The sequence below is a fragment of the Leptotrichia sp. oral taxon 498 genome (genome assembly GCF_002240055.1).
Lineage (GTDB): Bacteria > Fusobacteriota > Fusobacteriia > Fusobacteriales > Leptotrichiaceae > Leptotrichia > Leptotrichia rugosa.
Window position 1 is genome coordinate 346,029 of the sequence record NZ_CP016753.1, and the last position, 230,686, is coordinate 576,714.

Below are 230,686 nucleotides of genomic sequence, written 5' to 3' on the forward strand. Positions count from 1 at the left end.
ATAATTGATGAATATGGATGGGTTATAGGTTTAATAACAGCTGCAATTACAGGTGCTGTTGTTGGATTGCTTGGAAAAATTATATTAAAGTTTCTTAAAATTAATAGATAAATTAAATAAATACGTATTTATTATAAAATTATAACCCTTAACCTAATCCTAATAAAACTTTTATTTAAATAGAGAGTTTCTAGTTTTTAGGAACTCTTTATTTTTAAAGAAAGAGAGGTGGAAAAAGATTTTTTCGATATTTAAAAGATATTGTTGTGTTTTACAAAAGGATGAGAAGGATTGCGGACCTGCCTGTATATTAACAATAGCTAAGCAATATAATTCAAATTTTTCAATTGCCAAGTTATGGCAAATATCAGGAACAGATAGAAACGGAACTAATCTTGCAGGAATGATAAAAGGGCTGGATTATTTGGGATTTGATTCAAAGGCAGTGAAAGTTGAGGATAAAAAAATTGATAATAGTGTGTCTTTTCCTATAATAGCACATATTCAAACCACAAATAATTTTTTACACTATGTGGTTGTTCATGATTTATATTTATTTTGAAGGAAGAATTTAAAAACAGGATGATAAAACTACCATCCTGTACCATATATTATATTTTGAGTTTACACAAAATTCTGGACACTCTCAATTAATAAAATTTGTAAAACTCTCTATCTCTAACACCTAATAATGATAAGCTCTGTCATCAATCTTTTCAAATTTCAAAACTTTCCCATCATTAGTAGTCAAAATCAAAAGATTATTATTAAATTCTATAGTTTTAGAATTTTGCAACAATTTTAAATACTCGGATTCAATTTTCATTAAATTTTCTGGTCCAGCCATTTTTGTAGAACCAACTGGTCCAATTTTAATGCTGTCATTCTTGATTTCACAATTTCCAAAATAGTTGTTTATTCCAGAATTTCCATTAATCTTGTTTTCAGCAAAAGAAATTGTTATTTCTCCTTCTTTTTCTGGAAAGGAAGTTTGTCCCATTTCGACAAGTTTCCATTTTGTATTTTTCAATTTTTTACTCAAGTCTAATTTTTTAAACGTCCAAACTTCTCCATTTTTATTTCTCAAGCTCAAAGTTGTGTTATTATAATTTATTCTTGGAGAATTTTTCAAAATATCAAAAAAGTTTAGCTCAATTTTCATTAATTCTTCTGGCCCAGCCATCAAAGTTGCCGCCGTTTCAGCAGTTAAAATTGAATTATTTTTTATTTTATATCCTCCAAAATAACTATTCACACCTGAAAATCCACTAATTTTACCATCTGAAAAATTAATTGTAATATTTGCCCCTTCTGGAATTGGCAATTTTTGACCTTTTTTACTAATTTGTGATAATTCCCAAGAAGTTTCGTTTAAATTAATAATTTTCTTTTTTGTTTTTGCACTCAAAGAAATGCAACTTAGTAAGAAAACTGTTAAAATTCCGAATAAAACAAATGTCTTTTTCATTTTTATTCCTCTTTTCTAAAATTTTTTATTCAAAATCTTAAAATTTATATTTCTAATATTTTAGAGTTTTTTTAGAATTTAATTTAAGATTTTACGATTTATTTCCTTTATTTTTTCAATCGTAATAATATCACATTTTTATTAAACAAATAATTAGAAAGTTTTAAAAAATTAAATTCTCAAAATTTATTTATAATCTTTTTTCTAAAATGAATATTGAAATGAAAACCAATGCAAATCCAATTAATTCAACAACAGAAAATGTTAATCCAAAAATTATTACTGATAATATTGCTGCAAGTACTGGCTCGAAAGCTGTCAATATTCCTGCAAGTGATGAGGAAATATAGTTTAAACTTGCGATATAGATTAAATAGGCAATGGAAGTTCCTAAAATTACGACTATTGCTACTTGAATCATAGATTTTGTGTTTACATTTCCTTCTATTTTCCAAATTGGATGAACGATGTTTGAAATTATGCTTCCCACAATCATTCCCCAGCCGACTACTGTTATGCTGCCATATCTGTTTTTTTGGATAAATTGAATAAAAGGCAATCATAATTGCTGAAAAAATCCAATAAACAGTGCTTCTGGAAGGACAGATAAACTTGAAATTTTTCCTTTTGTCGCTATAAATACAACTCCTAAAACTGTCATAAAAAGTAAAAGTAAGGTTGAAATTGCTGGAATTTTTTTGTTTTTTACAGATTCATAAATAAATATGAAAAATGGTGCTGTAAACTGTAAAATTGTTGCAAATGAAACATTGCTTAACTCGATTGTTCGGAAGTATGTGTACTGAACAAAGTACATTCCCGCTGAACCAAACAAAATTATTCCAATAATGTCTCGCTTGTTTTTTAGAGGCTTTAAAACCGATTTTTTTTCAATGAAAATTACAATTAAAAATAGTAATATTCCTGAAATAAGGGTTCTTGTGGAAACCAGCCAATCTGACGAAAAATTGTATTTTTTGAAAAGGATTTCTCCTGAAATTCCTGAAATTGACCACAAACTTGCAGCTAAACTTGCCAGTATCATTCCATGTATTTTTTTCTTGATTTTGTATCCATTTTTCGCCACCTTCTTTTTCTGAAATTTTAACTTGCAACAACTTTTTCTCCACGCTCAGAGAGTTTGAAAACTCCATTATCAACATAAATATATTTGCTTTTCTCAGCTTTGTCGATAACTTTTTTCAGAAAACTTTTACTCCAACGCAAATGATTTTCGATAGTTTCAACCCCGCATTCATCTTTTTCCTTTTTAGTATTGGCGTGATTCGATAAATGAATTAACAAAATTCTTAGCGAAAATGCCATTTTTTGAGATTTTTTCCGATTTATTGTAAAAATCAAACCTTTTTTTGGAGAAAAAATTAATGTTAAAAGAAAAATTACTCCTATTATTACTGCGATACTTCCAGCAATTGAAACGTCAAAGAATCTTGCCAAATGAAATCCAATAATACTTGCCACAGCTCCCAGAACGAGGCTTAATCCTATCATTACTTTTAGCTTATCTGTTAATAAATACGCTGTAATTGGAGGACCAATCATAAATGCAACTACCAATATTGAACCTACTGCCTCAAATGAGGATACTGCTGTCATTGACACAAGCGACATTAGAATGTAATGAATTAATATTGGCTTCATTCCAAGAGTTATTGCAAGAGCTTTATCAAATACCGAAATTTTCAATTCCTTGAAAAAAATAACGACAAAAGATAAGTTTATTAAAAATATTACAAAAGTTGTAACTAGCCCTTTTGCAACACTAAAACCAAATATCTGTACCCGATTAAATGGTGCGAATGCCAGTTCTCCCAATAATACTGAATCAACATCCAAATGTACATTTCCAGCATATTTTGAAATTAAAATTACAGCTATACTGAATAACAATGGAAAAACCACTCCAATTGCAGAATCTTCCTTGACAAGTCTTGTCGAATTAAGAAGTTCCACAAGGTAAACAGTTAAAACTCCAACTATTCCCGCACCAACGATTAACAAGGGAGAATTTAAGTCATGAACTGCAAAAAATGCAACTACAATCCCAAGTAAGATAGTGTGCGTAATCGCATCTGAAACCATCGCCATACTTTTTAAAACCAGAAATGTCCCCAAAATAGAGCAGGCACTTGCAACCATTATTGCAATAAGCTGTATTTCCAATGAAAAACCCATAATTTATTTCCCCCTTTCCAAATTATTTATTTTTAAACTATTTAATTCTATTTTTTTATTTTTAAGTTTTTTTCTAAATTCTTTTTTTCTTTTCTGATTTCTTATAATTTTAAATACAATCCCTCTTTTGTTTGAGAAAAGAATGCTAACAACCACGATTATACTTATAACTATAACGATAACAGGTCCAGTTGGCAAATTACTTTCACTTATACTGATTAAAGTTCCAAGCAATCCTGATATTCCTCCAAAAAACGCCGCCAAAATTACCATAATCGAAAGTTTGTCTGTCCATTGCCGTGCTGCAACTGCTGGAGAAATAAGCATCGCACTTATTAAAATTACTCCTGCCGCTTGAATACCAATTATTACGGTTGTTACAATCAATATGGAAATTAATATTTCGATTTTCTTGCTTGGAAATCCCAATGTTTTGGCAAAATCAGAGTCAAATGAAACAATTTTAAATTCCTTCCAGAAAAGAATAATTATAATTAGAAGAATAATCCCTGTAATGAAGATAATATTTACATCTCTTTCAATAAATGTCGATGCTTGCCCAAAAATAAATTTATTTAATCCCGATTTATTTGCACCTGGCAATTTATTCAAATAAGAAAGTAAAACTAGCCCTAACCCAAAAAATACCGATAAAATCAATGCCAAAGCACTATCAAATTTTATTTTTGTATAATTTTGAATTAATTGAATCAAACCAATACATACAATTCCTGTTATTAAAGCACCTAGCAGCAAAACTTCTGTATTTTTCACGTTTGTAAATAAAAAAGCTAAGCAAACTCCAGGAAGTGAAGCATGAGAAACTGCATCTCCCAATAAACTTTGCTTTCGTAAAACGGCAAAACATCCAAGTATTCCAGAAACCATTCCAAGCAATAGACAGCCAAGTGCAACTGTTCTAAAAGTATGATCAGAAATAAGAAGATTTAATATATTCATTTTAATCCTCCTTTTCGATTTCAAGATGATTTTTATTATCTTGAGTTAATTTTTTACTTTTATATGTTTTTTCAATATTTTCAGGAGTAAAAATTTCCTCTACAGGGCCAGAAGCTATAACAGAAACATTTATAAACGTCACATAGTCAAAATAATCCTTTACCGTTTGTAAATCATGATGAACAACAATTACGGTCTTTTTCTCATCACGTAATTTTTTTAGAATATTTACAATAGATTTTTCAGTTTTGCTATCAACACCTTGAAAAGGCTCATCCATAAAGTATATTTCTGCATCTTGCACTAAGGCTCTTGCCAAAAATACCCTTTGTTGCTGTCCACCAGACAATTGGCTTATCTGCCTATCTGAAAACTCATCCATTTCGACTTTATGAATAGCTTCCTTTGTTTTTTCCTTATCAATTTTTCTAACTTTCTTTAACCATCCAACTTTTCCATAACGTCCCATTTCCACAACATCAAACACAGTAGTCGGAAAATCCCAGTCAACACTTCCTCTCTGAGGTACATAAGCAATCTTATCCCTTACTTTACCGTATTTTTCATTATAAAATTTCACCTCGCCAGTGACAGGATTTATCAAATCAAGCATCGCCTTAATCAAAGTAGATTTCCCAGCTCCATTCGGCCCCACTATCGCCATAAGAATACCTTTTTTGATACCCAGCTCAACATCCCATAAAACAGGTTTATCTTCATATGCTATTGTTAAATCTTCAACTTTTATAATAATATCATCAGAAACATTTTGATTCATTTTACTTCTCTCCTAAATTTAAAAATTATAACATAGCAAAACAACTTTAAGGAATTTTTTTATGTTTTACATAATAAAAGGGGAGTGATAATTAAAGTTATTCTGCTATGTTTTTTTGAATTATTTTATATATAATTAATAAAAATAATTACCGATTTTATTTTAATGCATTTACAATTGTATCAGCATTTGCCTTAACTGTTTTAATATAAGTTTCAGAATTATGTGCTTTATCTCCTAGCGAATCTGAATACAATTCTCCACCTATTTTAACTTCTTTTCCTCTAGCTTTTACAGCTTCCTGCAATGCTTCTATACTTTTTTTCGGAACAGAAGATTCAACAAATATTGCTTTTATATTTCTTTGTACAATGAAATTAGCTAAGTCACTTATGTTTTTTGTACCAGTTTCAGAATCTGTAGAAACACCTTGTATAGCTTTTACTTCCAATCCAAATTGTTCTCCAAAGTAGTTAAAAGCATCGTGTGCTGTTACAAGAACTCTACTTTTTTCAGGAATTTCATTTATTCTTGTTTTTACATAAGTTGTAAGTTCATTTAGTTCAGCTTTGTATTTTTTCAAATTTTCTTTGTAGTAATTACTATTTTTAGGATCATATTTGCTTAATTCAGCTTCTATTGCCTCAGCTTCCTTTTCCCATAATTCTGTATTGAACCATACATGCGGATCAGGAGTATTTTGGTCAACTAGATGAATTTTACTTTTATCCAGTTTATCTCCAACATTTAGTATATTTTTGTTTTGAGAAGTTAACTTTTCAAAAATTTCTGTCATTTTACCTTCCAAATGCAGTCCACCATAGACTATGATGTCAGCATTTCCAAGTTTTTCAATATCTCCTGCACTAGCACTATACAAATGTGGATCTACTCCTTCTCCCATAAGTCCTGTAACTTCGACTTTATCTCCACCAATTGTTTTTACAAGGTCAGTAAGCATTGTCGTTGTTGTCGTAACTTTTATTTTTTTACCTGATGAAGCTCCACCTTTTCCACAAGATATTAGTAGCATCATTGCTACACATACTGCGATTACTAAGTTTAATTTTGTTAATACGTTGTTTTTACTCATTATCTGTCTCCTCCAAATCTTTATTTTTTTTATAAACCTCAATCATATCTGCTGCATTAAAAGCCACTATTTTTCCATTATTTTGCTCACTTTTCAAATATATCGGTCCATTAAACGGATCTTTTCTTTCTACAATATATTTTTCCTTTAAATTTATATCTAAATCTCGTAGATAATCATATAATTCAATATTATCCTCTACACTTAATATAACAATTTCATCATTTTCCTCAGCTTCAGATAATTTTATAATATTTTCCTCATCCAAGTTTTCTAAATCATAGAAAATCGGGCTTCCGTGCGGACATTCCTTAGGATAAAACAGGAATTTTTCCAGCTTTTGAAGAAGTTTATTGCTAGTTACATGTTCCAAAATTTCTGCTTCTTTATGCACTTCTTTCTTTTCATATCCCAGCTTTTCAAACAAAAAAACTTCCCAAACCCTATGTTTACGTATAATGTCAAGTGCAAAGCTGTTCCCTTTTTCAGTAAGTTTTACTGTTTTTTTGTCGATAGTTAAATAATCATCGTTTGCCAACTTTTTTATCATTTCACTAACTGAAGCTGGAGAGATATTTAAATATTCTGCAAGTTTTTTATTGGAATATTCCTTCTTTTTTTTCAAAGTATATATTCCCTTTAAATAGTCTTCTATACTTCTGCTCATCTCAACTCCTTTCAGTTTTAGCTAAACCTAATTTTAAAGTTAGGAAGACCTAATAACAATAACATATTAACATTATATACTTTGATTGTCAAGATATTTTTTTTACATGAATATTTTTAACATCAAAATAATAAAATTAAGATAAAATAAAAAATGCATCTAATAACATCAGATCTTTTATCTGACTATTATAAAATGCATTTTAAATCAAAAGTTATAATGATATTTTCCAAAAAAGCAAATAATAAATCAATTTTATACTAAAATCCTGAAATAAGAATAGGAAATAGTATAAAACTGTTGATTTCTCTCCACTTATATTCTATAACATTTTTTCAAATAATACTGTAACTTATGTTACAAAAAAACTCCCGTTTAAAAAATTTTTTTTAAAACGGGAATTTATACGATAATTAATATATCAATTTTTATGGTTTCAAAATATTTGCTGAAAATTTATATGAATAATCTTCATTTTTCAAAAATTTTACTGTTCCTATAATATGTGAAATAATCCAGTAAATCCAAAGTCCAGTAATAATTGCCATTAAATATTTCAGCGTTTCAAAAATATTTTCCAAAATTATGAAATTTAACACTATCATTCCATTTTTTTATTGTCATATGAATTTTTATAATTTTACCAGCTTCCGCCTCCACCGCCGCCAAAGCCGCCACCTGAACTTCCGCCAAAACTTCTGCCAGAGCCAAATCTTTTATTTTTACTAGCAATTTTTCCCCATTTTACCCTTACGGCATCAAAAGTTTTTTGAACTTCATTAATGATTAAATTATTTGAGAAAAAATTTACATTTTGATTTTTATATTCCTCTTCTCCAAATTCTTTTATAAAACACTGTGAAACTCTTCGGTTTTGATGCAAAGCCACTGAATAAGGTAAAATAATATCATAAATTCTTCTTCTCTCAAATCTATCCATTTCCCAACTATTTTTAAAAATTTTATCTTCTATATATTTTTTTAACTCATCTATCCATTTTTTTATCGAAGAATTATTTTTAAAAATATAATTAAAAACTTCAAATAATCCCCAAAAATAAATAATTTCCAAAATATATAAAATATTTTTTGAAATATCGTTAAATAATAAAATTCCTATAAAAAAAATCGGTATTATTCTAAAATATGAAAGTTCGTCTAAAGAAATAAAATAACTTACAGCAAAAAATATAAAAAAGCCAATATATATGCTTAAATTTTCAAATGTTGTTGTAAAAAACAAAATACTTAAAATTATCACTCCTAAAAAAAATGGAAAATAATATTTTTTAGAATCTTTTTTTAAATTTCGATATTTTTTCTCCAACATTTTTTTCATTTCCAAACTTTTTTCATAAAATTTATCTTCTTTTTGATAATTATTTCTTATAGCTTCCAAAATAATTTTCTCTTCTTCTGGCAATTCATCTTTTTCACTGATAAAAATCATTTTCATTGTTTTTTCTTTAATTGAAATACATTTCTTTTTTAACAACGACAAGATGGCGACTTCTGTCAATTTTTCCAAATTATCATTTCCAGAAAGATAAGCGACTTCAACTGGAGATAATTCTTCGTCAAAATATTTTGTATTTTTTGCTTTCAAATAATAAACCCACACATAAACACTCAAAGCCATCAAAATTATAAATCCTATCACTAAAGAAATTCCTCTTAAAGCTAAATTTTTAAAATCATTTCTTTCTTTTTCAAAACTTCTTTGAGCTTCATTATTTATTTGATTTAAAATATTTTTATCAAATTTATTTTTATCCAAATGAATAATAAAACTAATTCCTTCATTTTCATTCAATCTTGTCAAATTTGAAATAAAAATTTCCCCATTTTCCATTCTTGCCTCAAAATTTTGATTCCGTTCCCCTTTTTTTCCAGTATAAACTTCAAAATTAGAATTTTCACCATTTTCATACAATTTTCCATTTTCCATTTTAATAACAATATTTGCTTTTTCAATTGGAACGCCCCACTCTTGACCAATTCCATTAAAGTATATTTCATATTGATTTCCATATTCTGTTATCGCTTTTTTCATTTTATAACCAATTTGATAATTGTAAATTCCATTTTCAAGCAACACATCTTGTTTTCCTATTTTTATTATTTTATATTCCGCTTCATCAAAAATATCAAAATTTTCTTTTTTACTATTTTTTAAAACATTAAAAACCTCAACTTCCGAACCAAACTTCAAAGGTATTTTTCTATAAATTCCGTGCTTTTGCCTTCCATCAAAGTTGTAATTTATATTTTCTGAAATATTCAAAATCCCATCTTTTTGAATTGTTATGAAAACATCATAATTTTTTATGCTCTCGCCAAAAAGAAAGACAGGAAAAATCAAAAAAAGAAAAAAAATTCTTGAAATTTTAATTTTTTTCATCTTCATCACTATCACTCACTTTTTATATAAAATTATTTATTAATAACATTATACCATATTTTCTTTTAGCAAAAATTCAAGAATTTATTTATTTGCGAAATATTTATTTAAATTTCTTTTCCAAAAACTCATAATATTCCAAAATATCAATATTTTTCTGTTTCAAAAATTCTTTTACTTTCAATATTTTTGGAACATCCAAATTCAATTTTTTCAAAAAGTTAAAATCATCAAAAATTTCATAACGAGTCCCTTGCTTCACAATTTTTCCTTCATTTAAAATATAAATATAATCCGCAACTTCATATGCAAAATCTATGTCGTGCGTAGAAATCACAAGCGTCTTTCCTCTTTTGCACAAATTTTTTATCATTTCCAATGTTTTTTTTATATTTTTGAAATCAAGCCATGCCGTCGGTTCATCCAACACTAAAATTTCTGGCTCCATCGCTAAAATTGAAGCTATCGTGACTCTTTTTTTCTGTCCGTAACTCAAATGATGACATGGTTTTTCTAAAAGTTTTTTCATATTTAGCTCAGCGCTTATCTCACTTATTTTTTGCTCAATTTTTTCATTTGAATAATCCAGATTTTGCAACCCATAAGCTATCTCCTGATAAACTGTCGGCGCAAAAATCTGAACTTCGGGATCTTGAAATACAATTCCAACTTTTTTTCTCAAATTTTCCAAATCTTTTTTTTTATACTTTAATTTTTCCCCATTAAAATATATTTCTCCACTGTCTGGCTTTAACAATCCATTTAGCAAAAAAAATAGCGTTGATTTTCCTGAACCATTTTCTCCCAGAAATACCGTTTTTTCCCCTTTTTTTATATCAAGAGAGATATTTTTTAAAATCTTATTTTGTTTTTCATATGAAAAGCAAATATTTTCTAATTTTAACATTATACTACCACCATAACTAAATTTATTAAACATACAAAAATTACGAAAAAAATTTCTTTTCCAACTTTTTTATATTTCTTATGAACAAAGATAAAATTTTTCCCCAACCTTGAATTTACAGCTTTTACTGAATTTTCATTGTAATAAGCTGTTTTTCTGAATATTGCTGCAACTAACATTGAAAAAGATTTTAGGCTACTTTTGTAATTTACATACCCCAATCTCGAATTTTGTGCATTTAATAACTTATCTTTCACATCAAAAAGTACAAAAATAAATTTATAAATTAATAAAAACAATTCTCGAAAAATTTTTGGAAATTTTAATTTCTCAAAAACATAGTCAAAATCTGAAATCGGCGTCGAACAAATTAGAGCATAAACTACACAAATTGAAGAAAAAGAGCGAAATAAAAATGTTATTACATCTTTTTTTATCCATAAAAGCGAAAGTGCTGTCGTAAAAATAAAAAACGCTGGAACGATATATAAATAAAATAATTCTTTTATTTTTACTTTTACAAAAACTATCATAATTGCATTAAATAAAATAAAATTAAATAGAAAAACTTCTTTTTTATTAGTAACAATTAAAATTATTAAAGTTACTACCATAAAAAATATTTTTATCGCAGGATTTATCTCTTTTAGTAAACCTCTGTATGAAATTTTATCTATTAGCATTTTCTTCTCTTCCCTTTTTACGACCTTTTAAATATCCCAATACATAACAGACCACTCCTGCCCCAAATGCCGCCTGTAGTGCAAACAAAAGACTTTCAACTTCTCCTCCCGGCAACTCAAAAAGATTTTTTGCCCAAGGTTTGTAATTTGGATTAATTTTTTGAATCAATTCTTCCCCTTTGTCATCAGACCCGCCAAATTCCGCTCCTTTTATAAATAGCAAAGGAAATATTCCTATCGCTACAATCAATAATAGTAGTAGTATATTTTTTTTGAGAATATTATCTTTTTTTTCTTTTTTCAATGTAATTACACCTCTTCTCTTCCTTTTTATCATTATATTTATCCAATATATTTACTATAATATTTGTTAGCAACCCTTCAATAATCGCCAAAGGAACCTGAGTTACCGCAAAGATTGCCGCAAACTTTAAAAATGATTCCAACACTCCTCCAGTTGCCGAAGGATTTGCTAGTGCCAGTTGAAGTGAAGTTACTACATATGTTGCCAAATCCCCCAGAGCCGCTGCCAAAAACACCGCCACAGCTTTATTTTTTTTATAAAGCAATTTATAAATCCCAAAAGATACTAAAGGCCCTGTTATTGCCATTGAAAAACTATTTGCTCCAAGTGTTGTAAATCCTCCGTGTGCCAAAAGTCCTGCTTGAAATATAAGAACTATTGTCCCCAGTATTGAAGTTACAAAGGGTCCATATAATATAGAAGCTAATCCCACTCCTGTCGGATGTGACGAACTTCCTGTGACAGACGGTATTTTTAGCGCTGAAAGCACAAATATAAATGCTCCCGCAAGTGCTAAAATCATTTTTTCCTCCATATCTTCACCAGATAATTTTTTTAATTTTTTTATTCCAAAAAACCAAAACGGTAAACATAAAACAAACCAAAATGCTGCCCATTTCACAGGCAAAAATCCTTCCATGATGTGCATAGAAAAACTATTTACACCAATTACTAAAAAAGCCATCAAAATTAATAATTTCAACTTTTTCATCTTTTCCACTTCCTCTCAAATTTCTTAAAAATTTTTTTAATAAAAAATCAGCTGAAAAAGCTGAACTTAACATACGTAAAAATTCTGTGATAAAACCACAGTTCATTTTTTTATGCAGATTATTTTCTCCCTTCCCAGAAAATTTTATATTGCAAAGATTACAGGCAAGTCTCCTGACTAACTTCTTCCTACTCGTATCCTTCCCAAAAATTTTTTTATTTTCAGTGGCTATACACTTTCGTCCATTTCACAGTAGTGGTGGCTGTATCGGATTTTAACCGATTTCCTTATTAAGTTAAAAAACACCTGTATCTTTTTTATTATAACACATATTATAGTTTTGTCAATCGAAAAGCTAATATATAAAAACAAACTAAAAAAATAGTTTTTTTATTCTTTTTCAATTATCTCATAAATTTTTTCAATATCAATATTTTCCCGCAAAACTTTTGCCAATTTATCATATTCTCTATCTTTATATTCAGAATAACTAAATTTTTTATCTACATATTCCAAACCTTTATTTTCTCTAATTTTATTCAAAAAACTATTTGTAAATTCAAAATTATCAAATATTCCGTGAACATAAGTTCCAATCACATTTTCTCGCACCATTCCCTTTAACTTTTTCTCTCCAAAAATACAATTTTTTTGAATTTCTTTCAAATTTTTACTCTTATCACCATTTTCCAAATAACTATAACCTTGATGAATTTCATAACCATTTATTTTAACATTTTCCATTCCGCTCAAAATTCCACTTACGTTTTTTAATGTATTTTCATATTGCGTAGTTATTTTTTCCGTTTCTATAACTGTTTCTATCGGAAGTATACCTAGTCCTGAAATCTCCTTTAAATTACTTTCCAAGTTATTCAAATCAGTAATTTTTTGTCCCAAGATTTGAAATCCTCCGCAAATTCCAAAAATGACAGTTCCTGATTTTGCAAGTTTTATTATTTTTCGAGCCATATCTTTTTCAACCAAATCTTTCATATCTTCAATTGTATTTTTTGAGCCAGGAATAATAATAACATCTTCATTTCCAAGTTCATTTGCACTTTTGACATATTTTAGTGAGACATCACTATAATGGCTAAGTGCGTCAATATCAGTAAAATTTGAAATATGCTTTAATTTTATCACAGAAATTTTTATTTTCGCATCTTTTTTCTCATTATATTTGTCAATCCCAAGACTGTCCTCTTCTTCAATCCCCAATTTCACATACGGAACCACTCCCAAAACAGGTACATTTGTTAATTTTTCTATCATCTCAATCCCATTTGCAAGAAGCGATTTATCCCCACGAAATTTATTGATGATAACCCCTTTTATTCTGACTCTCTCACTTTCTTCCAAAAGCATTATCGTCCCATAAATTGCGGCAAAAACTCCACCTCTATCAATGTCTGCTACCAAAATCACAGGCGTATCTGCCATCTCAGCCATTCCAGTATTTACAATATCATCTTCTTTCAAATTAATTTCCGCAGGACTTCCCGCACCTTCCAATACACAAATGTCATAGTTTTCTCGAATATAATTATATGCTCTTTTAATCTCCTTTTTCAAATTATGTTTAAAAGCAAAATATTCTCTCGCATCCATATTTTTATAAACTTTCCCATTTACAATGACCTGCGATTTTTTATCCGTTGTCGGTTTTAGTAAAATCGGATTCATAAAAACTTCTGGTTCAATTTTAGCGGCTTCAGCCTGTACAACTTGTGCTCTTCCCATCTCTTTTCCGGATTTCGTTATAAATGAATTTAGCGCCATATTTTGTGATTTAAATGGTGCAACTCTATATCCATCTTGATAAAAAATTCTGCAAAGTCCTGTTGCAATTATACTTTTTCCAACATTTGAACCCGTTCCAAAAATCATTATATTTTTATGTTTTTTCATTTTCATCTCTTTCTAAATTTTATTTTTTTATTTCTAATTTTTTCAAAATCTTCTAAGCAAATATTTCAACATTTAAAAAAATTTTTTTTAATAATTTTCTATCTTTTTATAATCACAACATTCATTCCAAATTTTTTCTCATAATCTTTCAATTTGCTAACTCTAAATTCGTAGATTTTCTCATTTTCATAAGAAAGATTTTCTCCAACAAAAATTTTTGCATTTTCAAAACCGTTTTCAAACAATTTCTTTGCAATATTCTGTGGCGTATTTTTACTAAAATCTGTGAGTAATCCAATTTTTTCATATTCCCTCAATTTTGAAACATAATCAAAATTTTTTCCATGAACACTCGAAATATAAGCATCATTCCAAAACTCTGAAATTTTTGCAAACATATATTGTAGTGACGAAATTCCAGCAACCACTTCCAATTCATTATCACAAAAATGTTTTTTTATAAAAGCTAAAAAGCTGTAAAAACCAGTATCTCCAGAAACTACTAAAGATATTTTCTTATCTCTATTTTCATTGATAAATTCTATAACTTTACTCAAATCAGCTGAAATCTGAACCTCCCACGACTAAAGTCGCAGAGTTCTAAAATCTTTAAAAATATTTAAAAATTTTCTAAGAAGTTTGATAGCTTTACACTACCCTTATTCTTTTAGGCGTGTTCAGCTCACCTCTATTGTATAGGACGCTTAAGTCCACAACTTTACTTTTTCTTAATATATTTAATGCTCCATTACAATCCGCATTTATGAGTTTACCTGCGCTTGTTTGATATAGTCCTCTTTTTATCCTTTTTCCACTGAATTTATATTCTTGCGGATTTTCTTTATCATATATTGGGATTTCATCTCCATCAAAGAAACTTGCTTTTGATGTATAACTCTCTTCTTGTAGCTTAAATTCTATTCCATATAGTTTACATAGATATATTAATTTATCTCTTAATTTCCCATATGGTATATTTACAAAGTTTTGATTATTTATACTTCCTATATTTGAATTTCTTTGAAAATCTTCATTATATCCTAAAACTATCTTTCCTATATCATTATTAAGACAATAATTTATAATTATTCTTGCTGCTTTTGAAAGATAATCTTCTATACGGTTATTTCTCTTTCTAGCTATTTTCTTTTGCCTTAATGTTATATGCTCTATCTTTTGCTTATCTTTAATACTTTGTAATTTTGCATTTATCTTGTTATAGTATTGATTTATTGATTTTAATTTTCTACCATCTATTAGGAATGATGCCCCATTATTAGTTACACAAGTACAAAGATTATCTATACCTAAATCAATTCCTAGTGCATTTTCTTTATTTAATTCCCTTTGAACTTCTTCTACCTCATAAATGTATTGAATTTCAAAGTACCTGGAATGTTGTTTTGGTATTATTCTAATCTCTTTTATCTTCTTGTCTTTTAATACTGGCGGCAGTTTTATTGCGATTTCCTTATGTGTCTTTCTAAATGAATTTGAATAAGGAACTATCAGCATATCATCTTTTAATCTTACAAAACCTATAACAAGAGTTGTAAATCCATCTTTAGCAAGATATTTAGGTAATTTTATTTTTTTATTATCATATTGACCATTCTTAGCAAGTTTTAAAAGTCCAAAAAATGATTTGAAACTTCCGTCTGCTTCTTTTAGAATTTGTTGAGCCATATTAGAATTTAATTTTTTATAGTTCTCACTATTTTTAAGCATTTTATAGTTTTCGTTATAACTTAAATACTTTTTCTTATTAAAATAATACTGTCTAATATTATATATAGCTTCATTAGTTAAGTTCTTGGCTATATGAGATAAATATTTTAAATTTCTAAACTCTTTTTTACTAAGATGTTTTACTTGTTGTTTTAAAGTTAAATACATAGATATCACCTCCTTTTCATCAGAGATATTATACTATATATCCTACATTTTATCTATTTTTTTTAAATATTTTTAAAGTTTTTAAAACCCCACAACAGTGGGAAGTGTCGTTCACATAAGTGCGCTACTACTTATGCAGTTCTCATGGCATATATACTCCTTAATAAATTAAGGAGATTAGCCTTGAACTTCTTGTTATCTCTAACAAGCACAGACTATATCTTATCCATATCCTATTTCAAGGACTTAGGCGAAACCACTTCCAATACCAACCGCTTGTATTGTACTCCCCTCACGAGGGATAGTCGTTGAACTTTCCTTTTCAGGCTTAGCTGCTGATTGTCTATTATCATAATGTTTAGGATTTAACCTTGCACCATCTAGTATATTTTTTCTGCTTTCGCTACCTTCACACTTATACCATATTTTAACGAAGGTATTATGTTGTGGTTATACTAGCTTTAAGAGTTCCCAGCAGTTCAGTTTCTTTGTTGCACAGTTTTTCTTCTGTGTCTACATACAAGTTTCCCTATATGCTTACTAAAATTTTTGTGCAATTCATCTCACGACTAAAAGTCGCGAGTGTTCTTGCACTATTTAATAAAAATATTCTTTATTTTTAGTATACTTTCCCAAACTTTCCAAATGTCTTTTCCCGCCGATTATCACATCACTTTCTTCTATTTTTTTCAAAACTATTGGCAATGTATAATCAAGATTTCCAGGTCCCAAACCCAATATTTTTATTTTTTCCATACTTTTCTCCAAATTTTAAATTTTTTGCAAAAAATAATTTATAAAAAATAAAAGGACTAAAATTGAAAATTTTATTTTCTAAAAAGTCCTCTTACTTTAAAATTTATTTTCTAAATAATTTTTAGTCCTCGCTCTTTTAATTCACTCGCATATTTACTAGCTGTCTTATAATCTGTAATCATAACAATCTGATTTCCACTTTGAATTTTTGTGTTACCTTTTGCAATGTGGTCTTCTCCTTCTGATCTAACACTTATAATTAAAATATTTTCTGGCAATTTCAATTCTTTGACTAATTTCCCGTCAAATTCCGAATTTACTCCAACTGGAATTAGTAAAGTGACAATTTTATCCTCATTATTTTTTTTATTTTTACTATGTCTGTCTTTCCACCAATTTTCCAACATTTCAAGTCTTTTTTCTTTTTTCTTTTCTCTTTTTTAATTTTTTCTTCTTCTTTTTCTGACTGAGAAATTTCTTTTTCAAACATGTTTAAATAAAGTCTTTCATAAATTGGCTCCATTTTAAATAATTCAGTAAAAATATAGACTATTGTACAAACAATTATAAGCATATACAGATAAGAAAAATTTCCTGTCATTTCCAAAATTAATGTAATTCCCGTAATTGGCGCTCTCACAACTGCTGTAAAATAAGCCGCCATTCCAAGTATCATAAAATGTACAATTATTTCATTTGGAATTTCAAAATAGTGATTTAATACTTCGCCATAAACTTTTCCAGACAAAGCTCCTATTACTAGCATTGGCAAAAAAATTCCGCCAGGAAATCCTGATGAATAACAAAACATTGTGTAAAAAAATTTCATTATTAAAATTGCAAATAAAATTTTAAGACCTACTTTTGCCGAGAACATTTTTTCAATTAAATCGTGCCCTCCACCTGTTATTTCTTTAAAAAAGATTGCCACTAAATAGACAACAATCATAAATAGCGAAATTTTTAAATATTTATTCATTTTTATGTCTTTAAATTTTTTTTGAAACAACAAAAGAAAATATGAAAATCCTCTTCCCAAAATTGTAATTATTAAACAAAATACAAGCGTTACAATTCCAATAATATAAATTGGAGTATGTTTTGGAAGCATAAAATTATATTGAAACGAAGACTCAGGTCCTAGAATCATTCTTGAAACGTAATTTGAAGTCCCGCTGGCAACTAATACACAAATCAATAAAAGCGGCGAAAAAAACTTATGAAGTTCTTCTAATGAAAAAATTACTCCCGCAAGAGGCGCATTAAATGTCGAAGCGATTCCCGCACTGGCACCACAAGTTACAAGATATTTTTCTTCAGTTTCAGTTCTTTTAGTAATCTTTTTAATTCCAGAACCAATAAGCGCCCCCAAATGTACAGATGGTCCTTCCCGACCAAGTGCCATTCCAGCTCCAACCGCCAAAACTCCACCAAAAAACTTAGTAAACAGCTCCGGCAGCCAGTTAAACTTTATTTTTTTATTCAAAAACGCATTTACCTGTGGAATACCGCTTCCACCTATTAGTGGATATTTTGAAAACATAAACTGAATTACTATCCCTACTAGAATAAAAATTATTAATCCTGCAATGATTTTTGTTACTGTCAAATTTGTTAAATATTCATTTCTAAAAAAAGAAATGTTATTTAATAATAACGTATATGACGAAACGATTAACCCTGAAAAAATTCCAGTTAAAAAACAAATTATTATTAAGATAATCTTACTCTTCCTTGATTTTAGTGAATACACATTCTGTAATTCATGTAAAATATCTTTTGCCATTTTTTTCATCTCTTTTCTTTAATTTTTGTCTTTTAAAAATTTATCTTTTTCTGCCTTTCATCATTCCAAGTCCTGGAATTGCTCCGCTGTTAAACATTTTCATCATTTGCTTCATCTGCTCAAACTGTTTTATTAATTTATTTACATCATTTACTTGAACTCCGCTACCTTTGGCAATTCTCCCTTTTCTTGTTCCAGCTTTTAAAAGTTTTGGATTTCTTCTTTCTTCCACTGTCATTGAGTAAATAATAGCTTCCACTTTTTTCATCTCTTTTTCAGCCATTCCCATATCAATCATGCTTGTATCAACTCCAGGTATCATTTTCATAATTCCCGCAATCGACCCCATTTTTCTAATCATTTTAAATTGTTTCAAAAAATCTTCAAAATCAAACTGATTTTTTCTAAATTTTTCTTCCATTTTTTTAGCTTCTTTTTCATCAATCGCTTCCTGCGCCTTTTCAACCAGCGACACGACATCTCCCATCCCCAAAATACGAGAGGCGAGTCTATCAGGGTGAAATGCCGAAACATCGTCAAGTTTTTCCCCTTCACTTATAAATTTTATTGGTTTTCCAGCAACTTCTTTAACCGACAAAGCCGCACCACCACGAGTATCTCCGTCTAGTTTAGTTAGTACAACTCCAGTTATATCAAGCTCTTCATTAAAAGATTTTGCCACATTTACCGCATCTTGTCCAGTCATTCCATCAACCACAAGAAGTATTTCATCAGGTTTTACATTATCTTTTATATCGTGCAGCTCTTTCATCAACTCTTCGTCAATGTGAAGTCTACCAGCCGTATCAATTATCACATAAGTAGCATTTTCATCTTTGGCTGCTTTTATTCCCTCTTGTACGATTTTTAATGCATCTGTGCTCTCATCTATCGTAAAAGACCCAACTTTTACCTGCTGTGCCAACACTTTTAATTGTTTTTTAGCCGCTGGTCTATACACATCAGCTCCAATTAAAAAAGGTTTTTCTCCCTTTGATTTTAAAAATTTTGCAAGTTTTCCTGAAAATGTCGTTTTCCCAGCACCCTGAAGCCCACACAGCATCACGACTGTCATTCCTTTCTCAGCCTTTTTAAGTGCAACATTTGTTCCACCAAGCACTTTCACAAGTTCATCATTCACTATCTTTACAAATTGCTGTGTTGGATTTACTCCTGAAATTACTTCTTCTCCCAGCGCTTTTTCACGGATTCTTGAAACAAAATTTTTGGCAACACTGTAATTAACATCCGCTTCCAGCAAAGCTAATCTAACTTCCCGAAGAGCATCCTTCATATTACTTTCCGTCAATTTCCCCTGCCCTCTGACTTTTTTAAATATATCTTTAAATCTATCTCCTAAATTATTAAACATCTTTAAACTCTCCTAATTTTTATTCTAAATTTTCATCATAATCAAATTCTTCAATTATTTTTTCCAAATTTTCCAAAGTAAAATTACTTTTCAAAAATAAAAGTTTATTTTTTAGTTCCTTTTCTTTTTCAAATATTTTTAATTTTTCTTCATATTCATCAAGCTGCTTTATCCCACGCTTTATATTATCATAAACAGCTTGCCGTGTAATCTTATATTTTTTTGCAATTTCTGAAAAAGAACTATTTTCCTCGAAATACAGTTCCAAATACTCTCTTTGCTTTTTAGAAAAAAGTTCTCCATAATACAAAAAAAGTATCGAGTGTCTCAAAAAATCTTCCAATTTTTCTAGTTTATTCATAGTACTTTTATTATACACAATTATTATAACTGTTGTCAATTTTTAAAATATGATTAATTTTTATTTCAATTTTTAAAACTATTGACTTATTAGCTTAAATAATGTAAAATTAATTATATAATAATTATAATAAAATTTATAGATAGGAGCCGAATATGAAAAAAATACTATTGGGAATGTTATTTCTTGTTTTTTTGACAAGCTGTGGCGGTAATAGTTCAGAAAAAACAGTTGCAAAATTTATTGACAACTTAAAAGCTGGAAAAACAACCGAAGCTGGAAAATACACCACTGATGCAAATTTTTTGAAAAACTTTGAACAAAATTATATTAGTCAAAGTCAGGAACAACTGTACAAAACTTTGCTAAAAAATATTAATTACAAAATTACTAGCTCGGAAAAACAAAGTGAAGATACAAGTATTGTAACTGTTGAAGTTGAAAATATCGACACAAGAAAATTATTTTTACAATTTTTTAAAAATATCTCAAGCAACACTTTTTCAAAAGATGCGACTAAAAAGTCTACTGAAGAAATATTAAAAGAAACATTAGAATCCAAAGACTTGCCAAAAGCAAAAAATACTACAAAATTTATGGTAAAAAAATCTTCAGATGAAGAAAAAGTGGCTGTAACAGGAGAAAATTTAGAAGTACTATTAGGAAAATTAAATACAACTTTTTCAAATTTGAATACAATTCTTCCAAAAGATGAAAATAACAATGAAAATTCAGAAAATAATTAATTATAAAAATTAGAGCTGCCACATTTTGCAACTCTATTTTTTTATATTCCAAAATCTTCTCTTTTTATAATTCTCTGATTGCTACTTCCTCTAAATTTTATATTTGGATCATACAATTCTTTAATAAATCGTCCGTCAACCAAAACATCAACATATTTCAAGCATTTTTTTCTCAAATCATCTTTTTTTATTTCTTCCAATGTATAACCTGTATACATCCAAATATTTTTTTTCGTCTTTTCTTTCAAAAATTTCAAAACTTTTAACATATCCTTTGGATTAAAAAGCGGATCCCCACCACTAATCGTAATTCCATCAAGTAATTCATTTTGATTAATTTCATTAGCAATTTCATTCAAAATTTCATAAGTCAATTCAGTCCCATTATTAGGATTCCAAGAATACTCGTTATGGCAACCAGGACAAGCATGAGAACAACCTGAAAAATATATTGAATAGCGAAGTCCAACCCCATCGACAATAGTTTCCTTAAAAGTTCTTAAAAGTCTTAGCGAAAAATCTTTTTTTAAATCCTCATTTTTCATATTAAATTCCGTGTTTTACTCTGTCCATTTCTTCAGCTTTTTTTGCACTGTTCCAACTTTCAAGATCCCCTGTCAGATAACCAGTTATTCTTCTGATTCTTGATATATTGTGACTTCCGCAAACAGGACAACTGTCATAAATTATTGCCTCAGTTCCACAATCTTTACATCTGTCGACTGGATGATTTATTGAACCATAACCTATTCCGCTATCTTTCATAACTTTTACTATTTTTAAAATTACACTTATATTTTTTCTAGCTTCTCCGTCTAATTCCACATAAGTTATATGTCCACCTTTTGTAAGTTTATGAAAAGGTGCTTCTTTTCTTATTTTATCAAAAATGCTTATTTCTTTTTTGACATCAATGTGAAACGAATTTACATAATAATCTCTATCTGTAACATTTTTTATCACTCCAAATTTTTCTCTGTCCATTCTTAAAAATCTTCCCGCAAGACTTTCTGCAGGAGATGCCAATACTGAATAATTCAAGTGATATTTATTTTTAAACTCATCCGCCACTTTTTCCATCTTTTCAATCGTATCATAAAGTGTCTTATATGCTAATTCATTTGTTCCATGTTCTACATCAAACAAAGCATACATCGCATTGGCTCCACCTACAAAACCTATCGCAAGTGTTCCGCTATTTATCGCCTCTCCCACTTCATCATTTTCTTTTTTATCTCCCAAACCTTTCCACAAATTATTTCCTTTCATAAATGGGAATTGTTTTGCAAGAGCGGTTTTTTGAAATTTAAATCTTTCTAATAATTGTTCTCCAGCGAGTCTTGACGTGTCCAAAACTTTTTCTTGAAATTCTTTTACTAACATTTCATTTTTTTTATCTATTTTTTCTTTTTCACTAGAAAATTTATTTTCTTTTTCCATTGCTAAAATTTTTTCTTCCACATCTTTTCGAGTTTCAACTGCAAGTCTAGGAAAATTAATACTTGTAAATGACAAATTTCCTCGTCCAAGACTTGTTTTTTCACCATTTACATTTTCAAAAACTCTCGTTCTGCATCCCATTGTTGCAATTTCGTATCTATATTTTTTAGGATCATTCATATCCCATTTTTCATGTCTATTAAACTCTGCATCAAGAAATACAAAATTAGGGAACAATCTACGACTGGTAGTTTCACAGGCGAGTAGTAACAGATCAAAATTTGGTGTTTCAAATTTTACATTTTTTTTACCTTCATCATAAATATTTTCGTCGCTTTTTACACTTTCTAAAAGATTTTCAAAATTACTTCGCGCTAAATTATAATCATTTTCAGAAAAATTTAAACCTTCTTTTACTTTAAAAATCTGAATTGGAAAAATTGGAGTTTCTCCTTTTCCAAGACCTTTTGAAGTCGCTCTTAAAAGTTCTTTTATGACCATTCTACCTTCATATGACGTATCTGTTCCATAATTTATTGAAGAAAAGACAACTTGATTTCCACCACGTGAATGCATTGTATTTAAGTTATGCAAAAATCCTTCCATCGCCTGATAAGTTTCTTTTTTTGTATCTTTATAGCTACTTTTTAACAACTTTTTCAAATCATTTTTAGAAATACTAAAATATTTTGATATTTTTTCATTTTCTTCTTCTGTCGTTTTTATCGAATCAACTGTTTTTTTCAAAAATGCTTTTGCATCTTTTTCATATTTTTCAGTAATTTCAACATCATTTTTAATTTCCACAAAATTTAAAATTCTATTTTTCAAATACTGTCTAAATGACTTTAGCACTCCTTTTGCCATATAAAAATCAAACGCTGGAATTGCTTGACCACCATGCTGTTCATTCTGATTTGTCTGAAAAATAATAGTCGCAAGAGTGGCATAAGTTAAAATACTTTGCGCTTCACGAATATAACCATGCTTTGTGACAAATCCTTTTTCAAACATATCTTCCAGATCATACTGAAGACAAGTTGTCGTTTTGCTTGGATAAAAGTCCAAATCGTGAATGTGGATAATCCCATCTTCATGAGCTTTTCTAAATTTTTCAGATATAAGATTTTCAAGTGCATAAACTTTTGAAACTTCACTTGCAAATTTCATCATTTGTCCCGCAGGTGTCATTGAAGACATGTTCGCATTTTCATTATTTGTATCATTTTTTTCCACATTTATTATTTTTTCAATTGTTTTATTTAAATTCGGTGTCAATTCTAATCCCATCTTGATTTTCTCTCCTTTATTTCATAAATTCCCCCATTTTCCCAAATCCTCAAAAAACACTATATGTTGTTATCATGATTAAATATTATCACAAAATATTGTGTTTTTCAAGATGAATTCTAAAAATTAAAATAATTTTAATCAAATAAAAATTATCAAATTTTTTGATTATACTGATTATGAATATTAGAGAAAAAAATAAAAAAATCAATTTCAAAAAAATTTTTTATCAAAAAAATCTTTGAAAATGCATAGATTTATAATTTTAAATATTGATTTTTTTACATAAAAAAGAACTGTCTCACTTGTGAAACAGTTCTATTTACACTATTTAATTTATTAATTCTGGACCAAAACCGAATCCTAAATATTTGTAAAGTGCATTATTTATTTTATAATCTTGTATTACTCCCCATTTATTCGGATATTTTTTTACATATACTTTAATATCACTTTCCATAAATTTCAAATCATTTCTTTTTACCACATTTAAATAAAATTCAGATATTTTTTCCAATAAAAAACTTTGATATTTATTTTCATTCATTTTTTGAACTTCTTTCTTGTTTTCATAAACTTTTTTCTCTATGTAATTTTGAAGTTCTGAATTATATGCTGTCAAATCAGGTGCTTTCATATGTACATTTAAAACTGCCTCTCCATTTTTTACTTCAGTATTTTTTATTTTATAAGTAATTTTTGAATTTGCAATTACCAAATAATCAGAAGAATTTGATAAAGATACACCAGTTTGACTTTTTGCAACTTCTTTCAGATTATTTTTTCTTTTTTTATCAACATTTGTCCCCAAAATTTTATTTGTATCTTCCACCGAATTTTCTAAAACATTTTTTTTCACATTATTAGGATTAATCTGAAAATCCATAAATTCATAAAAAGCATTATTTACGCTTTGTTTTAAATTATTTCCATTCGTAGTTTCAGAAAATAAAAATACACTAAAAAATAGAGACATCGTTAATATAATTTTTTTCATTTTTTCTTTCCTTTCAAAAACTTTTATTAAAAATTATAACATCTTATTCTTAGATTTTTATTTAAAAAGATTTTTTAGTCATTTTCATTTTTTATAATTTTTTTCTTAACATTTCATTCTACATTTTTCAAATAAAATATAGTGTCAATCTATCTATTTCAATTATGTGTCAAAAAATGTTTTTAATATAATTCTAAAAATTTATTACTAGCTTTCATTTACTGCTTAACCACTAGTCAAAGTCATCGCAATAAAATCTATATTTTCAATAGTTTTTTCTGCTAACATAAGTGCTATCACAAGTGAAGAAATTCCAAGTATACTATTTCCAACTGATATTAAATTTAATAATTGATACGATACTCCCATCATTGCAGCAGCCATAAAAATTGTGATTATTTGTATAATTATTATATTTAATCCTTTTTGAGCAATTTGTGATGTACTTTCCAAAAGAAAAAATATTAAATAAAAAGTTGAAAAAATCATTAACATCAATGTTTCAAAAATAATTACAATATATTTTGAAATAATTTTTGCACAAATCCAAACGCAGAAAATTAATAAAATTATTTTGGCGATATTTATAAATATTGCGAAAAATGTTTTAAACTTTAGTACATTTTGTAACAAATTAAGCGGTGTTGAAATAAAATTATCGGCTAACTTTCCTGGAGTTATATTTCTAAATTTCTCGGAGCTAAAAACTATTAAACCTAATTTATAAAACATAGAAAAAAATATTTCTGTGAATTCAGTTAATAAAGTCCCTTTTACTGTTTTGTTTCCAAAAGTATTTTCAAAACCAAGATTTATTTTGTAACTCACTGGCGTAATAAAAATAAAAGCAAGAATTAAATTTTTTATAAAACTTGGAAGAAGCATTTTCAATATTGAATACAAATCTACTTTTTCCACATTTTGCAAAATTATTTTTAAAATATTTATAATCATAAACGCCAAAATAATAAAACCTAAAATTTGACTTAACTTTGATGAAATTCCCCGATACAAAACAATTAATCCATAAAAAAGTGAATTTACCATTCTTTCAATTACACTCCCACCACCAATTTTGGCTCCTTCTTTAAATAGTCTTTCAAATCCTTTGTAATTTGTATCAGCAAAACAAAAATTACATATTCCAAAAAATATTGAGAGTATCCGATATTCTATTTTAAAAATTTTTTTATTATTTTTTTTCATAATTTCTCTTTTCTCAATTTTTTAATTAACTTCTTTTATATTCTTCCAAAACAATTTCATTTCCTGTAAAAACATTTAATTTAGTCCCAACTGGTATTTTAATCCGATTTTTTACTGAATTCCAAGCCTTATCTATTGTTTCCATCGAATCTTTTACTGTATTTACAGGATCTGTTATTATTTCATCCCATCTTGACGGATATCTTCGTGCAACTCTAGTCTTTCTATAATCCAGCACTAAATCTGCCACGCTAAATGAAAGTGCGAGCAATGATTTTCCAATCCTTTGAGTTAGTTTTGTATTCAACTTTCCTTTTGCACCAATTTCTCCTTTTAAGTCAATCACATTTGACTTTTCAAAAACAACCGTCTTGTTATTTGGAAGAATAATTTTGTCAACCATCATAAGCATCCTTGTATCGTTATTATTTTTCAGTGTGGAATAATTTCCAATTATTTTGCTTCCCATCGGAATCAGAATTTTGTGATGTCCATCTTTGGAATAGACGTTTTCAGAAACTATAGCCATAAAATAACTGGGAGTATCGCTATTCATTTTTGTTGAAGTTACAATTGGAATATAACTTCCCTGTTGCAGTGAAAAAGTATTTATCCCATTTGCTTTAGCTTTCGTTCTTATCTTTTTCTCAGCACTTTTATCAATTTTATCACTCTTATCAACACTCAAACTAGAATTATCATTTTTACTCAATGAATTTAACGCTCCAGATGATGGTTTTTCTATATTTCTTGGATGATACTCAGGTTTTTCAGGTTTAGAAATATTTCTAAAGGAGTAAATTTTATTTTGTTCATCGGATGAAATATTTTTATTAATTTTTTTTTGTATTTCATTTTTCGAAAAATCTTGAGCTTCAAAATTTTTACTTGAATGATTTTGAGTTTTGGAAATTTTATTTTGACTTTCGTTTTGATTTTTACTTTGAGATTCATTTTGATTCTCATTCTGAGCTTGAGCTATATTTTGATTATTTGAAATATTTGCACAATTTGGGTTGTTAATGTTATTCGGATTATTTAAATTAACTGTATCGCAAGGCTCATTTACATTTATTGCACTACTCTCATTTTGATTTCCTAAATTAAGATTTTTATTTTGAGCTTCTTCTGGATCAACTTCACCATCATAAACTGGTTGCTCCATATTTTGACTTAATTCATTTTGATTTTTATTTTTTTTAATTGAATTTTTTATCACACCAGGAATTGCAAGAAGTCCCACGATTATTGAAAATCCACCAATTGCAACATAGATTGGCAATTTCTTCTTAAACTTTCCACCTTTTTCTAAATCTTTTTTTGATTCATCTTCAAAATCTGAAATATCTCCAATGTCGTCTTCCAATTCAGTTTCATCAGCTTCCTCAATTATCAAATCTTCATCTTCATATTTTTTCAAATTATCTTCATCCATTTTCAATTTCCCCCTTTTATTTATGTTTAATTCTAACTTGTTTTTTCCCAAGTTTGAGCACCGCTTCCTTAATTTTCCTATGAACAATTATTTTATTAAATTCATATTCAAAATTAACCACCTCAAAACCATTTCCACTAGTTCCTTTTACCATTATAACAGGCGCTTCCTGTATTTCTTCAGGCAAAATTATGACAGTTTTTATCCCGTCAGTAAAAACTTGCGTCGGAGCAAAAGGTAAATTTTTATTTGTCACCATATAATTTGAATCCATTTTATTGACATCCATCAAAATAGAGTTTTTATTAAAGTCTTTTTTAACTGGAATTTTTGTCTTCATATCATTTTCAGAAGTCAAATAATTAAATTTCACAAATGGATTAAATATTTCAAGAGTCGAATACAAATTAAACATATAAATCCTTTTATTTGTTATGACATTAACATTTGAAGTTATATCAAGATCTGTGGGTCTGACAAACAAATAAACAGAATTATCTTCTCCTCCAAATTCCTGCTCCATCTCAAAATTAGAATTATTTCCACCAATAACAGCGATAATCTCTTCTTCTGGATCAAACTTTATCATCGTGACAAAATCTGGCGTGACATAAATGTCATAAATGCTGTCAGAATAGTAATCAAAAGTAGTCGCAACCCGTTTTATCGCATCTTGCTTTCCGGAAAGCAATTTTTTTATTTGCATTTTAGAAATACTTTCTTGACTCAAAAAATTTTCTTTATTTTCTTCAGCTTGTATAAAAATTCCAAATATAAGAAAAATTAATGCCTTTATCAAAATTTTATTTATTTTATTTATTTTTTTCATACTATTTTTTCATTTTCCTCCTTTTCATCTCAAAAATTTTTAAGCATCCAGCTCATCTTCATCAGTAAAATATTTAAACAATAAATTTATTCTATAATTGTCACCAAAGCAAATAATTCTACAAACTGCCATAAGAATTGCCGCTATTACAAATGCCATAAAATTTTTTGTAAAAACATACAAGATTCCCGTAAATCCCATTATTATTTTAAAAATTTGCAGAGGAACTCCCATAATTTCCATTTCATCCATAAGTGATGAAAAAATCTGTCTTTTCTTCATAATTTTCTTGTACGAAAAATATTAAAACTTCGTACTTTCCTTTCTTTAAATTTTTTCAATTTTTTTATATTTTAAAAATTCAATAATTCTTTGATTATCTCATCTTCCAAAATTCCATCAAATTTTTCTCTTACTTTTTCAAAAGTTTCATCTTTAATCCAATTTTCAACAATTTCATCATTATTTCTTTTAAAGAAACCACTTTTTTCAAAATTTTCAATAGTTTTTTCCCTTTTTAAACCAAAACAATTTGAATTTACAATATTTGAAATTTGCAATATTTTATAACCTTTCTGAAGTTCAACATATGTTCCAAGTAATTTAAAAACTTTACTAAAATCTGAATTATAATATCCCAATTCAATTTTAGATTTTTTATATAAAATTTCAATCTTTTCGTTATATTTTAAAATAATTTTATTAGCTAAAACAGCATAAATCAAAAAAGTATTTTTTTTCTCATCAAAATCTGGTTCAATTTCGATTATTTTTGAAATTACCAAAGAAAAATTTGAATTAACAAATTCAATTTCTATAATAAGTTCAAAAAATTTGAAAAATTTCTTTTTGTATTCTGTACTTTCTATCACTTTTTTTATATGAGTTTCAAAAATTTTATTTTCGTAATATAATTTAATTAAAAAAAATATTTTTTTATCTTTAATTTTATTTATTAAATATCTTAAATCATAAATTTTATTTTTATACTGAAGATAAATATTTTTTTTGCCAAAATCTAAAACAACAAATAAAAAAGCTATCTTTTCATTTTCTAAATAAAAATTTCCAGTAAGTTTCATTTTTTCCCCTTAATTTTTTTAAAAGTTAATTTTTTAATTTCTTTTTCCAATTTATTCACTTTTGTTTTTAGCCTAACTTTTTCTCCTTTATTCTGAAAATACATACAAATAAAAATTTCTGAAAATTTCATAACTAACGCTTTGTTCTCCAAAAAATTATCGTCATAAATGCCATCTAATTCATTTTTTTCAAGAAAATTTGCAATTTCATTGTCACTCATAATTTTTTTTAATTCTTCACTTTTATTTTCAATAAATATTTCCAATTTGTTTTTCATCCATGTTAACCCTTTCTAAAAACTTTTAAATATTTATTTTTTCAAAATCAATATTTTCTTTTAGTTTTTTTATTTCTTCTATTTTTTTTGCCATATTTTTCTTATTAAAATAAAACTTAAAATTTTTACCGCAATAAAAACATCCATCGTTTAGTGCCCTTTTAAATAAATTTATATAACTTTGCGCTTCTTTCAAAACTTCAAAATTAATTTTAGAAAAATCATAAAAATCGTTTGAATTTACAAACCAGAAATAATTTTCTGTTTTTTCCAAAAAAATATCAAGATATTCTTTCTCTTCGATAAAATCAAGATTTTCACTAATAAAACTTCCAGAAAAAATAATCAAATAGATTACATCGACAACAATTTTTAAATACAAATTTTTGAATTTTTTATTTAATGAAATAAAATATTCAGTTTTTTTTATTTTTTCAAAAGTAACTAAAATAACAAATATTTTGGAATAAATAAAAAAATAGCTTTTTTCTTTCTCGATATTTTCAGAAAATTCAATATTTATAATAATTCTTTCATCAAAATTAATATTTTCAATTTCATAATCTAAAAAAATTTTTTCCTCTAAATATTTATTTTTTCTAAAATTAACCTCACAATTTAAAATTTTTTCCAAATAGTTCACAATAAATTTATATTTTTTTATATTTTTAATTTTTTTATTTTTTAAAATTTTATAATTTTTAAATTCAAAAAAATTATTTTTTTTCAAAATATTAATTTTATTTTTTTGATATTCAGACAAAATTAAAGTATAAAAATAAATAAATCTAATATTTTTTTTCATAAATTACCTACCTTGAAATAAAAAATGTTAAAATAATTATCATCATTTGTAAAAAAAGAATAAATAACAAATAAAAATTATATTTTTTTATATTCGGATTATAATTTACAAATATCTCAGAAAATTTTTCGTATGAGATTTGTAATTTCAAAAGAAAAAACATAATAAAACTAATAAAAATTATCATTATCATCTTTGCATCTAAAAACAATGAAAATAAAAAAATTACAAAAAATATGATATAATTTTTTTTATCAAATTGTTTTCTTTTAAACTCAATCTTAAGTTTACTTTTTTTCACAAAATTTTCTTCCATCGTTTTAAAAATTTTTTTTAAATACAAATTGTTTTCTTTTGAAATTACAAAAAACAAAAATAATATTTCTAAAATTATTAAAACCAAAGTTAGTCCTTCCATTTTTTATCACCATTTTTTAATTTTATATTAATCTTATAAATTAATTTTACTATATTTTTTAATTTATTTCAATAGAAAAAATCAAAATTTTTAATTTTTTTTAAATATTTTATATTTTTTTTATATAGAAAAGTGAAATAAATGTGTAATTATCAATACTTGATATGATTTTTCAAAAATTTGACTTTTTTTAATATTTTGTTGTAAAATAAAAATGTAAAATATATATTTTATTTAATTTATTTTAAGTAATATAAAATAGGGGGGATTTTTATGGTAAATAAAAATAATATGGATATCTTAATAGATGTTTTAGATTCAGTTGATAAAAAAAATTTACAAAATTTCAAAAAAAATGAAACTAAAACTGAAAATTCTATCATAAAAAAAGAATCTGAAATTTCTTCAAAAACAGAAAATAAAGAAAAATCAATCGAAGAATTGAGAAAAGATGTATTAGAGAATGCTCAAAAAATATACAACAGAAATCCAAGACCAAAATATGCATGGGAAAGTCAAGGACCAAATTATTATGATTGCTCTGGGTTTTCCCAAAGTATTTACAAAAATGCTGGACTAAAGATTCCAAGAGTTTCTTCTGAGCAATCCAAATTTACATCTAAAACTTTAAAAAAATCCGAATTAAAACCTGGAGATTTAGTCTTTTACGGCAAAGACGAAGTCAATCATGTAGCAGTTTACATGGGAGATGGAAAAATTATGGAATCTGGAGGCGGTAACTCAAGAAATAACACTCCAGCTAAAGCGGGAGTCGGAATTAGAATAAGAAACATCGACGCTAGAAAAGATTTTAAGGGAGGAATTTCTTTGGAAGATGTCGCAATAAAAAACAAAGTTGTAAGTAAAACCGAAGAACATAAAACTATCCAGAATAACGACCGTCGTTTTGAAGAAATTTTCAAATATCTTTTAAAAGTGGAAGGTGGTTATTCCAACGACAAGAACGACAGCGGCGGAAAAACAAAATACGGGATTACTGAAAGAGAAGCTAGAAGTCATGGATATAAAGGCGATATGCGCAATTTATCCTTAGATTTTGCAAAAAAAATCTATGAAGAAGACTATTATAAAAAAAATCAGTTAGACAAAGTTGAAAATGATAAAATTGCCCTTTCCATTTGTGATTTTTCAGTAAATTCTGGTAGTTACGGAGTGAGAAAAGCTCAAGAAACATTAAATAAAATTAATGGTACCAACTTAAAAGTAGATGGTGTACTCGGTGAAAAAACATTAGAAGCATTAAATGAGATAAATCCTGAAACTTTCTTAAAAGAATATCATAATTCTCAAAGAAAGTATTACAATAGTATTGCTTATGGAAAAAATAAAGTTTTCTTAAAAGGATGGCAAAATAGAGTTTCTACTAAAGAAAATACTATTAGAAATATGAATACTGTTAAAAATAATTCACAGTCATTCACTAGATAACTTTAAAAAAATTATTTTAGTTTTTAATCTAGTTTCTAGAATTTATAAAATGTGCCTAAAAATTTTTTAAAATATTAGGTACATTTTGCATTATAAAAAATTTTTTTATACTTAAAAAATAAAAACAAAAAAGGAAAATTTGAGGAAAAATTTATGATTATAAATTATGGGAATAGCATAATTGCTAAAAATATTGAAAATGTAATTTTATTTGGAAAAAGCTCAATGAAAATTGTAATTTTAAATATTATTTTTATCGTTTTTATTCTTATGGTTTTAAATATTCTCTACGAAATTTTTTTAATTTCAATTGAAGATAATCCGTCCAAAGTAATATCAAAACTCACAAATGAATTAATTTTTTTTGGATTTATATTTTTTATTTTAATAAACTGGATAAGCGGACTTAATATTTTGGAAAATATTATTGAACCTGTAATCTTTAAAAAAATTCCAAAATATATTTTTAATTTTCAAATTGAAGGAAAAAATTTATTTATTGAAAATGGAACTTTATTAAATTTAGATATTCTCTGGAAAACTCTGGAAGAAATTCCAAGACGAATTTATATCTTAAAAGATACTTGGACTATATTTTTAGAATGGATTTTAAAAAGTAATTTAGGCACTACAATAATATTAATATTATTAAAGATTTTTATGTATTTTGTTATTATTATATTTTTTAGTGATATTCTGCAACTTATTTTAACTGTCCATTTAATTTATATCTTTTCAGGAATCTCATTTATATTTTTAGTATTTAAACCGCTAAGAGAAAATTATGGACTTATGATCCCAAAAATTCTTATTTCGACTTCAATTCAATATTATTTAACATTTATTTTGGTTGGAATATGTGTTGGATATTTAAAATTTATTTATTCAATTGGTGGAAAATTTGTATATATCATTGCAATTTTTCTTTTGATGGGAATAATAAAAAATATGATAAAAACTATTAATCAAATTGGAACAAAAATTTAAAAAGACTCTCTTAAAGATGAACTTAACCAAAAATCTTGAATACAAAAAATCAAGATAAAAAGTTTAACTCAAATAAAGAAAGTCTTTATTTTTTTATTTAATATATATCTGAGATATATTTATAGATTGAGCTTGGGAAGAATCACTTGCGCCTGACATATCAGAAATAAGTTTGGGACCAAACCAGGTTCCACCTATAATAATTCCATAAATTACTAAATTTTTGAATAATTCTGCCAAATCTAATTGCTGTCCTCTATATAAATTAAAAACTGAAATTGCAAACATAAGTAATCCTCCTGCCGTAACAATCCACTGAATCCAAGGAAGAAAACCCATTATTCCACCTAAAACTCTGTTAAATACCGTATTTGTCGCCATATTGGTATTTGTATTCACCGACATTCCCAAAAGTTGCTGATTTGCTGCATAAATTAAATTTGTTGATAAAAATATTAATAAAACTATTACTGTTGTAAAATTTTTTCTCATTTTTTCCCCCTTTAAACTTTTATTTTTCTAATATTTTATTTGCAATTTGTAAATCTTCAAAACTTATTTTATTTTCTTCATATTTATATTTTAAATAATCTTTATTTAAATTTTTTAAATATTTATCTTTCTCGTCTATTTTTGAATATTTTTCCAAATAAATATTTGACAAATTTTCTATCACTGACTTTGATGTATCATCTCCAGCTCCGACATATGCCAATTCAAGTTTTGACAAATTCAGCTCAAAAAGTCTTGTTCCATATTTGGAATTATAAAGATACTGCCTTTGTCCAAATGCTTTATCTAACGTGGAAATTGCAATCTGTGAAAGATTGTAACCTTCATAAAGTTTTTTGTGCGTACTTAGCGCATTTTCATTTGGCAAAAATATTTTTGTCATGCATGCATCTTTTATTGTAGCAGCTATACTTGATTTTTCTATATCATTTAATGACTGTGTCGCAAAAACAACTTCAGCATTTGCTTTTCTTAAAACTTTTAGCCACTCTTCAATTTTTGCCTTCATTCTTTCATGACGCAAAAATACCCAGCATTCATCAAGAATAATCAAAGTTGGAATATCTTTTCCCAATTTTTCACTTTCGATTTTAAAAAACAAATATTCCAAAATTGGCAAAAGCACTTTAGGTTTTTCCATAATTGCTCCCATTTCAAAAGTTAAAAAATTTGTATCTTCCATCACATCACTGTTATTATCAAAATAACTCCCATAAATTCCCTCTTGTGAATAAACTCTTAATGCTTCCTTTAATTTTTGAATTTGCACAAGTTTTACAAGTGTACTAATTGTACGCATTTTGACTTCCATTTTAGATAGTGAAATCAATGCATCATATATTTTTTTCCGATTCACCACATCTTTTGCTAAATTTTCATCTTCCTGTGCAATAAGTCCCATCACCCAATCCATCGCAAATTCCATATTTTTTAACTTATGAATATTTCTGAGTGGCTGAAACGCCATGTGGTTTTCACTTCCTAAATCATAAAATCTGCCACCTGAAGCCATTGTCAAAACTTTTGATGACGCTCCTTTATCAAAGACAAAAACTTGTGCAGGACTTTTCTCATAATTTTTACCATTTTTATCGCTAAAAACTTTACTTTCATATTTCAAAAAATTTAGAACCATCGTTCCTAGCAAAACAGATTTTCCTTTTCCCGTAGGTCCCAACACAAGCGTATGTCCAACATCTTTATCAACTTTGTTATTAAAATGAAAAATTCTGTCATTCGTTATCGTGTCAAACAAATTTGGCGCATTTATACGTTCATCCCAGTCATTCCCTTCAAAAACTGAAGAAATTGGAAGCATATATCCTAGCGACTTAGAATTCATTGGACTCTTTCTCATATTTTGCTTTATATTGGACGGCATTGCCCCAAAATAAGCATCTTTTACATTTAATTTATCATCTAAGCAAGTAAAACCATGGCGATTTATAATTCTAATGACTAAATTAACTTTTTCGTTTAATTTTTTCAAATTCTTGTCTGAAATTATCACAGTAAAAGTGTAATATCCATAAGAAACCTTGTCCGCTTCGAGCTCCTCTCTTGCATATTTTGCTTCATAAGTTTTTTTAATTCTATTCTCATTCCCGTTGTCAATATTCCCACGAGTGTTATTAAACGCATTCAAAACAATTTGAATCATATTGTATCTTTTTCCAAACTGATATTTTTCAATATTTTTTATTGAAGAAATCGCTTCTTCTTTAGAAAGTCCAATTAATCTAGTCACACTTCTAAACGAAAATTTTAATTTTTCAAGTTCTGAAAATATTTGTGGGACGACTTCGCTTGAAAATAATTTTATACTCACAACTTTTGTATACGAATCGTTTGCTTTAATTGCACCATTTTCAATTTTCATCTGTGAACAGCTTAACCATTCATCAATTGGAAAACTTAACGGTGGAACTTTCAAATTAACTAATGGCAAATTTGGATTTATCGTTCTGTATAAAAAATTTAACAATTCACTATTTTCCAAAACTTTAATGTCTAAAACTGCATACTCAAGCCTAAATAAAATATCTTCCAATTTTCTGTTAAATTCTTTAATCAAATTATCAAATTGTTTCAAATAATCTTTTTTCTTAAAAATTCCTTCGTTAAACAAAAATTCATCAATATTTTTTTCTTTTGTGTAATCATACAAATATGAAATTGTCAAATAATGACGAATTTTATAAAATTTTTTCTTTTTAAAAAGCTCACTTCGCATTTTATGACCAATAATCGTAGGAATTGGAGAAAAATCACTTATTTTTTCTTCTTCTCTTTTTATTGGGATTTTTTGCGTTTCATAGTGAAAAATAACTCCGCTATCGACTTCCTTCAATGTTTCATTCAAATTTTCTAAAATTTTATCAATATCATCAACATAGTCCAAATCTTTATTAATAATTTCAAAAATTCTGGCAAATCCTCCATTTTTCAGTAAAAGTGTATTTTTATCAATCATTCTTCTATACGGAATATAAAAATTCACGCTGTCATTAGTTGCAGTCAATTTAAATTTGTCATTAAAATTTTCAGAAACAAAAAAATTTCTTTTTTTATTTTTATCTTTCATTTTTCCCCTTTCAAAAATTTTTTAAAAAAAATACTTTATATTTTAAAATACAAATTATTCATCTTCTAAATTTTGATTTATTTTTTCAATATTCACCGCTTCTCCTTCTGGAACTTCGCTAAATTCACTACTTTTCAATTTTTCATTATATTTTCTCAAATCATTTTCGTATTGAGCAATCGCATTTTCATATTCTTTTTTTCTATAATTTTCTTCCTCAACTTCTTTTAAATATTTGTGCCATCTCGAAAAATAATAAAATTCCCTCACATTTTTATGTTTTCGTAACTGAATTTTTAAAAAATCACTATTTTCATAAATTTTATTTTCATCATTTGAATTATCAATCGAATTATCAATAATTTCTATTTTTGATTTTTCATTTTGATTGCAAAAAACAAAACTTGAAAAAATTAAAAATAAAAATATTTTCTTCATAAAATTTTCCCCCTTCGTAAAAATATTTTAATTTATTTTAGTTTTTAGAATTATTTTTAAATATATTTTTAAAATTAATATTATTTATCAAATCATCAACTTCATATATTTCTTCTTTATCATTAATTTTAATATTACTTTTTTTACTTTTTGAAAAAGATAGTTTTCTTTCTTTTTTATCTTTTTTATTTTCTTTTTTTAAAAAATCTTCTTTTTGAATTTTGTTATAAATTTCAATATATTTTTTTATTCCTTTACTATTTTTTATATAATTTTCTCTACTTCTCTTATATTCTTCCAGCTCTTTCTTATCAAGTTTTTCAATATTTTGTTCCAATATTTTTATTTCGTTATAAATTTTTTTTACATTTTTTTTCATATTTTTTAGCGCAACTTTGTAAGGAATGTAGTTATACGAATAATCTTTATATTTTTTTTGCTGTTCTTCAGAAAGTTTTATATATTGTTTTTCTTTATCATAACAACTTTCTGTGTAAATATATGGAATCTTTGTCAAATCACTGTACTCTTTTTCCTCAAAATAGACAATTTTATCGCTTTTTATTGGATTTCTTCCAGCAAGTTTAACTATTATCTTATCACTCGGAAATCTTCCAACTTCATCTGGCGTAAGTAAATCTTTTCCCAGAAATTGCTGACTTTCAGATTTTATAATCGTTCCAATTGTCTTATTTGACTGAGTAAACTGCTCCACCGTTTCTTTACCCAAAAGTTTTGAAACATAATTTGAAGTAGTTTCATCATTTGAAGTATAAAAAACTTGTGTCTGGCAATTTGACAAAAAACCATTTTCCTTTCCATAAATTTTAAATAACTGATCCAGCGACTGGAGAATTAACATCATTTTCATCCCATAACCAGCTACATACCCAATTCCCTTTTCCAAAATTTCCAACTTTCCAATTGCTGGAAATTCATCTAAAAGCAAAAGCATTCTCCATTTATGTCCTTTTTTATTGATATAATCTATTTCTGGAGTAAGAATATTTACCATTTGCAGCAAAAGTATTTTTATTAATGGCGAAAGCGAAGTTATATCAGCAGGTGGTACAACTAAATAAAGTGATACTGGCTTTTTGTAATTCATTAAGTCAAAAATTCTAAAATCGCTGTGATCTGTATTCTCTTTTACAACTGGAATTTCAAAAATCGAAAGTTTAACTTTTGCTGAGCCAATTACAGAACCTAAAGTCTGCTCTGGCAAATTTCCTTTTTCCATAAGGTATCTTGCTGCTTTTGGATGTCTTCCTCCTCTAATTATTTCAGCATCATTCGGATACATTTGAAATAATTTATTTCTGACATATTCTTTAATTTCTTCATCTTTTCCAAATTTTTCTATCATATCTTCTTCCTGCGCCTTTTGTAAAATTATTTCTTTTATTGGTGCCGTGTAATTTGGATCTGTTATAAAATCGACCACATCTGCCATACTTGCACTAGATACTGGCTTTTTTTCGCCATTTTCAAAAAGAAATTTTGGATTTTGCAAAAATTTTTTATACATCACATAAAAAATCATTCCAATTAACAAATCTGCCGCCGAATTATTCCAATAAGGATCTTTTCCTCCGCCGCTGTCATCTTGCATAATTATATCGACAATAAGTCTCACATCTTCCATTTCGTATTCAGTCAAAAATCTGACTTCTCCAAGCGGATTATATCCACACGAATTTTTTGATTTTGGAGCAAATCTTAAAATTAAATTATCAAATTTTTCTTTTCTAGCACCTGAAGTAAGCTGATAATTCTCCCCTTTAATATCAAGTACGACAACACTTTCATTCCAAGAATCAATAAGTGTCGGAATTATAATAGAAACTCCTTTTCCTGTTCGAGTTGGCGCTGTAACACAAATATGAGTTTTATTATTATCTCGCAAAGTTATTCCATTAAATCTTCCCAAAACCACACCTTTATCAGATTTTAAGCTCACACCAAAATATTTATCTTTTCCTGGTTTAAAGTCAATTTCTTCAATACCACCCCATTTTGCTGAACCATGTGAATCATTTTTTCTTTTTTTATTTTTTAAAATAAAGTAAAAAATTAAAATTACTAAATTAAACATTATGAGATAAAAAATTGCAAAGGCTTTTGCTTTTAAAAAAAATGGACTCTGGGAAATATAAATTGTTTTCCCATGATAATTTATTTTTTTTCCAGCAAGTGCAAAAGTTCCGAAAAATTTGAGATTCGTTTTTTGAGACAAAATTTTATAAATATAAAAAAATTTTTTTTAAATATCAAATTAAAAAATAAAATATATGCTAAAATATTTAAGAAAAAATATGTTACAAAACTAATTATAACTTTTAAATTAATTTTATTTTTTTTCATCTTTTTTTATCCCCCTTTCGCACATTCTAAAGATATTTTTTCAACTATTTCAAAAAAAGAATCTATGTTATGAAAATCATAAATATTTATTCCTGTATTCATAATCAAAAATTTAATAAATAAATTTTTTTCATATTTAAAATTATTTCTTTTCAAAAATTCATAAAAAATTTTTTTTACATCTTTTTTCAAAAAAATATTTTCGCTTCCAACAAAAAATTTTCCACTAAATTTTTTAACTAATTTAAAAATAATTTCTTTTTTCAAATTTTCACTTCCAATTCCAATTTCAATTCCATTTTGAACGGTTGATTTTGAAATAATATTTTTTTTATTTTTCAAAAGTTTATCCAAAATCATGCTGTATAGAATATCGCTATCCAAATAAAAAATCAAAAGTAAATTATTTTTCAAAAGTTTTTCATTTTTTTCTTCAATTGGAAAAGATAAAAAATCAGGAATTTCAATATCATAATAATTCAAAATATTTTTTTCTTCGTAAAAACTTTCAATTTGAAATTTTATATTCAAAAAATAAAAATTTTTTTCAAAATTTATTTTAAAATTTAAAATTCTAAAATTCGTTATGTTTTCCCAAAGAAATTCACAGTTTTGAGAAAATTCATAATTTTTATACAACGAATCATCAAAAACAAGATTTAAAGTTTTATTTCCATTCATTTCTTCAAAAATTTTATCAATTTCAAATTCATAAATTTCAATTTTTTCAAAAGTTTTTTTTGCAATTTTTTTTAACTTGAAATTTTTTCTCATTTCAAAAATCAACTCTTTAAAAATAATATTAAAATCTTCATTTTCATAATAATCAAAATCCCAATTTTTTATTTTTTCTTTTTCAAAATTCAAAATCTCAAATAATTCAATTTCAAATTTTTCCCACAAAATATATTTTAGAAGTTCCCAATTTTCTTCAAAAGTAATTTTATGAACATAATTTTTATTGCAAAATTTTTCAAAACTTACAAATTTTTGTAATTTCCCATTTTCAATTCCATCTTTTATTCCAACCAAAAGAATATGTTTTTCATCAATAATTTCATATTTATATAAAAAGCCAAAAGAATATTTTTCAGATTTTTTCGTTTCACAACTATTTATTAAATTTAGCAAATTTTTTATTATATTTTCCAAAATTTTCTCCTACTGCGAATTTTGATTTTCCATCGGTTCTATTTCTATATTTTGAGTTCTAGGATTTTGGTTAAATTTTAAAGAGTTCCCATTATTTTGTTGAATCGGAATTGGATTTTGCAAAATATTTTGACTCACATTTCCAAATTCCACATCTTTTATTATAAGTCCCAATGGATTTAATCTGACCATCGCATTTGAATTAACTGCAACTTTATCCAAAAAAGCTACCATTGTATACTTAGTTTCTTTTTCAGGTGTCCCATTTTGCGAATAAGTCGTTTCCTTAAAATTGACTTGATATTTGTCCTTGTCTATTTTAACAAAACTCTCAATTTCAACAGAAATTGATTTTTGCATTCTCAAAACTTCATTTGTGTTAGTTTTATTAGCAATAAAATCTTCAATTTTTGCTTTTGCCAAATTATTTACAAATGCCATTTTTTCTTTTGTCTGTCCTTTATAAAATTCGCTATCCCTGTAAACAGTTCTTATTTTTTTTACAAAATCAACCAAAAAATATTCAACTAATTTTTCATCAACATTTTGATTATCAGAATTTTTAGTATTCAAGATTTGCCCATTGACGGAATTTTCTTTATCAACTCTTATAACATAAGGAATATAAGGATTTTTTACACTTCTATAAATTAATCCTAGAAGTGTTGCAAAATTTGTCAAAGTTAAACAAATTATTATAAAATGTAATATTTTCAAATATTTTTGAATTTTTACAGTTGAATGATACATCATTTCAACAGATGTCTTCATACCTTTGGAATTATTTAAATTTCCAAATTCATATTTCTCACTAATTTTTTTTATTTCTTTTATATTCACAATTTTCCCCTTTACTTAAAAAATTCAATTAATTAAATCTTCCAAAATATACTTTTTATTTTTATAGTCATAGCCTTTTACTCTCATTATTTCACTTATATAATTACTGCTATCCATTTTTTTCTTTACAGTAATCACAATATTTACAGCTTGTATTATTTCTTCAATTTGTGGAACAGAAGTTATCGAGAGCATATACTGCTCCATCTTTTTTAATGCAGATTGACTGTCGTCAGCATGAATTGTGTTAAATCCTCCTTTCGCACCAGAATTCCAAATTTTTAGCAAAATATCAACTTCTTCTCCAGTTCTTGATTCCCCAACAATAACAGTATCTCCATTAAGCCGCATTGAAGTTTTCAATAAATCAGCAAGTTTCACATATTTTGAAGTTGTAAGTTCCACTTTATTGTCACAGTCGCATATAATTTCAGGCGTATCTTCAATTATAATTATTCGCTTTTTTGTCCCTCTTAATTCATTGATACAAGCATTTGCAAGAGTAGTTTTTCCAGTTCCAACTCCTCCAGCAATTAAAATATTTGCTCCATTATGTATTTCTTCCACAAGTTTTTTTCTATATTCTTCCAAAAGTTTTCCAGTATTTACATAATCAGTCAGCGGAAAAATTTTAGACGGTCTTTTTCGCAGTGAAAAAACAGGCTGACCTTTTACAATATCACCCATTAGACACTCAATTCTTTCACCAGTTGGAAGATTTGTCGATAAAATTGGCTCTTCTTCAGAAATTATGGCATGATTATAATCAGCAATTAACTTTATCATATTTTCCGCCCGATCTGTCTCCAAAATTATATCTGTCTTAAATTTCCCCTTTCCAAACATATCCACTCTTATAAATCCATCTTGATTTAAATTAATTTCATTGATGTTTTTATCTTTTAAAAGCGTCATAATCTCTTTTCCAAATTGTGAAAATATAACTTCGCTGTCTTCTCTAACTTTAATAATTTGTTTATATCTATATGGCAATTTTGAAAAAATTGAATCATAAGTTGTAATATAACTCAAATCTTCAAGTCCAATATTGTCAGGATTTTTTTCCAAAACTTCCATTTTAGTCTTTTTATTTTCTTTTTCAATTTCTTTGAAAAAAACTTTTATCTCTTCCATTTATTTTTTTCTCCCTTTTTTCTCCTCTTTTTTTATTATAGATTTTCTTTAATTATAAAACCAAATTAAAATTAATATTTGCTCCAAAAATCAAAAAAATAAAATCTCCAATCGCCCAAGTCAATCCAATAATAAATGCTGCTTGAATAAATTTCATAAAAATGGCTGCTAAATCTGGTGGCTTTCCAGAAGAAAAAATTTCTGGAATAATTCCTAAAATTGCGACAATTAACATAACTCCAGTTATTGTCCATTGCAAAAATTCAATAAATCCAAACAATATTCCATTTACATCTTGCGTCACTTCCGAAGCAGTTTTATCTATTTCGCCTGCAAAAACTGGAAATATTAATATTATAAATATTATAATTATAAATATTTTTTTACTTTTCATATTTTTCTCCTGATTATTAATCTTTTTTTAATTATAACTTTATAATCTTTTTTTGTCAAGAACAAATTAATTAAAAATTAAATATTTTGAAAACATATAAATTTTATCTTGACTTTTTTTAAAAATAATATTAAAATAAATAAAAAAAGGGGGAGAACAATGAAAAAAATAATTTTTGTTTTTTTTATAACAACCGTTTTATCTTTTACAAACGGCTTGCGATTTATGATGGAAAAAGATAAGATTGATAATTTAAATTTAAAAAATTCTCAATCTGAAAAAGAAATTTCTGAAATTGGAGATGTTGGTATAAAATCTCTTGAAACGAATTTAAATACAGATATAAAATTGATTAACAATCAAAAAAATAAAAAAACTTTATTAAACAATTTGCTCAACAAAATAGTAAAAGAATCGAATACTTACTTGGGAACGCCGTATTTATGGGGTGGGACCACAAGAAATGGAATTGACTGTTCGGCTTTTGTAAAAAATGTTTATTTATCGATAGGAATTAAACTTCCAAGAGTTTCACAAAATCAAGCAAAAGTTGGAAAAACTATTACGCTAGACAAGATAAGAAAAGGCGATTTGATTTTTTTTGAAACAGATAAAAATCGTCCAAATACAGTTTCACATGTGGGAATCTATTTAGGAAGCGGAAATTTAATTCACGCTTCCAGTAAAAATAAAAAAGTTGTCATCGTTCCACTTAATCAAGGATATTTTTTATCAAAAATCGTTATAATAAAAAGGATTGTAGATGTTTTATAAAGATAAAAATAAAACAATAGATAAAATGTTTGAATATTTAAAAGATAGTTTTTTTGATAACGAATTATTATTATTTTATGATTTTAACGACTTAAACTTAAATTACAATTTTGAAACAAAAAAATATTTGAATGAAAATTTTATTTTTCAAAATATAAATAAAATATTTTTACAGAATAAAATTTCTGAAATAAAAAATTTTGAGAAAAAATTTAATTTTTTAGAATTTGAAAACTTTAAACAAATTTTTGAACATAATTTTGAAAAAGATTTAAAAAAAGAGGTTAAAAATAATTTAAAAAATAACTTAATTAATGAATTTAGCGATTTTGACAATTTATTTAAAAAGAAAAATATTTTAAAATTATCTTTAAAATATTCCATTGATTCAATAAATAAAATAAAATTTTATAATTTTTTTGAATTAAATATTTTAGAGAATGAAAATTTTGAAAATTTAAAAATATATAAAAAAGAAAAAAAGATTTTTGAATATGAATACTCTTTTTATATTTTTAATTTGAAAAACAATTTTTTGAATTTAAAAATTTGGCTTAAAGAAAGACAAAAAAATATAAATTCTATAAATTTAAAAAATCAAAAAATTTTAGATGAAAACTTTAAAAATATTTCGGATAATTTTATTAAATTGAATTTTCTTTGTGAAACAAAAAAAAATAAAGTTGACATTGAAAATATGGAAATAATTAGTCAATTTCCAAGATATTTAAATGAATAACTATATAAAAAAATAACTCTAATAATTTCATTTTGAGTTATTTTTTATTTTTAAAAATTTTTTAAATTATAAATTTTTTTATTTTATTAAATAGCATTTTAGATTCTCCAAAAATTTCTGTCCCCTTCAATCCAAATACTTTTCCAGAATAAATTGATTTTCCAATTTCTCTTATTTTTGTTAAAAGCAAAACTGCGATATAAAGAGTCAAAATCAACTCAAATAATTTTGATATGCTGCTAATTCCACTTTTTTCAATTTTATCAGTTAGTGAAAAACTAATTCCAGCTAATAAAAACATTACAATGACATTCGTCATCGCATAAATTACCGCTCCGATTACCCCAGTTCCAATATTTTTTGTGATCTGCAAAACTGAAAATATAATGATACACATCGAAAAACAGCCAATTACTAAATAATCAATTAAAATTGACATTATTTCAACGGCTGCCTTAAAAATAAAATATAAAAATAAAATTCCAGAAAATAACAAAATTAACGGCATTATATTATTGACAACCCCTTGAATATTAAACATCATTTTTATTCCTTGCACCATAATTGAAAATGGAACATCAAATAATTTTGTTAAATAATTTGGCAAATTTTTCATGTTAAAATTTTGTCCTGATAATATTCCACCAATTTTCATTGAAAAATTAAATAATGCTCCTGTATAAAAATTCCAAAAAAAACTGTTTGCCAAAAATAAAAAAATAATACCAATAACTGCAATTTTAGGAACCATATTTTTTAAAATTTGAATTATTATAATTGAATTTATATCTTCAATTTCTAAAACACCTTTAAGAATTCCAATTAAAATTTCAGTAGTTCCCATAAGCAAAAGAAAAGTTGCCAAAATATTTGAAAGTGTCCGTCCAACATTGTCAGTAATATTTCCAACTACTTTAAATAAATTTATAATTATTTTACTTCGCATATCTTTCGTATCTTCCATTTTTCCAATTGGAGATTTTTCATAATTTAAATTTTTTATATAACCATTATTTCCATTGCTTATATTTTTAATTTCTCTCGTTTCATTTGCCATAAATGCTGCTACAGCAATAATTTCCCAATATTTTAACTCTATTTTATCCCACATAATCGGCTTTGTGCCAATATCATTCTCATAATTTAAATTTGAAGAGTTTATTGCATTAACCGCCATTCCGATGTTATATGCTGAAATTCCAGTTGCAGCAGTCGACAAAATTGCACCAAAATTAAAAATAGCTTCTTCATCAAAATTTTGATTTTGAAAATTATTTCTTTCAAGACTTTGAATTTCTCCAAAAGTATTTATAACTGCAAAAAAAATTCCAATAGTTAAAATTAACAATGTCATCTTTTTTATTTTCATTTTTTATTTTTTCCCTTCTTCTCACTTTTTCTCTGATCTTTTTTCAAATAAATTATTTTTATTCTTTACTTTTATTTTTAAATCTTTATTTTTTCTCTTCTTATCACTTTTTCTCTAATTTTTTTAGATAAACTATTTTTATTCTTTACTTTTATTTTTAAATCTTTATTTTGTTCCCTTCTTATCATTTTTTCTCTAATTTTTTTTAGATAAATTATTTTTATTTTTTACTTTTATTTCTAAATCTTTATTTTTTTCGTTTTTTTTATCTTTTTCATTAAATTTCAAATTTTCTTCTTTTTCTTTTTTGCTTTCTTTCTCTTTTCCGATTCCTGCTCCGTCCAAAATTGAATTTACAACATTACTTATATTCCACATAATTTTTTGTAAAACTAAAATAATGACTGAAAAAGCTGCAATTCCGTCAATACTGCTCGAAATTGATATTATATTTAAAATTTGATAAATAATTCCAATTATTGCAACTGAAATAAATAATGTAATTGCTTGTTTTATAATTAATTTTATTCCTTCAAATCCAATTTTTTTTGTCAAATCCAAAGTTAAAAAAATTAAATATATTGTTGATACTGAAGAGAGTATTAAAGCTGTAAAAATATTTCCCACAAATTTTGATAAAATTCTGCTTATTATCCACATACAAAAAATTAATATCATTATTTTTATAATCATTTCAAAAATTCCAGATAAAGTCATTTTTTGTAAAATATCTTTTAAAATTTCAAATGGCTTTGTCAAAAATATTTTTGAAATTTTTCCAGGCGTTGTATTCAAAAAACTTGTATCTCCAAAAAATAAAATTCCAAATTTATAAAACATCAAAAAAATACTTTCGACAAAATATGTCAAAAAAGTTCCAGAAAATATTTTATTTTTATAAAATTGATTTTTTCCAAAACCAAATTTTAATGAATAATGAACTGGTGTAACAAGCATAAAAGAAATAAAAAGATTTATTACAAAAGTTGGAACTATCATTTTAAATATTCCATAAATATCAATTTGTCCAACATTTTTTAAAATTATTTGCAAAATATTTATAATCATGAAAAAAAGTAAAATATATCCAAAAATTTGACTTATTTTAAATGAAATTCCACGATACAAAATAATTCCACCAAAATAAATCGAATCTATAAAATTTGAAATTATATCATTTCCTCTTAATGTATATTCTTTAAATATTTTACTAAAAGTATCAGATTCAAAATTTGCGAATAATGTTGAATTTACTAAAAATATTAATGCTAAAATAAATCTTTTTCCAAAAAATTTTTTTATTTTCATAATTTCCCCTTTTAAAAACTTTCCGCTAAACTTTGTGCCACACCATAAATAATATTTTGTAAAAAACTTATACATAAAAATATTTTTACCATATTTACTAAATTAAAAGGCGTAATAATAACTCCATTTTTTATCACAGCTTCTCCCAAATTTTGAATTGCCATCGAAAGTAAAATTATGATTGCAAAATTTACAAGATATTGCAAAAATCCACTTATTATTATTTCCAAAGTATTAAGTGCTTTATCTCTTGTAATTTCATGCATTGCAAAAATCATATAAAATAGTCCAACTGAAGTTGAAATTATAAATGAAAGTGTACTAAAAAACATATTTAAAACTATTTTAAAAAGTGTCAAAATCGTCATAAGTCCCATGCCAACTGTAAGCGGACGGAAAAATACAGTTTGCACAATCATTCTTGAAATAGAAAATAACATTCCAAGTGTATTTAGCGAATTTTGGGCAACTTCTTCAGGACTTGTAAACCACTGTAAAATCGTTTTCCAAATTGTCCCAAAAAATCCAAATAGTCCTCCAATTGCATCAGGTTGAGCTAAAATCCCATTTCCAAAACTTGCCACAATTAAAGGAATTCCTTTTCTAAAAATGTGAGCGGCTAAATCAGCATAAGTCAAATATTTTCCATTTTTCATAATAATATTACTTGCTTTTATAAAGTCACTGTAAATATAAGTCGGCAATTTAAATAAAAAAACTGGCACAATAATTTCTTTCATAATTGCTGGATACATTGCAACAAATATAAAATATGGAGATTTTAAACTAACTTCAACCAAAATATTTTTTACAATTTCTTCAATTGAACCACTAAATCCATTTTTTAAAATTTTCCACAAAATATTTATAACAAGCAAAAAAATCATAATGGACATAATTATTCTAGAAAGTTCAACTTCGCCATTATTTAAAATCGAAAAAAAATCTGTCGTACCAAATGAAATTTTATTCTTAATTAAACCCAAACCAATTTTTCCTAAACTATATTCATTTAAAATTTCAACTTTAATTTTTTTATGCAAAAAAATTTTCAAAATTATTTTTATAAATCTAAAAAAATTTATAGTACAAAACAATTATTTCTCCTTTCTTTTATTTTTTTATTTTAAAATTTTATTTTTTTTATTTCTTAATTTCTTAATTCATCTATTAATCTATATCTATTTATCTATTTATTTCTTTCGCTTTTTCATGAATAATTTTTGATGTATTCATTTCTAAATTTTTCAATTTTTCAATCTTTTTTTCAATTTGAACTTGATTTTTTGAAATATTTTTCAAAAATTCTTTTCTAAAATTATCAATTTCCGCATCAGAAATATTTAAATTTTGTTCTCTAAATATTTTTTTTATTTCTTCATTTGAAGTATTTGCAAATTTTTGAATATTTTCTTCATAAGAATTCTCTTTTTCTTCAGGTTCTTCCACAAACGATTTCATTTTTTCAAAATCTTTTTCCTGATTTTTCAAAATAATATTTTTATATTCAGGATTTCTTTTTTCTCCAAAAATTAGAGTTTTTGAAAAATTTAAATTAATTAATAAAATTGTAAAATAAATAATTAACGCTAAAATTCCTATAAAAATATATTTTTTAGGAAGTTTTACTCCTTTTATAATAATTTCATCTTCCAGCGACAAGACAAAATCAACAATTTTTTTATTCATTGCTTTTTTCCTTTTTTTATTTTTTATTTTTTTATATTTTATTTATTTTCGTTATTTTCTTTACTTTCTCCTAATTTTTTAAACTTTAAATATAATAATTTTTCAAAAAATGTTTTAAAATCTTTTCGCTCAATTTCAACTATTTCAAATTCTGCCATTTCATAAATCAAACTTTTTAATTCCGTTTCTGGTAAAAAATTAAGTGGAATTTTATTTAAAACTGAAATCGGATTTCTCAAAAGAACGATTGCCTTTTTTTGAAAGTCAAAAAATTTATTTGAATTTATTTCTTTTATTATAAAATCTTGATTTTTTAATGTCACATCAAAATATTCTTTTATTTCTTCAAAATTATTTTTTCCACGAATATATTTTATCTCATAATTTTTTTCTCTTTCAAAAAAATAAAAATTTTTCTTTTTTATTTTTATAAATATTCTATTTTCTCCATCTAACACAACTCCCAAATAATTTTCCACAACAAATTTTTTCCCATAATTTCCAAATCCTAATTTTTTTATTAAAAATAAAATAACAACTAAAAAAATTAATGTAATAAAGTTTAAAAACATAATCCCCACCCTTTTCTAAAAAATATTTTTAATTTTTTTCGTAAGCGAACCATTTTCTTCATTTTCCAAATAAAAATTTTCAGTTTTAAAATATTGTCCATCTAAATAAATATCAAATTTAGAATTTTTTACTCTAAAATTTTTTATTTCAACTTTTTTTCCAAAAGATTTTTTTTCGCCATAAAAAATAATTTTTTCAAATCCATTCATCAATTTTAAAAACTCAAAATAATTTTTAAAAAATAAACTTTGCACAAAAATTTCATTTTTTGTGTTTATATTCAAAAAAATATATTTTATATTTTCTTCTAAAATTCTATGATATTTAAAAAAATTAGAAAATTCATCTAAATTTTTTTCGCTCAACTCAAACGGATTCTTTTTATTAATTTTAAAATTTTTTTTATATTTATATTCCAAATATTCTTTATATAAAACTTCTTTTTCTTCTTTTTTTTCAAAATTTTTTTCACTATTCAAAAAAATTATTTTTCTTTTAAAATTTTTCCCCATAAAAAATTTATATTCATCTTGCAGAATATCAAAATCTGAAACTCTAAAAATTACCCCATCCAAAAATAAATTCACACAACTAATTTCATCAAAAAAAACGACCGTCACAAATCTCTCAAAATTTTTATTTCCAAATTTTTGTGAAAATGGAACAACAAAATTGAATTTTTTCAAAAGTAAAAAATAAACTTTGATAAAAATAAATTCTCTGTCAAAATAAAATTTTTTATTTTTTAAATTTTTATTTTTATATTCCTCAACAACGCTATAAATATCATTCAAAAAAATTCCCACAACTTTTTGATTCTTAAAATTTTTATTTTTTTTCAAATTTTTTATTTTAAAATTAAAAGAAAAACTTTTATTTCTTTTCTCAAGTTCAAATTTTTTTCTTCACATAATCTTTTTATCTTTTTTTTATTTTTATTTTTTCTTTTTCTTTAAATTTTTCTTTATTTAAAAATTTTTTTCTTTTTTTTTCTAAAATTTTTTCAAACTCAATTTCAATTTGTGCTTTTTGAAAATCCGTTATTTTTTTTATCAGCTCAAAATCATTAAATTTTACACTCTTTTTTTTAACCGTTCCATCTTCACAAGAAACTCCCACAACAAATTCTTTAAGTTCATCAATCAAATTTTTAAAGACAACACTTTTTGCAATTTCAAAAAAATTAATTTTTTTTGTATTTATATTATAAAATTCAAAATTTACAAAATAAAATTTAATTCCATTTTCTATAATCAAATTTTTTTTTATAATTTTTTCAAAATTTTGAAATAACAATTCTTTAAATATTTTCTCTTGCGAAAAATTTTTTTCATAAAAAATATCTTTTTGATTTTTAAATAAATTTTCAGGAATCAAAATTAATTTTTTTCTCACATCAAAAAATATTCTAGCTTTATAAAATCTTTTTGCCAATTCATAAAAATTTTTTTCTTTTTTATTTTTTTCAAAATCAAAATTTAATTTCAAATTTTTTAAAATCGAGATTTCTGCCAAAAATTTTTCTCTTTTTAAAACTTTTTTCCCATTTTCAAAATAAATTTTTTCATATTCAAAATTTTCTTTTATAAAATTAAAAATTTTCATAAAAATATAAATTTCGATAATTTTATTTTTTTTTATTTTATTTTTAAAATTTTCTTTTTTCTCAAAATTTTCTCTTATTTCTTTATCAGTTTCTTCATCAATTTCTTCCAAATATTCAAATTCTTCATATCTTTTTTTATAAATCAAAAATAATTTTTCAAAAATTTTTTCTGAAATTTCCAAATAATATTCATCCAACTTTTCATCGACAACTTCCAAATTCAAATTTTCATACCCAAAATAATTAAAAAAATCTAAAACACCCAATTTATAGTCCACATTTCTATTATCTTTTTTATTTTTTAAAAAACAATCTCTATCTTTTATTGTCATCTCAAAAATAATTTTTTTTCTCTTTTGAATTTTTGAAATTTTCTCCAAAAAAAATTCATTAATTTCATTTTGTTTTTCAAAATCATTCGTCCCATAAATAATTTTAGGATTAAAAACTAAATTTTCTTTTCCAAATGAATCTTCTTTTATTTTATAATTCAAAATATTTTTTACATCATTAAAATAAATACTCACATTCCAAAGTTTTTCAATATTTTTAAAACAAATTTTATAATTTTCTTTCATTTTTCTAGTTTTCCTCTTTTTCCTTTCAAAACTTTAAAATTTTTTATTAAATTTTTTTATTTTAATTTTAAAAATATTTTATTATTTTTTCCAATTTTTTTTCATCAATCAAAAGTTTCATCTCAAATTTAAAATTCTTTTTTTTAAGAATTCCAAAATATCTTGAATCAAACGAAGTCGGTGTATCTCCCATAACAAAAAATTCATCTTTTCTTAAAACATAACTTTCTTCTTTTTTTATATTTTTATTTTCGTTTTTATTTTCATTCAATCCTTTTATCTTAAAAATTTCCCCCTTTTTTTCCCCATTGATAAAAATCCCGCCATTTCTATTTTCTATTTTATCCCCACAAACTCCTACAATTCTTTTAATCAAATAAATTTTTTTCATTTTATTTTTATTCGGAAAATTTTCCAAATATTTCAAATACTTTTTGTCAAGTTCAAACAAAACCAAATTATTTTTTTTATATTTTGGAAAAAATTTTTTAAAATAAATTCCCTTTGTAAGGCTATTTGTCACATTGTAAGTAAATCTTGAGAAAATAAAAATTATACTAAAAAAAATAAATATAATAACTAAAAAAATATTCTTTTTGAAAAAATTCAGCATATTCATTTTAACTCCTTTTTAATTTTAATTTATTATACCATTAATTTAAAATTAAAACAAGATTTATTTTTAAATTTTTAAAAAATATTGAAAAAATAATAATTTAAAATAATATTTAAATTTTTAAAAAATATTGAAAAAATAATAATTTAAAATAATATTTAAATTTTTAAAAAAAATATTTGACAAATTTATAAATTAAATGTATAATGTAACCAAGAAATATTTGTAATTATTTCAATTTAAAAATAATAATCATTTATAGTTAAATAATAAAATCAATTGTCAGAAAATTTCTCTACTTTTCATTAACCGATTTTTATCTTTCGGCTTAATGTAAATTAATTTCTCTAAAATAAAATTTTTAATTTGATTTATTTAACTATAAATTTAAAAATTAAAACTTAGGAGGAATAAATATGTCATTAATTGGAAAAAAAGTTGATAATTTTACAGTTCAAGGTTATCAAAACGAAACTTTCAGAGAAGTAAACTTTGAAAAAGATATTTTGGGAAAATGGAGCATTTTTATGTTCTATCCAGCAGATTTCACATTTGTTTGCCCAACAGAATTAGAAGATTTGGAAGATCACCACAAAGAATTAAATGATTTGGGATTTGAAGTTTATTCAGTAAGTACTGATACTCACTTCACTCACAAAGCTTGGCACGATCATTCAGAAGCAATTAGCAAAGTAACTTTCACAATGCTAGGAGATCCAAAAAAAGAATTAGTTAAAATCTTTGATGTTTTGGAAGAAGAATCAGGAATGGCTTTCAGAGGAACTTTCATTGTAAACCCTGAAGGAAAAATCGTTGCTTACGAAGTAAACGACGGTGGAATCGGAAGAGATGCTTCAGAATTAGTAAGAAGAGCAAAAGCGGCAAAATTTGTACATGACAATCCTGGATTAGTTTGCCCAGCTAAATGGAAAGAAGGAGAAAAAACATTAAAACCTGGATTAGATTTAGTAGGTAAAATTTAATTCATAAAAAAATTATCCACAATTTAAAAATATAAAATGATTTAAGGGAGTTTTTCTCCCTTATTTTGAATAAATAAAAAAAATAAAATAATAATAAAAATTAAATTAATTTAAAAGGAGTAAAAATGGCTTTATTAGATAAAAATATTGTAGAACAATTAAAGGGGTATTTTAATAATATAAATGGAAATATCGAAATGGTGTCTTTTTTGGACGACAGCGAAAAATCAAAAGAATTAGATAGTTTTCTAACAGAAGTTGACGCTATTTCAGACAAAGTTAATTACACAAAAAAAATTTTTGGAAGTGACGCTGATTTTGAAAAAATGCACAATATCACAAGACCAATTTCATTTACTTTATTAAAAGATGGAAAAAAATCTGGAATTAACTTTAACGGAATTCCTGGAGGACATGAATTTAACAGCTTCATTTTGGCGATACTTGGACTTGCTGGGATGGGTAAAAAATTGGGAGGAGAACAATTAATTAAAGTAGAATCTGTTACAAAACCTTTAAATATCGAAACTTATGTTTCTCTTTCTTGTACAAAATGTCCTGAAGTTATTCAAGCATTAAATATAATTTCTATGGCAAATGAAAATATTACAACTTCATTGATTGACGGAGGAGTTTTCACTGAAGAAGTTACTCAAAAAAATATTCAAGGTGTGCCAGTTGTTTATATCAATGGAGAAAAAGCTTCTGTTGGAGAAAAAACAATTGAAGAATTGATTGATATTGTTATAAATGCCTAATACCCTAAAATATTTTATATAATTTAAAAAGAAACTATTTCATAAAATTATCTTATGAGATAGTTTCTTTTTTTATAATTTATTACTTTTTCTAAACAAATCTTTTACCCTCAAATTATTTTTTCTCGCTTTTAAAACCCACGAAATCGATCCTTGTACAAAATACAAAATTCTTAGCCAATTTTGATTTATATAAATATTCTCATCGCTTTTTAAAGTTAAAATATTATCAGAAAATTTTTCTAATGCTCCACCTAAATTTTTCAGAGGTCCTTTCCCCAATTTACATTTTTTCAAATATGGCAACAATTCTCCTGCACCCACGCCAACTCCTTGTCCCCATTTTGCCTGAACTTTCTTGCACCAGTTCTTCATCTGCAAAATTGCCAAATGATTTTGTTTTCCTTCATAAAATCCATTATTAACCGCACAATAAATTTTACTTCCAGACTTTATAACTTTTTCCTTCTCAAATTCTACAAGTAATTTTAGTAAATTGGATGGAATTCCATCAACATATAAAGGAAAAAGAAATATTAAAACATCGCTATTGTAGATTTCATTTTTCATTTTATCATTTAACTTAAAAGAAATTGAATAATATTTTTTTATTTCATTTTCTTTAAGTAAAGACGAAAGATAGTTTCCTAATATTTCAGAATTACTTTTAACTGCTTTTGGACTTCCATTTATTAGAGTAATTTTCATATTCCATCATTCTCCCTGATCTTCTAAAAAAGAAACCTTAAAATTTTTTGTATTTAAATTCACACTATTAGCCTTTACTATTTCTTTAGCCGCTGTCTTTTCACTTTGTGTCAAATTTTCCCCATAAAAATATACATTTAAATCAAATCTCATTTTATTTCGTGCGACATGATGCATTTCCTTATTCTTAAATTTAAAAAATGGCAACAAATATGGAATTGTTCTATCCAGTACATTTTTTACAAATGGACTATAAGAACCATAGACACATTGACTTATAATCACAACTTTGTCTGCCTTTGAATATAATGTTGCTAAATTTTCATATCCATCCCTAATTTTACATCTCCCAGGAGTTTTAATCCAGCATTCAAAACACCCCATGCAACTTTTAATTTTATTATTATCACAAATTATAAATATATCTTCATCAGCTATTATTTTCTTTTGATTTATACTTTCTTTTATTTTATCTATAATTTTTTCTTTTTTTTCAATTTTCCACTTTAAATTTTTCAATTTTTCATTATCTAAATCATGTATAATCAATTCCATATTTCTCACCTTATTTAAGATTTAAACTCATATAGCATAACAACTTTAAAATTTCATTTTAATATTACTTTACTATACAAACTGATTTTATTATCTCTTCTATTTTTTCTTCCCAAATTTCAGAATATGTTATATCATTCATAATCATTATTGTTACTAATCCCTGTACTAATGCCCACATTGCTATAATTTTATCTTGTATAGCTTGATTTGGTACATCTGCTTTTTGAAGTACTTTAGTTGCCTCGCTTTTTAATATATTAAAAGCACTTTGATTACTATTTTCTATTTCTGAAAACTCTGATAATAAATCTATTTTTGTATTACTTCTTGAAATTATAAAATAATAATACTCATGATTTTCGCAAAAAAACATAACATATGTTTTTCCCAATTTTACCAATAAATTTTCGCTATTTTCATATTTTTTTCTCGTCTTAGCCAATTCCATTGCTAATATTTTCCAAATATAATCACTCATTGCTTCAAGCAAATCACTTTTTTTCTTAAAATATGTATAGGGAGCCGCATTACTTACTCCACACATTTTAGCTATTCTTCTTAAAGATAATTTTTCTTCCCCCACCTCATTTATCATTTCTATCCCCTTTTCAATCAATTCTTCTCTCAGATTTCCATGATGATAGCTCTTTTTAGATTTCTCCATTTTATTGACCTTTCATTTATCTTATCACTGTAAAGATTATACAATTTAATCTTAACATTGTCAAGTTTATTTTGAAAATTTTTTTTATTTTAACTTAAATTTTTTAAATATCTTTTGGCACATCATAAGCCTGATGGCAAATCGGACATTCCAAATATTCTTTCCTTGCACTTATCGGAAAAATTGGTATCCAAAACAAAGTAAACCAATCACGATATTCCACAAAATTCCAATCAGATGTATTGTTGCATCTTGAACAATGACAGTTTTCTAGTGTTCCTAAATTTTTAAACTTTCTTTTCGTTCCAAATATTAAAATCATTTTAGATACCTCACTTTCCAATTTTTGAGTAAAACTTCTCCCACTCCTATAAAAAAGTGGGAGACTTTATTAATCTTCTTTTTCAACTTCCAGCAATTTCAATCTCAAATCATCTTCAAGCACTTGTTCTTCAATTCCCGCAGGTGCTCCAGTCATCAAGTCTTGTCCCTTATTAGTTTTAGGGAACGGAATTACTTCTTTTATTGAGTCTTCCTTCAACATTGCCATAAGCCATCTATCAATTCCGTAAGCAAGTCCTCCATGTGGTGGAACTCCATATTTTAAGACTTCCAAGAAAAATCCAAATTTATCTTCCAATTCTTCTTGACCAAATCCTAATTTTTCAAAAACTTTTGCCTGTAAATCTTCATCGTGAATTCTGATACTTCCTCCACCGATTTCATAACCATTTAAGACAATATCGTATGAATCTGTCTTGATTTTTGCAAGTTCATTCGTATCAAGATACTTTCTATCTTCTTCTTTAATCGAAGTAAACGGATGGTGTTGTGCTTTATATCTATTTTCTTCTTCACTCCATTCAAACATAGGAAAATCAACTACCCATAAGAATTTAAACGCATTTTTGTCGATTAATTCTAACTCTTCTCCCAATTTCAATCTCAACGCTCCCAATCCATCATGCACAACTTTATATTTATCAGCCAAAATTAACGCAACTTCATTATTTTTAATTCCTAATTTTTCAATAATTTGTGTCAATTTTTCTTCTGAGAAGAATTTCGCAATTGGAGAATTTATTTCTCCATTTTCATTCATTTTAATATACGCCAAACCTTTTGCTTTAAAGTATGTTTTCACATAATCTTCCAAATCTTTTATATATTTTCTCGAGAATTTTTCCGCATTTGGTGCAACAATTGCTTTTACATTCCCACCATCTTTCAATGCATTTTCAAAAACGCCAAATCCACAATCAGCAGTTTCTTCTGACAAATCAATCAATTTCATATCAAATCTCAAATCTGGCTTATCTGAACCATAAAAATTCATCGCATCATCGTAGCTCATTCTTGGAAATTTTTCAGTAATTTCAATTTCTGTAACATCTTTAAATACTGTCTTTGTCAATTCTTCAGCCATTGAAATCACATCTTCTTGCTCAACAAACGACATTTCCACATCTAATTGAGTAAATTCAGGCTGTCTGTCCGCTCTCAAATCCTCATCTCTAAAACATTTTGCCAATTGATAATATTTGTCAATCCCAGAAACCATAAGTATTTGCTTAAACAATTGTGGTGATTGTGGCAATGCATAAAAATCACCTTTGTTAGTTCTACTTGGCACGATAAAATCCCTCGCTCCTTCAGGTGTTGCTTTTGCCAAAATCGGAGTATCGACATCTAAAAATCCATTTTCATTCATAAATTTTCTAATTGAAAACAACATATCGTTTCTTTTAATAATATTATTCAACATTTTCGGTCTTCTAATATCCAAATATCTATAAGTTAATCTCATATTTTCACTAAGATTCCCAGTTTCACTAATCTCAAACGGTAACTGTTTCGCACGGCTTAAAACCTCAATTTTTTTCGCTTCAATCTCAATATCCCCAGTAGGAATATTTTTATTTTTACTACTTCTCTCAGCCACAACTCCAGTAACCTTCAAAACCCATTCATTCTTATACTTTCTAGCTTCCTCAAAAAGTTCACTCCCAGAAACTTCCTCATTCAACAAAATTTGAGTAACCCCATATCTATCCCTCAAATCAATAAACACAAAGTGCCCCAAATCCCTAACTTTAGAAATCCATCCCGACAAAGTTACTTCTTCACCAATATTTTCCATTCTTAACTCATTTAATTTATAGTTTCTATACATTTTTTGTCCTTTCTTTATTTAATGATTTTATATTTTTTCTATAAAATTTAATACAATCTATTTTTTTTACAATTTATCTTATTTCATTTCATTCCAACTTTTTTCCACAACTTTTTGCATTTCTATCACATCTTTTGGCAATCCTTCAACAGTTATTTCATAAAGCTTGTCTTTCACAATAACACTATTTTTAATCATTGATTTTCCTTGAAAATCTGTCAATACAAACCGCATTCCTTTATGACCATTCAAAATTACTGGTTCTAGCGACATTTTATTTTCAGAGACTCCTGCTTTTTTATATTTATCATACACATTTTTTAACATTTTTTCTACTGCCTTTTCTGAATTCATATTTTTGTACTCTTTAGCTAAATCATATGACATAAGCGTGTAAATATCACCATTTCCTTTGCTTATTTGCATTGCATATACTGGTAATCTAACATCAGCAAATAATGTCCAACCTTCTGTTTTAGGATATTCGATAAAACCTACTTTTTCATTTCCAAATCTACCTTTTTCAAAATATTTCATCGAATCCATATATATTTTTCTCTTTTCAGTTTCAACTTTTTTAACTATCTCTTGTCCCTTTTCAGAATTCAAATCTAATAAACATCCAATATGTCCCGCAGGTTTATAACAATTTTCAGAATATAAACTTAATGCACTAATCAAAAGTAACGCTGTAAAAAAAATCTTTTTCATCTTAATACTCCTTTAAATTTCTTGTTTCAAAATCTCCAAAACTTCCTCAAAGCTATATTTTTCTTGCTCTCCAGTGCTAAACTTCTTAACCGTGAGCACATTTTCATCTCGTTCTTCTTCCCCTAAAATCAACACATATTCAGCATTTTCACGGTTTGCCTTTTTCATTTGTGCTCCAAAGCTTTTTGCATTGTAGTCAAAGTTTACTTTAATACCATTTTTTCTAAGTTCGTTTACTGTTTTCACAAAATATTCTTTTGTGTCATCAAAATAAATCACATAAATTTTTTTTTCTTCTTCAGAAATTATAGAATCATCCATTAACATTGCGATTCTTTCCATTCCAGCGGCAAATCCTATTCCAGGAACTTTCGCATTTCCTAATATTTCAAGCAATCTGTCGTATCGTCCACCCGCAAGAACTGTCGCCTGTGATCCCAATTTATTCGATTTGATTTCAAAAACCGTGTCTGAATAATAATCAAGCCCTCTAACCAATTTATCATTCACGACATAATTCACGCCCAACAATTCCAAATATTTTTTAGTGTCTTCAAAATATTTTTTACTTTCTTCATCTAAATAATCGTAAAGTTTTGGTGCATTTTTAAACTCTTCCTGATCGCCTTTATCCTTAGAATCCAAAGCTCTCAAAGGATTTTTCTTATATCTTTTTTGTGAATCCTCACTCAATTTATCAAGTCTTTCAAACATAAATTTTTTCAAATCTTCAATATATTTTTTTCTCGACTCAACATTTCCTAAGCTATTAATCTCCACAACTAAGCCAGTAATTCCAAGTTCTTCAAGAAAATCGCAACCCATTTTAATAATTTCTGCATCCAGATATGCACTTCTCACACCAAACATTTCCACTCCAGTTTGATGAAATTCTCTCATTCTCCCTTTTTGAGGTGCTTCGTATCTATACATTGGACCATTGTAAAACCATTTCACAATCGGAGAAGACTTATGAAATCCAGCTTCAAGATACGCTCTTACAACTCCCGCAGTCCCTTCTGGACGCATTGTAACATCTCTTTCTCCCTTATCTTTAAAATCGTACATTTCTTTAGAAACAACATCAGTCTCATCTCCAACTCCTCGTTTGAAAAGCTCCGTTTCTTCCAAAATCGGCGTAATTATCCGCTCAAATCCGTATTTTTCAAAAACTTTTTTTGAAATATTCACAATCGCATCATATTTTTTCACATCGTCAGAATATCTATCTTTCATTCCTTTTAAGGCGGTTATCATATTTTTTTCCTTTCTTAATTAATATCATCAATTTTATTTTATAGATTATTATACCACAATTGACTAAAGATTTTAAGATGTGGGATTTCATAATTAATCTTTTCATTCAACATCTTTATTTGTAAAATCACATCTAGTTAACTGCTCCATCACATGTTTTCTTATCATTTCTTCATCACTTTGTAATAATAATTCCGGTTTTTCTTTCGCCTTAGGAGTATTTATATCCCCTAAAGCAAAACAACATTTTCTCACTAATGCGAAATTATCATCCCAACGGTATTTTTCAAAATTTGAAATTGCTAGTTCATAAATGCAATCTATTGTAGAAGGTAATTCTAGTTGCTGGAGATAAAACACTATGTCTTCATGTTTTCCATGCCATTCTTCTTTTGTTAATTTGCATAAAATATCAACAAATTTTTCACTGTATAATTTGAACATGTAAATTGCTGAAATTAAAATATCTACGCTGTCTCCATTTTTTTCATTATATGCTTTTTCCAACTCTGTTTTTATATACTCTATTCTTTCATCATCGTTTTTTAAAAATTCCTTTTGTAATTGTTGAAAACTTATTTGTTTTTTATATTTTTTCCACATCAAATTTTCCAATTCTTCAAGACTATTTTTCTCCATTTTTTATTATTTCCTTTCTAAAACTAATTTCTTTAATATTTTGATTAAATATTTCCAGTCCTTTTCTTTATTAATATTAGTCAAATTAAAAATACTCCATCATTTTAAATTTTGATACAATGCAAAAATTGTCGTGATCTTTTTATAACTTACTCACTAATTTATTTTATTTTTCTCATCTTCAATCAAATCTCTTAAATCATTACTTCCTTCCTCATAAATTATTTTTGCAATAACTCTCAAAATTTTATAAAGTTTTCTCAAGCCATAAAATATTAAAATTGTCAAAAGAAAAGTTTGTGAAAATAATAATGAAAATAATAAATTTATGTTTTTGTTGATTTTATACAAACTTTTTTCTAAAAAAAGACTAAATACGATATTTCTTAGCAAATAAACTTGCACAGGAATATAAATTGCAGTTGCCATGCGGATTATTTTTAATATTGAAAGTACAAGTTTTCTTATTTCAAACGAATATTTTTTCTCTCTTTGCAAAATTTTATACATAATTTTTTCTTTTGTAATAAATTCCAGCTCAAAATATCTATCTTTTAAAGTCAAAAGCAACATAAAAATTACAGAAATTAAAAACATCACATAATTAATCTGCTTTTTAATTTTCAATTTTTTATCCACAATGAAAATTTCTTTCCCTTTGTTTTTTTGAAAATATCGATAACTACTGTTTAACGGCAAATAAATTCCATTTGAAAGTTTTATAACTTTTCCTGAAATAATATTTCCGCTATAAATTTTATGTTTTGAAAAAATTTTCACAACATTATTTTTTAAATCAATATATTCGCCCTTTTGAGATTTCAAATTTCCATTTTCTTCTTCAAAATTATTTCTATTTTTTTCATAATAAAGCATAAGGCTGCTGTTTTCCTTGACTAACAAATTTTCAACTCTATAATTTCCTTCTATTTTATTTCTTGAATCAATAATTTTCCCGTTTTTATCAACCGACCATTTAAAATGATAATTTTCATTCAAAATTTCAATAGTTGAATTTTTTAATAAATCCATATCATCTATATCATCGCTTTCTAAAATTAAAAAACTCTGATTTTTTTCTAAAAGTTTTTTTGTATAATTTTGAAAAGTAAGATTCGCTAAACTCAACAAAATTATTCCAACTATTATTTTATTCCATTTTATATGCAAATAAAAAGCACCAATATAAAACTTTTTCGTCATCTGCACCCAAAATAGACTTGCCCATCTTATAAAAACCAAACTTATCCAAACTATGACAAATGTTATCCAGCTCACAAAAATCAATAAATAAATGTGATAATCCAAAACTTTAATTTGCCAGGCGATATTTAAAGAAGTCAATATCAACATTGCATAAACTGTGATTTCAAAAAAGAATTGGGAAAAATCCATTATTTTAATTTGATTATTTTTTATTTCCAAATATTTTTTTCGCTTGTAATAAAGTTTTTTTAAATTTTTTTTAGTCTTATTTTCTTCACAAACTTTTCTTAATTCCCATATTTCATTTTCTATTTTTTTTAACATCATAAATTTAAACTTCTTTAAACGAACATCATTTTTCAAATATTTATTTTCATTTCGCATAAGTTTTACTTTTGTAGAAATAATATAAGAAACTATAACCTTATATAAAATTTTTAAAACCTTTATGATTTCTTGCATTTTTTTCCTCCTTTTTTATTTTTTGTTTTTTATTTTTAATTTTTTACTTTCTATAATTTTTTATATTATATAAAAAAGACTGGCACAAGTCCAGTCTTAAATATCAGAATATTTTTATTTATCTAATTTTTACAGCCAACTGCTTTTATACATTCTATAATCCATTTCAGGGAAAATATTATCTCTACTTTCTATTTCAGAAATCCAGCTTTCGTCAAGCGAACCACCTTTGAAATCTTCGTAAATTTTGAATAATCTATTTACATGGTCACTTATTTTTTTATGAGCATAACCCACCATTGTTCCTGTATACATTATAAATTCCCAACAAGAAGTTTGAGCTATGAGTAATTCTCTTGCAGCTTGATTTAATGCTCTATATTCCAATTCATTGTAAGGTTCTCTTCCATTTGCAAGTTCTATCATTTTTTCTGCCGCTTTGTGTAAATGTCTATACACATAATCATTTGAACCATCTATCCAAACGTCATAATATCCATTTGCTCCCCAGCTTGACATACTTACATCTACAATTTGGTTAGTTGGATATTTTTGTAAATATTTGTATGGTGTAATTGTTGAAAAATCTGATTCTGCCGCTGCTCTAAATACCCATTCCAAGAAAATAGGACCTTCATACCACCAGTGTCCGTATAATTCTGCATCGTATGGTGAAATTACAATAGGTTTTCTATATTTCATTTTTGAAGCCAAAAATTCAATTTGTTTTGAACGGTTAAACACAAAATTGTAAGCGTGTTCTTTAGCTCTGTTATAAGCTAAATCAGGGTCATAAACAGCTTTGTAAGTACCTTTTTTATCTGTAATTGCGTGATATTTTATTCCGATATTTCTTCTTACACCGTCGCTATGTAAATAAGGTTTTACATAATCGTAGTCCAACTCATATCCAGCATCTTTATGGAACTCTCTGTATACTCCATCTCCAGGATACCCGATTTCCGAACTCCATACTTGCTCTGATGATTCCAAATCACGTGCAAATGCCGCAACATAATTTCTTGTATAAACAGGTGAATAAATACCATAAACTGGTCTTGGATCACTATGCATTATTCCGTGAGCATCAACTAAGAAGTAACGGAATCCGTGTTTTTCCAAAAACTTATCTTGTCCAGGATAATAAGCACATTCTGCAAGCCATATTCCTTTAGGTTCTCTTCCAAAGTTTTTTATGTAATCTTTTTTTGCCATATAAACCTGAGCGTTTACTGCTTCTGGATAATCTTTCATAACAGGTAAAAATCCATGTGTTGCTGTTACAGGTATAATTTCCAAATTCCCTTGATCCTGAAATTTTCTAAATGCTCCTACTAAATCTCTTCCGTATTTTTTCTCAAAGACATCTTTTGCTCTTTGGTTAAACCACAAATTATGTTCAGCAACTTTTTTCATATCAGGATAAGGTGCTAATCTTTCTAATTCTTTTTTACAAAATTCAACAAGCTTGTTGATATGTTTTAAATATCTGTTTCTCAACAAATCGTCATTCATCATATTTACAAGTGTCCCTGACATTGTTATTGTCATATTCCAAGGAATATTATCCCTTGTCAAATTGTCAAACATTTCCAAAAGCGGAATATATGTTTCAGTAATCGCTTCATATAGCCAATCTTCTTCCAAAAATTCTTCATATTCAGGGTGTCTTACATAAGGTAAATGTGCGTGCAAAACAAAACTTAAATATCCATTATTCATACTTTTTTTCCTCCATACTCAAATTTTTTATTATATATTATTTATACCACATTTTTTAACTTTTTTAAAGCCTTATTTTAAATATCTTTTTTTTTATTTACAATTTTAAGAAAATTAATAAAATATTTTTAATTTACCGCTAATAACTTTTATGTTTACATCTTGATTTCTTCCTCTTTCGCCATCAATGCTAACTCCTATTTTTTCTTCAATTTTTTTAATTTTACAGCTTTTTATTTTCAAAATTCTCACATAATCGTTGTTCATCAAATTATTATTTAACAAATCTAAAAATGTTTTTGAAATATCAAGCGGATTGTCAATATTTTTTACAATTAAAATATGTAAAAATTCATCATTTACATCTGCATTGTAAATTATTTCATCAAATCCAGCAACACTTTTTCCATTCAAAATCATAAATAAAATTGCTTTTTCTTCAATATCTTCATAATCTTTTCCATCAAAAATCTGCATTTTTAAATCAAATTTTTTTATATTTGTCAATTCTGTGAGTCCATTCAAATAATACGCAACTTTTCCAATTGTCTTTTTTAAATTTTTGTCTGTATTGTAAGAAATTTTTGAAAAAAGTCCACTGGCATAAGATGACAAAAAAATCTTTTTCCCGTTAATTAAACCAAAATCAACATACTTCGGCTCTTTTATTAAAATATTGTAAATCCAGTCATTGATGTTATTTCCTAAATTTAGTGATTTTCCAAAATCATTTGAAGTTCCAGTTGGAAAAATGGCAACTTTTGGAAACTTTATATTTTTTATATAAATCTCGCTTAAAGTTCGGCTAAGCGTACCATCTCCACCAGATAAAATTAAAATATCGTATTTTTCATTTGCTAAAATATCACAGAGTTTATTATATTTATTTATACTGTAAAAAGTTACTATAATTCCCTTTTTTAAAAGTCTAGTCACTATCAAATCGAAATTATTAAAAATTATATTCGAATTTCCAGATTTCGGATTATATACTAAAAGTGCCTTTTTTAGCTTTTTCATAAATTTTTCCTACTTTCTTCTTGAAATTTTTTGAGCATTTCTTTTATTTTTTTCAAATTTATGTTCTTCTTTTAAACCTTTTAAATTTTTTTCTTCTTTTTCTTTATTAAAAAATATACTTTTTGTTCTAAATCCTATATCGTAACCTTTTGGCTCAAACCACTGTGTTTTGCTTTTCTCAGTTTGAATTTTTTTCTCATCCTTGGTCAAATTATTTCCATTTTTTATTTTAAAATACATTTCAGGATCAACTCTATTTATAAGTCCTTTTCCTCTCATTTCAAAAGCTATCTCAAAATGTAAATGCGGTGCATGAGTTCCACTGGCATTTCCTGTTGTTCCCGTTTTTGCTATCACTTGTCCAGCTTTTACTTCATCTCCTATTTTTACTTTAACTTCACTCAGATGCGCATATCTTATGTATTTTATTGGAAGCGCAGGATTGTAATTAGGACCGTAAAGCTGTTCCCTTGCACTTTCTTTTGGCTTATAATGTTTTCTTTTTATTTTTTCTAAATCAGCCGGATTTACTTCTAGATAAAAATTTAACCCATAACCTGTTTTGTCAACATACAAATCAACAACTTTTCCATCAGCAACTGCATACACATCAGTACCAGGTTCTGCAAAAATATCAACTCCTTGGTGAACTCTTAAACCATTACTCCGAACCCTTCCAAATTTTGACCAGTCAGGATATTCTTCTCCACGAAAATTATAATATGCAAGTTGTGGATTTTTCACTGGATTAATTCTAAAAATATTGTCGTCTTCTTCAAAAACGTTATTATTTTTTTTATTTTTATTTGTACTATTAAATGTCAACACCAAAATGATAATCAATAGAACTATAAAAGCTACTACTCCTACAATTATTATATTTTTTTTATTTATAAAATTTTTACTCTCGTCCATATATAATTTTATTATTCTTCTCCTTTATTTTTAAAATGCAGCATTAAATCCTAATTTTACAGCACTATTTTTATTATCTTGCAATTCATAGGACAATTTTACTCCAAAGTTGTCTGCAACATTATATTTTAAACCAGCTTCCGCATTTACTCCACCTCTTGAATAAGATAACGGCGCAAGTTCATATCTTGTCAAATGTTCTCTTTCTCTGTGATAAGATTTTTTAGCAAATCTGCTTTCGTATTCTACATTCCCAAATAAATCAACTTTTCCAAGTGATGTTTCTCCGTAAATACCGACAGTTCCATTTGGCAAAGTTGTTGATGTTCCTGAAAAGTTAAGTTTGTCAATATCTCCTTCTTTAACTCTTGTAACTCCAAGACCAACATACGGTTTTATGTAACCGTTGTCAAATAAAAATTTGTAACCTAATTTTGTTGAAAAATCCAAAATTTTTGACTTAAATTCCGCATCACTTATAGCTCCAAGAGTCTTACTTGTTTCAAATCTATGCTTATTTGTCGAATAAAGTAAATTTCCAATTAAATCAATGTTGTCATTAAAATCATATTTTCCACTTAATCCAAGCTGATAAGATTTAATTTTTTCTTTTATATCTTCAAATTTTTCTTTGTAATAAACATTGGATGTGTCATATCCAAAAGTTGTTCCCAAAGTAAATTTACCAAAATCTTTTGATCCGTTAATTAAAACACCGTCGCTAACTGAATTATATTTTACATTGCTCTGTTTATCTTTGTATCTATCACCATTGTTATCCAAATATTGAATATCCAACTTATACTGACCATCTTTTGTTTTTTCAAGATTTTTTAATGTTGTATTTCTAGCCGATCTTGCTAAATCCAAATCGACTTTTGAACGTGGCATCTCAACTGTAACTTTTTCCGCCGCTTGATTTTCAGGTGAAAATAAACTTCCAGTTTTTGGAGTAAAGTTATTAACTGTCATCATCAGATCTTCAAAATATGTTGGCAAGTCATCGTAAGCATTCGGTGTCGCAGCAGTTGTAATATAAACCAGTCCTGCGTTTCTCTCACGAGATAATTTTATAATTTCTTCATATTGTTCAGGTGTCGCTGAATGAATAATATGATAAATTTTATTAGCATTTTCTGGATTATTTTCAAATTCAGAAGTTCTGTTGGCAAAATTATTTATATAATCACTCGCTGAAGTTTCATTTGTAAGCCAAATATCCGCATATGGTGCAATTGCATCATTAATTCCGGCACCAGGATTTCCTATTACAGTCATATTAGGATATTTAGTTTTGACATATTTATACAGATTTAACATATAATTTACTTCATTCTGATTACTTCCGTTCAAAGTTTCATCAAAAAATATACCAGAAATATTATTATTTCCATAAAACTCAACATATTTATCAATATCAGCATATACATCGTCAAGATTTCTTGTAAATCCTGTAGTTTCAACATAACCAACGCTCTTTATTCCAGCTTCGTTATTTTTTTGAATCTGTTTAGTAAAATTGTCATTTACTTGAGTATCAGGTCCATTATTAGGATTTATAATTGCATAAGGAATTTTTCCAGCACCATTTTTCGCAACACTTTCCCAATATGGATCTCCGTCTGATGGAGCATGATAAGTAGGCATAAGGAATGTTTGATTTTTAAGTGGTGTTTCTTCGGCTCTATGTTTTTTTGCAAAGCCGCCTTTATATTCGACATTAATTTGAATTAGATCAGGGTCTTCACTGTAATTATTTCGAAATTTTCTGCTGTTATTATTTCTTTTATAATTATAACTAGATATTTCCGAATCTTTAGAAGCAATATTTTCTAAATTTTTTGGAGAATCTATAGCAGCTTTTTCATTATAATAATTCTCTTTTTCTTGCTTTACATCAACTGTTTGATTTTTATTTTTTTTACTTTCAGCTCTTTTATTTTCAAATTCTTTTACACTAATTTTTTCAATTTCAAAATTTTTATTTTCATCGTTATTTTCAAGTTCATCTTTATTTGAGACAACATTTTCCTCTTCAGTAGCAGTAGAGATGTCATTCATTTCACTATTGCTGTTATCTATTGGTTTTCCATAACTTATTCCTGCGACTCCAGCCATAATACATGGAATTATTTTTTTTAATTGACTTTTCATCGTTGAATTCTCCTTTTCGCATAATTTTTTTATTCTAATTTTTTCTCAGTTATAAAATAACATAAATTTCGCAAAAAGTAAATAAATATTTTTAATTAACATTTTAGTTTCAAAAAATTAACTAATTTTTACTATTTTTCCTTTTTTATCTGCTACTTTAATTTTTTTTATAATTATTATTTTAATTCTTAATATAATTACATCATATTTTTCTTATTAATCCACAACTATGACAACTTTCCCATTCGCCATATTCCCTTCCAAAAATTTATGTGCATCTGCAATTTCAGCTAATGAGAAAACTTTTGAAATTTTAGGTCTGATCGAATGTTTTTCAAGAAAATCAAACATTTCATTAACTGTATCTTTATTGACATTTGTGCTGTCAAATGAAGTTAAATACGACTCTGAAATGATGTCTACCAATGGCTCAAAATCTTCAATTATCCAGCCTCCAAGACATCCTGTCATACAGACGATTCCACCTTGCTTTACTGATTTTAGTGACGATTTCAAAGTTGGTCTTCCAATTAATTCTAAAACTTTATCCACGCCATCTGGGAATAATTTTTTCAAATTTTCATCAAAATTTTCATCTCCAACAATCACTTCGTCTGCACCTTTTTCCTTCAAAAACTGCTTTTTAGATGCACTTCTGCTCGTAGCGACAACTTTTACATTGATAGCTTTTGCCAGCTGAATAGCTGCTAATGCCACCGAACCTGTTCCACCTCGAACTAAAAGTGTTTCTCCTTCCTTTAATTTCAAACTTTTAAAAAGTGAGCCATACGCTGTATAATAAAGTTCTGGATACGCTGCAATTTCTGACCAGAAAATATTTTCTTCTGTGATTTCCAAATTTTTTGAAAATCTTTCTTTTAACAATTCTTTACTTTTTAATTTGATATTTTTGAAAAAATCTTTTTCATCAGGCAATCTATAAACCTGATTTTTGGGAATCAAAATATATTCTGCATAACTTCCGTCAAATTCTCTTCCCATGCCATTCATCATCGAAAAAACTTTGTCGCCTTTTTTAAAATTGCTGTTAGACGGCTCTTCCACAATGCCGACACACTCAATCCCAATTACTCTTGGAAGTTTTACCGATGGCGAATTTCCTTGACGAGTAAAAATTTCCGCTCTATTTATTCCAAATGCCCTTATTTTCACAAGAATCCAGTCCTCTTTCACTTCTGGAATTGGTACATTTTTTATTTTCATTTCTTCAGCAGTACACGGTTTTTCAAGCACCATTGCCTTCATAAATTTTCTTTCCATAAATTTTAACTTCCTTCCTTTTGTTTTTTTATTTTTAAAACTTTTTATCATTTTTATAAAAAATATTTGACTTTTTTATTACTATATGGTAATATAAACTTACGATATAGTAATATTTTTATATAAATATATTATCATATAGTAATAATTTTGTAAAGGAGGAAATCTATGAAATCAAACTCTGGATTTTATATAGGCAGAATAAAACAAGTAAATACTAGACTTTTGAATAAATTTTTGGCGCAAAAAAATATAACGGCGTTTAATGGGGAACAAGGTCGAATCTTACATGTACTTTGGGAAAATGATGGGATCAGTAACAGAGAATTGTCGAAAAAATCTGGTCTTGCTATGAGTTCGCTTACAACGATGCTTGAGCGGATGGAAGAAAAAAATTTATTAATACGAAAATTTTGTCCGACTGATAAACGGAAAATTTTAATTTTTTTGACGGATTATGCAAAATCCTTGAAAAGTGAATATGATGAAATTTCTGATAAAATGAACGAAATCTCTTTTGAAGGAATTTCAGATGAGGAACGATTGGCTTTTGAGGCAACTTTAGAAAAAGTTTTGTATAATTTTGAGAAGGCTGAACAAAAATTTAATAAAAAATAATTTAAAATACTGAACAAAATTTGAAATTTATAAAATTTATAAAAATTTATTTGGTATTTAACTGGAGGTAAATGAATGATAGAATTTATCAATGTTGGAATGACTTATCCAAATGGGAATATTGGATTAAAAAATATAAACTTGACTATAAAGGAGTCTGAAATTACGGTTTTTATTGGACCATCTGGGAGCGGGAAAACTACGCTTTTGAAAATGATTAATCGATTGGAGGATAATACGACTGGGGAAGTGAAAATTAATGGAAAAAATGTAAAGGATTATAATATTCACAAAATGCGTTGGGATATTGGATATGCTTTGCAGCAAGTGGCACTTTTTCCGCATATGACAGTTGAAGAAAATATTGCGATTGTGCCTGAATTGAAAAAATGGAAGAAAGAAAAAATTGATGCGAGAATTAATGAATTGTTAATTATGGTTGGACTTGAACCTGAAAAATATCGAAAAAGAAATCCTTCAGAATTGTCTGGTGGAGAAGCACAAAGAGTTGGAATTGCCAGAGCTCTAGCCGCTAATCCAAAAATTATTTTGATGGATGAGCCGTTTAGTGCGTTAGATCCCATCACTCGTGCAAATTTACAGGAAGATGTGAAAAAACTTCAGAAACAAATTCACAAAACAATTGTTTTTGTAACTCACGACATTGAAGAAGCATTTTTATTGGGGGATAAAATTTGTATTATTCAAGACGGCGAGTTAGTTCAAGCTGGAACAAAACACGAAATAATCTCAAATCCTAAAAATGATTTTGTGAAAAAATTTATAGCTATTAAAAAGAAAGAAGGTGAAATTTATGAATAAATTAATTTTGACTTTTTTAGAAAAAAAAGACGAACTTTTTAGTGGAATCGTAGAACATATTCAAATTTCTTTTATCGCACTAATAATTGCTCTAATTATTGCCATTCCACTAGGAATTTATTTAAGCTATCACAAAAAATTAGCGAACATTGTTATTGCGATTAACGGCGTTATTCAAACTATACCGTCTTTAGCGATTTTAGCACTTTTAATACCAATCGTTGGAATTGGAAGAAAACCAGCGATAATCGCCTTAATACTTTATGCTCTGCTTCCAATTTTACACAATACTTACACTGGTATTACTGGCGTAGATCCAATGTATATGGTAACTTCAAGAGCTTTAGGAATGAATAAATTTCAGCAACTTACAAAAGTTCAGCTTCCCCTGGCTATGCCTGTAATAATGACAGGAGTTAGAACGGCTGCTGTTTTGATTATTGGGACTGCCACATTGGCTTCACTTGTTGGAGCTGGAGGGCTTGGAAAACTGATTTTGCTCGGTCTTGATAGAAATAATAACTACTTGATTTTGTTAGGAGCAATTCCTGCTGCTTTACTTGCGATTTTATTCGATTTCATCTTTAAGCAATTGGAAAAATTGAGTATCAAAAAAATATTAATTTTCCTAATTTTAATCACATTTGCATGTCTTTTTGGGTCAATTAGCAGTTTTAATAATACAAAAAAAGATAAATTGATAATTTCTGGAAAACTTGGTTCAGAGCCAGAAATATTGATAAATATGTATAAAATTTTGATTGAAGAAAATAGTAAACTTGACGTTGAGTTAAAACCTGGACTTGGAAAAACTTCATTCGTATTCAATGCTTTGAAAAATGGCGATATTGATATTTATCCTGAATTTTCAGGAACCGCAGTTTTCACTTTTTTGAATGAAACTCCTGTGAATAATAATGCCGAAGATGTTTTCAATCAAGCAAAAAAAGGTATGGAAACTAAATTTAAAATGGTTATGTTAAAACCTATGAAATATAACAATACTTATGCAATCGCTGTTAGCAAGAAATTTGCCAATGAAAATAATTTGAAGACGATTTCTGATTTGGTGAGAGTAAAAGATAAAATAAAAGCTGGATTTACAAGAGAATTTAATGACCGTGAAGATGGTTATCTTGGACTTAAAAAATTGTATCAGTTTGAAATTCCGAATATTAAAGAATTCGAGCCAAAACTTCGTTATGTTGCTGTTCAAAGTGGCAATATTAACTTGGTTGACGCTTATTCTACTGACCCCGAACTTGCTCAGTATAATATGGTTATTTTAAAGGATGATAAATATTTATTCCCGCCATATCAAGGTTCTCCAATGATGCGTGAGGAAACTTTGAAAAAATACCCTAAATTGAAAGAGATTTTGGAAAAATTGAGTGGCAAAATTTCAGATGAAGAAATGTCAACAATGAATTACCGTGTTTCTGTGAAAGGTGAGAGAGCGGAAGATGTTGCTAGAGAATATTTAAGAAATGCTGGAATTATTAAAAAATAGAAAATTAGTAGGTTAGTTATAAAATAAAAAAATTAGTCGGATGAAAATTCGGCTTTTTTTTATTTATTAGAAAATAAATTTGGTTTTTATTACTTTCTTTTATAAAAAAAATATAAAATATAAAAGTTGACATTTAATTTATAATTAAGTAAAATAATATTAATTCATTAAATTTTTTAGCAGCTATTGATTTCATAGCTAAATTTGTAATTAAGATGCAACATATTTATAAAATGTAAAAATCTAAAAAAGGAGATAATTAGTGAAAATTTTAATAAGAATAATACAATTTATGTTAAATGAAATTGTTGAAATTTTTAGTTCTGTTTGGATATTTTTAATGGGGATTGGATTTTATGTAATATTGCCAATTTTAACTTTTTTTGCTTTTCTTGCTCTGATTATCGGGAAAAATTGGAATGGATTTATCGGCATTTTACTTTTTACTTTTATTGCTTGTGCAGTTTTTGGGATTATCAAATTTATTCAGGTATTTTTGAATTTTATTTTAGGATTTTTTTTGAATGAAAGTGAAGAAAATAAGAGAATTTACAAAGAATATAAGCAATGGTATGAAAGCGTAAGAAATCAAGAATATGAAAGAAGAAAAAGAACTCAGGAAGAATACCAAAGACAACAACATAACAAACAAAATAACAGCAATTCACGTTTCAATTACAAAAGTACGAATGATAATGGAATTATTCAAAAATTTGAAAAATATCTTGATTTTCTGGGAATTGATAAAAATGGGGAAATTACTGATAGGATTATACACAAAGCATTTTTAAAGAAAATGAAAGTAGTTCATCCAGATAAGAATATCGGTAAGGATACTACAGCTCAGGCTCAAGAAATAAAAGCGATGGAGGACTTCTTAAAGGAACAACTTGAATATTATTTAATGCAAAAGGAGAAAAAATAATGATTTTGAAAAATTATAAATATATAAATTTAGCTTATCCAGTTAGACTACTTATTTTTCTGATTTGTATTTCCGTGCCAATTATTTTAAAATTTGAAGTATTTATTATTGGTATTTGTTTTGTAGTTTCTGTTTTTATTATTTTTGGTACTAATGCTTGTGAAAAGGCAATCCAGAAAGAACTTAATCGAAGAATGTCAAAACTTCCCGTTCCTAAAAACCAGATTTTTAAATGGATGAAAGATAGTAGTATCGGTTATGCATTTACAGATTTATCAAAAGGAACAATTTGGATTTGTAGTACACAGACAAAGTTTGAACTGCACATATATTTGATTTCAGAATTTGATATAATAGAATCTTTTGAAAAAATTCAATTTCGGAAACATTCAAATACAGTACAAGAAAATGAGCTTCGAGAGTTTACGATTTATAAATTTTAAATAATCTTAACTTTTGATCTAAATTATCTGTTAGAATTTTTATAAATGAGATTGTTGAACGAGGGGGACAATTTCCCCCTTACCATATAAAAATTGCTTTTTTATAAATCAAACAATTCTCTTAATTTTTTTGCCATCCCATCTTCAGCATTACTTTCAATAACTTCAGTATCTGAAAGTTTTTCAAGCAGCAAATAAATTGAATTTCCCATCGCAAATCCAAGCCCAGTTTCTGTTATCAATTCATAGTCATTCAATCCATCTCCAAATGAAACCGCATCTTTTAATGTAAGTCCATCTCTTTCTAGTAGCACTTCAGCCGCTTTTGCCTTATTGCAGTTTGCTGAAAAAACTTCCAAACTTCCTTCGTTCGCAAATAAAAGGCTTACATTTCCATCTCCAACCGCTTTTCTTATTTCATCTTCAAGTTTTAAAAGTTCCTCGTGATTTTCTCCAAGAAAAAATATTTTTGTAAAATCATGCCTTTTAAATTCTTCAGGAGTAATTTGCTTTGGATATCTAGTTCTATCAGGCTTTTTATTGTAAAAATATTCTTGCAAATCTTCAGTAACAAACCAATTTGGTCCAGAATATCCAGTTATAATTATATCTTTCCCAAACGACTTGTAATCAATATTCAAGACTTTATCCAAGTATTCTCGCTTCAAATTATTTGAAAAAATTTCATTCCCATTTTCATCAAAAATAACAGATCCGTGTGAAGTAATAAGCGGAACTTTCACGCCAAGTTCATCCATCGCTTCTTTCGCTCCTAAATAATTTCTTCCAGTCGCAATATAAAACTTTATTCCTTTTTTCAATAATAATTCTATTGTTTCCCTAGTAAATTCACTCACTTTATGTTCTGCATTCAAAAGTGTACCGTCCAAATCACTTACAACAGCTTTAAACATTCTATTCTCTCCTTCTTTCGTCACTAGTTATTATTTTTTTATTCTTACATTATTATAACATATTTTTTCATCAGAAAAAAGGAGGAAAAAATTTCCTCCACTCAAAACCTTATTTTTTATATTTAAAATAAAATTTAAAAATTGTAAATTATAATTATTTTATTCAGACTTCAATATTATTTATCTTTACTAATTTTTCCCCCATACTTCATCAGCAACTTCCTTAATAAATCTAAGTTTTGCCCATTGCTGTTCTTCTGTAAGGTGATTTCCCTCCTCTGTTGAAGCAAATCCACATTGTGGACTTAAATAAAGTCTATCTAGCGGAACATATTTTGAAGCCTCTTTTATACGAGCGATTACAGTTTCCTTTTCCTCCAAAGTAGGATTTTTAGAAGTTATAAGTCCCAATACAACTTTTTTATCCCCAGAAACTTTTGCAAGTGATTCAAAAGTTCCTGCTCTTTCTGTATCAAATTCCAAATAATAAGCATTTACATCTTCTTTTCCAAAAAGTTCATCCGCAATTTTGTCATATCCACCTTGCCCAAACCAAGTTGAAGCATAATTTCCACGGCAAACGTGCGTATTAATTATCAAATCTTCTGGATTATTTTGAAATACTCTATTATTTATATTTAAAAATCTCTCTGCAAATTCACGCCTGATAACTTCCTTATCCCTGTCACTTTTTTCGATAAATGAAGCAATGAAATTGTCATCCACAAGACATCCCCAAGTGCAGTCATCAATCTGCAAAGTTCTAAGCCCTTCATTATACAATTCATTTATTACCGTTTTGTAAGCATTCACAATATCATCTTCCAATCCTTTGAAATCAGGATAAACTTTAAGAAGTGCCTTGACATGCTTATCTTCCCTTACCAATTCCGCATAAAACTGTGCTGGAGCCGGTATTGTAAATCTGGCTTCCACACCTTTTTTATCCTTTACCAAATCTCGTAAAAATGTGAAATGCTTTACAAATGGATGATTTTCCCCACTAATTTTTCCAGTAACAATCGCAGTGTCATCACGAGTTACAACTCCATTAAATTCATATCCCTTATCAGCATGAATATGCCCAATTCCATTAAATCCCCAGAAAAAGTCCAAATGCCAGTAACTACGTCTAAACTCTCCATCAGTAACACTTGTATATCCTAGCTCAATTTGCTTATCCACAATTTTTTTAATTTCTTCATTCTCAATTTTCGTCAATTCTTCCCTGTCAATTTTCCCTTTTTCAAAATCATTTCTAGCTTTCTTCAATCTTTCAGGTCTTAAAAAACTTCCTACTACGTCATGTCTATGAGGCGCATTTATTGTACACATATTTATCAGCTCCTTTATTTATTATTTATTTATAAATTTATTATATTTTTTGCATTTTTTTATTTTTTTTAATAATATTTCTATAATCTACTTTTCACAATTTTTGTAGCTTCAACAAGATTTTCCAAACTCTTTACAGTTTCTGTAATTCTTCTTGTCTTTAATCCGCAATCAGGATTTACCCATAATTTTTCTTTTCCAATTTTTTTAACCATTATTTCTAAAGCTGCTACAATTTCTTCAACTGAAGGTACTCTAGGAGAATGAATATCATAAACTCCAGGACCTACCTCTGTTTCAAAGTTATTTTCTTTTAGGAAATCAAGAATTGTCAATTTTGATCTTGAAGCTTCAAATGTTATAACATCGGCATCCATATTGTCAATGTCTTTTATTATATCTTCAAATTGGCTGTAGCACATATGTGTATGAATCTGCGTATCCACTTTTACTCCGCTATGGCAAAGTCTAAATGCCTTCAATCCCCAATCAAGGTATTCTTTATGCCAATCTTCTTTTCTTAACGGTAATTTTTCCCTAAGTGCAGCTTCATCTATCTGAATTATTTTTATTCCTGCTTTTTCTAAATCCAATACTTCTTCTCGTATGGCAAGTCCAATTTGAAATGCCATTTCGCTTAATGAAATATCTTCTCTTGGGAATGACCAGTTTAATATTGTTACAGGCCCTGTAAGCATTCCTTTAACAGGCTTTTTAGTTAATTTCTGAGCATATTCAGAATATAGAACTGAAATTGGTTTTGTTCTTTTCACATCTCCAAAAATTATCGGCGGTTTTACACATCTTGTTCCATAAGACTGAACCCACGCTTTTTCTGTAAATATATATCCTGCCAGATTTTCTCCAAAAAATTCAACCATGTCATTTCTTTCATACTCTCCATGCACAAGTACATCAAGTCCAATTTTTTCCTGCAATTCAATACATTCTTTTATGAAGTTAAATACATTTTTATCATATTCTTCTTTGCTAATTTCACCTTTTCTAAATTTGCTTCTATTTAGCTTCACTTCCTTTGTTTGCGGAAAAGAACCTATTGTAGTTGTTGCAAGTAAAGGAATATTCAACTCTTCCCTTTGAATTTTCTGTCTTTTCTTTCTTGCTCCCTCTCTTACAAAATCACTATCTTTCAATTTTTTAACCGTATCTCTAACTTCCTTATCTTCCATTCCTTTTTCAGAAGTTATAATTTTTTGGTTTTTTACATAAAATTCATTTTCCTGCACTTTTTCCAGCGAATTTTTCCAAAGAACTTGACTCAATTCTCCCAACTCTTTTAATTCTGATAATTTTTCCTCAGCAAACGAGAAATGTCTTAATATATTTTCTGATAATTTTTTTTCATTTCTCAAAGTATAAGGCACATGAAGCAGTGAACAAGATGTCGTTATTACTATATTTTCAACTTTTCCTTTTAAATTATTCAATATATTTAAAACTTTTTTATAGTCACATTTCCAAATATTTTTTCCATTTACAATTCCTGCAAATAATATTTTATCTTTTGGAAATCCCTTTTCAGCTATTAATTTCTCAGTTTGTCTTCCTTCAGCAAAATCAAGACCTATCCCATCAAAATCAAGCTCTGTTATCGTCTTGTAGCAATCTCTCACATCTCCAAAATATGTTTGAAGCAATACTTTTACATCTTTCTTATTCTTCAAAATTTCTTTATAAATTTCTTCAAACAATTTTATATCTTCTTCTGTTTGATCTGTTACTAATTGCGGTTCTTCAATTTGAATCCAATCGATATTTTTTTCATTACATTTTTTCAGCAATTCCACATAAACATTTACAATATCAGTTAAATATTCTTTTTTCTCTTTATTTCCAGTTGTTTTAGCCAATTTATAAAATGTAAATGGTCCAATTACTGACGGATGAGTACTCACTCCCAATTTTTTAGCTTCCTCAAGTTCATTAAATATCTTATCTGCATTTAATTTAATCTCTGCATAATCATCTAGTTCAGGAACCATATAATGATAATTGGTATTGTACCATTTTCTCATTGAAAGAGCTTTTACATCTCCTTTTTCCCCTTGATAACCTCTCGCAATTGCAAAATATGTATTCAGTTCATTCAATCCTAAATCTTTATAATGTTTTGGAATCGCATTCAATAAAATTATTGTATCCAGTATTCCATCATAAAATGAAAATGTATTTCCAGGAATAAATGAAATTTTTTCTTCCTTCTGTTTTAACCACTGGTCTTTTCTAAGCTTTTCCGCTATTTCCAAAAGTTCATTCTCTGTAATTTCATTTCTCCAATATTTTTCTATCGCAAATTTTAATTCTCTATTTTCCCCAATTCTAGGGTATCCAATAATCGCCGTTTTCATAATTTATCTCCTTTATCTATTTGTTACACTAGTAATATTTCTAATTATTTTTGATAAAATTATTATATACAAATATATTATTTCTGTAAAATACATTTATTTTTTGGTTTGTTATAACTTTTATTTATATCAATTTTTTTTATAAAAAAAACCGTACTAAAATTTACAATTCTAATCCAGTCTTTTTCATTTCTTTTTATTTCAGTTTTTTCAATAATATCTCAAAATAATTTTTATAAATTTTACAAAATTTCCGTATATTTCAAATGCTCCTTCAAAGCCTCAACATAAACTTTCCCATAAACACTAAGTTTGGTATTTTTCTGCATTATAATTCCAACTTTCATATACTCGTCAACTTCCAGCGGTCTTGCAATAATATTTTCCCCATTTAATTCCTTACTGATTATCCCAGTACTCACAGTATATCCGTTAAGCCCGACTGCTAAATTAAACAAAGTCGCTCTATCTCTAACTTTTATATTTTTATCCCTGTCAATCGTACTAAGTATTTCTTCCGAAAAATAAAACGAATTGTAATCCCCTTGCTCAAACGATAAATATGGATATTCCTTCAAGTCTTCAAGGCTAATACTTTCCTTTTTTGCCAAAGGATGATTAAAACTGATAAAAACATGCGGCTTTGCAGTAAATAATTCAATAAATTTCAGATTATTTCTTTTTATCATTTTCTCAATCACAGTTTTATTCGCTCCCGAAGTGTACAAAATTCCAATTTCACTTTTTCTCTTGCTCACATCTTCAATAATTTCATTAGTCTGAGTTTCCCTAAGCGTAAAATCGTACTTATTTTCCCCAAACTTCTTAATCACATCCACAAAAGCATTTACTGCAAACGAATAATGCTGTGTAGACACCGAAAAATGCCTAGTTATCTTATTTCCCTTCTTATACTCTTCCTCCAATAAATCTGTCTGTTCCAAAACCTGCCTTGCATACCCCAAAAATCTATCTCCCTCAAGAGAAACAATCACTCCCTTATTTGTTCTGTTAAAAATTGATATATTCATTTCATCTTCCAATTCTTTTATAGCCTTGGTCAGTGCTGGTTGAGACACAAAAAGCTCTTTTGCAGCATCACTCAATGTCCCTTTTTCAGCGACTGTAACTACATACTTTAATTGCTGTAATGTCATTTTACCCCTTTCTTTTTTTATTAAAATAATTGATAATTACTTTAAGCCCTGTTCTGTCGCCTTAGTCCGCATAACAAAAAAAGCTGATATTTCTACCAGCTTCCTCCACCTCCCCCGCCGGAACCTCCGCCAGAGAAACCGCCTCCACTTGAGAAGCCTCCGCCGCCAAAACCACTTGAACTTCCAGAATCATTCCTCAAGGTGCTAAATCTTTCTTCTCTTATTTTACTATACGCATTATTGTATACTCTTGAAACCGTATTTGCCAAAATGAAACTATCGTATGTATTGAAATGCACTCCTTTATTTATATAAGAATATGTGCTTTCATCAAAATTATAGAGCTTTATTGTATTCTTCATAAGTTTTATCGCTTCATTTTTTACTCCAAGAGCTACTGCATACGGTAGTATCCCTTTAAAATAGGCTACTAGCTCGTCTACATCATTAAATTTCATAATTTGATTAGCTTCGGCAGTCTTTATGTACATTTTCATTCCATCCAGATATTCTTTTTTTCTCATCCCGTCAGCCGTATATCTTCCAATTACTTTGGAATAAACAGTATACATTGCCATAATTATACCAATTACAATGAAATTTAAAACTCCATATATTACTGACATAAATAATACTACTAACCACTTAACAACTTTTAAAAATGTGCTATTATTTCCATAAATATTATTGATAATTGAAAAAAATGTATTTAAAACTATTCCAAAGAAAATAGCAACCATAACTAAAGAAACTACTCCAAAAATGCTATCAGAAATACCTGCTGTTCCACTATTTGCATTTGTCGAAATTATAAAAACTATGACTATGCCAATAATAAATGCAACATTAAAAATACTGTTATCCCTGTAAACTTTCTTTTTATATTCGTTTTCAAACAATTTTAATATTTTATTTGAAGCGTTATAAAGGCTTCTTTCATTTTTAAATATGTTCCCTGTATTAGAAAGCGCATTAAAGACTATCTTTTCTTCCTCCGCTAATTCAGGCTTGCTTCTTTTACTGTCAGACAATGTATATTTTACATTTTTCCCATCACCTTTTTTGTCGTCAGCTTCAACATAACCTTTAGAAAGTAAAGAGAGCAGTCCGATTGTCAATATTTCCTTAGGTTCCCTTACACCATTGATGTACGCCGCATACATGGCTGAAATATCCTTAGGTATGTTAAATTCAGGAACAATTGCCTTTTTACCCACATCTCTTCCAAATATATACCACGTCATAAATCCATAAATTACTAGAAATATTATTATAACAGGCCCTACGGCAAGTAAAGGGTGAGCATAATAAAGTGTCTGAAGTTTATCTAAAAATGTTGGACTTATATTATCCGTCTTTAAATTTAGACGGAAACTTAATCCGTTATATGATTGTAAAACCTTGTTTGTTTTAATTTCAATAGTTCTATTATTTAAATTTTCAATATAATCTTTTCCGCTTTGGCCGTACTCACCTGTAAAAATATCTAGTTTACTAATTTCATTTTCTGTTACAGGCTTCCCATTTCCAAATTTTATATTTACTGCAGCTTTTTCAATAGGAACTTTCCAAAACTGCCCAATTGCATTAAAATATACCTGATAAATTCCATCTTTTTCAAATACTGCATTATAAATCACATAATTAAATTCGTATCTATTTACGCCATTTTCCACAAATCTGTCTGCAGAACCAACCCTATATCTAATACCTTCATCAAAAAGTTTCGTAGAATATTCTTCAGAAATACCATTTCTCTTTACTGAATTCATTTTTATATAAGATTTGTAAATATCCACGCCGTTTTTCTTTGAACGTAATGGAATATCCCTATAAATACCGTGCTTTGCAACACCGTCAAATTCATAGTCAATTACTTCATTTACTGTCAAAGTCCCATTTTTATTTATCTGAACTGTAACATCATAATTTGTTATTTTTTCAGCAATTAACGATTTTGTATTTAAAAAAAATAACATGAAAAATACAAAAATTATTGAAAAAATATTATTTAATTTTTGTTTGTTAAAACTTTTCATAACAATCCCCTTCTAAAAATCCATTTAAACAAATTAAAATTTAACTTCTGGAACTTTTTCCGCCTCTTCCACAGCATTAAAGAACTCAGCTTTTTTAAATCCAAAAATTCCACCAAAAATATTATTTGGAAAAGTTTCCACAAAAGTATTTCTGTCTCTTGCTGTTCCGTTGTAATATTTTCTTGAACTTTGAATTTCTGTTTCTATTTGAGTTAATTGGGATTGTAAGTTCAAAAAGTTTTCATTTGCCTTCAAGTCTGGATAATTTTCCTGTAACATCATTATTGATCTTAATGTTTTTGTCATTTCATTTTCAAGTTTTTGAATTTTTTCAATATTATCAATATCCTTTGTATCAATCGACATCATTTGACTTCTCAATTTTACCACATTTTCCAGCGTTTCCTTTTCATGTGTCGCATATCCTTTGACAGTATTAACAAGATTTGGTATCAAATCCAGTCTTTTTTGCAAATATACGCCTATTCCGCTCCAACCTTCCTCATTCAAATTCTTCAATTTGATATATTTATTGTAAATCCCCATTGCCATCAGAACCAAAATTACCAAAATCCCTATCAAAACAAATACAATATTCATAATTCATTCTCCTCTTCTATTTTTTATTTTTATTTATTTTATTTAACATAAATCCAATTAATATTACCACAACAGCTCCTATAAAAACATTATAATAAACCGTGTAATCCCTTGGCTTTGAAACTTTCTTTCCATCCGCCTTTTCCAATTTTCCTACAAAAACTTCATCCCGTTCCTTTATTGAATCGACAAATTCTGCAATATCGTATTCTGGCTTATCTAAACTTTCATCTCCAAAGGTTATTTTATAATCTTCCCCTTCTGTAGCCCTAAACACAATTCTGTCTGGAACATAATTTCCTGTTACCCCTTTTATTTTGAGCGGTGAATTATCTCCATTCCTTATTTCAACGATTATTTCAGACAATTTTGGCACATTTTCTAAATTAATCATCAAATTTGACTTTTCTCCAACTTTAGAAATTATCCCTTCCGCATAAAAATCATCTCCGCTTCTCACAGCAAAATTTCTCTGAAACTCATCTTCCGCATCCAGAACAATATTTTTTAACGGCAAAAACTTGCTCTTGATTTTCAAAATTGTATTTTTTCCTTCCTGCTCAACTTTATAATCCAATTTTGTCCCTACAGTTTTAAGTTTTCCAGCCTCATTATTTGACAATTTCAAAATTGCTTCACTAAAGATATTCCCTTTATCCAACGGCGTTACAATTTTATAAAATTCATATCTTTTTTCTGAAAATTCGATTGTCAAGTTTGACTTATCAGGTGTCTTATAAATTTCTCCCGAAGTTATCTGTTCCCAATTTGTACCGTTATTACTTCCAAGCAAAGTATATTCGCTGTAAAAATTTTTGGAAGAAATCAGCACAAGCCTGTTTCCAATTATATCCTTTAATGAACTATCAGAATTAAATTTCACAATAAATTCCATTTTATCCTTTTTCGTCAATACTTCATCTATTTTTGCCCTTGCTACAATTTTTTCGCTGTGCTTTTCCTGCTCTTTTCCAGTTTCGATAACATAAGGAACTTCTTTCCCATTTTTATCAATTATCCGTATATCTCCAAGATTATTTTTACTGTTCTCATAAATATCCTCTGTTAAAAAAAATTGCTTGTATGCCGACTTTCCTGTTATTTTTATAGTTTTAAAATACTGGCTGGAAAAAAGTTGAACAATTGTTATTAAAAATAAAAACAATATTATTTTATTTATTTTCTTCATCTTTCTCACCTTTTCCAAAATCCTTGTCACTCAAGCTCTCTTTCACTTCCTGCTCCAATTTCTTCAAAGCTGTCTGATAAATATAGGAAGTTCCAATCAGAATAGCCCCCATACTAAAGTAAGCAATCAACTTATAGGAATTATCAAATCGTAAGAAATCCCATAAAAAACTTTTTGCCACAAAAGATATTCCTATTCCAAGCCCAATTCTTCTAACATTTCTATTTGGCACTTTAAACCCTTTCCAAACTAAGTATCCGCATAATAGCAGTCCAACTATATCCAAAGCCAATCCAGCTCCTAAAATTAATACACCTGAATGTTCATATATCCGTAAAATAATATTTGCTACAAAAAGGAAATATATTGATTCTCCGAGTATCCACAATGGTTTTTTCTCATTTTTTTTGAAAAAGCATAAATGAATATCATTTTTAGCAACCATAAATAAATATATATTTATTAAAATTGGCAAAAAGAACGGAAATATATAACTTATTGGTACTCTTTCTTTTAATATATCCGAACTCCAACCAAAAAAATACAGGGTAAGATTAATCATATTTATGAATAACAAATAAATTATTTCAATTATTATCAAGAATTTCAAACTAAAACTATCTTGTAATTTTTTCACTTTATACGTTACTGTTCTTAAAACAAAAAGCGAAACTGATAAACTCAAAAATATATCTTCACCATAATTTATCGTTTCAAATGAAGTAACAACATCAAAAACAACTTTATTTACAAAAAATATTGAATATGCAAAAATCAGATATTTAAATATTCCATTTAAAATCCTAACTTCTGTCTTGTAACTTTTTTGTTTTATCAAAAAGTAAAGCACAAATGAAAAAGATATTATCATCAAATCTTGAATATACACAAGCAAATATGTTTCTTCCCGCACAATTAAATTACTTACCAGCGAAACTAGATAAATCGCAATCGTTCCATATCGCATTTCTCTATTTTTATATTTTCTATAAAAGAAATATAATAGTGCAGTTTCAGCACCCCATGCAACCACAACAAATTCTTCTGGCACAATTAACGGAATAATCAGGATAAAACTTCCTAATGCCACAACATAAAAGATTTTTGCAACTTTGTTGTCCTTGAGCCTGTCGCCAAAAAATCCGTAAATTATTCCGACTGTTCCAACTAATACGGCTTTTAGCCAACTTGGGGTTGTCTTGTCAAACAAGCTGTAAATCAATGAAAATTTTATAATTAGATTTAAACTTAGAAATATGTAGTCGATTATATTGCTTTGACGGTTTTCTTTCTTGTGTGAATTTAGGAAAATGAAACTGTATGCTGTTGTAAAAATTACGATGTAGAAAAATGCCGTGATCTTATCATGAACACTGTAATTTAAGTAATAAATCAGCCCCATCATATTTACTATACCCGTAACAAATCCAAAAATCTTGCTGTATATCCAGTCCTTTTTCCAAGAAACTCCAAGCACAATTCCCTGCAAAATCAAAGAATATGCCAAAACATAATAAATCTGAACATTGCTCTTATTCACCCAAATATACGCTCCGTAAGGCAAATATCCACCAATCAGCGACAATACTCCAATTATCTGGCTATCATATCGCAATGAAAGAATCACAACCAGCCCTGTCAGTATTACCGATATAAAAAGTCCCGCTATCATTGGATAAAGTTTGAGATATAACGTAGAAAGAAGCGTAGTCAAATAAAGAATACCAATTCCACCGCCAATCAGCCCAACTGCAAAATGCTTCTTATTTTTCTGATAAAATTTTTCTCCAGCAAAAAGAAAAAACATCCCAAGCAAATACGATGCCGAACTTTTTACATAATTATTTGCCAAAATTTTTGCAAACTGTGTCCGAAATACCAAAAAAACTCCCAAAAAGATTGATATTATCCCTAAAAAGTTAAATCCTTTAAGTCCAATAAGTTTTTCAAATACAAATCTTTTTTTCTCTTTTTCAAAAAGAAATTCCCCTTCTTTTAAAGCCGTTTCTTCTTTTATCTTATTATGAAACACCGAAGATTCCTCTTGAAGAAATATCTTATTTTCAAAAGTTTTCCTATTACTTTTCTCTAAAAAATCACCAATTTTCCCATCAATTTTTTTTAATTCATCTCTCAATGAATCAGCTTCATCTGAAAATTCACAAGAAAGATTTCTTTCCAGCATTTTGACTTTTCTCTTCATTTCCTCCGCATAATTAGAAAGCCTTCTAGTCACTCCACTTTCCAATTCCACATTCATCTTCTCAGCCAAAATATTCTGAAACTTATCAATCTCACCATTTCTCCTAACCTTTTTCGCTTCCTTCAATTCCTCAATGAGCACTGCATTACTATTTTTAAGCCTTCCAATTTCCTCTTCCCTAATTTTCACCTTTTCATGAAATGCCTTTAAATCTTTCGCCAGCCTTTCATTCTCTTTCAAAAGTTCCTTTTCCCTGCTTATTCCAGCCTCGTTTTTTATATTTTCAATTATTGATTCTATCTCCGAATTTAATTTCCCAATCTCCTTATACTTATTCTCAAGATTTTCCAATTCCTTTAGTTTGTCAATCATTGTAAAACCACCTCAAAAGTTTTAAAATAGAGAGTGTCCAAAATTTTGTATGAATCTCTAGACAAATCCAGTAACATAAGGATTTTTTATTTTATTTATACAAAAAATTTACACTCTCTCCAAATTTAGTTAATGAAACTAACTTTATTAGAATTTTCAATATTTTTTTACAAGTTCTTCAAATACTCAGAAAGCGAAGTTGCTCTACGTCCCAATACTTTTTCAATATCACAAGAAATTCCCGATTGTTCACCTTGAGCAATTGCAGTATAAGTTGAAACCCAAGAATCATATTCCCATTGTTCAGCTTTCCAGATTTTACGGCTTTCATAAGCTTCTTCCACAGTTTCATTAGTATACTTAATTTCTTTGCCAAAATGTTCACTCACAATTTTCACAATTTCATTCATTGTCAATTCCTCAGGTCCCGTCATATTCAAAGTTTGATTTTCCCATTTTTCTGGATTTTCCAAAATTTTTGCAACAACTTCTGAAACATCTGAACGCACTACAACAGAAACCTTCCCATTCCCAGCAGGTCCTTTTATTTCTCCGTATTCTCTACATAGATTTACAAAGAAATCCGCATAAAAATTATCCCTCAAAAATGTATATTTGAATCCATTTTCTTTAATATACTCTTCAGTCGCATAATGATCTCTTCCTAGTGTAAATACAGAATTTTTTGAAGCATTGTAAAACGAAAGATAAATAATGTGCGAAACTTTTGCCATTTTAGCCGCATCAATAAAATCCTTATGCTGTTGAACACGATTAGGATTTTCCGAACCTGACACCATAAAAAGCACATCAATTCCTTCCAATGATTTTATAGTGTCCTCCGATTTATCATAATTTGATTTAAAAACATCAGAAAATCCCATTTTTTCAGCTTTTTCTTTATTTCTGGCTAAGTTTCTAACTTCTATTCCATTTTTCTTACATAATTTTGAAACAATTCCACCTAAGTGTCCTGTTACTCCAGTTACTGCTATTTTAGCCATTTTGCTTCCCTCCTATTTTTTTAAATTTCAGACATACTTTTTCTATTCCTGATTTATCTTTATACCCTTTTAATCCACCTGATAATTTTAAAACCTTATTATGTATTTTCAAAATATCAGAAACTTCAAAATATTTAATCATTATTTATCACGCATTCTAATAAATACATCTTTATTTTCTTCCATTTTTTCAAATAAAATATCCATTGAACTTTTTGTTATTTTATTTTTTTCAACAAAATTAGACATTAATTGAACTAAAACTTCACTTTCACTTTTTCCAGTTTTTTCTACTGCTTTTTTAAATTCATTAATTAATTCATTATTTTTTATTTCTGCCGTATATATCATTTTAACTACCTCTAATTTCTATTTTTTCCAAAAAAGCCCCCCACCCTTTTTATTCAAAAACCATTATTTACCCTTTCACAACAACATTAACCAATTTATTAGGTACAACTATCACTTTCACGACTTCTTTCCCATCAATAAATTTCTTAGCCTTTTCTGATTCCAATGCAAGTTTTTCAGCGTCATCTTTTGAAATTCCGATTTGAGCCGAAACCATATCTCTCACTTTTCCGTTTACTTGGATTACCAAATTGAAAGTATGGTCTTTTGTCAATTCTTCGTCATATTTTGGCCATTCTTCTTCAAAAGTAAATGTTTTATTTCCTAAATAAGCCCACAATTCATCAGCTACATGCGGTGCAAATGGTGCGATTAACAAGATTGTTTTTTCCAATACTTCACGCCATATTTTTTTACTTTCTGAAGAAATATTGTCTTTGTCAATCACTTCTTGCTTGTAAGTTGTCATGTCGTTTAACAATTCCATAACAGCTGCAATCGCAGTATTGAAATGGAAATCATCTTCGATACTTTCTGTAACTTTTTTAACTGTTTGATGTAATTTCTTTTGAATTTCTTCATCTTTTTGATTTCTCTTTTTTAGTTCAACTCCGTAATGATTTTCTGATTTCGCATTGTGGTCAGAAAATTCTGCAGTTCCAGAAACCAATAAATACAATCTATTTATAAATCTATATGCCCCTGCAAGTCCATTCATGTTCCATTCCAATTCTTTTTCAGGCGGTGCAGCAAATAATGTGAACACTCTTGAAGAGTCAGCTCCATATTCTTTCACGATTTCTTCGGGATCTACTCCATTATTTTTCGATTTACTCATTTTTTCTACTTTTGTAACTAATTCTTCCCCTGTTTTAATCGAAAACGCTTTTCCATCTTTAAATTCAGCTTCTCTTGGGAATAAGTATCTTCTCTCATTTTGTGAATAGAATGAAGGCCCTAAAACCATTCCTTGCGTCAATAATTTTTTAAACGGCTCATTTGTATCAACATATCCCAAATCTCTAAGTGATTTATGGAAAAATCTCGCATAAAGCAAGTGCATTACCGCATGCTCAATTCCACCAATATATTGGTTTACAGGTGTCCAAGCATCTGCATCCGCTTTTTCAAAAGGTTTATCCGCACTGTGAGAATCTAAATATCTCAAATAGTACCAAGATGAATCAACGAAAGTATCCATCGTATCAGTTTCTCTTCTACCTTTTTTCCCATTCGGCAAAATCACATTCTTAAACTCTTCCGAAGTTTCAAGCGGATTCCCTTTCCCATTAAATTCAATATCAGTAGGAAGTTTCACAGGCAAGTTTTCTTCTTCCTCCAAGTAAATATTCCCATCTTCATCATAAATCACAGGAATTGGAGTTCCCCAATATCTTTGTCTACTAATCAACCAGTCATGAAGTCTATAATTTACCGTTTTCTTACCAAGCCCAATTTTTTCCAATTTTTCAGTAATTTTCTCTTTTGCTTCATTACTATTTAATCCATTAAATTCTTCTGAGTTTACCAGTATTCCTGGAACTGTTAAAGCATTTTCCAATTTTTCAACAGAAACTTCTTCTAAATTTCCATTTTTATCAACAGGATTTACAACAATTTTCAAATCCAAGTTATATTTCTTAGCAAATTGAAAATCTCTTTCATCATGTGCAGGTACCGCCATAACAGCTCCTGTCCCATAATCCATCAACACATAATTTGCAACCCACAACTGCACTTTTTCACCATTTACAGGATTAATCACATAAAGTCCAGAAAATACTCCTTCTTTTTCCTTATCTTCTGCCGTACGAGCGATTTTATCCTCATTTCTCATTGCTTCAACTTTTTCTCTAATACTAGGATTTTCCTTTAAAATAACTTCCTCAACTAACGGATGTTCTGGTGCAACAGTTGCATAAGTAACTCCATAAAGCGTATCAGGTCTTGTTGTAAACACAGAAATTACAACTTCTCCCTTGTCATTTAATTTCAAATGTGTATGTCCATTATTTTCAAAATTGTAATCTAAAATAAAGTCAACTTCAGATCCAGTTGATTTTCCAATCCAGTTTTTTTGCATAGTCAATACTTGTTCAGGCCAATGTCCTCTAAGTTCTTCATGCCCTTGCAGCAATTCTTCAGCATAATCAGTTATTTTAAAATACCATTGCGACAATTCCTTTTGAATAACATCAGTTTTACTATGTCTCCAGCATTTCCCATCTTCGACTTGTTCATTTGCCAAAACCGTATTACACTCAGGACACCAGTTTACAAAAGATTTTTTCTTGTAAACCAATCCTTTTTATACATTTCAATAAAAAATTTTTGATTCCATTTGTAATACTCTGGAGTGTAAGTACTAAGTTCTCTATCCCAATCATAAGAAAGACCCATAAGTTTCAACTGTCTTCTCATATTGTCAATGTTCGCTTTAGTCCATTTCCCAGGATGAGCCCCATGGTCAATCGCCGCATTTTCAGCAGGTAGCCCAAAACTATCCCATCCAAACGGATGCAACACATTAAACCCTTTCATTTTCTTATATCTAGCAATCGCATCTCCAATCGCATAATTTCTCAAATGCCCAACATGCAATTTCCCTGACGGATACGCAAACATCTCAAGCACATAATAATTCTCTTTCCCATCGGCTTTATTTTCAGATTTAAAAACATCTTTTTGGGCCCATTTGTCTTGCCATTTTTTCTCAATTTCATTAGGATTATATTCCTTAATCATTATTTTTTCTCCTCCATTTTTCAGTATTTATAAATTTTTTATTTAATATCCTTAAAAAATAATTTGTCTATTGACATTTCTGCAAAAATATTTTATAATTAATTACCAAATAAAAACATGTGTGAAAAATAAGAGCGTTACTGCTCTTATTTTTTTATCCACTTTAAAAATCGATAACTAAATTCTATTGTTTTTACAATACATAATATAATCGTTGCTACCCTAATCCATTCCATATTCAGCACTCTCCTTTGATTAAATAGAAGGGAGGGAGTCAGGGAATTATTCCCCTTTAAACCTCCTAATCATTTTGATAATCCATTTTATTATCTTTATCAGATAATCTATAGTTGTAATGAATAAAATAATTATCTCCCAAATTTTTAACATGTGCATTTTCTCCCTCCGCCTCATAATTGTACTATATTTTGGAATTTTTGACAATTATTTATCTTAATAATATTTTTTCAATTTTAAAAACTTCTGTTAATACCCAAAATCAGGATTCTCAATCACCCATTTCCCATTCTTTTTATTAGCTTCTAAAATTTCTTTTCTTCCTACATATTTTCCATTTTTTGTAATTCGTTCTAATTCTTGATCCATCATTTCTAATTGAATTTCGCCTATTGTTTTAAAATATTTTTTAATAGCTTTTTCATCATTTTGTGAAATTGATTTTTGATATTCTTCCATTGTTTTTCCCGTTTTTTTCTTAAAGGCTTCGTCCATTTTTTCAGCCATTTCTCCAGATCTTTCAATCATCTTATCCATGCTCATTTCATCTGTATTTACAGGAAATCCCAATTTAACTTTTACATATGCTTTCTCTCCATTGATATAGTCAATTTTTTCTATATCAATCTTGTAATATTTATACATCGTATCCACCATTTTAGAAAAATAATCCTCTCCAAAAAAAGAACCCATCATTTCTTTCATCTGATTTGACCCATCTTTTTGACTTCCAGCAAAAACTCCATTCATCATTTTATTCATCATTCCAAACATTTCCTCTTTTGAATAAATTCTACTCACTTCTTTTTCAATTTGAGAATTGTAATCTGAAAGAACACTTTGATTGAGCTTTACTGCTGGTTCTACTTCCACTTGATATTTTTCTTTTGCAAAAATTCCTAAACTTAGTAATACAGATAATCCTAAAATTATTTTTTTCATAATTCTCACTTCTTCCTTTACTTTTATTTTTATTTTACTTTTTTACTTACTCCAAAATTTCAAATTTATATCCAACTCCCCAAATGGTTTTAATATTCCAGTTTGGATGATTGTAGTTATCTATTTTGGAGCGAAGTCTTTTAATATGAGTGTCAACTGTTCTGCTATCACCGAAATAATCAAATCCCCACAGTAAATCTAGCAAATTTTCTCTTGTGAAAACTTTATTTTGATTTGTCGCAAGTGTCCAAAAGATTTCTATTTCTTTTTTTGTAAGTAAAATTTTTTCATTTTCAATTTTTACAGCAAAATTATCCAAGTCAATTTCTAAATTGTCATATTTGAATAATTTTTTATCCTGATTTTCTTTTGGAGACAATCTTCTTAAAATTGCATGTATTCTAGCGATTATTTCTCCTGGTGAAAATGGCTTTACAATATAATCATCCGCTCCAATTTCCAGTCCCATTATTTTTTCATAATCTTCCCCACGAGCGGTAATCATAATAATTGGCACATTTGAAAAACTTCTTATTTCACGACAGACTTCAAAACCATCTTTTTTAGGCATCATGACATCCAGCAAAACTATATCAAATTTATTATTTCTAACTTCACTTAATGCACTTTCTCCATCAAAGACAGTTGATACAATAAAATTATTTTTTTTACAATACTGTGAAATTATCGAAACAATCTGTCTGTTGTCATCTGCAATTAACACATTATACATTTTTTTACCTCTTTTAATTTCTCTTTTTCATATTTTATCATAAATTAAAAAAATTTCATACTTTAAAAATATACAAAAGTTTGATAAAATATTTTTATACAAGAAATTTTTTGAAAGGAGAAGAAAAAAGAAAAAATGAGAAGAGAACTAAAAAAAATTTTTTTTATAAGAAAAAAAGATTCTACACAAACATTTAGACTCGCTATGCTACTTTGCATTGTTGGGGGATTTTTAGATGCTTACACTTTTACCACAAGAGGAAAAGTTTTGGCAAATGCGCAAACTGGAAATTTAGTTTACCTTGCCTTAAATCTTGCTGAAAGAGATTATCAAAAAGTTTTTTCTTATTTTGTCCCAATTTTTGTTTTTGCACTTGGAATTTTATTTTCAGAATATTTAAAACATGTATTTACAAAATATGAAAATTTCCGCTGGCAACACACTGCCATTATTATTCAATTAATTGTAATGTTTTTTATTTCATTCATTCCGCCAAATCACTTAAATATGTTAGTTAACGTAATAATTTCATTCATTGCGGCACTGCAATATCAAGGTTTTAAAAAAATTCACGGAGTAAACGGTGCAACTACTATGTGTACAGGAAATCTTCGGTCAAGTATGGAATTTTTAAGTCAGTTTATAATGACTAGAGATAAAAAATCTTTTTATAATTTTTTAGTTTACATAGGATTAATTTCCTTTTTTGCAATTGGTGCAACTTTGTGTGCCGTTCTAGTTCATTTTTTTAAAAATTATGCATTGCTTTTCTGCTGTGTTTTGCAATTTATCGTATTTTTAGTGATGTTCAAACAAAAAATTTAGTTTTATAATCAAACAAATATCTTTTAATACTGATAAATAAAGATTTTAAGAATTTTTACAATATATTCAAAAAATTTTTTTGCTTGTAAAAAAAACGAAAAAGTTATATAATTATCACAAATAACATCTGTTATATTATTAAAAAAAAATTAAAGATAAGGAGGTTTTTTTATGTTTGAAAAATTTCGTTTTGAAAATCTTTCAAAAATAATTCAATTATACGTTTTGAATTTATTTGGACAAATTATCAAAAAAGATAATTTGGAAATTTTTTCAAAAATAAATTTTTTTAATGTAGGAAATATTTCCTTGCTGTATGAAAAAAATAAAAAAATCTTAATTAATAAAAGTAGTAATTTTTTAAAATTACTAGACGAACATATTTTAAATTCAGAAATAGATTTATCTTTTATCGAAAATGTCGATGTAAAAAAATTGATACAAAATTTTGAAAAGCTTTGTGCCAATGGATATAAAAATTTTATTGAAAAAGACATAAGAAAAAAAATAATTGAAAAATTTACAAATTGCTTAAAAAATTTAGTTGTAATTTATTTATTCTCAAATATAAAATTTAACTATATTTCCGAAAACGCAAGAGTAAAAATAAGCCGTGCTCCACCTTTTGTAAAATAATTTTATAAAAAATTTTTACAAAAAAATATTGTGGAGGATAAAAAAATGGAAAAAATCGAGAAAATTGAAGAAGTAGAAAAAAAAGAAGTAAGAGAAAAAAGAGAATTAAAAGGAATTAAAATAGGAAAATATGAAATCGAAAAGCCAATTGTTCAAGGTGGAATGGGAGTCGGAATAAGCTGGGACAGACTTGCTGGAAATGTAGCTAAAAACGGCTGTCTTGGAACAATAAGCGCAATTTGTACAGGATATTATCAAAATATGAGATTTGTAAAAAAACAGGTAGATGGAAGACCAGTTGGAACAAAAAATACTTACAACAGGGAAGCTCTTATTGAAATATTTAAAAATGCAAGAAAAATTTGTGGAGATAAACCTCTAGCTTGTAACATCTTACATGCAATCAATGACTATGCAAGAGTTGTAGGCGACGCACTGGAAGCCGGAGCAAATATTATTGTAACGGGAGCAGGACTTCCGCTAGAGCTTCCAAAACTTGTAAAAGATTATCCAGATGTAGAAATAGTGCCGATAGTCTCATCAGCAAGAGCGCTAAAAATAATCTGTAAAAAATGGAAAGCTGCTGGAAAAATGCCAGGAGCAGTAATCGTAGAAGGTCCTAAAAGTGGAGGACACCAAGGAGCTAAATATTCCGAATTATTTGCGCCAGAACATCAATTAGAAGCAATTTTACCACCAATAAAAGAAGAAAGAGACAAATGGGGTGATTTTCCAATAATTGCAGCAGGTGGAATTTGGAACAACGAAGATATTCACAAGATGATGGAATTAGGAGCGGATGCCGTTCAAATGGGTACAAGATTTATAGGTACTTACGAGTGCGATGCAAGTGAAAATTTTAAACAAAATTTAATCAATGCAAATAAAGAAGACATAGTAATTGTAAGCTCTCCTGTTGGTTATCCTGGAAGAGCAGTAAAAACAAATTTGATAAAAACTTTGGAACCTAATACTAACAAGATAAAATGTATAAGTAATTGCGTCTTTCCTTGTGAACATGGAAAAGGTGCAAATAAAGTGGGATATTGTATTGCAAACAGCTTAGGAGATGCCTACTTAGGTAAGCTTCAAAGCGGACTGTTTTTCACAGGAGCAAATGGATATAGATTAAAAGAGATAGTTCACGTCAAAGATTTAATTGAAGAATTGATGACAGGTATTCAAACTTCTAAAAATATTTAAAAATGAAAAATAAAAAGTAGCCGGAGTATGAAAAATACTTCGGTTCATATTTTTTATAAAAAAAATCCAGTCTACCGTTCTAATCTGATTTTTGGTTGCCTGTAACTGTTACAGGTGGTAGTCATATTTACAAAAGTACAGGATCCGTGCTAAGTTTTTTTACCGCCGTGATTTTTCTGAAACAATTTTATAAAGAGATGACCCCATTAAAAAATGAGTAAAGCCCAAAAACAATTTAATTAGTATCGAATAGACCAGAAATTTATTTTTAAATAATTTAGAAATTTCCTTTACTTGAATAGTATAACTTTTATCACTAAAAATGTCAAATATTTTTTTTAGGAAATTTTTCAAAATTCACATAATAAGTATTTTTATCTATTTTTTTTAATATATTTTTTTTACATAAATTAGAAATTTCTCTTGAAAGAGCAGGCCGTGTCACATCAAATTTTTTCGCAAGTAGAGATATGCTCGGAAAAAATGTTATTTTATTATCTTTAGAATTTTTTTTAATATAGCTTAAAACTTTTTCACCAATCGTTTTATTTACAAAATTAAACCAAATTCTTTTTGAGAGATATTGACTTTTATTTGAAATCTCATCAATAAAATTTAAAAGTAACCTTTTATTTTTTTGAATCAGATTAAAAAATTTATTCCGGTCAATCACTAGCAAATTTGTTTCTTCCAATGTTATCAAATCGACTGGAAAAGTGTTATCTTCCCCAAAAATAAATGCTGGTGCCAAAATTTCATTTATTTTTATATGACCAATTACAATGGAATCACCATTAAATTTTTGCATTTCAGCAACAAGAGTTCCTTTTATTAAAATATTCACATTTGTAATTACATCACCTCGAAAGAATATAATTTCATTTTTTTTATAAGTTCTTATTTGATATTCGGTTTCTTTTAAAAATGAAGTGACAGATGAAATACTGTAACCATTAAATAGTGGAACTTTTACAAGCAATTGTGAAATGTCTTTAATATTCATATCATCACCAATTCTTTTTTGTTTTCTATCAAAATAATTTTACTATAATATTATTAATTTGTCAAACTATTTATCTGAAAATAAAAAAATAGGAGGAAATTAGCCTCCTAAATATGCTCTTTTTATTTCTGAATTTGTCAAAAGTTCTTTTCCAGTCCCTTCCAAAATTATACTTCCAGTTTCTAAAACATAACCTCTATCGGCAATTGACAAAGCCATGTTTGCATTTTGCTCAACTAATAAAATAGTAACATTATCCTCTTTGTTTATTTTTTTTATTATTTCAAAAATTTCCTGAACTAACAGCGGTGCAAGTCCCATTGATGGTTCATCTAGCAAAAGTAACGATGGATTTGACATAAGTGCTCTTGCCATTGCAAGCATCTGTTGCTCACCTCCACTCATTGTTCCTGCAAGTTGTCTTTTTCGCTCTGCTAGACGAGGAAACAAAGAAAACATATGTTCCATATCTTTTTTTATTTCAGCTTGATCATTTCTAATAAAAGCCCCCATTTCCAAATTTTCTAAAACTGTTAGCTCCGTAAAAATTCTTCTTCCTTCTGGAACGTGAGCCATACCTTTGCTTACAAGTTTATGAGCGACAGTATTTGTCGTGTTTTCACCATTTAGTGAAATTTCTCCAGATTTTATTGGAATTAATCCTGAAATTGCATGTAATGTCGATGTTTTTCCAGCTCCATTTGCTCCAATCAAAGAAACAATTTCTCCTCTTTTTATATGAAATGAAATATTTTTTATGGCATGAATTACACCATAATAGACATTCAAATCATTGACTTCTAAAATATTCACAATTCTTCCTCCTCTCTTATTCTCCCAAATATGCTGCAATAACTTCTTTGTTTGACTGTATTTCATTTGGAAGCCCAGACGCTATTATTTTTCCAAAATTTAGCACATAAAGTCTTTCACAAATTCCCATAACTAAATCCATATCGTGCTCAATAAGTAAAATTGCAATTTTAAATTTATCCCTGATAAAACTTATTGTTTTCATCAATTCCTTTGTTTCATTTGGATTCATTCCCGCAGCAGGTTCATCAAGTAAAAGCAATTTGGGATTTGTAGCTAGCGCTCTAGCTATTTCCAATTTTCTTTGCTGTCCATACGATAAATTTCCTGAAATTATATTAGCCATTTCTGCCATATCAAAAATATCCAATAAATCCAGCGCTTTATCTGTAACTTCTTTTTCTTCCCTCCAAAATCTTGGGAGTCTTAGTATAGCTTCAAAAGTATTATATTTCATACTGCTATTAAGTGCCATTTTTACATTGTCTAGCACTGTCAAATTTTTAAATAATCTAATATTTTGGAATGTTCTTGCTATTCCCAATGCAACTATTTGCGGAGTTGTTTTTTTATTAATACTTGTTCCATTTATGGAAATATCACCGTCAGTCGGTTTATAAACACCTGTAAGTAAGTTAAATATTGTTGTTTTTCCAGCTCCATTAGGTCCAATCAGCCCTATTAACTCGCCTTCTTTTATCTCGATATTAACATTGTCTACAGCTCTTAAACCACCAAAAGATATTCCTAAATCAGTCGTTTTAAGTAATGACATATCCTAATCTCCTTTTTTATTTTTTTGAGTTTCTAATTTCTTTAATCCGTTGTTTCGTTTCATGGAAAGTGAATTCTTTTGTTCCAAAAATTCCTTTTGGTCTGAAAATCATTAAAATAATAAGAATTATTGAATAAATTAAATATCTAAACTGTGAAAAATCTCTTAAAAATTCACTTAACATAGTTAAAATAACCGCTGCGATAACTGCTCCAGTTATACTTCCAAGTCCACCTAAAACAACCATAACCAAAATTTCTATTGAAAATAAAAATCCAAATTTATCTGGTGCTAAAATCCCAACATTGTGAGCAAATAATGAGCCTCCTACTCCCGCAAAAAATGCTGAAAAAGTAAATCCATAAAGTTTTACACGATTTAATTTAATACCAATATTCTCTGCCGCAATTTCATCTTCTCGAATTGACATAACTTCCTTACCTTTTCTTGAAGTCATAGCCATAACAACTATAATAATTGAAATTACAACAATAAAATACACATTTGAAAATGTTATAACTCCTTGAGGAATTCCACTAAACCCTGTCGCTCCTCCAAGAAAATCCAAATTTTGAATGATATATTTTACAATTTCTCCAAACGCAAGTGTAATGATTGCAAGGTAATCCCCTCTTAAACGAAGCGTACTAGCTCCAACTAAAAATCCAAATATTGCTGCAATAATTCCGCCAAATAGTGAAACTATAAGAAGATGCAATGTTGCAGGCAAATGATAATTTACTAATATTTTTGAAATATACGCCGCTGAATATCCACCAATTGCAATAAATCCAGCTTGTCCTAAATTAAGCTGTCCCATAATTCCAACAGATATATTAAGACTTACAGAAAATAGCACAAAAATTAAAATAGTTATATAAATTCCACGAGTGTAGCTAAAAATATCATTTGGGTCAATTGTTAAATTTAAAACTACATAAAGTAAGATAATTGAAATAACTGTAACTACATAATTTTTCAATTTAAATTTATTAAAATAATTCAAATTACCCCATTTTGGCTGTTCTTTGTCTTTTTTATTTTCTTTATTTTTTATATTTTCTTTGTTTTCAATTTCATTTTTTGTCAAAGTAATTTTTTTATTTTGAACTTCTTTTTTTTCTTTATTTTCCATTTTTCTCTTTTCTCCTCCTTTCTCTTCTCTATAATTAAACTTTTTCTTTCATATTTTTTCCAAACAATCCATTTGGTTTAAAAATAAGTATCAAAATTAAAATTCCAAAAACTATTGGATTTGCCCAAGTTGTAAGAAAAGAACCTTTTACATATGCTTCTAAAAGTCCCAATACATATCCTCCAACCATAGCTCCAGGAATACTTCCAATTCCACCAAATACAGCCGCAATAAACGCTTTTAATCCAGGAAGCATCCCCATATATGGCTCAATTTGTGGATAAACAATCGCATAAAGTGCTCCACCAAGTGCACCTAATCCAGAACCAATTGCAAATGTAATAGCGATTGTTTTATTTACATTTATTCCCATAAGTTGTGCCGCTCCTGTATCTTGAGATACCGCTCTGGTTGCTTTTCCAAGTTTTGTCTTTTTAATAAATAAATTTAGCGCAACCATGCAAATTATAGTGACAACTATTACAAAAATAGTAAGCATACTTATTTGAACGACTCCCAAATTTAATTTTTTATTATCTGACAAAAATCCAGGAATATATTTTTGGTCAATTACTTTTGGTGTAGCTCCAAAGATGATAAGTGCGACACTTTCAAGCAAAAAGCTCATTCCGATTGCTGTTATAAGCGCTGAAATTTTAGGTGCATTTCTAAGCGGTCTATACGCAAAAAAATCAATTACAACACCTAAAATAGCACAAAAAACAATTGATAAAAGTATTGCAATTATAAGCGGCATACCATTTGATACAGCAATAAAAGTTAAATATGCTCCTATCATAAGTATGTCTCCATGCGCAAAGTTTATAAGTTTTACAATTCCATAAACCATTGTGTATCCCAGAGCAATCAGTGCGTAAATACTTCCAGTCTGAAGACCGTTGATTGTCTGTTCAATTAAATTTTTTAACATTTTAACCTCCTTCAATTATGACTAATTCTATTACAATTTTTTTATTTATAAATTAAAAAAGTTCAAAATGGTATTAAGAAAATCCTAGTACCATTGAACTTAAAAAAAATTATATTTATAAATTTCCTAAATTAAAATTTTTCTTTTAAAGTAAGTTTTCCATCTTTTACTTCAATAAATGTAACTTTTTTTTCTGGATTTCTATTTTCATCAAATTTCAACGAACCTGTCAATAAATTATCTCCACTAAAGTTTTTGATTGCGTCTCTGATTGCTTCTTTTGAAGATAAATCTTTTACAGATTTTAGTGAAGTTTCCAAAATAGTACCTGTGTCATATCCAAGTGCTGCAAACATAATTGGATCAAGTTTATACTCAGTTTTATATGAATTTATAAATTTTTTAGCTATTTCAGAACTGTCATCTGAAGCAAATTGACTGGCAAAAATAGCTCCATTTGCGACTTTTCCAAAGTTAGTCTGGATTCCATCCCAACCGTCTCCTCCCATAAATTGAGAATTTATTCCAAGTTCTTTCGCTTGAGTTAAAATTAATCCTATTGTGTTGTAGTAATCTGGCACAAAAATCATATTTGAATTGTAACCTTTAACTTTTGTTAAAACTGCTCTAAAATCTTTGTCATCGGCAGTATATTTTTCTTCTTTAATTTGAATTCCTTCTTTTTGAGCTTGTGCTTTAAATGCGTCAGCTAATCCAACTGAATAGTCACTTGTAGAATTAGTCAAAATAGTTACATTATTAAATCCTTTTGATTTTGCATATTTTGCAACAGCCTGCCCTTGATAAGGATCGGTATAAGTTGTTCTGAATACAAAATTTTTATCTTTTGTGATGTCAAAAGCTGTTCCAGTAGCAGTTATCATAGGGATTTTAGCTTGTTCAGCAAGTGGTGCAATAGCTAGAGAAGGTTTTGAGATAACTTCTCCTACCAAAACATCAATTTTATCTTGAGAAACCATTTTTTTGAAGATATTTACAGCTTCTTGCGTATCTCCTTTACTGTCAGCTTCAACAATTTCTATTTTTTTCCCATTAATTCCACCAGCAGCATTAATTTCTTTAACTTTTAGTTTAAATCCGTTCACTGTCGCTACTCCATATTGAGCGACATTTCCTGTAAGCGGTGCAATAACTCCAACTTTAATAACATTTGAATCTACTTTTTTAGATCCGCAGCTCATTACAAACAATGCCATCATTGACATTAAAAATAATATTTTTTTCATAATCTCACCTCGTAATTTTTATTAAAAATTTTTTACTTTAAATAAATGCAATTAATTTTTTTATTTAAATTTTAACTACATTTACAAGAAATTTTCTATATTTAAAATACTTTCCTCCTTTCTTTACAAATCATCTCCAGTTTCAACAATTATATCATATATTAACTAAAAAATAAATTATTATTTTAATAGTCAAAATAAAATCCGATTAATTTAAATTTTTCAAAAAAAAACTACCACAAATATTTGTGATAGTTTTTATTTTTTGTATATTTTTTAGAGTAAAAAAATTATTTGTTATTAGCTATTTTTAGTTATTTTAGTTTCCCAAGTTAAAGTTATAACCTACACCTACAGATACTCTTTTATAATTTGCATCTGTTTTATCCCCAGTATTGTCATTTTTATATTGACCTTGGTTTTCTTTATACATAACTTCTGCGTTGAAGTTGTTGTAGTTCACTCCTGCTCCAACTCCGTAATAAAGTCCATTTTTAGCTTTATAATCGTCAATATTCCCATTATTTGCTGAATATCCCAAATCTCCTTTTACATATGGTTTTACAGTAGTCGGAGTGGCAAAGGTATATTTTGCGGTTCCATAAACTGGCACCGAATTATAATTTTCGTAATTTTCATTGGCTGAATTTCTAGCTTTCACTTTTTTATGCCATTGATAAGCAGTTCCAGCTCCCACTTCCAATCCTGGAGTTACTTCATATCTGTATTCTGCCCCTGCTTCTCCAGCTGTAGATTTTGCTTTTTCTGAGCTATTATCATAATGGTATTTTCCACCTAAATCATATGCACCTTTTACTTCAACTTTTCCAGCGTTTGCTGCAAATGAAACTATTCCTAAAACTAAAAACAATCCCATAAATTTTCTTTTCATAGTAAACACCTTTTCTTTCTTTTTGGCAAACTCTAAATTACAATATGTACTAGAGTTTTTCCCTATTTTAATTAAATTAGTTTAGGAAATTTCACTTTCCTGAACTTAAAGTCATTATACACCAATTGACTTATAAGTCAATTTTTTTTTTAATATTTTTTCATTAGAAAGAAAGTTCAATTGACTAAAACTGTCTAAATTTCTAATAAAATAAAACAAATAAAAAATATTTAGAATTAATTAAATTAAAAAGAATTTGACTTGATTTTTAGTTTAAATTATGCTATACTTATTTCTGAAAGTTAGTAAGATTATAATTAATTGGAGGAGAACGACAATGAAAAAAATTTTAGTATTATTGACATTAGTTGGATCAATCGCAATGGCTCAAGGAAATGTTTATGAATTTAGAGCAGGTTGGGATTTATATAACAGAGCAAAAGATTCTAACAAAGAATATGAAATCAGAAAGGATGTATTACAAACTGGTCCAGAAGTTTCATTTGAATACAGAAGAGAATTGACAAATAACTTTGATTTAGGAGCTGGAATTGCTTACAAATATAACAATTTAACTGATAAAAAAGTTGAGGTTGATGAAAACAAAGTTGATGTTTCTATGAAAGGTTTACATTCAGTACCTATTTATGCAACTGCAAGATATAACTTCAGAAATGATTCAGATGTTACACCTTATGTAAAAGCTAATTTAGGATTTGCAGTTAACTCTGGAAAAATTGATTTTCAAAGAATTAACACACCTGGAATAGATGAAACTGCTCAAATGAAATTTAAACATGGATTCTATTACGGAGCAGGAGCAGGACTTGAATATAATAACTTCGTTGCTGACTTATCATACAATGTAAATACATTAAGAGCTAAATACAACTATAGCTACAACGATTTATTAGGAACTAAAAAAGAATCATCAAGCAAAGAAACTTTAAATCATGGAATGTTGACATTAAGTGTTGGTTATGCTTTGAAAAACTAGTAACTTTTAACAAATTTTTTATGAGCCTTTCTTAAAATTTAAGAAAGGCTTTTTTTGTTCTTTTAAAATCAATTTTTATTGCTTTTCAAAATCTTTTTTGGTATAATTTTATTAGTTAAGTTTTCTTTTTTAACAAAATTTATTTTTTTAAGGAGGTATTTATGAACTTGAACTATAAATTAATTGCAACTGATATGGACGACACTTTATTAAATAAAGATCAAGAAATATCAATTGAAAACGAAGAATCTATTATAGATGTCCAAAAAAAAGGGGCAATATTTGTACTTGCAAGTGGAAGACCTAGCTTTGCCATGTTTGAATATGCAAAAAAGCTTCAGATGGACAGATTTGGAGGATATATCTTGGCTTTTAATGGCGGAGAATTGATTAATTTTAAAAATAATGAATTAGTTTTTCAGCAAGGACTTGACAAAAAGGACATAGAAATTATTTACAATATTTCAAAGAAATTAGATTTAACGATGTTACTTTATCAAGATGACACTGTTTTTGCAACAAGTGAAGCAACTGAAGCATTAGTTGAAGCCAAACTTTGCAAAATGAAATTCCAAAAATTTGAAGCTTTAAAAGAACTGGAAAAATTTGGTGTTACAAAAACTGCAAAATGTATGATTGTTGGGGATCCTGAACTTGTAAAAAATGCCGAAAAATATATGAAGGAACTTTACGGAAATGACTATTTTATAGCAATTTCAAAGCCTATTTTCTTGGAAATTGCAAACAAAAATGTGAACAAAGGAAAAACTTTGGCTAGACTTGGAAAAATTTTGCAAATTAAAACTGAAGAAATGATAGCAGTTGGAGATAGTGGAAATGATAGACCACTTTTAGAAACTGTAGGAATGCCTGTTGCTGTGGCAAATGCACCCGAAGAAATAAAAAATTTATCAAAATTTGTATCCACTTCAAACGATGAAAATGCTCTAAAAACTGTAATTGATAAATTTTTTGGATCTTAATCAAAAAAACCTCTCAATTTATTAAAATTGCGAGGATTTTTTTTAAATGTTATACAATATATTAAAAAAATTAAATAAAATACTTCTGATATTTACATTGTTTCTTACACTATTTTTTATTTCTATTAATTTTTTTAAATTTTCGCTATTTAATATAACTTTTGCATTAATGATTATTTTTGCCAAAAAATTTATCAAAAATTCTCTATTTTTTTTAACTTCAATCTCAAGTTCATTCAACATAAAATATATATTTTCCATATTCCAAAATTTTACTTCTTTTACTAAAAACTCAATGCTTTTGTTATATTTTATCACCAAATCCAAATAATTTCCATTTTCTGAATTATAAAATAAATAATTTTGCATTTCAGAAATATTTTTTAAAATATCTTCAACTGTTTTTATTTTAAAAGAAAAACTTTCAAGCGTTATATTTTTTTCCAAATAATTTTTTTTAAATAACTTTATATCATTTTCATTTCCGTCAAAAAAATCATAAGTTTTTTTATCGATTTCAAGTTCAAAGCTACTTAAACTTTCTAAGTGAAATTTTATCACACGCGATTTTATTGTTGGAATTATATTTAAGGTTCTTGATAACAGTATAAAATAAACATCCTTAGGTGGTTCTTCAATCGTTTTTAACAAAGCGTTTGCCGACTCTTTTCTTAAATTTTCCACACCAAAAATGATAAATATCTTTTTGGGCGAATTAAAAGACGATTCAATTGTTTCATAAATAATTTCTCGAACTTCGTCAATTTTTATATTTCCATTATTTTTATTAATAATTTCAACATCGGGATGGACTAAATTATCAATTTGTTTTTCAATTTGAAGTTTTGTAACTTCATTTTTTACATCTCGTGTCATCACCATTTTTGAAAAAATTAAGGCGTAGTGAAGCAAATCAACTCTTCTATCGCCATAAAAAAGATAACTTGCACTCACTTTACCAGTTTTTATCTCATTTTTAAAATTTTTTATAATCTCACTACTTTTCATCTTACGTTTCTCTACTCTCAATGGTTAACTTTTATAAGACATATTTAAAAATACAAAAATAAGCCAATAAAAATTTATTTTAATAAAAAATTCTTTTTAACTTTTTATTTACTGACTTTCTAAAAACTTATTTTTGTATATATTTTTAATTTTCCTTCATTTGAAGTGTTCTTAATAATTTTTTGTTGTCAAATGCGGCTCCTCCACCTAAAACTACTGAATCTAGTGGATTAGGCGACAAGAATACTTTGATTCCAACTTCTTTTTCCATCATATCGATAAAGTTTTTAATTAATGAACCTCCACCTGTCATAATAATTCCGTTGTCTAAAATATCAGCTGCTAATTCTGGTGGACATTTTTCCAAAACTTCTTTTGTTGCTGCAACTATTTGGAAAAGCGATTCTTCGATAGCTTCGTAAATTTCATTTGCATTGATTTCAACTGTATTTGGAATTCCTGACTCCAAATCTCTACCTTTTATTTCTAAAATTTCAGGATTTTGAACTTCAAGTGCAGAAGCTAACTCTTTTTTGATTTTTTCAGCTGTTCTATCTCCGATTAACAAGTTATATTTTCTTTTTACATATTTAACTATATCGTCATCAAATTTATTTCCAGCAATCCTTATTGATTTACTTGCAATAATTTCATCTAACGATAAAATAGCAATATCGGTAGAACCCCCACCTATATCGATTACCATGCTTCCTTCAGGTTGTGAAATATCCACTCCTGATCCAATTATCGCCGCTCTTCCTTCTTCTATAATATAAGTTTTTTTAGCTCCTCTCACAGCGTCAAAAAGTGCTTTTCTTTCCACACTCGTAACTTCAATTGGAACACAAATCATAACTTCTGGTTTAAAAAGTGAATTCCCATAAATTTTGTGAATAAAATATGTTATCATCTCTTTTGTAGAATCAATATCTGCGATAACTCCATCTTGAAGTGGTTTTATAGCTTGGATGCTGTCAGGTGTTTTCCCCAACATTTCTCTGGCTTCTTTTCCCACTGCAATCAGTTTTCCTGTCTTTCTGTCTCTAGCTACCACCGATGGTTCATTTAATACAATTTTTTTTCTTTGTTTATCGTAAATTAAAATATTCGCTGTACCCAAATCTATTGAAATACTTTTGTTTACTCTGAATATTTTTACAAAATCAAATGCTCCCATTATTCCTCCTATACTTATTTTCTTACTAAAATTATTCTTTAATAAAATTACTTTTATTTATCGCAATATAAAATTTATTTTAATAAATATTGCTACAATAATAATTTATATTTTAACTCCTTAATTATATCATATTTTTTTAGAAAAATTTATTATTTTTTAAAAATTTTCAAAAAAATTTTCGCTTTTTCCCAAAATTTTCTTTTCAGCCGACAAAATCAAAGTTTCGACTTCAATTTTTTTCCCATTTTTTCTGCAATGCTCTTCACACTTAATTTTTGCCTTTTGTGCCAGTAAATCAAAAACTTGTGTTTTTTCAATATATTTTATCGCTTCTTCAGTCGTGTTTGAGTCCATAATTTTTTTTAAATTTTCTATTTTTTCACCAACCAATAAAGTATTTGCAGTCAAAATTTCCATTCTGGCATCAGCAACTCTACTGTGAGTGTGAAAAATTCCACCTGCAACTTTTACAAACTTTCCAAGCTCTCCCACAAAATAAATTTTTTCCACATCATATTCACAAGCTCTGTCAAACATATATCCGACAAAATTGCTAATCACAACACCTTGTTTTTCTCTTTCTGGATAATTTTTAGCTAAATATAACTTTCCACGATTTCCAAAAATAAAAACGGCTGTTCTCTCTTTTTCTCTATCATTTATTTCAAGCGACTGCTTTAATTCAATCGCAAGGGAACTTTTCCAAGATTCTTCCGACATCGGTCTTACAATCCCCGTCGTTCCCAAAATTGAAATTCCGCCAATTATTCCCAATTTTTCGTTTAAAGTTTTTTTAGCGAGTTCTTTCCCTTTTGGGACACTTATTTCAATATCAACGCCAATTTTATCAGCTAAAAGCGTTTCTGCCACATTTTTTAGCATTTTCATCGGAGTTGGATTTATTGCTGATTTTCCAATTTTTACAGGCAAGCCTTCTTTTGTCACTTTTCCAACGCCTATTCCACCAAAGATATTTATTTTTTTATCATTTCTAAAACTTACTTTCGACACAATCTCCGCTCCGTGAGTTACATCTGGATCATCCCCTCCATCTTTTAAAATTGTAACTTTCGTAAAATTTTTATAAATTTCAATTTTTTCAATCGGTATTGTCAAAGTTTCTCCAGCTGGAACTTTAAGTTTCACAAATTTCTCATCTTTTTTTATTTTTTTTAAAAGCACTAGAATTGCAACTTTTGTAGCAGCCGTCGCACAAGTTCCAGTCGTGTAGCCACATCTTAGTTTTTTCCCTTGAAAATAAACATAATTTTCCATTTTTAATTATTAAAGTATTTGTCCCTTTCGTACATCTGATATAAAATTCCGTGCATAACTCCAACCGCAACCGTGCTTCCACCTTTAGTCCCATTTGTCCGAATAAACGGCACTTCGTATTTTGAGAGCTCCTTTTTCGACTCTGGACATCCGACAAATCCAACTGGCACTCCAACAATCAATTTTGGCAAATTTCTCTTTTTCATTTTTTCAAGCAAGGTAAAAAGTGCAGTCGGCGCATTTCCAATGAGAAAAATTTTAGTTTTAGGATCTTTTAGCGCTCTTTCAATCCCAATCATTGATCGAGTTACCCCTTTTTCCTTTGCTTCTCTTGTGATGTCTTTATCAGCGACAAGGCAATAAGCTTCTAAACCGAATTTTGCAAGAGCATTTTTATTAAGTCCATTCACAATCATATTCGTATCACAGTAAATTTTACAGTTTCCTTCTTTTAGCACTTCTTCTGCTGATTCTATTGGATTATTCCCAAATTCGACAATATTTACATAATCAAAATCTCCTGTCGTATGAACGAGTCTTTTTACAATTAACTTTTCACTTTCACTAAATTTATCAAGTTTATCTCCTAAAGTTTCAGTTATTATCTCAAAACTTCTTGCTTCAATGGATTTTGGATCTTTTATATATGCCATCTTTTTCTCCCAATTTTTTATTATTTCAAAGTTACAACCGTACAGCCAACTCCACCTTCATTTTGATTGGCATCTTTAAACTCACTCACATATTTTGAAGTTCTCAAATATTCTTGAATTTTCTTTCTCAAAACCATCGTTCCTTTTCCATGAATTATGTAAACTTCGTTGTAACCTGTGAGCATTGCACGGTCAAAATATGTCTCAATTTCAGAAATTGCTTCATCCGCATTCATTCCACGCACATCAAGTTCCCCACGAACTTGGGAAGTTCTTTTTAATGCAGCAAAATTTTTAAGTTTATTATTTTTTTTCTTTTGAATTTTTACAACATCATCCATCGACACAACCAATTTTAAAATTCCCGATTGCACTTGAACTCGACCATCTTTTGGCATCACTCTTAAAATTTTTCCATTTTGATTTAAAGTTTTTACCAAAACTTCTTCCCCTTCAGAAAAATCAACATTTTTAACTACAACTTTTTTTTCTTTAACTTTTTTTTCTTGTCAATTATAAATGATTCACGGAGCATATTTAAACTTCGCTGAGTATTTTTTGCATCCTCTTTTTTACTTTCTTCATGGCTAATTTTTTCAATTAGACTTTTTGCTTTTGCCTGAATATTTTTCAAATAGTCATCCGCTTTGTCATAAGCTTTCTTTATAATTTCATTTTTTTCATTTTCTAAATTTACAATTTTTTCTTCATAAAGATTTTTTTGTGTCAGAAGTTCACTTTTGGAATTTTCAAGTTCCTGAGTCAGCAAGTGAAGTTCGTCATTTTTTTCTTTTATTGATTTAATCATCTCTTCGACTTTTTTATTATCTTCACTTATATATTTTTTCGCATTTTCAATGATTTCATCACTAATTCCATATTTTTTTGCAATTATAAGCGCATTACTCTTACCTGGAATCCCTTCTAAAAGCCTGTAAGTTGGCGATAAACTTTCCACATCAAATTCCATAGATGCACTTTTTATATTCTCAGAATTAAAAGCATATGCCTTCACTTCACTGTAATGTGTCGTAATTATTGATGTTATATTTTTTTTATTTAAATAATCAATAATTGACATCGCAAAAGCCGCACCTTCCATAGGATCCGTTCCACTTCCAAGCTCATCCATCAAAACGAGTGATTTACTGCTCGAATTTTCAATAATTTCTTTAATTTTGCTGACATGCCCTGAAAATGACGATAAATTTTGCTCCAAACTTTGCTCATCCCCAATATCAGCCAGTACATTGTTAAAATATCCAATTTCCGTTTTTTCTCCCGCTGGAATTGGAATTCCCGACAGAGCCATCAAAGTTAAAAGTCCTGCCACTTTTAGCGTAACTGTTTTTCCACCAGTATTCGGCCCTGTTATAAGCATAATATTTTCACCATTTCCAACTGAAAAATTGATCGGCACAACTTTTTCTTCATCAATTAGCGGATGTCTTGCGTCCACCAATTTCAAATATTCTTTATTTATAACTTTTGGCACAACGCATTTTTTATTCACCGAATAAATTGTCTTGGCATTCAAAAAATCAAGTCTTTCCAATATTTCTTTTATTTCTAAAATTTCTTCTTTTTTAGTTTTTACAATCTCTGTCAATCGCAGCAAAATTTTTCTAATTTCTTCTCGTTCTTTCGCTTCATATTCCCTAAGTTTATTATTCAGCGAAACAATATTTATCGGTTCAATGTAAACCGTACTTCCAGTAGCTGACCTATCATGCTCAATACCTTTTATAAGCCCTTTGAAATCTGTTTTTACAGCGATTACATATCTATCATTTCTTTTCGTTATGATCCGTTCTTGCACAGCTCTTTGAGTCTCTTTATTTGACACCAAATCGTCAAATTTTTCTTTTATATTCGCATTAATATTTTGTTTTTGCCGTCTTACATCTTTTAACCCAAAAGATGCGTCATCTTTTAATTCTCCATTATCATCAATCGCTTCAGAAATAAAGTTCTCAATATCTTTCACTTCCTGTGCATCTGCAAACAAATTCCAAATGGTCTTATATTTATCTCGCACATTTTTAGCTCTCCCTTTAGAAATCCTAAAAATTGCCAAATTTCTCTTAAGTACAGAAAAATCTTCACTGCTCAAGTAACTTCCAATAACATCAATTGACTTAAACATTCTCGACAAATCAGCTAAACCAGTAAGTTCCAATCCATCATCAAATTTATAAAAATCTATCATTTCAGACATTAAAACAAGTTCTTTATCCAAAACAGATTTTTCTTTTATAATATCAATATCCAAAAATTTTTCTTTTGTACTTTCCAGCAAAGCCAGTTCCATAAGCTCATTAATTATTTTATGAAATTCCAGCACATCATAATCTTTTTTCATTTCTATTCTATCCCCCAATCTTTTTCAAATAATTTAAATAATAGACAAATTATACCATATTTTTAAAATATTCTCCAGTTCCATTATTTCAAAGATTTTTTTATTTTACACAATCACTCTTTTTTCACTGACAACCGCATCAACTCTCACATCATGCTCTTCTGTTGGAATTTTTTCCACAATTTGAAAATCATAACAAACTGCAACACATAAAATTCCCTTTTTCATTTTCCTAACTTTCGTCAAAAAATTATCATAAAACCCGCCACCAAAGCCAATTCGATTTTTTTTGCAATCAAAACCAATTCCAGGAACAACAATCAAATCTAATATTTTTTCATCACAATATTCTTCGGATGCCGACTCATAATATCCAAATTTATGCAAAACAAGCTCACTTCTATTATATTTATTAATTTTCATCTCTCTTTTAGGAAAAATTTTTGGAATAAAAAAAGTTTTTGTTGGATAAAGTTCAAGCAATTTTGTGATATTCACTTCATTTCCCATGTCCATAAAAATCATAATATTTTTAGCATTTTCAACATATTTTTTTAAATTTTTAATAATTAAATCCGTATTTTTTTCAACAGTTTTTTTATCCATTAGATTTCTTTTTTTTAATAAAATTTTTCTAATTTCTTTTTTTTCATCAATTTTTTTCATAAAAAATCTCCTTTATTCATAAAATTTATTTTAAACTCTTGACAAAATAAAAAAAATCTTATATAATAACTATGTTATGCCGCTTTAGCTCATCTGGTAGAGCAACTGACTTGTAATCAGTAGGTGGTTGGTTCGAGTCCGACAAGCGGCACCATAAACTTTTTTAATAACCTATTTTGGAATTTTTCTAAAATAGTTTTTTTTATAAAATTTTTTTAGAAAAGGGAGAAAAAATCTCCCTTTTTTAATTTATTTTAGTGAAAATTTTTTATGATTTATTGGACCTGCAAAATTATTTAACGAAAATGAATCTTTAAGTGCATTTGAAATTAATTCTTTTGTTATTTTCACAGCTTCTGAAACTGTTGCACCTTTTGAAATTTCTGCGGTAATTGAAGAGGAGAAAGTACATCCAGCGCCGTGATTCCATTTTGTGTCAATTTTTTTACTTTCAAAAAATTTAAAATCTTTTCCATCGTATAACAAATTCACTGAATTTTCTCCAGTAAAAAAAGTTCGTCCTATTATAACAACATATTTTGCTCCCAATTCGTATATCTTTTTAGCAGCTTCTTTTGCTTCATCAATCATTTTTATCGCTTCCATTCCAGCAAGTTGTGCTGCTTCAAATAAATTTGGTGTCATAACTGTCGCATAAGGCAAAAGATATTTTTTCATAGCTTCAACATTTTCAGGGAAAAGATTTTCTGGATTTCCTTCTCCTTCGCTATTCATTTTACAAACTATTACTGGATCAATAGCAATCGGTTTTTTGACATCTTTTAAAACAGGACCAACATATTCAATAATTTCCATTGTTGAAAGTATTCCTAATAAATACAAAAGTCAAGCGGCTTTAGTTCATATTCTTATCTCAGAAAAGCAATATTTTTTATAATTTCTTTCGCATTTTCAGCCTTATTCATTGTATAAATGTGAACACCTTTTATTCCGTAAGCAAAAAGTTCGATAATCTGCTCACTTGCGTACATAATTCCAGCTTTTCTCATTGAATCTGGATTATCTCCATATTTTTCAATTAATTTTTCCAGTTTTTTCGGAACTGAACATTTTGAAAGTTCTATTATTCTTTTTATCTGTTTTGCATTTGTAACTGGCATTATTCCAGCGACTAAAGGGACATTTATATCAAGTTTTTCCGCATTTTCCCTAAATTTTACAAAAAGGTCGTTGTCAAAAAACATCTGCGAAACTAAAAAATCTACTCCAGAATCGACTTTATTTTTTAAATGAAATAAATCTACCAAATCATTGTTTTGATAGTGAGTTTCCGGATAAAACGCCGCTCCAATTGAAAAACTGCTAAATTTTTCATTTTGTCTTAAATCAGAAATTAATTCTGATGCATATTTGTAGTCGCCTCTGTCATAAATTTCTTCAGTTTCTCCAACGGGTACATCTCCACGAAGTGCTAAAATATTATCTATATTATTTTCTTTTACTTCCTTCAAAAAATTATTTATTTCACTTTTTTTACTTCCAACACAAGTCAAATGCGTCATAACTTCTGTTTTTAAATTATTTTTTATGTGCGACGCCATCTCTATTGTCCCAGATTTTGTCTTTCCACCTGCACCATAAGTCACGCTTATAAAGTCGGGTTTATATTGAACCAGCTCCGCTGTCACATTTTTTAGTTTTTCTTCCGAAAAATTTTTGTTTGGTGGAAAAATTTCAAATGAAACTGTATGTTCTTTTTTTTCTAAAATATCTTTTATTTTCATAAATTTGCTACCTCCATTTTCACTTTTTTTATTATTTTACTATAAAAATTAATTTTTGTATATAAAAAAATCCATTTAATAACAATTTATCAAATGAATTTTTTTATTTTTTATCTTCCAAATTGTTGTTCATATTGTTGCTGCTGCTGTTGTCTTTGTTGCAAAATTTGCTGCTGCTGCAATGTATTTGGTGTCTTTGCCAATGTAACTGCTACATTTATTTCTTTTCCATTTCTTGTCACAGTTAAATTAGTTTTTTGACCAACTTTTTTAGCTGCAATTTCTCCTACGAAAGCTCCTGCTGAATTTATTTCTTTTCCATCAACTGCTGTAACTACATCATTTTTAGCAAGTCCCGCTTGTGCTGCTGGACCATTTGCAACAGTTCCTGCAATATATATTCCATTTGACGATTTCAAATTCAACGCTTTTACTTTTTGCGCATCTAAATTATCCAAATAAATACCGATATATGGTTTTTCAAATTTTCCTGTGGCAATGATCGAATCTTTTACTCTCACAACTAAATTTGAAGGAATTGCAAATCCAAGTCCCACACTTCCACCGCTTTGTGAATAAATAGCTGTGTTAACTCCTATTACTCTTCCACTTATGTCAATTAACGGACCTCCACTATTTCCTTGATTAATTGCTGCATCCGTTTGAATGAAGTTTTCAATTTGCTCGATTCCAAGTGAACTTCTTCCAGCTGCACTTACAATTCCAGCAGTCATTGAGTCATTAAGCCCCATTGGGTTTCCAAAAGCAATTGACCATTGTCCAATTTGAACCTCATCTGAATTAGCAAATTCCAAAGGTTTAAATGTTTCATTGGAATTTATTTTTAAAACGGCTATGTCAACTTCTGGTGAAGTTCCCACAAGTTTGGTCTTATATTCTTTTCCGTCAGAAAATTTTACAAAAATTTCGTCCGCGCCATCAATTACATGATTATTTGTCACAATGTAACCATCTTTAGAAACGACAAATCCTGAACCTAATGCTCCAGATTCCCTTGTTTCCTGTCCACCTGAATTTCCAAATAATAATGCTTCTAATGGATTATAAGTATTTACTTTCACAGTCTTTTTAGTTCTAATATTTACAATCGAATCTTTTGCGCTGTTGTGAATACTAACAAATGCATCTTGTGTCTGAACTGCATTTTTAGTATATTTTGGTAATTCTTGCAAAGAAATTGATTTTTCTTGCGTATTTTTTTGGTCGCTTTCTGATGCACCACTTGTTTTACTTGATTTATCAGAACAGCTTAAAACAAATAGCAGCATTGAAACTAATATTAAATATTTTTTTTTGTTTTTCATTTTTATTCCTTCTTTCTTATTTTCTTAACTTTTTTACTTTCTTAATTTTTTTACTTACTTTCTTTCTTAATTTTTTTCTTTTTTATTTTTCTTTTTTTTCTGAATCTTATGTAAACTACTCCCACTTGTAGGAAGTCTACGGCTTCTTGCTATCTTTTGTTAAAAAATTTTTATTTTTTTTATTTGAAAAGGATTTTAGCAAATTTTAATTAGATTGAACTTTGATAATTCTTGTTCTTAACTTTTTCATATTTTAAAATAATTATTTCGTTTTTTTCAAAAAAATAAAAAAAGCGGAAAAAATTTGTCCGCTATATTTTATCAATTTTTAGATTATAATTCTCCTGCATAGTTGTGGTGAACTTTTTGCACATCGTCATCATTTTCCAAAACTTCAATTAATTTTCTTAATTTTTGTAAATCATCATCGCTAAGGGTTTCCACTTCGATTGACGGCAAATACTGAATATCAGCTTCTAACAATGTGTATCCAGCTTCTCTAAGCGCATCTGCCACTTCATCAAAAGAACTTGGGTCAGTTGTGATGTAAAAACTGTCATCCAAAGTTTCCATATCTTCCATTCCAGCGTTTAATGCAACTTCCATCAACGCTTCTTCGTCAATATCGTCAGTTTTTTCAATTATAATTTCACCTTTTCTTCCAAACATATACGAAACAGAGCCAGAAACTCCAAGTTTTCCCCCATTTCTGTCAAAAGCATGTTTTACAGACGAAGCAGTTCTATTTTTGTTGTCAGTTAATGTTTCCACAATAATTGCAACCCCTGCAGGTCCATATCCTTCATAATTTAATGTTTCAAATGATGTCGAACCATCTGTTCCCGCACCTTTTTTAATCGCTCTGTTGATGTTATCATTAGGCATATTAATTGCTTTTGCTTTTTCAATTGCGTGTTTTAGTGCGACATTAAATTCTGGATTTTCCCCACCTCTTGCTGCAACTGTTATAAGTCTTACAAGTTTTGTAAATGATGCAGCTCTTTTTTTATCTTGCGCTTCTTTACGACCAGCTATTGTACCGTGTCTTCCCATTATTTCCTCCTATTTTTCATCTAATCTAAAATTTTTAAATAATATTTTCTTTAACAAAACTAATACATATATACTAACATAAGCACTTTTAAAAGTCAATAATTTATGTTTTTATAAAAATATTTTATCTATTTATATAATTAAAATAAACAAAATTATCTTTTGTCACCGTCATTTTTGTAATACTTCCATTGTCAACTTGAAAATTCCAGTAAAAATCCAAGTTTTTTGTAAGATAATAGCTGATTAGCGACTGAATTACGCCGCCGTGGACAACTACTAAAATTTTTTTATTTTGATAATTTTTTATGATTTCTTCGGTTTTTTTTACAATTCTATTTTGCAATTCAAAAACACTTTCGCTACCTTCAACTTTAAAATATTTCCAATTATTTTCTATTTGTTCGATATAATAAGGATTTTCAGCTTCAATTTCTTCATAGGTCTTCCCTTCCAAAATTCCAAAATTAATTTCTCTCAATTCTTTTGTAAAATTTCTTTTAACTTTATTTGAAATTTCAAGTATTTCAAGACTTTGTCGACATCGTCTCAAGTCGCTGCAAAAAACAACATCTATTTTTTCTTCAAATTTTTGCAACTTCAATTTTGTCTTATTTAACTGCTCAATCCCAGTTTGATTAATATCTGGGTCAAGATGCCCATAAAATAATCTGTTTTTATTATGGTCTGTTTCCCCATGCCTAATAAATAATAACTCTGTCATAGTTTTTCCCCTTTTCTCACTTCAAAAAAATTGCTAAAAATAATGCAAAAATTGCCGTTAATTCAAGCGCTGCACCCATCGTGTCACCTGTCACACCGCCAATTTTCTTTTTTACAAACTGCATAAAAAAAATTATAAATAAAAAAGCTCCTAAAAATAGCTCAAATCCTTTAAAACTAAATATTAGAAAGGATAAAGCCACCGCTAAAATTATCGAAAAGATTCCTTCAAAAGCAGAATTTTGTGAAATTATAAAATTGCTCATCCCATTTTTTCTGGCATAATCTGAAAAAGCGGCATTTATTGGAGTGGCAAGTCTTGCTAAGACTGGATAAATTATCAAATATTTTAAATTTATAGAAAAAATTTCTGAAATAAATAAAATTTTTGCAATAAAATATAAGACTAAAATTATCGCTCCATTTGTCCCAATTCTCGAATCTTTCATTATTTCAAGCATCTTTTCTTTTTCCCTGTAACTAAAAAGCCCGTCGAATGTGTCACAAAGCCCGTCAATATGAATTATTCCAACTGTCATCAGCTCTATAACTATAACAATCAAAGCATTTATCAAATTATTTTTTGAAAATTTTACCAAAATTATGCTCGAATAATATAAAATAAGTCCAATTGCCAGTCCCACAAATGGGAAAAATTTTATCGACTTCCCAAGTTTTTTGGGATCATAATCGACTTTTATGGGAATTGGGATTCTTGTCATAAATTTTGTTAAAATGATAAGCTGCTCAAAAATATTTTTCATTTTATATTCTCATTTCTATTTTTTATTATTTTCTTTTTTTACTTTGAATTTTTTGCAGCACAATTTTTATTACTTCACTTATATCACCAATTTTACAAAGTTCTTCGTCTGTTATCCACTTTGAAACATCTTCATTCTGATAGCCAAGCGAATCAAGCGCTAATTTCAAATCTTCTTTTAAAATTAAAATTTCACTATTAAAATTAATTTGAGAATTTTTACTTTTTTCTTCAAAACTTTCTGAAATATTCAATTTTTTCACTTTATCCTTTAAGTCCAAAATAATTTTCTGCGCTTTTTTTAGTCCAAGTCCTGGCACTTTTGTAAATATTTTTATTTCATCAACTGACACAATTTCTATCACTTCTTTCACTTCAAAAGTCGACAATATCGCAATTGCAAGTTTTGGACCGACACCACTTATCGTGATTAATTCTTTAAATAATTCTCTCTCATTTTGTGTCTTAAATCCATAAAACGAAATATTATCTTCCTTCACATTTGTAAAAATATAAAGTTTTTCATCTTTCCCAATTTCGTTTAATTTTTCAAAAGTTTTAAGAGAAATATAAATTTTATAAGCCAGTCCGTTTATGTCAATTGCCACATAATCTACTTTTTTTATAGCTAGTTTTCCAAAAATGTATTCAAACATATTTTTCCCTTCGTTTTAAAGTTTTACCAACTCAACTTTTTCAATATTTTCGTCCAAAAACATAATTCCAATTTCCTTAAATTTATCTTTTCCGTCGGTTACATAATATTTAACTTCTCTATTTTTTGTCGCATCATTTTTTAATAAATTTTTCTCTTCCAAAATTTCTTTTAAATCAAGTGCAGTTTCTCTCGCAGGATCAACGATATTTAAATCAGTATAAATTTTCCCAATTGCATTTTTTAATAGTGGATAATGAGTACACCCCAAAATAAGCGTGTCAATTTCTTTTTCAAAATCATCCAAATATGTCTTTATAATCTGATCGACAAGTTTTCCGTCCAAAATTCCTTCTTCCACCGCAGGAACAAATAGTGGACAAGCTTTTGCAATAACTTTTACATTTTCACTTAATTTTTTTATTTCTTCTTCATATCTTTTAGAATTCACGGTTGCCTTCGTTCCAATAACTCCGATATTTCCAGATTTTGTCGTATTTATCGCTGTTTTCGCTCCAGCTTTTATAACCCCTATTATTGGTATCTTAAATGTTTTCTTTAATTCTTCCAGCGCCAATGCCGTAGCTGTGTTACAAGCAACTACGATAGCACTAACTTCTTTGTCCAGCAAAAATTCCACAATTTCTTTTGAATACCTAGTTATCAGCTCTTTTGTCTTTTCTCCATACGGAACTCTCGCCGTATCTCCAAAATAAAATATTTTCTCATTTGGCAAAACTTTTCTAATTTCTTTTAAAACGGTAAGTCCGCCGATTCCAGAATCAAATACTCCAATTGACATCTATTTTTCTCCTCATTTTATTTTTTGTAAAATAGAAAATTGAGCTGTAAATACAGCTCATAATCTTATTTCATTATTAATTCCCCGGTAAAAGTTTGAATACCGTCTGTTGCAGTGTATGTTCCGACCACTTGTCCTCTACTTTGTCTTGAAATTCCTGGATTTAAAGTAACACTGTATTTTAAACGCGGCTTTTCTTTTGCTTCAATTTCCACATCCTTTGCCGGATACAAATTAAATTTGTCATTTCCAATTTTTACTATCGCAACTATATCATTTTTATTAACTACTTTTATTTTTCTAGTTCCATCACTATTTCTTCCAACTAACGAATTAAAAAATTGAGAAATTTTGTTTCCTTTATTTGGTGACGAATTATTATTATTATTATTATTATTATTTGTATTTTGTGCATAATTATTGTTTCGACCGTATCCATTTGCATAATATTCGTTTATTTCTCGAGCTCCAATTGCATTTCTATCTTTGGCATGAGCAGAACCTAAAATTACGGTAATCATTCTATTTCCGTCACGAATTGCTGTAAGTACAATATTTGACCCAGCTGCGTCGTGATAACCTGTCTTTAATCCATCAACTCCAATGACATTTCCCAAAAGAGTATTAGTTGAAGAAACTTTTGTATTTCCATTGTCAATATAATCCACTTTATTTCTTGAAAAATCTAAGTAATCGCTGTAATCTTTTACTACGATTTGTGCCAATTTATATAAATCTTTTGCGTTTCCCTGATCCATGCAAGAACCTGTATAACTTGGCGGCAATCCGTTTGGAGAACAATATCTTAGTGAATACAGACCAAATTGCTGCGCTTTTTGATTCATCATATTTACAAAATTTGGAATACTTCCTCCAACAAATTCTCCTAGTGCATAAGCCGCATTATTTGATGATTTTATAATTGTTGCTTTCAATAAATCTCTTACTGTATATTGTTTTCCTGCAACTAAAGTCACTCCATAAGGAACTTTTGCCGCTTTTGCCGAAACTGTAACTTTGGTGTCATAAGAAATTTGTCCACTTTTTATTTTATCCATTGTCAAAATTACAGTCATAATTTTTGTTACAGATGCCAGTGGTCTAACTGTACTGCTATTGTCCTCTTTAATTATATTCCCGTTTACATCTCCCACTAAAAGTGCTTTATAATCAAAATAGTCTTCTGAAAAAGCCATTGAAGATACTCCAAAAAATAACATTGAAAACAATATTTTCTTATTCATTTTCATTCTTTTGTTTTCCCCTTTTCAATTTTTACTTTAGTAAACCTATTTTATATTTTCTTATAAATTTTTTCAATTTTTTATAACTTTTAAAATTTATTTTAGAAAAAATTTTTTATAAAAAAAAATAAAATTACTAAATAAGTTCATTACTAACACCCAATACTAACATATTAATATTAGTTTTTTATTTGATTAATCAAAATATATTTTTTATATTCAGTTTTTTTATTATATTTATTTTATCCCATAAATTTTCTTCGCATTCTCCGTAGTCACTTTTATAACTTCTTCCACAGAAATTTCTTTAATTCTAGCAATTTCCTCTGCCACATATTTTGTGTAAATCGGCTCATTTCTTTTTCCTCTAAAAGGAACTGGCGTCAAATATGGACAATCTGTTTCTAGGACAATTTTTTCCAAAGGAAGTTCTCTCACAAGCTCTTTCGTCTTTTTATTATTCTTGAATGTCAAAGTCCCGCCAATTCCGATGTAATATCTATCCAAAAGAGGTTTTGCCGCCTCAAGCGATCCCGGATAACAATGCAAAATCCCGCCAACATTCGGATATTCCTTCAAAACATTAATCGTATCCTGCAACGCTTCCCTCGTATGAATCACAACAGGCTTTTTCACTCTTTCAGCAAGTTCCATCTGCTTTTTAAACACAGCAATTTGCTCATCTTTCGGATCTTCCATCCAATGATAATCCAGTCCAATTTCCCCAATCGCAACAACCTTTTCCTCATTCAAAGCCAGTCGCTCCAATTCTTTTTCCACTTCATCATTATACTTCTTAATATCCACAGGATGAACTCCAATCACCGCATAAATAAACGGATATTTATTCGCAAGAGCCACACTCGTAAGCGAAGTTTCCAAATCACACCCAATAACAACAGCACCTTCCAGCTGCTCATCAATCCGTTCCAAAACTTCATCAAAATCTTCTGCAAATTGCTCGTCGTAAATGTGTGTATGTGTGTCTATTATTTTTGCCATTTCAATCCTTCCTTTGTTACAAAAAATTTTCAATTTCTATATAAAAAAGTATCAGTCTTTTTAATTTTCTAAAATTTTCTATTTTAAATTATTCATTATAATATTCCATTTTCCATTAATTTTTGTCGCTTCAACAGCCCCTTCTTTTTCCTCAAATTCTTTTATATTCTTAATTTTATCTGAAACTGTTTTTGATATTATATCTATCAAGGTTGGCATCCATTTCTTTTGAAAATCTTCCCCTGAAATATTTGACAAATATTTTATTGATTTTCCAGTTTTTTGCTCAAATGTTTTATTTATTTTTTCTTGGTCTTCAGCTCCCAAAAGAGAGTTAAAATTTAATTTTGGTGCTTTTAAAACAAATTTTAAATCTGCACTTGAACTAGAATTATAATTTATCTCCTTAATACGATATTCCATATTTCTCATATATTCTTTCAAAATTTCGCCAAAAAATCTTGCTCCTAATTCATCTTTTTGTTTTGCAATCTGATTGTCAACCTCTTTTATACCTTCAAGAGTATCTCGTTTTGTATTTTCCAAAAAAACTTTTTCAATTTCCAAATTGTTCTTTTCAATTTCTGACTGCTGAATTTTCACATTAGGCTTAACTTCAACCTTGTAAGTTGCTGAAAATTCAAGACTTGTTGTTAATAAAAATAAAATCAATATTTTTTTCATTTACTCATACCTCATCCTCATTTATTCAAATTATTTTCCAAAATTTTCAAACATAGAATCAAAAATATCAAAACCATCACTTTCTAATGTTTCTTCATCTTTATATTCCCATCCTTTTTTCTTTCTTTCCAAAATCATCTTATTTTTATTAGTCATATACTCAAACTGATTATTATCCAATATCTTTATCATTTCATTTTGATATTCAGACAAAATTATTGCATTTGCTTTCATTCTTTCTTCATTGGATAATTTTTGAATTTTTTCATTATCCAATTTATATCCCAATTCTTTTGAAACTTTATCTTCCAGTTTTTTATTAAATTCTTCAGAGAACATAATTTCAAAAATATTTGGAGATTTTTCAGTATAAGTTATCTCAACTTTGTTTTTTGAAATAAAATTAATTTTTTCAATTTTATAAATTGTTTTTTCATAAACTTTATTATTCATCAAAACATCAGGTACATTCGCTTTAAAAATTTTCCACCCAGTTTCAAAATTAGTATTTTCCGAATATTCAATTCCTTTATTTTGACTTTCTATCCTATCTAAAATTTCTTTATCAAAAATTTCAACAATTTTTTCAGTTTGATTTTTCATTTCTTCTTCCGATATTTTTAAACTCTTATCTTTTACAATTTTTAAATTTTCTTTTTTTAATTCAAATGAAAAATTTAATGAAAAAACAACAAAAAACAAAATAATTACTTTTTTCATACACAATCTCTCCTTTTCACTTTTGAAATCAAACTTAAAAATTATAATTTTTCAATTTCTTAACAAGGCGATCTTTTTCTACTTCATTTAATTTAGAAAATTAAATTTTAGTTTTATAACTTTCAATCAGTTTTTGATATTCATTAACAACCCACTCACCAAATCCCAAATGAATTGCATCGCTTATCCCATAATCTTTTATCTCTGATTTTTGAAAATACAACTTTCCATTTGGACAATATTTTTCATGATATACTTGTACAGAGGTAGTCGTGTATGTTATAACTTCTCCATCTATAACTTTTCGTTCTAATGTATCAAAATCCAGTAGTGGTAATATATACCAATTATTTTCATAATCATAAATCCATAAAATATCTTTTTCCGTTTTTAGTTTATATGGTGAATGGGTATTAAAAAATCTATCCTTATTACTTATAATTTCAACATCATAACCCAATCCTATCATTTTCTTTAATAATTCTTCTGATATACTAAATCCAAGGTCATCATCATCCCAGTCTCTAGGAATATAAACTATATCAAAAATGTTATTTTCTATTTTTTTAAAAACAGGTGGAAATATATTTTTATGCTCTATTTTAGGCATTATCTTAAATTCTGGCAATTTTTTCCATTTTTCTTCATTAAGTTCTATATTTAGAATAAATATTTTTTGCTTTCGGCTTTTCATAATCTCACATTTTTTCCAAGAATTTACTGTATCTCTAAAATATATTTCAGGATAACTTTCCAAAGGATGAATATTTGAATCATTTTTAGTAATATAAATATCCATTTCATCATCTAAAAATTGCATTTTATTATTTGTAATTGGATATTTATCAACTAATATTTCAATTTCATAATTTTCAGCTATATCTAATAATTCCTTTTTCAATAAAGGAGATATATTTTTCAAAAATTCATTGTATTTGATTTTATCATACAAAGGGTCTATTTTTAATTTTTCCAAAAAAATATCACAATACAGTGCTTCTTCTGTATCCAAATTATAATCTTTAATGTATGAAGTTTTTATATTTTCATATATAATTAATTTCCATTTATTTTCAACTTTCAATTTTTCCATTTTTAAATTTATATTTTCAAAATCCAATAATGAAACATAAAAATCTAATTTCCCAATTTCTATCCATCTACTCAACAAATATTCTGCTCTTTCTTTTATACTATCAAAAGAAGAATAATTTCCTATTATTTTATCAATTACTCCATTTGGAAATAACTTTTCATGAAAAATTTTTATAATATAATCATAACAATTTCCTGCTTTTTTTGAGCTAACTAAAAAATAATATCCTGTTAAATTTTCATAAACATATTCAAGTTCATTAATTCTTTTTATTTCTGCACTTTTTCCATTTTTCTGCATTAATTCTAAAAAAATAACTGCTAAACTAATTTTTTCCAAACTATTTTTTTCTAAACTCACAAATTGCTTCAATTTAATTAGAAAATCCAATTTATCTGGTAAAGTTTTTTCAAATGTATTTAGTTCTTCCATCCTTTTACCACCCTATTTTTAAATACTTCTTAAAGATGCTCATAGTATTTTCTATTCAGGATAAACCAAATTCGCTTCCGTCAAATTCTCCAAAGTTTCTTCCAAAAATTTTTTCGATTCAAAATTAGCCATCGCCAAGTTTTGATCCAAATAGTTTCCACATTCAATTGCAGTCGCTCCTGGGATTTCGCCTTTAAATTCTGCCATGAATTTGTAAAGTTCTTTCATTAAGTCAATGATGTCTTTTGATTCTAATTTTCCTTTTAAAATTACATAAAATCCTGTTCTGCAACCCATTGGTCCAAAATATACAACTTCATTTTTCCAAGTTGGATGATTTCTTAAAAATGTTGCTCCTAAATGTTCCATTGTATGAAGTTCTGCGATGTTTATTACTGGTTCTCTGTTTGGCAGCTTCATTCTTACATCAAAAGTTGTGATGTAATTTCCGTTGATTTCGTCAATTCTTGACACATAAATTCCTCTGTTTAATTTTTTATGATCTACTGTAAAACTTGCTATTCTTTCCATTTTTTTCTCCTTTTAATCTTTTTTCTTATCAAAATCATATCACAAAAATTTAGAAATTTGAAGTTATTTGTAAAATTAATTAAATTAAGTTTCATAATTTTTCACTTTATAAAATCCTGAAAATATGATAAAATTACTAAAAAAGGAGGAATTTCATGAAAACTGTTATTTTACTTGGAGCACTAATAGCTTCTTTGACATCTTTTGGATTTTTTAAAAAATCGCCAAAAGCAAAAAATGAAAATGTAAAAAAAGTTGTTAAAAAGGCAGATAACTTAAATCAAAATAAAAACGTAACTAAAAATATTAATATCAACGAAGATAAAAATATAAATTCTCAAAACTTGAGTGAAAGACCGAAATTATCAATTTCAAAAGAAGAACTTAATCGTGTGGCAAAAAGAATTTTTCAAAATGAAGCTGCTGGGAAAAAGAATGACTTGGTCGTTTGGAATAGCGGAGAAAATTTCCCATCGCTTGGGATAGGGCATTTTATTTGGTATAAAAAGAATGAAAAAGGTAAATTTGAAGAAAGTTTTCCGCCACTTGTGGAATTTTACAAATCTAAAAATATTGAATTGCCAAAAATTATTAAAGATAATAAATTTGCACCTTGGAAAAGCCGAGAAGAGTTTTTGAAATTAAAACAAAATAATAATCCAGAAATTACCGAACTGATTAATTTTCTTTACAACACCCAGGATACACAAATTGAGTTTATTTTTAACCGTTTGGAAGATTCACTGGAAAAAATGTTAAAAGTTGCAAAAAATAAAGAAAATGTCAAAAAACAATTTTACCGTGTTGCAAACTCGCCAAATGGCTTATATCCATTAATTGACTATGTAAATTTCAAAGGTGAAGGAATTTTGCCATCAGAAACTTACAATGGACAAGGATGGGGACTTCTGCAAGTTTTGGAAAATATGAAAGGTTCTCAAACTGGAAGAGCTGCACTTGAAGAATTTAGTCAGTCGGCAAAATCTGTGCTTGAAAGAAGAGTAAAAAATTCTGGTGCAAAGAATGAGCAAAAATGGCTTAGAGGCTGGTTAAATCGTTGCGAAACCTACAACAATTAATTTTATTTTTTATTTTTAAGATTTATAATTTTAGAATTAGAAAATTTGATTTTTTTGAGAAAAACCTAAAAATAGAAGGAGTCAAAAAATGAAAAAAGTATTATTTGTCTGTCTTGGAAATATATGCCGTTCTCCAATGGCTGAGGCTGTCTTTAAAAAAATGGTTGCAGATGAGAATTTGCAAGATAAAATTATAATCGACTCTGCGGCTACAAGTTCTTGGGAACACGGAAATCCTGTTCATCACGGTACTCGTGAAAGACTGAAAAAAGAGGGAATTTCAACTGCTGGAATGTACTCTCGAACTCTTGAAGATTCAGATTTGGATTCTGATTATATCATTGGAATGGATGAAAATAATATAAAAGATATTAATTCATTTATAAACGGAAGAAAAGCAGGAGAAGTTAAAAGACTTTTAGAATATGCCGGAGAGGCCCGTGATATTGCTGACCCTTGGTTTACAGGGGATTTTGAGAAGACATTTGCTGATGTTTCAAAAGGCTGTCAGTCTCTGTTAAAAAAATTGAAAGAAGAAATTTAAAAAATTAGAAAATAAGGAATGTTTGAACTTCATCTCAAATCTTGTCTTTGTTCAAGATTTTTGATTAAATTCATTTAAATTCCTTATTTTAATTTATTATTTTTTTATTTTATTTTTGTGTCATGTATTTATAAAATTCATAAGTATCGGTAAAATCCCATTTACCAGTCAGCTTATAAGAATAATCGTGTGCATAAACTTGATTTTTTGTACCAAAAAATTCATTTTCTGGCATTTTTTCCAAATTCCAAACTCCTGTTATATGATTGTAATGTTGATTTAAAAATTTATTATATTTATCATAATTTTTAAAATTCTTAGTTTCTATTTTATCACTCTGAGTAAAGTAGAAAAGTTTTGGAATATCAATCACTTTTGTTTTATTTACTTCAATATCTTCCCTGTCTTCATTCACAAGCGTATATTTAGCACTCGGACATGCTTCAATTTTCCCACCAGCAAGTACAACCTTATTCGCATTTCCACAAAGTTCAAGAGTCGCCCCTTCATAAACAACTATTGTACTGTCAGGTATGTTTCCAGTAAGTTTCAGCGTTCCTTCCAAAACTTGAGTTTCTCCGCCATAAAGCAAATCCCCAGTTATAGTCAATTTATGTTTCCCGGCTTTTCTAAGTCCTGGTACATATTTACTAGTTTCCTTATAAAAATTTTCTTCACTTGGCAAATAATTTTGTATCGTCAATCTTTTTGTTTTACTGTTATCATTTTTATCGAAAGACACTATATAACTTGATGTCCCACTTGGTTTGTCACTTAATCCGCTGTCTATATCGTTACTCCATACCCAGTCAGTTTCCGGCTCAGCCCAAAAATAAATATCGTTACTTTTTTTATTGAAAATTTTATCATACATCCCAGTATAAAATTTATTTTCTTCAATCAATCCCGCATTCAAATTTGTCGGACCATTAAGTGCTTTTCTTATATCCACAATTCCCCAGCCCATCTGATTGTCAAGTCTATCTCTTTCACGATAAGCTGTTGTCAAAAGAATTTCTTTTACCTGATGATAAGTCAGTCCTTTAAATTTATTCAAAATCAGTGCTGCATATCCAGCAGTTCTAGGCGTTGCAAAACTTGTTCCAAATTTATTTGAGCCATCTACTCTACTATATATATTTCCAAGTGCTACTATCGTATTTCCACGTGCATACAACGCATCTGCTCCAACTTCATTATTCATTTGCGACATCGTACATTTACTTGAAAAATCTGATATTCTTTTACCTCTATAACTTTCATTTAGCAAAATAGGATTTGTTACATCTTTTTTCCCTGGAACAAAGCAATTTGTAGCATCAACCATTATACGCTGACTTCTAAATAATTTTTCAACTTCATCACTATACAAAGGAAATTTTGCGGTTGCATCATTAAGTATTACATCGGCATTAGAACCATTTTTCCTTTTTTCAGCATTCGGAAGAGCTATTATTAATAAATTTCTATCATCTGTATTTGTTGTCGCAAGTCTTGGCATATAATTATTTAAAAGCGTTTCATTTATTACATTTCCAAAATACCATGCATTATCTGTCAACATATACGGAGAATAATATGACGTACTTGTACTGTATGAAAATATTCCTTCCATCATATTCCATTCATTTTCAGCACCATAATTTATCACTTGACTCGCATCAAGTCCTGCTGTTTCAAGAAAAGTTTTTGTGACAAGTGTCGTATGGTCTTCACCTGCTTGATCTTTTAACGGATGTTTCCCTATTTTTTTCCAATTTTTAGGAAGATATGTTCGTGGTAACTCACCCCCAACTTCTTTTTCCCAATTGTCATAACCTGTTGTATTATCCGTTATAGCATAGTAAATTTGACCTTTTTTATACTCACTTTTTTGATATTTTACAATATTTTCTTTCACATCGTAATCAGATACTTTTGTTTTTTTATTAGTATAATTCAACTTTGCACAAAAAATATTCGCATTTAAAACTATGCTAAAAAGCATTATTAAAAATTTTATTTTTTTCACACTCATCTCCTTATTTTTAATTTATTTTCAAAAATATTTTATCAAAATAAAAAATAAAAAGAGAAAATTATTTAAAAAATTTTCTCTTTTAATATTGTTTTTCTTTAAATATTTAAATAATTTTTATATACAAACAAATATATTATTTTTTTTATCCCCAAATTAATTTTTCAAAGCTTGAATTGGAGGCGCAACTTTTCCACCACGATTTATTAAAACTGAACAGTCCAAATTATTTATGTCAATTATGTCAGCTTCTCCCAGAAGTCCTCCAAATACGACTCTGTCTCCAGCCTTTTTATTTGGAACTGGAATTAATCTCACTGCCGTAGTTTTACTGTTTACCATTCCAATTGCCATTTCATCAGCTATTATACCAGAAATAACAGCTTCTGTCGTATCTCCAGGAATTGCTATCATATCAAGTCCAACTGAACAAACACAAGTCATAGCTTCTAATTTTTCAAGATTTAAGTGTCCTTTACTTGTGGCTTCTATCATTCCCTGATCTTCACTTACCGGAATGAATGCTCCTGTCAATCCTCCAACACGAGTCGCAGCCATAGCTCCACCTTTTTTAACGGCATCATTTAAAATTGCAAGTGCTAAAGTTGTCCCATAAGCTCCAACAGCTTCTAAGCCAAATTCTTCTAACACATTTCCCACGCTATCTCCAACTGCTGGAGTTGGTGCAAGTGATAAATCTATTATTCCAAATTCAACGCCAAGTCTATTTGCAACTTCTTTCCCAACCAATTCTCCCATTCTTGTGATTTTAAAACTAACTTTTTTTATAGCCTCTGTAATTTCGTCGATTTTAGCAGTTTTTGAAATGTTTGCAAGTGCGTGTCTTACAACTCCAGGTCCACTTATTCCCACATTTAGCACGATATCAGGATTTTCTACACCGTGAAATGCTCCAGCCATAAAAGGGTTGTCAGGCACAGCATTTGTAAATACAACAAATTTTGCCGCTGCCAGTCCATCAGCTTCCTTTGACAAATTAGCCAGTTCTTTTACAGTTTTTCCCATCATCTTTACAGCATCCAAATTGATTCCTGACTTTGTCGAACCGACATTTACTGAAGAGCAAACACGGTCAGTTTGAGAAAGTGCAGCTGGAATACTTTCAATCAATCTCAAATCCCCTTTTGTAAACCCTTTATCAACAAGTGCCGAAAATCCACCGATAAAATCAATTCCGATTTCTTTTGCAGCTTTATCTAACGCTTTTGCAAAAATAGTGTAATCAGTCGCATCTGTAGCATTTCCAATTATTGCAATCGGTGTAACAGAAACTCTTTTGTTTACGATTGGGACATTGTATTTACTAGCCACTTCGTCTGCGATTTTTACCAAATCTTTTCCATTTTTTACAATTTTGTTGTAAATATTTTCAGCTGTTTTTTCAGCCGATGTTTCGATACAGTCTAACAGGCTGATTCCCATTGTAACTGTTCTCACATCAAGATTTTGCATCTCTATCATATCTATTGTTTCCAGTATTTCGTCTGGTAATAAATTCATATTTTCCTCCTAATTTTCTTTCTAAAATTATATTCTGTGCATTGTTTTAAAAATTTCTTCATGCTGCAAAAATACTTTTACTCCGATTTTTCCTTCAAAAACTTTAAATTCTTCCTGCAATTTTTTAATATCTACATTCTTTTCAACTTCCACTAACATTATCATGGCAAAAATATTATCTTCAAAAACTTTTTGAGTTATATCAATAATATTTAATTTTAATTCGCTCAATTTTGTTGACACATTTGCAACAATTCCTGTTTTATCAGCTCCAATAACAGTTATAACGATTCTCTCTTTCATTTTTTCCCTCCAAAATATATTTTTTTGTTTTTTATGGGTTAATTATATAATAATTTTCAATGTTTAGCAAGAAAATTAAAAATTTAAAACGAAATAAAATATTTAAAGTAAATTTTAATTTCAATATTTTTTATTTATTTTGATTAGTATAGTTTTTTATTTTTTTACATAAGGGGAAAGGACCACCATTTCCCCTTATAATCCCCACGCTCGTCTAAGCATTTTTTTGAAGCAAAGCCGAAACTCGCACTAAAAGTGCTCAAACAGTCGTCTTTACTCCAAAAAAATCACGACATCTTTTGTATAATAGTAAAATTTAAACCGTCGGAGCATTTTTATGTGCTGACAAAACTGTCTGAGCGTAAGCGAGTTTTTTGGCAGTGCATAAAAATATCGAAGACTAGCCGGGGTGCAGGGATGCGGCGATGAGCACTTCTGCTTAAAAAAGGAATAGAAAAAAATTGTTATTTTAGTAACTTTGCGGATTAAATAAGAAACTTAAAAATAGAAGTTTTTACTTTCCTTTAAATATTTTATTTCATTTTAAATTTCTAATTTTCTTACTAAAGATTTTATGTAAAAAAATAAAAAACTATACTAAATAAAATAACATCTTGTAAACAAAAATAAATTAAAAAATATTGAAATCAAAATTTAGTCTTAAAATTTTTATATTATTAGAGATTTTATCAAAAAAAAAGACCTATGAAAAACTTCATAAGTCTAAAAAATTTTATTAATATTTTGTGATTAAATAATCAAATGCGCTAAGTGCTGCTTTTGCACCCTCTCCCATTGCAACAATTATTTGTTTTTGTTTTATGCTTGTAACATCTCCTGCAGCAAAGATTCCTTCCACCGAAGTTTCATTATTTAATGGATTTATTACAATTTCCCCCACTTTATTCAATTCAACTAAATCTTTTACAATTTCACTGCTTGGAGAAAGTCCTACTTCAATAAATATTCCGTCCAATTTTAAAGTTTTTTCTTCGTTTGTAGCTCGATTTTTATATTTTAAATTTTCCACAAATTCTGTTCCTAAAACTTCCGTAGTTGCTGAATTTAAAATTACATTCACATTTTCACGCTGGGCCAATTTTTCCTGTAAAACTTTGTCGGCTTTCAATTCTGGCATAAATTCAATTAATGTAACATTTTTTGCAATCCCCGACATATCAAGTGCAGCTTCCACGCCTGAGTTTCCACCACCAATTACAGCGACATCAAGTCCTTTGTAAAAAGGTCCGTCACAAGTTGAGCAGTAATGCACTCCTTTTCCAACATATTCAGCTTCTCCAGGAATATTAAGACTTCTAGGTTTTGCACCAGTTGCTAAAATTATAGCTTTTGTCTTATATTTTTTTCCATCGTCAGTGACAAAAATTTTATCTTTTCCATCAAGCGAAATTTCTTTTACAACATGCCCTTCTTTAAACGCAATTGCATACTCCTTTAAATGATTGTGCAAAGTTTCGGCAAATTTGCTTCCAGTTGTAGAAATTGTTCCTATTATATTTTCAATTTCGTTTGTATCCAAAACTTGTCCACCCACTTTTACTCCGACCATCGCAACAGCTAAACCTTTACGAGCCGCATAAATCGCACTAGAGACCGCTGCTGGTCCCGCTCCAATAACAGCCACGTCATAAAGTTTATTTTCATCAATTTTTTGTAGTTTTCCTTCATCCAAAACACCTAAATTTAAACTAAAATCCATTTTTACCTCCAAATTTTATATATAAAATTATTATAATTTTGTAATTATTATAATTAATTTTATAATATTTTTTCAAAAAAGTCAAATTTTTTTAATTATAATTTTTAAATTTCTGACAAAACTATTGAAAACAAAACTATTCCAGCTCCAATAATTACCTTCAAGCTTAGGACTTCGCCCAATAAAAAAAATGCAAACATTGGTGCAAACAGTGATTCTGTCGACATCAAAAGTGAAGCTCGTGTCGACGTTGTAAATTTTTGACAGACTGTTTGTAAAAGTGTCGGAACTATCGTGGAAAATATTGTCAAATAACCGACTGAAATCAGTGCCATTCCTTTTAAATCTGAAATTTCTCCAGGATTTGAAAAAATAAAAAAATTTACTACAAATAAAATTCCAGCAAATATCATTTGTAAAAAAATTAATTTTAACGGCTCAACTTTTCTTGAAAAAAATCCAGTTGTTGCTATTTGAAACGCAAAAAATATCGCACTTATTATTGTCAAGATATCTCCAAAATTAATGTCAGACAAATTTAAATTTTTATCAAAACTTATGACTCCAATTCCAATTATACAAATAATCGAACAAATAAAAGTCATTATTTTAGGCTTTTTTTTATGTAAAATCCAAAAGATATATGGCACGACGATCACATTTATCGAAGTAAAAAATGCGTTTTTACTAGCCGTCGTAATCATTGCGCCATAAGTTTGAAAAGCGTAGCCCAAAAATTGAAAAGTGCCGACAACAAGTCCAGCAACAATGTCTTTTTTCCTAAATTTTTTCATCTTTTTAAAAAAAACGAAATAAAACAAAATTCCACCGACTAAAAATCTCAGCGCTGACAGATAAAATGGATTAATTCCCGTATTTAACCCAATTTTTACAAATACAAAACCCAGTCCCCACAATATTCCGACTATTAACAGCCCGAAATCCGCTACATACTGTTTCACAAAATTCTCCTTATTTTTTATTTTTTTTACAAGGGATAAAGACCCTTTTCTATTATAAAAAACACTATTTTTTATAATTTTACTCTTATTCTGCACGGAAAAACTTTTTATAAATATCCATTTTCAAAAACTCATTCTCAATTTGCCCATTATTTTTTTCCAAATACCAAATGACAAAATCATGAACTTTTTTAATTTCTTTAACATTTCTTACAATGTCGGTAAAAACCATATCTGATACACCACTTTGCTTTATTCCCAAAATTTCTCCCGAATTTCTCAGTTTTAAATCCTCTTCAGCTATTTTAAACCCATCTGTCGTCTTTTCCATAACTTCCAGTCTTTTTACCGAAACTTCATTATTCGTTTTGGATTCCAAAAAGCAATAGGATTTGTGGCTTCCCCGACCGACACGACCTCTCAACTGATGAAGCGATGAAAGTCCAAATCTTTGTGCATCCCTGATTACTATAACTGTCGCATTTGGCACATTCACTCCAACTTCGATAACGGTTGTCGACACCAAAATGTCAATTTCATGATTTTTAAACTCTTCCATAACTTCCTGTTTTTCCTTATATTTTTGCCGCCCGTGAATAATATCTATTCTTCTATTAGGAAAAATATCTTTATATTCTTCAAAAGTTTCCTGAGCCGATTTTACATTCAAAGTTTCACTTTCTTCAATTAATGGCGAAACAATATAAACTTGTCTTCCTTTTTCTATCATTCTGTCGATAAAATCATACATTTTCTGTTTTTCAATTTCATCTTTTATCCATTTAGTCTTAATTGGAGAACGACCGCTCGGCAATTCATCAATTATTGAAACATCCAAATCTCCATAAATTGTAAGCGCTAAAGAACGGGGAATTGGAGTTGCGCTCATAACTATAAGATTTGCCAGATTTCCTTTGTCTCTTAGTAATTTTCTCTGTCTTACCCCAAATTTGTGCTGTTCGTCGATAACAATTAGTCCAAGATTTTTAAAAACCACATCTTCTTCAATTAAAGAATGTGTTCCAATGACAATATCCACAAGCCCTTCTTTTATCTCATTAAGTAATTTTTCTCTTTTTTTCCCTTTAACACTTGCCGTCAAAAGCTCAACTCTTATGTCAAGTTTTGAAAATTCATCTATAATTCCCAAATAATGCTGAATTGAAAGAATTTCCGTCGGTGCCATTATCGCACCTTGATAGCCATTTTCAATCATGTAGAGAAGAATTACAAAAGAAACTATCGTTTTCCCTGAACCGACATCACCTTGAATAAGTCTATTTACAATTTTCCCAGCTTTTAGTTCTTTATAAATTTCCGTTATCACTGTTTTTTGTGCTTTTGTAAGTTCATACGGCAAACTTTTTATAAATTTTGAGACAAGGTTCTTTTTATCCTCCAGTTTATAAACATTTTTATTATTTTTCTCACTTTGAAATCTGCTTTGCAAAATTCCCATTTCCAGAAGTAAAATTTCCTCAAACATAAATCTTTTTTGCGCTTCTTCCTTTTTTGCTTCACTTTCTGGAAAATGAATATTTAGCATCGCTTCTTTTCTACCAATAATTTTCTCTTTTTTTAAAAACTCATTCGGCATATTTTCATAAAGCAAATATCCATAGCTATTTAGTGCAGCTTCAATAATTTTTCTTATGGAAATTTGTCTTAAAGATTCTGTTGATGGATAAATTGGCAAAATTTGATTTTCTTTTTTAGTTTCAAAATATTTTTCATCAATTTTTTTATACTCAGGATTTATAATTTGTAATTTCATCCCTTTTTTAACTTTTCCGTAAACCATAATTTCATTTCCAACTTTTACATTATTTTTCACATAGCGGTTATTAAACCAGAGAAGTTCCATCATTCCAGTCTCGTCACTTAAAACTGCCGACACCATAACCATTCCTCTTTTTGAAAATCTACTTACAACATTTACAACCGTCCCTTTTAAAATGACAAATTCCTCATCCAAAACTTCGTTTATCTTTTTATAATTATCTCTATTTTCATAAGCTCTCGGAAAATGATAAAATAAATCATAAAGTGAAAAAATTCCTAATTTTTTTAATTTTGGAAGATTTATTTTTGTAACTCCTTTAATTTTTATTTCATTGATATTTTTGTAAAGCAAAGAATATGCACTCACATTCTCACCCCCAGTAAAACTAATAACTTTCCACAAATTCTTCAATTGACAGGATATTTTTATTTAGATTAATTTCTCGTGCCAAGTCGCTTATATTTGGCTGTTTTAACATAGCTTTTTTTAGAATTTCCAAATCCCAAAAAATATCTCTTTTATCGCCATCTGCAATTATTTTTCCATTTGTCATAACAACTATTCTGTCAAAATTATTCACAACAAATTCCATATCGTGAGTTATCGTAATTACAGTTTTCCCTTCTTTATTCAATCCTTCAATTAAATTGTGCAAAACTTGCATACCAAAATAATCCTGTCCAGCAGTTGGCTCATCCATAATTACGACATCACAATCCATAGCAATGATGGACGCAATAGTTACAAATTTTCTCATCGAATAGGGAAGATTGTAAGGATTTTCCTTTTTAAACTCACTAAGTTTAGTAAGTTTCATCGCTTTTTCCACAAGGCTATCAAGTTTTTCCTTAGAATATTTTAACTTTTTTGCTCCAAAGGCAATTTCGTCAAAAACATTGTTGTGAAAAATTTGATCCATCGGATTTTGAAACACATATCCGACCTTTTTGCTCATCTTAGCCACAGAAAAATCTTTAGTATTCCAACCGTCAACAATCACTTCTCCTTTTTCCGCCTTTAAAAGTCCATTTAACATCTTCACAAAAGTCGTCTTTCCAGCTCCATTTTGTCCAATAATTGCAAGTTTTTCTCCTTTTTCAACTTTAAGGGAAATATCATTAAGCACATTTTCAGTTCCGCTCGGATATTTAAAACTCAAATTTTTAACAGTAATAAAACTCATAATTGCCTCTCCTTCAAAAATTTTATTAAACAATTATCTTTAATAATTATTCTATTGTTCCAGCTCTTCTTTTTTCTTCTTCATATATTCTGTAACTGCTCTAAAACTAAAAAAAGTCCCAAATATTATAAAAGTTACTGATATTATTAATAAATTTCTGTAAAAAAATTGTTGATTAAAAATTTCATTTAACGAATAAAAAAACTCTGCTGTAAATTTTGTTTTCTTAGCTGAACTTATAAAATATGCCAGTTCAGTCGCATTTCCAAGATAAATTGTTATAATTGCTGGAATATATGCGAGAAAAAGGGCTGACAGTAATTCTTTATTTGAAGGCTCTTTCTTTTCTTTTGGTGCAAATCTGCTTCTACTATTATCTTTTTCTTTTTCAAAATTTTTTTTATCATATCTGTTTAATCCATATGTCCAGCCACTACATATCCCCAAAAAAATCAGCGCTTCAAAAAAAGGTATGTATTTATTAACAAATATTTTAAAAAGACAGTATAGGCAATAAACAATTGTCATTACAAAAAATAACAAAATAATTCCTAATAAGCCTGACAAGCATCTTTTCATCAAAATTTCCCTTTCTCACTTTCTAAATTTTCTTATTTTCTAATAGAATTTAGGATATTTTTTATCAAAATTTTCTATTAATTTTTTTAATAAAATTTCCTGACAAATTACTGTATTTTTAGCTTTAATTTCAAGAATCGTATTCTTTTTCAAATTACTTACTGTAATTGTGCCAATTTCAAATTCAATATTATAATTTTCCCAATCATAAATCTCATTATCAAATGTTACAGACTTATTCGATACTTGTATTTTAGGAGAACTTTCAAAAATCTGAGTCAATTCCTGCAATCCTTCTTCACTTGAAAATAAAAATTTATTTTTCACAAAACCTTGATTTTGAAATGGAAAAATCTCAACTCCACCATTTTCAATATTTTCTACTGCTTTTGAAAAATTTTTTTCTAAAAAACATTTTTGAAATACTGAAAATAAGTCATAATCATACCCGCTTCCGTCTATCTTTTTCCAATTACCACCATCAGGTTTATACAAAATTTTAGAAAACTTCTTCATTTGAAATAATCTATTATCCTTAAAGAAAAAATATTTTAAATTTTCATAATACACTTTCTCTTTTTTGAAAATAAAATAATCATCATAAAATTCTATATTAGGAAATTTATTTTTGTAATAAAAAATAAACAATCCATTTAATAAGACAAATAGTATAAATAAAACTATTAAAGTTGAAACAGAAGACACGCTAAAGCCTTTTTCTATTTCTTTTGTCACTGAGAAAAGCAACATTATATCCAAAAATATCAAAATTCCTAAAATTTGTATTCTTGGTTTGGAATAAAATATAGTCCAGTCTATTTTTATAATTTTTTTCAGTTTCCCTTCTTTCATAAAATCCCTTTCTCTTCCAGTAATTTTTGATAAATCTTAAAATTTTCATTTTCAAAACATACAAAATTTACTTTTTCTATAAAATCGCTTTTCTCCAAATATTCTATCACAGCATTAATAGCTGTTTTTGCAGCTAAATCTTTTGGAAATCTGTACACTCCTGTCGAGATATTTGGAAAGGAAATATTTTTTAATTTATTTTTTTCAGCCAATTCTAAACTTGAAATATAGGCTTTTTTTAACAACTTTTCTGCAAATAATTTTGCTTCATTATTTTTTCCTGACTGCCAGACAGGTCCAACTGTGTGAATTACATTTTTGAAAGGCATATTTCCTGCTCTTGTAATAACAGCTTTACCAACATCGCATTTTCCTTGAGTATTTCGTATTTTTTGACAATCTTTGGCTATTTCCTTCCCGCCTTTTCTATGAATCGCACCATCGACACCGCTTCCTCCAAGTAAAGAAGAATTTGCAGCATTTACAATTACATCAGCTGGATATTCGGTAATATCGCCTTTTACAAGCACAATTCTATTTTTCAAATCTTTTGATTTCATAATTTTTCCTTTTTAACAAATATTTTTAAGATTTGCTTAACAATTTTTATTTTTTGTTACTTTATTTTTTCAATAATTCCACTGTCTTTCCCTTGGTTATCGGAATTTCTTCAAACTTAGCTTTTCCCACTTTTATAAGTTCGTAAGCAAGTTTTGAATATTGTGGCATTCCTATTCCCTTTTCTTCAAGAAGTCTATTATTTAAAATTTCTTTTTTATCCCCGCTTAAAATTATTTTTCCTTCATCCAAAACTACAATTTTTTCAGCATATTCTGCAATTAATTCCAATTTATGCTCCACTAAAATTATCGTTTTTCCTTTTTTAGCCATAATATTTATTATTTTGAAAATATCTTGCGTTCCTTTTGGATCAAGCTGTGAAGTTGGTTCATCAATTACTAATATTTCAGGGTCCATCACGATTATTGAAGCTAATGCAACACGCTGTTTTTGACCTCCAGACATCTCTTGCGGATTTTTATCCTTCAAATGCTCTATTTCAAGTAATTTCAATGTTTCATTTACTCTTTTTATTATTTTTTCCTTTTCAACTGCAAGATTTTCTAAACCATAAGCAATTTCTTCAAAAACTGTATCTTTTACTCCGCTAATTTGTGTAAATGGATTTTGAAACACAAAACCAACTTTTGTCACAAGTTCTTTTGGATTAAAATCTTTCAAATTTTTCCCATCAATTACAATTTTTCCAGTCACTTCTCCCTTGTAAAAATCTGGCACAAATCTTCTAAGAGCGTTACAAAATGTCGTTTTTCCGCTTCCATTTTTTCCAACAATCGCCCAAAACTCGCCTGTTTCGATTTTTAAATTCAAATTTTCTAAAACATTCTTATCTTCCAACGGATATTTATAACTAAAATTTTTTATTTCAATACCCATAAAATCCTCCAAGCAATGCATAAAATTAAAAAAATCACAAGTATCATTTTTATAATTTTGTCATTTTTTGTCTCTTTTAATTCGTCCAATATCGTTCTTTTTTCTCCTATTGAAAAACCTCTCGCTTCCAGCGTAATCGCTCTTTCTTCTGTATTTACAATCGAACCTAGCACAAGCGGAATAAATACAGGTAAAAGCGCTTTAAATCTAACAAAAACATTTCCTTCAGTTTCCACACCTCTTGAACGCTGTGAATCTAAGATTACACTTGCCTGTTTTCCCATTTCTGGTATCATTTGTAAAGTCAAGAGTAAAATGAATGCCATTTTAGGATTAATTCCTTTTTTTTCTAATGCAGTTATAAAATCTTTTGCTGGTGTTATTAAAATAAGCAATGTAATCGGTGTTATAATAGCCCATAATTTTGATGTTACAGCAATTGCTTTCAATAGACCTTTTTTATAAATTACAAAAATCCATATTTTTGCAAATACTTCATCTGACACAAATAATAAACTTTGAGCTAAAAATATTACTAAAGTCAATAAAAATAAGCTTAAAAAGGCTCTTTTAACATAAATTCCCAATTTTCCATATAAAAAGGCAAATATTCCACAAATTACAAAAAGTAAATATCCATAAATATTGTAAGGAATGATAAATCCTGATATTACTAGTGTCAAAACTAAATAAAACTTTGTCAGCGGATATAAATTTTTAAAAAAATTATTCATATTTTCTCCATTTTTCCCATTAAATTTTTTAAAAATATAAAATTCTCTATTTCAAAATACAATTTTTATTTTATATAATTTTCTCCATATTTGAATTTTATTAAATATCTATCTGACATACTTTTTACAATTAAAACAGCAATAATTATTGTCAATGACTTGTCCATAATTTCTGACACAAAAGTCGCCGCTATTACAGAAAAAACTTCCCCAAATCCTAACTTTATTAATGATGATGCAACAAATCCAGTTCCATCTGGTGTAATTCCTTTGTAAACCAAAATTGTAATTACCGTATTTGCAATAACAGTTGTTATAGTTAGTGCCAATATCAACAATATAATTTTTACAACTATATTTTTTATTTTTAATTTTGTAAGATTTCCAATAACAACAGCAATAAGTATTCCAACTGGTAAAAATGCTAAATTTACTGGATTAAATCCACCTGTTGCGATACTCGTAATTACTGCGGTTACCGATCCTACCCATGGTCCTGCAATAAGACTGATAAATACTGTCCCAATAGCATCTAAAAATAATGGTAATTTTAGAGAACTTGCAATTAATGAACCTGTAAAATTAATAGCTACCGCCACAGGTATTAACAAACTTGACATTAAAGAAAAATCATTTTTTAAACTTTTCATTTCTTTGCCTCCTTAAAAATTTATTTATATATATTCTAAAACATATTTGCCGATATTTCAACCTTTTTTACAATATTTATTTAAAAAATACGAAATTAAGCGAATAAATTATGAGAATTTGAATTTTTTATAAATATTTTATGAATTATAATAATAACTTTTGAAAATTTTTATGAGTTATGCCAGAACACTCCCGACGCAAGGAATGAGATGAATGACATATTTTTTGGCAACGAAAAAATTTGAAATAGTTAAATACATATGGTATAATAAAACTGGTTTTGAATCGAGCCAACAGGACGCTAATGTTCTTGGTGGAGAGCTTGTCCATTAAAGTCTTAAGGAAATTAGCTAGAGTTTGAATACTAGATATTCAAAAGAAACTAAATAGTACTTAAGAACCTCACAACTTCAGTCGTGAGAGGTTCAGAAAAAGAAAGGGTATTTATGATGGAAAATAACGATGTAGAAATTTTTACTAAAGAAGAAAAAACTCACGAATTTTTAAAAAAAAAAATATTTATAAAAAGTTTTATAATTATAAAGGAATTAAAGCGCTTCGGATTTTTTTAAAACTCTCCAAAGAAAAAGGGGAAAATAGTTATAATTTATATGAAGATTTGAAAAAAGATTTCCCAACTTGGAATTTTATGAAAGTTTTGAGTTACGAAAAGATAAAAAATAGTCCATTTTCGGTAAAAACTTTAGTTTGCTCGGAAAATGTAGATAAAACTTTTTCAGGAAACTTTGTCGAATATTCAAAATATTTGATAAATGAAAACGACAAGCAAAAATTTTTTGAAGCAATTGACTTATGGTATAAATTTGAATACACATTTTTACAAAAAAATTATTTTCATACAGATTTTAATCTAAACAATTTTATGATTGACCCAAAGACTAAAAACATTGTTTTTATTGACTTTGACGACATAAAAAAAGAGCCGCACTTTAAGAAAAAACTACTTTTGACACAGTCAATCCGAAGTTTTGATGCAACTTTAAAAGACATTCTTCTGAGTATGGATAATATGAAAATTTCTGATAAAAAAGAAATTTTAGACAAGTTTAAGAGCGTTGTCAGTCATTACGACATAAAAATGAGACCAAAAGATATTGAGCACGAAAAAAGAGTTTTAAACGAAAAATAAATTTTTTTGATAAAAAAAACTGCACAAAAATCTTAAAAATAAGATAAAAGTGCAGTTTTTTTATTTTTTATTTTAATCAAAAAATTTATTAGAAAATTTTAGAACAATTTTGTTCCACATTCAGGACAAAATTTTGCACCATTCGTTTTTGTGCCACAATTTGGACAAAATTTTGGAACAGTTCCGTTTGAAGTATTTTCTTGTTGTGCATTATTATTTGAATTTTGATTATTTACACCGTTATTATTCATTTGATTGACTATTTGCTGTCCCATCATCATTCCCATTTGCATCTGAGCCATATCTCCTGCGACACCGCTTCCACTTCCATTTGCCATCGAATCAGCCATAGCCATTTGGGTATATCTATTCACATCGCCAACCATACTTTGAGCCGCAGCTTTTTCCTGCATCTTTTTAATTTCTTCTGGATAATTAAAACTTGAAACCGCAAAACCTGTCATCGCAAGTCCGATTTTTCTCATTTCCAAATCTAAGTCCGTCTGAATTCCAGAACCTATTTCAGAAGCGTTTGCCTGAAGATTGAACATATCCTTTCCTTCTCTTACAATCCACTTCATCAAAAGCTGGTCTAACATCGACAAAACTCTCTCTTTCACATCTTCAATCCCAAATTGCTGTTTTATTCCTGCAATTTTCTCAATCAAAACTTGATTGTCATCAACTTTGCAAGACATTGTCCCAAAAGCTCTTATTGGCATTCCGCCCGGAAGACCTGCTGCTGGAATGCTTATCGCATTTTTAGTTCCCCATTTTATCGTAACTTCTTTTGTATTGACAAATATCACTTCTGCCCTAAGTCCTGAATTAAACCCAAATTTAAACCCTTTTAAAGTGGACAAAAACGGTATTATTTCCGATTGAATATCGTATTCACCGTCATTTTCAAAAATTCCTTCAATTTTTCCGTTATGCAGAAAAATCGCATCTTGCCCTGGTTTTAATATAAGTTTTGAGCCTTTTTTAATTTCGTTGTTTGACCATTTCCAAAAAAGTGTATCTTCGTTATATTCGTACCACTCTATCACATTTGCCAGTTGTTTTCCAAATAGTCCCATTTTTGTTTCCTTTCTAAAAAATTCAATTAATTTTTATAAAATTTTTTATTAAAAATAAAATTTCTTCTTACAAATCAAATAAATAATATTAAAGAATTAATAATACTATTATTCAAAATTATAATCCCAATTCTTTTTTCATTTTTTCCAATTCTTCGTCAATTGCTGAAGATCCTTTATTTTCATCCGAATTTTCATCGTTATATTTTTTCATCAAATCTTCAACTTCATCTTTTTTAGGTGTATTCAATTCCGCTTTAGCATTTGCCTCATCAAGCATTTTATTCGCTTTTTCTTCCATTCTTTCAAATGCCGATTTATTTCCGTTAAGCCCTGACGCTGAAGTCATTGAATTTACTTTTTCTGTTGTCTTTGCAATTTTTAATTTTGTTTTTATTTCTGTTCTTTTTTCTGATAACTTTTGAATATCATCCGCCAATTTATCGTGCATTTCCCTCATTTTTGCAGAATTCGCCACCGCTATTTCGCAATCTTTTTCAAGCGTCTGGAGTTTCGTAGTCAAAGTTTCCTTTTTTTGCAAAAATAATCTTGCATCGCTTTCATTCCCAGCTTTTAGCGCCTTTTTAGCATAAGTTTCCATTTTTGAAATTTCTTCTTTGCACTCTTCAACTTTTCTTTTAGCTGAACTTTCAACTGCCATAACTGCCGCTGTTTCAGCCTTTACACTCGATAAATCTCGCTCCATATTTCTCAAATATTGGTCAATCATTTTTTCTGGATCTTCCATTTTATCCAGCATCGAATTTACATTTGCTGCCATTATATCTTTAAATCTTGTTAAAATATTTGCCATTTTGATTCCCTCCATTTTTTATTTTTTATTTTCTAATTTTTCAAAAGATTGTAGATTATTATTGCGATAATAATTCCCGCCAAAATAGCTAATGCTATTTTTATGACTGATTTTGGATATTCACCAGTTATTGCTCCATTTTCGCCATTAATTACAACTTGATATACTTTTTTATCGTATAAATACGATGTTGAATACACAGGCAACATCAAAAGTCTGTAATATTCGTTGTACCAGCTCACATTCATTCTTATGCCCCTGACATGATCATAATTTCTCAAAACATCACTGCTTACCAAACTCTCCAAAGTATTTCTCATCACATTTTTTGCCTGTTCATATCCATCTCGCATCGGAACTTTAAAAACTTCAGAACTAAATCCTGCCAAATATCCTGAATTAAATTTTATTGTGCTTTCCACGCTAAATTCAGGTAATTTATTTAATAACTTTCTCTGTAGACTTCTAGTTCCTGGCACAACAACATCAATAAACTCATTTTGTATATTTCCACTGACTGGATACCAATCTGTTATTGTCCTTGTGTAAGTTTTTCCATCTTCTTCATACTCTTCCGTCCTGTCAATTCCACCTTCTGCAAAATAATCACAGTCTGCATCATTGTCAAAAGACCAGTAAGGTAGATAAATTCCCATAATTTTCCCAGTTTGATAAAGATTTTTTAATGCATTTGGTGCAAACCATCTCTTTTTTATCCAATTTGAAAAAATCATTTTAACTTCTTTTTGCTCTATCAAAAAAGGCCGTAATCCGTCTGGCTCCAAAATTGACATTATCTTTTCACTGACAACAATATTAGAACCGCAGTAAGGACAATTTGCCGAAGATTTTTCCGAACTTAATTCTATCGTCGCACCACAAGATTCACATTGTATAACCGTTGTCTTTTCTTCAGGAATTTTTTTCAAATTATATTCATATTGGCTTAAAACATGTCTTACTAATGATATTTTCTTTGGCAATTCTATTTCATTTCCACAATTTTCACATTTTAAATTTTGTGATTTTGGGTCATATTTCATCATCCCACCACAATTTTTACAAGTGAAATTTTCATTTTTCATAATTTCTCCATTCCTTTTTCTAAAAATTCCTAAAATATCAAAAAATATAAAATTTTATAAACTTCTCATTTTAATTATACCACGAATCTTTTAAGAATACATATTTTTATCTTTTGTTTTTTAATATTTCCTGACAAATTGCTCTATTTCCATTTTTCGTTAAAATAATTTTTTCTTTTGAAATTTCAATAGAAATTACCCCATTAGAAAAATATTCTCCAAATGCATTATCTTTTTTATCTAGCTGAAAACTTTGATTTTTTGTAACATCTGTAATTCTTGTCACTTTAGGTGTCAAATAATCTAACTCATACATTTTTTTGTCACATTTAAAAGTTCTTGTATAAATAAGTTTTCTTTTTTCTTTGATTACTTGATTTTTTCTAGCTATATTTTTCTCTTTGTCAACAGTTTTTTTGGTTTCTTGTTTTATTTCTTCAATTTTTTTATTTGCATTAACATTTTTTACTCCTAAAATTCCTTCAAATAAAATTGCCAGTCCTAAAAATAGAATTATTTTTCTCTTTTGAATTTTCATATATAATCTCCTACTTTCTTTTTATCTAAGTATATTTTAATATATTTTCTAAAAAAAGTACAGAAACTAATTTTTTTTATAAACTGACAAGTAGAAATAAACTAAAAAACTGTTTCAAAAAAGTTTTAAACAATTCCAAAACAGTTTTATAAAAATAAAATTACAAAAAAATTTTTAATTTAATTAATTTTGCCCAAAAGAATAATCTACTCCTGATATTGTAAATATTCCTTCTTTTCCTTTTACGTGAAGACTTACTCCATCTGCATCTTCAAAATACATTCCGCTTGCGCTTTTTGCCCTTTTTAAATTGTGAACATCTCCATTAAAATCAGTTACTTTTGCCGTATCATTTCCATATTCAACTTTAATATTTCTATTTTTTAAAGTTTCATCATTCAATTTATAAGTTACAACTTGTTTTTCAGATGTTGATTTTTTACCAGCGACTTCGCAGCTTTTATCGACTCCTCCAACCGTAAATATTCCTTCATCTCCTTTTACGTGAAGGCTCACTCCTTTTCCGTCTTCAAAATATTCTCCACTTGCACTAACTGCTCTTTTCAAATTATAAACTTTTTTTCCAACCTTTACTTTTGCTGTATCATTGTCAAAAAAATCAACTTTTAAAGTATTGTCTCCACAAGTATAGTCATTCGATTCAACTAATTTAGCAGCTTTAGTTGTTTTTGCAATATTTTTTACAGTTTTAGTATTTTTTACAGCTGCGTAATTTACTGAAAAACTTCCTAAAATCATTGCTAATGCAGCTACTGTAATCATTTTTTTTGTTTTCATTTTAATCCCTTCTTTCTAAAACTTAATTCATTTTATTTAATTTTTAAGTCTAAATAAATATACATCATATTCCTTTGAATACTAAATATATTTTCTTATTTTTATATTAGTTTTATTTCAAATTTAAAAAAATTATTTTTTTAAAATTTTTTCAAAAAAAACTGCTTCGAGAAAACTTTAAACTTTCCCAAAACAGTTTTATATGTTTTTTTTAATTAATAATCAAAAACAATTGATTTTATTTTTGTCATACTTTCAATGCTGTATTTAATCCCTTGCACTCCAACTCCAGAACCTTTAATTCCTAAAAATGGGAAATTGTCTGGTCCTCTTTGAGTTTTGTTATTTATATGAACTGTCCCAACTTCAAGTCTTGAAGCTATGTCAAATGCTTTCTGATAATCTTTTGTGAATACTGAAGATTGCAATCCATATTCAGATTCGTTACATATTTTAACAGCCTCATCTAAGTCTTTTACTCTTATTATCGGTAAAACTGGACCAAATGGTTCTTCCCAAGCGATTTGCATATCAAGTGTCACATTATCAAAAACAACTGGCCACAACAAGTTTTCTTCCATTTTTACTGGATTTAACGGAATTGCACCTTTAGCCAAAGCATCTTCCATAAGCCCTTCGATAAAATCTGCAGCTTTTAAATCAATTAAAGGAGTTATGTCCGCATTGTCAAATGGATTTCCAACTGTAAGTTTACTTACATTTTCTTTGATTAATCTAGCTAACTCGTCCGCTACTTCTTCGACAACAAGCACCCTTTTAATAGCGGTACATCTCTGTCCAGAATAGCTAAACGCTCCACTTACAATATCCTTTGCAGCTTTTTCTAAATTGGCATCTTCAGCAACAATAGCTCCATCTTTTCCACCTAATTCAAGTAAAATAGGTTTCATTCCAGCTAATTCCCCAATTCTTTTACCTGTTTTAGTACTTCCAGTAAAATTGATGAAATCTACAGCTTTGTGCTCAATTAAATAATCTCCAATTTCAGAACCTTTACCTGTCACTGTATTTAATACTCCTGCAGGAATTCCAGCTTCTTTAAACGCTTTCGCTAGCATAAGTCCACTTATTGCTCCTTGTGTTGGTGGTTTAAACAATACAACATTTCCACCGATTAATGCTGGCGCTATTTTTGAAGCTGATAAATTTACTGGATAATTAAACGGCGCGATTGCAAGTACAAGTCCTACAGGTTCTCTTCTTACCATCGCAACTTTTCTGTTGCTAGCCGCTTCAAAACTTCCACCTTCCACTATTTCTCCGACTGTTCTAAGTCCTTCTTCAGCTGAATATCTAATCAAATCAGCTGTTCTCACAACTTCTCCAACTGCTGACTTATACCCTTTTGCAACTTCTTTTGTTAAAATTTCGCCAATTATTTCTTTATCTCTTTCCAAAATGTCCGCCGCTTTGTACAAATATCTTGCTCTTTCCACAGCTGACAAATTTCTCCAACTTTCTAGCGCTTTTTTTCCAGTTTCCATTGCAATATCCACTTCCTCTTTGGACATTGATGGGATTGTCCCGATTTCCTCATTATTTATTGGGGAATAAACAGTAATTTCTTTTGCTGAATGCACCCATTCCCCATTTACTAAATTTTGATATTTCATAAAAACCTCCTTATTTGTTTTTTATGTATTTTGTAAGCTCTCAAAATCTAATTGAAGTTATATAATTTTTTATTTTCATACAAATTTTTACATTTTATTTACCAAAAAAATCATTTTTTGCTTCAAAAATTTTTCACTTTGAAAATTTTTAATTTTTTCACTTATTCGCTTGTGAAATCTAAACTTACTAAAAATTTTCAATAAAATTTAGATAACATCATTATAGCACATTTATTTTTAAATTAACATAGTTTTTTAGAAAATATTTTGAATGTAAAATATTTTTTTATTTTAACTAAGTCTAGGAAAAACAAAAAATCCATAAACAGGTCCTGCATGTGCACCAATTACCGCGCCAATTTCTCTATTTAAAATAAGTGTGCTCATTTTAGGATTACCTTCAACTTCTGAATAGACTTTCATTACACTATCTAATTCAGTTTGAGTTCCACCCCAGCCACTCATAACTATTATGCTTTGTCTTTTACTTTCTCTTTCTATATATTTTTCAATATATTTTTGTGCATTTCTTTCACCCAGCACTTTTTTCTCAACGGCAATTTCTCCTTGACTAATTGTCAAAATTGGTTTCATATTAAGCGCTCCAGCTATTGTAGAACTTGCTTTTCCAATTCTTCCGCCTCTTTCTAAATATTTTAATTCAGGAATTACCATAAGCAGCTTTCCTTTATTTTTGAAATTATTTATCCAATTTACGATTGTTATAAAACTTTCGCCTCTTATAGCTTTTCCCGCAGCTCCTAGCACTAAGAACCCTTCTAGTAATGAAACTCCCATACTGTCTATTAATTCGATGTCATTTTCCCTATTTGTAAGACTTCTTCCAACTTTTGCCGCCTGTATTGTTCCGCTTAATTTTGAAGAAGCGTGAATTGAGATTATTTTTTTGTATCCTTTTTCAAAAAGTCTATTGTAAGCATTTAAAAACTCTTGTGGCGATGGCTGAGAAGTTTTTATATTCGCATTTTTCCCAAGCATCTCGTGCCAAAATTCTGATGTTGTCACTTCAACTCCATCTTTTAAAAGTTCTCCATTAATATCAATTTTTAGTGGAACAATTTTTATTGGCAATTCTTCTATATCTTCTTTTGTCAAATCTGAAATTGAATCGGTCAAAATCGCTATTTCAGGCATTTTTGGATCTTTATTTTCCAAATAGATGTAATAAAAATAATTATTTTGATTTCCTTCAATAGTCACTATTTTCATATTTTTTAATTTAGTCTCAATACTTTTTTTAGAAACCTCATCTCTTTGGTTTCCAGTTACAACTGTCGCTGTAATCGTATTTTCAGTTACCAATTCATCAAGCATTTGATTTACAAGTTCATCCAAAGTTTTTTTAGAATATTTTATTTTCCCGTTTACAAGCCCAATAAAATCATCTTTTTCAATTGTCAAGCTCTCAATTTTCGTATCTCTTATAGCTTTTGTGATTTCAATCGAATAGTTTCTTTTAACGGCCTTTCTTATTTCTTCAACTCCGTCTTCTTTATTTTTCAAGTAATAATACCCTTCCAGCATTGTTTTTGTTTCTTGCACGATAACTGTTTTTTTGGATTTCTCAGCCGCTAATTTTGCCGTTGTAATGACATTTTTATTATTTGGCAAAATATAAATATTTCGTTTTTTAACTTTTTCAACTGCATTTAATATTTCCTGAACGCTCGGATTTTTACTTTGTCCACCAAGTATTACAACATCAGCTCCCAGCTTCAAAAACTCTTCTTTTAAATTTTCCGTGTCTGCCAAAATTACAAAAGCATTTTTTGTTTTATCAACTTTTGAATTTTCAAATATTTTGGCTTCATCTTTTTCGCTAAAAATTTGTAAATTATCATGCTGCAATCTCATATTTTCAACTTTCATTTTTTCAAGTGGACCATATTCCAACGCTATTTCAAAAGCTTTTCCTGGATGATTTGTGTGAATGTGTGTTTTAAACTTTTTGGAAGTTTGAGCAAATACCGCTGAATCTCCCAATTCTAACACTCTTCTTTTGTATTCTTCCGTATCAAAATTTCCATTTAAAATTATAAATTCTGTACAATATTGAAAACGTATGCTTTCAGGGTCGTGGTCAATATTTGCTATCGTTTTATCAAATTCAGTTTCTTTAACTTGCGACTTTTGCAGCTCAACCAGCAGATTTAATTCAGTCGTAACTTTGTAAAATCCTTCAAATAAAAAGAAAAGTCCTTTTCCACCAGCGTCCACCACTCCCGCTTCCTTCAATTTTGGCAATAGCTCTGGAGTTTCTTCCACAGTTTTTTTCCCAGTTTCAACTATTTCTTTCAAAAATTCAACTAAATCTTCCATTTTTTCCGAACATTCCACAGCTTTTTCAGATATTTTTCTTATAACCGTAAGAATTGTTCCTTCTATAGGCTCTCCAACTGCACTATAAGCTGTTTTTTTTGCATTTACCAGCGCACTTGCGACATCTTTTGGAAGTAATTTTTTCTTTTCTCCTATTCCACGAAGAAATCCTGTTATCACTTGTGACAAAATTGTTCCAGAATTTCCTCTAGCCCCCATAAGCACCGCTTCTTCAACCGTGTCAATAAATTCTTTCATAGTTATCTTTTCACTTGTCTTTTGCTCTAAATCGGTTATCATAGAATTTAGAGTCATCGCCATATTACTTCCTGTATCTCCGTCTGGAACTGGGTAAACATTTAACTCATTTAACAGCTCTTCGTGTTTTATTACCCATTTTCCTCCGCCAATAAATAGCATTTTCAGTCTTTTGGCGTCTAAATATTTAATTGCCATCTTTCCCTCCTAAAATAATTTTTTTATTTTTGTTTTAAATTAAGCATACTTCTAAAAATTTTTCATATAAATTTTCTTTTTTCAAAATGACTTCAACGAATTCTCTCACAGCTCCATTGCCACCTTTTTTTGCAGAAACAAAATCAACTATTTCTAAAACTTCATTTACAGCATCTGCCGGTGCCCCAGAAAAACCAACTTTTTTTATTATGTTTATATCATTCAAATCATCGCCCATATATGCAATTTCTTCACTTTTTAACCCAGTTTTGTCCATTACTTTTTTTAGTACATCTTCCTTTTTATCAACTTCAAGAAATAAATGTTTCATTTTTAGCTTTTTCGCACGATATTCCAGAAGTTTTCCGTTTCCACCAGTAACTATACCAAAATCAATTCCTATTTTCCTGGCGTTAACAATGATATAACCGTCTTTTACATTAAATTTTTTTGTCACATTTCCATCATTTCCGTGATAAACTCCGCCATCTGTAAGCGTTCCATCAACATCTAACAAAACTAATTTTATCATATTTTTTTACCCCATTATTTTTTGATAATATTATTAACATTAATTATTATACCACAATAACATTGATTTATACAATAATTTTTCAATATTCTGACAAACTAACATAATGAAAAAATATTTTTTGTTGAAAATATTAAAAAAACTGTATATAATAATAATTATGAAAACTTGGCAAGGAGCGAATATGAAAAAAACAAAAGAAGAACTTCCTATTTGTGAATCAAAAGCTATTCACAATGAAACTATACAAAAAGTAAAAAAAAGTTTTCCAAAAGAAGAAATAATAACTGATACTGCAGACTTTTTCAAAGTTTTGGGCGATGCTACAAGAATGAAAATATTGAGTGCACTATTTCGAGAAGAAATGTGCGTCTGTGACATCGCAAACTTACTCGCTATGACACAATCAGCGATTTCACATCAACTGAGAGTCCTAAAACAGACAAGACTTGTAAAATATAGAAAAGAAGGAAAAGTTGTCTATTATTCGCTGGAAGACGAACATGTAAAACATATTGTTGAAGAAGCGATTTCACATATTTCAGAAAAAAAATAATCTTGAAATCATTTTAAATATGTGCTAATATTAATTAATGAAAATAAGAAAGGAAAGAAGGGAACAGAAAAATGAAAGAATATAAAAATAAAGTTACATTTTTTAAAAATCCAGTTACATTGGTTGGAAATGAAGTAAAAGTAGGAGATAGTGCAGTTGACTTTACTGTTTTAGCTCCAGATTTAAAAGAAGTAAAATTGAGCGACTACCGTGGAAAAGTTGTTGTAATCGCAGTATTTCCATCAGTTGACACAGGAGTTTGTGCATTACAGCTGACAAGATTTAATAAAGAAGCTGCTAGTTTTAGTGACGATGTGCAACTGCTTTCAATCTCGGTTGACTTGCCTTTCGCACTTGGAAGATATTGTGCTGACAAAGGTATTAAAAATGCTCTAACTACTTCAGACCACAGGGAATTAGACTTTGGTCATAAATATGGATTCGCAATAAAAGAATTACGATTACTTGCAAGAGGTACTGTTATCATCGACAAAAACGGTATCATAAAATATGTTGAATATGTTCCTGAAATCAGCGAACATCCAAACTATGAAAAAGCACTTGAAGTAATAAAAGAATTAGTTTAAAAAATTAAAAAAAATACCTTCTTTTTGTAATAATAAATTGAACAGTTATTACAATAGAAGGTATTTTTTTATAATATTAAAAATTTTTACACATCCAATAAAAAAATGTCTCCCTTTTGGGAAACATTTTAAAATTATCTTAATGATTTTAATAATTCAAAATTATCAATAATTTTTTGTTGATTTTCTATTTCTTTAGCTATTTGATTACTCAAAGCTTTATATTCTGAAGCTTTTGTTTTGAATTCTTTTCCAAAAATACTTGTTTGTGCTGATGATTCAATTGTAGAAATTCTTTCATCAATTGTTGCTTGTATTTTTGAATATTCGTCTATTTTTTGTTGAGCTGCTGCTGCTTTTGCTTCTTCTTGAGCAAATTTTTGGTCTTCCATTTTTTGCAAATCAGTTAATTGTTTTTCTAAGTTATTTAAACTGTTTTCAATTGAACTTGTACCTTTTTTATCAGTAGCACCAAATGACATACTACTTATTGCCAATACTCCCAATAAAATTGCTAATTTTTTTTTCATTCTTATTCTTCTCCTTTCAATTGTTCTAACGCTTGATAATTTTCAACTACATTTGACAATTTTTTAATTTCAGAATCTAAAGCTTTAACAACATTTTTATATTCTTTTACGATTCCAGCATATTTTGCTTTGAATACTTTAGAATTTTCTGCACTTTCAATTTTTGAGATTTTTTCTTCGATTTGAGATTTTAATGCTTGTTTTTCTTCAAGTTGTTTAGCTGCGTTTTCTGCATTAGCTTTAATTTTTCCAAATTCTTGGTTTTCCATATCTACTAATCTCGCATATTCAGCTTCTAATTGATTAAATCTACCAACTAATGTCTGTGCTTGTGCTTTTGTTGCTACTTTTTTCCCAGGTTTTGTTTTTGCAGTTTGTGTATTAGCAGAAAATGACATCATACTTAAAACTACAAACAAAATTCCAACTTTTTTCATTTTTGCCTCCTAAAAAATTTATCTTTATTTTCTATTATTATATATTATTTCTCAATTAATGTCAATTTTTATTTAAAAAAAATAATTTAACTAAGTTTTGAACTCCTCTTTCTCTTTTTTTCAAAGAAAAATTTTTGAAAATACTTACTTTTTTTAAGTCAATATTTTGTCAAAACCTTCGAGTAGTCCCAAACTTAGTTTGTAAGAAATTATATTAATTAACTTTTTTCATTTTTTCAATTTTTATAACAACTATTTTAATCTAATGTTATAAAATGCTTTTTTACCTTCGTAAATAGCTTCATCAGCTAAATCATCTTCAATTCTCAATAATTGGTTATATTTAGCCATTCTATCTGTTCTCGAAGCAGATCCAGTCTTAATTTGTCCTGCATTTGTAGCAACTGCAATATCAGCAATTGTATCATCTTCAGTTTCTCCTGATCTGTGAGATACTACTGCAGTATATCCTGCTTTTTTAGCCATTTCGATAGCGTCTAATGTTTCAGTTAAAGTACCAATTTGGTTTACTTTAATTAAGATTGAGTTTGCGATTCCTCTTTCAATTCCTTCAGCTAATCTCTTAGTGTTAGTAACGAATAAATCGTCTCCTACTAATTGTACTTTATCTCCAATAGCGTCAGTTAATTTTTTAAATCCATCCCAGTCATCTTCAGCTAATCCATCTTCAATTGATACGATTGGATATTTAGAAGTTAAATGTTTGTACCATTCGATCATTTCATCAGAGGTTCTTACAACTCCACCTTCTCTTTTGAATGTATAAGTGTAAGATCCGTCAGCGTTTTGAGTAGCAAATTCAGATGAAGCAGCATCCATTGCGAATGTAACATCTTCTCCTAATTTGTATCCAGCAGCTTCAACAGCTTGAGAAATTACATCTAAAGCTCCTTCAGTACCGTTAATGTTAGATGGTGCATATCCACCTTCGTTTCCTACGTTAGTAGAATCTCCATTTGCTTTTAAGATTTTTCCTAAGTGGTGGAAAATTTCAGATCCCATTCTTAAAGCTTCTTTGTAAGTTTTAGCTCCTACTGGTTGTACCATAAATTCTTGAACGTCAACAGCCGAATCTGCATGAGATCCACCATTTAAGATGTTCATCATAGGTACTGGTAATTCTTTAGCATTTACTCCACCTAGGTATCTGTATAAAGGTATACCCAATTGGTTAGCTGCTGCTTTGGCTACTGCTAATGAAACACCTAAAATAGCATTTGCTCCCAATTTCCCTTTATTTGGAGTTCCATCTAATTCGATCATAGCTTTATCAATTGCAACTTGATCTAATGCATCGAATCCGATTAAGTGTTCAGCAATAATTTTGTTTACGTTTTCTACTGCTTTTAAAACACCTTGTCCTAAATATCTAGACTTGTCTCCATCTCTTAATTCAACTGCTTCATGTACTCCAGTAGATGCTCCTGATGGTACAGATGCTCTTCCCATAGCTCCACCTTCTAAGAATACTTCAACTTCCACAGTTGGGTTTCCTCTTGAATCAAGTATCTCTCTTGCATAGATATCTTCAATTCTAGTCATTTCTAATTACCTCCATATAATTTATTGTTTATTTAACTTTCTAAACCTATTATATCATATTGTTCACTTATTTTCAAAAAAAATTTTTAAATTTTTTTATTTAATATTTTTTAAAAAAAACTACCTTAAAATATATCTTAAGATAGTTTTTAATAATCATGTAAAACATTACCGATTAATCTCTAATAGTTGCTAATAATTCTCCTAAAACTTCAACTGCTTGATCAGCATCAGGACCTTCTGCATAAACAGTAACTTCAGAACCATTTTTAATTCCAATAGATAATAATTTTAATAATGATTTTCCGTTAACTCTTTTTCCATCATTTTCTACTTCAACTGAACTTTCAAATTCTTTTGCTTTTGCAACAAATACTCCACCTGGTCTTGTATGTAGTCCTGTAGGATTTGTCATAGTAACTGTTTTACTTGCCATTTATTTATTCCTCCTAATAATATTATTCTTACTATAATTTTACAACAGTTTTCTTCATTTGTCAAATATATTATTCTCATATTTTTAAATTTTTTAAATAAAAATTTTATTATTAATTTAATTCTATTGTTTACAGTGTATTTTATTCTAAATTTAAATTTATATCTATATTTATATCTATTTGTTCTATTTTAGTGAACTACTCCCGCTTTTAGAAGCGGGCGCTTCTTGGGAAGTATCTGCTTTTGCTAGCCAAATATATTTACCAAGCTCTTCGGTCAGTCCCTGCCCTGTTTTCTTTTATTTTTCTAATATCCCATTATTTCTTTTCCAACGTTTCTTATATTCAATGCCGCATTGTAATCTCTATCAATTTCAATTCCACAACACTCACATTTATAACTTCTTTCTAATAATTTCAGTTCCTTTTTAATATTTCCACATTTACTACAAGTTTTCGACGACGGAAACTACTTATCTATCTTCAAAAATTGTTTCCCTAAAAACATCAGTTTATACTCAAGCATCTTCAAAAACATTCCCCATCCATTATCTCCTGCACTTTTCCCAAAATTTAATGCCTGGCTCATCCCTTTCATATTCAAATCCTCAACAACCACGGCATTATAATCTTCAGATAATTTTTTCGATAATTTATGCAAAAAATCTCTTCGACAATTTTTGATATACTCATGCAATCTTGATATTTTCTCTTTTTGTCTATACCAATTCTTAGAAAATTTCACTTTTCTTGACAATGATTTCTGTAATTTCTTCAATTTTTTCTCCAGCATCCTAAAATATCTTGGATAATCAGCCCTTTGGTTTTCAGAACTGACAAATAATTCAGGCATTGAAAAATCAAGCCCAATTACTTTATCGCTACTTGGTATTTTTTGAATTTCTTTTTCAAATTCCGCCAAAACAGAAACATAGTAATTTCCATTACTGTTTGTCAATGTTACCGACTTTATTCCGTAATCCTTCGGTATTTCTCTATGATATTTCAATTTTACTTTTTTCAATTTTGGCAAAACCAAATATTTGTTTTCCTCAATTCGTATCGAATTGTTCACACAATTTGTCATATAACTTTTAACACTATTCTTTTTAGATTTGAACCTTGGAAACTTTGCTCTCTTCTGAAAAAAATTCGTAAACGATCGTTTTACATTCAATTGAGCATTTGAAAGTGCCAGACTGTCAACTTCTTTCAAAAATTGATTTTCACTTTTCAAACTGGCAGGTGTAATTATTTTATTTTTTCCAGTTTCTTCATAAATTTTATTAGCAGTATACAAAATTGTATTGTAAACAAAACGAACACATCCAAAAGTCTTGTTTATCAACAATTCCTGCTCCTTATTTGGATAAATTCTGTATTTGAATGCTAAATTATATTTCATAAATTACACCTCCTTTTGATTTTGAATATATTTTTTAATTATCTCTAACGGTGCACCTCCAACACTTACAACTAAGTAACTTCTACTCCAAAAATATTCTTTCCACAATCTTCCCCTTATTTCAGGAAATTCTTTTTTTATCAACCTGCTGGAAGCACTTTTGTAAGTATTTACAAACTTAGAAAGTTCAGTATTAGGCATAGCATTAATCGACATATGAATATGATCAATATCATGTTCCCATTCTTTAAGAACAATGTTATACTTCGGACATATTTTTTCAAAAATCTCTTTCAATCTATTAGAAATTTCATCATTAATGACTTCTCTTCGATACTTTATACAAAAAATCATATGATAATTTATATCAAATACTGAATGATAATTGCTATTATATGACATTATTATTACCTACTTTTATATTATTTCACTGAGTAAATTATATCATAAATATATCCTTTTTTCAATTTTTTTTACAAAAAAAAGCAATTTATCTCCCACTTGTAGAAAGCCTACGACTTCTTGCTATCTTTTATTAAATAAAGAAATAAAAATTTTTATTAGATTATAGATTATATATTTCTCAAAACTATTTCTACAATATCTTTCGCTCTCAACTTGTAATTATCAAGCATTGTTTCACCATCGGCACTTTGTCCAAATTCGTCATTAATTCCGTGTTTTATAACTTTTGTTGGATAATTTTCTGATAAAAATTCTGACACGGCACTTCCAAGTCCTCCGATTACTGAGTGTTCTTCACTTGTTACGACAAATTTACATTCTTTTGCGGCTTTTAAGATTGCTTCTTCGTCTAGTGGCTTGATTGTTGAAACATTGATTACTCTTGCTTTGATTCCTTGTTCTGCCAATTGTTTTGCAGCTTCGGTTGCTTCGTAAACCATTAATCCAGTTGCTAAAATTGCTACATCATTTCCTTCTGTAAGTGTTTTTGCTTTTCCAATTTCAAATTTGTAACTATCGTCAAATAACACAGGGATATTTAATCTTCCCAATCTTATGTAAACAGGCCCTTCGTATTTTGCAGCTGCAAAAATCATTTGTTCAGTTTCCACTGCGTCTGCTGGACATAAAACTGTTATTCCTGGAACCACACGCATTAATGCAATATCTTCTACCGATTGATGTGAAGCTCCGTCTTCTCCCAATGAAACTCCTGCGTGAGTGGGACAAATTTTTACATTTAATTTAGGATAAGCCACGCTATTTCTAATCTGGTCGTATGCTCTTCCCGCTCCAAAAAGTGCGAATGTTGAAGCAAAAGGTATTTTTCCAGTTGTTGCAAGTCCAGCTGCAGTTCCTATCATATCAGCTTCTGCAATTCCTACATTTATATGTCTATCTGGAAATTCTTTTTTAAAAAACGCTGTCATTGTCGATTTTGACAAATCCGCTTCCAACACTACTATATTTTCATTTTCTTTTCCTAATTTTACCAAAGCTTCCCCATAAGCCTGTCTTGTTGATTTTTTTTTCATTATTTATCCCTCCTACTTTAATTCTTCCATTGCTTGCTTGTATTCTTCGTCATTTGGAGCAGCTCCGTGGAATCCTGCGTTATTTTCCATAAACGAAACTCCTTTACCTTTTATGGTATTTGCAACTATTAAAGTTGGTTTTCCTTTTACAGTTTTAGCGCAATCCAATGCCTTAATAATTTGTTCATAGTTGTGTCCATCAATTTCAATCACATTCCAGTTAAATGCCTCAAATTTTGCTCCAACTGGTGCAACATTCATTACATCGGCTACATTTCCATCAATTTGTAAATTGTTGTAGTCAACAATTGCGACTAAATTGTCCAATTTATAATGGGCGGCTGTCATTGCAGCTTCCCAAATTTGACCTTCTTGCAATTCTCCATCTCCTAAAATAGTGTAAACTCTGTAATCTTTTTTGTAAATTTTTGCGCTTAGCGCCATTCCGTTTGCAGCTGACAGACCTTGTCCTAATGAACCTGTAGACATTTCAACTCCTGGTAATTTTTTCATATCTGGATGTCCTTGAAGCGGTGATTGCCATCTTCTAAGAGTTGGGATTAATTCTTTACTAGCATATCCTTTTTCAATTAATGCCGCATAAAGAGCAGGCGCAGCGTGTCCTTTACTTAAAACAAATCTATCTCTATCTTCCATTTTAGGATTTTTTGGATCAACATTCATTTCACTCCAATAAAGTACTGTTAAGATTTCCACAATTGAAAGAGAGCCACCTGGATGTCCAGATTTTGCTCTATAAATCATTTCAACAATGTCTTTTCTTAAATTTTTTGCTATTTCTTGAAATTCTTTAATTTCCATAAAAACCTCCATGATTTTTTTTAATCTTCTTTATTTAAATTATAAAAAAACAATGATATTAAAAATAATACTAGCGCCACTACTAGCGATGCTTTTACACCAAATGCAGTCGCACCCTTTAACTGACCAGTATTTCCAAATGTCAATACAACTGCCTGAATTACTTGCTGAACAAGAAATGCCAATTTTAAAAACATTCCCTGTATTCCAAACATAAATCCTTCCAAACTCGTCTTTTTAATCTTTGAAACTTTTACAGAAAGTTCGCTCAACATTGCCTGTGGAAAAATAAAAGCTGCTCCACTCAGTCCCATTCCACAAATTATAAAAAATAAGTAGGAAAATCTGTAGGAATTTTCATTTATGAAAATCAAACCAATTGTTCCGATAATTAAAAGTATCATATCTAATACCAATATTTTTTTATATGAATATCTTTTTCCCAATTTATTTGTTACAGGAAAAAATAGCCCTGCTACTCCAAATAAAATAAGAGTTGTTACTGTTAAATAGCTCATTTCTCGCTTCATAACAAGGGAAATATAATAATTCATCACTCCACGCAAAATGTTAAATCCTGAAAAGAAGAAGAAATATCCTAAAAAGTATAAAATTATCTCTTTTTCATTCATTTTTTTTAATGATTCAAAAAAACCAGCAGATTTTTTATGTTTAACTTCATTATTTTTTGAAAACTTTTTTTCATCCAGCAAAAATACACACGCATAAACTCCGATTACAGCCAAAATAGAAATTAAAATAACTGTCCCTCTTATCCCAGTTTCAGTATTTGTTCCACCTAGCTTGGAAATTAAAATTCCTGGCAAAATCATTGCTATTCCAGTAAATATAAGTCTAAAAGTTGATTGAGAAGTCGATAAATTAAGCCTTTCGTTCTTGTTGGACGCTAAATCAGGAATTAACGCATTATACGGCGCTGCAACTAAAGTGTAGGCAGTAAAATAAAGTCCTCCAATTACTGATAAAAATATCAATGTGGCAATTTCAGAACTTTTAGGCGGGAAAAAATACATAATTGTAAAAATACCAAGTGGTAAACCACCTAACATCATAAAAATCGACCTTTTCCCATATTTTGATTTAGAATTGTCAGATAAATATCCCACAACAGGATCTGTTATCGCATCAATAATTCTTGCAATAATAAATGCGATTATTAGCGACTTTGATGTCAAAAGTGGCGTTAAACTCTTGTCGTTTGACGGTGGCAGATAATAATATTGAAGCCATTGGTTGTAAATTTGGTCTATCATAAAATATGATACACCAAGTCCGTATATAAAATAATGTCTTTTTTGCAGTTTAAAATTCATAAACCGTTTCCTTTCTTATCTTAAAATTCTTATTCTTAACTGGATTTTTTATCTTTTTAATTTTTTAAAAATTCTCCTACAGTTTTTGTATATTCGGCAGTGCATTCAGGTTCTGCATAAATTCTTGTGTGAGCACCTTTTTCAAAAATTTTTAGTTGTATTTTTTCAAAATTTGCAAGTTTGTTGTATTCTCCCATAAGCATTCCATAAGTGGTCGCTTTGTCATTTTTTGACTGGATTATAAGCGTCGGTATTCTTTTTAATAAATATGAAAGCCTTAAATTTTCAAGATGATTTCCGACTCTTAAATTAAAAATTCTTATAACTATGCTCACAATAAATTTGGGAACTCTTCTTTTCTTTGCATCCGATTTTATTCTTTTTTTCACATTGGAAATAGTACTGTCCAAAATCATTTTTTCTATGACAATCCCTTTTTTTCTAAGTGCTGACTGATAATATTTGGAAACAATTGCTGAACCCATTCCACCTTGCGAAAATCCATATAAAATAAAATTTTTCTTGGAGTATTTTTCAGAGAGCATCTCCATTGTATGAAAAATATCTTGCGCAAAATTATAGCCCATTTTTGTCCTTGCCACATCAGACATTCCTGAGTTTCTCAAGTCTGGAATAAAAAAATTATATTTTTTATCTAGTCCTGTATCTTTAAATATTTGTAAATACTGGATTGAAGAAAGTCTGTTAACTCCTCTTCCGTGAGAAATTATTACAGTTTTTTCTGCTCCTTTATTTTCTATGTACCAGCCATACAACTGAATTTTCCCCGATTTATAGCCAACTTCTTCGTAACCAAAACCGTAATCCATTGGATTTGCTTTATTTTCAATATTATATTTTTGTCTTAACTTTTTACTGTCATAAACTTCTTCAAGAGTAACTCTTGGATATTTTTCAATCTGATTTATAAAATATCTAAGCGATACATATGCAATCAAAAACAAAAATATCAAAAACAACACATTTATCGCTATTAATACTTCTATTGCCATTTTTATCCTTTCTGTTTCTTTATTTTTATTATTTAATTTATTTTTTTATTATATTTTTTTTAGTTTTATTAAAAAAAATTTTTTTTATAAACAATTGGATTCAATTTTTCTCTTTTTCCTAAAAATAATTCTTTTAATAAAAATCCATTTTTCTCAATTTTTATTTTTTCAAAAAAATTTTCTTGAATTTTAAAATTTTTTATATTTTCTTTCTTTTCTATATTTTCTGAATTTTCTGAATTTTCCATATTCCCATTATTTTCAGAAAAACTTCCAAATTTTTCAATATCCTTCCAATTTACAAAAATATTCTTTTTCTTAAAACTATTTTTCCCCTCAATATCTTCAAAATTATTATTTTCTCGAATTTTCTTCAAATATTTCTGTCCTTTTTTATCAAATCCCAAAATTCTGACATAATTTATCTCAAAATCCATCATTTCAGCCTTTATGTTTAGCAAAATATTTAAAATAATCCGCTCCACACGCCTATTTGACAAGTTTCTTGACTTCGTATTTTCCAAAAATTCCCTATAATTTTTTGAAATTGCCGCTCCCCTATATATTCTAGCATAAATTTCATAATTAATGTCATAAATTTCCATTATTTTTTCTTTTTTTTCAGTCAAAATCTTATATTTTACGATTTTAAAGATTTCTTCCTTTAGTTTTTGAAAATTAATTCCATTTTTTATTTTAAATTCTAAATTTTCAAGAATTATTTCAAAAGACTTTTTTGGCACAAATTTCTGAATTTTTTCCAGCTTTTCCAAAATAAGTTTTTTAGATTTTAAATTTTTATCGCCACAAAATTCTTCTAATATTTTTTCCAGTTCATTCCGTAAAAACGAAGCACTGGCAAACTCTTCCCTCTCTTTTTCAACTTTTTCTTCATTATATTCTGAAATTTCCCTTTTTACAATAAACGGCTTTATTTTAAGATTACTTTTCTCAATCTCACGCATATATTCCAAAGCTAAAATATTATTCGATTTCACAATTCCATCCAGTCCATATTCCTTCAATGCCAACCTTTGAGAAGTGCTGTAGCTGTTGCCCTTTTTCATATATTCCATAAGTTTGTCCTTATAATCCTGCTTTTTCTGTAAATCAAGCACCTTTTGCAAAACCTCAATATTTTCCTCCTCTGCTCCAAAAACCTGAATATCCATTCCAAAATAATCCAAAATTCGTGTCGCCATCTTTGAAAAAATCTCAGCATTTTGAATCGAATAGTAAAGTGGAAGCTCCGTAACTAAATTAACTCCATACTCTAAATTAACCTGCGCTTTTTCCCATTTATCCAAAAACGAAATTTCTCCCCGCTGAACAAAATCCCCACTTATTACAACAGCAATAAAGACATCTTTACCAAATATTTCCCTAACTTTCCTGATTTGATACAAATGTCCATTGTGAAACGGATTGTATTCAGCTACAATTCCTATTTTTAACAATTTTTTCTCCTAAAAACTTTTCTTATTGCTACACATATTATATCATATATCCACCTAATTTTTATAAGTTTTTTTATTTCTTTCTAAAATTTCTTAAAATTCCTTATTTAAATCCTTTTCTTGAATTTTTTTGACGAAAATTATATAATGTATCCAATCTCTTTAATATTAAACTTAAATAATATTGAAATTTGAATAAAAATCTAAAATTTAAAGGAGCACAAAAAATGAAAATACACTTTATATTACACGAAACATTTGAAGTCCCAGGAGCTTATCTTGCTTGGGCAGCAATTTCTGGACACGATGTCACAATGACAAAAGTCTATCAAGATGAAAAGTTACCTGAAAATGCCGATTCATTTGATTTTCTAATAATAATGGGAGGTCCTCAAAGTCCAATTGGAGATAATAGCGAGTTTCCTTATTTTAATCCAAAAGATGAAATTGATTTGATTAAAAAGGCTATAAAAGCTGATAAATACATAGTTGGAGTTTGTCTTGGAGCTCAACTTTTAGGAGAAGCCTATGGTGGAACTACAGAAAAAAGCCCTTCTTGCGAAATTGGGAATTTTCCAATTGAACTAACCGAAGCTGGATTGGAAGATGAAAATATTAAACATTTTGGAAAACAAGCGACAACAGGACATTGGCACAATGATATGCCAGGACTTCCTGATACAGCAAAAGTTTTAGCAAAAAGTAAAGGGTGTCCACGACAAATTATAAAATACAGCAAAAAGCACTACGGCTTTCAATGTCATCTTGAATTTACAAAAAAAGTTGCAGAATTACTAATTGATTCAGATAAAGATCTTGAGAAGAAAAGCCAAACTTTACCTTATGTTCAATCACCTCAAACAATCCGTGATAACGATTACAATGAGATGAATAATCTTCTTTATGAATTTTTGGATAATCTTACAAGAGAAGAGAATAAAATAAAAATATAAAAAATCAGATTTATTTAAAATATTTTTTAAACCTTGTTTTTATACTATTTTAGGGTATAATTATAACAAATAAAAGTAATCTAAAATAGGAAATTCAGGAGGTTTTGTTATGATAAAAAAAATATTTTTTTTAATTTTTATAATATTTTGTTTTAATATTTTTTCTAATACAGATTACAGTACGTCTGATTCTAATTCTGACGTTTCAGTTTCAGAGCAAAGTACTTCTGATTATGATTCTACTAATATTAGCTCAGACTACAAAACTTCTGATTCTAGTGATAGTATTGGTGTTGTAATTCTAATTCTGATTTTTCTTATACCGCTATTTGATTCTAAGCCTAATGTTAAACCTAATGTAGATTATAATGTTTTTGTAATTTTAGATAATAACACAACTACAAATGTTGAAAATATTTCAAAAAAATTAAAAGAGAATGGAATTGAAAGCCTTTATGAAAAAAAATATATAATACAATTAACACTTTATCTTACAAAATATAATATGAATAATTTACATAAAATTAAGGAAATCATTGAAAAAATTGCAAATCAGACAAAATCTTTCAATGTAGAGTTTTACAGGTTGAGAAAAACAGATAGAAAATTACTTGTACTAGATGCTAAAAACAATGAAAATATACAACAACTAGCAGATGAAATTACAGTCAATCTGACTAAATATCATGCAAAAAATATAAATGTTCCTAATTGGATAAAATATATTCCAGAAAGAGAAAAACTTTTCAAGTTATACGGTTCGTCAGATGTATTTACAAATTTTGAACCATATATACCTTTACTTTCTCAAGTAAATTTATCTCAAATACAATCGTTTATTTCAAAATATAATTTTAATCCATTTAAATCCAAAGCTATTGGTATCGGAATCGCTCAAGTTGACGATTTAGGACAAGCAAAAAATATAATTTATTCAGTAAAATTTAAAAAATAAAAAAGCGAAAATTGTATGAAAAGACTTGGAAACTATGAGGAAATACTAAATAAAATAAAAGAAGAAAAATATTTTTTATTATATGTTTCAATAAATAATTGCAATATTTGTCAGATTGATATGCCAAAAGTTGAGAAAATTGTTAATGAACAAAATTTTACTGCTTATCATATCGAAGCATCTGAAATTCCTGAAGCTGTTGGACAATTAAGCCTATTTTCAGTCCCAGTAGTTATTCTATTTTATGAAGGCAGGGAGATACATAGACAGGCTAAAATCATTGATTTTGATGAATTAAATTATAGAATGGAACAGATTACGTGAAAATAAATAAATTAAAAGAGAACGGGTATGTAATATTTGAGGTTTATACAAATTTATTACATACCTGTCATACCTTTTAAATAAACATTTTCTTCCTATTTTCTTTTCACCGAATTTCTTTTCTGCCTGAATAACCATTCCATGGCAGGTTTCATATAATATGCGTGCTGCCAGGTGTAACGATGATTTCCATTTTTATAGACTGTATAATAAATATTATACTGACTTGATATCTTACTTTGAACTTCTTTATTTATTTCATTCTGGTTTTTTTCTGCATCAATAGTCATTCTTTGTACTTTTGCTCCATTTTTTTCCAAATAGTCAGATATTTCAGTCAAACTTGGATAAGCTCCAGGATCTCCTTCAGAAGCTACAAACCATATATTCTGGTCTTTCATTGGCTCTGTTACATTTATGTCCCATTTACTCGCAACAATATATGAACCGCCAAATAAATCAGGATATCTTGAATCCAATGAAATGGAAGACATACCACCCATTGATTGTCCTGTATTGTAAATTCTGTCTTTATCTATCGAATATTTTTCAGTCAGGTCATTTATCAGCTCAACTGTTCTGTCCAGTTCAGGACCGTATTCATAATTATCATTTACCGTTACTACTTCATATTGCGGTGCCAGCACAAAACTTGGATGCTTTTCCTGCCATTCAGGAGTTGCCCAGACTGTAGCTCCATTTCCCTGACTTAATGTATATTTCGTTTCTGGTGATACTGCTCCTGCATCATGCATAAATACAACCAACGGATATTTTCTAGATGGGTCATAATTTTTAGGTATATACAGATTATATTTTAAAGTTTTTCCATCTTTCCTGGTAAACTCAAATTGTTTGAAATTTTCTATTATTAATTGCCTAGTTTTTGTTGAAACCTGTTTTTCTTCAGGAAGATATACTTTTCCATCTATATTTCGTATATTTCCTATCTGAGTTACTTCTGCTGTAATTATTTCCAGCGGTTTTGGATTCCCCTTACCTCCCAAGATAGGACCTTTTTGTCCTGTAGCTTTCTTTTTTTCAATATCTTCCTTTGAATGATCACTTGCCTGTGCTACCATTGGAAGTCTTTTAAGCTCTAAAATTACATATTTTCCAGCCTTTGATTTTTTCCCATTTTTTTCATTTTGTTTACTTACATAAACTTTTTCAATATCTCTTCCTTCAACCTTATAATCTGAAGCTGAAACTGAATTTCCAAGAATTTCCTTGTCATATGTCAACACAACAGCTGATAGTTTTTCCCCATCTCCAAACGTCTCTGTTACAGCTTCTACATTTTTTATATTTCCTGCAAAAGATAAGCTTGCAATTCCCAATCCTAATACCATTTTCTTAAACATTCTCTTCCTCCATTCTTTTCTTTGAGTAAACTATATCATTCTATTGTGGCATATTTGTGTTTATTTCATTTGAATTTCCTTAATTTTATTTATCTAACATTTTTAAACCATAAGATCTAAAAATATCTTCAGCCTTATCAATCAATTCTTGAGTTGGAGTCGGCGTATCTTGTAATTTATACACTTTTTTCATTTTTTCCCACTTTGATTTTCCCATTTGATGGAATGGCAATATATCCACCCTTTCCACATTTGTAAGCTGTGACGCAAATTTTGCCCAGTCGTGCAGATCTTTTTCATCATCAGAATATCCTGGAACTAATACATATCTTAACCAAGCTGGTTTATTTATTTTCTTCAGATATTTTGCAAATTTTAGCGTATTTTCCAAATCTACAGAAGTCAATATTTTATATTTTTCAGGATTTATGTGCTTAATATCGAGAAGCACCATATCCACAAGCTCCAACACTTTTTTCGCCTTTTCATTAAAAATATATCCAGATGTGTCAAGTGCCGTATGAATCTTATTTTCACGGCAAAGTTTAAACAATTCCATCAGAAATTCAGGCTGCATCAAAGGTTCTCCACCAGACACAGTAACTCCGCCAGTTTTTATAAATCCCTTCACTTTTAAAATTTCCTTCATAACTTCCTGTGCAGTCAGCACCATTTTTTTATCTTCAATTTTCCAGGTATCAACATTATGGCAATATAAACATCGCAAAGGACATCCCTGTAAAAACAGTACAAATCTAATTCCCGGTCCATCTTTTGTCCCAAAAGACTCAAATGAATGTATATATCCTTTTACTTCCATATAAATTCTCTCTCTTTCTCTCTTACTTTTTTTAATATAAACTCAATATAAAATTTAATATAAATATTTATTTTATATTTAAATAATAGAAAATAATGCCGCATAACTCATATTTTTATGAAACTATGCGACATTTTTCATATTTTAACAATTTATTGAATTTGCTTAAATTGAATTTGTTTAACAGCTAAATTTAAATTTTAAATTTTTAAACTTCTAAAAATTACATTTTATTTGAAATTGTTCTGTTAATTACATCTAATTGTTGTTCTCTAGTCAATTTAACAAAGTTTACTGCATATCCAGAAACTCTGATTGTCAATTGCGGATAATTTTCAGGATGTTCCATTGCATCTTCTAGTAAATCTCTTCCGAATACATTTACATTTAAGTGGTGTCCTGTTTGGTTGAAGTATCCGTCCATTAATCCAACTAGGTTAGTTTGTTTTTCATTTGCATTTTTACCTAATGTTTCTGGTGTAATTGCGAATGTATAGGAAATTCCATCATTTGCATCTTCAAACGGGATTTTTGCTACTGAAGCAAGTGAAGCAACAGCTCCTCTTGTATCTCTTCCATGCATAGGGTTTGCTCCTGGACCAAATGGTGCCCCAGCTCTTCTTCCATCAGGTGTATTTCCTGTTTTCTTACCGTATACAACATTTGAAGTAATAGTTAATACTGATTGTGTAGGGATTGCATCTCTATACATCTTGTGAGTTCTCAATTTGTTCATAAATCTTCTTGTAATATCTACTGCAAATTGGTCAGTTGCATCATCATTATTTCCGAATGGAACATAATCTTTTTCATTGATGTAGTCAACAGCATCTCCATCTTCATCTCTTACAACTTTAACTCTACCATATTTAATAGCCGCAAGTGAATCTGCAATAATTGAAAGTCCAGCAATTCCAAATGCTTCCGTTCTTCTGATATTGATGTCGTGTAATGACATTTCCAATGCTTCATAAGAATATTTATCATGCATATAGTGAATGATATTTAGTGCTTTAACATAAGTTGAAGCTAACCAGTCTAACACTTTATCTAATTTTTCCCATACTTCGTCAAATTCCAAGTATTCACCTTTGATTGGCTCAAATTGTCCAACTGGTGTAACTTGAATCTTAGATTTTTCATCTTTACCACCATTAATTGCGTATAATAATGCTTTTGGCAAGTTTACTCTCGCTCCGAAGAATTGCATTTGATGTCCAATTGTCATCGGAGATACACAACATGCGATTCCGTAGTCGTTTCCAAATTGTGGTCTCATGATGTCATCATTTTCATATTGTACTGATGAAGTATCAATTGACACTTTGGCACAGAATTTTTTCCAAGTTTCAGGTAATTTTTCACTCCATAATACTGTTAAGTTTGGTTCAGGCGAAGTTCCCATGTTGTACAATGTGTGTAAGATTCTAAATGAATTTTTTGTAACCATTGATCTTCCATCTGCTCCCATTCCTCCAATTGATTCAGTTACCCAAACTGGATCTCCTGAGAACAATGCATCGTATTCAGGTGTTCTTAAAAATCTTATGATTCTTAATTTCATAACAAAATGGTCCATTATTTCCTGAGCTTCTTTTTCAGTCAAAGTTCCTTCCTGCAAATCTCTTTCCAAGAAAATATCTAGGAATGTAGAAGTTCTACCAATACTCATTGCAGCTCCATTTTGATCTTTTGTAGCGGCTAAGTATGCAAAATACAACCATTGTACTGCTTCTCTACCATTAGTAGCTGGTCCTGAAATGTCAAATCCATAAGCTGCTGCCATTCTCTTTAATGCCTTTAATGCTTTAACTTGTTCAAAAACTTCTTCTCTAAGTCTAATTACATCTTCAGTCATTTCAGCTGGATCCAAGTTTTTGTATTGTTCTTCCCTGTCAGCTATCAGTCTGTCAACTCCATAAAGCGCAACTCTTCTGTAATCTCCGATAATTCTTCCACGTCCGTAAGCGTCTGGAAGTCCTGTAATAATTCCTGTATGTCTTGCTTTTCTTATTTGTTCAGTATAAGCTGAGAAAACTCCATCATTGTGAGTTTTTCTGTATTTGGTAAAAATTTCTTCAGTTTCTGGATCTAACTTATAACCAAAAGCTTCCAAGCTGTTTTTAACCATTCTTAATCCACCATTTGGGAAGATTGCTCTTTTTAGAGGTGCATCAGTTTGAAGTCCTACAATTTTTTCCAAATCCTTGTCGATGTATCCAGCACCATAAGCATCTATTTGAGATGGTATTTTAGTTTCAGCGTCATAAATACCTTTTTCTCTTTCTACTTTAAACTTTTCAGAAAGTTCTTTCCACAATTTTGTTGTCGCTTCGGTTGGACCTTCCAAAAAGCTGTCATCTCCTAAATATTCTGTGTAGTTTAATCTGATAAATTCTGTAACATCAATATTGTCTTTCCAATTTCCTTCTTTAAATCCTCTCCATGCATCCATAATATTATAAACTTCCTTTCAAAAAAATTTTTTTTACTTTGCATTTTGTTTGTAATCATTTTAATATTGTAATCTTAAGTCCACAAATATTATACCCCATATTTTTTATAAAAGCAAATATATTTTAAATTACTTTTTTCACTTTTATCATACAAAAAAACTATATTTTAATGGCTAAATTTACCATATTTTCACAAAAATAATTCGATATTATTTTACTTTTTTTACAAATCCTTTTGCTAATCTCAGCTTTTCTTCTGCTTCTTTGTAGCTACAATTTGTAAGTATCATTGTTATTGCCGCTTTTACATTTTTATTGGCTTCTAGCAAATATTTGTGCGCTTCTTCTCCTGTAACTCCTGTAACTTTGGCAATTATTCCCTTTGCTCTTTCCACAAGTTTTTCGTTTGTCGGCTTCACATCGACCATCAGATTTTTATAGACCTTTCCAAGTCCAATCATTGTTCCTGTTGAAATCATATTCAACACCAATTTTTGAGCTGTTCCCGCTTTTAATCTTGTTGAACCAGCAAGAATTTCTGGACCGCAGTCAACTTCTATTGCAACATCTGCATATTTTGAAATTTTGGAATTTTTGTTACAACTTAATGCTATTTTTTTTGCTCCAACACTTTCGGCATATTTTAAAGCGCCGATTACATAAGGGGTTCTTCCGCTCGCAGCGATTCCAAAAATCACATCATTTTGACTAAAATTTATTTTTTTTAAATCTTCCTGTGCCAATGTGAGTGAATCTTCTGCGCCTTCTACCGCTTTTACAAAAGCTTTTTCACCCCCTGCAATAATTCCCAGAACTTCATCTGTTGTGCTAAATGTCGGAACACATTCTACAGCGTCCAGTATTCCAAGTCTTCCACTTGTTCCTGCACCAAGATAAACAAGTCTTCCACCACAACTTATTTTATCTTTTATAATTTCTATCGCTTCTGTAATTTTACCAAGCTCTTTTTCTATCGCAGCTGGAACAGTTTTATCTTCCTCGTTCATTATTCTTAAAATTTCTTTTGTACTTAACTCATCAAGATTTTCAGTCTTTTCATTCCGTCTTTCTGTCGTCAAATTTTCCAGCATTTTTCCTCCTTTTTCACACCAGCAATCAGCTTTCTATAAAGCAAAACTTTTGCCAAGCCTTTATATAATCAACTAAAAATATTTCTTCTTCCGTAATTCTTCCCACAACATTTGATTTTCCAGTGTTTTTCATGTCAATTTTTGCAACCATTAATTCTCCTGCGTAATGCCCATATTCGCTGCTTTCAATTATTACATCACCTTTTTTTATAATTTTAGGAGCATTAAATACTTTGAAATTGTGATTTTTATATTTTATACGGCTATTTGACGAACGGATTAAGTTTTCTGAAGTATCTCCTCTGTTGTAGTGAAATTCGTCCAAAACTATTTTTTTCTCAATTTCTGGAATATCTTTTTCAAGTTTTACCGAAAAACTTACCATGTCTTTCCGCACTTTTTTAAATTCATCTAGCTCAGCATCTGTCGGATAACAATTTGAAATTATTATATCGTCTATGTTTCCTAATGCCACTAAATGCTTAAATTGGACAATTAACGGCATATTTCTGTGCATTTCAAGAGTTGGAAGCCCCTGCGTTACAGGCCACGGTCCAAAAGTATCCTTGGCTTGTGAAGTAATAAACGCCGCAGTTCTCAAACCGTGTTTTGTAAAATTTTTTGTACATTTTTGAAAAAAATCTAATCCCAAACCTGTGTAAACATGTGGATAAAAATTGTGGCAGCCAGTTAAGTTAGTTTTGTTTGGCTGATAATCTATAATTGTATCAATATAATGAGTATTATTGCTCATATTTATTTCAATTTTTAAGTTTTCTTCATTAAAAGTCATAATACTCTCTTGCAACCCTGTAAATCCTACATCTAGCCTAATTCCATCCGCCTTTATTTCTTTAAAAAAAGACAAGTCGTCATAACTTATTTTCAAATCATCAAAAATTTTGGGACTGACATCTAAAATTATCTCAAAACCTCTTTCTTTTGCAAACTCATTTATCCGTGTAAATTTTTCCATAATTTGCTTTTTTGTTTCAGTTACAGAAAGTAAGCAGCTAAATATTCTAGAAAAGCTAGATTTACTGGCTTTGTCAATATATTTTATAATTTTTTCTTCAGTTGTCTTTTCAGGATAAATTGAAATTCCCAATTTTTTCATCTATTCTTCTCCAGTCTTTTCGGCTTTTTCTTCCACTAATAATTTTTTTTCGTAGGCGGTAAAAAAAGGATAATAAATTACAATAGAAATTACTATTAAAATAATATTTAAAATTACTGCTCTAAAATCTCCGTTTGTAGCTAGAAATGCTCCTATTGGCGACGGCAGTGTCCAAGGTGGCGTGGAAGTTACACGATTTACCCAGTGCATAGACATCGCAAAATAAGTAATTGAAGCATTTACAATGGGAACTATGATAAATGGAGGAAGCAGTGTCGGATTTAACATAATTGGCGCACCAAAAATTATAGGTTCGTTTATATTAAATATTGCTGGTAAAATAACTGCTTTTCCCAACGCTTTTCCGTAAGATGATTTTGCTTTAAAAAGCATTAAAAGTGCAAGTCCTATAGTTGTCCCTGAACCGCCAATCCAGATGAACCACTGGTACAAAGGTTCTGCTGCGATATGCGGAATGGCTTTCCCATTTGCAAGGGCTGTTGCATTTTGCTCCAATAACATAAGCCACAGCGGTCTTACAACCGAACCTATGATGGAATCTCCATGAATTCCAAAAGACCAAAAAAATGTTATTAAAAATACGATTACTACAACTGAAAACCACGAATCACTCAATTTTAAAAACGGTGTTACAATTAATCCAACTATGTGGTGCAAATCAATTTTTAACCAATAAGTGATAATCGTCAAAGTAAAGATAATTATTGCCGCAGGTGTCAACGCTTCAAAAGAACGAGCAACTGATTCCGGCACAGCATCAGGCATTTTTATTCTAAATCCAGTCTTTGTCGTAAAACGATACACTTCAACCGCAAAAATTGCAACAATTATTCCAACAAAAAGTCCTGCTGAACCCAAATTTGACATTTGCATCACATAACCTAAATCTTCTTGCAAAAACTGCGAACCTTTTGTCCCTTCCGCTACCACAACTTGAACCGCTTTTCCTCCAACAGTCTGAGTTATAGTTTCTATTGGATTTATCACTTTAGGCACTAATGTAAGTAAAAATGCACACACTGACAATATTGCACCTGTAATTCCGTCCAATTTATACGATTTTGCAAGGCTATAACCTATTCCTATAACCGCATAAAGTCCCATAATAAACATTGTCATACGAAATGGCAGCAATATTTGTGCCGCATGTTTTTTAGCTAATATCGAAATTGCCCAGTCTTTTGGAAACGGCGGAATTGCTATAATCAAAAATATTGAACCTATTATAATCAATGGCAAAGTCGATACAATCCCATCACGAATTGCTCTTAAATGTCTTTGCTCCGATATTTTTGCCATATTCATTGAAAGTTTTTCCAAATTTATCATAATTTTTATTTCCTTTCTTTAATTTATTTTATATAATCAATTTTATAATTTTAAAAAATTAAAATTTCAAAATTTTTTAAATCAACATCAAAAATTTAATCAAATTTCAAATCTATTCATTTTACAAATTTTAAAAATTAACTCAAAATTTCTTGTATCTGTTTTAATAATTTAGGCCCTCCAAGTGGACTATATCCCTGTGGCGTAATCATAGCACAAGGAACTTTTGCTTCTTTGGCACAGGCGTTTAATGTGTCAAATCTATGTCTAATTTGTGGAGCGACCATTGCGACATCATACCCATTTTTCACTTCTTCTTCAAATTGCTGCGTACTTACTGCCTTTACTTCAATTTCAACTCCTTTTTCTTTGGCTTCCTTTTTTAATGCGTTTACCGCCACTGCACTTGACATTCCAAGTGAACATACAAATAATACTTTCATTTTTTTCCTCCTAATTTTTTTAAATTATATATTTTTTAAAAATAAATTCCTTAATTCAATTACTTAAAATAAGAGCGTTTAAAAAATCTATCTTTAAAATCAATTTATTTAATCTTTTTCTCCAATACATTAATTCTTTTACACATTTTAATCATTTCTTCAATCAATGTTTTTGCTTCAATTGCCGTCATAAGATGGTCCTGCGAATGGACAAATAACACTGTTGGCGCTATTCCTCGTCCCTCTACCTCATCTTGTATAATTTCTGTCTGAACATTGTGCGCTGCAAGTAGTGCCTTATCTGCTTTCTTTAAAAGTTTTTCAGCTTTTTCAAAATTTCCTTTAAAAGCTTCATCAAGTGCTTCATAAGCCAGTCCTTTTGCTGTTCCTGCACTATTTACAATATCAAAAACTACCATTTCCATTTTTTCGTTATCCATTAATTTTTTCTCCTTTATTTTCTATATTTCTCCCTATTCTCATAGTAATCCCTAAACTGTGGCAAATATTTTTCGTGTGCGTCCAGTAATTCGTTTAAAACCTTTCTTCCAACAGTTGTTCCAGGCACCAATGGATTTGTTGTAAACGCTTGGAGTGCTGTGTAATAATTTCCTGTAACTGCGGCTTTTACCACAAGTTCTTCCATTGCTTTCATCAGCTGAATGTAACCTCTTTGTCCTGCATTTGGGAATTTTCCAAAAGTTATGGGTATAGGTCCATTTGCTGTGATGTATGATGATATTTCCACCGCCGCATCGTATGGCAAATCTGAAATTGCACCTTTATTTCTAGTATTTACGGCCATAATTATCCCTTTATCGTTATAAATTGCACTAATAAGTTCACAGGCCGCATCAGAATAATATGCTCCTCCTCGCTGTTCCAACTGTTTTGGTTTTTCTGACAAATTTTCATCTTTGTACAATTCAAACAGCTCTTCTTCAACTTTTTTAACAATTTCTCCTCTCGTACCTTTTTCTTTAAACGACTTCAATCCTTCTTTTAACATTTCATCTTGCAAATAATAATATCTATGATAATCGCACGGAAGCATTCCCAAATCTTTAATTTGGTCATAGTCATAATTGATACTCACGATATTTTTTACTCCAAGATTTTTTTTATCCTGCCTTTTTTCCCACAAATCCGCTGTCAATTCATTTCCGTTTTTATCCCAAACTCTATACCAGACAAAGTGATTCAATCCAGCAAACTGAAATCTAAACTCGGTTACATCTTTTTCGTAAAGACTTGCGCAATCCATTTGCGTATGAACTGGAATATTACAAAGTCCAACGATTTTATCAAAATCTGTGTAATTTAAAACTGCTTGGGTTACTATTCCCGCAGGATTTGTAAAATTGATAAGCCACGCATTCGGTGCTAATTCTTTAATATCGCTAACAATATCAAGTATCACAGGAATTGTCCGAAACGCTTTAAACATTCCTCCTGCTCCATTTGTTTCCTGCCCCAGAAGGCCGTTTTCAAAAGGAATTCTCTCATCTTTAATTCTAGCAGCAAGTTGTCCCACACGAAACTGTGTTGTCACAAAATCCGCATCTTTTACAGCTTTTTTTCTATCCAAAGTCAGATGAACCTCGCAGTCAATCCCTGCTTTTTTAACCATTCTTTTAGCCAAATTTCCGACTATTTCCAGTTTTTCTCTCCCTTCCTCAATATCCACAAGCCAAATTTCTGTAACAGGCAATTCTTTTATTCTTTTAATAAACCCTTCAATCAGTTCTGGAGTATAACTCGAACCACCTCCAATTGTTACTATTTTAAGTCCTTTTTTTTCTTTTTTCTGTGACATTTTTATAAAATCTCCTCTCGTTTTGATTCCCAAGTATTCTTTTACATATTTAAAAAAATCTTCTCTATTTAAACATTATTTTATTTCCCCACTTCCCCATACATCTCAAAAATCTTCCCTTCGTCAACTCCCCAAAAATATGTAAGTACAAATCCTCCCAAATATGAAAAAAACATAGCTAAAAGAAATAAAAGCTGACTTCCAGGAATAACTATTAAAAGTGCAAGTAGTCCTGAAACTCCCTGAGTTATTGTTCCCAAATGCAGCATTACCGCAGCAATTCCTCCAAATCCTGAACCAAGACACGCTGTTACAAAAGGCTTTTTTAATGGCAGCGTTACTCCGTACATCAGAGGTTCTCCCATTCCTAAAATGCCAGCAGGTATTGTATCTTTTAATATTTTTCTCAATTTTTTATTTTTAGTCTTTACGTAAAGTGCAACTCCCGCTCCAACTTGACCACCACCAGCGGTAATCATAATTGGCAAAAAATAATTTATTCCTTTTGTTGCTCCTAATGGGTCGTTTAATAAAATATGTATCAGAATCAGCGCCTGATGAAGTCCCATTGACACCAGTGGCAAAAAGCATGCTGATATGACAAATCCACTTATAATCCCTGTCTTATTATAAATAAAATTTAAAAATAAAAATAAAATTTTTGTGATAATCTCACCTAGTGGCAAAATTACTAAAATAGCTATTATTCCACATATAATCAATGTAAAAACAGGAGTTAAAATTTTTGATAATATATCTGGCACAATTTTTCGTACATTTTTTTCAACAAATGCAACAAAAAATCCAACTAATAGTGCGCTAAAAAGTCCTCCTGCACCAACATAAAAATTTTTATTAACAATTGGTAAGATCATTTTTCCAATATTTCCAATATTTTTTAAAATCGGCATATTTTCATTTTGAACAAATAAAGCTCCAATAATTCCGCCTAAAATCGCAGTTCCTCCGAATTCCTTTGTAGCGTTAATTCCCACAAAAATTGGAAGATAGGTAAAACTTATCCAGCTAATCATCTTTAACAGTTGATACCACCAAATTGTCTGAAAATTTGAAGATACTATATCTATTGTATTTGTTACTCCTTGCAGCAGTCCAGCCGCAATAATTGCAGGAAGTAGTGGTACAAATATATTTGCTATCTTTTGAAAAAATAACTGAAATTTTCCATTATTTTTAGAATTTTTTTTATTCTTCATTAATATTTTTTTATATCTTCATTTTTTATATCAACTTTTTTGTTATCATTGCTTCGGCTTTCATTCAAAGAAAGCTTTGTCAATTCTGAAAAATTTTTCCCAATTCTATCAACTTTTCCCGCTCCCAAAACTATTTGCACCAAATTTCCATTACAGACAACGCCAAGTACTCCATCAACTTTTTTTAATTCACTTACATTCACTTTTGAAAAATCAGAGACTTTCACTCTTAACCTTGTCATACAAGTCGTATTTTCTTCAACATTTTCCCTATTTCCAAGAAATTCCAAAATATCTTGTGCCAATTCCTCTTTATCCATAAAATTTTCCTTTTAAATTTAAAATTCTCTTGCTTAATTATACCTTAACATTTTTATTTTTCCAAATGTTTTTGATTTCAATGTTTTTTTATTTTTGACTGTAAAATGCTATTTTATATAATATTATTTTTTTCATAAGGCAGAACGCAGAAATATTCCGATAATATTCCTACTAAGAAAAAAGAAAAACTAGACTAAAAAGAAAATATAAATTAATTAATATAATCTAAAAGTTTCAAAATAATTGACAAATAAAATACTTAATGTTATTATTTGCATATAAAAATAAAAACAGAAAGCGAGAAAAATATATATGAAAAAGAAAAAAGTTGTTTTGGGAATGTCAGGTGGAGTGGATTCTTCTGTTGCGGCAATTTTATTAAAAGAACAAGGTTATGAAGTCATCGGAGTTTTTATGAAAAATTGGGAAGAAAAAGACGAAAATGGGGTTTGCATGGCTGAGGAAGATTACAAAGATGTGATTGCTGTGGCTGAGCAACTGGGGATTCCATATTATTCAGTAAATTTTGTAAAAGAGTATTGGGACCGAGTATTCACTTACTTTTTAAATGAATATAAAAGAGGAAGAACTCCTAATCCTGATGTGATGTGCAACAAAGAAATTAAATTTAGAGCATTTTTGGATTATGCGATGAAAATTGGAGCAGATTATGTGGCGACAGGACATTACGCCAGAATAATTCACGAAAAAGATGAAAATGGCAAAATTAAGTCAACCATGCTTCGTGGAATTGACGACAACAAAGACCAGACATATTTTTTGTGCCAATTAAATCAGGAGCAATTGGAAAAAGTGCTATTTCCAATTGGAGATTATGAAAAACCAAAAATTAGGGAAATAGCACAAAGATATAATTTAGCGACTGCGAAAAAAAAGGACAGTACAGGAATTTGCTTTATTGGAGAAAGAAATTTTAATGAATTTTTGTCCAAATATTTACCTGCAAAAGATGGAGAAATTGTAAATATTCAAGGAAAAGTTTTAGGAAAACATCACGGACTTATGTATTACACAATTGGTCAAAGAAAGGGAATTGGAATTGGAAATACGAAAGAAGGAACTGGAGAACCTTGGTTTGTTGTGGATAAAGATTTGGAAAAAAATCAGTTAATTGTTACACAAGGTGATAATTCTTTGCTTTATTCAAAAGGAATGATTGCGACAGATTTTAATTTTATTAATCCTGATGATGTTTCATTTCCACTAGAATGTACGGTAAAATTCAGATACAGACAAGCTGATACAAAAGCGACAATTAATAAATTGGATGGCGAAAAATACGAAGTGATTTTTGATTCTCTACAAAAAGCGGTGACATTAGGACAAATTGTGGTTGCCTATAATGGTGAAGAATGTTTAGGTGGAGGCGTTATTGATAAAATTATAAAATAAGGGGATTATATCCCCCCTATTTTTTATTCAAAATCTTTTTTTTACTCTTAAATTTAATTGAAGTAAAAGTTATCTATCAAATCAAGAAAATAAAACTTTTCAACTTTTAACAAAAAGATAGCAAGAAGTCGTAGGCTTTCTATAAGTGGGAGATGAATTGCTTTTTTATTGAAAAAAGGAGACGCTTATGATACAATTTTTGTATAAAATATTGAAGAGAAATAATTAGAAATAATATTCAAAATCAAAAGGAGGTGTAATTTCATGAAATATAATTTAGCATTCAAATACAGAATTTATCCAAATAAGGAGCAGGAATTATTGATAAATAAGACTTTTGGATGTGTTCGTTTTGTCTACAATACAATCTTGTATACTGCTAATAAAATTTATGAAGAAACTGGAAAAAATAAAATAATTACACCTGCCAGTTTGAAAAGTGAAAATCAATTTTTAAAAGAAGTGGACAGTCTGGCACTTTCAAATGCTCAATTGAATGTAAAACGATCGTTTACGAATTTTTTTCAGAAGAGAGCAAAGTTTCCAAAGTTCAAATCTAAAAAGAATAATGTTAAAAGTTACACGACAAATTGTGTGAATAATTCAATCCGAATTGAGGAAAATAAATATTTAGTTTTGCCAAAATTGAAAAAAGTTAAATTAAAATATCATAGAGAAATGCCAAAGGATTATAAAATAAAGTCGGTAACATTGACAAACAGTAATGGAAATTACTATGTTTCTGTTTTGACGGAATTTGAAAAAGAAATTCAAAAAATCCCAAGTAATGATAAAGTAATTGGGCTTGATTTTTCAATGTCTGAATTATTTGTCAGTTCTGAAAACCAAAAAGCTGATTATCCAAGATATTTTAGGATGTTGGAAGAAGAATTGAAAAAATTACAGAAATCATTATCGAGAAAAGTGAAATTTTCTAAAAATTGGTATAAACAAAAAATGAAAATATCAAAATTGCATGAATATATCAAAAATTGTCGAAGAGATTTTCTACATAAATTATCAAAAAAATTGTCTGAAGAATATAATGCTGTGGTTGTTGAGAATTTGAATATGAAAGGGATGAGCCAGGCATTAAATTTTGGGAAAAGTGTAGGAGATAATGGGTGGGGAATGTTCTTGAGAATGCTTGAGTATAAGTTGATGTTTTTAGGAAAGCAATTTTTAAAAATAGATAAGTGGTTTCCGTCGTCGAAAACTTGTAGTAAATGTGGAAACGTTAAAGAGGAACTGAAATTATCAGAAAGAAGTTATAAATGTGAGTGCTGTGGAATTGAAATTGATAGAGATTACAATGCGGCGCTGAATATAAGAGATATTGGAAAAGAAATGTTGAAATATTAGGAAATAAAAAAACAGGGCAGGGACTGCCCGAAGAGCTTGGTAAATATATTTGGCTAGCAAAAGCAGGTACTTCCCAAGAAGCTCCCGCTTCTAAAAGCGGGAGTAGTTCACCTATTTTATTTTAATTCAAAAAATTTTTAAAAATAAAAAAAATTAATCTTTATTTAGTCTATAAAACTCAAAAATTCCTTTAGCACCTAAATTTTCTATATATTCATCTATTGTTTCAACATATTCAGAAATTTTTTTACCTTGTCCACCTGTCGCTATCACACAAGCGTTTGGAAAATCTTTTTTGTACTGAAAAATAAGTTCTTTTATTGCTCCAACATTTCCAAAAAATATTCCCGCATTAATTTGCTCCGTCGTATTTGTGCCAAGTGCTGAATTTGAGTTTTCAAATGAAACTTTTGGCAATTTTGCTGTATTTGTGAATAACGCATTTATTGAAAGCGTGATGCCAGGTAAAATACAGCCACCACAGTAAACTGAGTCTTTTATCACATCAAAAGTAGTTGCTGTGCCAAAATCAATTACAACAAATTCATTTTTTTTATAAGTTTTTTTAAGAGCCAAAATGTCACAAATCCTGTCAGCTCCCAATCCACGCTCAAAATTCTCTGAAAAAATAATTTCATTTTTTGTATTTTCTAGCGAAATAAATTTTGATGTAAGTTTAAAATATTTTTTTCCAAAATAGTAAAAAATTTCATTTATATGTGGCACAACTGAAGAAACAATAATACTTTGAGTTCTATAAATATCTATTTTACTATTTTCAGATAACGTCTTTAACACAGCAAAAAAAGTGTCTTCCGTATAAGTTAAATTTGTAGGAATTCTAAAAGAAGCTAAAATTTCTCCTTCGTCGCTGTAAAAAATTGGAACAATGTGTGTATTTCCAATGTCAAATCCTAAAATCAATTTAATCACCTCTCGTCATGTTTTAATTTTTAGCGAAATAATATAAAATAATATGCAATCAGTGAAATTATCACTCCGATAATTGCTTCACCTGACATCAATCCGTTTGAAAACATCATAAATTTTTGTGAAAATTTAGTAGAAATTTTTCCAAAGATTAAATTTAGAAGTCCACCTAAAAATACTGGTAAAGTCAAGTAAAATGGGACATAAATTCCTATTCCAAAAGTTAGCACAGGAAAATTTAACATATAAAGTGCAAAACCGATTAAAAGTCCTGTAAAGAAAAACTGAATAAATGGAATTCCATTTATAATTGAAGCGACGATTGAAGCTTGAAGCACTATTAACTCTGAATTTTCTTTAGGACCAATATTTTTATAAATATTAAAAAATACGAAAAATAGCCAGGTTATGACAACTGAACTCACGATAGCTCCTATAAGTTCTCCTAAAAATTGCTCTTTCGGATTAGTTTTTACTTTATAACCCGATTTAAAGTCATTTAAAATATCTCCCGCAAGTCCACAAGCTACTGCGACGATACACGCTAAAAAAAATAATAAAAGTGTTGAAAAATTTGTGGAAAAAGCAAAGTTTAAAAATTTTAATTTTCCTAAAAAAGAAATTATTAAAATTGTGATAATTGCATAAATTTCCATCGGATTCACGCCCGTTTTTCCAGTCGAATATCCAGCGATTATCGTACATAAAATACAAATTACTAAAAGAACAAATGCTAAGATAATTGGCAATTTATAAATAAAAGTAATTAATAAAACTGTTATTAAAAAATAAGTAAATAATTTTTTTGAAAATATAGAAGTGCTTTTTTTCTCTTTTTTAAATTTAGAAAAAATCAGTTTTACAATTACTCCAAATCCAATTCCGACAACAATTCCCATTCCAAAACTATTTTTCATAAGATCAAAATCTTTTATATTTTTTGAAATTGCCAAGGGCTGTGCTATAAAATGAACTAAGGCTCCTCCTAAAAACCAGATAAAAGTGTTTAAAAATCCTAAAATATAGCCAATTCCAACTAAAAGTGGCGAAACATAAAAGCTTAAAAATCCATTTTTTGTAGAAATTAGCGTTGGAATAATTGGAGATTTTCCTTTAGTAAAGTTAATATCTCTCAAAATGGAAACAACTGTGCTAAATAGAACTCCTAATCCGACAAAAAGTCCATCTTTTTTGGTGTTATCCGAATTTACCAAATTATAAGCCGCTTCTCCAATTGGAAATTCAAGCTTCTCTTCTTCAATCATCTTTTTTCTAAAAATAAAAGAAAGAACACAACCTAACACGGAACCGAGCAAAATTGTCACAAAAAGCAAAGTTTTATTGATATTTTCAAGTTTTCCACCCAATATCAAGTATCCAGGCATTGTGAATGCTACACCTCCAGCAACCATTGATCCAGCACTCATAATTGTGTGAGTGACCGTAATTTCTTTACTGTCAGTTTTTTTGAAAAAATTTAGTGCCATGATGGAAATTAGTGTCACCATCACCGTCGGCCAAGGCAGTGCGCCAAATTTTAAAACAGTATAAAACGAACTTGCAGAAATAAGTACAGCTCCAATAACTCCAATTATTACAGAAGCTGGTGTGATTTTTATTTTTTTTGACATAATATTATCATTTTCTCCTTTCAAAAAATTTATTTTTTTTGTTAAAATATATAAAATTTTACAGTATTTAGTGTATTTTTGTCAATAACTTTTGAAAATAAAGTGAAACAAAATTTATTTTTTTAATTTTAAATAAATTTAAAAATGTGGTAAAATATATAAAGTAAAGTTTTTAAATTCCCAGAAATACTTTACAAAAATTAATGGGGGAAATTTTAAAAGAGGAGAAAAAAATGAGAAACACTAGATGGCGTTCAAAAATTATTCCAAGTCCACGACAGGAAAGGGAATACATTAAAAAAGGCGAAGATAAAAATAAAAATGAAAGCAATGAAAAAGAAAAAAAAGAAAAATTTAAAAAAGTAAAAATAAAAAGAGCCAATCAAAATGAAGCAAAAAAGTTTTCTATTGACCAAGATATTTTGCAAATTCTTTATTCAAGAGGAATTAATTCGGATGAAAAAATAAAAAAATTTCTTAATCCAAGTTTGGAAGATATAGAAAATCCTTTGGGACTTTGCGATATGGAAAAAGCTGTTGTTGAAATTGAAAAAGCGATTTCGGAGCAAAAAAATATTTGGATATATGGAGATTATGATGTTGACGGAATTACTTCCACTTCGGTTTTATACTTGGCTCTAAAAGAACTTGGAGCAGAAAATGTAAATTACTACATTCCAATTCGAGATGAAGGTTATGGGCTAAATAACGAAGCACTAAAAAAAATAAAAGATTCGGGAGCGGACCTGGTAATTACAGTTGACTGCGGAATTACCGCTTTTCCTGAAGTCGAATTTGCAAATTCAATAGATTTGCCTATAATAATTACAGATCACCACAATTTACACGGCGGAAAAATTCCAGAAGCTCTGGCGGTCATTAATCCTAAAAGAAAAGAAAACAGTTTTTCTTTTGAATTTTTAGCTGGAGTTGGAACTATTTTTATGGTTGTGCTTTGTCTTTTTGAAAGAGCTGAAAAAAAAGAAGAGACAAATAAATATTTGGATTTGGTGGCGATTGGAACGGTTGCAGATATTGTTCCACTTACAGATGAAAATAGAATTTTTACAAAATTTGGTTTGGAGCAATTACTTTGCACAAGACATAAAGGTCTAAAATTTTTGCTCTACAAGCTATTTTCTTCAAATCAGCAAGATATTGAAAAAACTGAGTACACAACTTATGATGTTGGATTTATAATAGCACCTCTATTTAACGCTGCCGGTAGACTTACAGATGCAAAAATGGTTGTAAAACTTTTGACTTCAGATAACGAGCGGGAAATTGAAGTTATTGTCAAAGAACTTATTAACAGAAATTTTGAGAGAAAAGAACTGCAGAATAAAATTGTGGAAAAAATTGAAAATAAGATTGAGAATACTAATACTTCAGATGATTTTGTAATTATTGACTATTCGCCTGAATACCATCATGGCGTAATTGGAATTGCAGCTTCAAAAATTGTTGATAAATACTATAAACCAGTAATAATAATGGAAGTTAAAGAAGATGAAGGAATTGCAGTCGGTTCGTGCAGAAGTATTGGAAATTTCAATATTTTGGAAGTTCTACAATCAATGCCAGAATTGTTTTTAAAATTTGGAGGACATTCAGGTGCGGCTGGATTTACAATTTCGATAAAAAATATTCCGCTTTTTCAAAAAAAAGTAAATAAATTTGCGAAAACTAAATTGACAAAAGACGATTTTGTGAAAATTATCGAAATTGACAAGCAAATTCCGATACAAAAAATTTCGTACGAATTTTTTCAGCTGACAGAAAAACTAAAACCTTTTGGTTTTGGAAATCCAACGCCAACTTTTAGGACAAATAATGTGCTTTTTGAAAATATTAAATTCATTGGAGAAAATAGAAATCACATAATGTTTGACCTTAAGCAAAAAGGTTTTTCAAATAAAAACGCAGTTTGGTTTAATTCAGGAGAATATTTTAAAGATTTGAACAAAAATTTAATTTACGACATTGTTTATAAATTAAAATCTGAAATGTTTCAAAATAAATTTTACACAAAAGTTTATATTGAAGACGTAAAACCTTCTAAAATGAAAGACGAAACTTTACTCTATTATCATTCGTTATTCAATACTTCGTTTCCAGTAAAATCAGTTTTTTATACAAATGTTGAATGGGACGAGAATAAAAAAATAAAGATGAAAGCAAATTTTGACCAAATTGAACTTTTTTGTGGAAGACAAATTATTGGACGACTTAATTACAATATTTCAAATATGCTTTTATTACTAAACAAATATTATAACTGGAAATTTTCAGTTAAAATCGAGAATATTAGGCAAACTGAAACTCATAAAATAGTCGAAGTTTTGATAAGAAGAGATTATAAATTCAATGGTTACGGATATGAAGATGCAGAAATTTTTAGAGAAATCAAAGAGTTTTTGATTGGGAAAATGGAATATAATACTCAGACGAAAAAATTACTTGCGCAAATTTTTAGACAAAATAAAAATTTAATCATAAAAAATATTTTTAGCAAAAAAGAAGAATTTAAATATGAAATGTCGGATTTTAAAATATTTTTACTCACAATTGGAATTTATTATAAACAAATAACTTCTAAAAAAAGTCAAATTGTTGTTAAAAATAAAGATGATTTTGAATACAACGAACCTTTTATAAATAAATATTTTGAAATAAACGAAAAATATGAAACTGAATATCCATTTACTGTATTTTATGATTTTATTCCAGAAAATATTTGTTTTATCGAAAAAGAAGAAAATTATTTAAAAACAAATTCTGTAGAAAATAGTTTTTTAGAAAATGAAAATGAAAATATAAATTCTGAGAATGAAGATGAAAATAAAGATAAAGATAAAAATATAAAAAATATGGAAAATATAGATGAAAATCAAGAAAATTTTGAAATAAAAGAAGAAGTTAAAAAAATCGAATATAAAAAAGTTGAACAAATTGAATATAAAATTGGCAAAAATAAAAATATTAAAGTTAAAGAAAAATTTTGCGTAATTTTAAATGACAATGAGTTTTTAGAAAGACTGGATTTTTCAAAAGAAGAAATGGAACACGAAAATATTGTGGAAATTACAACTGAGATAAAAATTCCAAAAAATGTTATTTTTCTTGAAAATTTGGCAAAAAAAGACAGAAAAAAATTAAATGGAAAAAATATTTATTTAAAATATCTTCCTTTTAGCAAAAAAATTAAGTTGAAAAAATTGCTTGACGAAAGAAAAATTATTTATTCTGATTATTCGATAAATGATATTTTGTAAAAAACTTTTTTATATTTGATTAAAAAATTACTAAATAAATAATAATAAAAAAAATACAGTTTGTATTTTTTACTAAAAATAAAGAAAAATATAAAAAAGAAGAGTTTATTTAAAAATTCTTCTTTTTTTATTTTATAACATAACTTCATTTTTCCCTTTTTTCACAATAGTCGGATTTCCAAAAATCTTTGGCTTTATCCAATCGCTCTCTTTCCCCATCGCATAATTTTTCAAAAATTCTTCTTTATATTCCTGAAATTTTTCGTTCAAAATAGCATTTCTAGCATTGTCCATTAATTTTAACAAAAAATGCAAATTGTGATAAGTCGCCAGTCTTTGTCCCAAAATTTCTCCAGTCTTAAAAAGATGTCTTATGTAGGCTCTCGTATAATTTTTACAGACATAGCAATCACAATCCTCGTCAAGCGGTCTGTCATCTCTCGAATAAGCTGAATTTTTTATAACCAATCTTCCATATTTTGTAAAAACTGTCCCATGTCTTCCAAGTCTTGTCGGCTGAACACAATCCATCATATCTATCCCATCTTCCACAGCTTCTAACATATCCGCAGGCTCTCCAACGCCCATCAAATATCTAGGTTTATCCTCCGGCAACTTTGGCGTGATGTATTCTAAAATTCGGTACATATCTTCTCTAGGCTCTCCAACCGCAAGTCCTCCAAGCGCATATCCTGAAAAATCATCGTCCATCTCAAACAACTCATTAAAACTTTTGTCCCTCAAGTCTTCATAAATTCCACCTTGGACAATTGCGAAAAGCCCTTGTGTTTCTTTATTTCTATTAGCAGCTATGCATCTCTTTGCCCATCTTGTAGTCCGCTCAATTGATGGAATTAAATATTCCCTAGAAGACAATCCCGGAGGACATTCATCTAAAACCATCATAATGTCACTTCCCAAGTTATTTTGAATTTCAATAGATTTTTCTGGCGACAAAAAATGTTTTGAGCCATCTATATGCGAACGAAAATTAACTCCTTCTTCTTTTATATCCCGTAAATCTCCCAAGCTGAAAACTTGAAATCCGCCACTATCCGTAAGAATCGGTCTATCCCAATTCATAAAGCCATGTAATCCACCAAAATCATTTACCAATTTATCTCCAGGTCTTAAATACAAATGATAAGTATTTCCCAAAATTATTTGAGAATTGATTTCTTTTAATTCCTCTTTTGTCATCGCTTTGACGGTTGCCTGAGTTCCAACTGGCATAAATACAGGTGTCTTAATTTCTCCGTGTGGAGTTGAAATTACACCAGCTCTGGCATTTTTATCCTTTTTTTCCAATTCATATTTTATTGGTTTTTCCATTTATTTTCTCCCATTTTTCAATTTTTCCTAAAAAATTTAAAAAAAAACAGAGAGTGAAAAATCTCTGCTTCTAATTTTTTTATAATTAAAATTATAAATTGTATTTTTTCTTAAATTTATCAACTCTTCCAGTTTCATCAACGAATTTAGATTTCCCAGTAAAGAATGGGTGTGAAGTTGAACTTGTTGCAACTTTTATTACAGGATATTCTTTTCCTTCAAAAGTAGTTGTTTCTTTAGAAGTTTTAGTTGATTTTGTCAAAAATTTTTCTCCGTTGCTTGTATCTTCAAACACTACAAAGTTGTATGCAGGATGTAAATCTTTTTTTGCCATTATTTATTTCTCCTTTCTATATATAACTATGATTATTTATTTTATCATTCACAATATAATAACATATTTCCTTATCTTTTTCAAGATTTGAAAATTTATTTTTTATTAAAGTTTTATAATTGTTTTAAAATTTAAGATTTTGAAATAAAGATTTGATTTTTTTAATCGAAAAAGTTTAAATTTAAAAATTAAAATAAAAAACTGGAATTAAATTTTTATAAAAAAAGAGAAAATCAATAATAAGATTTTCTCTCAAATTTAAAGTATAATAATGGGTTTTTTAATAATTTTGTAAAACTTTATTAAAAGAAAATTATTTTAAATAAGCATTTAACATCCACAAATCTTTTTCATATGTGCTGATATATTCATCAACTAATGCAGATGTTCCGTAATCATTTTCTTCATCAGCAACTTCTTTTACTTCTTTTACTAATTTCAACATTGCTTCAAATTCTTTTTTAACATCGGCAACTGCATCAGCAATAGAAATTGCTTCATTTTTAGCTTCTCTAATTGTAGAAACTTCTAAGTAGTCTTTTAATGTTCCTAAAGGACGACCACCGATTGCTAAAATTCTTTCAGCAACATCATCAATTTGTGTATTTAATCCATCATAATATTCTTCCAATTTTGCGTGAACAGAAAAGAATCCTGAACCAACTATATTCCAGTGATAATTTTGAACCTTTCTGTATAACACATTTAAATTAGCTAAATAAACATTTAATTTTTCAACTGTTTTTGACATTTTTATCACTCCTTAAAAATTTATATTTTATATATTTTTGTAATTATTACAAATTTATTTTACCACTTTTCAGAAAATTTGTCAACACTTTTTTTCATAAATTTTCAAATTTATTTTCCTAATTTCTTTCAGTAAAGTTGTAAAACTGCCAAAAAAATGTTACAATTTTATGTAATAATAAAAAATTTTTTTAGAAAGGAAATAATATATGATTTTTAGTATTATAAAAGTTTTTATACTAAGTCTTGTTGAAGGACTTACAGAATTTGTACCTGTCAGCAGTACCGGACATATGATAATTGTTGACCAATTTTTAAAATTATCTGACAATAAAGTTTTTGTTGACGCTTTTAAAATAATAATTCAACTGGGAGCGATTTTGTCGGTTGTTGTTTACTACTGGAAAAAAATTTTTCCGTTTGCAAAAGGTAACACGAAACAAGAAAGCATGGATATTATTGCAATGTGGGTAAAAATCGTGATTGCTGTAATTCCTGCCGTGATTTTGGGACTTAAATTTGATGATATTATTGAAGAGAAATTTTTTAATTCATTAACTGTTTCGATAATGCTTGTATTTTATGGAATTTTACTTATTTGGATTGAAACAAGAAAGAAAAAAGAAGAAAAAATTAAATCAATCAAAGAAATGACAATTCCACTTGCACTTGGAGTTGGACTTTTTCAATGCCTTGCGATGATTCCAGGAACTTCTCGTTCTGCTGCAACAATAATTGGAGGAGTTTTGCTTGGATTAAACAGAGTCCTTGCCACAGAATTTTCTTTTTTCTTGGCAATTCCAACAATGCTTGGAGCCACTTTGCTAAAGATAGTTAAAATTGGAAATGTTCTTACAATGGAAGAATGGTTTTTAATTGGACTTGGATTTGTTTTATCATTTATTTTTGCTTACGCTGTCATAAAAGTATTTATGGATTACATCAAAAAACACGATTTTAAAGTGTTTGGATATTACCGAATTATTTTGGGAATTATTATGCTTCTATTATTTTTCACAGGAGTGATTAAATAAAAAATGATAGTTTCAAATATTAAAGTAAACGAAAATAAATTGGAAGAATTTGTGAGAGTTCTTTTATCCGAAGAATACGATATTTTAAAAGCAAATTCCGAGAAAAATATTTATTTTGAAATTTGCGAAAATTTTGAAAAAATTAATGTTGTGGCTATTTTGACAAAAGAAAAAAATTTTAATAATTATAAAAATAATAAAAATTCTGAAATAAAAATTGAAATTTGTGAAAATTTTAAAATTAAAAATATTAAAGAAAAAAGCGTATTAAAAAAAATTACTTTTTCTTACGAAAAAATTTGTGACAAATATTTTGATCAAGCAGAAGTTATGTTAAAAACTTCTATTTTTAAAATTTTTGAAAAAGAAAAAGATTTCAAATGGGGAACTTTAATTGGCGTAAGACCTACAAAGATTGTCGGAAGATTTTTGAAAATGGGACTTTCTTATGAAAAAATTTTAGAAATTTTGAGAGATATTTATTTAGTCAGCGACGAAAAAAGAAATTTACTAATAAATATTGTAAAAAAACAGCAGAAATATCTCGACAAAGATACAATCGGAATTTATATTGGAATTGCCTTTTGTCCGACAAAATGCACTTACTGCTCATTTCCAGCGTATCTTTTAAATGGAAAATATGCCGCTAGATATGACGAATATATTGAAGACATTTACAAGGAAACTAAAGAGATTGGAAAACTTTCACAAGAACTAAATTTAAAAATAAATACAATTTACATCGGTGGCGGAACCCCTTCGATTTTATCAGCTGAAGAAATAAAAAAATTGCTTGATATGATAAAAGAGAATTATGATTTGAGCCATCTAAAAGAATTTACATTTGAAGCTGGAAGAATTGACACATTAAATCAAAAAAAATTGCAAGTTTTAAAGCAAGGCGGCGTGGATAAAATCAGCATAAATCCACAGTCATTTAATGAAAAGACGCTAAAACTCGTGAATCGTTATCACGACAGAAAACAGTTTGACAAAGTCTATAAATTAGCTAAAGAAATGGGACTTTCAATCAATATGGACTTAATTTTAGGACTTCCAAAAGAAACAACTCAAGATATTTTGTATACTTTGGACGAAGTGGCAAAATACGATGTGGAAAATTTGACAATTCATAATTTGGCGATAAAAAATGCAAGTAAACTTAATAAAGAGAATTATGAGCATCGTGACACTTTGGACTACAAGACTATTTTTGAAAAAATTTCTAAAATTACTGAAAATAAAGGACTTTTCCCTTATTATATGTACCGCCAGAAAAACAGTTTTCAGTGGGGAGAAAATCTGGGATATTCGCTTAAAAACTATGAGTCCATTTACAACATTGAAATGATTGAAGAAAATAAGACAATTATTGGAATTGGAGCTGGAGCTATAACAAAACTTATTTGGACGGATGAAAATACAAAAAAAGATAATATAAAAAGACTTGTCAATCCAAAAGATCCACTTGTATGGATGAACGAATTAGAAATACGTCTTGAAATAAAAAAAGAAAAAATTAGAGAAATTTCTAAAAAATTATAAATAAATTTAAAAATAATAATAATAAATAAAATAAACTATTCATATTTTATAAAGAATAGTTTATTTTATTTTATTTTATTTTTTTAACTTTGATTTTTATTGATTTTTATTTCAATTCTTCTGTTTTTAGCTCTTCCATCTTCATCATCATTTGATGCGATAGGATTACTGTCTCCTTTTCCAACTGTTTCAATAATTCTTTCAGGAGCAAGTCCCAAATCAATTAATCTTTCTTCAACGCTTTCAGCTCTTCTAAGTGATAATTCTTTGTTGTAGCTCTTTGTTCCCTTTGAATCTGTATATCCGATAATTGAAACTTTTAAATTTTTTTCTTCAATGTATTTTTTTACTTGTTCTAATATTGGATTATATTCATCTTTTATATTTGCACTATTATAATCAAATTTTAATTTATTTGTATCTAATACAATTAAATCTCCTTCAGATTTTTTTGTTTCAGTTACATAATTTTCCACATTTTCAGAATTTGTATTGTCAACTTCGACAGCATCTGTTCTCATAGCATTGTCTCTTAAATTTGAAGTTGTTATTTTTTTTGCAGTAGTTGGTGCCGAAACTAATAGCACAGATAACATCGCTGTTACTTTTGATCTTTTATCCATCTTGTCAGCCTCTCTTCCATTTATTTTAATTTTATTTTTATTTTTATTACATAATTGCTACTTAAATTATACTACATTTCTTTATATTTTCATAGAATTTTTTTGTCTTTTGGAAAAATTTTATAAAAAATATAATTTACAAAAATAAAATTTTTATTTTCAGATAAATTTATTTAGCCAAAAACTCTTTTACAAAATTAACAACTTCCTCAACCTTAACCTCAACACTTTCTCCAGTTGCTCTATCCTTAACTTCTACAATTCCAGAAGATACACCTTTTCCAGCTACAATTTTAAGCGGGAATCCAATTAAGTCAGCATCTTTAAACTTAAATCCTGCTCTCTCATTTCTGTCATCTAAAACAACATCAATATTTTCATTTTTCAACGCCTCATAAATTTTTTCAGCAACATTTACTTGAGTTTCATCTTTTACATTAGCAATAATCACATCTGCAATATACGGTGCAATTGATTTTGGCCAAATAATTCCATATTCATCATTTTTTTGCTCAATTACAGCCGACATCAATCTTGAAACTCCGATTCCATAACACCCCATCAAAATAACTTGCTGTTTTCCATTTTCATCCAAAACTTTCGCATTTAATGCTTTTGAATACTTATCTCCCAATTTAAAAATGTGTCCAACTTCCATTCCACGAGCAATTTTTAGCACACCTTTTCCATCTGGCGAAATATCTCCCGCTCTAGCCGTTCTAATATCAGCAACCACATCATAATGCAAGTCTTCCAAATTAACATTAATAAAGTGATAATCCTTTTTATTTGCTCCTAACGCAAAATTTCTCACATATTTTACTGTTTCATCAATAACAACTGTAAGTCCTTCCTTTTTCTCATAAGACCCCGCAAATCCAGGAACAATCCCAAATTTTTCGCATTCTTCTTCAGTCATCATTTCCAATTCCATCGAAGCATTCACTGCATTTTTCAATTTAATTTCATTTACATCCAGATCTCCACGAATAAGTGCCAACACATAATTTACCTTATCTTCCAACACTTCCTTCAACATAACCGCCTTAACAGTTTTTTCTTCTGGAATAGTCAAAAATTCTGACAATTCCTTAATTGTCTTAGTATTAGGCGTTTTAACCAATTCTTTTGGCAATTTTTCTTCTGTACTTTCCTTCAATTCAATGATACTCGTAGCTTTTTCAACATTTGCAGCATAATCTGATGAGTCACTATATAAAATATCATCTTCTCCATTTTCAGCAAGTACCATAAATTCATTTGAAGAATCTCCTCCAATCGAACCTGAATCTGCATCAACTGCTCTAAATTTTAATTCCATTCTTTCTAAAACTCTAGAATACGCATTTTTCATATTCAAAAATTCTTCATCCAACGATTCTTTTGTCAAGTGGAAACTGTAAGCATCTTTCATTAAGAACTCTCTTCCTCTCATAAGACCAAATCTTGGACGCATTTCATCTCTAAATTTTGTCTGAATTTGATACAAGCTAAATGGCAAATCTTTATACGAAGTAATCGTATTTCTCACAATATCCGTAACAACTTCTTCATGTGTAGGCCCCAACGCAAATTCTCTCTCATTTCTATCCTTCATTCTCATAAGTTCTGAACCATAAGCAAACCATCTTCCAGACTCTTCCCACAACGAAGCTGGTTGCAATACTGGCATTAAAATTTCCTGCGACCCAGCTCTATCCATTTCCTCTCTAACAATATTCTCAATTTTTTTCAAAACCCTGTATCCCAGCGGCAAATAGCTATAAACTCCTCTCGTCAGCTGTCTAATCATGGAAGCTCTCAACATCAATTTATGACTTATTACTTCCGCTTCTTTTGGCGCTTCCTTACATGTTTTTAAAAATGCTTTTGATAATCTCATCTTTTTTCCTTTCGCTATTTTTTATTATTTTATTTATATACTTATTATACTAAAAAAGACTGGTTATAGTCCAGTCTTTTTTGAGCTTACTATTTTAAATTATCGTACATTTTTGCCAGTTCAATTGTTCTCTCTTTTGTCATACTTGCTAGTGTACCTGAATATAACACTCCTGCCAGAGTTCCTCCATCGGCTTCTTTTGAAGCTTCATTTGCTTTTTTTTCTTTACTTTTTATCCAAGCTCTCTGAGAATTTCTTAATTTTTCTTTTTTGTCCTTTGACAATCTTTCCATTAGAAGTTTATACACTTTATTTAATTCTGCATCCCAAGCTTCGTAAAGTTCACTATTTGCATTTATCATTTCAGAAGTCACACCTGAGTCTAATTTACTTTGCAGTTCTTCTTCCAATTTTTCCATTTTGTTTTCTAATTCTTTGGCATAATTTCCATCTGACTGTTTGCTAAAACCACTATTTTGATTTTTAGCTTCAGCTTTATCTTCTTTTTCGTAGGAAACTTTTTGACCTTGAGATTCTTCTTTGGTATTATTTTTTGATGTCTGAACTTCTGTGAAATTTCCTGAATCTACTTTTGAAACTCTTTCAATTTTATTTTCTTTGCTTTCCTTAGAACAACTAAGAGCTGCAATTAATAAAATTAGAAAAATTGCTAATTTTTTCATACCAACCAACTCCTTCTTTTATCTTATAATATAAGTATATCCCATTTTTCTTAAAAAGCAATTGTTAAAAAAATAATTAAAGCAAAAAATTTTTTTTGTTGAGAAAACAAAAGTTTCGTGCTATACTCTAAAGAAAAGATTTTTTAGAGAGGAGAATTTATTTTGGAAAGTTATATATTTTTAATCTTAATTTTATTAGTTGGAACTATAAAATTTAACAAATCTATTGTATATGCAACTATTTTTGTAATACTCTTAAAAATTTTATTTGATATTTCAAAATTTTATAATTTCAAATTTTGGGATATTGAAAAATTTATTACACAATTTAGAAAAAATGGAATTAATTGGGGAGTTTTAATTATTACAATTGCGATTTTAATTCCGATTGCTACAGGAGAAGTTAGATTTTATCATCTATTCAATGCTTTTAAATCTCCAATTGGATGGATTACAATTTTCAGCGGAATTCTTGTATCGCTTTTATCTGCAAAAGGTGTGTCGCTCTTATCAAATCAGCCAGAAATTACAGTTACTTTAATTGCAGGAACAATAATCGGAGTTGTTTTTTTACGAGGAATTGCGGCAGGACCTGTCATTGCAAGCGGAATTACATTTTGCATTTTAAAAATTATGTCATTATTTTTTAAATAAAAAACTTTAAAAAATAGATAAAAAGGAACTACTCCTAATTTAAAATTAGAAGTAATTCCTAAAAATTCTATTTTTTATTTTTATTTATATTTCAAAACTTTACTCGAAACAATTTTTCCATCTTCACTTACTCTCACTTGATAATAAGCATTTTCACCGTATAAAATCACTTTCCAGTTTCCAAAACCTTTTTTATAAATTCCCACATCTTGCGGTTTTACTTCCTCACCAAACTTATCTTTTATTTCCAAAATGCTATTTTCCACGACTGTATCTCTTGAAACAACCGCTGAATTTGGAACCGTTCTCACTCCAACATAAGAGCAGCTTACAACCACTCCAAAACACGCTATTATTATCTTTTTTTTCAAATTATTTTTTTTCATATCACTTTTCCTATTATCTATTTACAACTTCTATATTTATTTCAAAATTTAACTTCGTTTTTTCTTCATCCAAATAATTAAAATCAATTTTTTTTAGTATCGCATTTGGATTTTTGGCTAAAATATCATTAATATTTTGATTCATTTCTTCTATTTTTTCAAAATGATTTACTAATTCATCATTTGTAAAACCTTTCATTTTTAAATAATTAAACATATCGAACATAGATTTTTACCTCTTTTTTTATTTTTACAAAATTTAAAGTTTTTCATACACTTTTTTTACAATTTCATCAAAAGTCAATTCAGTTCTAAATCCTGCCGCTTTTATGTGACCGCCACCACCAAAGTTTTGTGCTAATTCATTTACATTGTATTTATTATTTGCACGAAAACTTCCTTTTACCGAGCCGTCCACTTCTTCTCTTGCAAAAAGCGAAATTTCCATACCTTCTATTTTTAAAAGCATTTCAGCGATTCCGTCGGTGTCATCTTTTTCAATTCCCAGTTCTTTCATCTTTTCCTGCGTCAAATAGTAATATGCAAAACCGTAGTTATGATCAATTTTTTTATTTTTATAAACTTCGCCAAAAAAGTCTATTTTTTTCTCACTGACGGCAAAAATTATATTTGCAATTTTATGATTATCTGCTCCCGCTCCTATTAATTTGGAACAGACAAAAAATGTGTGCTCAGTAACATTGTCGTGTCTAAAATTTCCTGTATCATTAATTATTCCAAGATACATATATTTGGCAATTCTTTCGTCCAATTCAATATCAAATATCTTCAAAAACTGATATAAAAGCTCACAAGTGCTGCAAATATCTTCTATGTAGTTGAATTCGGCGTGTTCTGTGTTACTTATGTGATGGTCAATATTTATTGAATTTTCACTTTGTTTTTTTATTTCCACAGATTTTTGATAACGCTCTTCATTTGCACAGTCCAGACTTATAAACAGATCATTTTTTTTATTTCTTAAGTCATTTTCCTGTAAAAACTTCTCATAGCTTAAAATAAGCTTTGTATCTTCAAAATGACGCATATATTTTGGCAGTTTGTCATCTACCACAATTTGAACATTTTTTTTGTTATCAAATTTTTTTATCATAAAATAAAATGCTAAAAGTGAACCAAGCGCATCTCCATCAGGATTTATATGAGCTGTCAACACAATATTTTTTGATTTTTTGATTTTTTCTCCAATTTCTTTTGGCGTAATATTTCCTCTAAAATTTTTTTTCATTCTTCACCTTCTTTTTTTATTTTCCTGTGCCTCTTACCATATAACTACCGCCATATCTAGATTTTACAGTTTTTTGCATAGAATTTAATTTATTTTGGTCATTTGTCATATTAGACATCACAACATATGCTGTTTTTCCATTCACAACCGTTTTTTTATAATAAAAATTTCCACCTAATTTTTTTGTTATACTTCTAGCTGAGGCCTCTGTTTTTACAGATGCCACTTGAATATATTTTTTGGGACCTTTTGTGGATTCAACTTTTGCTCTTTGTGCTTTTTCCTTTTCAATTCTTGCGGCTTCCTCTTTTGCCTTTTGTTTTTGTTTTTCTAATTCTTGTCGATTATTTCTTTGTTGTTCTTTAATCTTTTCCTGAATTTTTTTTTCATCTTCATTTTTTTTATTATCTTTATCTTTTTCTGCATCTTGTAAATTTATATTTTTTGTTTTGTTGTCATCAGTCTTTAAATCATTTATGACATTTTTATTATTTTCTTCAATATTTTTTTGTGGCAAAGTCAAGTTATTTTTATAATCTTTAGATTTAAAAAAATTTTTTTCTCTGACTTTTACATCTTTTTTTATTTCATTTGTTGTAGTTTCTTTAGACTTTTTAAAATTAAAAGTAAGAACTCCTAGACAAATAATAACTACTAGAATTGCCACGCTTCTCAAAATTTTATACGGATTTAATCGATAACTCATATTTTTCCCCTTTCTTAAAATAGTAAAAAATATTTTAATATGATCCCATAATTTGTTATATAAATAAAATTTATTAAAATTAATATAATTTTTTATAAAAATTTTATATAATATATTTTATATTATTTCCTTCAAAATTTCTTTTGAATTTTTTGCTGCCAATTTTACAAAGCTGCAGTACTCTATATCTGACTCGTCGGTAATGCTATCTGAAATAGAACGAATTATTAAAAATTTAACATTTAGACGACTACAAACTTGCGCGACAGCACCACTTTCCATATCCACGCAAAGCGCTGAAAAATCTTTACCCAGTTTTATTTTTACATCTTTTTTACTAATAAACTGATCCCCAGTCAAAATTCTTCCAAAAATAACTTTATGACTTATATTTTGAACTTTTTCCAAAAGATTTTTATCCGATTCAAAAGCCCACTGTTTCATCTGCGGAATCTGACCTATTTTATAGCCAAACGCTGTAGCATCGACATCGTGCTGAATAACATCAACTCCCGCAACGACATCTCCAACTTTCAAATTTTTACTTAACGAACCTGCGACCCCCGAAAAAATAACAGTTTTTACATCAAATTTTTCTACTAACAGCGTCGCAGTAATCGCCGCATTCACCTTTCCAATCCCCGACTGGACAAAAACGACTTCTTTCTCATTAAATTTTCCACGAAAAAAAGGAATTCCACTTATCACTTCTTCTTTTATATCTTTAATTTCTTTTTTTATTTCAGCCGCTTCTTCATCGACGGCTCCAATAATTCCAATCATAATTTAAATTTAACTCCTCTTTATTTTTTATTTTATCTCTCTACATGAATCGAAGAATTTATTAATAAATCCAATGTCTGTTCGTAATTATAACCTAGAGAAGCTGTACTTTTAGGGAGTAAACTTGCGGCAGTCATTCCAGGTAGCGTATTTACTTCCATAAAATAAGGCGTGTCTTCATTTACCACCATAAAGTCTATTCTTGAAAAACTTTCACATTTTAGCCCATAATAGCTATCTTTTGCAAATTTATTTATTTCGTTTTGAACTTTTTCACTAAATTCATAGACATATTCTTTTGCCCCACCTTTTGCATATTTAGATTCAAAGTCAAAGTAATCCCCTGCAAGTGCTTCGATTCTTATAGTTGGAAAAACTTTTCCATCAATCACAGGAACACTAATTTCAACTCCAGTTAAAACTTCTTCAATAAGAGCTTCTTTATCCATGCTAAACACCAAATCAAGCCCTTTGTCAAGTTCTTCTTGATTAGAAACAAAGCTTACTCCGATGCTTGAACCTCCGCTATTTGGTTTTACAACAACTTTATCTCCCAATTTTTCTTTTATTTCATCGAAATTCGCAGTTTCTCCACGACGAACGCTTATCCATTTTGCAATTCTAACTCCGTATCCTGCGACAATTCTTTTAGAAAATTCCTTGTCCATACAAACTGCACTTGACATCACGCCAGGCCCACTGTATGCTACTCCAAGACTTTGTAAAATGGCCTGTATTCTTCCATCTTCTCCGAAAACTCCATGAAGTGCAATATAAGCAAAATCAAGATTTAAATCTTTTACTTTTTCAAAAACTTCATTTTCCTTTTCAATTACAATATCAAACACTTCATATTTGTCCCTATTCAAATTTGCTACAATCTCACTTCCAGTTTTCAATGAAATTTCTCTTTCTGTCGAAACTCCACCTCTTATTACTCCTACTCTTATTTTACTCATTTTTTAAATCCTTTCTTTTTTCTTTTTTTATTATATTTTATTTTATTTTTTTTATTTTGTTTTTTTTACTTATTTTTCTTTACTTCACTTTATTTTTTATTTAATATTTATTTTCGAAAAAAATTTAAAAATTAATTTATGAATTTTTTTTATTTTTAAAAATCTTTTTTAATTACTTTAAATTAAAATACTCCTTCAAAATCTTTTTTTTCAAATTGGTGTTTTTTCCCACAAAAATGACATTCCACTTCAATTTTCCCTTGCTCTTTCAAGATTTCATCAATTTGCTCTTTTCCCAAAGTGATTAAACCCTTTAAAAATGTTTCTCTTGAACAGTTACATTTATACTCAATTTCACTTTTTTCCAAAATTTCAAAATTTTCAACATACTTCTTTTTATGATTTCCATCAACATCTTCAGTTTCTTCAAACACCGAAATATCTTCATACAAAAGCTCAACTATTCTCTCAAGACTAAATCCACCATTTAATAATTCTGTAATACTTCTAATTTTTCTTAACTTATCTTCCAGTTTATCTATAAAATCATCTTCTGCGCCAGGAAGAAGCTGAATTAAATAACCTCCTGCACGATTCACGCTTCCATCTTCGTTAAGTTTTACTCCAAGTGCAACAACTGACTTTATTTGTTCCGACTGTAAAAAATAACTTGCAACAATATCTGCTATATCTTGGTTTTCTAGCGCAACCATTCCTGAAAAAGGCATTTTTAGTCCAATATCTTTTCTAACTTGCATTATTCCATCGCCAATAAGTTTAATTCTCCCTTTTTCATCTCTCACGAAATTTCCATCTTTGTCTACAAGTTTAGCATTTGAAGTATTTCCAACATATCCTTTTACATGGCCTTTCATATTCGCAGTTGCAACCATTTTCCCATAAGCTCCGTCACCGCTTATTTCCACCGAAATAAGTCCATCTGCCACTTTCAAATCCTTTCCCATCATAGCTGCGGCAGTAAGCAGTTTTCCAAAATTAACTGTTGCAATCGCATCCAGTCTGTGTATATTTTGTACTTCTTTCACAACTTGTGTAGTATCACAGACAAAAAATCTGGCACATTTACTTGTCCCTCTTATCAATTCTGATTTTTTTCCCATTTTTCCCACTTTCTATTATTACCTATATTTAAATTTTCACTTTATGTGTAAATTATACAATATTTTTTTATATTTTCAAAACTATTTTTACTAGAAAAACAAAATAAAAAAATCTCACTATCTAAAATTAGCGTAGCGAGAAAAAATTTTATTAAATAATATTTTTTTAAACTAAATAATTTATAAATCAATGTCTTCTTTTCTAAGAGTTGGAAATAAAATGACATCTCTTATTGAAGCAGAATTTGTCTGTAACATAACAAGTCTATCTATTCCGATTCCAAGTCCTCCTGCAGGTGGCATTCCATATTCCAGTGCTCTTATGTAGTCTAAATCCATTCCTTGAGCTTCATCATCTCCTGCTTCTTTTAATTTAACCTGCTCTTCAAATCTTTCCTTTTGATCTTGCGGGTCGTTTAATTCCGAGTACGCATTTGCAAACTCTCTTCCTGAAATAAATAGCTCAAATCTATCCACCCACTCAGTTTCACCTTTTTGATTTTTTGAAAGCGGTGAAATTTCTTTTGGATATTCTGTTACAAATGTTGGGCTAATCAATGTTTCTTCAACTTTTTCTTCAAAGAATAAATTTAAGATTCCAAATTTTGTATAAGTTTTATCTTTTTCTAAAGGAATTCCGAATTCTTTTGCGATTGAAACAGCTTCTTCATCGCTTGAAATTGAATCGAAATCAAATCCAGTTTTTTCTTTTACAATTTCTTTCATTGTAACTCTTCTCCAAGGTTTTGCCATATTAATTGTCTTATCTTCATATTCAATATCATATTTTCCGTGAAGCTCTAAAGTTAGATTTGAAATTAAGTCTTCTGTCAAGTCCATCATATCATTAAAATCAGCGTAAGCTTGATAAAGCTCCATCATTGTAAACTCTGGATTATGTTTTACAGAAATTCCTTCATTTCTAAAACTTCTGTTTATTTCAAATACTTTTTCAAATCCACCGACTAATAATCTTTTTAAATAAAGTTCTGGTGCAATTCTTAAAAATAACTCCATATCAAGAGCATTATGATGTGTTACAAATGGTCTTGCAGTCGCTCCTCCAGCAATTGGATGCATCATCGGAGTTTCAACTTCAGTAAAACCTTTTTTTTCTAAATAGCTTCTAAAAAATCTAATAACTTGAAATCTTTTTTTCATAGTTTCCATAACTTCCCTGTTCATTACTAAATCAACATATCTTTGTCTGTAACGAGTTTCCACATTAGTTAATCCATGAAATTTTTCTGGAAGCGGTCTTACATTTTTTGATAAAACTTCAAAAGATTTTACTCTTAATGTCAATTCTCCAGTTTTAGTTCTAAATAACGATCCTTCAACTCCAAGAAAATCTCCAAGTCCCAATTTTTTATAAATTTCGTATTGTTCTTCCCCCACTTCTTCTTTTTTCACATAATATTGAATTTGCCCAGTTGGATCTTGCAACTTTCCAAATCCATTTTTCCCCATTCTTCTGAATCCTACAATTCTTCCCGCTGTTTTAAATACTTTGTCGCATGTTTCATCATATTTATTGATTTCGGAAATATCGTTTTCTTTGTTATAAGTTCTTCCATAAGGCTCAATTCCCATCTCTTTTAATTCAGCTACTTTTTTTAATTTTTCTTTTATTATACCATTGTCATTTGGCGTTCGATTTTTTTGATTACTCATCACTTTTCCTTTCTTTGTTTTGCTTTTTTTGTTTTGCTTTTATTTTTTCATAAAATAAATATTTAATTTTATGTTGTTTATTACATTGTCATCATCCATTATATCATATTCTAACATCATTTTGTCATTTTCTTTTTCAAATTTTTTTGTAAAAATTTTATATTTTGTATGAAATTGCTTTGTCATATAAATAAATGGTGTATGTTCACTGACTTTAAACACTTGCTTTGAATTGATTTCTCCGCGACGGTAAATCTCGACAAAATCATTGTAGTCAACGATTTTACACCTTCCATATTCGTCGCTGTAATGATACTCTTTCTTTTCGTCCAAATCTATTACTTTTGTAAGTTCAAACACTTTTTCATAATTTTGTGAAAATTTATCCAAGCTTTTTATTTTTATTTTCATAATTTTCCTTTTTTTAATTTTTTATTCTTCATCCAAGAAATTATCCAAAAATTCATCCAAATCCTCGTCAATTTCTTCATCATCATCTTCTTCCGCCAAAAACTCATTTTCGTCATCATCAAGCAGGCCAAAATCACTCTCATCAATTTTTTCTTCAAAATTATCATCTTTGTCATATTCTCCGAAATCTTCATTCCAATACATATAATCCTTATCAGAACCATAATATTCGTTGTCCCAAATCTCCAAAATTCGCTCTTGCTCGTCTTCGTCCAAATCTTTTATTTCTTCTTCAATACTGTCATAAAAAAAAACTCTTTTATCCCCATTTTCATCATCGCACACTAAATATTCCTTGCCATCAGTATTGACATTAGCAATACAAGTAAAACTTTCCAATTCATCTTCTTCGTTGTATCTCTCAAATTCTTCACCAGCTGAATACATAATTTCCTCCACTATTTATGATATTTTATATTATTATTTATCGAAATCCATCTATATATTTGTTCAACTAATATAAGTCGCATCAATTGATGCGGAAATGTAAAGTTAGAAAATGCTAACCTAAAATTGACAATTTCTCTAAGTTTGTCAGCCACTCCATTTGAGCCGCCGATTATAAAATTAATTTCACTGCTTGTAAGCGAAATTTTCTCTATTTTTTCTGCCATCTCCACAGATGTCATCATCTTTCCAGATAAATCCAGCAAAATGCTGTATGAATAATTTTTTTTACTAATTGCATCTATTATTCTTTGTGTTTCAACATCTACGGCATTTTTTATCCCTTTGTTGTCATCTTCTTCAGTTAATTCGATTATATCTAATTTTACATATTTTGACAACCTTTTTAAAAATTCTTCTATTCCATCTTTTATATACTTTTCTTTAATCTTTCCAACACACACTATATTAATTCTTATCATATTTTCGCCTCATTGTCAATTATTTATTTTCTTCTTCCAAACATTTTATCCAAATCGCTCTTAGTAAGTTTTACGATGATTGGTCGACCATGGGGACAAGTATATTTGCCGACTTCGTGGATTCTTCTCACCATATTTTGCATCTCGTCAAAAGATAACTTTTGTCCAGCTTTTACTGCACCTCTGCAAGACATCGAAATAATAATTTTTTCTCTTAAATCTTTTATTTCAACTTCATTTTTCAAATCATTCAACAATTTTTCAAAAACATTTTCACAACTTTCTCTAAAATCAAAAATCGGTACCGCTCGGATTAAAATCTCATTTTCATAAAATTCGTCAATTTCAAATCCAAAATTGTTAAAAATCTCAATATTTTCAAATATAATTTCTTTTTCAATCGAAGTAACTTCCATTTTTTTTGGAATCAAAAGCTGAGTTGAATCAATTTTTTTTCCATAAAATTTTTCTTTTAATTCTTCGTACAAAATTCTCTCATGAATGATGTGCTGGTCATAAATTTCAAGTTCGTCATTTCTTTTAACTAAAATATAAGTGTCGAAAATCTGTCCCAAAATGTCATACTCAATTTGCTCTCCAACTCGCTTTTCAAATGTCCCAACTTTATAATTTTCACTTTTATTTTTACTTCGGTCAATTTCCCAAGTTTTATCATTTTTCTCAAAAATTTCATCAGTTTTTTCATTTATTTTTTCTATTTTTTTATTTTCAAAAAATTTATCAAAAAAATAATTTTTATTTTTATTTTCTCCAATTTCGTTCTCTTTATTTTCCCCGTTTTCTTCATATTCTTTATTTTTTTTATTTTCTTTGTTCTTTTGATTTTTTTCTTCATTTTCAATTTTCCCATCAAAAGTTTCAAGGCTAAAAAATTTATTTTCTTCAATTTTTGGAACTTCATCAGAAAATAAATCATCTTTCATTTCTTTTTTCTCGTTCAAATTTATATTTTTTTTAATCAAATCAATATTCGGCTGCCAATTTTCCCTGTCAGCATAGTAAAAAAAGTCATCTATAGCTGATTTTATTTCACTGTAAACGATTTTATCATTGGAAAATTTGACTATTTTTTTAGACGGATGAACATTGACATCAATTTCTTTTGGGTCAGTATTATAAAAAATTATAGCAAAAGGATATTTCCCTTTCATAAGTTTTGTATAGTAACCATCTATTATTGCTCTTTCAATTGTCAACGATTTTACGTATCTGTTATTTACAAAAGTAAATAAAAAGTCTTTTGTACTTCTCAAAATTTCCACATTTCCCAAATATCCATACTCAAATTTTTTCAAATTTTTTAAAACTGATTTTCCAAACAACTCCAAAATCGTATTTTCCATTCCATTTCCACTTGTCTGAAGAATTTTTTTCCCATCCAAATCCAATGAAAATGAAACATCGCTATTTGCAAGTGCTTCTTTTAGCACAATTTCTCTAATTTTGGAATATTCCGTAGAAGTTTTTCTCAAAAATTTTTTTCTTGCAGGAGTGTTGTAAAACAAATCTCGCACTTCCACTTCCGTTCCAACATTTTTTGAAACCTCTTCAAAATTTCTCACAACTCCGCCATAGCTTGAAATCTTATATCCCACTGAGCTATCTTTTGTTCTTGTCAAAATTGTCAACTTTGAAACAGCTGCAATTGAAGAAAGCGCTTCTCCCCGAAAACCATAAGTTTTCAAATTAAATACATCTTCCTTTTTTGAAATTTTAGAAGTGGCGTGTCGCTCTACCGATAAAAGTGTATCATCTTTATCCATTCCAATCCCATTATCACTAATTTTTACATCGACTCCCGACTTAAAAACTTCGATTTTAATCATCGTAGCTTTGGCATCCAAAGAATTTTCAATCATCTCTTTAATCATCGAAGCTGGATTTTCCACAACTTCTCCAGCGGCAATGATATTAGACACACTTTCATCCAAAATCCTTATAATTCCCAAAAAAATCTCCCCTTTCTTTATCTATAACTTTAAAATATTACAATTCAACAGTTCTGCTCATAATTATTTCATATTTTTTAGAAAATATTCCTGCCAATCTTTCCAAATCTTCTTCCAAGCAAAGAACTTTTACATTTGGACCCGCATCCATCGTAAAATAGCATTTTTCGCTATCCTTATCTCTTAAATTTTTTACAAATTCCATAGCTTTATAAGTTTGAGGCAAAAAATATGAAAATGGCGGATTTGATGTTTCAGTCGTCCTATGCATTCTTAACGCATTTTCCTCCGTTAATTTCCCAACTTTTTCAAAATCATTATCTTGCAAGTACTTTTTCATATTTTCAAAATCAATTTCTGATTGTTCTACCCACTCTTCAAAATATGTCGAAGTTTTTACACAACGCTCCATTCCATCCCGACTCGACACATCTTTTTTACTCTTGCTTAAAACTAAAACAATCATCGCCAATTTTAAATCAGTTTTCACTTTATAAATTTCCCCACTATCCTTGTCCCAAGCGGCAACAGGTCCAAAAAAACTTCTGGCAGAAGAACCCGAACCATATTTAGAAATTTGTGCCAGTTGTTCTTGAGATAAATTTTTTTTGAATAATTTGTTACACGCTTTTATTATAGCTGATAATCCGCTTGAACTTGAAGAAAGTCCCGCTGCTGTTGGCATATTATTTGTCGTTTTAATTTTAACTTTTTTATTTTTTTCATTTTCTTGCGTTCTAAACAAATCCACTACTTTGCTAATTTTTTCTGTATGAATTTTATCTTGCAGCTCACTGTTTAAAAAAAATAAATCTCTAACTCCAGAAAATTTTTCTCCATTTTTTTCTACTTCTTTTTTTATTTCTGCGTCATCTATAAATTCAATTTCCGTTTCCGTATACAAATCTTTCAAAGTTAAAGAAATACTGCTTGTCGCTGGTATCATTTTTTGTTTATCTTTTTTTCCCCAATATTTTATAATCGCTATATTTGCATACGACTTCACCTTTTCCATCTCAATTTTTCTCCATCTCAATTTTTTTTAATTTATTCTTAAATTTTTTCAATCCAAATATTGACTGCTCCATTTTCAATCAACATTTTTTTTACATTTTTTGCAATTTTTTGTGACTTGCAAAGAGCGATAATACAGCCTCCCAATCCTCCACCTGAAATTTTTGCTCCACTTGCTCCATTTTCAATCGCCTTTTTTACAAACATTTCCGTTTTACTAATTGTAACACCTATTTTTTTTAGCTCATCGTTTGCACTTATCATTATTTGTCCAATTTTTTTTATCTTTTCACCACTAAATTTATTTTTTATCAAACTTTCAAATTTTTCAGTCAATTCTCCCAGCTTTTTTAACGGCTCTTTTGCAATTTTTCCCAATTTTCTCACTTTTTCCACGGCTTCTTTTGTGTTTCCATAAATTCCTGAATCTGCAATAACTAAATACGCTCCCAAATTTATATCAATATATGAAAATCCTTTATTTTTTATAAATTTTATTGGCTTTTCACTCAGACAAGTTTTGGCATCCAGGCCGCTTGGATTTTGATGTGCTGTGATTTCTGCAACATTTACCAATTTTTCCAGCAAATCAGTTTCGATTTTTTGACCAAAATAGTCAAATACCGCTCGAATCGCCGCAATACTCACTGCCGCTGACGAACCCATTCCCCTTTTTGGCGGAATTTCTGATTTTATGCTATATTTTATTTTTTCTTTTTCTTTTTTCAAATATTTTAGTGCCGTAAAAATTGCAACTGAAAGAGTGTCATTTTCATTGTAGCAAAAATTTGTCTTGCTCTCTAAAATCTCACATTCAATTTCAATATTTTTTAGCGGAACGGCAATCGCAGGATAACCATAAACAACAGAATGTTCTCCCAGCAATATAATTTTACTGTGCGCTTTTCCAATACCTTTTTTCATTTTTTTATTCTTTTCCCTCTTCAAAAAAATATTTTTATCCAATTTTACTTATTTTTATTATAATATATTTATTTTATTTTAGCAAACTAAAATAGGTCAATAATAATTATTATTAACCTATTTATGATAAAAATTTTTAAATTTACAATTTAGATTTTACATTTTTTAAAAGCATTTTTACAAAATTTGCTTTTGTATCAGAGCCACCTTCAAGACTTACATTTCCTTCAATTTCCTCTGGCGAGTTATAAACTTTATAAGTCCAGTTATTTTTAGTTGCGATATTTCTCAGATTTATGTTTTCTATTTTTGCAATTTCTGTAATCGTAATTTCGCCTGAAAATCCATTTTTTTCAAATAATTTTAACGCTCCCAAAACTGCACTTTCTTCGTTTTTTTCAATTATAAATTCTATTTTTGAAGCATCTCTTAAATTTGAATAAATTTTTTGAGAAAGGTCACCGCTTTTTTTCCAGCCGAAAAGTTTATCCGCCAATTTTCCACGGCTAACTGATGTTATCAAATATGTGGCGCTGTAATCATCATTTCTAACTACGGCTACTCCTTTATCTATCGCTGAAAATGACATCACACAAAAAATCATAAATAACATAAAAACTAACTTTTTCATAAACTTCACCTCACTAAATTTTTTTATTTTTCATAATTTTATTGAAAAAATATTTCAATATTTGTCTTATCATCAATTCTCTCCCCAGCTTTTGGATACTGATCTACAACCTTTCCACTTCCAGAAACTTTAAAATTTGGATATTTACTCTGTGGATAAATAGAATAAAAATCTCTTAGTACAACACCATTTAAATCTGGCATAATATTTTTATAAAACATTGCTTTAATTTCATTTAAATCTTTTTTCTTTTCTTCAACTACCACTTCTTTTACCGAAGGCTCAATTTTTATTTCTCCATCAGGTCCTATTCGCTTGTAGTTAATTAGCTCTGTCAGAACTTTTTTTACCGATGGCAAAGCGACAAAGGCTCCATAATAATTCTTACCTTTAGGCTCGTTTATCGTAATAAGCAGTGCATATTTAGGATGCTCCACTGGAAAAAATGCAAAGAATGAACTGAAATAACGACCTTTTTGATAACCACCTTTACCAGATTTCTGTGCCGTTCCAGTTTTACCACCTACACGATACCCCTGTATTTTCGCATCTCTCCCTGTTCCACGGCTGACAACAGCTTCCATATAGCTTCTATTTAACTTTGAAACTTCATCACTAAAAACTTTTCTTAGCACAGTTGGTTTATTTTTTTTGACAATATTTCCATTTTCATCTTCTATTCTGTCAACTATGTAAGGTTTCATAAGCTTTCCATTGTTTATTACAGTATTAAGTGCCATTATCATCTGGATCTGAGTCATTGCAATACCTTGACCAAATGCCACATTCGCTTTTCTCACTTCTGTCAAATCTTTTAAACTTAAAAGTTTCCTTGTCATTTCCGCATAAGTATCAATTCCTGTCTTTGAACCAAGTCCCACACTTGCCAAATATTTATAAAATGTGGCTCTGTCCAATGTTTGTGAAATTTTTACCATCGCAACATTGGATGAATACGCTATTACATCCGCCAAACTTAGATTTCCCAAAGCTGTGTTATCGTGATCTCTAATAATCCTATCTTGTACTTGAATTGAGCCATCTAGCTGAAATCTTGTGTTTGCATTTATTGTTTTTGACTGCAGACCCATTGATACCGTTATTGGCTTAAATATTGACCCTGGCTCAAAAAAATCAGTAATTGTTCTATTCTTTACTTTTGAATAATCACTTGATTTAGGATATGACGACATTGCAAGTATTTTACCAGTTTCCACTTCCAATAAGATTCCCATTGTAGAAGTTGCATTATATTCGTCAAATGTTCTATTAAGCTCACGATCTAACATATCTTGAATTTTATTATCAATTGTCAAAACTATATTGTTTCCATCTTTTGCGGGTTTTGACTCACCTTTATTTTTTATATTTGAAAATTTTAAAAAAGGCTCAGGTATTTTCAAAGAACCTTTGACCACTCCCATTTCTCCAGCAAGTTCTGTATCGTAATATTTCTCAATTCCATAAATACCTTTATTTTCGTTGTTTACAAAGCCCACTGTTTCTTGAAAGGCGCTAATATTTTCATATTTTCTCGTATAAACCGTTTCAAATGCAATTCCTAAAAATGGATTTGTCTTTTTCTGGGATTTGCTTTTTCCTTTGTTATTTTCCTTAACCTGCTTAGCAGCTGCCTCGACTTCTTGTTCAATGGCATGTTTAGCGTTTTCTTGTATTTTGTAATCCAATTTCAAATATTTTTTATTATATTTTTTCTTATTCTCATAATCATCTCTCGCTTTGTCAATATCCAAAGACTCTATATATATCTTAAGCATTCCTAATAACTTGTCAATATTTTCTTCTTTAATTATCGAAGGATCCAAAATTACTACATATTGCTCATCATCGTATGCCAAGAGCTGTCCATCGTCTGTTGAAATTTTACCTCTTTTAGCTTTTATATAATTTTCTGAAGAATATTGTTTCTCACCTAATGCGCTGTACATGTTACCATTTAATATTTGTAGATTAAATAAATTACCTATTAATACAAAAGTGTAAATAAGAAGACCGAAACAAAGCATCATCACTCTTATATACCACTTGTTCCACATACTTTCAGAATTACTTTTTTTATTTTTTCTACTCTTTTTATTTTCTAAATTTAATTTAGCTTTGTTTATAATATCACTTTTTTTTTTCATTTCTCTCCTAAAATTACCCCAAAAGATTAACTTAACTTATCTAAAATCAGCTTGTTTATCATTTGTGGATTAGCTTTTCCACGAGATAACTTCATAGCTTGTCCCATAAGATATTTTAGTGCATTGCTCTTACCATTTTTATAATCTTCCACCGATTGTGCATTTTCAGCCAACACTTGATCAACAATTTTCTCAATCGCACTGTCATCAGTAATTTGAACCAATCCTTTTTCTTTTACAATAATTTCAGGATCTTTATCTTCTGTCAATAAAATTTCAAATACATCTTTCGCTATTTTCGAGCTAATTGTTTTCACTTGAATCAATTTAATCAATTTCCCTAAACTTTTCGGCGTTACATTAAATTCTGAAATCGAAATATTTTTTTCCTTCAACACTCTCAAAACTTCTGTCAACACCCAGTTTGCCGCAAGTCTTGGCTCTTTTGTATCATTTACAATTTCTTCATAATATTCAGCTAATTCTTGTTCCGAAGAAAGTGTCGCAGCTTCCATTTCATGCAATTTATACTCATTTACAAATCTTCTCGCTTTTTCATCAGCAAATTCTGGCATTTCACCTTTTACTTTTTCAAGTCTCTCGTCAGAAATTACAAGTGTAGGCAAATCTGGCTCAGGGAAATATCTATAATCCATAGCTTCCTCTTTGCTTCTCATTGGCTTAGTTACAGCATTTTCCTCATCCCAAAGTCTAGTTTCCTGAACAACTCTTCCACCATTTTCAATCACTTCAATTTGTCTATTTGTTTCATATTCAATGGCTCTCATAACCGCTTTGAATGAGTTTAAGTTCTTAGTTTCCGTTCTAGTACCCAATTCTTTTTCACCTTTTTTTCTAACAGAAACATTCGCATCACATCTAAGCGACCCCAATTCCATACTTACATCACTAACTTTAGTATATTTTAATCTATCCTTCAATGTATTCAAGTACGCATAAGCCTCTTCAGCATTTTTAATTTCTGGCTTAGAAATAATCTCGATTAACGGTACAGACGCTCTGTTGTAATTCAACAACGTTTCAGAAGTCGTGTGAATACTTTTCGCCGTATCTTCCTCAATTTGGATTCTCTCAATCCCGACAACTGCCTCTTTTCCAGAATTTGTCGTAATTTTCAAAGTCCCATTTTCCGCATAAGGTTTAAAATATTGCGTAATTTGATAATTTTTTGGTGAATCTGGATAAAAATAATTTTTTCTATCAAATTGACTCTCCTCATTTATTTCACATCTCAAGGCAAGTGCCGCTTTTATCGCATAATCAAGCACTTTTTCATTCAATTTTGGCAATGCTCCTGGTTGACCAGTACACACTGGACACGCCGATGTATTTGGATGTTTGTTATCATAATCGGCATCACACGAACACCATACTTTTGTTTTTGTTTTTAATTGACAATGCACTTCCAGTCCAATGACTGTTTCATATTCCATACTCATTTTCTAATATTTTTCCTTTCTTCTTTTTATTTTTTCATCTGTGATCTGGCTCAATAATTTTATTTTTGTTTATACTAATCTAGTACTTCTACTGATTTTACCGACATTAAAACTTCCGAAAAATGATGAGCATTATATGAATGATATAATTCACCTGTCACTTTTATTTTTTTCCCGTATGCTTTTTTAGATTTTAATTTATTTATTAAATTACTATCCATTGCTAACTGTATTTTATTCACACCTGTTTCTACAAGATTCATCTCATCATCTGCTCTACTAGGAACAACTTTTATAGGACTACTCAAAAATAAAAAATAAGGATATGTTACTTCTCCTATTCTTATAGTAGCATCATAATAATGTTCTTCAATATCAAATACTCCTATTATTGAAACATCTGTTTCATAATAATATGTTTTTTGACTTCTCAAGTTAGAACTTGATTGTCCTTTTGCAAATACACTTATTGAACTAATTAATAATAAAACTAATAATAATAAAAATTTTCTTTTCATGATTAATTCTCCTTCTTAAACTATTGAGCCAAATTAACTTTATACTTCAGGATATTCAATTTTCCCACGAACACCTTCAAATTTATGAGAAATATTAAACAATAAATCTTCTCTAAAATAATTTCCGATTAACTGAATTCCAACAGGAAGTCCATCTACAAATCCAGCAGGTACTGAAATTGCAGGAAGCCCCGCCATATTTATTGATACGGTAAAAATATCTCCCAAATACATCTGGACTGGATCAGTAATTTTTTCACCTTTTTTAAATGCTATAGTTGGAGAAACTGGTGTTAATAAAACATCTACTTCTTTTAATGCTTTTGAAAAATCATCTCTAATAAGTCTTCTAACTTGCGAAGCCTTTTTGTAATAAGCGTCATAGAATCCAGAACTTAACACATAGTTTCCAATCATAATTCTTCTTTTTACTTCATCTCCAAAACCTTTTGTTCTTGACTCAACATACATTTTTTCCACATCTTCGTTGCTTTCTCTCACACCATATCTTACTCCGTCGTATCTTGACAAGTTTGAAGCAGCTTCAGCCGATGAAATTATGTAATAAGTAGAAATCGCATATTTTGAATATGGAAGTGATACTTCTTTAATTTCAGCTCCTAATTCCTTCAATTTTTCCACCGAATCCATTATCACTTTTTTAATATTTTCATCTAATCCTTCTGCAAAATATTCTTTTGGAATCCCAATTTTCAAGCCTTTCAAATCATTATTCAAACTTTCCAAATAGTTAGGAACTTCCACATTTACACTTGTCGCATCCTTTTCATCATATCCCGCAATTATTTGTAAAAGTCTTGCCAAATCCTCAGTTGATTTTGCCAAAGCTCCAATTTGATCAAGAGAAGATCCAAACGCCATAAGCCCGTATCTTGAAACTCTTCCATAAGTCGGCTTAATTCCAACAGTTCCAGTCAAACAAGCAGGTTGTCTAATACTTCCACCTGTATCCGAACCAAGTGCAATCGGTGCTTGTCCCGCTGCAACTATCGCTGCCGATCCTCCACTGCTTCCACCAGGCACTCTTGTTAAATCCCAAGGATTAGAAACTGATTTTATCGAAGAATTCTCATTTGAAGACCCCATTGCAAACTCATCCATATTAGCCTTCCCAATTATTGGTGTCCCAGCTTTTTTCAATTTTTCCACAACTGTCGCATCATAAACTCCCACATAATTTTTAAGAATTTTCGATGCAGCCGTAGTCAAATCTCCTTTTGATACAATATTGTCCTTCAAAGCCACAGGCACTCCAAACAACAACTCATTATCATAATTTTTTCTAGCTTCTTCATTATTTTCAGAATCATATTTTTTTGCCTCATCTAAAGCCTTTTCAGGAAACACATTAGAAAATGCTCCTATTTTTTCTTCAGTTTTCTCAATTCTATCCAAAAAAGATTTTGTTACTTCTTCAGAAGTAATCTCTTTATTTTTTATCATTTTAGCTATTTCACTAGCCGTTTTTTTGTATAAACTCATTTTTCCACCTTTCTAAATTTTTTCTAAAATGTATCTAAAAATCTCAATTTTTCAAAAAATTTTTTCTCTTCCAATTTTCAAACTTCTATTTTTCAAAAATTCTACCAATCAGACATTTTTCAATACATCCTAATTATCCGCATTTTCTCCCACAACTTTTGGAACAATTATAAATTCCTCATCGCTATTTGGTGCATTTTCCAAGATTTCTTTCTTAATTCCACTATCCTTAACAACATCTTTTCTCAATACATCCTTTAAATCAAGCACATTAAAAAGTGGCTCAACCTCACTCGTATCCACACTATTCAACTCTTCCATATGGTCAAAAATTTTATTCAAATCCACTCTAAATTTTTCAATTTCATTTTCCGAAAATTCCAGCTTTGAAAGCGCTGCTATTTTCAGTACATCTTCTTTGCTTAACATTTTTCCTCCTTTATTTTTTACATTTCAATAATTAATAAAAATATCTCTTAAAAATTAATTCCCTGTAAATTTTTCTTGGTTATTTCATAAAGTTCTACTAATCTGTTGTAACTTAAAAATTTTACTCTATTATTCACTTTTAAATCTTTAAAAGCTGAGTATCCTATTTTTTTCTCAAATTCCTTTTTTCTGATTTCATCGGCAACAATAAACATTTCTGTATAAAAATCTTGTAAATCATTGTACTTTAATAGTGAATTTTGTATATCTGTTGAATGTTCTACTTCAAAAAATGAATGTGGTAATTTTACTTCTTTATCATCAGAAAACCTATTATTAAACCAGATTACATCAATGGTTGAAGTTCTATTTACTATTTTAGGATAACTAAATTTTGGAACTTTTTCAAGCGATCTCAAATCACCTAATTTTTTATTAATAAAATTTTTATTCTTATCTTGATTTGGAATAAAAGTATCCATTTTTTTTAAATTTCCAATTTCTAATAGTAATCCTTGATAGTACGAATGATTAAACTTTATCATTTCTTCAGAATTTTTATTTTTTTCATCTTCTTGGATTATTCCTCTTAACTCATTTTCTTTTCTAAATTGCTCTAATCCATATAATCCTGGCTTTATTTTATAAATTTCTTTTCTCTGCTGAACAATCCTTCGTATACTAGCAAATGGTGTTTTTGTTTTCCATTCACACTCTTCTATCTTGAAAACTTCATGATTTAATTCTCCTAAAGTAGCAACTCCCCCCAATTTTTCAAGTGTTAAAATAACAGCCTCATATTGTTTCATTTTTTATCTCCTAAAATTCAATCCATTCTGAACATTCTTCCCCATCTGTTGTTTCTAAAAACATAAGTCTACTTGTAACATTTCCTGGCTCAAGTACAAATTTCCCCTCATAATAATTTTTTTCTGCAATTTCAAAAGCTTTTCCCATATCTTCTGCTTCAATTTCAAATTCTCCTGAAACATGCTCTTCTATTACTATTTTAAATTTTTTCATTTGAAAATCAACTCTCTTTCCAAATCAGATTCTTCTTAATTTATTCTGAAATTCCTTTAATATCCTCAATAATTGTGCTAAATAAAGTAGATTTTCCTACTCAATTTACTCCTACAAACAATTTTTTATTCGTAGCTCTATTAAATTCCAATTTCTTATTCCATATCCCCTAATCTTCCTAATTTATCTGAAATATCCACTCTTGGGTTTGTAATTTTAGAAGATAACAGTTCTATTAAATTTTCTATATTAATTTCTTTTATCTTAACTCTTTCTTTTTCTTTTATAGATCTTGTTTTTGAATTTCCCCCTTTAGTTATTATCCAAACTTGTTTTTTAGGCTCTTTTAACGCTATTTCCATTTTCTCAACTCTTATTGTATTTTGATTTATTTGACTAACATAGTTGTCTATTTGCATTTCTTTATAATCTTCTCTTAAAGTACAATCATACAAAATATCAAGTTCATATGTTTTAATTATTCCATCAGCTCTTCCAGCTTGTTTTTTTCTAGAATATTGATACAATTCCACACCTAATAAATTTAATACAAGTGCACAATAATCTTCAAATGTTTCACCTTTTTTTATTTCATCTAAATTTGTTTTTAAAACATTGATTATTTCATTAGATGTTTTTTCTATCAAATTATTCCCTGTAATTTTTATTGTCGGAATATCATTACTTTTTGAAATTTCTGCTACCGAAAGAACATATCCATTTTTACTTCTCATAACTTTTAATTTAAAGAAAATTTCCTGATCATTGGTTAATCCATCAAAACTCAATCCATCTAAATAATTAATTGGAAAACTAGAATACAATATAAAGGTTCTCTCAAAATTTTCAGGAAATATGTGTTTATACTCTCTTCCTTTTTTATCAAGTTTTTTCAAACTTCTTATTTTACCTTTATGAGTTTCATTTTCGCTAGGAACTAAATTGACATCATTTGCATATCTTTTTGTATCATCCACTTCATTCGGAGCAAAATAAACATAATCTCCAGCTTTCAAATCTTCAAGTTTAAATCCTTCTGCTAAACTAGCATTTCCAAAAATAAATTTTTTTTCATCTTTTCCATCATTGACAAGCCCATATCCTTTTTCAACAATTATTTTTTTATTATTCCGATTGAATATTCTTTTTTTCCCATTTTATAATCCTCCACATTATAATTTAAATTATGTATTTTTATTATCCTCAACCAAACCAAATTGCCTTTCCGTTTCTTTCTTTACAAACAAAAACTCTTTCAACGATTTTTCCTCAAAATCCTCATAATTATTTTTCAACTCACAAACCGCATTTCTAAGAATTTCCCCTTTTCTCACTCTTTTCGACATTCCAAGAAAAACTCTCTCCAAAAAATCTAAATTTTTATACCTAGCTAAAACTCTTTCTCTCTTCAGCCAGTCAAAAAAATTTTTAAAATCATTTGGAAAAAATTTATCATATTTTTCAATATTTTTGATTATTTTTCTTTCAACTTTTTTCACATTCCCAAAATCAGGATTTCCACTAAAAATATTCCCAAAATTTTTGCACAAAAAATGATCAACATACATATCCGATACAATCCCTTTAAAAATTCCAAATTTTTCTTGCAAAAATTCATTTAAAAAATTTTCTTTTCTATCAGAAATTTTATCAATTAATCTATGTAAAATTATTCCGCTTTTTAAATTTTCCTGCAAATCAATTTTTTCGATTCTTCCTTTATAAAAATCTCCAGTAAAATTTCCATAAAGTGTATTTTTATTTGTTTTTTCATCAATTTCAAGCGATATGACAGAATGTGCTAAATAGTTCATTTTGACTCCTACTTTTTATTTTTTTAGTGTAAAACTTAATTTTAAAAAGTTTTTAGAATTTCAGAAAAACTCTCAAATTCTCTAAAATTAATTCCATTTTCACTGCAAAACTTCACGGCTCTCGTTCCTTTTCTCACCAAGACAAAGTCAGCCACTTCCATCGCTCTATAGTCTGAAGGACCATCTCCTACATAAATTACTTCGTAACCTTGCTTTTTAAATTTTTCTACCGCTTCTTTCTTATCCACCCCATAAATTTTTTCTTTGTCTAAAAACAGATTTTCTACAGTAATTTTATTCCCATCAAATTTTAAATCGTTTGAAATTATTTTTTCATCAGGTAAATCTATTCCGTAGCCCAAAAGAGAGCCTTGCACATTAAGTCTTGAGCCAGCGCTCACAATTCTAAATTCTAGCCCACTTTGTACAAAATCTTTAAAACTTTCACCTATTGTAACTTTTTCTTGTAATGTTTTAATATACTCGTCTTTTGTAATATTTAGCGAACTCAGTCCTTCTTTTATAAACTGTCTTATTGTTACTTTTCCTGCTTTGTATCTCTTTCGTAAATCCTTTTTAAATTCTGGATTGTGAGTTTCCAACAAAACGTCAGTGGAATCTTCATTACTTATTGTCCTGTCAAAATCTATTAAAAAAATTCTTTTTTTATTCATCAATTTCTCCTACAGCCCTTTTAAATATTTTATTTCATCTTCAGTTAAAGCTCGGTATTCTCCAACTCCCAAGTGTCCCAGCGTAAGTTCTCCCACTTTTACTCTTTTAAGCGCCTCAACTGTATATCCCAAAGTCTCAAACATCTTTCTTATTTGTCTATTTTTTCCTTCAAAAATTGCGATTCTAATTTCTCTTCTATCAAGTTTTTTCACTTTGGCAGGAGCTGTCCTTCTTCCATCAATTACCACTCCGTGTTTCAACGCTTCAATATCTTTTTCTTCAATATCTCTACTTATTTTTGTAATATAGCTCTTATACAACTTTTTTCTTGGATGCATGACATGATTATAAATATCGCCATCATTGCTTATTATGATAAGTCCTTCTGTCATAAAATCCAGCCTTCCATATGTAAAAAGCCTCGCACGTGATTTTATCAAATCTATCGCCAATTTTCTGCCAAATTTATCTTCATTGGAGCAAAGCACTCTTTTTGGCTTATTTAAAATATAATATTCGTATTTTGTATTTAATCGCACTCTTTCGCCATCAATTCTTACAACATCTTCAGGTTTTACATCCATTCCGATAATCGCTTCTTGCTTATTTACCGAAACTCTTCCTTCGTTTATCAATTCATCAGCTTTTCTACGAGAGCAAAATCCCGTTTCAGCTATAAATTTATTCAATCTCATTATTTTCTTTACCTCGTTTATTTGTTTTATTTTATTTTATTTTATTTTATTTTATCTTAATTTATTTTACTTTCTATAACTAAAATTTTAAATTTTAATAATTTAATCATATCTTTTTATTTTTATATTTTTATTTTTCATTCAATTTTTCAGATTTTCTTTAATTTTTTTATTTTTTTGTTTTATAACTTTCACTTTCAATAATTTTGTCTTCATCGCCATAAAGCAACTTTATTTTTTCAAATTGCGCATATCCTGGAAGTTGAGCTTTTTTTTGAATGTTCAAATAACTAAAAAATTCTTCGCTCACTTCATACAAATTAGGTGTTCCAACAGCTTTCTTTTTTCCTGAAATATAAATTAATTTTTTTTCTTGCAGCGTTGCCAAACTTTTTTCAGCACCGACTCCTCTTATCTGCTCTATTTCCAATTTTGTAACAGGACCTTTATATGCGATGATTGCTAATGTTTCCATCGCTGATTTGGATAATTTTTTTAATTTTAATTCAGGATTAAAAAATTTTTTTATATCAAGTCCAAATAATGGATTTGATACAAAATATACAACATCGTCCTCAATTCTTAAATTTATTCCGCTATCTTTTCTTTTTTCTTTTAAATTTAACAATATTTTTTCAAGCTCTTTTTTTTCTATATCATAAAATGAAGCAAGTTCATCAATTTTTAACATTTCTTTTGATAAAAATATAATTGCTTCTAACTTTTCTTCTATTCTAAAATATTTATTTTGAGTGTTTTCATCTTTCACATTTTCACATCCAAATTTTATTTTTCAAATACTAAAATTATTAGGGATTGCCTTAAATAAGACAAATCCCTTTTTTATTTTTAATATTCAATTGTTGGAGAAATAATTACATTTTTGTAATCATCGAAATCATCTAACACTTTTGCAATACCATTTATAACAGCGTGAATTGCATCATCGCCAACAGTCACTTTTAATTTTAATTCTTCTTCTATTCTTTCTTTTAAAAGTCTGATTGTAGCTCCTCCACCTGATAAATAAATTCCTGTTTCATAAATATCAGCTGCCACTTCTGGTTCAATTTCCTCAATTGTTATTCTGACTTCGTCAATTATCATGTCAATATGTCTTTCAATCGCTCCTTCAATTTCAGAAGCTTTAATTTTCATACTTTTTGGAAGTCCAACACCCAATTCTCGACCTCTTATTTCATATTCTTTATTCGGATCATCTTGACTTATTGTATTTATTTTTAGCTCTTCAGCCGTTTTTTCGCCAATTAATAAATTACGCTCATCTTTTATATACTCCACAATATCATCATTTAAGTGATCTCCAGCAACTTTTACCGATCTTGAAAGTGCAGGTCCTCCTGATACGATAAACGCAATTTCAGTAGTTCCTCCTCCTATATCGACAATAAGATGTCCTTTTGGCTCAAATAAATCAATTCCAACTCCAATTGCAGCTGCAACAGGTTCTTCAATTAAGTAAACATCTTTTGCACCCGCATCTTTTACAACTTCCACAACCGCTCTTCTCTCAACTTGCGTTACTCCGCTTGGCACACAAATAATAACTCTTGCACTATTAAATTTATCCTTTTTTAATTTACCTAAAAATTCCTCTATCATTTTTTCTGTTATTTCATAATTAGAAATTACTCCATTTTTAAGAGGTCTTATTATTTCTGTATGTTTCGCAGTTCTTCCTATTATTTCTTTAGCTTTTGATCCAATGAACTCCACATCTTCTGTCTTTACATTTATGGCTACATAAGTTGGCTCATCTACTTGAATTCCCTCTCCTTTTACATAGACAACCGTATTCGCTGTTCCCAGATCAATCGCTACATCACGCATTGATCTAGTTGAAATATTTGTTTTAAAAAAATCTAAAAATTTCATCTAATTTCTCCTTTTCTCACATATTTTTTATTTATTTCAAATCAAACAATAGAAGATTTTTTTATCTCTTATTTTCAATTTTGTATACATAGTGTATTTTACCATTTTTTTCAAATAATCTCAATCAGCATTACAAAAAATTTTTTTACTTATTCAAATCTTCATTTAATATCTGACCATCATCACTAATTACTCCATTATCTTTTAACTGATTATAAATTCTTGAAGCTCTGTTAAATCCTGTTTTCAATTTTCTCTGAAGCAGTGAAATTGATACTCTTTGCTCCTCCCTTATCACTTTTACCGCATTATCAAAAAATGGATCTAAGTCATTTTCTTCTTCGTAAGTTTCTTCCAAAACTTCATTTCGATATTGAACTTTTTTACTTTTTTTCAATGTATCTGTCAAATTTTTAACTTCTTCATCTGAAATATAAGCTCCTTGTATTCTCTCTAACTTAGAAGAACCATTTGCAAGTAAAAGCATATCTCCTTGTCCTAGTAATTTTTCAGCTCCCGATGTATCAAGAATCGTTCTTGAATCAATTTGAGAACGAAGTGCAAAGGAAATTCTGCTTGGAAGATTTGCCTTTATCATTCCTGTGATCACATCTGTTGACGGTCTTTGAGTTGCAACTACCAAATGTATTCCAACAGCTCTTGCTTTTTGTGCAATTCTTGCTATAGATTCTTCCACGCTATTCGATGCAACCATCATCAAATCTGCAAGTTCGTCAATAATTATGACAATATATGGCATTTTTTCAACAAAATTTAAGGAATTGTAACTTACAATATTTCTAACTCCATTTTCCATTAATTTTTTGTATCTGTTCTCCATTTCATTGACTGCCCATTTTAATGCAATTGCTGCTTTTTGCGGATCTATTATAACGGGAACAAGCAAGTGCGGAATGTCGTTATATGGCATAAGCTCCACCATTTTGGGATCAATCATTATAAATTTAACTTCTTTATCCGATTTTTTTGAAATCAAAGTTGAAATTATTGTATTTACTGCAACTGATTTTCCTGAACCAGTCTGTCCCGCAATAAGTAAATGTGGCATTTTTACAATATCTATAAATTTATCCCGTCCTACAATATTTTTTCCCAAAATTACTTTTAATTCACCTTTGTCAAGTTCATTATTTTTTATAATGTTGGCAAAATGAACATTTTCCTTTATCTTATTTGGAGTTTCAATCCCAATTGTATTTTTTCCTGGAATTGGCGCTTCTATTCTAATACTTTCTGCAGCCAGATTCATAGCAATATCGTCCGCTAAATTAGTTACTTTGCTCACTTTAATCCCTTTTGGAATAACGATTTCATATCTTGTTATCGTAGGCCCATATTCATAATTCACAACTTTTGCATCAATTCCAAATTCTTTTAAGACACTTTCCAGATGACTTACATTATCTCGTATACTTTTCTCAATTTTTCTTTTTGTTTCAAAATCCATCGGTTTTGATTTAAAAATTTTTTCAATTGATTTTTTTATAATTTCATTATACCCTTGATTTTTTTCCAATAAATTATTTGCCTCTTTTAATTTTTCTTCTAATTTTTTTTCTTTTTCAATCACTTCTTTGTTTTCAAAAGCTGAAAGTTTAGGAAATTGCTGAAAACTCAAGTCCTCTTCCAAATCTTTTTTTATCTTATCATTTTTAAATGGCGATAAAATTTCCAATTTCATACCTTTTTTTTGTTTTGAGTTTTCTTTTTGAATATCGTTGTCATTTTCTTCTTTTTTGTCATCTTTATTTTCAAATGTGTTTATTTCGCTTTTAAGATTGTTCTCAACAATTGATTTTTTTGAATTTTTATCTTCTTTAATTCCTTTATCTTGACTTTCTTTTTTTTCTAAAATTTCCATCCATTCTTTTTCTTTTTCTTTTAATTCCTCGTCAGAATAAACTTGTGTCTTTTGCAAAAAATTTTCCTTCGGCTTTTTTGAAATCTCAAAGCTTAATTTTTCATTTCTCGAATTTATAATTTTCTCTTTTAACATCTGTTTCTGATATTCTTTATAATTAGTCTTTTTTAATTTTTCAGCATATTTTTTTGCTGCCAATTTTCTTTTTTTCTCTTTATACTCATCACTTTTTGAATATCTAATCCACTCTTTTATATACTCATATCCAAATTCTATAAAATCCTTAACAACAAAAAAAATAGATACAATCATAAAAACAATAAGTAAAATTCCCATTTCAGAGGAACTGATTACTTTATAAAATGGCATACTTACAACTCCGCCTAAAACTCCTCCGCTCTGTTTATTAAATCCGTAACTAAGCAGCTCTCTTCCTGCTTCAATAAACGTTTTACTAAGCGGGTTTCCATGCAAAACAGAATTTCTAATTAAAATTAGTGACAAACTCAAAAACCATCCGATAAAAGCAATTATTTTCCCACGAGTGACATTCACTTTTTCCAAAAAAAATACAAAAGCTCCATAAGCAATTGCAGAAAGTCCTAAAAACCAAGTCATTTTACCAAAAAACATCAAAATTAGTGAAAACAAATTGTCATTAGAACTTTTATCTGGTGAATTAATAACCAAAAGCAATATCAGTATTATCCCAGCTACAATCCAGATAAAACCTTCTATTTTTCTCTTTTTATTCATTTTTTTCTCCTTTCTTTCGATTTTTTATACCAACAAATATAATATTTTTATACACTTAATAATTTCATATTTTAGTAATTTATTATACAATATTTTTTTCATTTTGTCATTTTTTAAAATTTTACAAAATAAAAAATGCATTATTTATGTTAAATATTTTAACATTTTTATGCATTTATTATTTTAAATTTTCTTTTTTTATGAAATTAGTAGTGGTAATAATAAAGCTATTAATGCTAAAATTGCCGGAACTCCCTGTAATATAAATATTCTTTTAGATACTGTCACTGAGCCGTAAAATGCTGCGCAGATGATACAAACAATAAAAAATACTGCGATTTGAACTTGATATTCCGTTGCTTCAATCAAGCTCCAAATTAGTCCAGAAGCTAGAAATCCATTATATAATCCTTGGTTTCCAAGCATTTTTTTAACTCTTTCATCTCTCAAAAATTCCAAATCCAAATTAAACATCTTTTGAGTTGTCTTACTTTCGGTTCCATACATTTCGAGATATAAGATATAAAAATGCTCCAGTGCCACTAAAAGTATTAAAAATTTTGCTAATATACTCAAAATTATAATTTTTCCTTTCTAAAAAATAATATATTTTTTTACTGTTTATAAACTTTAGCTAAATTAATCTTTTAAACTTAAAATAACAGGTTTTCCGTCAATAATAGCGAGACTATGTTCATATTGAGCGGATCTTTTTTTATCTCTTGTAACAGCAGTCCACATATCAGGCAAGATTTTTACTTTATGAGTTCCCACATTTACCATAGGTTCTACTGTGATTACCATACCATTTTCAATTTTTGCACCAGTTCCAGCTCGACCATAATTTGGAATCATCGGATCTTCATGCATCTCTTTTCCAACTCCATGTCCAGCAAAATCTCTGACCAAAGAAAATCCATATTTTTCGACATATTCTTGAATTGCAGCTCCTATATCTCCAATTCTATTTCCAGCTCTTGCAGCTTCAATCCCAATTTCACGAGCCTTTTCAGTAACTTCCATCAACTTTTTAGAAGTTGCGTCAACTTCTCCAACAGCGTAAGTAGTCGCCGCATCTCCAAAATATCCGTCCAAAACTGTAACTGTATCAACTGTCAAAATATCCCCTTCTTTTAAGATCTTATCTTTACTTGGGATTCCATGAACAACAACTTCGTTTACAGAAATGCAAGTTGCAGCTGGATATGGCGGATATGGTCTTCCTATGTCATATCCTTTTGTTCCAGGAATCGCACCCTGACTTCTTATATAATCTTCTGCAATCTTATCCAATTCATAAGTGCTGACCCCAGCTTTTACATATTTTGGCAAAACATCTTCCAAAAGTCTTGCAATTATTTCATTAGCTTTTTTTATTTTTTTGATTTCTTCTAATGTTTTGTAAACAATCATTTCAATTCTTCTTTCTTTTTTTCTTTTTTTCTCTCTTTAACTCTTTTATTTTTTATTTATTATTTTAATTTTATGTTTTTTAGTTCTTTAATTTATTTTTCTAAAATTTCAACAATAGCTTGCGTAATTTCTTCCATTTTTTCTTTATGTCCACCAACGCTGTAAACTTTGTCTTGAGCTTTATAAAAATCCAAAACTGGCGCTGTCTGTTCTTTGTAAACTTTTAGTCTGTTTCTAACTGTTTCTTCATTATCATCTGGTCTTTGGTATAAATCTTCAGGGTTTTCATCAACTGGCGGATTGTATTTTATATGATAAATTTTTCCTGTTTTTTTCGACACTCTTCTTCCAGTTATTCTTTCGATAATTTCTTCGTCACTCACTCGAAGTTCTATAACTTTATCAATTTTTTTCCCAAGTCTATCCAAAATTTTGTCTAATTCCTGTGCCTGTGCCACAGTTCTAGGAAATCCGTCTAAAATAAATCCTTCTTCGCAGTCTTTTTCAGCAAGTCTTTTTTCCACAAGTCCGTCTACAATTTCATCTGAAACTAATTTTCCTTGATCCATAAGCTCTTTAGCTTGTAGTCCAAGCGGAGTTTTGTTAGCGATTGCCGCTCTCAAAATATCTCCTGTCGAAATTTGTGGAATCCCATATTTTTTAACCAGTTGTTTTGCTTGAGTCCCTTTTCCAGCACCTGGTGCTCCAAATAATACTATATTCATAATTTTTTCCTTTCCTTTCTTTCTTTTCTTTACTTTTTTCCTTCTTTCTTTTTATTTAACTTAACTAAATTTTATAATAATATAATAACATTTTACCAAATTTTTTTCAATGGCGACACGACAAAAAATTTTCAATTGTTTTTTTTTCATATAAATGTTATTATTAAAACACAAATATATAAAAATAATTAAAATCATGGAGGTTTTTTATGCTATATCCGTTAAAATTTAAAAAAGTTTTTATTGAAAAAATTTGGGGAGGAAAAAATTTAGAAAAAAAACTTAATATTCATCTTCCAAAAGATAAAAATATCGGGGAATCTTGGGAAATTTCCGCTCATCCGAATGGAATGGGAATTGCTCTAAATGGAAAACTGAAAGGTAAAACTTTGAAAGAAATTTATTCTGAATACAAAGATAAATTAGTTGGAAAAAAAGTTTTTGAAAAATATCCAGATAAATTTCCACTTCTTATAAAATTTTTGGATGTAAACGACAGACTTTCCATCCAAGTTCATCCAAGCGATGAAGTTGCAATGAAAAAACATAATGAATTTGGAAAAAGCGAGTCTTGGTACATTGTTTACGCAAGTGACGATGCCACTTTGATTTTGGGGACAAAACCTGGTGTCACAAAGGAAAAATTTTTGGAAAAAGTTAAGAATAATGATTTTAGCGACTTATTTGAAGAAAGATCTGTAAAAACTGGAGATTTTATTGACATAACTCCTGGAACTGTTCATGCAAGTTTAAAAGGAAGTGTGATTTTTGCAGAAATTCAGCAAAGTTCTGATGTCACTTACAGAATTTATGACTTTGACAGAATTGACAAAGATGGGAAAAAAAGAGAGCTGCATTTGGATAATGCCGCTGATGTTATTGATTTTGAAAAAAAAGTGGAAATTAAAAATACAAATTTTCAAAATGGAGAAAATAAAAAAAATATAATAAAAAATGAATTTTATTCAATTGATAAAATAAAAATTTTAAATTCTTATGAAGACTTTTGTTCTGAAAGCATGATAATTTATACTGTTTTAGATGGAAATGGAAAAGTTTTCTGGAATGAAAATGAATTTTTGGAACTAAAAAAAGGAGAAAATATTTTAATTCCAGTCGATTTAAAAGTACAACTTGAAGGAAACTTTGAGATTTTGAGAACGACAATTGAAGAATAAAAAACTGAGAAATTAAATAAATAAATAGAATAATAATTTAAATTATTTAACAGAAAGGCAGGAAATTTTATGAAATACAACTTTGATGAAATTATCGACAGAAAAAATAATCACTCTGTAAAATATTGTGAAATTGATAAAAAATTTGGAGTTGATAAAGACAGCGACATTATTCCGCTTTGGATTGCCGATATGGACTTTAAAACGGCACAACCTATAATTGATGCCATTCAAAAAAAAGCTGAGCACGGTATTTTCGGCTATGTCTACCGTCCCGATGAATATTTTGAATCGTTTATCAACTGGCAAAAGAGAAGATACAACTGGGAGCCAAAAAAAGAACTTGTAAGTTTTAGTATCGGTGTTGTTCCAACGCTTGGCTCTCTTGTCCAAATTTTTTCAAAACCAAATGACAAAATTTTGATTCAAACACCAGTTTATTCAGAATTTTACGATATTAACGAAGATAATAAAAGAATTGTAATAGAAAATCGTTTTATCGAAAAAGATGGAAAATATTCACTAGATTTAGTTGATTTGGAAAATAAATTAAAAGAAAAGCCAAAATTTCTTATCTTTTGTAATCCACACAATCCGCTTGGAAAAGTTTGGACTTACGACGAATTAAAAGCGATTGGAAATTTGTGTATAAAATACGGTGTCACTGTCATTTCTGATGAAATTCACTCAGATTTGACTTTGTGGGACAATCAACACATTCCCATGGCGAGTGTCTCTGAAGAAATACGAAAAAACACAATCACTTGCACTTCGACTGGAAAAGCATTTAATGTAGCGGGACTACAATGTGCGACAATTGTTTTCAACAACTTGGAAACAAAAGAAAAATTTTACCGATTTTGGAAAGACTTGGAAGTTCACAGAAACAACCCTTTTAACTTAGTTGCCACAATGGCTGCCTATTCCGATGAAGGTGAAGAATATTTGAAACAATTAATTGAATATTTACAAAACAATATTTTATTTTTAAATGATTTCTTCAAGAAATATATTCCAGAAATTAAGCCAAATGTGCCACAAGCGACTTACTTAGTTTGGCTTGACTGCCGAAAATTATGTGAAAAATTTGGATTTAATCAGAAACAATTGGAAAAATTTATGATAAAAGAAGCAAAAATTGGACTAAATTCTGGACAAAGTTTTCAAAAGGGACTTGAAGGCTTTATGAGACTAAATACTGCTTGTCCTAGAAGTATATTAGAAAAAGCTTTAAATCAATTGAAAAATGCAATTGAAAATTTTAAACATAAATATAATTAATACTTAACATTAAAATTACATATAAAATTGAATAAAATAGCAACAGTATTGATGTTTAGTGTTGTCTATACACAAAGCACTTTCTCTTCTCATAAAATTAAAAGATTATAATAATCTTTTTCTATTTAACTATTTATATAATGTATAGATATTGAAATAATAAAAAAATTAGAGGAGGTGCATTTTGATATGGAAAAAGAAATATATTTAGCTGGAGGGTGTTTTTGGGGAGTACAGGAATTCTTTAAAAAAGCTCCCGGTGTTTTAAAGACAACCGTTGGCTATGCAAATGGTCAAACTTTAGAAACTAGCTATGACATTTTAAAGATGACTGACCATGTGGAAACAGTTTATATAAAATATAATTCAGAAAAAGTTTCTTTAGACGAATTGCTCACTTATTATTTTTCAATAATTGACCCAACTAGTTTAAATAGACAAGGATACGACGAAGGTCGCCAGTACAGAACTGGAATTTACTACAAAGACCCTCATGACTTAAAAATTATCACAAAGAAAATGGAAGAAGAGCAAGAAAAATATTCTACAGATATAAAAGTTGAAGTCAAGAAACTAAATCACTTCATCCCAGCTGAAGATTATCATCAAAATTATTTGGAAAAACATCCAGACAAGGAATGTCACATTGATATGGAAAATGCCACAAAAATTTTTAAGAAAGAAAAAAAAGAAGAATATTAAAAGAAGCTTAAGTTTTTTAAGTTTCTTTTTTTATATTTTTTTAATCTTGACAATAAAATTTTTTGAGATACAATTATATTAGAGAAAAAAATAATAACAAATATTTTTTATAATAAAAGGAAGTGACTTGTTATGGCAAACCGTATCATTTTAAATGAAGTATCATATCACGGATTTGGTGCAATTGAATCTATTTCAAGTGAAGTAGAAAAAAATAAATTCAAAAAGGCTTTTATTTGTACAGATTCTGGATTAATCAAAGCTGGAGCTGCTAAAAAAATTACTGATGTACTTGATAAAGCTAATTTGGAATATTTAATATTTTCTGATGTTCAGCAAAATCCCACAATTGAAAATGTAAAAGCTGGAGTTGAAAAATTTAAAGAAAGTGGTGCAGATTATATTATTGCAATTGGTGGAGGTTCTGCTATGGACTGTGCCAAAGCTGTAGCAATTATTATAAATAATCCTGAATTTTCTGATGTTCGAAGTCTTGAAGGAGTTGCAGATACAAAAAATAAATGTGTTCCAATAATTGCAGTTGCAACTACAGCTGGAACAGCTGCTGAAGTTACAATAAATTATGTAATAACAGACACCAAAAAAAATAGAAAATTTGTCTGTGTTGATCCGCACGATATGCCAATAGTTGCAATAGTTGACCCAGGAATGATGATGACAATGCCAAAAGAATTGACAGCGGCAACTGGAATGGACGCACTAACTCACGCAATCGAAGGATTTACAACAAAAGCGGCTTGGGAAATGACCGATATGTTCCATTTAAAAGCAATTGAATTAATAGCAAAATATTTAAGAAAAGCTGTGGAAAATGACAAAGAAGCCAAAGAAAAGATGGCTCTTGCCTCATATTTAGCAGGAATGGGATTCTCAAATGTAGGACTTGGAATCGTACACTCAATGGCTCATCCGCTAGGAGCATTCTACGGAACTCCGCACGGTGTTGCAAACGCAATAATTTTACCAACCGTAATGGAATACAATGCTGAATATACAGGAGAAAAATTTAGAGAAATAGCAAAGGCTTTTGGAATAAAGCACACTCGAAAAATGACTCCTGAAGAATACAGAAAAGCAACAGTAGACGCTGTAAGACAATTGGCACATGATGTAAATATTCCTGAAAATTTAAAGGGAATAATGGATATAAAAGATTTGGATTTTATCGCTGAATCAGCTTTGAATGATGTCTGCACTGGCGGAAATCCACGAGATACAAACTTGGAAGAAATAAAAGAACTTTATAAAAAATTATTGTAATTTACAAAAAAATCTCCTAAGAGTTTTTCTCAAAGGAGATTTTTTATTTTTATATTTAATTTTTATCTTTTCCAATAACTTTCCACAATGTTGGAAGTAAAAGTGTAATTGTTGTTGATTTTATCGCATCTCCAGGAAGGAAAGGCAATACTCCAACCATAAACGCATTTTTACCAGGTACAAATAATGACAATACTATTGATCCAAGTGTTAAAATAATAGCACTTGAAAGTAGCAATGAGAAAAATGTTTTCACATAAGATTTTGTAACACCTTTGTCAGATAAGTATCCTAAAATTATTGTAGCTACAATATATCCTAAAATATATCCTCCTGTTGGTGAAAATAACGATCCTGATTTAAATCCAGCAAAAATAGGAGCTCCAAAGCTACCTGCTGCAACATATGAAAGTATAGTTGCTGTTCCCAATTTTCTACCGTATAATAACGCCATCAATGTAACTCCGAATGTTCCAAGCGAGATTGGCACTGGAGTGAAAGGAAGCGGAATTATAACTTGCGACATTAATGATAAAAATGCAACTCCACCTAACACTAAAAGAATATTTTTTAAAGTTTCTTTTTCTTTTGTTTCAAAATTTACAATGTTACTAATTAAAGTATTTTGTTTCATAAAAATCCTCCGTTAATTTTATTTTATAGTATTGTAACATCTGTTATCTAAAAAGTCAATAAATCTATTTTTTTAGAAGTTTACTCTCACTCCTGTTGTAAATACATTGTTATGTCCTTTTCCTTTTTTACCGCTGTCAACTGAACCGTCGTAATTTGCATACCAGCCAAAATTTTTATTCACTTCTGTCAATGCTCCGACTCCTACCCAAGTTCTATTTTTAGGTAAACCAATTCCTTTTACTTTAAATTTGGCATTAGACAGTCCTGTATAACTTGCATCAAAACTTAAGTCTTCGTTATTAAAGGCAGTTTGGTGAGTTACATAACCTTGGAATGTCGATTTGCTTCCACCTTTCCAGTCAACTGATTTTCCAACTCTTAGTCCAACTAATCCCGAAGTTTGAGCATATGTTTTTTTATCAGCTTTTAGACCAAATTGGCTGTTATCTTCTGAAAAAGAACCTCGTCTTACTGTATCATGAGAAACTCCAACAAATGGTGTCACAACAAAGTCACCTTTTTTATTTTTAAAGTCATATCCTGTTTCTAAGTATCCTGAAATTACTTTGTCATTATGATTAATTTTAGCTCTTGAAGCATCAGTCGGACTCAAAATAATATCTCTTTCGACATCACTATCCACAAATCCGATTCCTGCACGACCCTGTAAATATAAAGGATTTTCTTTATTTCCTAATCTTCCATACAATGAAACACCAAAGTTATTTGCATCAGATTTTCCACCGTATCTGTTAAATTTGACATTTGCTTTGGAATAAGATAATGCAGTTCCTAAAATCAAATTGTCGCCAAATTGTTTGTCAACTCCAACTTGACCACCGTAAACTTTAGTTTTTCCTTCAGCGTAACCATCCTGTTTCAATTTTCCGTTTGCTCCAAGTCCTGTTATCCAAAGTCCGAATTTATCTCCGACATTGTCAAGTGTTCCAAGCATTACAAGACGATTAGACAAGTCTTTATTCACTGTCTGTGATTGCTGGAAAGTTAGCGCTTGTGCTGAAGCGTAAATTTGTCCAGACAAACTGTCTAATATTGCTGCACTTGATGTATTTTTTGTAGAAAGTCCCTGTAATATCGCCGCTTTTTTCTCAAAGTTTTCTACACTTTGCGTGTTTCCATTTTCAACTTCTTCATCTAATTTTTGAAATGCTGTTTCTATATTTTCCGCTGTATTTTGCTGCATTTCATCAGAATTTTCAGAATCTTTTACATATGTTTCCACATTTTTACGGCTAAGGTTTGCTACAACTTTATTTCCGTTTCTTTGAACATCCACATTTACCAAATCTCTTTCATTTTCACCCTTTACAGTTCCTTCAACTGTTCCGTCTGAAGTTATTACATCATTTGTAATACCTTTAGCTGTAACATATTTATCCTGTCCATTTTGGTCTTTTGCTGCAACTTCTATCGCCACATCATTTAATTTGACATCTCCAACTACATGCAATGTGGAATTTGTATCTGTTTTAATTCTTGAATTTTCAAGTGAAATATATTTTCCAGCAAATGTTGTTCGGCCAGTATTTTCTATTGTTCCAGCATTTGTCACATCATTTTGTATAACTGCGTTTCTAGTGGCAAGTGTCGCTTGCGGTCTTACGTTAAGTGAAGAAGTGTAAACTCCATTTATTTGAACTTTTCCTGCATTTACTGTTGTATTTCCTGTGAATGTGCTATTTCCCGATAAAACCAATATTCCAGCTCCATTTTTAATCAAACCGGCATCTCCCGAAATATCATTTGAAAATGTGTAAGTTCCACTCGGTATATCAACTGTAACATTTTCATCTAACGCAAGTTCCTTACTAAATTTGGCAGGTCCATTTAGAGCTTTGTCAATATTTATAAGTCCCCAACCGTAAGTCGAATCCACTCCTGGATCCCCTATATCTGTCGCTGTCGACAAAATAGTCTGTCTTATAAGGCTCCCGTCCATCCAAGGATATTTTTCTTTAAGTAATGCCGCTGTACCTGAAACAACTGGCGCTGCATAAGAAGACCCTGAACCGACATATCTTTTACCTTTTATTTCAAAAACTTGATCTCCCACAACTGTAACTGTCCAGTTTTTGGCAACTCCTGCTGGTGTCAATGCAGTAAGATTATCCCAAGAAGTATTTCCCAAATCCGAATCTTTTTTAGAAGTTAGAGAAACTACATTTATCCAACCTTTTTGTAATGTATTATCAAAATAAGGCAAACTTGATTCAAGTGAAGGATTTTTATCTGCTGAGTTATTTCCCGCTGCCCAGACAAATAGTGCACCATTATTTACAGCGTTTTTATAAAATGTTAAGATGTCACTTCCTATCTGATTTCCATAATAATTAGACGCAGTTGAAGATGAGCTGAATTTAGTAACATCGCTATCCACTCCAAAAGACTGATTATAAATTTTTACTCCAGCTCCTTCCAATGCTTGATACATGCCAACGCTGACTTCTGGGTATGATTTTCCTTCATTATTTCGTTTCGCGGCATCAATTGCGTAAATTTCAACATTTTTTGCCGTTCCTTCAGTTGCGCCTCCTAAAAATGCAGCAACTACAACACCGTGGTCATCACTTTGACTAGGTTCAGCTGTGAACCCTGAAACCGTCAATTTGTGAAGTCTGCTTCCAAATTTTGCAGTTAAATCAGAAGCTAAAGAAGAATTTTCAAATCCTACATCAATAACCCCAACTTTTACACTATTTCCCTTATAAGTCGTATCTGAGTGGCTGTGCTGATTATCCTTGTCATAACTTACTGAAGAATCATTCCAAGCGATTGTTCCAGACGATACTGAAGGTGCTGTTGTTTGTGCAGGACCACTTGATGGTGGAATTGTAGGTTTTTCTACTGGATTTGAAGGCGCAACAGGTGTTGAAGAACCTATTGTGCTTCCACCTCCTCCACCTCCACCTCCGCAACTCACAATTGAAAAGGCAAGTATCGCTACTGCTACATATTTTGCATAATTAATTTTTTTTCTAAAAGAATTTTTTGAATTTTTATCCATAATTCACTTCGCCTCCATATTTTTTTATTTAACTACCTACCAAAAGTGTATCTTTTACAATTTATTTTACCATATTTTTCGTGAATTTTCCACAGAGTTGAATAAAATTTTTCTTCTTTACTAAATGAAAAAATATATTTTTATTGCTATTTTGTATAGTAAAATGTTATACTTTATTTGTTATATATAATTTTAAAATTATAAAATTTGGAGAGGAAATAATAGATGCAAAATAGTATTTTTTGCCAAAATTTTTTTGTAATTAGCTTCAGTTATAAAAAAATGTCGATTGAAGAAAGAGAAAATTTTGTAAAAAGTAAATATAAAACTAAGATTGAAAACTTTTTTGAAAAAGGGGATATTTTGGGATATGTTATTGTGGAAACTTGCCTTAGAATTGAAATTTATCTGGAAACTAAAAAAGATTTTGAGATAAATAATTTGATTTATCAATTTGATTTTCAAAATATCAACTTTTTAAAAAATGATGTGGCGATATTTCATCTATTTGACGTGATTTGTGGCTTGGATTCGGTTATAAAAGGCGAGGATCAAGTTTTGGCACAAATAAAAAAGGCATATTTTAAATGTTTAGAAAATAAAAAAACTTCTAAACTTTTAAATATAATATTTAACAGTGCAATAGAAACTGGGAAAAAATTTCGCACGGAAAGTAAAATTAATGAAAAAAATATGTCGCTTGATTCAATTTCAGTGAAATTTATAAAAGAAAAAGTAAAAAATATTGAAGACAAAACTATTTTTATAATCGGAGTTGGCGATTTAACTCAGTCAATTCTC

General features: G+C 28.7%; 225 protein-coding genes, 1 tRNA gene, 1 other RNA gene, 2 pseudogenes and 1 riboswitch (2 of these 230 only partly in view). Of the genes and pseudogenes, 39 read left to right on the forward strand and 190 right to left on the reverse strand.

Annotated elements, in window-relative coordinates; genetic code table 11:
• On the forward strand, positions 1 to 111 hold the 3' portion of the coding sequence (locus BCB68_RS01530) for a glycerol transporter (RefSeq protein WP_231724357.1). Its footprint begins 102 nt before the window's first position; the window shows 111 of its 213 coding nt (coding positions 103–213); its start codon lies off the left edge, out of view; the stop codon is at positions 109 to 111.
• Between the two features lie 205 nt (positions 112 to 316).
• Positions 317 to 562, forward strand: coding sequence for a cysteine peptidase family C39 domain-containing protein (locus BCB68_RS11035; RefSeq protein ID WP_442915277.1), 246 nt, complete (start codon positions 317 to 319; stop codon positions 560 to 562).
• A 123-nt stretch (positions 563 to 685) separates the two neighbouring features.
• On the opposite strand, the gene BCB68_RS01540 is transcribed toward BCB68_RS11035, so the two are convergent.
• The 22 genes from BCB68_RS01540 to ylxM all read right to left on the reverse strand — a co-directional run bounded on the left by BCB68_RS01540 (position 686) and on the right by ylxM (position 20,251).
• Entirely contained in the window at positions 686 to 1,468 is a 783-nt protein-coding gene (locus BCB68_RS01540; RefSeq protein ID WP_094079224.1) for an META domain-containing protein, read from the reverse strand.
• Positions 1,469 to 1,658: 190 nt separating this feature from the next.
• Positions 1,659 to 1,958: a DMT family transporter gene (locus BCB68_RS10800; protein WP_237048672.1), complete on the reverse strand. Its 300-nt coding sequence runs from the start codon at positions 1,956 to 1,958 to the stop codon at positions 1,659 to 1,661.
• Positions 1,959 to 2,027: 69 nt separating this feature from the next.
• Positions 2,028 to 2,555 (reverse strand): DMT family transporter, encoded by a 528-nt coding sequence (locus BCB68_RS10805; protein WP_237048673.1) that lies wholly within the window; start codon positions 2,553 to 2,555, stop codon positions 2,028 to 2,030.
• Between the two features lie 17 nt (positions 2,556 to 2,572).
• Positions 2,573 to 3,664, reverse strand: a complete 1,092-nt coding sequence (locus tag BCB68_RS01550) for a metal ABC transporter permease (protein ID WP_094079225.1) — start codon at positions 3,662 to 3,664, stop codon at positions 2,573 to 2,575.
• A 3-nt stretch (positions 3,665 to 3,667) separates the two neighbouring features.
• Positions 3,668 to 4,624 carry a metal ABC transporter permease gene (locus BCB68_RS01555; protein WP_094079226.1) on the reverse strand — a complete coding sequence of 319 codons (957 nt, stop codon included), beginning with the start codon at positions 4,622 to 4,624 and terminating at the stop codon, positions 3,668 to 3,670.
• A 1-nt stretch (position 4,625) separates the two neighbouring features.
• Positions 4,626 to 5,402, reverse strand: a complete 777-nt coding sequence (locus BCB68_RS01560) for a metal ABC transporter ATP-binding protein (RefSeq protein WP_094079227.1) — start codon at positions 5,400 to 5,402, stop codon at positions 4,626 to 4,628.
• 157 nt (positions 5,403 to 5,559) lie between these two features.
• Positions 5,560 to 6,495 (reverse strand): metal ABC transporter solute-binding protein, Zn/Mn family, encoded by a 936-nt coding sequence (locus BCB68_RS01565; RefSeq protein WP_094079228.1) that lies wholly within the window; start codon positions 6,493 to 6,495, stop codon positions 5,560 to 5,562.
• The gene (locus tag BCB68_RS01570; RefSeq protein WP_018498294.1) at positions 6,488 to 7,162 is read right to left on the reverse strand and encodes a metal-dependent transcriptional regulator; all 675 of its coding nucleotides are present in this window, start codon (positions 7,160 to 7,162) and stop codon (positions 6,488 to 6,490) included. The genes BCB68_RS01565 and BCB68_RS01570 overlap by 8 nt, the downstream gene beginning before the upstream one ends.
• 428 nt (positions 7,163 to 7,590) lie before the next feature.
• Entirely contained in the window at positions 7,591 to 7,761 is a 171-nt protein-coding gene (locus BCB68_RS10610; RefSeq protein WP_172826455.1) for a hypothetical protein, read from the reverse strand.
• A gap of 41 nt (positions 7,762 to 7,802) precedes the next feature.
• Positions 7,803 to 9,563 carry a DUF2207 domain-containing protein gene (locus BCB68_RS01575; protein WP_157697341.1) on the reverse strand — a complete coding sequence of 587 codons (1,761 nt, stop codon included), beginning with the start codon at positions 9,561 to 9,563 and terminating at the stop codon, positions 7,803 to 7,805.
• A gap of 103 nt (positions 9,564 to 9,666) precedes the next feature.
• The gene (locus BCB68_RS01580) at positions 9,667 to 10,470 is read right to left on the reverse strand and encodes an energy-coupling factor ABC transporter ATP-binding protein (protein ID WP_094079230.1); all 804 of its coding nucleotides are present in this window, start codon (positions 10,468 to 10,470) and stop codon (positions 9,667 to 9,669) included.
• On the reverse strand, positions 10,470 to 11,153 hold the full coding sequence (locus tag BCB68_RS01585; protein ID WP_094079231.1) for a CbiQ family ECF transporter T component: 684 nt from the start codon (positions 11,151 to 11,153) through the stop codon (positions 10,470 to 10,472). The genes BCB68_RS01580 and BCB68_RS01585 overlap by 1 nt, the downstream gene beginning before the upstream one ends.
• Positions 11,140 to 11,457 carry an energy-coupling factor ABC transporter substrate-binding protein gene (locus BCB68_RS01590; protein WP_237048674.1) on the reverse strand — a complete coding sequence of 106 codons (318 nt, stop codon included), beginning with the start codon at positions 11,455 to 11,457 and terminating at the stop codon, positions 11,140 to 11,142. Before BCB68_RS01590 ends, BCB68_RS01585 begins: the two co-directional genes overlap by 14 nt.
• The gene (locus BCB68_RS01595) at positions 11,435 to 12,169 is read right to left on the reverse strand and encodes an energy-coupling factor ABC transporter permease (RefSeq protein WP_094079233.1); all 735 of its coding nucleotides are present in this window, start codon (positions 12,167 to 12,169) and stop codon (positions 11,435 to 11,437) included. The genes BCB68_RS01590 and BCB68_RS01595 overlap by 23 nt, the downstream gene beginning before the upstream one ends.
• Positions 12,170 to 12,315: 146 nt before the next feature.
• A riboswitch (cobalamin riboswitch) is annotated at positions 12,316 to 12,494 on the reverse strand.
• Positions 12,495 to 12,559: 65 nt separating this feature from the next.
• On the reverse strand, positions 12,560 to 14,080 hold the full coding sequence (locus BCB68_RS01600; protein WP_094079234.1) for a cobyric acid synthase: 1,521 nt from the start codon (positions 14,078 to 14,080) through the stop codon (positions 12,560 to 12,562).
• Between the two features lie 98 nt (positions 14,081 to 14,178).
• Entirely contained in the window at positions 14,179 to 14,637 is a 459-nt protein-coding gene (cbiE, locus tag BCB68_RS01605) for a precorrin-6y C5,15-methyltransferase (decarboxylating) subunit CbiE (protein ID WP_237048675.1), read from the reverse strand.
• 91 nt (positions 14,638 to 14,728) lie between these two features.
• Positions 14,729 to 15,976, reverse strand: a complete 1,248-nt coding sequence (locus tag BCB68_RS01610; RefSeq protein WP_094079236.1) for an RNA-guided endonuclease InsQ/TnpB family protein — start codon at positions 15,974 to 15,976, stop codon at positions 14,729 to 14,731.
• Between the two features lie 597 nt (positions 15,977 to 16,573).
• Complete coding sequence (locus tag BCB68_RS01620; RefSeq protein ID WP_237048676.1) at positions 16,574 to 16,732, reverse strand: hypothetical protein; 159 nt, start codon at positions 16,730 to 16,732, stop codon at positions 16,574 to 16,576.
• Between the two features lie 110 nt (positions 16,733 to 16,842).
• The gene (locus BCB68_RS10810) at positions 16,843 to 17,139 is read right to left on the reverse strand and encodes a TrkA C-terminal domain-containing protein (RefSeq protein ID WP_237048677.1); all 297 of its coding nucleotides are present in this window, start codon (positions 17,137 to 17,139) and stop codon (positions 16,843 to 16,845) included.
• A complete protein-coding gene (locus BCB68_RS01625; protein ID WP_237048678.1) occupies positions 17,064 to 18,518 on the reverse strand; it encodes a ClC family H(+)/Cl(-) exchange transporter in 1,455 nt (484 codons plus the stop codon). The genes BCB68_RS10810 and BCB68_RS01625 overlap by 76 nt, the downstream gene beginning before the upstream one ends.
• Positions 18,519 to 18,558: 40 nt before the next feature.
• Positions 18,559 to 19,890, reverse strand: a complete 1,332-nt coding sequence (ffh, locus tag BCB68_RS01630; RefSeq protein WP_094079237.1) for a signal recognition particle protein — start codon at positions 19,888 to 19,890, stop codon at positions 18,559 to 18,561.
• 19 nt (positions 19,891 to 19,909) lie between these two features.
• Positions 19,910 to 20,251: a YlxM family DNA-binding protein gene (gene ylxM, locus BCB68_RS01635; protein ID WP_094079238.1), complete on the reverse strand. Its 342-nt coding sequence runs from the start codon at positions 20,249 to 20,251 to the stop codon at positions 19,910 to 19,912.
• A 155-nt stretch (positions 20,252 to 20,406) separates the two neighbouring features.
• On the opposite strand from ylxM, the gene BCB68_RS01640 reads away from it, so the two are divergent.
• A complete protein-coding gene (locus BCB68_RS01640; protein ID WP_094079239.1) occupies positions 20,407 to 20,997 on the forward strand; it encodes a DUF4878 domain-containing protein in 591 nt (196 codons plus the stop codon).
• A 41-nt stretch (positions 20,998 to 21,038) separates the two neighbouring features.
• Here the strand turns inward: BCB68_RS01640 and nrdG are convergent, their stop codons facing one another.
• The 10 genes from nrdG to BCB68_RS01690 all read right to left on the reverse strand — a co-directional run bounded on the left by nrdG (position 21,039) and on the right by BCB68_RS01690 (position 30,359).
• Positions 21,039 to 21,542 (reverse strand): anaerobic ribonucleoside-triphosphate reductase activating protein, encoded by a 504-nt coding sequence (nrdG, locus tag BCB68_RS01645; RefSeq protein WP_094079240.1) that lies wholly within the window; start codon positions 21,540 to 21,542, stop codon positions 21,039 to 21,041.
• Between the two features lies 1 nt (position 21,543).
• Positions 21,544 to 23,727 (reverse strand): anaerobic ribonucleoside triphosphate reductase, encoded by a 2,184-nt coding sequence (locus BCB68_RS01650; RefSeq protein WP_094079241.1) that lies wholly within the window; start codon positions 23,725 to 23,727, stop codon positions 21,544 to 21,546.
• Between the two features lie 331 nt (positions 23,728 to 24,058).
• Positions 24,059 to 24,724: a hypothetical protein gene (locus BCB68_RS01655; RefSeq protein ID WP_094079242.1), complete on the reverse strand. Its 666-nt coding sequence runs from the start codon at positions 24,722 to 24,724 to the stop codon at positions 24,059 to 24,061.
• 225 nt (positions 24,725 to 24,949) lie between these two features.
• Positions 24,950 to 25,930, reverse strand: a complete 981-nt coding sequence (locus tag BCB68_RS01660) for a hypothetical protein (protein WP_094079243.1) — start codon at positions 25,928 to 25,930, stop codon at positions 24,950 to 24,952.
• A 25-nt stretch (positions 25,931 to 25,955) separates the two neighbouring features.
• On the reverse strand, positions 25,956 to 27,365 hold the full coding sequence (locus BCB68_RS01665) for a TrbI/VirB10 family protein (protein WP_157697342.1): 1,410 nt from the start codon (positions 27,363 to 27,365) through the stop codon (positions 25,956 to 25,958).
• Between the two features lie 16 nt (positions 27,366 to 27,381).
• Entirely contained in the window at positions 27,382 to 28,194 is an 813-nt protein-coding gene (locus tag BCB68_RS01670) for a TrbG/VirB9 family P-type conjugative transfer protein (protein WP_094079245.1), read from the reverse strand.
• 39 nt (positions 28,195 to 28,233) lie between these two features.
• Complete coding sequence (locus BCB68_RS01675) at positions 28,234 to 28,476, reverse strand: VirB3 family type IV secretion system protein (RefSeq protein WP_094079246.1); 243 nt, start codon at positions 28,474 to 28,476, stop codon at positions 28,234 to 28,236.
• Positions 28,477 to 28,547: 71 nt separating this feature from the next.
• Positions 28,548 to 29,276, reverse strand: coding sequence for a hypothetical protein (locus BCB68_RS01680; protein ID WP_094079247.1), 729 nt, complete (start codon positions 29,274 to 29,276; stop codon positions 28,548 to 28,550).
• Positions 29,273 to 29,554 (reverse strand): hypothetical protein, encoded by a 282-nt coding sequence (locus BCB68_RS01685; RefSeq protein ID WP_094079248.1) that lies wholly within the window; start codon positions 29,552 to 29,554, stop codon positions 29,273 to 29,275. Before BCB68_RS01685 ends, BCB68_RS01680 begins: the two co-directional genes overlap by 4 nt.
• Positions 29,555 to 29,579: 25 nt before the next feature.
• Positions 29,580 to 30,359: a hypothetical protein gene (locus tag BCB68_RS01690; protein WP_094079249.1), complete on the reverse strand. Its 780-nt coding sequence runs from the start codon at positions 30,357 to 30,359 to the stop codon at positions 29,580 to 29,582.
• A 691-nt stretch (positions 30,360 to 31,050) separates the two neighbouring features.
• Here BCB68_RS01690 and BCB68_RS01700 point away from each other — a divergent pair.
• Positions 31,051 to 32,226, forward strand: coding sequence for a glycosyl hydrolase 108 family protein (locus BCB68_RS01700; RefSeq protein ID WP_094079251.1), 1,176 nt, complete (start codon positions 31,051 to 31,053; stop codon positions 32,224 to 32,226).
• Positions 32,227 to 32,379: 153 nt separating this feature from the next.
• A complete protein-coding gene (locus BCB68_RS01705; RefSeq protein ID WP_094079252.1) occupies positions 32,380 to 33,213 on the forward strand; it encodes a hypothetical protein in 834 nt (277 codons plus the stop codon).
• 93 nt (positions 33,214 to 33,306) lie between these two features.
• On the opposite strand, the gene BCB68_RS01710 is transcribed toward BCB68_RS01705, so the two are convergent.
• The 8 genes from BCB68_RS01710 to BCB68_RS01750 form a co-directional block, all read right to left on the reverse strand.
• Positions 33,307 to 33,705 carry a hypothetical protein gene (locus tag BCB68_RS01710; RefSeq protein ID WP_094079253.1) on the reverse strand — a complete coding sequence of 133 codons (399 nt, stop codon included), beginning with the start codon at positions 33,703 to 33,705 and terminating at the stop codon, positions 33,307 to 33,309.
• A 19-nt stretch (positions 33,706 to 33,724) separates the two neighbouring features.
• A complete protein-coding gene (locus tag BCB68_RS01715; protein ID WP_094079254.1) occupies positions 33,725 to 36,310 on the reverse strand; it encodes a TraG/VirB4 family ATPase in 2,586 nt (861 codons plus the stop codon).
• Positions 36,311 to 36,364: 54 nt separating this feature from the next.
• Positions 36,365 to 36,748 carry a hypothetical protein gene (locus tag BCB68_RS01720; RefSeq protein WP_094079255.1) on the reverse strand — a complete coding sequence of 128 codons (384 nt, stop codon included), beginning with the start codon at positions 36,746 to 36,748 and terminating at the stop codon, positions 36,365 to 36,367.
• Between the two features lie 37 nt (positions 36,749 to 36,785).
• A complete protein-coding gene (locus tag BCB68_RS01725; RefSeq protein ID WP_094079256.1) occupies positions 36,786 to 38,843 on the reverse strand; it encodes a type IV secretory system conjugative DNA transfer family protein in 2,058 nt (685 codons plus the stop codon).
• A gap of 275 nt (positions 38,844 to 39,118) precedes the next feature.
• A complete protein-coding gene (locus BCB68_RS01735) occupies positions 39,119 to 40,264 on the reverse strand; it encodes a hypothetical protein (protein ID WP_094079258.1) in 1,146 nt (381 codons plus the stop codon).
• A gap of 9 nt (positions 40,265 to 40,273) precedes the next feature.
• Positions 40,274 to 41,104 (reverse strand): type IV secretion system protein, encoded by an 831-nt coding sequence (locus tag BCB68_RS01740; protein WP_094079259.1) that lies wholly within the window; start codon positions 41,102 to 41,104, stop codon positions 40,274 to 40,276.
• A 24-nt stretch (positions 41,105 to 41,128) separates the two neighbouring features.
• Positions 41,129 to 42,238: an ATPase, T2SS/T4P/T4SS family gene (locus tag BCB68_RS01745; RefSeq protein WP_094079260.1), complete on the reverse strand. Its 1,110-nt coding sequence runs from the start codon at positions 42,236 to 42,238 to the stop codon at positions 41,129 to 41,131.
• 52 nt (positions 42,239 to 42,290) lie between these two features.
• Positions 42,291 to 42,632, reverse strand: a complete 342-nt coding sequence (locus tag BCB68_RS01750; RefSeq protein WP_094079261.1) for a hypothetical protein — start codon at positions 42,630 to 42,632, stop codon at positions 42,291 to 42,293.
• 159 nt (positions 42,633 to 42,791) lie between these two features.
• Here BCB68_RS01750 and BCB68_RS01755 point away from each other — a divergent pair, with 159 nt between their 5' ends.
• Both BCB68_RS01755 and BCB68_RS01760 read left to right on the forward strand, forming a co-directional pair.
• Entirely contained in the window at positions 42,792 to 43,406 is a 615-nt protein-coding gene (locus BCB68_RS01755) for a C40 family peptidase (protein WP_094079262.1), read from the forward strand.
• The gene (locus tag BCB68_RS01760; RefSeq protein ID WP_094079263.1) at positions 43,396 to 44,145 is read left to right on the forward strand and encodes a hypothetical protein; all 750 of its coding nucleotides are present in this window, start codon (positions 43,396 to 43,398) and stop codon (positions 44,143 to 44,145) included. The genes BCB68_RS01755 and BCB68_RS01760 overlap by 11 nt, the downstream gene beginning before the upstream one ends.
• Before the next feature lie 61 nt (positions 44,146 to 44,206).
• Here the strand turns inward: BCB68_RS01760 and BCB68_RS10815 are convergent, their stop codons facing one another.
• The 8 genes from BCB68_RS10815 to lepB all read right to left on the reverse strand — a co-directional run bounded on the left by BCB68_RS10815 (position 44,207) and on the right by lepB (position 51,887).
• Complete coding sequence (locus BCB68_RS10815; protein WP_094079264.1) at positions 44,207 to 45,514, reverse strand: hypothetical protein; 1,308 nt, start codon at positions 45,512 to 45,514, stop codon at positions 44,207 to 44,209.
• Between the two features lie 195 nt (positions 45,515 to 45,709).
• A complete protein-coding gene (locus BCB68_RS01770) occupies positions 45,710 to 46,822 on the reverse strand; it encodes a hypothetical protein (protein ID WP_157697343.1) in 1,113 nt (370 codons plus the stop codon).
• 11 nt (positions 46,823 to 46,833) lie between these two features.
• On the reverse strand, positions 46,834 to 47,919 hold the full coding sequence (locus BCB68_RS01775; RefSeq protein WP_094079266.1) for a hypothetical protein: 1,086 nt from the start codon (positions 47,917 to 47,919) through the stop codon (positions 46,834 to 46,836).
• An 88-nt stretch (positions 47,920 to 48,007) separates the two neighbouring features.
• The gene (locus BCB68_RS01780; RefSeq protein WP_094079267.1) at positions 48,008 to 48,511 is read right to left on the reverse strand and encodes a hypothetical protein; all 504 of its coding nucleotides are present in this window, start codon (positions 48,509 to 48,511) and stop codon (positions 48,008 to 48,010) included.
• Between the two features lie 38 nt (positions 48,512 to 48,549).
• The gene (locus BCB68_RS01785; RefSeq protein WP_094079268.1) at positions 48,550 to 49,083 is read right to left on the reverse strand and encodes a hypothetical protein; all 534 of its coding nucleotides are present in this window, start codon (positions 49,081 to 49,083) and stop codon (positions 48,550 to 48,552) included.
• Positions 49,084 to 49,098: 15 nt separating this feature from the next.
• Positions 49,099 to 49,878 (reverse strand): hypothetical protein, encoded by a 780-nt coding sequence (locus tag BCB68_RS01790; protein WP_172826456.1) that lies wholly within the window; start codon positions 49,876 to 49,878, stop codon positions 49,099 to 49,101.
• Positions 49,879 to 50,002: 124 nt separating this feature from the next.
• Entirely contained in the window at positions 50,003 to 51,268 is a 1,266-nt protein-coding gene (locus BCB68_RS01795) for a hypothetical protein (protein ID WP_094079270.1), read from the reverse strand.
• 67 nt (positions 51,269 to 51,335) lie between these two features.
• The gene (lepB, locus tag BCB68_RS01800; RefSeq protein WP_094079271.1) at positions 51,336 to 51,887 is read right to left on the reverse strand and encodes a signal peptidase I; all 552 of its coding nucleotides are present in this window, start codon (positions 51,885 to 51,887) and stop codon (positions 51,336 to 51,338) included.
• A 413-nt stretch (positions 51,888 to 52,300) separates the two neighbouring features.
• Here lepB and ahpC point away from each other — a divergent pair, with 413 nt between their 5' ends.
• Together ahpC and BCB68_RS01810 are read left to right on the forward strand one after the other, a co-directional pair.
• Positions 52,301 to 52,867 carry an alkyl hydroperoxide reductase subunit C gene (gene ahpC, locus BCB68_RS01805; protein ID WP_094079272.1) on the forward strand — a complete coding sequence of 189 codons (567 nt, stop codon included), beginning with the start codon at positions 52,301 to 52,303 and terminating at the stop codon, positions 52,865 to 52,867.
• Between the two features lie 125 nt (positions 52,868 to 52,992).
• Complete coding sequence (locus tag BCB68_RS01810) at positions 52,993 to 53,625, forward strand: thioredoxin family protein (RefSeq protein ID WP_094079273.1); 633 nt, start codon at positions 52,993 to 52,995, stop codon at positions 53,623 to 53,625.
• Between the two features lie 72 nt (positions 53,626 to 53,697).
• Here BCB68_RS01810 and BCB68_RS01815 read toward each other — a convergent pair whose 3' ends face one another.
• From BCB68_RS01815 to BCB68_RS01880, 14 genes are all read right to left on the reverse strand, one after another.
• Positions 53,698 to 54,333 (reverse strand): hypothetical protein, encoded by a 636-nt coding sequence (locus BCB68_RS01815; protein ID WP_094079274.1) that lies wholly within the window; start codon positions 54,331 to 54,333, stop codon positions 53,698 to 53,700.
• Positions 54,334 to 54,339: 6 nt separating this feature from the next.
• On the reverse strand, positions 54,340 to 54,888 hold the full coding sequence (locus BCB68_RS01820; RefSeq protein WP_094079275.1) for a flavodoxin family protein: 549 nt from the start codon (positions 54,886 to 54,888) through the stop codon (positions 54,340 to 54,342).
• Between the two features lie 64 nt (positions 54,889 to 54,952).
• Positions 54,953 to 55,555, reverse strand: coding sequence for a TetR/AcrR family transcriptional regulator (locus tag BCB68_RS01825; protein ID WP_094079276.1), 603 nt, complete (start codon positions 55,553 to 55,555; stop codon positions 54,953 to 54,955).
• Positions 55,556 to 55,658: 103 nt separating this feature from the next.
• Entirely contained in the window at positions 55,659 to 55,898 is a 240-nt protein-coding gene (locus BCB68_RS01830) for a zinc-ribbon domain-containing protein (RefSeq protein WP_237048679.1), read from the reverse strand.
• 48 nt (positions 55,899 to 55,946) lie between these two features.
• Positions 55,947 to 57,728 carry an aspartate--tRNA ligase gene (gene aspS / locus BCB68_RS01835; RefSeq protein WP_094079277.1) on the reverse strand — a complete coding sequence of 594 codons (1,782 nt, stop codon included), beginning with the start codon at positions 57,726 to 57,728 and terminating at the stop codon, positions 55,947 to 55,949.
• Between the two features lie 78 nt (positions 57,729 to 57,806).
• The gene (locus tag BCB68_RS01840; protein WP_094079278.1) at positions 57,807 to 58,439 is read right to left on the reverse strand and encodes a hypothetical protein; all 633 of its coding nucleotides are present in this window, start codon (positions 58,437 to 58,439) and stop codon (positions 57,807 to 57,809) included.
• 12 nt (positions 58,440 to 58,451) lie between these two features.
• On the reverse strand, positions 58,452 to 59,696 hold the full coding sequence (gene hisS, locus BCB68_RS01845; protein ID WP_094079279.1) for a histidine--tRNA ligase: 1,245 nt from the start codon (positions 59,694 to 59,696) through the stop codon (positions 58,452 to 58,454).
• A gap of 102 nt (positions 59,697 to 59,798) precedes the next feature.
• The gene (locus BCB68_RS01850) at positions 59,799 to 60,335 is read right to left on the reverse strand and encodes a hypothetical protein (RefSeq protein WP_094079280.1); all 537 of its coding nucleotides are present in this window, start codon (positions 60,333 to 60,335) and stop codon (positions 59,799 to 59,801) included.
• Positions 60,336 to 60,491: 156 nt separating this feature from the next.
• Positions 60,492 to 62,003 (reverse strand): hypothetical protein, encoded by a 1,512-nt coding sequence (locus tag BCB68_RS01855; RefSeq protein ID WP_094079281.1) that lies wholly within the window; start codon positions 62,001 to 62,003, stop codon positions 60,492 to 60,494.
• Positions 62,004 to 62,132: 129 nt separating this feature from the next.
• Complete coding sequence (locus BCB68_RS01860) at positions 62,133 to 63,725, reverse strand: glycoside hydrolase family 57 protein (RefSeq protein WP_094079282.1); 1,593 nt, start codon at positions 63,723 to 63,725, stop codon at positions 62,133 to 62,135.
• Between the two features lie 114 nt (positions 63,726 to 63,839).
• Entirely contained in the window at positions 63,840 to 64,745 is a 906-nt protein-coding gene (locus BCB68_RS01865; RefSeq protein ID WP_094079283.1) for a YegS/Rv2252/BmrU family lipid kinase, read from the reverse strand.
• A gap of 9 nt (positions 64,746 to 64,754) precedes the next feature.
• On the reverse strand, positions 64,755 to 65,660 hold the full coding sequence (locus tag BCB68_RS01870; protein ID WP_094079284.1) for a M23 family metallopeptidase: 906 nt from the start codon (positions 65,658 to 65,660) through the stop codon (positions 64,755 to 64,757).
• 30 nt (positions 65,661 to 65,690) lie between these two features.
• Positions 65,691 to 67,814 (reverse strand): spherulation-specific family 4 protein, encoded by a 2,124-nt coding sequence (locus tag BCB68_RS01875; RefSeq protein WP_237048680.1) that lies wholly within the window; start codon positions 67,812 to 67,814, stop codon positions 65,691 to 65,693.
• Between the two features lie 216 nt (positions 67,815 to 68,030).
• Entirely contained in the window at positions 68,031 to 69,095 is a 1,065-nt protein-coding gene (locus BCB68_RS01880; RefSeq protein WP_094079285.1) for a zinc-binding alcohol dehydrogenase family protein, read from the reverse strand.
• 168 nt (positions 69,096 to 69,263) lie between these two features.
• Between BCB68_RS01880 and BCB68_RS01885 the strand changes: the two genes are divergently transcribed.
• The 5 genes from BCB68_RS01885 to BCB68_RS01905 all read left to right on the forward strand — a co-directional run bounded on the left by BCB68_RS01885 (position 69,264) and on the right by BCB68_RS01905 (position 73,413).
• The gene (locus tag BCB68_RS01885) at positions 69,264 to 69,713 is read left to right on the forward strand and encodes a MarR family transcriptional regulator (protein ID WP_094079286.1); all 450 of its coding nucleotides are present in this window, start codon (positions 69,264 to 69,266) and stop codon (positions 69,711 to 69,713) included.
• A gap of 75 nt (positions 69,714 to 69,788) precedes the next feature.
• The gene (locus tag BCB68_RS01890; RefSeq protein WP_094079287.1) at positions 69,789 to 70,535 is read left to right on the forward strand and encodes an ABC transporter ATP-binding protein; all 747 of its coding nucleotides are present in this window, start codon (positions 69,789 to 69,791) and stop codon (positions 70,533 to 70,535) included.
• Positions 70,528 to 72,045, forward strand: coding sequence for an ABC transporter permease/substrate-binding protein (locus BCB68_RS01895; protein WP_094079288.1), 1,518 nt, complete (start codon positions 70,528 to 70,530; stop codon positions 72,043 to 72,045). Before BCB68_RS01890 ends, BCB68_RS01895 begins: the two co-directional genes overlap by 8 nt.
• 262 nt (positions 72,046 to 72,307) lie before the next feature.
• Positions 72,308 to 72,970, forward strand: a complete 663-nt coding sequence (locus BCB68_RS01900) for a J domain-containing protein (protein ID WP_094079289.1) — start codon at positions 72,308 to 72,310, stop codon at positions 72,968 to 72,970.
• Complete coding sequence (locus BCB68_RS01905; protein ID WP_094079290.1) at positions 72,970 to 73,413, forward strand: hypothetical protein; 444 nt, start codon at positions 72,970 to 72,972, stop codon at positions 73,411 to 73,413. Before BCB68_RS01900 ends, BCB68_RS01905 begins: the two co-directional genes overlap by 1 nt.
• Positions 73,414 to 73,514: 101 nt before the next feature.
• On the opposite strand, the gene BCB68_RS01910 is transcribed toward BCB68_RS01905, so the two are convergent.
• The 14 genes and pseudogenes from BCB68_RS01910 to BCB68_RS01970 all read right to left on the reverse strand — a co-directional run bounded on the left by BCB68_RS01910 (position 73,515) and on the right by BCB68_RS01970 (position 91,603).
• On the reverse strand, positions 73,515 to 74,327 hold the full coding sequence (locus tag BCB68_RS01910) for an HAD family hydrolase (protein ID WP_094079291.1): 813 nt from the start codon (positions 74,325 to 74,327) through the stop codon (positions 73,515 to 73,517).
• Between the two features lie 189 nt (positions 74,328 to 74,516).
• The gene (locus tag BCB68_RS01915) at positions 74,517 to 75,662 is read right to left on the reverse strand and encodes a 5-methyltetrahydropteroyltriglutamate--homocysteine S-methyltransferase (RefSeq protein ID WP_094079292.1); all 1,146 of its coding nucleotides are present in this window, start codon (positions 75,660 to 75,662) and stop codon (positions 74,517 to 74,519) included.
• A gap of 80 nt (positions 75,663 to 75,742) precedes the next feature.
• A complete protein-coding gene (gene metE / locus BCB68_RS01920; protein WP_094079293.1) occupies positions 75,743 to 78,031 on the reverse strand; it encodes a 5-methyltetrahydropteroyltriglutamate--homocysteine S-methyltransferase in 2,289 nt (762 codons plus the stop codon).
• 242 nt (positions 78,032 to 78,273) lie between these two features.
• Complete coding sequence (locus BCB68_RS01925; RefSeq protein ID WP_094079294.1) at positions 78,274 to 79,188, reverse strand: LysR family transcriptional regulator; 915 nt, start codon at positions 79,186 to 79,188, stop codon at positions 78,274 to 78,276.
• A gap of 92 nt (positions 79,189 to 79,280) precedes the next feature.
• Positions 79,281 to 81,227, reverse strand: coding sequence for a DUF2207 domain-containing protein (locus BCB68_RS01930; protein ID WP_094079295.1), 1,947 nt, complete (start codon positions 81,225 to 81,227; stop codon positions 79,281 to 79,283).
• Between the two features lie 33 nt (positions 81,228 to 81,260).
• Entirely contained in the window at positions 81,261 to 81,827 is a 567-nt protein-coding gene (locus tag BCB68_RS01935) for a LemA family protein (RefSeq protein WP_018499072.1), read from the reverse strand.
• 16 nt (positions 81,828 to 81,843) lie between these two features.
• Positions 81,844 to 83,016 carry a hypothetical protein gene (locus tag BCB68_RS01940; protein ID WP_094079296.1) on the reverse strand — a complete coding sequence of 391 codons (1,173 nt, stop codon included), beginning with the start codon at positions 83,014 to 83,016 and terminating at the stop codon, positions 81,844 to 81,846.
• Positions 83,000 to 85,591 carry a DUF2339 domain-containing protein gene (locus BCB68_RS01945; RefSeq protein ID WP_094079297.1) on the reverse strand — a complete coding sequence of 864 codons (2,592 nt, stop codon included), beginning with the start codon at positions 85,589 to 85,591 and terminating at the stop codon, positions 83,000 to 83,002. Before BCB68_RS01945 ends, BCB68_RS01940 begins: the two co-directional genes overlap by 17 nt.
• A gap of 167 nt (positions 85,592 to 85,758) precedes the next feature.
• Positions 85,759 to 86,595, reverse strand: coding sequence for an SDR family oxidoreductase (locus tag BCB68_RS01950; protein WP_094079298.1), 837 nt, complete (start codon positions 86,593 to 86,595; stop codon positions 85,759 to 85,761).
• The gene (locus BCB68_RS10615; RefSeq protein ID WP_021746083.1) at positions 86,588 to 86,737 is read right to left on the reverse strand and encodes a hypothetical protein; all 150 of its coding nucleotides are present in this window, start codon (positions 86,735 to 86,737) and stop codon (positions 86,588 to 86,590) included. Before BCB68_RS10615 ends, BCB68_RS01950 begins: the two co-directional genes overlap by 8 nt.
• Positions 86,737 to 86,946 carry a hypothetical protein gene (locus BCB68_RS01955; RefSeq protein ID WP_094079299.1) on the reverse strand — a complete coding sequence of 70 codons (210 nt, stop codon included), beginning with the start codon at positions 86,944 to 86,946 and terminating at the stop codon, positions 86,737 to 86,739. The genes BCB68_RS10615 and BCB68_RS01955 overlap by 1 nt, the downstream gene beginning before the upstream one ends.
• Positions 86,947 to 87,079: 133 nt before the next feature.
• Positions 87,080 to 89,691: pseudogene (gene leuS / locus BCB68_RS01960) on the reverse strand (leucine--tRNA ligase); the annotation flags it as partial.
• A 486-nt stretch (positions 89,692 to 90,177) separates the two neighbouring features.
• On the reverse strand, positions 90,178 to 90,870 hold the full coding sequence (locus tag BCB68_RS01965) for a hypothetical protein (protein WP_094079300.1): 693 nt from the start codon (positions 90,868 to 90,870) through the stop codon (positions 90,178 to 90,180).
• Positions 90,871 to 90,916: 46 nt separating this feature from the next.
• Positions 90,917 to 91,603, reverse strand: coding sequence for a response regulator transcription factor (locus BCB68_RS01970; RefSeq protein ID WP_094079301.1), 687 nt, complete (start codon positions 91,601 to 91,603; stop codon positions 90,917 to 90,919).
• 135 nt (positions 91,604 to 91,738) lie between these two features.
• Between BCB68_RS01970 and BCB68_RS01975 the strand changes: the two genes are divergently transcribed.
• From BCB68_RS01975 to BCB68_RS01985, 3 genes are all read left to right on the forward strand, one after another.
• On the forward strand, positions 91,739 to 92,428 hold the full coding sequence (locus tag BCB68_RS01975; protein ID WP_094079302.1) for a YoaK family protein: 690 nt from the start codon (positions 91,739 to 91,741) through the stop codon (positions 92,426 to 92,428).
• Positions 92,429 to 92,599: 171 nt separating this feature from the next.
• Positions 92,600 to 93,064: a hypothetical protein gene (locus tag BCB68_RS01980; protein WP_094079303.1), complete on the forward strand. Its 465-nt coding sequence runs from the start codon at positions 92,600 to 92,602 to the stop codon at positions 93,062 to 93,064.
• 45 nt (positions 93,065 to 93,109) lie between these two features.
• Complete coding sequence (locus BCB68_RS01985) at positions 93,110 to 94,267, forward strand: NAD(P)H-dependent flavin oxidoreductase (protein WP_094079304.1); 1,158 nt, start codon at positions 93,110 to 93,112, stop codon at positions 94,265 to 94,267.
• Positions 94,268 to 94,326: 59 nt separating this feature from the next.
• Here the strand turns inward: BCB68_RS01985 and ssrS are convergent.
• From ssrS to BCB68_RS02025, 8 genes are all read right to left on the reverse strand, one after another.
• A non-coding RNA gene (gene ssrS / locus BCB68_RS01990) (6S RNA) lies at positions 94,327 to 94,531 on the reverse strand.
• 61 nt (positions 94,532 to 94,592) lie between these two features.
• On the reverse strand, positions 94,593 to 95,270 hold the full coding sequence (locus BCB68_RS01995; protein WP_094079305.1) for a Crp/Fnr family transcriptional regulator: 678 nt from the start codon (positions 95,268 to 95,270) through the stop codon (positions 94,593 to 94,595).
• A gap of 99 nt (positions 95,271 to 95,369) precedes the next feature.
• Positions 95,370 to 96,083: an ABC transporter ATP-binding protein gene (locus tag BCB68_RS02000; RefSeq protein ID WP_094079306.1), complete on the reverse strand. Its 714-nt coding sequence runs from the start codon at positions 96,081 to 96,083 to the stop codon at positions 95,370 to 95,372.
• A gap of 16 nt (positions 96,084 to 96,099) precedes the next feature.
• The gene (locus BCB68_RS02005; protein ID WP_094079307.1) at positions 96,100 to 96,858 is read right to left on the reverse strand and encodes an ABC transporter ATP-binding protein; all 759 of its coding nucleotides are present in this window, start codon (positions 96,856 to 96,858) and stop codon (positions 96,100 to 96,102) included.
• 16 nt (positions 96,859 to 96,874) lie between these two features.
• Positions 96,875 to 97,993 (reverse strand): branched-chain amino acid ABC transporter permease, encoded by a 1,119-nt coding sequence (locus BCB68_RS02010; protein ID WP_094079308.1) that lies wholly within the window; start codon positions 97,991 to 97,993, stop codon positions 96,875 to 96,877.
• A gap of 34 nt (positions 97,994 to 98,027) precedes the next feature.
• Positions 98,028 to 98,924: a branched-chain amino acid ABC transporter permease gene (locus tag BCB68_RS02015; protein WP_094079309.1), complete on the reverse strand. Its 897-nt coding sequence runs from the start codon at positions 98,922 to 98,924 to the stop codon at positions 98,028 to 98,030.
• Between the two features lie 131 nt (positions 98,925 to 99,055).
• The gene (locus tag BCB68_RS02020) at positions 99,056 to 100,171 is read right to left on the reverse strand and encodes an ABC transporter substrate-binding protein (RefSeq protein ID WP_094079310.1); all 1,116 of its coding nucleotides are present in this window, start codon (positions 100,169 to 100,171) and stop codon (positions 99,056 to 99,058) included.
• A 319-nt stretch (positions 100,172 to 100,490) separates the two neighbouring features.
• On the reverse strand, positions 100,491 to 101,063 hold the full coding sequence (locus tag BCB68_RS02025) for a porin family protein (RefSeq protein ID WP_094079311.1): 573 nt from the start codon (positions 101,061 to 101,063) through the stop codon (positions 100,491 to 100,493).
• A 337-nt stretch (positions 101,064 to 101,400) separates the two neighbouring features.
• Here BCB68_RS02025 and BCB68_RS02030 point away from each other — a divergent pair, with 337 nt between their 5' ends.
• Positions 101,401 to 102,060 (forward strand): outer membrane beta-barrel protein, encoded by a 660-nt coding sequence (locus BCB68_RS02030; RefSeq protein WP_094079312.1) that lies wholly within the window; start codon positions 101,401 to 101,403, stop codon positions 102,058 to 102,060.
• 161 nt (positions 102,061 to 102,221) lie between these two features.
• Positions 102,222 to 103,043, forward strand: a complete 822-nt coding sequence (locus BCB68_RS02035) for a Cof-type HAD-IIB family hydrolase (protein ID WP_237048683.1) — start codon at positions 102,222 to 102,224, stop codon at positions 103,041 to 103,043.
• 42 nt (positions 103,044 to 103,085) lie between these two features.
• Here the strand turns inward: BCB68_RS02035 and BCB68_RS02040 are convergent, their stop codons facing one another.
• From BCB68_RS02040 to BCB68_RS02065, 6 genes and pseudogenes are all read right to left on the reverse strand, one after another.
• Entirely contained in the window at positions 103,086 to 104,051 is a 966-nt protein-coding gene (locus BCB68_RS02040) for an ATPase (protein WP_094079313.1), read from the reverse strand.
• Positions 104,052 to 104,196: 145 nt separating this feature from the next.
• On the reverse strand, positions 104,197 to 105,228 hold the full coding sequence (locus BCB68_RS02045) for a rod shape-determining protein (protein ID WP_094079314.1): 1,032 nt from the start codon (positions 105,226 to 105,228) through the stop codon (positions 104,197 to 104,199).
• A gap of 159 nt (positions 105,229 to 105,387) precedes the next feature.
• Positions 105,388 to 106,506, reverse strand: a complete 1,119-nt coding sequence (gene cbiD / locus BCB68_RS02050) for a cobalt-precorrin-5B (C(1))-methyltransferase CbiD (protein ID WP_094079315.1) — start codon at positions 106,504 to 106,506, stop codon at positions 105,388 to 105,390.
• 2 nt (positions 106,507 to 106,508) lie between these two features.
• Positions 106,509 to 107,159 carry a precorrin-8X methylmutase gene (locus BCB68_RS02055; protein WP_094079316.1) on the reverse strand — a complete coding sequence of 217 codons (651 nt, stop codon included), beginning with the start codon at positions 107,157 to 107,159 and terminating at the stop codon, positions 106,509 to 106,511.
• A gap of 20 nt (positions 107,160 to 107,179) precedes the next feature.
• Positions 107,180 to 109,521: pseudogene (locus BCB68_RS02060) on the reverse strand (endonuclease MutS2).
• 105 nt (positions 109,522 to 109,626) lie between these two features.
• Entirely contained in the window at positions 109,627 to 110,187 is a 561-nt protein-coding gene (locus tag BCB68_RS02065) for a 5-formyltetrahydrofolate cyclo-ligase (protein WP_094079317.1), read from the reverse strand.
• 78 nt (positions 110,188 to 110,265) lie between these two features.
• Here BCB68_RS02065 and BCB68_RS02070 point away from each other — a divergent pair.
• A tRNA-Thr gene (locus tag BCB68_RS02070) sits at positions 110,266 to 110,341 on the forward strand.
• Between the two features lie 95 nt (positions 110,342 to 110,436).
• Here BCB68_RS02070 and BCB68_RS02075 read toward each other — a convergent pair.
• The 14 genes from BCB68_RS02075 to BCB68_RS02140 all read right to left on the reverse strand — a co-directional run bounded on the left by BCB68_RS02075 (position 110,437) and on the right by BCB68_RS02140 (position 122,962).
• On the reverse strand, positions 110,437 to 111,003 hold the full coding sequence (locus tag BCB68_RS02075) for a PfkB family carbohydrate kinase (protein ID WP_094079318.1): 567 nt from the start codon (positions 111,001 to 111,003) through the stop codon (positions 110,437 to 110,439).
• A gap of 53 nt (positions 111,004 to 111,056) precedes the next feature.
• Entirely contained in the window at positions 111,057 to 111,932 is an 876-nt protein-coding gene (gene metF / locus BCB68_RS02080) for a methylenetetrahydrofolate reductase [NAD(P)H] (protein ID WP_094079319.1), read from the reverse strand.
• A gap of 110 nt (positions 111,933 to 112,042) precedes the next feature.
• A complete protein-coding gene (locus BCB68_RS02085) occupies positions 112,043 to 113,257 on the reverse strand; it encodes a S1C family serine protease (protein WP_094079320.1) in 1,215 nt (404 codons plus the stop codon).
• A 333-nt stretch (positions 113,258 to 113,590) separates the two neighbouring features.
• Positions 113,591 to 114,310 (reverse strand): YebC/PmpR family DNA-binding transcriptional regulator, encoded by a 720-nt coding sequence (locus BCB68_RS02090; RefSeq protein WP_094079321.1) that lies wholly within the window; start codon positions 114,308 to 114,310, stop codon positions 113,591 to 113,593.
• A gap of 124 nt (positions 114,311 to 114,434) precedes the next feature.
• Positions 114,435 to 115,034, reverse strand: a complete 600-nt coding sequence (locus BCB68_RS02095) for a histidine phosphatase family protein (protein WP_094079322.1) — start codon at positions 115,032 to 115,034, stop codon at positions 114,435 to 114,437.
• A 16-nt stretch (positions 115,035 to 115,050) separates the two neighbouring features.
• A complete protein-coding gene (gene cobS, locus BCB68_RS02100) occupies positions 115,051 to 115,797 on the reverse strand; it encodes an adenosylcobinamide-GDP ribazoletransferase (RefSeq protein WP_094079323.1) in 747 nt (248 codons plus the stop codon).
• Between the two features lie 25 nt (positions 115,798 to 115,822).
• Positions 115,823 to 116,452 carry a Holliday junction branch migration protein RuvA gene (ruvA, locus tag BCB68_RS02105; protein ID WP_094079324.1) on the reverse strand — a complete coding sequence of 210 codons (630 nt, stop codon included), beginning with the start codon at positions 116,450 to 116,452 and terminating at the stop codon, positions 115,823 to 115,825.
• 15 nt (positions 116,453 to 116,467) lie between these two features.
• Positions 116,468 to 117,253 (reverse strand): glutamate racemase, encoded by a 786-nt coding sequence (gene murI, locus BCB68_RS02110; protein WP_094079325.1) that lies wholly within the window; start codon positions 117,251 to 117,253, stop codon positions 116,468 to 116,470.
• A 65-nt stretch (positions 117,254 to 117,318) separates the two neighbouring features.
• Positions 117,319 to 118,503, reverse strand: a complete 1,185-nt coding sequence (locus BCB68_RS02115; RefSeq protein ID WP_094079326.1) for a D-alanyl-D-alanine carboxypeptidase family protein — start codon at positions 118,501 to 118,503, stop codon at positions 117,319 to 117,321.
• A gap of 231 nt (positions 118,504 to 118,734) precedes the next feature.
• Positions 118,735 to 119,499, reverse strand: coding sequence for a TatD family hydrolase (locus tag BCB68_RS02120; protein WP_094079327.1), 765 nt, complete (start codon positions 119,497 to 119,499; stop codon positions 118,735 to 118,737).
• A gap of 78 nt (positions 119,500 to 119,577) precedes the next feature.
• On the reverse strand, positions 119,578 to 120,183 hold the full coding sequence (locus BCB68_RS02125; RefSeq protein ID WP_094079328.1) for a hypothetical protein: 606 nt from the start codon (positions 120,181 to 120,183) through the stop codon (positions 119,578 to 119,580).
• 30 nt (positions 120,184 to 120,213) lie between these two features.
• Positions 120,214 to 120,903 (reverse strand): hypothetical protein, encoded by a 690-nt coding sequence (locus BCB68_RS02130; RefSeq protein ID WP_094079329.1) that lies wholly within the window; start codon positions 120,901 to 120,903, stop codon positions 120,214 to 120,216.
• Between the two features lie 100 nt (positions 120,904 to 121,003).
• The gene (locus tag BCB68_RS02135) at positions 121,004 to 122,431 is read right to left on the reverse strand and encodes a hypothetical protein (RefSeq protein WP_094079330.1); all 1,428 of its coding nucleotides are present in this window, start codon (positions 122,429 to 122,431) and stop codon (positions 121,004 to 121,006) included.
• 51 nt (positions 122,432 to 122,482) lie between these two features.
• Positions 122,483 to 122,962: an S-ribosylhomocysteine lyase gene (locus BCB68_RS02140; protein ID WP_094079331.1), complete on the reverse strand. Its 480-nt coding sequence runs from the start codon at positions 122,960 to 122,962 to the stop codon at positions 122,483 to 122,485.
• Positions 122,963 to 123,117: 155 nt separating this feature from the next.
• Between BCB68_RS02140 and BCB68_RS02145 the strand changes: the two genes are divergently transcribed.
• Together BCB68_RS02145 and BCB68_RS02150 are read left to right on the forward strand one after the other, a co-directional pair.
• Positions 123,118 to 124,041, forward strand: a complete 924-nt coding sequence (locus BCB68_RS02145; RefSeq protein ID WP_094079332.1) for a hypothetical protein — start codon at positions 123,118 to 123,120, stop codon at positions 124,039 to 124,041.
• 88 nt (positions 124,042 to 124,129) lie between these two features.
• Positions 124,130 to 124,585, forward strand: a complete 456-nt coding sequence (locus tag BCB68_RS02150) for a low molecular weight protein-tyrosine-phosphatase (protein WP_094079333.1) — start codon at positions 124,130 to 124,132, stop codon at positions 124,583 to 124,585.
• Positions 124,586 to 124,694: 109 nt separating this feature from the next.
• Here the strand turns inward: BCB68_RS02150 and BCB68_RS02155 are convergent, their stop codons facing one another.
• The 13 genes from BCB68_RS02155 to BCB68_RS02215 form a co-directional block, all read right to left on the reverse strand.
• On the reverse strand, positions 124,695 to 126,596 hold the full coding sequence (locus BCB68_RS02155) for a S8 family serine peptidase (RefSeq protein WP_094079334.1): 1,902 nt from the start codon (positions 126,594 to 126,596) through the stop codon (positions 124,695 to 124,697).
• Positions 126,597 to 126,758: 162 nt separating this feature from the next.
• The gene (locus BCB68_RS02160; RefSeq protein ID WP_094079335.1) at positions 126,759 to 128,123 is read right to left on the reverse strand and encodes a PFL family protein; all 1,365 of its coding nucleotides are present in this window, start codon (positions 128,121 to 128,123) and stop codon (positions 126,759 to 126,761) included.
• A 27-nt stretch (positions 128,124 to 128,150) separates the two neighbouring features.
• A complete protein-coding gene (locus tag BCB68_RS02165; protein WP_094079336.1) occupies positions 128,151 to 128,426 on the reverse strand; it encodes an ACT domain-containing protein in 276 nt (91 codons plus the stop codon).
• Between the two features lie 736 nt (positions 128,427 to 129,162).
• Positions 129,163 to 130,146, reverse strand: a complete 984-nt coding sequence (locus BCB68_RS02170; RefSeq protein ID WP_094079337.1) for an FAD-dependent oxidoreductase — start codon at positions 130,144 to 130,146, stop codon at positions 129,163 to 129,165.
• 104 nt (positions 130,147 to 130,250) lie between these two features.
• Positions 130,251 to 131,108: a DMT family transporter gene (locus BCB68_RS02175; protein WP_094080744.1), complete on the reverse strand. Its 858-nt coding sequence runs from the start codon at positions 131,106 to 131,108 to the stop codon at positions 130,251 to 130,253.
• Between the two features lie 85 nt (positions 131,109 to 131,193).
• A complete protein-coding gene (recG, locus tag BCB68_RS02180) occupies positions 131,194 to 133,257 on the reverse strand; it encodes an ATP-dependent DNA helicase RecG (RefSeq protein ID WP_094079338.1) in 2,064 nt (687 codons plus the stop codon).
• A gap of 19 nt (positions 133,258 to 133,276) precedes the next feature.
• On the reverse strand, positions 133,277 to 134,074 hold the full coding sequence (locus BCB68_RS02185) for an energy-coupling factor ABC transporter ATP-binding protein (RefSeq protein ID WP_094079339.1): 798 nt from the start codon (positions 134,072 to 134,074) through the stop codon (positions 133,277 to 133,279).
• Positions 134,075 to 134,125: 51 nt separating this feature from the next.
• On the reverse strand, positions 134,126 to 134,653 hold the full coding sequence (locus BCB68_RS02190) for a hypothetical protein (protein ID WP_094079340.1): 528 nt from the start codon (positions 134,651 to 134,653) through the stop codon (positions 134,126 to 134,128).
• Between the two features lie 39 nt (positions 134,654 to 134,692).
• Complete coding sequence (locus BCB68_RS02195) at positions 134,693 to 135,505, reverse strand: hypothetical protein (RefSeq protein ID WP_094079341.1); 813 nt, start codon at positions 135,503 to 135,505, stop codon at positions 134,693 to 134,695.
• Positions 135,502 to 136,065 carry a macro domain-containing protein gene (locus BCB68_RS02200; protein WP_094079342.1) on the reverse strand — a complete coding sequence of 188 codons (564 nt, stop codon included), beginning with the start codon at positions 136,063 to 136,065 and terminating at the stop codon, positions 135,502 to 135,504. Before BCB68_RS02200 ends, BCB68_RS02195 begins: the two co-directional genes overlap by 4 nt.
• Positions 136,066 to 136,126: 61 nt before the next feature.
• The gene (locus BCB68_RS02205) at positions 136,127 to 136,963 is read right to left on the reverse strand and encodes an energy-coupling factor ABC transporter ATP-binding protein (RefSeq protein ID WP_094079343.1); all 837 of its coding nucleotides are present in this window, start codon (positions 136,961 to 136,963) and stop codon (positions 136,127 to 136,129) included.
• A complete protein-coding gene (locus BCB68_RS02210; RefSeq protein WP_094079344.1) occupies positions 136,948 to 137,697 on the reverse strand; it encodes an energy-coupling factor transporter transmembrane component T in 750 nt (249 codons plus the stop codon). Before BCB68_RS02210 ends, BCB68_RS02205 begins: the two co-directional genes overlap by 16 nt.
• Before the next feature lie 65 nt (positions 137,698 to 137,762).
• Positions 137,763 to 138,347 (reverse strand): ECF transporter S component, encoded by a 585-nt coding sequence (locus tag BCB68_RS02215; RefSeq protein ID WP_094079345.1) that lies wholly within the window; start codon positions 138,345 to 138,347, stop codon positions 137,763 to 137,765.
• Positions 138,348 to 138,967: 620 nt separating this feature from the next.
• On the opposite strand from BCB68_RS02215, the gene BCB68_RS02220 reads away from it, so the two are divergent.
• The gene (locus BCB68_RS02220) at positions 138,968 to 139,498 is read left to right on the forward strand and encodes a hypothetical protein (protein ID WP_157697344.1); all 531 of its coding nucleotides are present in this window, start codon (positions 138,968 to 138,970) and stop codon (positions 139,496 to 139,498) included.
• 98 nt (positions 139,499 to 139,596) lie between these two features.
• Here the strand turns inward: BCB68_RS02220 and BCB68_RS02225 are convergent, their stop codons facing one another.
• From BCB68_RS02225 to BCB68_RS02260, 8 genes are all read right to left on the reverse strand, one after another.
• Positions 139,597 to 140,577: an SPFH domain-containing protein gene (locus tag BCB68_RS02225; RefSeq protein ID WP_094079347.1), complete on the reverse strand. Its 981-nt coding sequence runs from the start codon at positions 140,575 to 140,577 to the stop codon at positions 139,597 to 139,599.
• A 118-nt stretch (positions 140,578 to 140,695) separates the two neighbouring features.
• Complete coding sequence (locus BCB68_RS02230; protein WP_094079348.1) at positions 140,696 to 141,391, reverse strand: PspA/IM30 family protein; 696 nt, start codon at positions 141,389 to 141,391, stop codon at positions 140,696 to 140,698.
• Positions 141,392 to 141,423: 32 nt separating this feature from the next.
• The gene (locus BCB68_RS02235) at positions 141,424 to 142,476 is read right to left on the reverse strand and encodes a hypothetical protein (RefSeq protein WP_094079349.1); all 1,053 of its coding nucleotides are present in this window, start codon (positions 142,474 to 142,476) and stop codon (positions 141,424 to 141,426) included.
• 106 nt (positions 142,477 to 142,582) lie between these two features.
• On the reverse strand, positions 142,583 to 143,014 hold the full coding sequence (locus BCB68_RS02240; protein WP_094079350.1) for a hypothetical protein: 432 nt from the start codon (positions 143,012 to 143,014) through the stop codon (positions 142,583 to 142,585).
• Positions 143,015 to 143,197: 183 nt separating this feature from the next.
• Positions 143,198 to 143,812 (reverse strand): MliC family protein, encoded by a 615-nt coding sequence (locus BCB68_RS02245; RefSeq protein ID WP_094079351.1) that lies wholly within the window; start codon positions 143,810 to 143,812, stop codon positions 143,198 to 143,200.
• 215 nt (positions 143,813 to 144,027) lie between these two features.
• Entirely contained in the window at positions 144,028 to 145,446 is a 1,419-nt protein-coding gene (locus BCB68_RS02250) for an NADP-dependent glyceraldehyde-3-phosphate dehydrogenase (protein ID WP_094079352.1), read from the reverse strand.
• Positions 145,447 to 145,737: 291 nt separating this feature from the next.
• Positions 145,738 to 148,242, reverse strand: coding sequence for a DegV family protein (locus BCB68_RS02255; protein ID WP_094079353.1), 2,505 nt, complete (start codon positions 148,240 to 148,242; stop codon positions 145,738 to 145,740).
• Positions 148,243 to 148,276: 34 nt separating this feature from the next.
• Entirely contained in the window at positions 148,277 to 148,774 is a 498-nt protein-coding gene (locus BCB68_RS02260; RefSeq protein WP_094079354.1) for a KdsC family phosphatase, read from the reverse strand.
• A gap of 184 nt (positions 148,775 to 148,958) precedes the next feature.
• Here BCB68_RS02260 and BCB68_RS02265 point away from each other — a divergent pair, with 184 nt between their 5' ends.
• Together BCB68_RS02265 and tpx are read left to right on the forward strand one after the other, a co-directional pair.
• On the forward strand, positions 148,959 to 149,330 hold the full coding sequence (locus tag BCB68_RS02265; RefSeq protein ID WP_094079355.1) for an ArsR/SmtB family transcription factor: 372 nt from the start codon (positions 148,959 to 148,961) through the stop codon (positions 149,328 to 149,330).
• A 71-nt stretch (positions 149,331 to 149,401) separates the two neighbouring features.
• Positions 149,402 to 149,917, forward strand: coding sequence for a thiol peroxidase (gene tpx, locus BCB68_RS02270; protein ID WP_094079356.1), 516 nt, complete (start codon positions 149,402 to 149,404; stop codon positions 149,915 to 149,917).
• A gap of 134 nt (positions 149,918 to 150,051) precedes the next feature.
• Here tpx and BCB68_RS02275 read toward each other — a convergent pair whose 3' ends face one another.
• From BCB68_RS02275 to BCB68_RS02325, 12 genes are all read right to left on the reverse strand, one after another.
• A complete protein-coding gene (locus BCB68_RS02275) occupies positions 150,052 to 150,447 on the reverse strand; it encodes an adhesion protein FadA (protein ID WP_094079357.1) in 396 nt (131 codons plus the stop codon).
• Between the two features lie 2 nt (positions 150,448 to 150,449).
• Positions 150,450 to 150,884 carry an adhesion protein FadA gene (locus BCB68_RS02280; RefSeq protein WP_094079358.1) on the reverse strand — a complete coding sequence of 145 codons (435 nt, stop codon included), beginning with the start codon at positions 150,882 to 150,884 and terminating at the stop codon, positions 150,450 to 150,452.
• 252 nt (positions 150,885 to 151,136) lie between these two features.
• A complete protein-coding gene (gene eno, locus BCB68_RS02285; RefSeq protein WP_094079359.1) occupies positions 151,137 to 152,447 on the reverse strand; it encodes a phosphopyruvate hydratase in 1,311 nt (436 codons plus the stop codon).
• A 175-nt stretch (positions 152,448 to 152,622) separates the two neighbouring features.
• A complete protein-coding gene (locus tag BCB68_RS02290) occupies positions 152,623 to 152,883 on the reverse strand; it encodes an HPr family phosphocarrier protein (RefSeq protein ID WP_094079360.1) in 261 nt (86 codons plus the stop codon).
• 308 nt (positions 152,884 to 153,191) lie between these two features.
• Positions 153,192 to 153,317, reverse strand: a complete 126-nt coding sequence (locus tag BCB68_RS10825; RefSeq protein ID WP_335621991.1) for a zinc ribbon domain-containing protein — start codon at positions 153,315 to 153,317, stop codon at positions 153,192 to 153,194.
• Positions 153,318 to 153,353: 36 nt separating this feature from the next.
• A complete protein-coding gene (locus BCB68_RS02295) occupies positions 153,354 to 154,289 on the reverse strand; it encodes a transposase (protein ID WP_237048684.1) in 936 nt (311 codons plus the stop codon).
• Positions 154,290 to 154,292: 3 nt separating this feature from the next.
• Positions 154,293 to 154,691: an IS200/IS605 family transposase gene (tnpA, locus tag BCB68_RS02300; RefSeq protein ID WP_094079361.1), complete on the reverse strand. Its 399-nt coding sequence runs from the start codon at positions 154,689 to 154,691 to the stop codon at positions 154,293 to 154,295.
• A gap of 170 nt (positions 154,692 to 154,861) precedes the next feature.
• On the reverse strand, positions 154,862 to 155,788 hold the full coding sequence (locus BCB68_RS02305; RefSeq protein WP_094079362.1) for a transketolase family protein: 927 nt from the start codon (positions 155,786 to 155,788) through the stop codon (positions 154,862 to 154,864).
• Between the two features lie 12 nt (positions 155,789 to 155,800).
• Entirely contained in the window at positions 155,801 to 156,610 is an 810-nt protein-coding gene (locus BCB68_RS02310) for a transketolase (protein WP_094079363.1), read from the reverse strand.
• A 20-nt stretch (positions 156,611 to 156,630) separates the two neighbouring features.
• Complete coding sequence (locus BCB68_RS02315) at positions 156,631 to 157,944, reverse strand: MFS transporter (RefSeq protein ID WP_094079364.1); 1,314 nt, start codon at positions 157,942 to 157,944, stop codon at positions 156,631 to 156,633.
• A gap of 56 nt (positions 157,945 to 158,000) precedes the next feature.
• The gene (locus BCB68_RS02320; RefSeq protein WP_094079365.1) at positions 158,001 to 158,957 is read right to left on the reverse strand and encodes an alpha/beta hydrolase; all 957 of its coding nucleotides are present in this window, start codon (positions 158,955 to 158,957) and stop codon (positions 158,001 to 158,003) included.
• A gap of 68 nt (positions 158,958 to 159,025) precedes the next feature.
• Entirely contained in the window at positions 159,026 to 160,414 is a 1,389-nt protein-coding gene (locus tag BCB68_RS02325) for a tRNA(Met) cytidine acetate ligase (protein ID WP_094079366.1), read from the reverse strand.
• A gap of 227 nt (positions 160,415 to 160,641) precedes the next feature.
• On the opposite strand from BCB68_RS02325, the gene BCB68_RS02330 reads away from it, so the two are divergent.
• The 3 genes from BCB68_RS02330 to BCB68_RS02340 all read left to right on the forward strand — a co-directional run bounded on the left by BCB68_RS02330 (position 160,642) and on the right by BCB68_RS02340 (position 162,646).
• On the forward strand, positions 160,642 to 161,367 hold the full coding sequence (locus tag BCB68_RS02330) for a type 1 glutamine amidotransferase (RefSeq protein ID WP_094079367.1): 726 nt from the start codon (positions 160,642 to 160,644) through the stop codon (positions 161,365 to 161,367).
• Positions 161,368 to 161,476: 109 nt separating this feature from the next.
• On the forward strand, positions 161,477 to 162,322 hold the full coding sequence (locus BCB68_RS02335) for a hypothetical protein (RefSeq protein WP_237048685.1): 846 nt from the start codon (positions 161,477 to 161,479) through the stop codon (positions 162,320 to 162,322).
• Between the two features lie 15 nt (positions 162,323 to 162,337).
• On the forward strand, positions 162,338 to 162,646 hold the full coding sequence (locus BCB68_RS02340; protein WP_094079368.1) for a thioredoxin family protein: 309 nt from the start codon (positions 162,338 to 162,340) through the stop codon (positions 162,644 to 162,646).
• A 95-nt stretch (positions 162,647 to 162,741) separates the two neighbouring features.
• Here BCB68_RS02340 and BCB68_RS02345 read toward each other — a convergent pair whose 3' ends face one another.
• From BCB68_RS02345 to BCB68_RS10700, 11 genes are all read right to left on the reverse strand, one after another.
• Positions 162,742 to 164,010, reverse strand: coding sequence for an alpha/beta hydrolase-fold protein (locus BCB68_RS02345; protein WP_094079369.1), 1,269 nt, complete (start codon positions 164,008 to 164,010; stop codon positions 162,742 to 162,744).
• Positions 164,011 to 164,095: 85 nt separating this feature from the next.
• Complete coding sequence (pflA, locus tag BCB68_RS02350) at positions 164,096 to 164,830, reverse strand: pyruvate formate-lyase-activating protein (protein WP_094079370.1); 735 nt, start codon at positions 164,828 to 164,830, stop codon at positions 164,096 to 164,098.
• 223 nt (positions 164,831 to 165,053) lie between these two features.
• Positions 165,054 to 167,285 carry a formate C-acetyltransferase gene (gene pflB, locus BCB68_RS02355; protein WP_094079371.1) on the reverse strand — a complete coding sequence of 744 codons (2,232 nt, stop codon included), beginning with the start codon at positions 167,283 to 167,285 and terminating at the stop codon, positions 165,054 to 165,056.
• Positions 167,286 to 167,495: 210 nt separating this feature from the next.
• On the reverse strand, positions 167,496 to 168,377 hold the full coding sequence (gene murQ, locus BCB68_RS02360) for an N-acetylmuramic acid 6-phosphate etherase (RefSeq protein WP_094079372.1): 882 nt from the start codon (positions 168,375 to 168,377) through the stop codon (positions 167,496 to 167,498).
• 25 nt (positions 168,378 to 168,402) lie between these two features.
• Positions 168,403 to 169,494 (reverse strand): DUF871 domain-containing protein, encoded by a 1,092-nt coding sequence (locus BCB68_RS02365; RefSeq protein ID WP_094079373.1) that lies wholly within the window; start codon positions 169,492 to 169,494, stop codon positions 168,403 to 168,405.
• Entirely contained in the window at positions 169,495 to 170,844 is a 1,350-nt protein-coding gene (locus BCB68_RS02370) for a PTS sugar transporter subunit IIC (protein WP_094079374.1), read from the reverse strand.
• Positions 170,845 to 170,981: 137 nt separating this feature from the next.
• A complete protein-coding gene (locus tag BCB68_RS02375) occupies positions 170,982 to 171,287 on the reverse strand; it encodes a PTS sugar transporter subunit IIB (protein WP_094079375.1) in 306 nt (101 codons plus the stop codon).
• A gap of 104 nt (positions 171,288 to 171,391) precedes the next feature.
• Positions 171,392 to 171,727, reverse strand: coding sequence for a PTS lactose/cellobiose transporter subunit IIA (locus tag BCB68_RS02380; RefSeq protein WP_068158299.1), 336 nt, complete (start codon positions 171,725 to 171,727; stop codon positions 171,392 to 171,394).
• A 14-nt stretch (positions 171,728 to 171,741) separates the two neighbouring features.
• Positions 171,742 to 173,103 (reverse strand): 6-phospho-beta-glucosidase, encoded by a 1,362-nt coding sequence (locus BCB68_RS02385; RefSeq protein WP_094079376.1) that lies wholly within the window; start codon positions 173,101 to 173,103, stop codon positions 171,742 to 171,744.
• An 80-nt stretch (positions 173,104 to 173,183) separates the two neighbouring features.
• Complete coding sequence (locus tag BCB68_RS02390; protein ID WP_216639358.1) at positions 173,184 to 174,320, reverse strand: PTS transporter subunit EIIC; 1,137 nt, start codon at positions 174,318 to 174,320, stop codon at positions 173,184 to 173,186.
• Positions 174,320 to 174,640, reverse strand: coding sequence for a PTS transporter subunit EIIB (locus BCB68_RS10700; RefSeq protein WP_216639359.1), 321 nt, complete (start codon positions 174,638 to 174,640; stop codon positions 174,320 to 174,322). Before BCB68_RS10700 ends, BCB68_RS02390 begins: the two co-directional genes overlap by 1 nt.
• 313 nt (positions 174,641 to 174,953) lie before the next feature.
• Here BCB68_RS10700 and mnmA point away from each other — a divergent pair, with 313 nt between their 5' ends.
• Positions 174,954 to 176,054 (forward strand): tRNA 2-thiouridine(34) synthase MnmA, encoded by a 1,101-nt coding sequence (gene mnmA / locus BCB68_RS02395; RefSeq protein WP_094079377.1) that lies wholly within the window; start codon positions 174,954 to 174,956, stop codon positions 176,052 to 176,054.
• A 264-nt stretch (positions 176,055 to 176,318) separates the two neighbouring features.
• On the forward strand, positions 176,319 to 177,416 hold the full coding sequence (locus BCB68_RS02400) for an RNA-guided endonuclease TnpB family protein (RefSeq protein ID WP_094079378.1): 1,098 nt from the start codon (positions 176,319 to 176,321) through the stop codon (positions 177,414 to 177,416).
• A gap of 153 nt (positions 177,417 to 177,569) precedes the next feature.
• Here BCB68_RS02400 and BCB68_RS02405 read toward each other — a convergent pair whose 3' ends face one another.
• Together BCB68_RS02405 and BCB68_RS02410 are read right to left on the reverse strand one after the other, a co-directional pair.
• Entirely contained in the window at positions 177,570 to 178,349 is a 780-nt protein-coding gene (locus tag BCB68_RS02405) for a type III pantothenate kinase (protein WP_335621987.1), read from the reverse strand.
• Between the two features lie 20 nt (positions 178,350 to 178,369).
• Positions 178,370 to 179,977: an OPT/YSL family transporter gene (locus BCB68_RS02410; RefSeq protein WP_094079380.1), complete on the reverse strand. Its 1,608-nt coding sequence runs from the start codon at positions 179,975 to 179,977 to the stop codon at positions 178,370 to 178,372.
• Positions 179,978 to 180,210: 233 nt separating this feature from the next.
• Between BCB68_RS02410 and recJ the strand changes: the two genes are divergently transcribed.
• Positions 180,211 to 183,252 (forward strand): single-stranded-DNA-specific exonuclease RecJ, encoded by a 3,042-nt coding sequence (gene recJ, locus BCB68_RS02415; RefSeq protein ID WP_094079381.1) that lies wholly within the window; start codon positions 180,211 to 180,213, stop codon positions 183,250 to 183,252.
• Positions 183,253 to 183,384: 132 nt separating this feature from the next.
• Here recJ and tgt read toward each other — a convergent pair whose 3' ends face one another.
• The 3 genes from tgt to BCB68_RS02430 all read right to left on the reverse strand — a co-directional run bounded on the left by tgt (position 183,385) and on the right by BCB68_RS02430 (position 185,669).
• A complete protein-coding gene (tgt, locus tag BCB68_RS02420; RefSeq protein ID WP_094079382.1) occupies positions 183,385 to 184,584 on the reverse strand; it encodes a tRNA guanosine(34) transglycosylase Tgt in 1,200 nt (399 codons plus the stop codon).
• A gap of 91 nt (positions 184,585 to 184,675) precedes the next feature.
• Entirely contained in the window at positions 184,676 to 184,918 is a 243-nt protein-coding gene (locus BCB68_RS02425) for a type B 50S ribosomal protein L31 (RefSeq protein WP_068155324.1), read from the reverse strand.
• Between the two features lie 313 nt (positions 184,919 to 185,231).
• Positions 185,232 to 185,669: a Dps family protein gene (locus BCB68_RS02430; protein ID WP_094079383.1), complete on the reverse strand. Its 438-nt coding sequence runs from the start codon at positions 185,667 to 185,669 to the stop codon at positions 185,232 to 185,234.
• A 208-nt stretch (positions 185,670 to 185,877) separates the two neighbouring features.
• On the opposite strand from BCB68_RS02430, the gene BCB68_RS02435 reads away from it, so the two are divergent.
• Positions 185,878 to 186,702 carry an undecaprenyl-diphosphate phosphatase gene (locus tag BCB68_RS02435; RefSeq protein ID WP_094079384.1) on the forward strand — a complete coding sequence of 275 codons (825 nt, stop codon included), beginning with the start codon at positions 185,878 to 185,880 and terminating at the stop codon, positions 186,700 to 186,702.
• 3 nt (positions 186,703 to 186,705) lie between these two features.
• Positions 186,706 to 188,247 carry a coproporphyrinogen III oxidase gene (locus tag BCB68_RS02440; RefSeq protein ID WP_094079385.1) on the forward strand — a complete coding sequence of 514 codons (1,542 nt, stop codon included), beginning with the start codon at positions 186,706 to 186,708 and terminating at the stop codon, positions 188,245 to 188,247.
• Positions 188,248 to 188,330: 83 nt separating this feature from the next.
• Here BCB68_RS02440 and BCB68_RS02445 read toward each other — a convergent pair whose 3' ends face one another.
• From BCB68_RS02445 to BCB68_RS02455, 3 genes are all read right to left on the reverse strand, one after another.
• Positions 188,331 to 188,870, reverse strand: coding sequence for an OmpA family protein (locus BCB68_RS02445; protein ID WP_094079386.1), 540 nt, complete (start codon positions 188,868 to 188,870; stop codon positions 188,331 to 188,333).
• A gap of 169 nt (positions 188,871 to 189,039) precedes the next feature.
• Positions 189,040 to 190,752 (reverse strand): proline--tRNA ligase, encoded by a 1,713-nt coding sequence (locus BCB68_RS02450; protein ID WP_094079387.1) that lies wholly within the window; start codon positions 190,750 to 190,752, stop codon positions 189,040 to 189,042.
• 89 nt (positions 190,753 to 190,841) lie between these two features.
• On the reverse strand, positions 190,842 to 191,435 hold the full coding sequence (locus BCB68_RS02455) for a lysozyme inhibitor LprI family protein (protein ID WP_094079388.1): 594 nt from the start codon (positions 191,433 to 191,435) through the stop codon (positions 190,842 to 190,844).
• Positions 191,436 to 191,597: 162 nt separating this feature from the next.
• Here BCB68_RS02455 and BCB68_RS02460 point away from each other — a divergent pair, with 162 nt between their 5' ends.
• The gene (locus BCB68_RS02460; protein WP_094079389.1) at positions 191,598 to 192,089 is read left to right on the forward strand and encodes a DUF441 domain-containing protein; all 492 of its coding nucleotides are present in this window, start codon (positions 191,598 to 191,600) and stop codon (positions 192,087 to 192,089) included.
• 80 nt (positions 192,090 to 192,169) lie between these two features.
• Here BCB68_RS02460 and BCB68_RS02465 read toward each other — a convergent pair whose 3' ends face one another.
• The 32 genes from BCB68_RS02465 to BCB68_RS02620 form a co-directional block, all read right to left on the reverse strand.
• Positions 192,170 to 192,475 carry a hypothetical protein gene (locus tag BCB68_RS02465; protein ID WP_094079390.1) on the reverse strand — a complete coding sequence of 102 codons (306 nt, stop codon included), beginning with the start codon at positions 192,473 to 192,475 and terminating at the stop codon, positions 192,170 to 192,172.
• A gap of 13 nt (positions 192,476 to 192,488) precedes the next feature.
• Positions 192,489 to 192,701 carry a hypothetical protein gene (locus tag BCB68_RS02470; protein WP_094079391.1) on the reverse strand — a complete coding sequence of 71 codons (213 nt, stop codon included), beginning with the start codon at positions 192,699 to 192,701 and terminating at the stop codon, positions 192,489 to 192,491.
• Between the two features lie 33 nt (positions 192,702 to 192,734).
• Positions 192,735 to 193,724, reverse strand: a complete 990-nt coding sequence (locus BCB68_RS02475; protein WP_094079392.1) for a DHH family phosphoesterase — start codon at positions 193,722 to 193,724, stop codon at positions 192,735 to 192,737.
• A gap of 16 nt (positions 193,725 to 193,740) precedes the next feature.
• Complete coding sequence (locus BCB68_RS02480) at positions 193,741 to 194,430, reverse strand: SPOR domain-containing protein (RefSeq protein ID WP_094079393.1); 690 nt, start codon at positions 194,428 to 194,430, stop codon at positions 193,741 to 193,743.
• 117 nt (positions 194,431 to 194,547) lie between these two features.
• Positions 194,548 to 195,213: a 5'-methylthioadenosine/adenosylhomocysteine nucleosidase gene (locus BCB68_RS02485; protein WP_094079394.1), complete on the reverse strand. Its 666-nt coding sequence runs from the start codon at positions 195,211 to 195,213 to the stop codon at positions 194,548 to 194,550.
• 32 nt (positions 195,214 to 195,245) lie between these two features.
• Entirely contained in the window at positions 195,246 to 196,172 is a 927-nt protein-coding gene (locus BCB68_RS02490) for a D-alanine--D-alanine ligase (RefSeq protein WP_094079395.1), read from the reverse strand.
• Between the two features lie 182 nt (positions 196,173 to 196,354).
• A complete protein-coding gene (locus BCB68_RS02495) occupies positions 196,355 to 197,293 on the reverse strand; it encodes an Hsp33 family molecular chaperone HslO (protein WP_094079396.1) in 939 nt (312 codons plus the stop codon).
• Positions 197,294 to 197,473: 180 nt separating this feature from the next.
• Positions 197,474 to 198,967: a lysine--tRNA ligase gene (lysS, locus tag BCB68_RS02500; protein WP_094079397.1), complete on the reverse strand. Its 1,494-nt coding sequence runs from the start codon at positions 198,965 to 198,967 to the stop codon at positions 197,474 to 197,476.
• 39 nt (positions 198,968 to 199,006) lie between these two features.
• A complete protein-coding gene (locus BCB68_RS02505) occupies positions 199,007 to 199,378 on the reverse strand; it encodes a DUF1934 family protein (protein WP_094079398.1) in 372 nt (123 codons plus the stop codon).
• Between the two features lie 21 nt (positions 199,379 to 199,399).
• Positions 199,400 to 199,825, reverse strand: coding sequence for a hypothetical protein (locus tag BCB68_RS02510; protein ID WP_094079399.1), 426 nt, complete (start codon positions 199,823 to 199,825; stop codon positions 199,400 to 199,402).
• Between the two features lie 11 nt (positions 199,826 to 199,836).
• The gene (locus tag BCB68_RS02515; RefSeq protein WP_094079400.1) at positions 199,837 to 200,307 is read right to left on the reverse strand and encodes a 23S rRNA (pseudouridine(1915)-N(3))-methyltransferase RlmH; all 471 of its coding nucleotides are present in this window, start codon (positions 200,305 to 200,307) and stop codon (positions 199,837 to 199,839) included.
• Positions 200,308 to 200,330: 23 nt separating this feature from the next.
• Positions 200,331 to 202,277 (reverse strand): DNA mismatch repair endonuclease MutL, encoded by a 1,947-nt coding sequence (gene mutL, locus BCB68_RS02520; protein ID WP_094079401.1) that lies wholly within the window; start codon positions 202,275 to 202,277, stop codon positions 200,331 to 200,333.
• Positions 202,278 to 202,314: 37 nt separating this feature from the next.
• Entirely contained in the window at positions 202,315 to 203,292 is a 978-nt protein-coding gene (gene mvaD / locus BCB68_RS02525; RefSeq protein ID WP_094079402.1) for a diphosphomevalonate decarboxylase, read from the reverse strand.
• Between the two features lie 38 nt (positions 203,293 to 203,330).
• Positions 203,331 to 204,215: a mevalonate kinase gene (gene mvk, locus BCB68_RS02530; RefSeq protein WP_094079403.1), complete on the reverse strand. Its 885-nt coding sequence runs from the start codon at positions 204,213 to 204,215 to the stop codon at positions 203,331 to 203,333.
• Positions 204,216 to 204,357: 142 nt separating this feature from the next.
• Positions 204,358 to 204,846, reverse strand: coding sequence for a hypothetical protein (locus BCB68_RS02535; RefSeq protein ID WP_094079404.1), 489 nt, complete (start codon positions 204,844 to 204,846; stop codon positions 204,358 to 204,360).
• A gap of 38 nt (positions 204,847 to 204,884) precedes the next feature.
• Positions 204,885 to 206,993 (reverse strand): penicillin-binding transpeptidase domain-containing protein, encoded by a 2,109-nt coding sequence (locus tag BCB68_RS02540; RefSeq protein WP_094079405.1) that lies wholly within the window; start codon positions 206,991 to 206,993, stop codon positions 204,885 to 204,887.
• A gap of 26 nt (positions 206,994 to 207,019) precedes the next feature.
• Complete coding sequence (gene gatB / locus BCB68_RS02545; protein ID WP_094079406.1) at positions 207,020 to 208,453, reverse strand: Asp-tRNA(Asn)/Glu-tRNA(Gln) amidotransferase subunit GatB; 1,434 nt, start codon at positions 208,451 to 208,453, stop codon at positions 207,020 to 207,022.
• A gap of 74 nt (positions 208,454 to 208,527) precedes the next feature.
• A complete protein-coding gene (locus BCB68_RS02550; RefSeq protein ID WP_094079407.1) occupies positions 208,528 to 208,971 on the reverse strand; it encodes a DUF4431 domain-containing protein in 444 nt (147 codons plus the stop codon).
• A gap of 39 nt (positions 208,972 to 209,010) precedes the next feature.
• Entirely contained in the window at positions 209,011 to 210,474 is a 1,464-nt protein-coding gene (gene gatA, locus BCB68_RS02555) for an Asp-tRNA(Asn)/Glu-tRNA(Gln) amidotransferase subunit GatA (RefSeq protein ID WP_094079408.1), read from the reverse strand.
• Positions 210,475 to 210,603: 129 nt separating this feature from the next.
• Positions 210,604 to 210,903, reverse strand: a complete 300-nt coding sequence (gene gatC / locus BCB68_RS02560) for an Asp-tRNA(Asn)/Glu-tRNA(Gln) amidotransferase subunit GatC (RefSeq protein WP_021745911.1) — start codon at positions 210,901 to 210,903, stop codon at positions 210,604 to 210,606.
• Between the two features lie 47 nt (positions 210,904 to 210,950).
• Entirely contained in the window at positions 210,951 to 211,712 is a 762-nt protein-coding gene (locus BCB68_RS02565; protein WP_060917135.1) for a hypothetical protein, read from the reverse strand.
• Between the two features lie 10 nt (positions 211,713 to 211,722).
• Positions 211,723 to 211,926: a DpnD/PcfM family protein gene (locus BCB68_RS02570; protein WP_060917134.1), complete on the reverse strand. Its 204-nt coding sequence runs from the start codon at positions 211,924 to 211,926 to the stop codon at positions 211,723 to 211,725.
• Positions 211,927 to 212,081: 155 nt separating this feature from the next.
• A complete protein-coding gene (locus tag BCB68_RS02575; RefSeq protein ID WP_094079409.1) occupies positions 212,082 to 212,942 on the reverse strand; it encodes a hypothetical protein in 861 nt (286 codons plus the stop codon).
• 168 nt (positions 212,943 to 213,110) lie between these two features.
• Positions 213,111 to 213,740 (reverse strand): ACP phosphodiesterase, encoded by a 630-nt coding sequence (locus BCB68_RS02580; RefSeq protein WP_094079410.1) that lies wholly within the window; start codon positions 213,738 to 213,740, stop codon positions 213,111 to 213,113.
• Positions 213,741 to 213,781: 41 nt separating this feature from the next.
• Entirely contained in the window at positions 213,782 to 214,414 is a 633-nt protein-coding gene (locus BCB68_RS02585; RefSeq protein WP_094079411.1) for an HAD-IB family phosphatase, read from the reverse strand.
• 9 nt (positions 214,415 to 214,423) lie between these two features.
• A complete protein-coding gene (locus BCB68_RS02590) occupies positions 214,424 to 215,110 on the reverse strand; it encodes a pseudouridine synthase (protein ID WP_094079412.1) in 687 nt (228 codons plus the stop codon).
• Positions 215,111 to 215,279: 169 nt separating this feature from the next.
• On the reverse strand, positions 215,280 to 215,879 hold the full coding sequence (scpB, locus tag BCB68_RS02595; protein WP_237048686.1) for an SMC-Scp complex subunit ScpB: 600 nt from the start codon (positions 215,877 to 215,879) through the stop codon (positions 215,280 to 215,282).
• A gap of 80 nt (positions 215,880 to 215,959) precedes the next feature.
• A complete protein-coding gene (locus BCB68_RS02600) occupies positions 215,960 to 217,006 on the reverse strand; it encodes a rod shape-determining protein (RefSeq protein ID WP_094079413.1) in 1,047 nt (348 codons plus the stop codon).
• 145 nt (positions 217,007 to 217,151) lie between these two features.
• Entirely contained in the window at positions 217,152 to 219,644 is a 2,493-nt protein-coding gene (locus tag BCB68_RS02605; protein ID WP_094079414.1) for an FtsK/SpoIIIE family DNA translocase, read from the reverse strand.
• A 198-nt stretch (positions 219,645 to 219,842) separates the two neighbouring features.
• Complete coding sequence (locus tag BCB68_RS02610) at positions 219,843 to 220,220, reverse strand: DUF1304 domain-containing protein (RefSeq protein WP_094079415.1); 378 nt, start codon at positions 220,218 to 220,220, stop codon at positions 219,843 to 219,845.
• 63 nt (positions 220,221 to 220,283) lie between these two features.
• Positions 220,284 to 221,057 carry a type I methionyl aminopeptidase gene (map, locus tag BCB68_RS02615; RefSeq protein WP_094079416.1) on the reverse strand — a complete coding sequence of 258 codons (774 nt, stop codon included), beginning with the start codon at positions 221,055 to 221,057 and terminating at the stop codon, positions 220,284 to 220,286.
• A 92-nt stretch (positions 221,058 to 221,149) separates the two neighbouring features.
• A complete protein-coding gene (locus tag BCB68_RS02620; protein ID WP_094079417.1) occupies positions 221,150 to 221,782 on the reverse strand; it encodes an adenylate kinase in 633 nt (210 codons plus the stop codon).
• A 209-nt stretch (positions 221,783 to 221,991) separates the two neighbouring features.
• On the opposite strand from BCB68_RS02620, the gene BCB68_RS02625 reads away from it, so the two are divergent.
• The 4 genes from BCB68_RS02625 (at position 221,992) to fucO (ending at position 226,224) form a co-directional block, all read left to right on the forward strand.
• Positions 221,992 to 222,960, forward strand: coding sequence for a type I phosphomannose isomerase catalytic subunit (locus BCB68_RS02625; protein WP_094079418.1), 969 nt, complete (start codon positions 221,992 to 221,994; stop codon positions 222,958 to 222,960).
• Positions 222,961 to 223,029: 69 nt separating this feature from the next.
• Complete coding sequence (locus tag BCB68_RS02630) at positions 223,030 to 224,241, forward strand: MalY/PatB family protein (RefSeq protein WP_094079419.1); 1,212 nt, start codon at positions 223,030 to 223,032, stop codon at positions 224,239 to 224,241.
• Between the two features lie 189 nt (positions 224,242 to 224,430).
• Positions 224,431 to 224,943, forward strand: coding sequence for a peptide-methionine (S)-S-oxide reductase MsrA (gene msrA / locus BCB68_RS02635; RefSeq protein ID WP_094079420.1), 513 nt, complete (start codon positions 224,431 to 224,433; stop codon positions 224,941 to 224,943).
• Between the two features lie 132 nt (positions 224,944 to 225,075).
• The gene (gene fucO / locus BCB68_RS02640) at positions 225,076 to 226,224 is read left to right on the forward strand and encodes a lactaldehyde reductase (RefSeq protein WP_094079421.1); all 1,149 of its coding nucleotides are present in this window, start codon (positions 225,076 to 225,078) and stop codon (positions 226,222 to 226,224) included.
• Positions 226,225 to 226,279: 55 nt separating this feature from the next.
• Here fucO and BCB68_RS02645 read toward each other — a convergent pair whose 3' ends face one another.
• Positions 226,280 to 226,858 (reverse strand): biotin transporter BioY, encoded by a 579-nt coding sequence (locus BCB68_RS02645; RefSeq protein ID WP_094079422.1) that lies wholly within the window; start codon positions 226,856 to 226,858, stop codon positions 226,280 to 226,282.
• Positions 226,859 to 226,930: 72 nt separating this feature from the next.
• On the reverse strand, positions 226,931 to 229,885 hold the full coding sequence (locus BCB68_RS02650) for an autotransporter domain-containing protein (protein WP_094079423.1): 2,955 nt from the start codon (positions 229,883 to 229,885) through the stop codon (positions 226,931 to 226,933).
• 225 nt (positions 229,886 to 230,110) lie between these two features.
• Here BCB68_RS02650 and hemA point away from each other — a divergent pair, with 225 nt between their 5' ends.
• Positions 230,111 to 230,686, forward strand: the 5' portion of a protein-coding gene (gene hemA, locus BCB68_RS02655) for a glutamyl-tRNA reductase (protein ID WP_094079424.1). The gene runs 441 nt beyond the window's last position; only the first 576 of its 1,017 coding nucleotides appear in the window; it begins with the start codon at positions 230,111 to 230,113; the stop codon falls past the right edge of the window.

Bases quoted from the DNA above. Each gene is read 5' to 3' on its own strand.
- BCB68_RS01840 (WP_094079278.1), bottom strand. From the start codon at position 58,439: ATGAAAAAGATTTTTTTTACAGCGTTACTTTTGATTAGTGCATTAAGT.
- msrA (WP_094079420.1), top strand. From the start codon at position 224,431: ATGGAAAAAGAAATATATTTAGCTGGAGGGTGTTTTTGGGGAGTACAG.
- BCB68_RS10700 (WP_216639359.1), bottom strand. From the start codon at position 174,640: ATGGATAAAGAGGAATTGGCACAAGATATTTTGGAATTTCTTGGAAAT.
- BCB68_RS02010 (WP_094079308.1), bottom strand. From the start codon at position 97,993: ATGGAAAATAAAGAAAAAAAAGAAGTTCAAAATAAAAAAATTACTTTG.
- hisS (WP_094079279.1), bottom strand. From the start codon at position 59,696: ATGATAACCGCCTTAAAAGGAATGAAAGATAGATATTCTGACGATGTG.
- BCB68_RS02020 (WP_094079310.1), bottom strand. From the start codon at position 100,171: ATGAAAAAAATATTATTTTTAATGTCAATGATGGCATTGTTTGTAATG.
- BCB68_RS01820 (WP_094079275.1), bottom strand. From the start codon at position 54,888: ATGGAATTGATTATACATGATTTAGATAATGAAAAATTGAAAAATTTA.
- BCB68_RS02115 (WP_094079326.1), bottom strand. From the start codon at position 118,503: ATGAAAATGAATAAGAAAATATTGTTTTCAATGTTATTTTTTGGAGTA.
- BCB68_RS02370 (WP_094079374.1), bottom strand. From the start codon at position 170,844: ATGATAAATTTGGAAAAACTTTCAATGAATATGGCAAAAATATCGGAG.
- mvaD (WP_094079402.1), bottom strand. From the start codon at position 203,292: ATGGAAAAGGTGAAGTCGTATGCAAATATAGCGATTATAAAATATTGG.
- BCB68_RS01815 (WP_094079274.1), bottom strand. From the start codon at position 54,333: ATGAAAATTACTCTAATAAATGGAAGTCCAAAAGCAGTTAAAAGTAAT.
- BCB68_RS01885 (WP_094079286.1), top strand. From the start codon at position 69,264: ATGAAATCAAACTCTGGATTTTATATAGGCAGAATAAAACAAGTAAAT.
- BCB68_RS02135 (WP_094079330.1), bottom strand. From the start codon at position 122,431: ATGGAAGAACTAAATACATTTGAAAAAACTTTACCAGATAAATTGGAT.
- BCB68_RS02440 (WP_094079385.1), top strand. From the start codon at position 186,706: ATGATAGTTTCAAATATTAAAGTAAACGAAAATAAATTGGAAGAATTT.
- BCB68_RS02630 (WP_094079419.1), top strand. From the start codon at position 223,030: ATGAAATACAACTTTGATGAAATTATCGACAGAAAAAATAATCACTCT.
- BCB68_RS01860 (WP_094079282.1), bottom strand. From the start codon at position 63,725: ATGAATAATGGATATTTAAGTTTTGTTTTGCACGCACATTTACCTTAT.
- BCB68_RS02235 (WP_094079349.1), bottom strand. From the start codon at position 142,476: ATGAAAAATGAAAATTTCACTTGTAAAAATTGTGGTGGGATGATGAAA.
- BCB68_RS02165 (WP_094079336.1), bottom strand. From the start codon at position 128,426: ATGAAAGAGAGAATCGTTATAACTGTTATTGGAGCTGATAAAACAGGA.
- BCB68_RS01890 (WP_094079287.1), top strand. From the start codon at position 69,789: ATGATAGAATTTATCAATGTTGGAATGACTTATCCAAATGGGAATATT.
- BCB68_RS02320 (WP_094079365.1), bottom strand. From the start codon at position 158,957: ATGGCAATAGAAGTATTAATAGCGATAAATGTGTTGTTTTTGATATTT.
- BCB68_RS10815 (WP_094079264.1), bottom strand. From the start codon at position 45,514: ATGAAAATAAAAAAGATGACATTGTTAATTTTAACTATTGGAATTTTT.
- BCB68_RS02315 (WP_094079364.1), bottom strand. From the start codon at position 157,944: ATGAATTTTAAACTGCAAAAAAGACATTATTTTATATACGGACTTGGT.
- BCB68_RS01850 (WP_094079280.1), bottom strand. From the start codon at position 60,335: ATGGAGAAAAATAGTCTTGAAGAATTGGAAAATTTGATGTGGAAAAAA.
- BCB68_RS02260 (WP_094079354.1), bottom strand. From the start codon at position 148,774: ATGATAAAATTAGTTTTGTTAGATGTTGATGGAACGCTTACAGATGGC.
- ruvA (WP_094079324.1), bottom strand. From the start codon at position 116,452: ATGTTTGAATACATTTTTGGAAAACTAGCTATAAAAAAAGTAGATTAT.
- BCB68_RS02620 (WP_094079417.1), bottom strand. From the start codon at position 221,782: ATGAATATAGTATTATTTGGAGCACCAGGTGCTGGAAAAGGGACTCAA.
- BCB68_RS01975 (WP_094079302.1), top strand. From the start codon at position 91,739: ATGAGAAGAGAACTAAAAAAAATTTTTTTTATAAGAAAAAAAGATTCT.
- mvk (WP_094079403.1), bottom strand. From the start codon at position 204,215: ATGAAAAAAGGTATTGGAAAAGCGCACAGTAAAATTATATTGCTGGGA.
- nrdG (WP_094079240.1), bottom strand. From the start codon at position 21,542: ATGAAAAATGAGGATTTAAAAAAAGATTTTTCGCTAAGACTTTTAAGA.
- BCB68_RS01755 (WP_094079262.1), top strand. From the start codon at position 42,792: ATGAAAAAAATAATTTTTGTTTTTTTTATAACAACCGTTTTATCTTTT.
- BCB68_RS02305 (WP_094079362.1), bottom strand. From the start codon at position 155,788: ATGAAAAAAAAATCAACAAGACAGGCTTATGGGGAAGCTTTGGTAAAA.
- BCB68_RS02445 (WP_094079386.1), bottom strand. From the start codon at position 188,870: ATGGATAAAAGATCAAAAGTAACAGCGATGTTATCTGTGCTATTAGTT.
- BCB68_RS01745 (WP_094079260.1), bottom strand. From the start codon at position 42,238: ATGGAAGAGATAAAAGTTTTTTTCAAAGAAATTGAAAAAGAAAATAAA.
- BCB68_RS01585 (WP_094079231.1), bottom strand. From the start codon at position 11,153: ATGCTAATAGATAAAATTTCATACAGAGGTTTACTAAAAGAGATAAAT.
- BCB68_RS01760 (WP_094079263.1), top strand. From the start codon at position 43,396: ATGTTTTATAAAGATAAAAATAAAACAATAGATAAAATGTTTGAATAT.
- BCB68_RS02400 (WP_094079378.1), top strand. From the start codon at position 176,319: ATGAAATATAATTTAGCATTCAAATACAGAATTTATCCAAATAAGGAG.
- BCB68_RS02385 (WP_094079376.1), bottom strand. From the start codon at position 173,103: ATGTCACAGAAAAAAGAAAAAAAAGGACTTAAAATAGTAACAATTGGA.
- BCB68_RS02465 (WP_094079390.1), bottom strand. From the start codon at position 192,475: ATGAAAAAAAATAATTTGAAAAAAAAGATAATAATAGCGTGTTTTGGA.
- BCB68_RS01595 (WP_094079233.1), bottom strand. From the start codon at position 12,169: ATGAAAAAGTTGAAATTATTAATTTTGATGGCTTTTTTAGTAATTGGT.
- BCB68_RS01620 (WP_237048676.1), bottom strand. From the start codon at position 16,732: ATGGAAAAAATAAAAATATTGGGTTTGGGACCTGGAAATCTTGATTAT.
- BCB68_RS02225 (WP_094079347.1), bottom strand. From the start codon at position 140,577: ATGGGACTATTTGGAAAACAACTGGCAAATGTGATAGAGTGGTACGAA.
- BCB68_RS02515 (WP_094079400.1), bottom strand. From the start codon at position 200,307: ATGATAAGAATTAATATAGTGTGTGTTGGAAAGATTAAAGAAAAGTAT.
- murQ (WP_094079372.1), bottom strand. From the start codon at position 168,377: ATGCTGGAAAATTTGACGACAGAAAGACGGAATGAAAAGACTGAAAAT.
- pflA (WP_094079370.1), bottom strand. From the start codon at position 164,830: ATGGAAGTAAAAGGATATATACATTCATTTGAGTCTTTTGGGACAAAA.
- recJ (WP_094079381.1), top strand. From the start codon at position 180,211: ATGAGAAACACTAGATGGCGTTCAAAAATTATTCCAAGTCCACGACAG.
- BCB68_RS02120 (WP_094079327.1), bottom strand. From the start codon at position 119,499: ATGGCAAAAATAATAGACACACATACACACATTTACGACGAGCAATTT.
- BCB68_RS02650 (WP_094079423.1), bottom strand. From the start codon at position 229,885: ATGGATAAAAATTCAAAAAATTCTTTTAGAAAAAAAATTAATTATGCA.
- tgt (WP_094079382.1), bottom strand. From the start codon at position 184,584: ATGGAAAAACCAATAAAATATGAATTGGAAAAAAAGGATAAAAATGCC.
- metF (WP_094079319.1), bottom strand. From the start codon at position 111,932: ATGAAAATAAAAGATATTTTAGAAAAAAAAGAACATACAGTTTCATTT.
- BCB68_RS02150 (WP_094079333.1), top strand. From the start codon at position 124,130: ATGAAAAAAGTATTATTTGTCTGTCTTGGAAATATATGCCGTTCTCCA.
- BCB68_RS02130 (WP_094079329.1), bottom strand. From the start codon at position 120,903: ATGAAAAAAGTAATTATTTTGTTTTTTGTTGTTTTTTCATTAAATTTT.
- BCB68_RS01725 (WP_094079256.1), bottom strand. From the start codon at position 38,843: ATGTTTAATTTAGTAATTTTAATTTTTTACTTTATTTTAAAAAATAAA.
- BCB68_RS01670 (WP_094079245.1), bottom strand. From the start codon at position 28,194: ATGAAAAAAATAAATAAAATAAATAAAATTTTGATAAAGGCATTAATT.
- BCB68_RS01935 (WP_018499072.1), bottom strand. From the start codon at position 81,827: ATGAATATTGTATTTGTTTTGATAGGGATTTTGGTAATTTTGGTTCTG.
- BCB68_RS01825 (WP_094079276.1), bottom strand. From the start codon at position 55,555: ATGGAGAAATCTAAAAAGAGCTATCATCATGGAAATCTGAGAGAAGAA.
- lepB (WP_094079271.1), bottom strand. From the start codon at position 51,887: ATGAATATGCTGAATTTTTTCAAAAAGAATATTTTTTTAGTTATTATA.
- BCB68_RS02550 (WP_094079407.1), bottom strand. From the start codon at position 208,971: ATGAAAAGAAAATTTTTATTATTATTAGTTTTATTATTAATTAGTTCA.
- tpx (WP_094079356.1), top strand. From the start codon at position 149,402: ATGAAAGAATATAAAAATAAAGTTACATTTTTTAAAAATCCAGTTACA.
- BCB68_RS01700 (WP_094079251.1), top strand. From the start codon at position 31,051: ATGGTAAATAAAAATAATATGGATATCTTAATAGATGTTTTAGATTCA.
- BCB68_RS02025 (WP_094079311.1), bottom strand. From the start codon at position 101,063: ATGAAAAGAAAATTTATGGGATTGTTTTTAGTTTTAGGAATAGTTTCA.
- BCB68_RS01930 (WP_094079295.1), bottom strand. From the start codon at position 81,227: ATGAAAAGTTTTAACAAACAAAAATTAAATAATATTTTTTCAATAATT.
- map (WP_094079416.1), bottom strand. From the start codon at position 221,057: ATGATTGTTTACAAAACATTAGAAGAAATCAAAAAAATAAAAAAAGCT.
- BCB68_RS01965 (WP_094079300.1), bottom strand. From the start codon at position 90,870: ATGAAAAAAATAATTTTAGGATTATCTGTATTACTAAGTTTAGGAATT.
- BCB68_RS01875 (WP_237048680.1), bottom strand. From the start codon at position 67,814: ATGAAAAGTCAATTAAAAAAAATAATTCCATGTATTATGGCTGGAGTC.
- BCB68_RS02510 (WP_094079399.1), bottom strand. From the start codon at position 199,825: ATGTATTCAGCTGGTGAAGAATTTGAGAGATACAACGAAGAAGATGAA.
- BCB68_RS02200 (WP_094079342.1), bottom strand. From the start codon at position 136,065: ATGAAATCAAAAGATTTGAAAAATAGAATTGTGCTTGTAAAAGGCGAT.
- murI (WP_094079325.1), bottom strand. From the start codon at position 117,253: ATGTCAATTGGAGTATTTGATTCTGGAATCGGCGGACTTACCGTTTTA.
- BCB68_RS01870 (WP_094079284.1), bottom strand. From the start codon at position 65,660: ATGGACGAGAGTAAAAATTTTATAAATAAAAAAAATATAATAATTGTA.
- BCB68_RS02280 (WP_094079358.1), bottom strand. From the start codon at position 150,884: ATGAAAAAAGTTGGAATTTTGTTTGTAGTTTTAAGTATGATGTCATTT.
- BCB68_RS01955 (WP_094079299.1), bottom strand. From the start codon at position 86,946: ATGATATATACGGCAGAAATAAAAAATAATGAATTAATTAATGAATTT.
- BCB68_RS01980 (WP_094079303.1), top strand. From the start codon at position 92,600: ATGTTTGAAAAATTTCGTTTTGAAAATCTTTCAAAAATAATTCAATTA.
- cobS (WP_094079323.1), bottom strand. From the start codon at position 115,797: ATGAAAAATATTTTTGAGCAGCTTATCATTTTAACAAAATTTATGACA.
- ffh (WP_094079237.1), bottom strand. From the start codon at position 19,890: ATGTTTAATAATTTAGGAGATAGATTTAAAGATATATTTAAAAAAGTC.
- BCB68_RS01625 (WP_237048678.1), bottom strand. From the start codon at position 18,518: ATGGCAAAAGATATTTTACATGAATTACAGAATGTGTATTCACTAAAA.
- BCB68_RS02210 (WP_094079344.1), bottom strand. From the start codon at position 137,697: ATGAATAATTTTTTTAAAAATTTATATCCGCTGACAAAGTTTTATTTA.
- BCB68_RS02230 (WP_094079348.1), bottom strand. From the start codon at position 141,391: ATGGCAAATATTTTAACAAGATTTAAAGATATAATGGCAGCAAATGTA.
- BCB68_RS02265 (WP_094079355.1), top strand. From the start codon at position 148,959: ATGAAAAAAACAAAAGAAGAACTTCCTATTTGTGAATCAAAAGCTATT.
- BCB68_RS01680 (WP_094079247.1), bottom strand. From the start codon at position 29,276: ATGAAACTTACTGGAAATTTTTATTTAGAAAATGAAAAGATAGCTTTT.
- gatB (WP_094079406.1), bottom strand. From the start codon at position 208,453: ATGAGTATGGAATATGAAACAGTCATTGGACTGGAAGTGCATTGTCAA.
- BCB68_RS02185 (WP_094079339.1), bottom strand. From the start codon at position 134,074: ATGAGTTTTATTACTGTTAAAAATTTGAGTTTTAAATATCCGAGCGGA.
- BCB68_RS01970 (WP_094079301.1), bottom strand. From the start codon at position 91,603: ATGTATAATGTGTTAATTGCAGATGACAACAGACAGATTGTTTCGATA.
- BCB68_RS01685 (WP_094079248.1), bottom strand. From the start codon at position 29,554: ATGAAAAACAAATTGGAAATATTTATTGAAAATAAAAGTGAAGAATTA.
- BCB68_RS02255 (WP_094079353.1), bottom strand. From the start codon at position 148,242: ATGGCAATTAAATATTTAGACGCCAAAAGACTGAAAATGCTATTTATT.
- BCB68_RS02570 (WP_060917134.1), bottom strand. From the start codon at position 211,926: ATGAAAAAATTTAAAATAGTAATAGAAGAGCATGTTTCAGGAGAATTT.
- BCB68_RS02250 (WP_094079352.1), bottom strand. From the start codon at position 145,446: ATGAAATATCAAAATTTAGTAAATGGGGAATGGGTGCATTCAGCAAAA.
- BCB68_RS02435 (WP_094079384.1), top strand. From the start codon at position 185,878: ATGATTTTTAGTATTATAAAAGTTTTTATACTAAGTCTTGTTGAAGGA.
- BCB68_RS02035 (WP_237048683.1), top strand. From the start codon at position 102,222: ATGAACTTGAACTATAAATTAATTGCAACTGATATGGACGACACTTTA.
- BCB68_RS01570 (WP_018498294.1), bottom strand. From the start codon at position 7,162: ATGAGCAGAAGTATAGAAGACTATTTAAAGGGAATATATACTTTGAAA.
- BCB68_RS02580 (WP_094079410.1), bottom strand. From the start codon at position 213,740: ATGAACTATTTAGCACATTCTGTCATATCGCTTGAAATTGATGAAAAA.
- BCB68_RS01750 (WP_094079261.1), bottom strand. From the start codon at position 42,632: ATGAAAAGTAAAAAAATATTTATAATTATAATATTTATAATATTAATA.
- BCB68_RS02095 (WP_094079322.1), bottom strand. From the start codon at position 115,034: ATGACAGAGTTATTATTTATTAGGCATGGGGAAACAGACCATAATAAA.
- BCB68_RS02340 (WP_094079368.1), top strand. From the start codon at position 162,338: ATGAAAAGACTTGGAAACTATGAGGAAATACTAAATAAAATAAAAGAA.
- BCB68_RS01690 (WP_094079249.1), bottom strand. From the start codon at position 30,359: ATGAAAAAAAATATTAGATTTATTTATTTTTATACTTTAATTTTGTCT.
- gatC (WP_021745911.1), bottom strand. From the start codon at position 210,903: ATGTTAAGCAAAGAAGATGTACTGAAAATAGCAGCGCTTTCAAAGCTG.
- BCB68_RS02140 (WP_094079331.1), bottom strand. From the start codon at position 122,962: ATGGAAAGAATAGCAAGTTTTACAGTAGATCATAAAAAATTAAACAGA.
- BCB68_RS02145 (WP_094079332.1), top strand. From the start codon at position 123,118: ATGAAAACTGTTATTTTACTTGGAGCACTAATAGCTTCTTTGACATCT.
- BCB68_RS01550 (WP_094079225.1), bottom strand. From the start codon at position 3,664: ATGGGTTTTTCATTGGAAATACAGCTTATTGCAATAATGGTTGCAAGT.
- BCB68_RS02490 (WP_094079395.1), bottom strand. From the start codon at position 196,172: ATGAGTAAAATAAGAGTAGGAGTAATAAGAGGTGGAGTTTCGACAGAA.
- BCB68_RS02590 (WP_094079412.1), bottom strand. From the start codon at position 215,110: ATGAGATTGAATAAATTTATAGCTGAAACGGGATTTTGCTCTCGTAGA.
- BCB68_RS02205 (WP_094079343.1), bottom strand. From the start codon at position 136,963: ATGGGTATTGAAATAAAAAATTTTAGTTATAAATATCCGTTGGAAGAT.
- BCB68_RS02485 (WP_094079394.1), bottom strand. From the start codon at position 195,213: ATGATTGGAATTATTGGAGCCGTCGATGAAGAAGCGGCTGAAATAAAA.
- BCB68_RS02295 (WP_237048684.1), bottom strand. From the start codon at position 154,289: ATGAAATATAATTTAGCATTCAAATACAGAATTTATCCAAATAAGGAG.
- BCB68_RS01995 (WP_094079305.1), bottom strand. From the start codon at position 95,270: ATGAATATTAAAGACATTTCACAATTGCTTGTAAAAGTTCCACTATTT.
- gatA (WP_094079408.1), bottom strand. From the start codon at position 210,474: ATGAGTTTATACAAAAAAACGGCTAGTGAAATAGCTAAAATGATAAAA.
- BCB68_RS02645 (WP_094079422.1), bottom strand. From the start codon at position 226,858: ATGAAACAAAATACTTTAATTAGTAACATTGTAAATTTTGAAACAAAA.
- BCB68_RS02600 (WP_094079413.1), bottom strand. From the start codon at position 217,006: ATGAAATTTTTAGATTTTTTTAAAACAAATATTTCAACTAGATCAATG.
- BCB68_RS02535 (WP_094079404.1), bottom strand. From the start codon at position 204,846: ATGAAAAAGTTAGTTTTTATGTTATTTATGATTTTTTGTGTGATGTCA.
- BCB68_RS01950 (WP_094079298.1), bottom strand. From the start codon at position 86,595: ATGGCTAAAATAGCAGTAACTGGAGTAACAGGACACTTAGGTGGAATT.
- BCB68_RS02565 (WP_060917135.1), bottom strand. From the start codon at position 211,712: ATGAAACAATATGAGGCTGTTATTTTAACACTTGAAAAATTGGGGGGA.
- BCB68_RS01540 (WP_094079224.1), bottom strand. From the start codon at position 1,468: ATGAAAAAGACATTTGTTTTATTCGGAATTTTAACAGTTTTCTTACTA.
- ylxM (WP_094079238.1), bottom strand. From the start codon at position 20,251: ATGAATAAACTAGAAAAATTGGAAGATTTTTTGAGACACTCGATACTT.
- BCB68_RS02245 (WP_094079351.1), bottom strand. From the start codon at position 143,812: ATGAAAACAAAAAAAATGATTACAGTAGCTGCATTAGCAATGATTTTA.
- BCB68_RS02480 (WP_094079393.1), bottom strand. From the start codon at position 194,430: ATGAGTTATCGATTAAATCCGTATAAAATTTTGAGAAGCGTGGCAATT.
- ahpC (WP_094079272.1), top strand. From the start codon at position 52,301: ATGTCATTAATTGGAAAAAAAGTTGATAATTTTACAGTTCAAGGTTAT.
- BCB68_RS01655 (WP_094079242.1), bottom strand. From the start codon at position 24,724: ATGAAAAAAATTATATTAACGATGTCTCTATTTTTTAGTGTATTTTTA.
- BCB68_RS01675 (WP_094079246.1), bottom strand. From the start codon at position 28,476: ATGAAGAAAAGACAGATTTTTTCATCACTTATGGATGAAATGGAAATT.
- BCB68_RS02275 (WP_094079357.1), bottom strand. From the start codon at position 150,447: ATGAAAAAAAAATTAGCAATTTTATTGGGAGTATTGGCAATAAGTAGT.
- BCB68_RS01795 (WP_094079270.1), bottom strand. From the start codon at position 51,268: ATGAAAGAAAATTATAAAATTTGTTTTAAAAATATTGAAAAACTTTGG.
- BCB68_RS01895 (WP_094079288.1), top strand. From the start codon at position 70,528: ATGAATAAATTAATTTTGACTTTTTTAGAAAAAAAAGACGAACTTTTT.
- BCB68_RS01810 (WP_094079273.1), top strand. From the start codon at position 52,993: ATGGCTTTATTAGATAAAAATATTGTAGAACAATTAAAGGGGTATTTT.
- BCB68_RS01575 (WP_157697341.1), bottom strand. From the start codon at position 9,563: ATGAAAAAAATTAAAATTTCAAGAATTTTTTTTCTTTTTTTGATTTTT.
- BCB68_RS01715 (WP_094079254.1), bottom strand. From the start codon at position 36,310: ATGAAAGATAAAAATAAAAAAAGAAATTTTTTTGTTTCTGAAAATTTT.
- BCB68_RS10810 (WP_237048677.1), bottom strand. From the start codon at position 17,139: ATGTTGGAAAATTGGTGGAAAGACAGACATAGTAAAAATAAAAAAAAT.
- BCB68_RS02470 (WP_094079391.1), bottom strand. From the start codon at position 192,701: ATGTTCGATATGTTTAATTATTTAAAAATGAAAGGTTTTACAAATGAT.
- BCB68_RS01710 (WP_094079253.1), bottom strand. From the start codon at position 33,705: ATGAGAAAAAATTTTACAACAGTAATAGTTTTATTAATATTTTTATCA.
- BCB68_RS02495 (WP_094079396.1), bottom strand. From the start codon at position 197,293: ATGGGAAAAAAATCAGAATTGATAAGAGGGACAAGTAAATGTGCCAGA.
- BCB68_RS01865 (WP_094079283.1), bottom strand. From the start codon at position 64,745: ATGAAAAAGCTAAAAAAGGCACTTTTAGTATATAATCCGAAATCTGGA.
- BCB68_RS02450 (WP_094079387.1), bottom strand. From the start codon at position 190,752: ATGAGATTATCAAAAGCATTTTTAAAAACATGTAAGGAAGCGCCAAAA.
- BCB68_RS02425 (WP_068155324.1), bottom strand. From the start codon at position 184,918: ATGGCAAAAAAAGATTTACATCCTGCATACAACTTTGTAGTGTTTGAA.
- BCB68_RS01555 (WP_094079226.1), bottom strand. From the start codon at position 4,624: ATGAATATATTAAATCTTCTTATTTCTGATCATACTTTTAGAACAGTT.
- BCB68_RS02065 (WP_094079317.1), bottom strand. From the start codon at position 110,187: ATGAAAAAAATTGATGAAAAAAAAGAAATTAGAAAAATTTTATTAAAA.
- eno (WP_094079359.1), bottom strand. From the start codon at position 152,447: ATGACTAGAATTGAAGATATCTATGCAAGAGAGATACTTGATTCAAGA.
- BCB68_RS01905 (WP_094079290.1), top strand. From the start codon at position 72,970: ATGATTTTGAAAAATTATAAATATATAAATTTAGCTTATCCAGTTAGA.
- BCB68_RS02215 (WP_094079345.1), bottom strand. From the start codon at position 138,347: ATGAAAAGTTTAAAAAATGATTTTTCTTTAATGTCAAGTTTGTTAATA.
- BCB68_RS02345 (WP_094079369.1), bottom strand. From the start codon at position 164,010: ATGTTTAAGAAAATGGTATTAGGATTGGGAATTGCAAGCTTATCTTTT.
- BCB68_RS02005 (WP_094079307.1), bottom strand. From the start codon at position 96,858: ATGTCATTACTTAAAACGACTGATTTAGGAATATCTTTTGGTGGTTTA.
- BCB68_RS02585 (WP_094079411.1), bottom strand. From the start codon at position 214,414: ATGAATAAAAAAAGAATTTTTTTAATAGATTTTGACAGGACAATAAGT.
- BCB68_RS02310 (WP_094079363.1), bottom strand. From the start codon at position 156,610: ATGGAAATTAAAGAATTTCAAGAAATAGCAAAAAATTTAAGAAAAGAC.
- BCB68_RS01610 (WP_094079236.1), bottom strand. From the start codon at position 15,976: ATGTATTTAACTTTAAAACAACAAGTAAAACATCTTAGTAAAAAAGAG.
- aspS (WP_094079277.1), bottom strand. From the start codon at position 57,728: ATGTATAGAAACTATAAATTAAATGAGTTAAGAATGGAAAATATTGGT.
- BCB68_RS02475 (WP_094079392.1), bottom strand. From the start codon at position 193,724: ATGAAAAAAAATTTTAGAGGAAATATTACGCCAAAAGAAATTGGAGAA.
- BCB68_RS01580 (WP_094079230.1), bottom strand. From the start codon at position 10,470: ATGTTAAAATTAGAAAATATTTGCTTTTCATATGAAAAACAAAATAAG.
- pflB (WP_094079371.1), bottom strand. From the start codon at position 167,285: ATGGATGCATGGAGAGGATTTAAAGAAGGAAATTGGAAAGACAATATT.
- fucO (WP_094079421.1), top strand. From the start codon at position 225,076: ATGGCAAACCGTATCATTTTAAATGAAGTATCATATCACGGATTTGGT.
- lysS (WP_094079397.1), bottom strand. From the start codon at position 198,967: ATGAGTAATCAAAAAAATCGAACGCCAAATGACAATGGTATAATAAAA.
- BCB68_RS02040 (WP_094079313.1), bottom strand. From the start codon at position 104,051: ATGAAAAGTAGTGAGATTATAAAAAATTTTAAAAATGAGATAAAAACT.
- BCB68_RS02125 (WP_094079328.1), bottom strand. From the start codon at position 120,183: ATGAAAAAAATATTGATTTTATTTTTATTAACAACAAGTCTTGAATTT.
- BCB68_RS02190 (WP_094079340.1), bottom strand. From the start codon at position 134,653: ATGAAAAGATGCTTGTCAGGCTTATTAGGAATTATTTTGTTATTTTTT.
- BCB68_RS01600 (WP_094079234.1), bottom strand. From the start codon at position 14,080: ATGAAAAAACATAAAAATATAATGATTTTTGGAACGGGTTCAAATGTT.
- BCB68_RS02375 (WP_094079375.1), bottom strand. From the start codon at position 171,287: ATGAAAGTATTATTTGTATGTTCACTTGGAATGTCAAGTGCAGTGGCG.
- BCB68_RS02365 (WP_094079373.1), bottom strand. From the start codon at position 169,494: ATGAAAAAATTGGGAATTTCAATTTATCCTGAAAAGACAACTGAAGAA.
- BCB68_RS02410 (WP_094079380.1), bottom strand. From the start codon at position 179,977: ATGTCAAAAAAAATAAAAATCACACCAGCTTCTGTAATAATTGGAGTT.
- BCB68_RS01785 (WP_094079268.1), bottom strand. From the start codon at position 49,083: ATGTTTTTAAACTTTATTACATTAATTTTTTTAGTTGTTATTTTATTT.
- BCB68_RS02430 (WP_094079383.1), bottom strand. From the start codon at position 185,669: ATGTCAAAAACAGTTGAAAAATTAAATGTTTATTTAGCTAATTTAAAT.
- BCB68_RS02605 (WP_094079414.1), bottom strand. From the start codon at position 219,644: ATGAATAAAAAGAGAAAAATAGAAGGTTTTATCTGGATTGTAGCTGGG.
- BCB68_RS02505 (WP_094079398.1), bottom strand. From the start codon at position 199,378: ATGAAAATAAAAATAAAAAGCTTGGATAAATTTTCACAAAATTATGAA.
- BCB68_RS02045 (WP_094079314.1), bottom strand. From the start codon at position 105,228: ATGGGAGCATTTGATTTTGTAAAAATATTCAGAGTAAACAAAAGTATT.
- BCB68_RS02075 (WP_094079318.1), bottom strand. From the start codon at position 111,003: ATGGAAATTATTGAATATGTTGGTCCTGTTTTAAAAGATGTCAAAAAA.
- BCB68_RS01650 (WP_094079241.1), bottom strand. From the start codon at position 23,727: ATGGGATTAGAATTGACACCGAATTTAAATAAAACAATTGAAAAAATA.
- cbiD (WP_094079315.1), bottom strand. From the start codon at position 106,506: ATGGAAAATTATGTTTATTTTCAAGGGAAAAAACTAAGATGTGGCTAC.
- BCB68_RS01665 (WP_157697342.1), bottom strand. From the start codon at position 27,365: ATGGATGAAGATAATTTGAAAAAATATGAAGATGAAGATTTGATAATT.
- BCB68_RS01915 (WP_094079292.1), bottom strand. From the start codon at position 75,662: ATGTGTACAATAAATGCGCCTCATAGACATGACGTAGTAGGAAGTTTT.
- BCB68_RS01985 (WP_094079304.1), top strand. From the start codon at position 93,110: ATGGAAAAAATCGAGAAAATTGAAGAAGTAGAAAAAAAAGAAGTAAGA.
- BCB68_RS01560 (WP_094079227.1), bottom strand. From the start codon at position 5,402: ATGAATCAAAATGTTTCTGATGATATTATTATAAAAGTTGAAGATTTA.
- BCB68_RS01945 (WP_094079297.1), bottom strand. From the start codon at position 85,591: ATGATTGACAAACTAAAGGAATTGGAAAATCTTGAGAATAAGTATAAG.
- BCB68_RS02625 (WP_094079418.1), top strand. From the start codon at position 221,992: ATGCTATATCCGTTAAAATTTAAAAAAGTTTTTATTGAAAAAATTTGG.
- BCB68_RS02090 (WP_094079321.1), bottom strand. From the start codon at position 114,310: ATGGGAAGACACGGTACAATAGCTGGTCGTAAAGAAGCGCAAGATAAA.
- BCB68_RS02290 (WP_094079360.1), bottom strand. From the start codon at position 152,883: ATGGCAAGTAAAACAGTTACTATGACAAATCCTACAGGACTACATACA.
- BCB68_RS02015 (WP_094079309.1), bottom strand. From the start codon at position 98,924: ATGTTAAAAAATTTAATTGAACAGACAATCAACGGTCTTCAGACTGGA.
- BCB68_RS01770 (WP_157697343.1), bottom strand. From the start codon at position 46,822: ATGAAAATAAAAAAATTTTTTGGAAAAAGATTTATTTTAGCATTAATA.
- BCB68_RS10615 (WP_021746083.1), bottom strand. From the start codon at position 86,737: ATGATTAAATATTTTGAAGTTTCTGATATTTTGAAAATACATAATAAG.
- tnpA (WP_094079361.1), bottom strand. From the start codon at position 154,691: ATGTCATATAATAGCAATTATCATTCAGTATTTGATATAAATTATCAT.
- BCB68_RS01565 (WP_094079228.1), bottom strand. From the start codon at position 6,495: ATGAGTAAAAACAACGTATTAACAAAATTAAACTTAGTAATCGCAGTA.
- BCB68_RS01705 (WP_094079252.1), top strand. From the start codon at position 32,380: ATGATTATAAATTATGGGAATAGCATAATTGCTAAAAATATTGAAAAT.
- BCB68_RS02240 (WP_094079350.1), bottom strand. From the start codon at position 143,014: ATGAAAATTCAAAAGAGAAAAATAATTCTATTTTTAGGACTGGCAATT.
- BCB68_RS01780 (WP_094079267.1), bottom strand. From the start codon at position 48,511: ATGAATAAAAAAATTGTTGATTTTGTCTTGTCGCTGGAAGATGAAATT.
- BCB68_RS02085 (WP_094079320.1), bottom strand. From the start codon at position 113,257: ATGAAAAACAAAAAAAAATATTTAATATTAGTTTCAATGCTGCTATTT.
- BCB68_RS02195 (WP_094079341.1), bottom strand. From the start codon at position 135,505: ATGAAAGAAGGGAAACTGAAAAAAATTATAAAAATAGACTGGACTATA.
- BCB68_RS02330 (WP_094079367.1), top strand. From the start codon at position 160,642: ATGAAAATACACTTTATATTACACGAAACATTTGAAGTCCCAGGAGCT.
- BCB68_RS01940 (WP_094079296.1), bottom strand. From the start codon at position 83,016: ATGAAGAAAATAAATAAAATAATATTGTTTTTATTTTTAATAACAATT.
- BCB68_RS02390 (WP_216639358.1), bottom strand. From the start codon at position 174,320: ATGAAGAATAAAAAAAATTCTAAAAATAATGGAAAATTTCAGTTATTT.
- mnmA (WP_094079377.1), top strand. From the start codon at position 174,954: ATGAAAAAGAAAAAAGTTGTTTTGGGAATGTCAGGTGGAGTGGATTCT.
- BCB68_RS01855 (WP_094079281.1), bottom strand. From the start codon at position 62,003: ATGCAAGAAATCATAAAGGTTTTAAAAATTTTATATAAGGTTATAGTT.
- BCB68_RS01925 (WP_094079294.1), bottom strand. From the start codon at position 79,188: ATGACATTACAGCAATTAAAGTATGTAGTTACAGTCGCTGAAAAAGGG.
- BCB68_RS02335 (WP_237048685.1), top strand. From the start codon at position 161,477: ATGATAAAAAAAATATTTTTTTTAATTTTTATAATATTTTGTTTTAAT.
- BCB68_RS01640 (WP_094079239.1), top strand. From the start codon at position 20,407: ATGAAAAAAATACTATTGGGAATGTTATTTCTTGTTTTTTTGACAAGC.
- BCB68_RS02380 (WP_068158299.1), bottom strand. From the start codon at position 171,727: ATGGATAACGAAAAAATGGAAATGGTAGTTTTTGATATTGTAAATAGT.
- metE (WP_094079293.1), bottom strand. From the start codon at position 78,031: ATGAAAACGGCGATTATTGGATACCCTAGAATTGGGGAAAATAGAGAA.
- BCB68_RS02160 (WP_094079335.1), bottom strand. From the start codon at position 128,123: ATGAATTTATTACCAGACGAAATACTGGAAACAATAGATATGATAGAG.
- BCB68_RS01880 (WP_094079285.1), bottom strand. From the start codon at position 69,095: ATGGAAAGAAAATTTATGAAGGCAATGGTGCTTGAAAAACCGTGTACT.
- BCB68_RS01720 (WP_094079255.1), bottom strand. From the start codon at position 36,748: ATGAAGAAAATATTTTTATTTTTAATTTTTTCAAGTTTTGTTTTTTGC.
- BCB68_RS02540 (WP_094079405.1), bottom strand. From the start codon at position 206,993: ATGAAAAAAAAAAGTGATATTATAAACAAAGCTAAATTAAATTTAGAA.
- BCB68_RS02055 (WP_094079316.1), bottom strand. From the start codon at position 107,159: ATGGCATATATAAAAGATCCAAAATCCATTGAAGCAAGAAGTTTTGAG.
- BCB68_RS02030 (WP_094079312.1), top strand. From the start codon at position 101,401: ATGAAAAAAATTTTAGTATTATTGACATTAGTTGGATCAATCGCAATG.
- BCB68_RS02170 (WP_094079337.1), bottom strand. From the start codon at position 130,146: ATGGATTTTAGTTTAAATTTAGGTGTTTTGGATGAAGGAAAACTACAA.
- BCB68_RS01910 (WP_094079291.1), bottom strand. From the start codon at position 74,327: ATGTTTAAAGCTGTTGTAAGTGATTTGGACGGTACACTTTTGAATGCA.
- BCB68_RS01660 (WP_094079243.1), bottom strand. From the start codon at position 25,930: ATGAAAAAAAATAATAAAAAAATTTTTAAAATAGAATATCGGATACTC.
- BCB68_RS02455 (WP_094079388.1), bottom strand. From the start codon at position 191,435: ATGAAAAAATTAGCAATTTTTCTAATTTTATTAATTGCAGCTCTTAGT.